This window comes from Serinicoccus hydrothermalis (assembly GCF_001685415.1).
GTDB classification, from domain to species: Bacteria; Actinomycetota; Actinomycetes; order Actinomycetales; family Dermatophilaceae; genus Ornithinicoccus; species Ornithinicoccus hydrothermalis.
In genome coordinates, this window is sequence record NZ_CP014989.1 from 286439 (window position 1) to 511057 (window position 224619).

Genomic DNA, 224619 nt, shown 5'->3' on the forward strand with positions numbered 1-224619 from the left:
GGGCTCTTCGACCACATCCGCAAGCTCTTCGCGACGACGACCGAGGCGAAGGTGCGCGGCTACCAGCCCGGTCGCTTCTCCTTCAACGTGAAGGGAGGCCGCTGCGAGGCCTGCTCCGGCGACGGCACGCTCAAGATCGAGATGAACTTCCTGCCGGACGTCTACGTCCCCTGCGAGGTCTGCCACGGCCGGCGCTACAACCGGGAGACCCTCGAGGTCCACTTCAAGGGACGCACCATCGCCGACGTGCTGGACATGCCCATCGAGGAGGCGGCCGAGTTCTTCTCCGCCGTGCCGGTGATCGCCCGGCACCTGACCACCTTGGTCCAGGTGGGCCTGGGCTACGTTCGGCTCGGCCAGCCCGCGACGACCCTGTCCGGGGGAGAGGCGCAGCGGGTCAAGCTCGCCGCCGAGCTGCAGAAGCGCTCGACCGGACGCACCATCTACGTCCTGGACGAGCCCACGACCGGCCTGCACTTCGAGGACATCCGACGCCTCCTCGGGGTCCTGCAGGGCCTGGTCGACAAGGGCAACACCGTGCTCGTCATCGAGCACAACCTCGACGTCATCAAGTCGGCCGACTGGGTGCTCGACCTGGGCCCGGAGGGCGGCCGGGGCGGTGGCCGGGTGGTCGCCGAGGGTACCCCCGAGCAGGTCGCCCGGGTGGAGGCGAGCCATACTGGTCGTTTCCTCGCGCCGGTGCTCGGTCTGGATCGGAGGTCCACCGCATGAGCTCACCCCACCACCCCAGCCCGGACCCCTCGTGCGCGGGCGGGGCCTGCCCCGGCGGCACGACGCGGCGTCGGCTGCTGACCACCGGTGGCGCCGCTGCGGCGGCCGCCTCGCTCGCGGCCTGCGGCCCGGGCGGCACGCAGGAACCTGCCGCCTCCGGGTCGTCCGGCAGCGACGACGCCACGACGGGCACGGGGACGGCTGCGGCGGGGGAGACGAGGGTCCCGCTCGCCGACGTCCCGGTCGGCGGCAGCACCTACCTCGACGCGGAACAGCTCATCGTGGCCCAGCCCACCGAGGGCGAGGTGGTCGCCTACGACGCCACCTGCCCGCACCAGGGGTGCATGGTCTCCGGCACCGGGGAGGACGGCGCACTCGTGTGCCCCTGCCACGGCAGCACCTTCGCCAGCGAGGACGGCTCCGTGCTCTCGGGGCCGGCCACCACCGGCCTCACCACCGTCGAGGCACGGGTGGAGGACTCGGACGTCGTGATCAGTGGCTGACCCGCAGTCCTACCGGCCCCGTCCCGGGGAGATCCCGACCGACCCGGGGGTCTACCGGTTCCGGGACCAGCACGGGCGGGTCATCTACGTGGGCAAGGCCAGGTCCCTACGCTCCCGGCTGACCTCCTACTTCCAGGACCTCTCGGCCCTGCACCCCCGCACCCGGCAGATGGTGACCACGGGGGCCCGCGTCGACTGGACCGTCGTGCGCAACGAGGTGGAGGCGCTGCAGCTGGAGTACTCCTGGATCAAGGAGTTCGACCCGCGCTTCAACGTCAAGTACCGCGACGACAAGTCCTACCCGTACCTCGCCGTGACCATGGGCGAGGAGTTCCCCCGGGCCCAGGTCATGCGCGGCAAGAAGCGCACCGGCACCCGCTACTTCGGCCCCTACACGCACGCCTGGGCCATCCGGGAGACGCTGGACACGTTGCTGCGGGTCTTCCCGGTGCGCACCTGCTCGGCCGGCGTCTTCCGCCGCGCCGGCCAGGTGGGGCGGCCCTGCCTGCTCGGCTACATCGACAAGTGCTCCGCCCCGTGCGTCGGGCGGGTGGACCCCGAGGAGCACCGGCGCATCGCCGAGGACTTCTGCGCCTTCATGGCCGGGGACAGCGCGAGGTTCGTCAAGGACCTGGAGGAGCGCATGCGGCGCGCGTCCGCCGAGCTGGACTTCGAGACCGCGGCCCGGCTCCGCGACGACGTCGGCGCCCTGCGCCGCGCCCTGGAGCGCTCCGCGGTCGTGCTCCCGGACGCCACCGACGCCGACGTGTATGCCCTCGCCGACGACGAGCTCGAGGTCGCGGTCCAGGTGTTCCACGTCCGCGGCGGCCGGATCCGGGGTCAGCGCGGGTGGGTCAGCGAGAAGGGCGCCGAGGACCTGCCGGACATCGTCGAGCACCTGCTGCAGCAGGTCTACGGCGGCGAGCGGGGGGACGAGGTGCCCCGCGAGGTGCTCGTGCCCGTGCTGCCCAGCGGTGACGCGGACGTCGCCGCGTGGCTCGGCGGGCTGCGCGGGTCGCGGGTCTCGGTCCGGGTGCCGCGCCGGGGCGACAAGCGCACCCTCATGGAGACGGTGACCCGCAACGCCGAGCAGGCGCTGGCCCGGCACAAGGTGGCCCGCTCCGGGGACCTCACCCTGCGCTCCCAGGCCCTGCAGGAGCTGCAGGAGGTGCTGGAGCTCGACGACGCCCCGCTGCGGATCGAGTCCTTCGACATCAGCCACGTGCAGGGCAGCGACGTGGTCGGGTCCATGGTCGTCTTCGAGGACGGTCTGCCGCGCAAGGGGGAGTACCGCCGCTTCATCGTGCGCCAGGGCACGGGGGACGACACCGCGGCCATGCACGAGGTGCTGACCCGCCGCTTCCGCCACCTGTCGCACGCGCCGGCACCGGGTGCCGACGAGGACGGCCGGCCGGCGAGGTTCGCCTACCCCCCGAACCTCGTGGTCGTCGACGGAGGGCTGCCGCAGGTCCGGGCCGCGCAGGCGGCGCTGAGCGAGGTGGGCGTCACCGACGTCACCGTGGTGGGGCTGGCCAAGAGGCTGGAGGAGGTCTGGAGCGCCGACAACATCGACGGGTTCCCGGTCGTGCTGCCCCGGACCAGCGAGGCGCTCTACCTGCTCCAGCGGGTCCGCGACGAGGCGCACCGCTTCGCCAACACCTTCCACCGGCAGCGGCGGTCCCGCAGCATGACCACGAGCGCGCTGGACGGCATACCCGGCCTGGGCCCGGCACGGCAGCAGGCGCTGCTCCGCCACCTGGGCTCGGTCAAGGCGGTCCGGGCCGCCACCGTGGAGGAGCTCCAGGAGGTTCCCGGGGTCGGTCCGTCGCTGGCGGCCGTGGTGCACGAACGGCTCGCGGGCGATAACCTCACCCCGGCGGTTAACCTGAGCACCGGAGAGGTGCTCGAGTGAGTCCGGCAGAGCCCGGGGCGGCGGACCGGCACCCGGGACCGGATGGGAGGACGGACGTGACGGCACGGCGCACCGACCTGGGCGAGCAGCCGCCGGCACCGCCCGGTGCGGTGGGCCGCTCCGACGTCGTCATCCTCACCGGGATGTCCGGGGCGGGACGGACGACCGCCGGGGACGTGCTGGAGGACCGCGGCTGGTACGTCGTGGACAACCTCCCGCCGGCCATGATCGTGCGGCTCATGGACCTCACCGCGGACGACCCGCAGCGGCAGCGGGTGGCGGTCGTCGCCGACGTCCGCAGCCGCGACTTCACCAGCGAGCTCGCGGGGGCGCTGCACACCCTGGGGGAGCGGGGCTGGCGGCCGCGGGTCGTCTTCGTCGACTCCTCGGACGAGTCGTTGGTGCGCCGCTTCGAGGCGGTCCGCCGACCGCACCCGCTGCAGGGCGAGGGGCTGCTGCTCGACGGCATCCGCCGGGAGCGCCGGATGCTCGGCGACATCCGCTCCGACGCGGACCTCGTGCTCGACACCTCCAACTACAACGTCCACGAGCTGGCGGCCAAGATCGACTCCCTGCTCGCCGGGGATGCCGACGTCAAGCTCCGCTTCGCGGTCATGGCCTTCGGCTTCAAGTACGGCATCCCGCTGGACGCCGACGTCGTCCTCGACCTGCGCTTCCTGCCCAACCCCTACTGGGACCCGGAGCTGCGCCCCCACACCGGCAAGGACGCCCCGGTCCGCGAGTTCGTCCTCGGTCAGGACCTGGCGCAGGACTACATCCGGCACGCCGAGCAGCTGCTGCGCACCGCGGTCCGGGGCTACCTCGCCGAGGGCCGGCGCTACGTCACCGTGGCCGTCGGCTGCACCGGCGGCAAGCACCGCTCCGTGGCCACGGCCGACGAGCTCGCCCGGCGGCTGGCCGACCTGCAGGAGCTGGACGTCCAGATCTCGACCTTCCACCGGGACCTGGGGCGCGAGTGAGCGGGCGACGGGTGGTCGCGCTGGGTGGCGGGCACGGCCTGTCCGCCTCGCTGCACGCGCTGCGGCACCTCACCGAGGCGATCACCGCGGTGGTCACCGTGGCCGACGACGGTGGCTCGAGCGGCCGGCTCCGGCAGGAGTTCGACATCCTGCCTCCCGGCGACCTACGCATGGCCCTGGCGGCGCTATGCGAGGACACGGCCTGGGGGCACCAGTGGTCGGCGGTCCTGCAGCACCGCTTCCGCGGGGCCGGCGAGCTGTCCGGTCACGCCCTGGGCAACCTGCTCATCATGGCCCTCTGGGACCTCCGGCCGCACGAGCAGGTGCGCGGTCTGGACCTCGTGGGCCGTCTGCTCAACACGCGAGGGCGGGTGCTGCCGATGGCGCTGGACCCGCTCGACATCGAGGCCCAGATCGAGCAGCCGGGTGGGTCCGGCACCGCGCTGCTCACGACCGTGCGTGGTCAGTCGACGGTCGCCGCCCACCCCGGCACGGTCCGGTCGGTCCGCCTCATCCCCGAGGCGCCGCGCGCCTGTCCGGAGGCCCTGGAGTCGATCAAGCTCGCCGACCTCGTGGTCCTCGGCCCCGGCTCGTGGTTCACCTCGGTCATGCCGCACCTCCTCGTGCCCGAGCTGCGCCAGGCGCTGTGCGACACCCCGGCCCGGCGCATCCTCACCCTCAACGTCAGCCTGAGCGACGACGAGGCCAGCGGCTACACCCTCGCCGAGCACGTGGCCGCGGTCGCGACGCACGCCCCCGACCTGACCTTCGACCACGTCATCGCCGACCCCCAGGTCGCGCGCACCGACGCCGAGCGGGCGGCCCTGGAGGCCGCGGTCGCGGGGGTGGGCGCCAGCCTCGTGCTCACGACCGTCGGCAAGCAGAACCACCCAGGGGTCCACGACACCCTGCGCCTCGCGGCGGCCTACCGGGACGTCATGGCGGAGCAGGGGCTGTGAGCGCGGCAGCCCCGCCAGAGGGTAGCCTTCCGGGGTCCTCGGGGGACCGGACCCCGGGGAGCGCGACCGGCCGACCGAGGAGGATGACTGCCGTGGCGATGACCGCGAAGGTCAAGGACGAGCTGAGCCGGCTCCCCGTCACCCGCACCTGCTGCCGCAAGGCGGAGGTCTCGACGATGCTGCGCTTCGCCGGGGGGCTGCACATCGTGGGCGGACGCATCGTCATCGAGGCCGAGCTCGACACCGCGCAGAGTGCCCGCCGGCTGCGCACCTTCATGGCCGAGGTCTACGGCTCCAGCAGCGAGCTCATGGTCCTGAGCCCCGGCGGGCTGCGCAAGCAGACGCGGTACGTCGTGCGCGCCACCTCCGACGGGGAGTCGCTGGCCCGCCAGACCGGGCTGATCGACCACCGCGGTCGCCCCGTGCGGGGCCTGCCGCCGCGGGTCGTCGGTGCGGCTGTCTGCGACGCCGAGGCCGCCTGGCGCGGTGCCTTCATCGCCCACGGCTCCATCACCGAGCCGGGCCGCTCGTCGGCGATGGAGGTCACCTGCCCCGGCCCCGAGGCGGCCCTGGCGCTGGTCGGAGCGGCCCGCCGCCTGGGCATCCAGGCCAAGGCGCGGGAGGTGCGCGGGGTCGACCGGGTGGTGATCCGGGACGGCGACGCCATCGGGGCGATGCTCACCCGGCTCGGGGCCCACGACGCCGTCCTCGCCTGGGAGGAGCGCCGGATGCGCCGCGAGGTGCGGGCCACGGCCAACCGGCTCGCCAACTTCGACGACGCCAACCTGCGCCGCTCGGCGCGGGCCGCGGTGGCGGCCGGAGCCCGCGTGGAGCGCGCCATGGAGATCCTCGGCGACGACGTCCCGGACCACCTCCGGGTCGCCGGCACCCTGCGTCTGGAGCACAAGCAGGCCAGCCTCGAGGAGCTCGGCCAGCTGGCCGACCCCGCGATGACCAAGGACGCGGTCGCCGGACGCATCCGCCGGCTGCTCGCCATGGCCGACAAGCGTGCCGAGGAGCTCGGGATCGAGGGCACCGAGGCCAACATCACCCCGGACATGCTCGAGGACTGACGCCACGTCATACCGATGTGGTGCGGGCCTGCACCTGCCGCTAGGTTGGGGGGAGGACGACGGCGTCTGACACGGGCGGTGCGCATCCGGCGGGCCGCCGACCAACCATCGAGGAAGGGTTTTCATGACCGTTCGCGTAGGGATCAACGGCTTCGGGCGCATCGGCCGCAACTTCATGCGGGCCGTGCTGGCCTCCGGGGCGGACGTCGAGATCGTCGGCGTCAACGACCTCACCGACAACGCGACCCTGGCCCACCTGCTCAAGTACGACTCGATCCTCGGACGGCTGGACGGCGAGGTGACCAGCTCCGAGGACGAGATCAGCGTCGACGGCAAGGCGTTCAAGGCGTTCGCCGAGAAGGACCCGACCGCGCTGCCCTGGGGCGAGCTCGGTGCCGACGTCGTGGTCGAGTCGACCGGCATCTTCACCGACGCGACGAAGGCCAAGGCCCACCTCGACGCCGGTGCCAAGAAGGTCGTCATCTCCGCGCCGGCCAAGAACGAGGACATCACCGTCGTCATGGGCGTCAACGAGAAGGACTACGACCCGGCGACCCACGACATCATCTCCAACGCCTCCTGCACCACGAACTGCCTGGCGCCGATGGCCAAGGTCCTCAACGACGAGTTCGGCATCGTCAAGGGCCTCATGACGACCATCCACGCCTACACCGCCGACCAGAACCTCCAGGACGGACCGCACGGCGACCTGCGCCGCGCCCGCGCCGCCGCGCTCAACATCGTGCCGACCAAGACCGGTGCCGCGCAGGCGGTCGCACTGGTGCTGCCCGAGCTCAAGGGCAAGTTCGACGGGTATGCCCTGCGCGTCCCGGTCCCGACCGGCTCCGCGACCGACCTCACCTTCCAGGCCTCGCGCGAGGTCACCGTGGAGGAGGTCAACGCCGCGCTGAAGAAGGCGGCCGACGGCGAGCTCAAGGGCATCCTCACCTACACCGAGGACCCGATCGTCTCCAAGGACATCGAGACCGACCCCGCGTCCTGCATCTTCGACTCCGGGCTGACCAAGGTCATCGGCGACCAGGTCAAGGTCGTCGGCTGGTACGACAACGAGTGGGGCTACTCCAACCGCCTCGTGGACCTCGTCGAGCTGGTGGGCAGCTCGCTCTGATGCGGACGATCGATCAGCTCAGCGACGAGCTCGGCGGGCTGGCGGGTCGCACCGTGCTGGTGCGCAGCGACCTCAACGTGCCGCTCGACGGGCAGGAGATCACCGACGACGGACGCGTCCGCGCCTCGGTGCCCACGATCACCCGGCTCGCACGCGAGGGCGCCCGGGTCGTGGTCTGCGCCCACCTCGGCCGCCCCAAGGGCACGCCGGAGGCGAAGTACTCCCTGGCCCCGGTGGCGACCCGCCTCGACGAGCTCCTCGACGACGACATCACCGTGTCCTTCGTCGAGGAGACGGTCGGGGACCGCGCCACCGCCGCGGTGCAGGCCCTGGCGGACGGCGACGTCCTCGTCCTGGAGAACCTCCGGTTCAACCCCGGCGAGACGGCCAAGACGGACGAGGAACGTGCCGACTTCGCGCAGGCGCTGGCCGCCCTGGCCGACGCGTTCGTCTCCGACGGCTTCGGCGTGGTCCACCGGGCCCAGGCCTCGGTCTACGACGTGCCGCGGCTCCTGCCGCACGCCGCCGGCGGGCTCGTCGTCTCCGAGGTCGAGGTCATGCGCGCCCTGCGGGAGGACCCGCGCCGCCCGTATGCCGTGATCCTCGGCGGCGCCAAGGTCAGCGACAAGCTCGGCGTCATCGAGTCGCTCATCACCGTGGCGGACCGGCTGCTCATCGGCGGCGGGATGGTCTTCACCTTCCTCAAGGCCCAGGGCCACGAGGTCGGCACCAGCCTGCTGGAGGAGGACCAGGTCGACACGGTCAAGGGCTACCTCGAGACCGCCGCCGAGCGCGGCGTCGAGATCGTCCTGCCCACCGACGTGGTCGTGGCCGACGCCTTCTCCGCGGACGCCGCCCACGAGGTCGTGCCCGCGGACGCCATGCCGGCCGACCGGATGGGTCTGGACATCGGCCCGGACTCCGAGGAGCTCTTCGTCGGTCGGCTGGCCGATGCGCAGACGATCTTCTGGAACGGCCCCATGGGGGCCTTCGAGATGGAGCCCTTCGCCGGGGGCACCCGAGCCGTGGCGCAGGCCCTCGTCGACCGGACCTCCGAGGGTGCCCTCACGGTCGTCGGCGGAGGGGACTCCGCCGCCGCGGTCCGGGACTTCGGGCATACCGACGACGACTTCAGCCACATCTCCACCGGCGGTGGGGCGAGCCTGGAGTACCTCGAGGGCAAGGACCTTCCCGGACTGTCGGTGCTGGAGGACTGAGATGGCGACACGGACCCCGCTGATGGCGGGCAACTGGAAGATGAACCTGGACCACCTGCAGGGCACCCACCTCGTGCAGAAGCTCGACTGGACCCTGCGCGACGGACGGCACGACCACGCGGCCGTCGAGGTGGTCGTGCTGCCACCCTTCACCGACCTGCGCTCGGTGCAGACCCTCGTGCAGGGCGACAAGCTCGCGCTGCGCTACGGCGGTCAGGACCTCAGCCCGCACGACGAGGGGGCCTACACCGGCGACATCTCCGGCGCCTTCCTCGCCAAGCTGGGGTGCACCTACGTCGTCGTGGGCCACAGCGAGCGGCGCGAGGGGCACGAGGAGTCCGACGAGCTCGTCGGGGCCAAGGTGCGCGCCGCGCTGCGGCACGACCTCACGCCGATCCTGTGCGTCGGGGAGCCGCTCGACGTGAGGCAGGCCGGGACCCACGTGGAGCACGTCGTCGCCCAGCTGCGGGCCGCCCTGGGCGATCTCGACGCGGAGCAGGTCGCCCGCGTCGTCGTCGCCTACGAGCCGGTCTGGGCCATCGGCACCGGCGAGGTGGCGACGCCCGACGACGCGCAGGAGGTCTGCGCCGCGATCCGGTCCACCGTCGAGGAGCTGGTCGGCAGCTCCGTCGCCGACGGGCTCCGGGTGCTCTACGGCGGCTCGGTCAAGCCGGGCAACGTCGCCGAGATCATGCGGCGCCCGGACGTCGACGGTGCCCTGGTCGGCGGGGCGTCGCTGTCGGTGGACGACTTCGCCGCCATCTGCCGCTACCAGCAGCACGCCGGCGCGACCGGCTGACACCCGTGCCCTCGTCGGCGCGGCCCTGCCGCGTCGGTTAGGCTGTCTGGTGCCCCTGCGGGTCCGGGGCACCAGACCTCTCGCCCGTTCGACGACAAGGTGTGCCCACGTGGAGTTCGTCCGCTGGTTCCTGGACGCCCTGCTGGTGATCACCAGCTGCTTCCTGGTGCTGCTGATCCTGATGCACAAGGGCCGCGGCGGTGGCATGTCCGACATGTTCGGGGGAGGCATGAGCAGCAGCCTGGGCGGCAGCTCGGTCGCGGAGCGCAACCTCAACCGCATCACCGTGGCGATGGCCCTGGTGTGGGTCTCGGTGATCGTCGGCCTCGGGGTGCTCGTCCGCTTCAGCTGAGCTCGCCTCACCCCGGTGGGGGAGGTATGCCGGTGCGCCGGGGTAGGGTGTCCCCGTCCGCTGCAGGTCGGTGCCGAAACGAGGCAAGACATGGTCAACACCAACGCCATCCGTGGCTCGCGCGTGGGGTCCGGCCCCATGGGGGAGAGCGAGCGCGGGGACGCCGCACCCCGGGTCCGGGTCAGCTTCTGGTGCGCGCACGGTCACGAGACCCGGCCCAGCTTCGCCCAGGACGGCGAGGTCGAGGTCCCGGACGTCTGGGACTGCCCCCGGTGCGGCCTGCCGGCCGGCCAGGACCGCACGACCCCGCCGGAGGCCCCGCGGACCGAGCCCTACAAGACGCACCTCGCCTACGTGAAGGAGCGCCGTAGCGACTCCGACGGCGCGGCCCTGCTCGACGAGGCCCTCGCCCGGATGCGGGAGCGGGGGGTCGGGGGCGGCGGTCGCTGACTACCGCCGCCGCGCCGACCGTCACCTCAGTCCGAGGCGTCCTCCTCGATCTGCTCCAGCCCCTCCTGCACGGCCTCCTCGACCGCGTTCGAGTCCGCCTTGGAGGGTGGCTCCGGGGCCTTCTGCAAGGACCTGCTGCCGAGCCGGGAGGAACCGGACCGGTCGACCTCCGCCGGACCGGCCGGGAGGTCGCCGGCACGCGCGGCGCCGGAGGCGGTTCCGCCGCGGCGGACCTGGGGGAGGCCGCTGCACAGCGACCGGGCATACACCTCGTCCGCGTCCAGCCGCCGCAGCTCGGCCGTGAGGGCCGCCGGCAGGGTGGGCGTGTGCAGCGCCACCAGGCGGGGCTGGCTGCCGACCATCGACAGCGTGGCCGTGCCGCCGGAGTCGTCCAGCCGGACGAGGTCCACCGGTCCCGAGGCGCGCTCGAGCCGCACGCTCTGCACCCCGGACCCCACAGGGGTCCGCACCCGCTCCACCGGGCAGCGCAGCGACGAGGCCAGCCAGCCCGCGAGCAGGTCGCAGCTCGGGCAGTCCGGCTCGCCCGCGACCACGGCCCGCTGGACAGACTCGAACGGCTCGCTCTCCAGCGACGCCGCGAGCAGCGCCCGCCAGCGGGTGATCCTCGTCCACGTGAGGTCGGTGTCACCGGGCTGGTAGTGCTTGGTCCGGCGGCGCAGCTGGGTGCCCGTCTTCGCCCCGGTGGGGGCCGCGGCGTCGGTGATGCGACGGTGCGCCATCCGGCCCAGGGGAGAGCCGGCGACGTCGGAGGGCGCCTGCCCGGGCCACCACGCCACGACGGGGGAGTCCGGGAGCATGAGCGGGGTGACCACCGAGCTTCCGTGCCGGGTCAGCTCGCCGTAGAGGCGCAGCACGACGATCTCCGAGGCGCCGGCGTCGCCGCCGACCCGGATCTGCGCGTCGAGACGCCCCCGCCCGCGGGCGTTGGCGCTGACCACCACGAGGATGCGCGCCGGGTGCTGGCGGGTGGCCTCGCTGGCCACCTCCACCGCCTCGTCGGCGAGCTCCTCGTCCACGACGACGAGCAGCGTGAGCACACGACCCATGGCCATGGCCCCGACCTGGTTGCGCAACCGGACGAGGTTCTTGGCGACGTCCGCCGCGCTCGAGCTGGGCAGGTCGACGATCATGGCAGCCTCCACTCCCGGCCGTCGCGGCGCATCATCTGGTCCGACCCGTCCGGGCCCCACGTCCCGGCGGGGTAGTCCTCGGGCGGCCGGTCGCTCGCGGCCCAGTGCTCGATGACCGGGTCCAGGATGCGCCAGGACTGCTCGACCTCCGCGTGCCGGGGGAAGAGCGGCGGCTCGCCCAGGAGGACGTCGAGGATGAGCCGCTCGTAGGCCTCGGGGCTGGACTCGGTGAAGGAGGAGCCGTAGCCGAAGTCCATGGAGACGTCGCGCACCTCCATCTGGCTCCCGGGGACCTTGGACCCGAAGCGCATCGTCATCCCCTCGTCCGGCTGCACGCGGATGACGATGGCGTTGGCGCCCAGCTCCTCGGTGGCGGTCGAGGTGAAGGGCAGGTGCGGGGCCCGGCGGAAGACCACGGCGATCTCGGTCACCCGCTTGCCCAGACGCTTGCCGGTCCGCAGGTAGAACGGGACCCCGGCCCAGCGGCGCGTCCGCACGTCGACCCTGAGCGCGGCATACGTCTCCGTGCGGTTCGCGGCGTCCACCCCGTCCTCGTCGAGGTAGCCGTCCACCTTCTCGGTGCCCTGCCACCCGGCGGCGTAGCGGCCGCGGGCGGTGGCGGTGTCGAGGTTCTCGGGCAGGCTGACCGCGGCCAGCACCTTCTCCTTCTCCGCCCGGACCGCGTCCGCGGTGAAGGCGACGGGCTCCTCCATCGCCGTGAGCGCGAGGAGCTGGAGCAGGTGGTTCTGGATGACGTCCCGGGCCGCACCGACCTCGTCGTAGTAGCCCGCGCGCCCGCCGATGCCGATGTCCTCGGCCATGGTGATCTGCACGTGGTCGACGTAGTTGGCGTTCCAGACCGGCTCGAAGAGCTGGTTCGCGAAGCGCAGGGCGAGGATGTTCTGGACCGTCTCCTTGCCCAGGTAGTGGTCGATCCGGAAGATCGAGTCGGCCGGGAAGACGCCCTCGACGATCTCGTTGAGCTCCTGGGCGCTGCGCAGGTCGTGACCGAAGGGCTTCTCGATGACGACCCGTCGCCAGGTGCCCGGCCGCGGGTCGGAGAGGCCCGACTCCTGCAGCCGGGTGCAGACGTCGGCGAACCACGACGGGGGGATCGACAGGTAGAAGGCGTGGTTGCCGCCGGTGCCGCGCTCCTCGTCCAGCTCGCGGACCGTGCGGGCCAGCAGCTCGAAGGCGTCCGGGTCGTCGAAGGCGCCCGGTACGAAGCGGAAGCCCTCGGCCAGGGAGCGCCACACCTCCTCGCGGAACTCGGTGCGCGCGTGCTGGCGCACCGAGTCGTAGACGACCTTGGCGAAGTCCTGGTCCGCCCAGTCCCGGCGGGCGAAACCGACGAGGGAGAAGCCGGGCGGCAGCAGCCCGCGGCTGGCCAGGTCGTAGATCGCCGGCATGAGCTTCTTGCGGGCCAGGTCACCGGTGACGCCGAACATGACCATGCTGCACGGCCCGGCGATGCGCGGCAGGCGCTTGTCGTCCGGGTCGCGCAGCGGGTTGGTGTCGGCGGTGACAGGTGCGGGCGCGGGGCCGCTCACAACGCCTCGCGCAGCTGGGCCAGCCCGGCTGCCTGGTCGGTGAGGTGCAGGCGCAGCACCGGCCGCTCGTGGTCGGCGAGCACCGCCGCGTCCCCGGCCGCCTGGGCGGCGATGAACTCCCCGAAGGTGAAGTCCTTGCCGGGCACGTCGAGGTCCGTCCGCGGCGCGCCCGTGACCTGCAGGTAGACGCCCTGGGCGGGCCCACCCTTGTGGTACTGGCCGGTCGAGTGCAGGAAGCGCGGGCCCCACCCGAAGGTGACCGGGCGCCCGGTGCGCTCCACGAGCTCACCCTGGACGTCGGCGAGGTCGGCCTGCTCGAGCCGGTCGAGGTAGACCATCACCGCGAGGTAGCCGCGGGCCGGGTCGAGCTGGTCGAGCAGCGCGGCGACCGCGCCCTCGAGGCTGTCGGTGCCGTCGGGCAGCCAGCCCCCGCCACCGGTGCGGACCTCGACCGCGCCGTCGGTGAGGACCGGGGCGCCGGCGGCGTCGGCACCGCCCTCCATGATCTCGCGGGCAGCCTTCTTGGCGCTCTCGACGTCCGGCTGGTCGAAGGGGTTGATCCCCAGCAGGTGGCCCGCGACGGCGGTCGCGACCTCCCACAGCAGCATCTGGGCGCCCAGGGAGCCGGAGACCTCGACGACCGAGTCGGCGTCCGTGCGGGCCGGACCACCGTCGGTGTCGTCGTCCTCCGGAGCCAGGACCACGACGGTGCAGTCCGAGGTGTCCTGGATGCCGTGGGTGGGGGAGGGTCCGTCCGGGGCCACGACCGGGAGCACGCCGGTGCCCTGCTTGCCGGTGGACTCGGCGATGAGCTGCTCGGCCCAGTCCGCGAGCCCGACGATGCCGGACCCGGCGTCGGTGAAGAGCAGCTTGTCGCGCAGCGGCTCGGTGCCCGCGAGGGCGGCCCCGAGGCGCAGCCCCGGGTTGGCCTCGTCGTCCTCGGCGAGCAGGTCGGCGACCTCCTCGGCCTCGTCGAGCAGCGCCCCGACGTCCACCCCGGCGAGCCCGGAGGGGACGAGCCCGAAGGCGGTCAGCGCGGAGTAGCGCCCGCCCACCTCGGGGTCGGCGTTGACGACGCGGTAGCCGTCGGCCCGAGCCTGCTCGTCGAGCGGGCTCCCGGGGTCGGTGACGACGACGATGCGCTCGGTCGGGTCGATGCCCGCCTCGGTGAAGGCGTGCACGAAGGCCCGGCGCTGGCTGTCCGTCTCCAGGGTCGAGCCGGACTTGGAGGAGACGACGACGGCGGTGCCGGCGAGGTCCTCCTCCAGCGCCCCGCGGACCATGTCCGGGTCGGAGCTGTCCAGCACGACCAGGGGCACCCCGGCGGTACCGGTGATGACCTCGGGCGCCAGCGAGGAGCCGCCCATGCCGCAGAGCACGACGCGGTCGACGCCGCGCTCGCGCAGCTCCTCGGCCAGCGCCTCGATCTCCCCGACGAGCGGCCGGGAGGAACGGGGGAGGCCGACCCAGGACAGCCGGATGGAGGCCTCGGACTCGGCGTCCGGTCCCCACAGCGTGGGGTCCTGCTCGAAGAGCCGGGAGGCCACGCGGTCCGAGACCAGGGTGGGCAGGTGGTGCTCGACGGCGTCGGCCGCGGCCCCGAGGGCCTGGACGGCGAGGGTGCTCACTTGGAGCCCTCCGCCTTGTCCAGCTCGTCCTGGACGGTGCCGAGCAGCTCGGACCAGGACTTCTCGAACTTGTCCACGCCCTCGTTCTCGAGCTGCTCGACGACCTCGGCGTAGGACACCCCGACGCGCTCCAGGTCGTCCAGCACCTGCTGGGCCTCCTCGTAGGTCCCGGTGACGGTGTCGCCCTGCAGCTCGGCGTGGTCGACCGTGGCCTCCAGGGTCTTGCCCGGCATGGTGTTGACGGTGTGCGGGGCGACGAGCCCGGTGACGTACATCGTGTCCTGGTAGTCGGGGTTCTTCACCCCGGTGGAGGCCCACAGCGGCCGCTGCAGGCGGGCGCCGTCGTCGGCGAGGTTCTGCCAGCGCGGGGTGCCGAAGACCTCCTCGAAGGCCTGGTAGGCGAGCCGGGCGTTGGCCAGGCCGGCCCGCCCGCGCAGGGCGAGGGCCTCGTCGGTGCCGATCTCCTCCAGCCGGGAGTCGATCTCGCCGTCGACCCGGGACACGAAGAAGCTGGCCACCGAGTGGATGGCGGACAGGTCCCGGCCCTGCTCCCGGGCCTGCTCGAGCCCGGTGAGGTAGGCGTTCATCACCCCCCGGTAGCGGTCGAGGGAGAAGATGAGGGTGACGTTGACGCTGATGCCGCTGGCCAGGGTCTGGGTGATGGCCGGCAGACCCTCGACGGTGGCGGGGATCTTGATGAACAGGTTCGGCCGGTCGATGGTCTCCCAGAGCTGCTGGGCGATCTGCACGGTCCGCTCGGTGTCCTTGGCGGCACCGGGGTCCACCTCGATGGACACCCGGCCGTCGACCCCGTCGGTGCGGTCGTAGACGGGACGCAGGACGTCGCAGGCGTCCCGGACGTCGTCGGTCGTCAGCGCGAAGACCGCGTCGTCGACGTCCGCGCCGTCGGCGGCCAACTCGCGCACCTGCTCGGAGTAGGCGTCGCCCTCGGCGAGCGCCGAGGCGAAGATGGTCGGGTTGGTGGTCACCCCGAGGACGCCGCGGTCCACGTAGGACTGCAGCTCCCCGGAGGAGATCATCGGCCGGTTCAGGTCGTCCAGCCAGACCGAGACCCCGGCGTCGGCCAGGTCGTGGAGGGTGGTGCGGGCGGTGTTAGTCATCTCGCTCCTCAGGTGGTGGTGGGGGGAAGCCGTCGCGTGGTGCCGCTCAGGCGCCGACGGTCTCCGAGCCGCCCTCGTCCGGGACCTCGGCCCCGCCGGGGACCGGCTCGCGGGTGGTGTCGGTGATGGAGTCGCGGGCAGCGGTGACGATCGCGTCGGCGGTGATCCCGAACTCGTCGTAGAGGCGCTGGTAGTCCGCGGAGGCGCCGTAGTGCTCCAGGCTGATGAGCCGTCCGGCGTCACCGACGACCTCGCGCCAGCCCTGGCCGACGGCCGCCTCGACGCTGACCCTGGCCCGGACGCGCGGCGGGAGCACCTGCTCGCGGTAGGCCCGGTCCTGCTGGGCGAACCACTCACGGCAGGGCATGGACACGACCCGGGTGGCGACGCCGTCGGCCTCGAGCCGTTCGCGTGCCTCGACGGCGAACTGCACCTCGGACCCGGTGGCCACGAGGATGACCTCGGGCTCACCGCTGCCGGCCTCCTGCAGTACGTAGGCGCCGCGGGCGGTCCCCTCGGCCGACTCCATGACGTCCCGGTCGAAGACCGGCAGGTTCTGCCGGCTCAGCACCAGCGCGGCGGGGTGGTCCTGGATGCCGAGGACCGTGCGCCAGGCGACGGCCGTCTCGTTGGCGTCCGCCGGGCGGACGACGTCCAGGCCCGGGATGGCCCGCAGCGCGGCCAGGTGCTCCACGGGCTGGTGGGTCGGTCCGTCCTCCCCGAGCCCGATGCTGTCGTGCGTCCAGACGTAGATCGGGTTGATCTCCTGGATGGCCGCGAGCCGCAGCGAGGGGCGCATGTAGTCGGAGAAGGTGAGGAAGGTGCCGCCGTAGGGCCGCGTGAGCCCCTCCAGGCAGATCCCGTTGAGCATCATGCCCATGCCGTTCTCACGGATCCCGAAGTGCATGGTCCGGCCGTACTCGTCGCCGGGGAACATGTCGGTGGACTTCGAGGAGGGCACGAAGCTGGGCACGCCCTTCATCGTGGTGTTGTTGGAGCCGGCCAGGTCGGCCGACCCGCCCCACAGCTCCGGCATGACGTCGGCCAGCGCGGTGAGCACCTCGCCGGAGGCCTTGCGGGTGGCCATCCCCTTCTCGTCGGCGGGGAAGGTCGGCAGCGCGTCGTCGAGGCCCGCGGGCAGCTCGCGCGCGCGGACCCGGTCGAGCAGCTCGGCCCGCTCGGGGTTGGCCGAGCGCCAGGCCTGGTATGCCTCGTCCCAGGTCGCGTGGGCCTCCTTGCCGCGCTCCTTCACACGGCGGGCGTGGGCGAGGACCTCGTCCTCGACCTCGAAGGTGCGCCGGGCGTCGAAGCCGAGCAGCTTCTTCGTGGCCGACACCTCCTCGGTGCCCAGGGCCGAGCCGTGGGCGGCGCCGGTGTCCCGGGCCTCCGGTGCGGGCCAGGCGATGATGGTGCGCAGCAGCACCAGCGTGGGGCGGTCGGTGCGAGCACGGGCGGCCTGGAGCGCGGCGTAGAGCTCGTCGACGTTCTCGGTGTAGGGCTGCGTGGCGCGCCAGTCGACCACCTCGGTGGCCCAGCCGTAGGCCTCGTAGCGCTTCGCCACGTCCTCGCTGAAGGAGATGTCCGTGTCGTCCTCGATGGAGATGTAGTTCTGGTCGTAGATGACCGTGAGGTTGGACAGCTCCTGGTGGCCCGCGAGCGAGCTGGCCTCGGAGGAGACGCCCTCCATGATGTCGCCGTCGGAGGCGATGACCCAGATCTGGTGGTCGAAAGGGGACTCGCCCGGTGCCGCCTCCGGGTCGAAGAGCCCGCGCTCGCGGCGCTGGGCCATGGCCATACCGACGGCCGAGGCCAGGCCGGAGCCCAGCGGGCCGGTGGTGATCTCGACCCCGTCGGTGTGGTGCACCTCGGGGTGGCCGGGGGTCTTGGAGCCCCAGGTCCGCAGCGCCTCCAGGTCCTCCAGCTCGAGCCCGTAGCCGGACAGGTAGAGCTGGATGTACTGCGTGAGGCTGGAGTGGCCGGCGGACAGCACGAACCGGTCGCGCCCCAGCCAGTGCGGGTCGCTCGGGTCGTGGGTCATGACGTTCTGGTAGAGCAGGTAGGCCAGGGGCGCGAGGCTCATCGCGGTGCCCGGGTGGCCGCTGCCGCACTTCTCGACCGCGTCCGCGGCCAGCAGCCGGACGGTGTCCACCGCCCGCACGTCGGCGTCGGTCCAGCCGACCTGGGAGCAGAGCGGTCGGGCGAGCTGGTCGTCGCGACCAGCGGTGTAGTTCTCGGTGGAGGTGCTCACTGATGGATCTCCTGACGATGCGTGAACTCGTGGCCGGGGCGCCCGCCTCGACGCCCCCGGGTACACCACCGACCTTAGTCCCTCCGCGTCACCTCGCGAGCGGGGGCGGCCAGCGGTCCCTCCCGGCGTCGGCGCTCCCCGACGAGCGGTAGGATGGCGGGTGCGAAGGGGGCGCCACGAGCGCCCAGCGACCTGCACCCCGACCCGCACGAAGGACACCGTGACCACGCTCGATCCACGCCCCGCGCGAGGGGACCGCGGAGACGCCGGGGCCGGTCCCGGCCCGGCACGCAGGTGGCGGGACGTGCTGCGGGACTACGTCTCGCTGACCAAGCCGCGGATCATCGAGCTGCTCCTCGTCACGACCTTCCCCGTGATGTTCCTGGCCGAGCGGGGCATCCCCCCGGTCTGGCTCATCGTCGCCACGCTGGTCGGCGGCACGCTCGCGGCCGCCTCGGCCAACGTCCTCAACTGCTACCTGGACCGCGACATCGACGCGCAGATGCACCGCACCTCCACGCGTCCCCTGGTCACCGGCGCGATCGCGCCGTCGCACGCGCTGGTCTTCGGCGCCGTGCTCGGGGTGGCCGCGGTCCTGTGGCTCGGCCTCGTCGTCAACTGGCTGTCCTCCGCGCTGGCCCTCGGGGCGATCGCGCTCTACGTCGTCTTCTACACCCTCGTGCTCAAGCGTCGGACCAGCCAGAACATCGTCTGGGGCGGGGTCGCCGGGTGCATGCCCGTGCTCATCGGCTGGTCCGCCGTCACCGGCAGCCTGTCCTGGGCGGCGGTGGTCCTCTTCGGTGTGGTCTTCTTCTGGACCCCGCCGCACTACTGGCCGCTGTCCATGCGGTTCAAGGAGGACTACGCCGCTGCGGGCGTGCCGATGCTGCCCGTCGTGGCCGAGGACATCGCCGTCGGCCGCCAGGTCGTCGCCTACTCGTGGGTCACCGTGCTCACCTCCCTGGTGCTCGTCCCGGTGGCCCCCATGGGGTGGGTCTACACCGTCGTCGCCGTCGTGGCCGGTGCCGTCTTCGTGCTCGAGTCGCACCGCCTCCTCGCCCGCGCCCGGGCCGGGGTCACCGGGCCGGCGCTGGGCGCCATGCGGCTCTTCCACTTCTCGATCAGCTACCTCACCCTCCTCTTCCTCGGTGTGGCGGTCGACCCGCTGCTGCACCTGCCGCTGCGATGACGTCGGTCCGGCAGGGGACCGTGTCCTCGCTCGTCGACCGGCTGATGCCGCGCACCCCGGGCGCCTGGGTGCGGGCCATGGCCTGGGCCTCGCTCCTCGCCAACTCGCTGCTCGTCCTCACCGGGGGACTGGTGCGGCTCACCGGGAGCGGGCTCGGGTGCCCTACCTGGCCCCGCTGCACGGACGCGTCGTGGACCAACACGCCCGAGATGGGCGTCCACGGCTACATCGAGTTCGGCAACCGGCTGCTCACCTTCGTCCTCGTCGCCGTGGCGGTGCTCACCTTCCTCGCGGTCTGGCGCTCGCGCCGCACCCACCGCGGGCTCTTCGTCCTCGCGCTCGTCATGGCCCTGGGCATACCCGTCCAGGCGGTGCTCGGCGGCATCACCGTCATCACGGGGCTCAACCCGTGGGTCGTCGGGGTGCACTTCCTCGTGTCCGCCGCCCTCATCACGCTCGGCGGCGTCCTCGTCAACCGCGCGCGACGCGCCGGCCTGCCGCACGTCGCCCAGGCCGAGCGCGCCGGGCAGGTGCAGCAGGGGCGGCGCGGGATGCGCGTGCTCGGTGCGGTGCTCGGCGTCAGCGTCGCGCTCGCCGTCTACCTCGGCACCCTGGTCACCGGCACCGGACCCCACTCCGGAGACTCCGGCGAGGTGGCCCGGCACACCTTCGACGCCTACCTCGTCACCCGGGCGCACGCGACCCCCGTCTACGTGCTCGTGGCGACGCTGGGAGTGTCGCTCTTCCTCGCCGGGCGCCAGGGCTGGCCGTCCCCGGTCCGGCGGCTGCTGCTGACGCTCGCGCTGCTCGTGTGCGCCCAGGGCGCCGTCGGCTACTACCAGTTCTTCAGCGGGCTGCCCGTGGCCGCGGTTGCGCTGCACCTCATCGGGGCGGCGACGCTGTGCGCCGTCACCGCGATGACCGTGGAGAAGATGTATGCCGTGAGCGCCGCCCCCGTGCGGAGCGCGCAGGGGACCGACCGTGTGGGGGCCCGGGCCTCGTGACGGGTACGCCGGAGGCCGCGGTCGAGCTGCGGGAGGTGTCCCGACGCTTCGGGGCGACGCAGGCCCTGGCCGGGCTGTCGCTCACCGCGCGGACCGGTGAGGTCACCTGCGTGCTCGGCCCCAACGGGGCCGGCAAGACCACGGCCGTCGAGATCGCCGTCGGGCTGCAGCGCGCGGACTCCGGTGCGGTGCGGGTGCTGGGTGAGGACCCCTGGGGCGCGGACGCGGACCACCGGGCCCGCGTGGGGGTCATGCTGCAGGACGGCGGCCTGCCGCAGGCGGTGACCCCCGCGGCCCTGCTGCGGCACCTGGCCCGGCTCTGGGAGGACCCGGCGGACGTCGTCGCGCTGACCCGCACGCTCGGGTTGAGCGACGCCGCCCGCACCCCGGTCCGACGCCTGTCCGGCGGTCAGCGGCAGCGGGTGGCCCTGGCCGCCGCTCTCGTCGGACGCCCCGAGGTCGCCTTCCTTGACGAGCCCACGGCGGGCCTGGACCCGCACGCCCGCCGGGAGGTCCACCGTCTCGTGGCGGAGGTGGCCCGGGACGGCGCGGCCGTGGTCGTCACCACGCACTCCTTCGACGAGGCGGAGCGGCTGGCGGGGCACGTGGTCGTCGTGGTGGCGGGCCGCGTCGCCGCGGAGGGCACCGTGCAGGAGGTCTGCAGCCGCACCGGCTCGTCCGGCCTGGAGGACGCCTACTTCGCGCTGACCGACGGGGCGCTGCGATGACGGCCGGGACGGCCACGCGCCCGGCCGCACCGGCGCGGCGGGTGCTCGCGCAGGCCCGCTTCGAGGCCGCCGGGCTGCTGCGGCACGGGGAGCAACTCCTCGTCTCCGTCGTCCTGCCCGTGCTCGCCCTGGTCGGGCTCTCCCTCCTGCCCTCGCCCGACGTCGCGGTGGGGCCGTGGGCCGGGCAGGAGCGCATCGACGTGCTCACCCCCGGCGTCCTCGCCCTCACCGTGCTGTCGACCGCCTTCACCGGCCAGGCCATCCTGCTGGGCTTCGAGCGCCGGTGGGGCGTCCTGCGCCTGCTCGGCACCACCCCGCTGGGACGGGGCGGCCTGCTCCTGGCGAAGGCGCTGTCGGTCCTGGCGGTGCTGTGCCTGCAGCTGGGTGTCGTCGCGGTGGTCGGGCTGACCTTGGGGTGGCTTCCGGACCTCGCCGGCCTGGCCCCGGCCGTGGTGGCCGTGGTGCTCGGGGTGCTGGCGCTCGTGACGCTCGCCGCCTGCCTCGGCGGCGCCCTGCGGGCCGAGGCGGTGCTGGCGCTGGCCAACCTCGTCTGGGTGCTGCTCGCGGGCTTCGGCGGGATCGTGCTGCCGGCGGCCGCCCTCCCGGGCCAGGCCGTCGTCTCGCTGCTCCCGACGGCCGCGCTCGGGGATGCCCTACGGGCGGCCCTGGTCATGGGAGAGTGGGACCTGCGGGCGATGCTGCTCCTCGCGGTCTGGGCGGTCCTCGGCGGGCTGCTCGCGCGGCGCCTGCTGCGCTGGTCGGACTGACCGCCGCGCGGCCCCGCGGACGGTCTCCCGGGACCGCTGCGGTGAGGGTCGCCTTGCTTGGCAGCGCCTTCCGCAATAGGTCACACTGACATGGTGAATATGGCGCAGGACCCCGCGATGGCGGAGGTGCACGACGAGTCCCGCACCCGGGACCGCGTGCGTCGCGCCGTGGGGGAGCAGGCGCCGGTGACGGCCAGCGTCCTGGCCAAGGACCTGGGCCTGACCCCGGCAGCCGTCCGACGCCACCTCGACGCGCTCGAGGACGCCGGCCTCATCGCCGAGCACGACGGACCCCTGCCGGGTCCGCGCGGCCGGGGCCGCCCCGCCCGTGCCTACGTGCTGACCACGCTGGGCCAGGAGCAGTTCCGGACCCGCTACGACGGCGTCGCCAACGCCGCCCTGCACTACCTCGCCGAGCGGGCCGGCGCGCCCGCGGTGGAGAACTTCGCCGAGGCCCAGATCGCCGAGCTCGAGCAGCGCCTGCGCGCCACGGTCGAGCAGGAGCTCGCCGCCGGCGGTACCGACGACCTGCAGGCCCGCACCGCGGCGCTGGCCAAGGCGCTGTCCGCCGAGGGGTATGCCGCGTCCACCCGGCCGGTGGGCGAGGGCACCGGGCTCGCCGGGCTGCAGCTGTGCCAGGGTCACTGCCCGGTCCGGGAGGTCGCCGTCGAGTTCCCGCAGTTCTGCGAGGCCGAGACCAAGGCCATCGCGCGGATCCTGGACGTGCACGTCCAGCGCCTGGCCACCCTGGCCGGGGGCGAGCACGTCTGCACCACCTTCGTCCCGACCGGTGCGTTGGGGTCGGCCCCGCCGACCGCCGCCGAGCGCGCCAGCGCACCACCCTTCGTCCTGCGACGCGAGCCCCGGTCCGACACCGTGGCCGTCCGCGGCGGCGAGGCCTGACCACCGACCGACGAGCACGCATACCCACATCCGCCCACGAGAGGACGTGACATGAGCACCAACATCGAGGAGCTCAACCCAGGCCTGAAGGACCTGGGGAAGTACGAGTACGGCTGGGCAGACAGCGACGACGCCGGTGCTTCGGCGAAGCGCGGGCTCTCCGAGGAGGTCGTCCGCGACATCTCCGACAAGAAGCACGAGCCCGACTGGATGCTGGAGCAGCGGCTCAAGGCGCTGCGCCTGTTCGGCAAGAAGCCGATGCCGCACTGGGGTGCGGACCTGTCGGAGATCGACTTCGACAACATCAAGTACTTCGTGAAGTCCACCGAGAAGCAGGCCGCCAGCTGGGAGGATCTGCCCGAGGACATCCGCAACACCTACGACCGGCTCGGCATCCCCGAGGCCGAGAAGCAGCGTCTCGTCGCCGGCGTCGCCGCGCAGTACGAGTCCGAGGTCGTCTACCACCAGATCCGCGAGGACCTGGAGGAGAAGGGCGTCCTCTTCCTCGACACCGACACCGCGCTGCGCGAGCACGGCGACCTGTTCCGCGAGTACTTCGGCTCGGTCATCCCGGCCGGTGACAACAAGTTCTCCGCGCTCAACACCGCGGTCTGGTCCGGCGGGTCGTTCATCTACGTCCCCAAGGGTGTCCACGTCGACATCCCGCTGCAGGCCTACTTCCGGATCAACACCGAGAACATGGGCCAGTTCGAGCGCACGCTGATCATCGCCGACGAGGGATCCTCGGTCCACTACGTCGAGGGCTGCACCGCGCCGATCTACAAGACCGACAGCCTGCACAGCGCGGTCGTCGAGATCGTGGTGAAGAAGAACGCCAAGGTGCGCTACACCACGATCCAGAACTGGTCCAACAACGTCTACAACCTGGTCACCAAGCGCGCGACCTGCGCCGAGGGCGCGACCATGGAGTGGATCGACGGCAACATCGGCTCCAAGGTGACGATGAAGTACCCCGCCGTCTTCCTGCTCGGCGAGCACGCCAAGGGCGAGACCCTCTCCGTCGCCTTCGCCGGCGAGGGCCAGCACCAGGACGCGGGCTCCAAGATGGTGCACGCCGCGCCGCACACCTCCTCGACCATCGTGTCGAAGTCGGTGGCCCGCGGTGGCGGACGCTCGTCCTACCGCGGCCTGGTCCAGATCAACGAGGGCTCGCACCACAGCAAGTCCTCCGTCGTCTGCGACGCGCTCCTCGTCGACCAGATCTCCCGGTCCGACACCTACCCCTACGTCGACGTCCGCGAGGACGACGTCCAGATGGGCCACGAGGCGACCGTCTCCAAGGTGTCCGAGGACCAGATGTTCTACCTCATGTCCCGAGGCATGTCCGAGACCGAGGCCATGGCCATGATCGTGCGCGGCTTCGTCGAGCCGATCGCGCGCGAGCTGCCCATGGAGTACGCCCTCGAGCTCAACCGCCTCATCGAGCTGCAGATGGAAGGAGCCGTCGGCTGATGTCTCTTCTTGTCGACGACAAGACTCATCAGGACCCCCAGGGCCAGATCGGCGGGGACCACCGCATACCGGACCAGTCCCGTGCCGCGCGCACCCGGTCCTTCGACGTGGACGCCTTCGGCATCCCCACCGGGCGCGAGGAGGAGTGGCGCTTCACCCCGGTCGACCGGCTGGGCGGTGTCTTCAGCGACGCCGCCACCGACGACCGTGACGGCGACCCCGCCGCGGACTTCGCGGTCCGGGCGCCGGAGGGCGTGAGCACCTCCACCCTGGCCCCGGGCCAGGCCCCGCGCGGCACCGTGCTGGTCCCCGAGGACCGCGGCGCGGCCGTGGCCTCCGCCAACACCGCCGAGGCGCTGCACGTCAAGATCGCCGCAGAGGCCGAGCTGAGCGAGCCCGCCCGGGTAGACATCGCCGGGAAGGGCGCCGGGCGCCGCAGCAACGCGCACGTCGTCCTCGAGGCCGGCGCGCACAGCAAGGCGCTGGTCATCCTCGACCACACCGGCGCGGCGGACCACACCGGCAACCTCGAGGTCCTCGTCGGCGACGGCGCGAACCTCACGGTGGTCTCGCTGCAGCGCTGGGACGACGAGGCGCTGCACCTCGCCCAGCACGAGGCGCTCGTGGGCCGCGACGCGACCTACAAGCACATCGCGGTCTCCATCGGCGGCGGCATCGTGCGGATGAACTCCAACGTCCGGTATGCCGGGCCCGGCGGCGACGCGACGCTGCTCGGCGTCTACTTCTCCGACGCCGGCCAGCACCTCGAGCACCGCTCCTTCGTCGACCACAACGCGCCCCGGTGCACCTCGCAGGTGACCTACAAGGGCGCGCTGCAGGGCGAGACGGCGCGGACCGTCTGGGTGGGCGACGTGCTCATCCGGGCCGAGGCCGAGGGCATCGACACCTACGAGCTCAACCGCAACCTCGTGCTCACCGACGGTGCGCGCGCGGACTCGGTCCCCAACCTGGAGATCGAGACCGGCGACATCGAGGGTGCGGGGCACGCCAGCTCCACCGGCCGGTTCGACGACGAGCAGCTGTTCTACCTCATGTCCCGCGGCATCACCGAGGACCAGGCCCGTCGTCTCGTCGTGCGTGGCTTCTTCGCGGACATCATCGCCAAGATCGGTGTCCCGGAGGTCGTGGACACCCTCATGGAGGCGATCGAGGAGGAGCTCTCCCTGACCATGGGCGCCCAGCCCGCGCGGGACGACGCATGATGACCACCGTCCGCGTGTGCTCCGTCGACCAGCTGCCGGCCTCGGCCGGTGCGGTCGTCGCGGACATCGAGGGCCGTCGGGTCGCCATAGCGCGCGACAGCGAGGGAGCCCTCCATGCTTTCGACGACACCTGCAGCCACGCCAACGTCAGCCTCGCCGAGGGCGAGGTCGAGGGCCGCCTCATCGAGTGCTGGCTGCACGGCTCGCAGTTCGACATGACCACGGGCGAGCCGGTCCAGCTGCCGGCGACCGTCCCGATCGCCGTGCACCAGCTCGAGGTCGACGACGAGGGCGGCGTCCACGTCACCCTCGCCGGCAGCTGACCGGCACACCCCCTTCCCCCATCCTTTCGACAAGGAGAACGATGACCACCCTGGAGATCAAGAACCTGCAGGTCAGCGTCGAGACCGAGGACTCCGCCAAGGAGATCCTGCGCGGTGTCGACCTGACCATCAACTCCGGCGAGACGCACGCCATCATGGGCCCCAACGGCTCGGGCAAGTCGACGCTGGCCTACGCCATCGCCGGTCACCCGAAGTACACCGTCACCGGCGGCGAGGTGCTGCTCGACGGCGAGGACGTCCTGGCCATGGGTGTCGACGAGCGTGCGCAGGCGGGCCTCTTCCTCGCCATGCAGTACCCGGTCGAGGTGCCCGGCGTGACCGTGTCCAACTTCCTGCGGACCGCCAAGACCTCCATCGACGGCGAGGCCCCCAAGCTGCGCCACTGGGTCAAGGACGTCAAGGGCGCCATGGAGGCGCTGCGCATGGACCCCTCCTTCGCCGAGCGCAACGTCAACGAGGGCTTCTCCGGCGGTGAGAAGAAGCGCCACGAGATCCTGCAGATGGAGCTCATCGAGCCCAAGATCGCCATCCTCGACGAGACCGACTCCGGTCTGGACGTCGACGCGCTCAAGGTCGTCTCGGAGGGCGTCAACCGGGTCAAGGACAAGACCGGTCTCGGCGTCATGCTCATCACGCACTACACCCGGATCCTGCGCTACATCCAGCCGGACTACGTGCACGTCTTCGTCAACGGCCGGGTCGCCGAGTCCGGCGGCCGCGACCTCGCCGACCGGCTCGAGGAGGAGGGCTACGACCGCTTCCTCACCGCCGCCGGCGCCTGAGGGAGCGAGGAACGACGGGTATGACGTCAGGACGGCCGACCGCCGCACCCCCGAGCGAGGTGGAGATCGCCCGCATCAGGGCGGACTTCCCCCTGCTCGGACGCACGGTGCGCGGCGGCCGTCCGCTCGTCTACCTCGACAGCGGGGCCACCTCTCAGAAGCCGAGCGTGGTGCTGGACGCCGAGCGCGACTTCTACGAGTCGCACAACGCGGCGGTGCACCGGGGCGCCCACCAGCTCGCCGAGGAGGCGACCGACGCCTTCGAGGCGGCGCGCGAGACCGTGGCGCGGTTCCTCGGCGCGGACCCCGGTGAGGTCGTCTTCACCAAGAACGGCACCGAGGGTCTCAACCTGCTCGCCTACGCCTTCTCCAACGCCGCCGCCCCCGGCGCGCTGGACGGCGCGGACGCGGAGTGGGCGCAACGGCTGCGCCTGGGTCCCGGCGACGAGGTCGTCGTGACCGAGATGGAGCACCACGCCAACCTCGTGCCCTGGCAGGAGGTCTGCCGCCGCACCGGCGCCACGCTGCGCTGGATCGGGGTCACCGACGACGGCGAGCTCGACGTCGAGGCTCTCGAGGTCATCACCGAGCGGACCAAGGTCGTGGCCCTGACGCACGTCTCGAACGTGCTCGGCACCCTCAACGACCTCGGTCCCGACTCGCCGGTCGTCGCCGCGGCCCGGGCCGTGGGTGCCCTCGTCGTCGTCGACGCCTGCCAGTCGGCGCCGCACCTGGACATCACCGACCTCACCGCCGAGGGGTCCGGCATCGACGCCCTGGTCTTCACCGGCCACAAGACGCTTGGCCCGAGCGGCGTGGGCGTGCTCTGGGCGCGGCGCGGCCTGCTCGAGGCCATGCCACCCTTCCTCACCGGCGGCTCGATGATCGAGGTCGTCCGGATGGAGGGCTCCACGTATGCGGCGCCACCGGCGAGGTTCGAGGCCGGGGTCCCCATGGCCGCCCAGGCGGTCGGTCTCGCCGCCGGCCTGGACTACCTCACCGAGACGGGCCTGGACCGGGTCCACGCCCACGACCAGCAGCTCATGGGGCATACCCTCGACGTGCTCGCGGACCGGCCCTGGGTGCGCGTGCTCGGCCCCGAGCGCACCTCCCGCAGGGTCGGCGCGGTCGCCTTCGTCGTCGACGGCGTGCACCCGCACGACGTGGGGCAGGTGCTCGACGACTCGGGCGTCGCCGTGCGGACCGGCCACCACTGCGCGTGGCCCCTGCACCGACGCCTGCGGGTGCCCGCCTCGACCCGCGCGAGCTTCGGCATCTACACCACCCTGGAGGAGGTCGACGCCTTCGCCGAGGCGCTCGACCGGGTGCCGGAGATCTTCGGGATGACCGGGTGAAGGAGACGACGCGCTGATGGACCTGTACGGCGAGCTCATCCTCGACCACGCCAAGCGCCCGCAGCACGCCGGGCTGCGCGAGCCCTTCGACGTCGAGGTCAACCATGTCAACCCGACCTGCGGCGACGAGATCAGCCTGCGGGTGCACCTCGAGACGGTGACCGGGGGAGCGGACGACGGGCGGCTGCTGCTGCGCGACGTGTCCTACGACGCACTCGGCTGCTCCATCTCGGTGGCCTCCGCCTCGGTGCTCGCCGAGGAGTCGCTGGGGCGCCCGGTCGAGGAGACGCTCACGACCTACCGCCACCTGCACACCATGCTCACGAGCAAGGGGCAGGACCAGGGCGACCCCGAGCAGATCGGGGACGCCGTGGCCTTCGCCGGGGTCGCGAAGTACCCCGCCAGGGTGAAGTGCGCGCTGCTGCCCTGGACCGCCTATCTCGACGCCCTCGCCCGGGCCGGCGCGGACATCTCCGCGGCCAGCGACCGCGGCGACGGCGCCGCCACCTGACCGCACCGACTACCCTGGAGGGATCATGACGACCACCACCCCGCCCAACGTCGCCGATGTCGAAGAGGCCCTGCGCGACGTCGTGGACCCCGAGCTCGGCATCAACGTCGTCGACCTCGGCCTCGTCTACGGCGTGACCGTCGACGCCGCCAGCCACGCGGTCATCGACATGACGCTCACCTCGGCGGCCTGCCCGCTCACCGACGTCATCGAGGACCAGGTCGCGCAGAGCCTGGAGGGTCTGGTGGCCAGCCACCGGATCAACTGGGTCTGGATGCCGCCGTGGGGCCCGGACAAGATCACCGAGGACGGCCGCGAGCAGCTGCGCGCCCTCGGCTTCAACGTCTGACCCCGCACCAGCCATGAGCCCGGCCCACCTGGTCGAGGTCGCCCCCGAGCGCCTCGACGGGTGGGTCGCGCGGTTCACCGCCTCGCACGGGGAGGTCACCACGTCGGTCGCACGCAGCGACCGAGCGGGTGCCTCCCCGTCGTCGTCCCTCCACCTGTCCGCCGCTGACGGTTCCTGGGCGCACCTCACCGGCTGGCGCGAGGCCGACCTAGGGGTGGGGCTTTCGGCCCTCACCGCCCCGCCGCCGCTGCTCGTGATGCTCGTGCGTCGAGGTGGGTATGCCGTCGCCCTGGTCTCCGCGGACGGCGACCTCGTCGCGCACAAGGTCGGGACACGGCACGTGCAGTCGCGCACCGCGGCCGGCGGCTGGAGCCAGCAGCGCTACGCCCGTCGCCGTGGTCACCAGGCCGACGCCCTCGTCGAGGCCGTCGTCGGCCACGCCGCCCGCCTACTCGCCCCGCCCGCCCCGTCTCCCCCCGATTCCTCCGACCGGCCGCACGGTTTGCGTCGACCGGCCGCACGGTTCGCGTCGACCGACCGCACGGTCTGCGCCGCCGATCTCGGAGGTGTGGTGCTGGGTGGCGACCGGTCGCTCGCGGCCGAGGTGATGTCCGGCCTGCTCGACGGCCCGGCCCTCCCGGGGGACGTCCGGTCCGCCCTGTCCGGGTTGCCGCGCCGCGAGCTCTGGGACCTGCCCGACCCGCGCCGCGCAGTGCTCGACGACGCCGTCCGGCGGGGCCGTGCGGTGCAGGTCGAGGTCCACAACGCCTGACACGCACCGGACGTCCGGTCTGGCGAACCAGACCGGACGTCCGGCGGGAGCCGGAGCCGTCAGGCGCCGGAGGGGTCAGGCGGGGGAGGGGGCCGCCTCGCGCTCGTCCTCGCGCTCCTCCTGCGACCAGGGCAGGCCACGACGGTCGCCGTTGTAGGCCTCCTCGTCGAGGATGCCCTCACGCTTGGCCACGATCGTCGTCACGAGCGCCTGGCCGGTGACGTTGGTGGCGGTGCGGCCCATGTCGAGGATCGGGTCGACGGCCAGCAGCAGACCCACGCCCTCCAGCGGCAGCCCGAGGGTGGACAGGGTCAGCGTGAGCATGACGGTCGCCCCGGTCACGCCGGCGGTGGCCGCCGAGCCGAGCACCGACACCATGGCGATGAGCAGGTAGTCGGTGACCCCCAGCTGCATACCGAAGAACTCGGCGACGAAGATCGCGGCGATCGCGGGGTAGACCGCGGCGCAGCCGTCCATCTTCGTCGTGGCGCCCAGCGGCACCGCGAAGGAGGAGTATGCCCGGGGCACGCCGAGGTTGCGCTCGGTCACCGCCTGGGTGACGGGCAGCGTGCCGATCGAGGAGCGGGACACGAAGCCGAGCTGCATGGCCGGCCACGCGCCGGTGAAGAACTGCTTGACCGACAGCCCGTGCAGGCGCAGCAGGACCGGGTAGAGCACGCCCACGACGAGCAGCAGACCCAGGTAGATCGCGACGGTGAACCGGCCCAGGGACCCGATGGTCTCCCAGCCGTAGGACACGATCGCGTTGCCCAGCAGCCCGACGGTGGCGACCGGCGCAAGCAGGATGACCCACCACAGCACCTTCTGGACCACGGCCAGAGCCGAGCGGGTGAAAGAGAGGAACGGGTCCGCGTCCTTGCCCACCTTGACCACGGCGATGCCGACGGCGATCGCGAGGACGAGGATCTGCAGGACGTTGAAGTTGAGGCTCACGCCGTCGTCCCCCTCACGGGCGTAGATGCCGAGGGAGTTGGCGGGGATGAGGCCGGTGAGGAAGTCCAGCCAGCCACCGGTGCTGGAGGGCGCCGCGGCATCGGCCTGGGTGACCCCGGCACCGCGGGCCGGGTCGACCAGCCAGCCGACGACCATACCGATCGAGACCGAGACGAGCGCGGTGATGGCGAACCACAGCAGCGTCTGCCAGGCCAGGCGCGCGGCGTTGGTGACCTCGCGCAGGTTGGCGATCGAGGAGACGATCGCGAGGAAGACCAGCGGCGGCACGATGGTCCGCAGCAGGGTGACGAAGGAGGAGCCGACGATCGACAGCGTCTCGGACAGCCAGGTGGGGTTGTCGGCGCTGGCGCCGGTCGAGCGGGCGACGAGGCCGAGGACGACTCCGAGCACCAGGCCGATGATGACCTGGGTGCCGAAGGAGACCCGGCGAAGTCTGGACAGCACGAGGGGAACCTTCCGTTGCAGGGATGGGACGACCGTCGCGACCGTGCGGCGGAGGCGGGGCCGACCCGAGGTATACCCTCGCGCCGGCGACCCTTTTCCCAACAGGAGGTTATGTCCGCGCTATTCCGGCGCCGCGGCTGTGACCTCGCTCACCCCTGGTAGTCGTCCACGCTCGCGACGTTGAGCGTGTCGCACTGGTTGGGATCGGCGGACTCGTAGCCCCGCATGAACCAGCCCATCCGCTGCTCGGAGCTGCCGTGGCTCCAGGTGTGCGGCGTGACCTGGCCCTGCATCTGCTCCTGGATCGAGTCGTCGCCCACCGCCGAGGCGGCCGACAGCGCGGACTCGATGTCCTCCCGGCTCAGCTCCTCGAGCAGCAGCTGGCCCTGCTCGTCCTGGGTCCGCGAGGCGTTGCCGGCCCACGCGCCGGCGAAGCAGTCCGCCTGCAGCTCGACCCGGACGGCGCCCGACTCCGGACCCCGGGGGTCCTGCTGGGAGTACTGCAGCGCTCCGGTGTAGTTCTGGATGTGGTGGCCGTACTCGTGCGCGAGGACATACATCTGGCTGAAGTTGCCGCCGTCCGCCCCGAGCTGGCCCTGGAGCTGGTTGAAGAAGGTCGTGTCGAGGTAGATCCGGCGGTCCAGCGGGCAGTAGAACGGCCCGACGTCGCTGGTGGCGTTGCCGCACTGGGTCTGCACCGAGCCGGAGAAGAGGATGGCGCTCGTGGGCTCGGCATCCGGGAGCACCGCGGTCCAGTAGTCCTCCAACGAGACCATCGTCGCCTGCATCCGGCAGTCGACGGACCTGTTGGCGTCCGCGCCGGTCTGGCAGTCGGCGAGGTCGACGTTCTCCGCCTGGGGGGCCTGCTCCTGCCCGCCGCCGAGGACCTGGCCCGGGTCGCCGCCGAAGAGCATCACGACGAGAGCCAGGACGAGCGCCCCGAGGCCACCCCCGACCGCGAGGCCGCCCCGGCCACCACCGCCCCCGCCGCGGCTGGCGCGCCCGCTACCGATGTTGGCGTTCTCCCTGAAGGTCATCGGCGCTGCCTCTCGGTCCACGTGCGTGCAGGTCGGGCGACCGGCACCTAGCGCGTAGACTAGTCACGCGGCCCTGATGGTGCAGCAGATCCCGTCGGGCGAGCCGCGCCCCATCCCCGCAGCACGCGTGCCGTGCTGCCCGTCAGCCCGTGAAGGAGTGCCCCCGTGATCAGCGCCGCCGGTGTCGAGGTCCGCGTGGGCTCCCGGCTCCTCATGGAGGACGTGACCTTCCGGGTCGGCCCCGGGGACCGGGTGGGTCTGGTCGGCCGCAACGGCGCCGGCAAGACGACCCTGACCCGGATGCTCTCCGGCGAGGGGCAGCCGGCCGCGGGCACCATCACGAGCACCGGGGAGATCGGCTACCTGCCGCAGGACCCGCGCACCGGTGACCTCGAGGTGCTGGGCCGGGACCGGATCCTGTCGGCGCGCGGCCTCGACGAGGTCATCCGCGGGCTCCGCGCCACCGAGGAGACGATGGCCACCGCCGAGGGCGAGGCGCGGGACCGGGCGATGGCGCGGTATACCCGGCTCGAGGCCGAGTTCACCTCCCGCGGGGGGTATGCCGCGGAGTCGGAGGCCGCGTCCATCGCCAGCAGCCTGGGGCTGCCGGACCGGGTGCTGGGCCAGCCGCTGCACACCCTCTCCGGCGGTCAGCGGCGCCGGATCGAGCTGGCGCGCATCCTCTTCTCCGGCGCGGACACGCTGCTGCTCGACGAGCCCACCAACCACCTCGACGCGGACTCGGTCGTCTGGCTGCGCGAGCACCTCAAGGCGCACACCGGCGGCCTCATGGTCATCTCGCACGACGTCGATCTCATCGAGACCGTCGTCAACAAGGTGTTCTACCTCGACGCCAACCGTCAGGTCATGGACGTCTACAACATGGGCTGGAAGGCCTACCTCGCGCAGCGCGAGGCCGACGAGCGCCGTCGCCACCGGGAGCGCGCCAACACCGAGAAGAAGGCGACGGCCCTGCTCGCGCAGGCGGACAAGATGCGGGCCAAGGCGACCAAGGCGGTGGCGGCGCAGAACATGGCCCGGCGCGCCGAGCGGATGATGGCGGGGCTCGAGGGGGAGCGGCAGAGCGACCGGGTGGCCAAGCTGCGCTTCCCGACCCCGGCCCCCTGCGGCCGCACCCCGCTCACCGCGCAGAGCCTGTCCCGCTCCTACGGCAGCCTGGAGATCTTCACCGACGTCGACCTCGCCGTGGACCGCGGCTCCAAGGTCGTCGTGCTCGGGCTCAACGGCGCGGGCAAGACCACGCTGCTCCGGCTCCTCGCCGGGATCGACGACCCGGACACCGGCGCGGTCGAGCCCGGCCACGGGCTCAAGCTCGGCTACTACGCCCAGGAGCACGAGACGCTCGACGTGCGGCGCACGGTGCTGGAGAACATGAAGTCCGCGGCCCCCGACCTGGACGAGACCGAGACCCGCAAGGTCCTCGGCTCCTTCCTCTTCTCCGGCGACGACGTGGACAAGCCCGCCGGGGTGCTCTCCGGCGGAGAGAAGACCCGGCTCGCGCTGGCCATCCTCGTCGTCTCGGCCGCCAACGTGCTGCTGCTGGACGAGCCCACCAACAACCTCGACCCCGCCTCGCGGGAAGAGGTGCTGGCCGCGCTGCGTTCCTACGAGGGCGCCGTGGTCCTCGTCAGCCACGACGAGGGGGCGGTGCAGGCGCTCGAGCCGGAGCGCGTCCTGCTGCTCCCGGACGGGGTCGAGGACCTCTGGGGGCGCGACTACGAAGAACTCATCGCCCTGGCCTGAGGGCGGGGCAGGAGAGCAAGGATGACCGTCGGTCTGCGCGGAGGCACCTTCCGGAGCTTCGCCAAGGACCAGTCCGTCAAGAACCACAAGATCGGCCGGGAGACGGCACACCGGGTCGCGGGCTACGGCCGCCCCTTCCTGGGACGGATCGTGGTCTACCTGCTGCTCACGGTCCTCGCCGGTGGCCTGGTCACCGCTGTCCCCCTGCTCCTGGGACGCATCATCGACCAGGGCGTCGACGTGGGGGACCGCGGCGTCGTCGTCCGGCTGTCGCTGCTGGTCGCCGGGCTGGCGGTGCTCGAGGCGGTCGTCACGGTCGTCATCCGCTGGTTCGGCTCCCGCATCGGCGAGGGGCTCATCTACAACCTGCGCCGCGAGGTCTTCAGCCACGTGCTCCGGCAGCCGATCGCCTTTTTCACCCGAGCCCAGACCGGCGCGCTGGTCTCCCGGCTCAACAACGACGTCATCGGGGCGCAGACGGCCTTCACCTCGATCCTGTCCGGCTTCGTCTCCAGCCTGGTCCAGCTCGTGCTCATCCTCGTGGCGCTCTTCTCCATGAGCTGGCAGATCACCCTGCTCGCGCTGCTGCTGGTCCCCATCTTCATCCTCCCGGCGCGCTTCATGGGTGCCCGCCTGTCCGCGCTCACCCGGCAGCAGATGACGCTCAACGCCGACATGCAGGCGCGGATGACCGAGCGCTTCAACGTCGGTGGCGCGCTGCTGGTGCGCCTCTTCGGGCGCCCCCGGACCGAGGACGAGGAGTATGCCGAGCGCGCCGCCGGGGTCCGCGACGCCGGGGTCTCGATCTCGGTCAACCGGGTCTTCTTCACCGCCGCCCTTGGGCTCGTCGCCGCGCTGGCGACGGCCCTCGTCTACGGTCTCGGCGGCCTCATGGTCATCGGGGGCACGCTGACGACCGGCACGCTCGTCGCCATGTCCACGCTGCTCACCCGGATGTATGCCCCACTCACCTCGCTCTCGAACGTGCGGGTGGACATCATGACCGCCCTGGTGAGCTTCGAGCGGATCTTCGAGGTGCTGGACCTGCGTCCCCTGGTCCGCGAGGCCGACGACCCCGACCGGATCCCCGCCGGCCCGGTGGGCCTCGAGCTGTCCGGTGTCGCCTTCTCCTACCCGGAGGCGGACGAGGTCTCGATCGCCTCGCTGGAGCAGCGGCCCGAGGCCGAGCGGACCGACGGCCACTCCGTGCTGCGCGGGGTCGACGTCGACATCCCACCGGGGTCCATGGTGGCGCTCGTCGGTCCCTCCGGCGCCGGCAAGACGACCCTCACCACCCTGGTGACCCGTCTCTACGACCCCAGCGCGGGCACGGTGCGCATCGGCGGCAAGGACCTGCGCGACGTCTCCTTCGACTCGCTGCGCGACACCGTCGGCGTGGTCACGCAGGAGGCGCACATGTTCAACGACACGGTGCGCGCCAACCTGCTCTACGCCCGCCCGGAGGCCACCGAGACCCAGATCTGGCACGCCCTGGAGGGCGCCCGCATCGCCGAGCTCGTGCGCCGGCTGCCGGACGGCCTGGGCACCGTGGTGGGCGACCGCGGGCACCGGCTCTCCGGCGGGGAGAAGCAGCGCCTGGCCATCGCCCGGCTGCTGCTGAAGTCCCCCTCCGTCGTCGTCCTCGACGAGGCCACCGCCCACCTCGACAGCGAGTCCGAGGCGGCCGTCCAGCGGGCGCTGGACGAGGCGCTGCAGGGCCGGACCTCGGTCGTCGTGGCGCACCGACTCTCCACGGTCCGCGACGCCGACCTCATCCTCGTGCTGGAGGAGGGCCGGGTGGTCCAGCGCGGCACGCACGAGCAGCTGCTCGCCGACGGCGGTCTGTATGCCGCCCTCCACCGCACGCAGTTCCGCCGCTGAGTGCGGGTCAGGCGTCCTCCTCGTCCCAGATCCGCACCTTCTTCTGCCGCGGCGGCCGGTCGGGCCGGCCTGCCGGCGCCGCGAGCACGAGCCCCTCGTCCTGCGCCTCCCGCCGTGCCATGACGAGCACGAGGATCACCCCGACCGGGATGGTCAACCACCACTGCAGGGCATACGCGAGGTGGGAGCCGAGGCCGGTGTCCGGCGCCTCCAGCTGCGCCGGGCGCGATGCTGCCGGCGGGTCCTCGGACTCCAGCACGAGGTAGGCGCCGCGCGGCTGGAGTCCCGTGGCCCGGGCCAGCCCCTCGAGGGTCACCGAGCCCAGCTGCCCCTCGACCGGGTCCAGGCCCAGGTCGGGCTCGGAGGGGAGGAGCCACCCGGTCACGGTGACCTCGCCGCTCGGTGCCTCGGGCACCTCGGGCAGGTCGGCGGCGGTGCGGGCGTTGGGGACCCAGCCCCGGTCCACGGCGAGCACCGTGCCGTCGTCCAGGCGGAGCGGCAGGAGCACCTCGTAGCCGTAGACCCCCTCGTGCGGACGGTTCCGCACGAGGTGCTGCTCGGGGATGTCGTAGGTCCCCGTCGCGGTCACCCGGGTCCAGCGCTGGTCGGGTCGCAGCGACTCCTGCACCGGGAGCGCCTCGTCGAGCGGCACCGCGTCACCGCCGTAGTTGGCCTCCACGACGGCGCGCCGCTCCACCTTGGTCTCGTGCCGGTGCCACTGCCAGCTGCCCAGGCCCGCCGTGACGACGCCGAAGAGCACGGCCAGCGCGAGGTAGCCGAGCCAGCGCGGTCGGCGCAGGACGTGCCACACCTCAGCCGTCCGCCTCGGTCAGCTCGTCCACGCCGACGACCTCCAGCAGGAAGCCGCGCAGCTGCACGAAGTCGCGCAGGTGCTCGCGGTGGTCCTCGCACGCGAGCCAGACCTTGCGCCGGCCCTCCGTGTGCAGCTTCGGGTTGCGCCAGACCACGGCGTGCTCGGCGGGACGACGACACGCCTTCGCACTGCAGACGAGGTCGCCGGGGACCGGCGCGGTCACGGTGCGTCGGTGTCGCTGCGGGTATGCCTGCTGCTCACCACGGTGCCCGTGAGGGTCTCCGAGGACCGGGGCTCGCTCGAGGAGGAGCGTCCGGGGGCGGCCTCGAGGCCGCGGGTGGGGGAGCGGGGTGCGGCTGCGGGGCCGCGGCGCTGGTCGACCGCGTTGGCCAGCATGACGGCGAAGGCGGGGATGACCGCGGCGAAGGCGACCGCGATCCAGGCGAGGGCATACCGCTCGGTGGTGAAGGCCCACACGGCCAGCGGGAAGGAGGCGGTGCGCACCCCCATGGCGAGGAGGTACTGCCACATGCGCCGCCGCCGGTCCTCCTCCACCGAGGGACGCGCGGCGGTCACCGCCTGGGCGGGACGCCGCGCCTTGCCGTTGCGGGTCGTGGTGCTGGGCACCTCTCCACGATACGGCTACGGTGGCCCCGTGACGAATCCCAGCGACACCCCCGCGACCACCCCCTCCGCCGTGCTGGTGACCGGCGGCAACCGCGGCATCGGACTGGCCATCGCGCGGGCCTTCGCCGAGGCCGGCGACGACGTCGTCATCACGCACCGCAGCGGCGAGCCGCCCGAGGGGCTGCGGGGTGTGCAGTGCGACGTCACCGACTCCGCGAGCGTCGACGAGGCCTTCACCCGCGCCGAGGAGCTGCTCGGCCGTCCGGTCGACGTGCTGGTCGCCAACGCCGGCATCACCAAGGACGGCCTGCTCATGCGGATGAGCGACGAGGACTTCGACGCGGTGGTCGACACCAACCTCGCCGGTGCCTTCCGGTGCGCGCGGCGTGCCTCGAAGAGCATGATCAAGGCGCGTGCCGGCCGGATCATCCTCGTCTCCTCGGTGGTCGGCCTCTACGGCTCGCCCGGGCAGACCAACTACGCGGCCTCCAAGTCGGCCCTGGTCGGTCTGGCCCGCTCCATCACCCGCGAGCTGGGCGGCCGCGGCATCACCGCCAACGTCGTCGCGCCGGGCTTCATCGAGACGGAGATGACCGAGCAGCTGCCGGAGGACCGGCGCAAGAGCTACCTCGCGGGCATCCCCTCGGGCCGCTTCGCCACGCCGCAGGAGGTGGCCGGTGTGGTGCGCTTCCTCGCCGGGCCGGACGCGGCATACATCAGCGGTGCCGTCATCCCGGTCGACGGCGGCCTGGGGATGGGGCACTGAGCCCCCTCGCGCGTCGCGGCCGCCGCGGCAGCACGACGGACTAGAGTTCCCTGCATGCTCCTCGAGGGAAAGAAGCTCCTGATCACCGGTGTCCTCATGGACTCCTCCATCGCCTTCCACGTGGCCAGGCTGGCCCAGGAGCAGGGCGCCGAGGTGGTGCTGACCTCCTTCGGGCGGACCATGCGGATCACCCAGGCGATCTCCCGGCGACTGCCTGCGCCGGCGCCGGTCATCGAGCTCGACGTGCAGGACACCGGGCACCTGGAGACCCTGGCCGAGCGCGTCGGGGAGCACGTGGACCACCTCGACGGGGTGCTGCACTCGATCGGTTTCGCCCCGCAGGGGGCCTTCGACTTCCTCGGCGCGGCGTGGGAGGACGTGGCGACCGCGATGCAGGTCAGCGCCTACTCGCTCAAGGCCCTCGCCGTGGCCGCGCTGCCCCGGATGAGCGCCGGCGGCAGCGTCGTCGGCCTCACCTTCGACGCGCAGTACGCCTGGCCGGTCTACGACTGGATGGGGGTCTCCAAGGCCGCCTTCGAGGCGACGAGCCGTTACCTCGCCCGCGACCTCGGACCGAAGGGCATCCGCTCCAACCTCGTCTCCGCGGGCCCCATCTCGACGACCGCGGCGAAGTCGATCCCCGAGTTCGGCCAGTTCGCGCAGTGGAGCGATCACGCTCCGCTGGGCTGGGACATCAAGGACCCGGTGCCGGCCGCCCAGGCCTGCGTCGCGCTGCTGTCCGACTGGTTCCCCGCCACCACCGGCGAGATCGTGCACGTCGACGGCGGCTTCCACGCCACCGGCTTCTGAGCGCATACCCCGAATTCGACCTCTGGTTCCGTCGCCATGGCGACGGAACCAGAGGTCGAACTCGAGGCTGAGGGCGCCGGCGGGGTTCGAAGGGCGGTATGCCCCGAGCCGCTAGGGCTCGATGACCGTCCCCTTGCCGACGACGACGAGCCCGGAGTCGGTGACGGTGAAGCCCCGCTCCCGGTCGTGGTCGTGGTCCACGCCGATGTGGACGCCGGGGGGCACCTGGACGCCCTTGTCGATGATCGCCCGGTGGATCTGGCAGGACCGGCCGATCCCGACCTTGTCCATGAGCACCGAGCCGGTGACGTGGCTGAAGCTGTGCGCCATGACCCCGGGGGAGAGGACCGAGTCGGTGATCGTGGAGCCGGAGATCACGCACCCGGGGGAGACGGCGGAGTTCACCGCGTGCCCGACGCGGTCGCCCGAGCCGTGGACGAACTTGGCCGGCGGCTGCGGCCCGTAGTTGGTGTAGATCGGCCACGCGTCGTTGTAGAGGTTGAAGACGGGGTGGACCGACACGAGGTCCATATGCGCGTCGTAGTAGGAGTCGATGGTCCCGACGTCGCGCCAGTAGCCGCGGTCCCGGTCGGTGGCGCCGGCGATCTCGTTGTCCTTGAAGTCGTAGACCCAGCCGTCCCCCTGCTCGACGAAGGCCGGCACGATGTCGCCGCCCATGTCGTGCTTGGAGTCCTCCTTGGCCGCGTCCGCCCGGACCGCCTCCTCCAGCGCGTCGGCGGTGAAGACGTAGTTGCCCATGGAGGCCAGCACCTCCTCCGGCGAGTCCGGCAGGCCGCGCGGGTCGGTCGGCTTCTCCAGGAACTCCCGGATCTGCCGCGGGTCGTCCTGCTTGACGTCGATGACGCCGAACTGGTCGGCCAGGCTGATCGGCTGCCGGATCGCGGCCACCGTGCAAGCGGCGCCGGTCTCGACGTGCTGCTCGACCATCTGGGCGAAGTCCATGCGGTAGACGTGGTCCGCCCCGACCACGACGACGATGTCCGGGCGCTCGTCGTGGATGAGGTTGAGGCTCTGGTGGATCGCGTCGGCGGATCCGGAGAACCAGCTCTTGCCCAGCCGCTGCTGCGCGGGCACGGGCGCCACGTAGTTGCCCAGCAGGGTGGACATGCGCCAGGTCTTGGTGACGTGGGCGTCCAGGCTGTGGGACTTGTACTGCGTCAGCACGACGACCTTGAGGTAGCCGGAGTTGACGATGTTGGAGAGGGCGAAGTCGATGAGCCGGTAGATCCCCCCGAACGGGACCGCGGGCTTGGCCCGGTCCGCCGTGAGCGGCATGAGCCGTTTGCCCTCCCCGCCGGCCAAGACGATCGCGAGAACCTTCCGCCGTGTGCCTCGTTGCGCAGCCATGGCACCAACCTAGACGCAACGTCAACCTCTGGCGAGGGGAGGGTGCAGCGGATACGTTGGGCACGTGCGCATCGACATCCTCACCCGCGAGTACCCACCCAACGTCTACGGCGGCGCGGGGGTGCACGTCGCGGAGCTGACCCGGGCGCTGCGCTCGCTCGACGCAATGGAGGTGCAGGTCAGGGCCTTCGACGAGCCAGCCGACGAGCCGGGCACCACGGGGTATGCCGTGCCCGCCGACCTCGCGGACGCCAACGGTGCGCTGCGCACCCTGGGGGTCGACCTGCTCATGGCGCGCGACGTCGCGGACGGCGGGGCGGACCTGGTCCACAGCCACACGTGGTACGCCAACATGGGCGGCCACCTGGGTGGGCTGCTGGCGCAGATCCCGCACGTCGTCAGCGCGCACAGCCTGGAGCCGCTGCGGCCGTGGAAGGCCGAGCAGCTCGGAGGCGGGTACGGCGTCTCCTCCATGGCGGAGAAGGTGTCCTACGAGGGCGCGGCCGGGATCATCGCGGTCTCGGCCGGCATGCGCCGGGACATCCTCGCGGCCTACCCCTCGGTCGACCCGGACAAGGTCCACGTCGTGCACAACGGCATCGACGCCGACCTGTGGCAGCGCGACACGAGCGAGGAGGCGGCGGAGTTCGTGCGCTCCCAGGGCATCGACCCGCAGGCGCGCAGCGTGGTGTTCCTGGGCCGGATCACCCGGCAGAAGGGGCTGCCCTTCCTGCTCAAGGCGCTGCGGGCGCTGGACGACGACGTGCAGGTGGTGCTGCTCGCCGGCGCTCCCGACACCGAGGAGATCAAGGCCGAGGTCGTCGCCCTGGTGGACCAGCTGCGCGACGAGCGGGGCGAGGGGGCGGCCCCGGTGGTCTGGATCGACGACATGCTGCCGCGGGACAAGGTCATCGCGGTCCTGTCGCACGCCACGGTCTTCGTCTGCCCGTCGGTCTACGAGCCGCTGGGCATCGTCAACCTCGAGGCCATGGCCTGCGGCGCGGCCGTCGTGGCGACGGCGACCGGCGGCATACCCGAGGTGGTGCTGGACGGGGAGACCGGCTGGCTGGTGCCCATCGAGCAGGTGCAGGACGGCACCGGCACCCCCGTCGACGAGGACGCCTTCGTCGCCGACCTCGGCCGCGCCCTCGTCGAGGCCTGCTCGGACGGGCAGGAGGCGCAGCGTCGCGGGGAGGCCGGCCGCGCCCGGGCGGTCGAGCAGTTCTCCTGGACCACCGTGGCCGAGCGGACCGTCGAGGTCTACCGGGCGGTGCTCGAGGGGCGTGCGCCGGACCTGCCCGAGCTCGGCTGAGCCTCCCGCTTCAGCGCGCGGGCGGTGTGGCACCGGGCATACCGTCGGGCCATGAGCGACATCCTCAGCACCCACCCCTCGCGCGACACCTTCGACCTGGACGAGCTGCGCGCCGCCATCGAGGCCGCCTCGTCGTGCGCGTCGACCTGCGCGACCTGCGCCGACGCCTGCCTGCACGGCGAGGACCCGGCCGGCATGGCCCGCTGCATCGACCTGTGCAACCAGTGCGCCTCGATCTGCCGCGCCGCCGCCGACGTCATGTCCCGCCCGGGGCCCAACGGCGACAGCTGGGAGGAGGTCGTGCGCGCCTGCATCGCGGTCTGCCGCGAGTGCGCCGACCAGTGCGCCAGCCACGACATGGACCACTGCGCGGCGTGCGCGCAGGCCTGCCGGGACTGCGCGCAGGCCTGCGAGACGCTGCTCGCCGTCGCCGACTGAGCCCGGCCACCGCGAGCGGCGACCGGGCCGGCGGGCCCGGCGCTAGATCGCCTGGTCCCGGAAACCGTGCAGGGCGATGCCCTTGAGCAGCTGGTTGACCTTGCCCCGGTCGCGCTGCAGGTCGCCGGAGACGCCGAGCCGGTTCTTCAGCATGGTCACCTCGCGCTGCGTGTTCGACCCCCACGCCCCGTCGACGGCGATGCCGGAGCCGAGGAAGTTGTTGCACACCGCCTGCATGAAGACGGTGTCCGAGCGCGAGCCGTGCAGGAGCCGCCGGTTCGGCAGCCCGCCGAAGTCGGCGTGGAAGTGGTTGCGGTGCGCGGCGTTGTAGTTGCCGTCCAGCACGTAGCGGAAGTGGCTGCGCAGCGTCGCCTCGACGGCGAAGTAGCGCCGCCGGCGGGTGCGGTTGCCCGAGGCGTGGTCCCCGTCGAACATGTTGGAGGTCCGGCCCCCGGCCCAGCGGACGATGCTGAGGTCCATCGCGGTGCCCGCGCCGTGCTGCCCGGACTTGTTGACGTAGAAGCCGGCCGAGCCGATGGAGCGCACCGCCCCGTGCCCCGCCTGGGCCGACCAGTTCGACAGCGTCCTCATCCAGGCCTGCAGCCGGTCGTAGAAGCCCGCCGTGCAGCTCCAGTTGCGTAGCGGCGAGGTCTGCTTGCCGTAGTAGACCTCGACGCCGTTGATCCTCTGGAAGGTCTGGAGGGCCAGGGCCTGCGCCGTCTGCCGGCTGGGCGCGTGCCCCGGGGGCGGCGCCAGGACCTCCTCCGGCGCCGCGTGCGCCAGGCCCGCCGGCGCCAGCAGGCTCGCACCGGCGACCCCGGCGGCGCCGAGGAGCGTGCGGCGGCTGGGCGAACGCAGGTCGTGCTCGACGTGGTGTCCCATGTCGTGGGTTCCCTCCCGTTGGTGACTGTGACGTACCTCACGTTAGGGAGGAAACAGACTCCTGGGCAAAGGGAGCGTCAGCATCTGGCAAAGTCTTCGCCAAGCCGCCCGCGCCGGGTCAGCGCCAGCCGGCCAGGTGCAGCACGGCGTTGTTGGTGGCGTCGGCGAGCGAGGTGCTGGCCAGGGCGTGCAGCTGCCGCAGGGTCTGCCCGCGGGCGCTGGTCGTCGCCAGGTCGACCGACTCCAGCCCGGGGTCGAGACCGGCCTCGGTGAGGCGCAGGACGGTCGCGGCGAGCCCGATGAGCCGCTCCGCGCGTCCCGGCAGGCCGGGGGGCAGACCCCAGCGGTCCGCGTCCGCCACCGCGCGCAGCCGGTCCAGCGCACGGTCCGCCGAGGCGCCGAAGGGGGCACCCCCTGCCGCGGCGAGGTCCTCGGTGAGGGCGGCGAGCTCGGTGCGCAGGGAGAGCTCGACCTGCCCCAGGTCCAGCGCCTCCACGCGGTGCGTCGGATAGGGGTCGGCGCCGTAGATCTCGAAGCGTGCCGCCCAGCCCTGGTCGCCCTCCGGGCCGAACTGCTCGAACTCCGGCACGAGGGCGCCGCCGAGGCCGGGGATGAAGACGCACTCCCGGGCCGCGCCGGCCGCCGCGTGCAGGTCCCCGGTGGCCCGGGGCATACCGGACAGGTCCCCGGGGCGCGGCAGGGCGACGAGCAGTGCACGCTCGCCCAGGCTCTGCCACATCGCCAGCGGGGCCTCGAGACCCTCGACGTGGTCCAGGTCGGGGAGGGCGCGCGGGGCCACCCCGGAGACGTCGATCCGCCCGGCGAAGGCGGCGGTCGCCCAGAGCGCGACGCGCACGCTGGCGGGGAGCTCGTGGTCGGGCATGGGGGCGATCGTAGGCGCCGGTGCGCCGACTAGAGTGGGCGGCCATGAGCGACGTCCTCGAATTCGCCGGCGTGGGTGTCCGCCGTGGCACCACCGACCTGCTCAGCGGGGTCGACTGGTCGGTCGAGGAGGGTGAGCGGTGGGTCGTCATCGGGCCCAACGGCGCCGGCAAGACCACGCTGCTGCAGCTGGCCTCGGGCCGGATGCACCCGACGACCGGTGTCGCCGGCGTCCTCGGTGAGGTGCTCGGAGCGGTCGACGTCTTCGAGCTGCGGCCCCGCATCGGCGTCTCCAGCGCCGCGGTGGCCGACCGCATCCCGGCCGAGGAGCGGGTGAGCGACGTCGTCGTCACCGCGGCCTACGGCGTGGTCGGCCGGTGGCGCGAGCAGTACGACGAGTCCGACGAGCAGCGCGCCGCCGAGCTGCTCCAGGCGCTCGGGGTGGCGCACCTGTCGACCCGCCGCTTCGGCACGCTCTCCGAGGGCGAGCGCAAGCGGGTGCAGATCGCCCGGGCCCTCATGACCGACCCCGAGCTCATGCTGCTCGACGAGCCGGCCGCCGGCCTCGACCTGCGCGGCAGGGAGGACCTCGTGGGCCGCCTCAGCGTGCTGGCGCAGGACCTCGATGCACCGGCACTCGTGCTGGTGACCCACCACGTCGAGGAGATCCCGCCCGGCTTCACCGACATCCTCATGCTGCGCGAGGGGCGGGTCGTCGCCGCGGGGCCGATCGAGCTCACGCTCACCGCGGAGAACCTCTCGGAGACCTTCGGGCTCCCGCTCGTCGTCGACCGGCACGGGGACCGGTGGGCCGCCCGTGCCGCCGCCACCGGTGACGCCGCGGCCGCCGGCGCTGCTGCGGGCGACGCACCGCGGTGAGCGCCCTCGAGGTCGTCGCGATCATCCTCGCGGGGCTGGCGGCGGGGACCATCAACACCATCGTCGGATCCGGCACGCTGGTCACCTTCCCGACGCTGCTGCTCTTCGGCTACCCGCCGGTGTCCGCCAACGTGTCCAACTCGCTCGGCCTGGTGCCCGGCGGGCTGACCGGGACGTGGGGGTACCGTCACGAGCTGCGCTCGCTCGGGCCGATGTTGCGGCGGCTGGGGCCGGCGAGCCTGCTCGGCTCGGTCATCGGTGCGCTGCTGCTCCTGTGGCTGCCCCCGGCCGCCTTCGAGACGATCGTGCCCGTCCTCATCCTCATCGCGCTGCTCCTCGTGGTCTTCGGGCCACGGCTGCAGCGCTGGGCCGCCCGGCAGCACGCCGACCGGATCACCCCGGGCCGCTGGGTGGCGCTCATCGTGGGCATCCTGCTCGCGGGCGTCTACGGCGGCTACTTCGGCGCGGCCCAGGGAGTCCTGCTCCTGGGCATCATGAGCATCCTGCTGCCGCTCGGGCTGCAGCAGATCAACGGGATCAAGAACGTCCTCGCCACCATCGCCAACCTCGTGGCGGCGCTCGTCTTCCTCGTCGTGGCGCCCGAGCTCGTCGACTGGGTCGTGGTGCTGCTCATCAGCATCGGCTCGCTGCTGGGCGGGCTCATCGGTGCGCGGGTGGGGCGTCGTATGCCCCCCAACGTGCTGCGGGCCGTCATCGTCGTCATCGGCACCGTAGCCATCGTCAACCTGCTGGTCACGTGAGCCGTGCTCCCGACCGGCCGCCGGTCCCGGACGGCGTGACCTGGGTCGAGGACCCGCGCGACCCCCGGGTGCGCGACTACTTCCGGCTCACCGACGTGGCGCTGCGCCGCGTCCTGGAGCCGGCCGAGGGCCTCTACCTCGCCGAGTCCGACAAGGTCATCCGACGGGCGCTCGCGGCGGGCCACCGGATGCGCTCTCTGCTGCTCACCCCGCGCTGGGCCGCCGAGCTGACCGAGCTCGTCGGGCCCGCCCTGGCGGCGGGCACACCGGTGTATGTCGGGACCGCCTCTGTCATCGAGGAGATGACCGGCTTCCACCTGCACCGCGGGGCGATCGCCGCCATGCACCGGCCCGAGCTCCCCGACGTCGCGCAGGTGGTGGACGGCGCGCGACGGGTCGCCGTGCTGGAGGACGTCGTCGACCACACCAACGTCGGGGCGGCCTTCCGCTCGGCGGCGGCGCTGGGTGTCGACGCCGTGCTCGTCACCCCGCGCTGCGCCGACCCGCTCTACCGCCGCGCGGTGCGGGTGTCGATGGGCACGGTCTTCCAGGTGCCGTGGACCCGGATCGACCCGTGGCCCGGTGGGGTGGAGTCGCTGCGCGGGCTGGGCTTCACCGTCGCCGCCCTGGCGCTCGCCGACGACGCGGTGAGCCTGGAGGACCTCGAGGCGGACCCGCCGGACCGCCTGGCGCTCGTGCTCGGCACCGAGGGCGACGGCCTGTCGCCGCGCACCGTGGAGAGCGCCGATGTCACCGTGCGGATCCCGATGGGCGGGGGAGTCGACAGCCTCAACGTCGCCGCCGCCAGCGCCGTGGCCTTCTGGGCTTTGCGGGAGCGAGGAACTCGTTGACGCGTCTGGTCGGCAGCTTCGCCGAGGGTGGTGACGACTACGAGCGCCTGCGGCCCTCGTACCCGGACGCCGCGGTGGACCTGCTGGCTCCCGGGCGCGGGGCGGATGTCGTGGACGTGGGCGCGGGCACGGGCAAGCTGACCCGTCTGCTCATGGCTCGCGGTCACCGGGTGCGGGCGGTCGAGCCGTCGGGAGCCATGCGGGAGACGCTGCGCCGGGCGCTGCCCGGGGTGGAGGTGCTCCCGGGCACCGGCGAGGCGACCGGCTTGCCGCAGGGCTCCGCCGACCTCGTGACGTATGCCCAGTCCTGGCACTGGACCGACCCTGAGCGCGCGGGAGTCGAGGCGGCGCGGCTGCTCCGCCCCGGCGGCGTGCTGGCGACGGTGTGGAACATGTTCGACGACACCGTCCCCTGGATGGTCGACGTCGAACGCGCCATGCACAGCAGTGAACGGGCCTGGCAGCCCGGGCCGGACGGGGGCGTGGCCGCACGCGGCGAACCGGGCGGAACGTTCGGCCCGCGCAGGCGCGACCTGGTGCGGTGGACCGACACGGTGGCCCTGGACGACCTGCGACTCGTCGTGCGGACCCGCTCCTACTACTTGGAAGGCACCGTGGCCGAGCGCCGGGACATCGACCACGAGGTGGAGCAGGCGCTGGCCCGGCACTTCCGGGACGCCCCGGGTGGGCAGAGCGTCGAGGTGCCCTACGTCACCACGGTGGACCGCTACGCCCGCGGCTGAGCGGCAGCACGGGCGTCACGGCGACGGAACCAGCCGGCGAGCGTGGCCCCGGACAGGTTGTGCCAGACCGAGAAGACCGCTCCGGGGAGGGCGGCGACTGGGGTGAAGAAGGTGGCGGCCAGGCCCGAGGCGAGGCCGGAGTTCTGCATACCGACCTCGATCGCCATCGTGCGGGCCGAGCGCTCACCCACCCCGGTCACCCGGCCGATGCCGTAGCCGATGCCCAGACCGAGCAGGTTGTGCAGGATCACCGCCGCGGTGACCAGCAGACCGGCTTCCACGAGCCGGTCCGCCGACAACGAGACGACGATCGCCACGACGACGCAGATCACCAGGACGGAGAACCACGGCATGGCCGGGAGCACCCGACGCACCAGCCTCGGCAGGAGCAGACGGACCAGCAGACCCAGGACGACCGGTACGAGGACGATGACGACGATCGTGCGGGCCATGCCCCAGCCGTCAACCGGTAGCCGCTCCCCGACGAGCCACAGCGTCAGCAGCGGGGTCAGCACGGGGGCCAGCAGCGTCGACACCGAGGTCATCGTCACCGAGAGCGCCGTGTCGGCCCGCGCGAGGTAGGCCACCACGTTGCTTGCCGTGCCACCCGGGACGCAGCCGACGAGGATCACGCCGGCGGCGATCTCGTCCGGGAGACGCAGCACCGTGACGACGAGCAGGCCGACGAGGGGCATGACGACGTACTGCGCGCCCACGCCGAGGAGCACCGGCAGCGGCCGGCGCAGCACCAGCGCGAAGTCCGGCAACGTGAGGGTCAGCCCCATCCCGAACATGATGACCCCGAGCAGCGGGGTGATGAGCCCGGCGCCGCCCGAGATCGGCCCGGCGAAGACATACCCGAGGATGCCGGCCACCAGGACGAGGACCGGGAACAGGGTGACCGCGCGGTAGGCGCTGCGGTCCTCCGCCTGGGAGGCCGAGGGCGGTGTGCTGTCGAGGATGCTCACGGCCACAGACTGGCGCAGATCGACCGACGGCGCGCGAGGCGCGCGGCGGACCCGCCGGATGTTCCGTGCGTCAGGCGGGGATCTCCAGGGCCAGTCCCTCGACCACCTGGGCACCGGGCAGCTGCGCCGCCATGGCACCGGGCAGGCGCAGCTTGCTGCGGCGGACGCCGGAGCCGATGACGATCTGGGAGCGGTCGAGCACGCGGCTGTCCACGAGGACGGGCCAGTCCTGCGGCAGGCCGACCGGGGTGATGCCGCCGTACTCCATCCCGGTGCGCTCCACGGCGTCGTCCATGCTCATGAACGAGCACTTGCGCACGTCGAGTGCCTTGCGGATGGTCTTGTTGACGTCGGCGCGGGTATGCCCGAGCACGAGCGCGGCGCACACCCGCTCCTCGCCGGCGCGCGCCCCGGCGACGACGATGCAGTTGGCCATGTCCTCCATGGCCCACCCGGTCGCCTCCACCAGCACCGCCGTGTCCGCCTGGTCGGGGTCGATCTCGGCGACCTCGACGGCGTCGACATCGGTGCCGGCGGGGTCGCTCCGCAGACCCTCGAGCGCCGCCCGCACCGGCTCCGCGAGCAGGTCGGGCCGGTCGAGGGCAGGGGTCCAGGTGAGGGTCACAGCTGGTAGGTGCCGGTGATCGAGCCGCGGGCCAGCACGTTGCCGAGGGTCATGAACTGGGCCTTCGCGACCGAGCTGGAGGCGTCCAGGCCGGTGTCGTCGGTGTCCAGCGCCCACACGGTGAACACGTAGCGGTGCGGCACGTCGCCCTCCGGCGGCGCGCAGCCGCCCCAGTCCTTGGTGCCGAAGTCGTTGGCCAGGGTGAAGGCGCCCTCGCCGTGCTGGTTGCCGTACTCGCCGGCACCGGCGGCCAGGCTGGTGACGTCGGCGGGCATGCCGATGATGGCCCAGTGGGAGAAGCCGCCCACCACGGGCGCGTCCGGGTCGTGGCAGACCATGAGGTAGGACTTCGTGCCCTCGGGTGCGCCGGACCAGGACAGCTGGGGCGAGGTGTTGCCGTGGCCGTACCCGGCGCTGTCCGGCAGCGCCTCGCCGTCGGCGAAGTCCTCGCTGGTCACCTCCAGCGATGCCGGCGCGGCCGGCAGGGTGTCGATCGGGTGCGGGGCAAGGGTGCGGTCGAGATCCATGGCCCGAACCTAACGCGAGCGGCCCGGGCGGTGCATGTCGTCCCGGCATGTCGGTGCCCCGTGACACAGTGGACGGTATGCCGCAGGACCCGCGTCGGTGCATCATGCACCTCGACCTCGACGCGTTCTTCGCGGCGGTGGAGCAGCGCGACAAGCCGTCGCTTCGGGGGCGGCCGGTCATCGTCGGCGGCCTGGGCGGTCGGGGGGTGGTCGCGACCGCCTCCTACGAGGCCCGGCGCTTCGGTGCGCGCTCCGCGATGCCCACCATCGAGGCACGGCGGCGCTGCCCGGCGGGGACGGCCTTCCTGGCCGGCCGTTACGCGGCATACCGGGCCAGCTCGGAGGTCGTCATGGAGATCCTGCGCGGCTGCTCCCCGCTGGTGGAGCAGGTGTCGGTCGACGAGGCCTACGTCGACCTGGGCCGGCCGGCCGGATCGCTGGGCTGGGAGGACGACGTCGAGGCCTGGTGCCGGGAGCTGCTCGGGCGGATCACGGAGGCGACCGGTGGGCTGACCGCGTCCGTGGGCCTGGCGACCACCAAGATGATGGCCAAGCTCGCCAGCGAGATGGACAAGCCGGCCGGGGTGACGCTGGTGCGGCCGGGGGAGGAGCTGGAGGTCCTGCACGCGCTGTCGGTGCGCGCCATCCCCGGGATCGGTCCGGCGACCGCCTCGCGCCTGCACGGCTTCGGGGTGGACACGGTGGCCGACCTCGCCCGCATGTCCGAGCCCGACCTCGTCTCGATCTTCGGGACGGCGCACGGTGCGGCCCTGCACCGGCTGGCGCGGGCCGAGGACGAGCGGGCGGTGGTCGTGGAGCGGGAGGCCAAGTCGATCTCGGTGGAGGAGACCTTCGAGAACGACGTGTCCGACCGGGCCGCGCTGGAGTCGGAGCTGAGGCGCATGTCGCGCGGGCTGGCGGGGCGGCTGGAGCGGACCGGCGTCTTCGCGCGGACCATCACGGTCAAGGCGCGGCAGCACGACTTCACGACGCAGACCCGGTCGGGCACCCTGCCCTTCGCGACCGGTGACGCGGCGATCATCCTGCGCGAGGGCCGACGGCTGCTCCGCTCGGTCGACGTGACCTCCGGCCTGCGGCTGCTGGGGCTCGGCGTCGCCGGGCTCACCGCCCACGCGCAGGAGGAGCTGGCGCTGGAGACGGCATACCCGCTGCTGGGGGACGCGGCGCTGCCGGACGCGGTGGGCGCGCTGGAGGAGGACGCGGACGGGACGACGGTGGTCGACGACGGCGATGAGGCAGAGGTGCCGCGGGCCGTGGCGGGACGGATGCTGCCGGGCTGGCGCACGGGGCAGGACGTGCGACACGACGAGCACGGCGCGGGCTGGGTGTGGGGGAGCGGGCGGGGTGTCGTGACGGTCCGTTTCGAGGGTCCGCGGACAGTCCCGGGCCCCGTGCGGAGCTTTGCCGAGGGCGACCCGGCGCTGCACCAGGCCGAACCCCCGGACTGGCGTGATCCACCCCCGTGAGCGTGCTAGCCTTGACGGTCGTTGCGCACTCCCCACGGGTGCCGCAGCGGCACACCTGTCCGGGTGGCGGAATGGCAGACGCGCTAGCTTGAGGTGCTAGTGCCCTTAACGGGCGTGGGGGTTCAAGTCCCCCTCCGGACACGTCGTCCAGCAACGGACGCCGAAGGCCCCCTGACCCACGGTCCGGGGGCCTTTCCCGTGCCTCAGCCCGCGGCCTGCACCAGCGTGAGCAGGTTGCCGTCGGGGTCCTCGACCGAGGCGAAGCCGGCCACGGCGGTGCCCTCGCGCACCTCGAGCTCCACACCCGCGGCGGCCAGGTCCGCAGCGGTCCGGCGCAGGTCGGTGACCGTGATCGTGACCAGACCCCCTCCCGCGCGCCGCTCGTCGAGGGTCACCTGCAGCGACCCCGACCGGTCGTGCCACTCCGCGAGGCCCGGCATGGGGCGGGCGTCAGGCTCCCTCCCGAGGACGGCTCGGTAGAACTCCGCGGCCCGGTCCAGGTCGGACACGGGAAGGCAGGCGACCACGTCGGTCACGGCGGCGGAGGCCTGGTCCCGCTCGAGCAGGATGACGGTGTTGCCCTCGGAGTCGTCGAAGGTGAACATCGGCGGCATACCCTCCAGCCGCAGCACCTCCTCGTGCAGGTGCACCCCGGCCTCGCGGAGCTCACGGTGGGCCAGGTCGGCGTCGTCGATCCAGTAGCGCACGCCCAGGGGGAGGCCACCCTCACGGGTGAGCAGCGCGACCCCGACGGCGGAGCCGGGAGGTGCGACCTCGACCATCCGCACCCCCGGGAACGGCTCGGTGTCCGTGCGCACCTCGCAGCCGAGGACGTCGCGGTAGAAGGCGAGCGCGCGGTCCAGGTCCTCGACGACGACGGTCACGCTGGAGATGTCCCGTGTGATGTCCATGGCGGTGGGACCGCCGCCGGCGGTCGGACTCATCGCGGCGCGTCGCGCGGGTCCTGGCCGACGACGCACCGGCCGCGAACGGCTCAGGTGCGCACGTGCGTACCTGAGCCGCTCGGGACGGGAGCGTCGCCGGAAGATCCGGTACCCCGGGCGGGTTGTGGAAAACTTCTGCGCCGTGGTGACCGCCTCGGGCACGGTGAGGGTATGCGCGAAGCCCCGCCTCGGCCGGACCTCACCCGACCCTTCCTCAGGCAGGAGGGGTTGCGGGCGGGCATGTCCAAGCACACGCTCGACGGCCCGGAGTTCCGACGTCTCCTCGGGAGCGTCCGGGTGCTGGCGGAGGTGACCGTCACCGCTCACCTCCTCGCGCGGGCGGCTCTGCTGGTCGCGCCGGATGCGGTGGTCAGCCATCACTCCGCGGCTCGGCTCTACGGCGCCGTGGTCCCCGACTCTCCCCGCGTGCACCTCACGATCGGTCGCGCCCAGGATCGGCGGCGCAGGCAGGGGCTGCAGTGGCACGTCGACGCCGCGGCGACCAGCTGCCTCTACCGCGGGATCCGGGTCACGACCGCTGCGCAGACCTTCCTCGACCTCGCGCACGACCTCACCCTCGTGGACCTCGTCGTCCTGGGTGACTCGCTCGTGCACCGCGGGCACGCCAGTCCGAATGCGCTGGTCGAGGCGGCGGAGAGCCGCGGCATACCCCTCGCGCGTCGGGCGGCAGCGCTGGTCCGTCGCGGTGCGGAGTCGCCGATGGAGACCAAGGTCCGGCTGCTGCTCGTGCTGGCCGGCTTCCCCGAGCCCAGGATGCAGGTCGCCTTCGTGGACCGTGGGGGTCAGACCCGCTACCGGCTGGACCTCGCCTATCCCGAGCTCAAGGTGGCGATCGAGTACGACGGGCGGCACCACGCCGCAGACCCCGCACAGTGGGGGCACGACATCTCGCGCCGCGAGTGGCTCGACGACCAGGGATGGCGGCTCGTGGTGCTGCGCAGCCCGGACGTCCACGCCACCCCGTGGGCGACCGTACGGCGCATCGCGGGCATCCTCGCGGCGCACGGCTACGACAAGCCGCTGCCGCCCGTGCCCCCGGCGGCCTTCGCCGAGCACTTCCCGGAGCAGCCGTGGCGCTCGAGTACCTGACCGTCCCGGCGACACACCAGACGCGAACGGCTCAGGTACGCACGTGCGTACCTGAGCCGCTCCGCGCGGGCGCGTCGGGGGGACGGAAGGCCGCGGCGGCACCCCTCAGGTCTCGACGACGGCGCCGAGCGACTCGGCGAGGGCCAGCGCGCCGGCCAGGTCGAGGCGGGCGCCCCGGATCGAGACGTCGGAGAGGTCGGCGCCGACCAGGCTCGTCTCCCGCAGGTCCGCCCCGTCGAGCCGGGCCGAGCGCAGCACCGCGCCGGCGAGGTCGCTGCCGCGCAGCGAGGCCTTGCGCAGGTCGGCCTCGGTCAGGTCGGCCTCGGTGAGCCGCAGGCCGGCCAGGTCCTGGTCGCGCAGGTCGGCACCGCGCAGCGACACGCCCCACCAGGAGCCGCCGGTCACCGTGATCGGTCGCAGGTCGCACCCCGTGAAGCTCGACCCGTCGAGCCGGCACCCCTCGAGGGTCGCGTCGAAGAAGGAGGTGTCGGTGAAAGTGCACGCCACGAAGGCGCTCTGCCGGTGCACCGAGGCGTTGAGCCGGCACCGGTCGAAGGTGCAGTCCGTGAAGCGGGCGCCGGACGTCACCGCCTCGGTGAGGTCGACCTCGCGCAGGACGCAGTCGCGCCACGAGCCGCCGGTGAGCTCGCGGGCATACCAGTCCTCGTCGAGGATCGTGACCCCCGCAACCTCCTCGCCGCTCACGACAGCGGCTGGCAGTCGTTGCCGCAGTCCGTCGCCGACGGCGGCGAGTCCGGCCGGGGGCGGCGGTGGAGCACGGCGTGGCTCGGCTCGACGTGCAGCTCGTCGCCGACCAGGGCCGCCTCGCCGTCGACGATGAGGGTGTAGCCGTCGACCTGCGCCGGCGGCAGCAGCAACGTGACCTGGGGCCGCGCGGGCACGGTGCGCAGCGCGGTGCGACCAGGACGGTCGACGACGAGGACGTCCGCGCGCATGGTCACCTCGACCTCGCCCACGTGCGGCCGGTCCTCGCCCGACAGCAGGAGGTATGCCGTGGGGTGCCGCCCCAGCGCCTCGCCCAGCTCCTCCAGGTCCACCACGATGCTCATGGGGACATCCTGCACCTAGCGTCCGACGGTGAAGCCGTCGGCGTCGAAGGAGAGGGTCAGGGCGTAGCGGTCGGCCCGCACCGTGGTCCGTCGGCACTCGACGGGCGACCCCTGCAGGGTCCCGGTGCGCTCGATGACCAGGCCGGCGGCCGGTGGGTCCACCTCGAGCAGCTCGGCGAGCTCGTCGTCGAGGACGGCGGCGGCGATCCGCTCGTACCCGCCGTCAGGGCGGGCGACGCCGTGCCGCTCCAGCTCCTCGTAGAGCGCGGTCCGGGTGAAGTCCGTGCCGACGAGGTCGCCGGCCAGCGACGCCGGCATCCAGACGCAGTCGTGGGCCAGGGGCACGTCGTCGGCGAGGCGCAGCCGCTGCAGCCCGAAGAGGTCGGTCTGCGGCGGCAGGCCGAGGGCCTGCGCGGCGCGGACCTCGCGGGTCACACCGCAGGAGAGCACCCGGCTCGTCTGCCGCATCCCGCGCGCCTCCACCTCGGCGAACATCGAGTAGAGCCCGCCCAGCGGCTGCTCGATGGTGGTCGCCAGCACCTCGCTGCGCCGGCCCCGGCCCGAGCGCACCAGGCCGGCGGCGCGGATCCGGCGCAGCGCCTCGCGGACGGTATGCCGGGAGACGGCATACTCCTCGCGCAGCTCTCCCTCGGCCGGGAACCCCCGGGTGAACTCGCCCGCCTCCAGGCGCCGCAGCAGGTCCGCGTGCAGCTGTGCCCAGAGCGGCTGTGCGCTGGTCCGGTCGAGTCTCACTCCATCCAGGGTAGCCACGGGAGGTTCACGAGGAGAGGTCACCGTGCCAGGGCCGGGACGACGACCTCCTGCAGGATGATGAACGCCGCCATGACCAGCACGAACCACCCGAACATCGTGCGCAGCCGGTCGGGCCTGATGCGGCCGGCGAGCGGGCCGCCGACCAGGGCGCCGACCACGGCCGCGGCCGTCACCAGACCGGCCGTGGTCCAGTCGATGTGGACCGAGGCGAGGTATCCGCCCAGGCCCGCAGCGGACTTCATGGCGATGACGACGAGCGAGGTCCCCACGGCCACCGGCATCGGCAGGCCGCCCAGGAGGGCCAGCGCCGGCACGACGAGGAAGCCGCCGCCCGCGCCGACCAGGCCGGTCACCAGCCCGACCACCAGCCCCTCCAGGACGACCTGGGGCACGGGGAGGTGGTCGTGCACCTTGCGCGGGTCCACCTCGCGGCGTCCCCGCAGCATGGCGAAGGCCGTGGCGAGCATCATGGCCGCGAAGCCGACGAGCAGCCAGTGGCCCGGCACGTAGGCGGCGAGCCGGCCACCGGCATACGCCCCCGCCATCCCCGCCACGCCGAAGACGAGCCCGGTCCGCCACTGGACCCGCCCGGCCCGGGCGTGCGAGACCGCACCCACGGCGCTGGTCACGCCGACGACGAGCAGCGAGGTGGCGATCGCCTCCTTCGTCTCCATCCCGGCGACGTAGACGAGCAGCGGCACCATGAGGATCGAGCCGCCGCCGCCGAGCAGGCCGAGGGTGACCCCGACGAGCGCGGCGAGGAGAAGGACGAGGACGAGCACGGTCAGCGTCCGGTCAGCTGGGCGACGAGCTGGGCCGGGTCGGTCCCCTTGACCTGGTTGTAGGGCAGCTTGGAGAGCAGCATCCCCATCGCGCAGGTGTTGCTCAGCGCGGCGAAGGTGAGGCCGGCGCCGATACCGCCGGCGACCCACTTAGCCCTCGGGACGACGGTGCTGGTGAGGATGCTGGAGAGGACGATGCCGCCGGCGACGAGCCGGACCTGGCGCTCCAGCTCCCAGCGCTGGGCGCCGCGGACGACCCGCTGGCCCGAGCTCTCCCAGGCGCCCATCCCGCCGCGCAGGACGTGGAGGTTGTCGCTGCCGGCGGCGCTGAGGGTGACGTCGGCCTGCTCCGCCCGGGCGCCGGACCGGCAGACGAGCACGACGTCGGTGTCCAGGTGCCGGGCGATGTCGGCGCGGTGCTCCTTGAGCGTGTCCAGCGGCACGTTGTAGGAGCCCTCGATGTGGGCCGACTCGAACTCGGCGGGGGTGCGGACGTCCAGGACGAGCAGGTCGGCTCCGGCGGCGCGGCGCTCGGCGAGCCACTGGGCGTCGACGGTCGTGCTCGTGCTGGCGGGGGTGTTGCTCACGTTCGCTCCTCGAGTGGTGGGGAAGATGTGCAGGGGTGGTGCTGTTGCACCTGGCAGCAATAGTACGTACATTTAGGTACGCCGCCAAACCGAAGGAGAGAGAGCACCCCTCATGGACGTCACCGTCATCGACACCTCCGCCCTGGGCGACCGGTCCTACCTCGTGCACGACGGCGAGGTGGCCCTGGTCGTGGACCCGCAACGCGACATCGACCGCGTCACCGCAGCCGCAGCGCAGGCCGGGGTGCGGATCACCCACGTCGCGGAGACGCACATCCACAACGACTACGTCACCGGCGGGCTCGAGCTCGCCCGGGCGACGGGAGCGGCATACCTCGTCAACGCCGCCGACCCGGTGCAGTTCGACCGCACCCCGATCAGCGACGGCGAGAGCGTGGCCGTCGGCGGGCTGCAGGTGCAGGCGGTCGCCACGCCGGGTCACACCGAGACCCACCTGTCCTACGTCGTCACCCACGAGGGCGAGCAGGCGGTCTTCTCCGGCGGCAGCCTGCTCTTCGGCTCGGTCGGGCGCACCGACCTCGTCGCGCCAGCCAAGACGACCGAGCTCACGCACGCGCAGTATGCCTCCGTGCGGCGGCTCGTGGGGGAGTCCCAGGACGACGCCGCGCTCTACCCCACCCACGGCTTCGGTTCGTTCTGCTCCAGCGGGCCGGCGACGGGTGCCGAGAGCTCGACGATCGCCGAGCAGCGGGAGCACAACCACGCCCTGACTGACCAGGACGAGGCCCACTTCGTCGAGCAGCTCATCGCCAACCTCACGGCCTACCCGACCTACTACGCGCATATGGGTCCGGCCAACCTCAAGGGACCGCAGCCGGTCGACCTGGCCGTCCCCGAGCCGCTGGACGCCGAGGAGCTGACCCGGCGCCTGGAGCAGGGGGAGTGGGTCGTCGACCTGCGCGAGCGCGTGGCCTTCGCCGATGGCCACCTCTCGGGCGCGGTGAGCTTCGAGTACGGCAACGGGGCCAGCTTCACCACCTTCCTGGGCTGGGTGCTGCCGTGGAACGACCGCATCACGCTGGCCGGTAGCCGGGAGCAGGTCGAGGCCGCCATCCGCGACCTGTCCCGCATCGGCATCGACTCCCCGGACGCCGCGCTCGGCACCGACCCCGCGCAGCTCGCCCCGGACGCCGCCACCGCGTCCTACCCCCGGGTCGGCTGGGAGCAGATGCTCCAGGAGCGCGGCGCGGACGAGGCCGTGCTCGACGTGCGCCGGACCGACGAGTTCGCCGCCTCGCACGTCGAGGGCGCGGTCAACGTGCCGCTGCACGAGCTGCTGACCCGCATGGACGAGGTGCCGACCGGCACCGTCTGGGTGCACTGCGGCTCGGGCTACCGCGCCGGCGTGGCCGCCAGCCTCATCCAGCGTGCCGGTGGCTCGCCGGTCCACGTGGACGCGGGTTTCGGGGATGCCGAGGCCGCGGGCGTGCCCCTCGCGAGCTGAGGTCCAGAAGACGCCGAGAGGCTGCTCCGTCTGCAGGGGAGACGGGGCAGCCTCTCGGCCGTCTGGGGGGATCTGCGGTCAGGCCACGCCCTTGAGCATGCCGTTCCAGTACATCGCGGGCAGGCCGTACTTCTTGAGGTACCACATGTCGCGCCGCGGCCTCGTGGCATCGATGATCGGGAAGGTCGGGGCCGGCTCCATCGAGTAGTCGAACTCGGCCAGCAGCATGGTGCGGCGCGAGGTGGTCAGCGGGCACGAGGCATACCCGTCGTAGGAGGCGGTCGGCTGGCCGCCCAGCATTCGCGCGTGCAGGTTCTCCACCAGGACCGGAGCCTGCTTGCGGATGGCCGCACCCGTCTTGGAGTTCGGCGTGGAGCCGGCGTCGCCCAGCGCGAAGACGTCCGGGTATGCCGTGTGCTGCATCGTGTGCTTGTCCACGCTGACGTAGCCGTCCGGGTTGTCCGCCGCGGCCAGCGGGGAGGCCTTCACCCAGTCGGGCGCCGACTGGGGCGGCACCAGGTGCATCACGTCGTAGGGCAGCGTCCGGTCCGTCCCCTCGCCCGAGAGGTCGGTGACCGTGGCCGTGCGGGCCGCGGAGTCGACCACGGTGACCTCGGACTGGAGGTGGACCGTGATGCCGTAGTCGCGGGCCACCTTCTCCAGCGCCTGCGCGAAGACCGGCACGCCGAACATCCCCGGGGTGGGGAGGACGAGGTGCACCTCGATCTGGTCCAGGACGCCCTGCTGGCGCCAGTAGTCGCAGGCGAGGTAGGCGATCTTCTGCGGCGCTCCCGCGCACTTGATCGGGCCGGAGGGCATACCGAAGACCGCTGAGCCCGAGCGCGTGGTCCGGATGAAGTCCCAGGTCTTCGGGGCCAGGTCGTAGCGGTAGTTGCTGGAGACGCCGTCCTGGCCCAGGGTCTCGGTGAGTCCGTCGATCCGGTCCCAGTCGAGCTGGATGCCCGGCGCCATGACGAGGTACTCGTAGCCGTGGCGCGCGCCGTCGTTTAGGGTCACGACCTTGCTCTCCGGGTCGACGCCGACGGCGCTCGCCCGGACCCAGACGACCCCCTCGGGGATGAGACCCGCCTCGGCCCGCCGGGTCTGGGCGGCCGTGGCGCAGCCACCGCCGACCAGGGTCCACAGGGGCTGGTAGTCGTGCGTCTCGGACGGCTCGATCACCGCGATGCCCTGGACACCCTTGCGCCGCAGGCGTGCCGCGACACTGATGCCGGCCGTGCCTCCTCCCACGATGAGGACGTGGTGGTGCGTGGCGGGCTGGTCCATGGGCTCTCCTCGGTCGGGGGGGCGAGCACTCGGCGTCGTCGCCCGCGGCTCACGCTACCTGATGTACGGACATTTATGGAGGGGTCGTCGATCTCGTGTCGCGCCGTGGGCTGCGACCCGTGCCGGGCGGCGTGCGGCAGGCACGGCACACTGGTCGCCATGTCCGCGCCGTCCGCCCGCACCACCGGCCTGCTCCTCGCCGCGGGGGCGGGGCGCCGCTACGGCGGGCCCAAGGCGCTGGCCAGAAGCGACGGCGAGGCGTGGGTGGTGCGCTCGGCCCGCGCGCTCCTCGACGGCGGCTGCGGCGACGTGCTCGTGGTGACCGGCGCCGAGGCGGACGGGGTCGAGCGGGTGCTCGCCGATGCGGAGGGTATGCAGCGGGTCGCGACGACGTTCTGCGGCACGTGGGAGCAGGGGATGGGGGAGTCGCTGCGTGCGGGCCTGACCTCGCTGGTCTCCCGCGGGCGCACCGTGCCACTGCTCGCCGTCGTGCACCTCGTGGACCTGCCCGATGTCGGCGCCGAGGTGGTCGCCCGGCTCCTCGACGAGGGCGGGGCACGCCCGTCGACGCTGGCGCGGGCGGCATACCGGGGCACGCCCGGCCACCCCGTGTCGATCGGGCAGGAGCACTGGCAGCAGGTGCTCGGCGGGGCGAGTGGCGACGCGGGAGCGCGGGCCTACCTGCGGCGCGCCCGGCCCGCGCTGGTCGAGTGCGGCGACCTGGCGAGCGGGCGCGACGTCGACGAGCAGCAGGGAGGGATCTGATCCGGCGACGGCCGAGCTCAGGGCACCTCGTCCCGGGTCAGGACCGTGACCACCTGTGCGTGCCTCAGCAGGAAGGCGCCCTCGTCGAGTTTCTTGCGCCGCATTCAGCTCGTCAGCTCGGCGTTGCACTTGCTCGCGTTGCACGACCGACAGGCCGGGACGACGTTGCCCAGCGTGTAACGACCACCTCGTCAGACAGGCAGCATCGTGTCCTTCTGCAGCGGGCCGTCGGGGGTCCCGCAGTAGGCGCACCCGCCCCAGGCATCCTTGAGGGCGGACCACTGCTCGCCGCTCAGGTCATGCTCCACCCGCGCCATCCGGACGGCCCGGCGTCGGGCATACCTGGCGTTTCGGCTGCGACTGCGCACACGAGCAGGCTAGGTGCGGCTGCCGGACACCTGGGGAAGACGCGCGGTCAGATCACCAGCTCCGGCGGAGCAGCCCGATCGCCTGGGACAGGTCGAGACCGGCCGCGCGGGCGGAGCGGGCGAAGTCCTCGGCGGCGCCGCGGCTGGGCAGGGCCGGGGCCAGCTCGTCCCGTACCAGGGTGCCGCCGCGACCTCGCGTCTCGACGTGGCCCTCTTCCTCGAGCTGGCGGTAGGCCTTCGCCACCGTGTTGGGGGCGATCCCCAGGTCACCGGCGAGCTGGCGGACCGGGGGCAGCTTCTCGCCCGTGACGAGATCGCCCGCCCGCACGCCCGCGACCACCTGGTCGACGATCTGCTCGAAGACGGGGGCGCCCGAGTCGGGGTCGATCCGGATCAGCATGCGTGGACCGGCCAGACCGAGGCCGGGCCCCTCTGCGTCGCGCTGCTCACGGGCCAACTATGACACCCGAGGGCCGACAAGTGCCCCGCCGTGGACAACCCGCAGCGCGTCGGCGATGCTGGCGCCATGCAGCCCGACCCCCTGACCAGCCCGGACACGCTGAGCGACGCGCTGGCGGAGACGGCATACCTCGCGGACGACGGGCTCGCCACGGTCACCTGGCTGGCGCACACGCTGCAGCGGCCGTTGCTGCTGGAGGGGGAGCCGGGGACCGGCAAGACGGCGCTGGCCGAGGCGATGGCCGATCTCGTCGACGTGCCGCTCATCCGGCTGCAGTGCTACGAGGGGATCGAGGCGAGCCAGGCGCTCTACGACTGGGACTTCCCGCGGCAGATCCTGCACCTGCGTGCCGTCGAGGCGCTCGCGCAGAAGGCGACGGCGGGGCAGCGGGTGGAGGAGCTCGAGGCCGAGCTCTTCGACGAGCGCTTCCTCCAGGCCCGCCCGGTCCTGCAGGCGCTGCGGGCGGCGCCCTGCGTGCTGCTCGTGGACGAGATCGACCGTGCCGACGACGAGTTCGAGGCCTTCCTGCTCGAGGTGCTCTCGACGTGGTCGGTGAGCATCCCCGAGCTGGGCGTCGTCGCCGCCGAGACGCCCCCCTTCGTCGTGCTCACCTCCAACCGGACCCGGGAGCTGCACGACGCGCTCAAGCGCCGCTGTCTCTACCACTGGATCGAGCACCCCGGGCTGGAGCGCGAGCTGGCGATCGTGCGCGCCCGGCTCCCCGAGGTGGAGGAGACCCTGGCACGCGAGGTGGTGACCCTCGTCCAGCAGCTCCGGGACGACGAGACCCTGGTCAAGCCCCCTGGGGTCGCCGAGACGCTGGACTGGGCGCGCGCGCTGACCGCGCTCGGACAGAGCCGGCTGGACCCCGAGGTCGCTGCCACGACGATGGGTGCCGCCGTGAAGTACCGCGAGGACGCAGAGCGGGTGCGCGTCGCGCTCGACCGGATGCTCACCCGCTGAGGGGTATGCCGTGACCGAGCCAGCGGAGCCCTCACCTTCGTGGGGCATCGGGCAGACCCTAGGCGGCTTCGCCCGCGCCTGCCGCGCGGCCGGCCTGCCCGTGACGGCGGACCGGGAGCGGACCTTCCTGCGCGCCTGCGCCGCCACGGGTCTGGGCGACCGGCGGGGGGTCTACTGGGCCGGGCGGGCGACGCTCACCGCCTCCCCGGCGGACCTCGCCGCCTACGACCAGGTCTTCACCGGCTGGTTCGGCGGGCGCCCGATGCACGCCGTCAGCCACGACGAGCCCCCGGCGCCCACGACCGTGCAGGCTTCGTTGGAGGAGCCGGCCGGGGGCGAGGGCCCGGGCGAGCAGGAGCAGCAGGTGGTCCGGGCCGCCGCCTCCGCGCAGGAGGTGCTGCGGCACCGCGACGTCGCCGGTCTGGCGCCGGCCGACCGGGCCGCGCTGCGCCGGCAGTTCGCCACGCTGCGGCCGCGCCCGCCCACCCGGCCGGCGCGACGGCATACCCGGGCGCGACGGGGCGAGGTGGACGGCCGGGCGACGGTGCGCGCGCACCTGCGCAACCTCGGCGAGCCGACGCGGATCCGGTGGCGTGACAAGGCGATGCGCCGTCGCCGGGTCGTGCTGCTCGTGGACGTGTCGGGGTCGATGAGCTCCTACGCCGACGCGCTGCTGCGGCTGGCGCACACCGTCGTGCAGTCCAGCCCGGCCACGACCGAGGTCTTCACCGTCGGCACCCGGCTGACCCACGTGACCCGGGCGCTGCGCGAGCGGGACCCGGACCGCGCCCTGCTCGCGGCGGGGGAGACGGTGCCGGACTGGTCCGGCGGCACACGGCTGGGGGAGGCGGTCGACGTCTTCCTGCGTCGCTGGGGACGCCGGGGCATGGCCCGCGGCGCGGTCGTGGTGGTGCTCAGCGACGGGTGGGAGCGTCAGGCGCCGGAGGCGCTCGGCGAGCAGATGCGGCGGCTGCGCGCGCTGGCGCACCGGGTGATCTGGGTCAACCCGCACCGCGGCAAGGCCGGGTATGCCCCGGTCCAGGCCGGGATCGTCGCGGCCCTGCCGCACGTCGACGAGTTCGTCGCGGGGCACTCCCTGGCCGCCTTCGAGGAGCTGCTGGACGTGATCGCGGAGGCCTGAGACTCGCTCAGAGGACGAACACCAGGACGAGGACCAGCGCAAGCAGACCCCCGGCGGCTCCGATGGCTCCCACGATGAGCCCAACCTTCGTCCAGGTGTCCATCTGCCGCCGCAGGCCCAGCTCGCGGGCGGGACCGGTGATGAGGCGACGCCCGTCCTCGGTGTTGTAGGTGTAGTCGACGACCTTCTCCAGCCCACCGTCGGGCATGAAGGCCCACTCCTTGCGGAAGCCCACGGACTTGACGGTGCCGCGCGTGCGGCTCGCCTGGAAGCTCAGGACCGCCTGCGGGGTCCCGTCGACGCCCGCCTGCCACTCCAGCCCGTAGACGTCGTCGCTGATGGTGTAGCTGTTGCTCGGCTCGTCGACCGCGACGTGATGGACGATGACCTCGCGCACCTGCGCCTGGTGCAGCATGGCCACCCAGCGGGCATCGACGACGTTGCGCCGGACGTCGAACCCCTCCTCGGTGCGCAGGACCTCGTAGCCGCTGCCCTCGGCTGCCCAGCCCACCCGCTCGTAGAACGTCTCTGTGATCCCCATACCCAGGGATCCTAGCCACCGCGCCGCGCTGGAGCGGGACTTCGCGACACAGCCGGGCGCTGCCCGCTCTCACCCGTCGGCGGGTACCTCGCTGCTCGATCAGGACCGCAGGCGCGCGATGCTTCACTCGAGCCCAGGGTGCTGCTGCAGGGTGCCCCTTGCCGTGCCCCACCTCGTGGGCGATGACGGCCTCGAGGTCCTCCTCGCTCAGCACCTCGAGCGCGTGGTGGGTGACGAAGACGTAGCGCAGCTGCGGCAGCACCCCGCTGATGGCGGCGTTGACCACCTTGCCGCCGCGGGACCGGGGTGGTGACCTGCACCCGCAACGTGTCCGGACCGGAGTTGCCGACGACATCGACGTCGACGGCCTCCAGCCGGTTCGACTCCGCGAACTCGCGGACCCGGTCCTCCGTCTCCTCATGCGTCACGTCCTCGGGGGGCACGACGGTCACCTGGTCCCGGGCTCCCGGCTCGTCGCGCAGGATCACCTCGCCGGGCACGTAGTCGGTCCTGGGTGGCGTGGGCCGGCCCGGCGGGCTGGGCCACCAGGAGGGCCCGGGCCAGCACGACGGCCCGAAGAACGGTGGTCGGCAGGGGGGTGGTGGTCATGGAGGGCGCCGCCCCGCACGGCGGTGTGACGGCAAACCGGAGAGATATCAGGTCCGCCCGCGACGTCGCGCCCAACACGGCTCGCCGGCTCGGTAGCGGCCATCACAGTCCCGTGGGAGTCGGCACCCCTCGCGACACCCACGGGACCAGGATGCCGGGGTGCGGCTTGTCACGGTCGCTGACCGCGGCCCCATGCCCTACCGTCCTGGACATGCAGGACGTCCACGGCAGCCGGTCCGTTCCGGGATGAGCACGTCTCACCCCGACGCGGGGGACGACAGGGGACTCGGTCGCACGGAGACGACGGAAGAGCGGATGGACCGCAACTTCCTCGACCTCCTCCAGGAGCTGCGCGTGTTGCAGACCGGCACCCAGATCCTGGCCGGCTTCCTGCTGACGCTGCCGTTCCAGGCGCGGTTCACCGACCTGGAGGCCTACCAGCGCGGCCTCTTCCTGCTCGCCGTGGCCCTGGCCGTGGCCACCACGGCCGTGCTGGTCGCCCCGGTCAGCGCGCACCGGGTGCTCTTCCGGCACCACCTCAAGGAGCAGCTGGTCGTCGTGTCGCACCGGCTGACGCGGGTCGGTCTCGTGCTGCTCGGTCTCACCATGGCGACGGTGCTCTGTCTCATCGTCAGCGTCGTGCTCGACGACACCGCCGGCGTGGTGGCCGCGGTCGTGGCCGTCGTCGTGTTCGGCGGGGTCTGGGGCGCGGTGCCCTACGCCGTGCGGAGGGCCGCGGAGCGCGGCGCGTAGTCCCTGTGGACCCCGCGTGGCACGATCAGACCCATGCGCGATGTCGTGGGCCGGCTGGAGTCGTGGTGGGAGGGCGGCGAGAGCGTCGCCTTGGCCACCGTCGTGGGCACCTGGAAGTCGGCACCCCGCCAGCCGGGGGCCTCGATGCTGGTCGGTGCGCAGGGAGAGGCCGTGGGCTCGGTCTCCGGGGGCTGTGTCGAGGGGGCGGTCTACGAGCTGGGGGAGCAGGTCATCGCCACCGGGACGCCGGTGCTGCAGCGCTACGGCGTCTCCGACGACGAGGCGATGGGGGTGGGGCTCACCTGCGGCGGCATCCTCGACGTCTACGTCGAGCGGGTGTCCCGCGCCGACTTCCCCGAGCTCGGTGAGGTCGCGGCCGACATCGCGCAGGGCCGGCCGGTGGCGGTCGCCACGGTGGTCGCGCACCCGGACCCGGCCCATCTCGGGCGCCGTCTCGTCGTCCGCCCCGAGGGGGGCGTCACGACCGGCAGCCTGGGGAGCGGCCGCGCCGACGACGCCGTCACCGACGACGCCCGGGGCATGCTCGCGCAGGGCCGCACGGCGACGCTGGAGTACGGCCCCGACGGCGAGCGTCGCGGCGAGGGTATGCGCGTCTTCGTCGCGTCCTACGCGCCGCGACCGCGCATGCTCGTCTTCGGCGCGATCGACTTCGCGGCGGCCGTGGCGCGCATGGGTGCCTTCCTCGGCTACCGCGTCACCGTATGCGACGCCCGACCGGTCTTCGCCACCGCCTCGCGCTTCCCCGAGGCCGACGAGGTCGTGGTCTCCTGGCCGCACCGGTATGTGCAGGAGCAGGTCGCCGCCGGCGCGCTCGACGAGCGGACGGTGGCCTGCGTCCTCACGCACGACCCGAAGTTCGACGTCCCGCTGCTGGAGGTGCTGCTGGGGGAGGGGGCGCCCGACCTCGCCTACGTGGGCGCCATGGGCTCGCGCCGCACCCACGAGGACCGACTGGCCCGGCTGCGCGAGGCCGGCGTCACCGACGAGCAGCTGGCCCGGCTGCGCAGCCCGATCGGCCTCGACCTGGGTGCCCGCACGCCCGAGGAGACGGCCGTGAGCATCGCCTCGGAGATCATCGCCCTGCGTTGGGGCGGCCGCGGGGAGCCGCTGCGCGAGACCGAGGGCGAGATCCACCGGCATACCGCCTCGGACCTGCGCATTTAGGGTTGCCAACCATGCCCGAATACGGGTGAGGCACGCTGTCCGCTCATCTGTTGCAGGGCGTCCTGCGCCACGGCAGGATCGACAGGGACAGTGACGTCCCGACCGCCCGATGGAGGGCTGCATGAAGATCACCGTGAAAGTCGACGGCACCACCTACACCGACGACGTGGAACCGCGCACCCTGCTCGTCTTCTACCTGCGCGAGACCCTGGGCAAGACCGGCACCGTGGTGGGCTGCGACACCAGCAACTGCGGGGCCTGCACCGTCCTCATGGACGGCCGCAGCGTGAAGTCCTGCAACGTCCTGGCGGTCCAGGCGGACGGCCACGAGGTCACGACCATCGAGGGCCTGGCCGAGGGCGAGTCGCTCACCCCCGTGCAGGAAGCCTTCCGTGACTGCCACGCGCTGCAGTGCGGCTACTGCACGCCCGGCATGATCATGCAGGCGACCGACCTGCTCAGCAGCAACCCGAGCCCCACCGAGGCGGAGGTCCGCACCGGCATGGAGGGCAACCTGTGCCGGTGCACCGGCTACCACAACATCGTCAAGGCGGTCCTGCAGGCCTCGGGTCAGGGCAGCACCACCGGAGGTGAGCAGTCATGACCGCGGTCGACGACAGGCCCCAGGCCGAAGCCGCGCACGAGGTCGGCAGGGACCGGCGGCGCAAGGAGGACCAGCGGCTCATCACCGGCCGCACGAAGTGGACCGACAACCTCCAGCTGCAGGGGATGCTGCACCTGGCCATGGTCCGCAGCCCGGTCGCGCACGCGCGGATCACCGGCATCGACACCAGCGCCGCGCAGGAGGCGCAGGGCGTCATCGCGGTGCTCACCGGCGAGGACGTCAAGGACCTGCAGGGCAGCCTGCCCTGCGCCTGGCCCATCACCGAGGACCAGAAGGCCCCGGACCACCCCGCGATCGCCGTCGACCGGGTCGCCTTCTCCGGCGAGGTCGTGGCTGTCGTGGCCGCCCGCTCCGCCGCGGCGGCCCGCGACGCCGCCGAGCTGGTGGACGTCGACTATGAGGACCTGCCCGCGGCGCTGGAGCTCAAGGCGGCCGCCGCGGACGAGACGCTGGCCCACCCCGACCTCGGGACCAACCTCTCGGCCACCTGGGTCTTCGACTCCGCCGAGGCCGGCACCGGCAGCAGCGTCGAGGACGCCATCCGGGACGCCGAGGTCGTCGTCGAGCGCGAGTTCCGCCAGCAACGGCTCATCCCGTCCTTCATGGAGCCGCGCTCCACGGTCGTCGACCCGACCGGCGAGCAGTTCGTCATGTGGTCCGCGACCCAGGTCCCGCACATCCTGCGGCTCATGCTCGCGATGACCCTGGGTGTCGACGAGAGCAAGGTGCGCGTCATCGCCCCCGACGTCGGCGGCGGCTTCGGCGGCAAGCTCCAGGTCACCCCCGAGGAGATCATCACCTTCCTCATGGCCCGCAAGACCGGCAGGCCCTGCAAGTGGACCGAGACCCGCAGCGAGAGCCTGCTGGCGGCCCACCACGGGCGCGACCAGTGGCAGAAGCTCACCCTCGCGGCCAAGAAGGACGGCACCGTCCTCGGGCTCAAGGTCGAGCTCCTCGCCGACATGGGGGCATACCTCGGTCTGGTCACCCCGGGCGTGCCGATCCTCGGCGCCTTCATGTTCAACAGCATCTACAAGTTCCCGGCCTACCACTTCTCCTGCACCAACGTCTTCACCAACAAGACGTGGACCGACGCCTACCGCGGCGCCGGGCGGCCCGAGGCCACCTTCGCGATCGAGCGGATCATGGACGAGCTCGCGCTGGAGCTGGGGCGGGACCCGATGGAGGTGCGCGAGCAGAACTGGATCACGCACGAGGAGTTCCCCTTCACCACGGTCTGCGGGCTGGAGTACGACTCGGGCAACTACGAGGCCGCCACCGAGCGCGCCAAGGAGCTCTTCGGGTATGACGAGCTGCGGGCCGAGCAGCAGCGTCGCCGGGACAGCGGTGACCGGGTGCAGCTCGGGCTCGGCATCTCGACCTTCACCGAGATGTGCGGGCTCGCGCCCTCGCGGGTGCTGGGCTCGCTCAACTACGGCGCCGGCGGCTGGGAGCACGCCTCCGTGCGCATGCTGCCGACGGGCAAGGTCGAGGTCATCACCGGGTCCTCCGCCCACGGCCAGGGCCACGAGACGGCGTGGAGCCAGATCGTGGCCGACCAGCTCGGCGTGCCCTTCGAGGACGTCGAGGTGCTGCACGGCGACACCCAGATCAGCCACAAGGGCCTGGACACCTACGGCTCCCGCTCCCTCGTCGTCGGCGGTCAGGCGGTCATCAACGCCGCCAAGAAGGTGATCGAGAAGGCGAAGCCGCTCGCGGCATACCAGCTCGAGGCCAACGTGGACGACCTGGAGTTCAGCGACGGGAAGTTCACCGTCAAGGGCGCCGGGTCCGACCAGGAGGGCATCGGGCTCGCCGGCCTGGCGCTCGCCGTCTTCGCCGCGCACGACCTGCCCGAGGGCATGGAGCCGAGCCTGGACGCGGACGCGACCTTCGACCCGGTCAACTTCTCCTTCCCGCACGGCACGCACCTGTGCGCGATGGAGGTCGACACCGAGACCGGCGCCACCAAGATGCGGTCTTACGTCTGCGTCGACGACATCGGCAACGTCGTCAACCCGCTCATCGTCGAGGGGCAGGTGCACGGCGGGCTGGTGCAGGGCATCGCCCAGGCGCTGTGGGAGGAGGCGGTGTACGACGAGCAGGGCACCCTGGTCTCCGGCTCGTTCGTCGACTACACCCTGCCGACGACGGCCGACACCATCAACTTCGTCACCGACCGGACCACCTCGCCGGCGACGTCGAACGACCTCGGGGTGAAGGGCGTGGGCGAGGCCGGCTGCATCGCCTCGACGCCCGCCGTCGTCAACGCCGTGCTCGACGCGATCCGGCAGTACGGCGTCAAGGACATCCTCATGCCGTGCACCCCGGAGCGGGTGTGGCGGGCCATCCAGGACGGCCAGGCCGGGGCGGACACCCCGACCGCAGAGGACGCCGCGGGCCACTTCGCCCAGGGCGAGCCCAACCAGGACCCGCCCGGACCCGCCGGGGTCACGGGCACGACCACGACGACGCAGGAAGGCGGTCAGGCATGATCCCCCCCGAGTTCGACTACGCCGCACCCGCGACGGTGGAGGAGGCGCTGGCCCTGCTCGCCGAGCACGGCGACGAGGCCAAGGTCATGTCCGGCGGCCAGTCGCTGCTGCCGGTGCTCCGCATGCGCCTCAACGCACCGGGCATCGTCGTGGACATCTCCCGGATCGAGGAGATCAAGGGCATCACCGACACCGGTGACGCGATCCGGATCGGGGCGGGGGCGACATACCAGGACGTCCTCGACTCCGACCTGATCAGCGAGCACCTCGCGCTGCTCCACACCGCGCTCACCGAGGTCGCGGACGCCCAGATCCGGCATCGCGGCACGGTATGCGGGGCGCTCGTCCACGCCGACCCGGCCGGCGACGTCGGGGCGCCGGTCCTGGCGCTGGAGGGCCGCATGGTCATCCAGGGGCAGGACGGCGAGCGCACGGTCGAGGCCTCCGACTTCTTCGTCGACCTCTTCGAGACCGCGGTCGGCGAGGACGAGCTGCTCGTCGCGGTCGAGATCCCCAAACACACCGGCTGGGGCGCGCACTACGAGAAGTTCGTGCGGGTCTCCCACCAGTGGGCGATCATCGGTATCGCGGCGGCGGTGCGCGTCGAGGGTGGCACCATCGCCGAGGCGCGGGTGGGCCTGACCAACATGGGCGCCACCCCGCTGCGGGCCACCGCGGTGGAGGAGGCGCTCGTGGGCAAGGAGGCGACCGAGGAGGCCGTCGCCGAGGCGTGCGCCCAGGTGGGCGAGGGCACCGACCCTCCCTCGGACCTCAATGGCCAGGCCGACTACCGCAAGCACGTCGCCGGGGTGCTCACCCGCCGCGCCGTGCTGGCAGCTGCCGGGGCGTGACGCGATGGCGATGGAGCTGCACCACACCTTCACCGTCGACGCACCACCGGAGCAGACCTGGGCGCTGCTGACCGACCTGGAGCAGGTCGGCGGGTGCTTCCCGGGCGCGACGGTGACCTCGGCGACCGAGGAGGAGTTCACCGGCAACGTCAAGGTCAAGCTGGGTCCGATCGGCGTGACCTACCAGGGCGAGGGCAAGTTCCTCGAGCGGGACGACGAGGCCCTTAAGGCGGTGATCGAAGGTCTCGGCAAGGGGCTGCGCGGGTTGGGCAATGCCTCGGCGACGGTGACGCTCCAGCTCGAGCCCGAGGGATCCGGCACCAAGGCCGACGTCACGACGTCGATGAACATCACCGGCAAGCCGGCGCAGTTCGGCCGGGGCGTCATGCAGAGCGTCTCGGACAAGCTGCTCGGGCAGTTCGTCGAGTGCATCGAGGGCAAGCTCACGTCGTGAGGCGACCATGAGCGAAGGACCGGGGTCCGAGCCGGTGCGTGCCGACGGCATGCACCGGCTCGGCGCGCCTGCCAGTGGCCAGGACGCGTGGCAGCGGGCACGCTCCACGTGCTCGGCGTGCGGGACCGTCGGCCTGCTCGACGAGGGCTTCCTCGACGACACCGGGGAGGGTGCTCGCGGATATGTCCGCTGGGTCGCCGGGGCCCGTGACACCGGCTTCTTCGGCGGCCTGGGCTCGCTCGGCGCCCAGCGCTTCTTGGTCCGGGCCTTCCGGTGCCGTGAGTGCCGGCACCTCGAGCTCTTCGCCGAGGACCAGGAGTAGGACCAGCCGCTCACCGCGCTCTCCCCACCCCGGTGAGGACGGGTGCGGCTGGACCGATCCTCCCCGGCATACCTCCCCACCCCGGTGAGGACAGGTGCGGTTGCACCGATCCTCCCCGGCATACCGCTGCACCCTGGCGAGGTCGGGTGCGGCTGCACCGATCCTCCCCGGGTATGCCTGGCCGTGGCTGGCTAGGGTGGACGGCATGACGACGACGCCCGAGGACCTCAGCCCGTCCAGCACCGCCGAGGAGGAGGCGGTCCGGATCTGCAAGGAGCTCATCCGGATCGACACCAGCAACTACGGCGACGGCAGCGGCCCGGGGGAGCGAGCCGCTGCGGAGTATGTCGTCGAGCTGCTCCGCGAGGTCGGTCTCGAGCCGGAGGTGACGGCCCCGGCGGACCACCCCGAGCGCACCAGCGTGGTCGTGCGGACCCCGGGCCGGGACAGCTCGCGCCCCGGCCTCGTGCTCCACGGCCACCTGGACGTCGTGCCCGCCGAGGCGAAGGACTGGACGGTCGACCCGTTCTCCGCGGAGGAGAAGGACGGCATGATCTGGGGCCGCGGCGCGGTCGACATGAAGGACATGGACGCCATGCTCCTGGCCACGCTGCGCCAGCTCGTCCGGTCGGGGGAGAAGCCGCCGCGGGACATCGTCTGGGCCTTCTTCGCCGACGAGGAGGCCGGGGGCACCCAGGGCGCCGGCCACGTCGTCGCCGAGCACCCGGAGTGGTTCGAGGGCTGCACCGAGGCCATCAGCGAGGTCGGCGGCTTCTCCATCACGCTTCCGGACCACGCGACCGGGGCGCCGACGCGGGCATACCTGCTGCAGACGGCGGAGAAGGGCATCGCCTGGCTCCGCCTCCACGCCAGCGGCCGCGCCGGCCACGGCTCGGTCCCCAACTCGGAGAACGCCATCGTGCGGCTCGCCGAGGCCATCGCCCGGATCGACGCGCACCCGTGGCCCCGGACCTACATCGCCTCCGTGCGCGAGCTCTTCGACGGCGTGGAGCGGGTCACCGGCGAGTCCTGGAGCGAGGAGAAGGTCGAGGACGTCCTGGCCCGGCTCGGCGGCGCGCGGCGCTTCGTCGAGGGCACCCTGCAGGACACCTCGAACTTTTCGATGCTCGACTCCGGCTACAAGATGAACGTCATCCCGCAGAGTGCGTCGGCCTCGCTCGACTGCCGTTTCCTGCCCGGACATGAGGACGAGCTGCTGGACACCATTCGAGAGCTCGCGGGGGAGCACGTCGAGGTCGAGATCGAGCACAAGGACGTCGCGCTCGAGGCACCGAGCAGCGGTGAGCTCGTCGACTCCATGAAGCGCGCTCTGCTCAAGGAGGACCCGGGCGCCCACGTCCTGCCCTACTGCCTGTCCGGAGGCACGGACAACAAGCACCTCTCCCGGCTCGGGATCACCGGTTATGGCTTCGCCCCGCTGCGACTGCCGGAGGACCTGGACTTCGTCGGCATGTTCCACGGGGTGGACGAGCGGGTGCCGGTCGACGCCATCCGCTTCGGCACGCGCGTGCTCGGCCAGCTCATCGCTGACTGCTAGAGGTATGCCGCGCGGCCGGTCCGCGCACACCGTGCGGCCGGTCGACGCAAACTGTGCGGCCGGTCGACACACACTGTGCGGCCGGCCGACGCACACCGCGCGGCCGGTCGCGGAGGTGGCTAGGCGGTGCGCCGCACCCGGATGATCTTGCGGCGCAACAGGACGCGGCGCACCCCGCCGAGGTAGACGCGGACCCGGGCCAGCTCCCAGGCGCCGTACTCCGCGTGCTCGGTGAGCGCCTGCCGCACCTCACCGCGGCCCTGGTCGCGGTGGAAGGTGAGCTCCCGGTACTCGTACTCCACCATGGCCGACCAGCATAGGCACCGCCGCGACCGGCGCGCGAAACAACCCGCCGCGCGACCTCGATTCGCGCTACGGTCACACCATGACCGCTGACCCGCGCGCCGCCCTGTCCGCCCTCGTCGCCGCCCTCGAGACCCACCTGGAGACCGCCGCCGTGAGCCGCGGCGAGGACGACCCGGCGGTCGTCGAGGCCTACGAGCGCATCGCCGAGGCCTTCACGGCCTACGACGACGCCCTCATGGACGCCTACGGCGAGGTGACCCCGCTGGAGGTCTACGACGACGACCTCGCGGGCGACGACGACGACGACGAGGACGATGACGACGAGTTCGACGAGCCGGGGGAGGACGAGGAGGACGACGACTACTCCGGCTTGGACGACGAGGACTACGACGTCGACGACTCCTCGCGGGCCTGAGCAGTGCGCCTGGGACTGAGCTGCGGGTTCTGGGGGCAGGGACGGGACGAGGACAACCTCGCGCTCGTCCAGCGCGCCGACGAGCTGGGAGTCGACGTCGCGTGGGTCGCGGAGGTCTACGGCCCGGACGCGGTGACGATCCTGTCCTACCTCGCCGCGCGGACGGAGCGGATCGGGCTAGGTGCCGGGGTCATGCAGATCCCGGCGCGGACGCCGGCCGCCACGGCCATGGCCGCGGTCAGCCTCGACAGCCTCAGCGGCGGCCGCTTCCGTCTCGGGCTCGGGGTGAGCGGACCGCAGGTCTCCGAGGGATGGCACGGCGTCCGCTTCGCCAAGCCGCTCGCGCGCACCCGGGAGTATGTCGACATCGTCCGGTCCGCCCTCGCGCACCAGACGGTCAGCTACGACGGGGAGTTCTTCACCCTGCCGCTGCCGGACGGGCCGGGCAAGGCGCTGCGGCTGACGCACCTGCACCGGCCCCGGGTCCCGATCTACCTCGCCGCGGTGGGCCCGAAGAACCTCGAGCTGGCCGGCGAGATCGCTGAGGGATGGCTGGGCGTCTTCGTCGCCCCGGACTTCTTCGCCGAGCAGCGCGAGCACCTCGAGGCGGGCCTGCGCCGACGCGCCGAGCCGCTCCCGGACGGCGTCCCCTTCGAGACCGACGCCACCGTGGCGCTCGCCGTCGGCGACGACCTGGAGGCCTGCGCCCGGACCGTCAGCCCCTACCCGGCGCTCTACGTCGGGGGTATGGGCAGCCGCGAGCACAACTTCTACAACCAGCTCGCCTGCCGCATGGGCTACGAGCGCGAGGCCACGCGGGTCCAGGAGCTCTATCTCGAACGCAGGTGGGGCGAGGCCGCCGCGGCGCTGCCGCCGCAGTTCGTCGACGACACCAGCCTGCTCGGCGACGTCGACCGGATCACCGAGCGGATGCGCCGCTACCAGGACGCCGGGATCACCACCCTCACCGTCGCGCCGTGGGGCAAGGACCTGGACGCCCGTCTGCAGGGGCTCGAGGCCGCCGTCGAGGCGCACGCACGATTGGGGTCCGGCGCCGCCGTCACCGGGGGTGGGTCCTGATGGCGATCTGCGTGCTGGTGCGCCACGGGCGCACCCAGGCCAACGCCGACGGCGTCCTCGCGGGGTGGAGCCCCGGGCTGGGCCTGGACGAGACCGGCGCCGAGCAGGCCCGGCGCGTCGGGGCCCGTCTCGCGGCGACCCCGCTCGCCGCCGTCGTCGCGAGCCCGCTCCAGCGCTGCCAGGAGACCGCGGCCGCGGTGCTCGCCGCGCAGCCCGCCGACCACCCCGTGACCAGGCATACCGAGGAGGGGCTGGGGGAGGCGCGCTACGGCGCGTGGACCGGCAGGCCGCTCAAGGAACTCGCCGACGAACCCCTGTGGCGCGCGGTGCAGGACGAACCCTCCAGCGTCACCTTCCCGGCGGACGACGACTTCGCGCACGAGTCCATGGCGGACATGTCCGCACGGGCGGTCGAGGCCATCCGCAGCTGGGACGAGCGCATCGAGGCCGAGCACGGCCCCGGCGCGGTCTGGGCCGCGGTCAGCCACGGCGACGTCATCAAGGCGATCCTCGCCGACGCGCTCGCCACCCGGCTCGACGACTTCCAGCGGATCGTCGTCGACCCCGCCTCGATCAGCCTCGTGCACCGGACCCCCGGCCGCCCGTTCGTGCTCCGCACCAACGACACCGGCAGCGACCCGGTGGACCTCACCGCCCTGGTGACCCGGGTCGCCCAGCAGGGAGCCTCCGGCGACGCCGAGGTCGGCGGCGGGGCCGGACAGTCCGCGGGTGGTGCCGAGGGCCGCCCCGACGACCGGACGACGTAGGCTGGCCCGCATGGCTGAGCACGTCTTCGACCCGCCGGAGCGGTGCGTCGCAGGCAGCGTCGGACCGCCGGGGGGCCGCACCTTCTTCCTCCAGGCCAGCGACGGCCAGCGCGTCATGACCGTGTCGCTGGAGAAGGAGCAGGTGCGTCTGCTCGGGGAGTCCCTCGTCGAGATGCTCGACGACGTCGCGGGTGCCGACGGCAGCGAGCAGGCGGCGGAGGCCTATGTCGACAACGCGCCGCTGGACACCCCGATCGAGGACGACTTCCGGGTGCAGCGGCTCTCCGTCGCGTGGGAGGCCGGGCAGCGTCGGGTGGTCCTCGAGGCCTACGACCGGCCCAGCGAGGAGGACGTCGCCGAGCTGGTGAGCGAGGGGGAGCCGACCGACTTCCCGTGGGCGGGTCTGCCGCCGCAGTCGCTCAAGGTCGTCCTGGAGCCCGGTCGGGCCCGGGCCTTCGCGCAGCGGTGCACCTCCTCCATCGAGGGCGGCCGTCCCTCGTGCCCCTTCTGCGGCCAGCCGCTCGACCCCGGCGGCCACATCTGCCCCCGCGCCAACGGCTACCGCCGCTGACGTGCAGGAGGACGCGGCCCTGGAGCTGCTGCAGGCCTGCACCCTCGAGCCGCTCGGGGTCCTGACCCAGGCCTCCAACCTCACCCTCCTCGTCGACCTCACGCGCGACGGGGAACCCACCGGGCACCGCGGCGTCTACAAGCCGGCCCGCGGCGAGCGTCCGCTGCACGACTTCCCGCCGGGCTCGCTGGCGGCGCGGGAGGTCGCGGCGTATGCCGTCTCCCGGGCCGGCGGCTTCGACCTCGTGCCGCCGACCGTACTGCGCGACGGCCCGCTCGGCCCGGGGTCGGTGCAGTGGTGGGTCGAGCAGGAGCCGGAGCGGCTCGCCGACCCCTCGGCCGGGCTGGTGGACGTGGTAACCCCGGAGGATCTGGAGCCCGGCTGGCGGGCGGTCGTCCAGGCCGAGGACGAGCACGGGGCGCCCGTCGTCGTGGCGCACGCCGACGACCCCGCCCTGCGCACGATGGCCACCCTCGACGTCCTGCTCAACAACGCCGACCGCAAGGCCGCCCACCTGACCCTCGACACGCAGGGCCGGCTGCGCGGCTTCGACCACGGTGTCTCGCTGCACGAGGAGGACAAGCTGCGCACCGTGCTCTGGGGCTTCGCCGGCGAGGGGATGAGCGAGCAGGACGCGGGCCGGGTGGCCGCCCTCGCCGAGCTGCTGGGCGGGGACGGCGGGACCGTGGAGCAGCTCGGCACCCTGCTGTCGGCCGAGGAGATCTCCGCCCTCCGGGCCCGCACCGAGAAGCTCCTGGCCGCGGGCATACTCCCGATGCCGCCGGCGGGGCGCTACCCGCTGCCGTGGCCGCTATGGTGAGCACGGGCGATTGGGGCGGCGTCGGGGGCGAGGGTTAGGCTCCCCGACGTGATGACCTGGTCGACCACCGACATCCCGCGTCTCCCGATCGACCACGACGGTACGCCGGTCCGCGTGCACGACACCGCCAGCGGCGACCTGGTGCCCGTGGGGGGCCAGGACGGCACCGCCCGGCTCTACGTCTGCGGGATCACGCCCTACGACGCCACCCACCTCGGTCACGCCGCCACCTACGTCACCTTCGACGTGCTGCAGCGCGCGTGGCGGGACGCCGGCCTCGCCGTCACCTACGTCCAGAACGTCACCGACGTCGACGAGCCGCTGCTGGAGCGCGCCGAGCGCGACGGCCTGGACTGGCGCGAGCTGGCCTCCCGCGAGATCTCGCTCTTCTTCGAGGACATGGAGGCGCTGCGCGTCCTGCCGCCGGACCACTACATCGGCGCCGTCGAGGGCATCCCCGACGACGTCAGCGCGGTGGAGCGCCTGCTGGAGGACGGCACGGCATACCTCCTGCCGGTGCCCGAGGGCGAGCAGGTCGCCGAAGGCGCCAGCGGGCAGGACGTCTACCTCGACCTGTCCACCCAGCCCAGCTTCGGTGCGGTCTCGGGATGGACCCGGGAGCAGATGATGGAGGTCTTCGCCGACCGTGGCGGCGACCCCGGCCGCGCCGGCAAGCGGGACCCGCTGGACCCGCTGCTCTGGCGCTCCGGCCGCGAGGGCGAGCCGCACTGGGACGGTGGCTCGCTGGGGCAGGGGCGCCCGGGCTGGCACATCGAGTGCTCCACCATCGCCCAGCGCTACCTCGGCCCGGGCTTCGACGTGCAGGGCGGCGGGACCGACCTGGTCTTCCCGCACCACGAGATGAGCGCGGTCCAGGCGGCCGCCCTGTGCGGCGACGACTGCTTCGCCCGTGCCTACGTGCACCAGGCCATGGTCGGGCTCGACGGCGAGAAGATGAGCAAGAGCAAGGGCAACCTCGTGCTCGTGTCCAAGCTCCGGGCCGCCGGGGTGGACCCCATGGTCATCCGGCTGGCCCTGCTGTCCCAGCACTACCGCTCCGAGTGGCAGTGGACCGACCAGATCCTGCGCGAGGCGGACGACCGGCTGGAGCTGTGGCGCCGCGCGAGCGACATGGCGGCCAACGAGAGCGTCACCGACCTCGGTCGCGACACCGTCCGCCGCCTGCGCGAGCGGCTGGCCGACGACCTGGACACCCCTGGTGCGCTGGACGCCGTCGACGACTGGGCGACCACGGTCGCGGCGGGGGAGCCGGCCTCAGGCCTGGTGCCCCAGGCGGTCGACGCTCTCCTCGGGGTGCAGCTCTGAGCCCAGCCGCGGGATGACCCGCGCCAGGTCGGCCGGGGACAGACCCTCGAGCGTCGGGACCTGCATCGCGCCGGGCAGGGCGGGCACGGCGACGGTGTGCGGCACGACGAGGGTCGGCACCCCCGCAGCCGTCGACGCGGCGGCCCCGGTGGGGGAGTCCTCGACGGCGACCGCTGCGCGCGGCTCCACGCCCAGCCGCCGCGCCGCCTCGAGGTATGCCTCGGGGTGCGGCTTGCCGCGGCTCACCTGGTCACCGGTGACGACGGCGTCGAAGGTCCCGGCCGGCAGGCTCGCCACGAGCACGTCCGCGAGCTCGGTCCACGACATCGTGACCAGCGCGCACGGTATGCCAGCCTCGCGGACCGCGCGGAGGAGCTCGACCGCCCCGGGACGCCAGGGGACGTGCGCCCGGGTGCGCGCCACGACACCGGTGAGCAGGCGGCGCACCACCTGCTCCGGCTCGCCCCGGACCGGCGTGCGGTCGAGGATCATCCGGGCCGAGGTGAGCAGGTCCTGACCGACCAGGTCGTGCGCGTCCGCGTCCGTCCAGGTGCCGCCGGCCTCCTCCACGAGGAGGTACTCCTCGGCGATCCAGGAGGGCTCGGTGTCCACGATCGTGCCGTCCATGTCCCACAGGACGGCGGCGGGCAGGAGGGGTGGCTCGGGGTGCTGGCGCGTCACCCCTCCACGCTAGAGCAGAGCGTCTAGGGTGGACGCGGTGCGGTGCCGAGCAGGAAGGTGAGTCAGTGATCGAGCTGCAGGACACGGGCGAGCTGCGCGACCCGATCGTCATCGCGGCCTTCGAGGGCTGGAACGACGCGGGCGAGTGCGCCTCCAGCGTCGTGGAGCATCTCGCCGAGGTGTGGGAGGCCGAGGTGGTGGCGGCGATCGACCCGGAGGAGTTCTACGACTTCCAGGTCAACCGGCCCCAGGTGCTCACCGTCGACGGGCAGCGCATGATCCGCTGGCCCACCACCCGGGTCATGCTCGCCCGCAACACCCCGCTCGGGCGCGACGTCCTGCTCGTCCTGGGCATCGAGCCCTCGGTGCGGTGGCGGACCTTCGCCAGCGACCTGCTGGCCTACCTGCTGTCCCAGGACGTGCAGATGCTCATCGTGCTCGGCGGGCTGCTGGCCGACGTGCCGCACACCCGCCCCATCCCGGTGAGCGTGAGCTCGGAGGACGAGGAACTCCTGGCCGGCAGCGAGGAGATCGAGCGCAGCACCTACGAGGGGCCGACCGGCATCGTCGGCATCCTGTCCGACGAGGCCAGGCAGCAGGACGTCCCGACCCTGTCCTGCTGGGCGGCCGTCCCGCACTACGCCGGTGGGCCCCCCTCGCCGAAGGCCTCGCTGGCGCTCATCGGCCAGCTGGAGGAGCTGCTCGACTGCGTCATCGACGACACCGCGATCACCGAGTCCGCGCGTGCCTGGGAGCGCGGTGTGGACGACCTCGCCGCCACCGACGAGGAGGTGGCCGACTACGTCCGCCAGCTCGAGGAGGCCCAGGACACGGCCGACCTCCCGGAGGCCTCGGGCGACGCGATCGCCAAGGAGTTCGAGCGCTACCTGAGGCGTCGCGACGACGGCTCACCCCGCGGCTGAGCGCTCCACGCGACCGGCCGACCGGGGGTCCAGCGCCAGCATCGTGGCACCCTCGGGCAGCGGGGGAGGCGTGCCGCCCCACGCCGGGCACACCTCCCGGAAGGAGCACCAGGTGCAGGCCCGCCCGCGCCGCGGGCGCCAGTCGCCGGTGACGGCGACCTGCTCGATGGCCGCCCACAGCGCCCGGATCTTGCGCTCGGTGGCGCGCAGCTCGGCCTCGGTCGGGTCGATCCACAGCACCGTCCGGTCACCGAGGTAGACCAGCTGCAGCCGGCGGGGGAGCACTCCGCGGCTGCGCCACAGCGCGAGCGCGTAGAACTTCAGCTGGAAGAGCGCCCGTCCCTCGAAGGTCTCCGACGGGGCGCGGCCGGTCTTGTAGTCGACCACCCGCAGCGCCCCGTCGGGCGCCTCGTCCAGGCGGTCGACATACCCGCGGATCACCAGCCCGTCGAGGTCGGCCTCGACGTAGAGCTCGCGCTCGGCCGGCTCGAGGCGGGTCGGGTCCTCCAGCTCGAACCAGCGGGACAAGAGCCCGTCGGCCGCCCCGCTGGTGTCGGAGGCAGCGAGCTCGGCCAGCGCGGGCTCCTCGACGAGCATGCGCTCCCACTCCGCGGGGACGAGGGCGCTGGCCCGCTCCAGCGTCCGCTCTGCGGCGGGACTCTCGAAGATCCGGTCCAGGACCGCGTGCACGAGAGTCCCTCGGGCGGCGGCGGCGCTCGGCGGCTCGGGCAGCCGGTCGACGACCCGGAAGCGGTAGAGCATCGGGCACTGCATGAAGTCGCCGGCGCGGGAGGGGGACAGAGCCCGGGTGCGGTGCTCGGTGCCCGGTTCCACGCGCCGCACTCTACGCTTTCGGGATGGAGCGACAGCCCGGGTGGCGCATCGGCACCCTGTCCGGAATCCCCATCTACCTCGGGGGCAGCTGGGTCCTGGTCGCGGTCGTCCTGGTCGCCCTCTTCGGCCCCACCGTGCAGCAGGTGCTGCCCGGGCTGGGCGGGTGGAGCTATGCCGTCGCCTTCCTCTTCGTACTCCTGCTGCTGGTCTCGGTGCTCGTGCACGAGGCGGCGCACGCGCTGGTGGCGCAGCGGGTCGGCTTCGGGGTCTCCCGGATCGTGGCGGACTTCTGGGGCGGGCACACCGCGCACGACGGCGCCGGCGGCACCCCGGGCCGCAGCGCGGCGGTGGCGGTCGTCGGGCCGCTCGCCAACGGGGCGCTGGCCCTGCTCGGCTGGTGGTCGTGGACGCTCGTGGACGGGACCGGGGTGCCGCTGCTGCTCGCGTATGCCTTCACCTGGGCCAACTCCTTCGTGGCCGTCTTCAACCTCATCCCGGGCCTCCCGCTGGACGGTGGCTTCCTGCTCGAGGCGCTGGTCTGGAAGGTCTCGGGCAACCGCCACGTCGGCACGACGGTGGCGGGCTGGGCCGGGCGGGTGGTGGTGGTCGTCGTCGCCGTCGCCCTGCTCCTCCCGCCGCTGCTGTCGGGCGAGCGCGTGCCGCTGACGCGGTTCTTCTGGGTCGCCCTCGTCGGGCTCTTCCTCTGGCAGGGGGCCACCCAAGCGATCCGGACGGGCCGTCAGGGGCTGGCGACCTCCCGCCGCCGGCTCGGCGACGCGGCGCTGCCGGCGGGGGTCGTGCAGGCGGGTGCCCCGCTGCACACCGTCCCCTGGTCCGAGCACCCGGTATGGGTGGTGCTCGACCCGGACGGGAGCCCGGACGGCCTCGTCGACCCCCCGGCCCTCCAGCGCGTGCCGCGCGCGCATTGGCCGGGCACGCCGGCCTCGGCGGTGGCGGTGCGGCTGCCGCAGGGATGGGCGGTGCGGATGGATCCGTCGGCCGGCCTCGACGGGGTCATCGAGGTCATGCGCCGCTCCGGCTCGGGGGTGGTCGCGCTGCTGGACGAGGACGGCCGGCCCTGGGGCGTGGTGAGCACCCACGAGCTCAGCGAGAGCCGCTCGTAGACTGGACCGGTGAGCAGGCCGACGGGCGCCGACATGCGGCGCGGACCTTTCCGGGCGGGCGACCGCGTCCAGCTGACCGACCCCAAGGGCCGGATGCACACCATCACCCTGGAGGACGGCAAGGAGTTCCACACCCACCGCGGTCACCTCAAGCACGACGACCTCATCGACGCCCCCGACGGCTCGGTGGTGCGCCACACCTCCGGCGCGGAGTACCTCGCGCTGCGGCCGTTGCTCTCCGACTTCGTGCTGTCGATGCCGCGCGGTGCCCAGGTGGTCTACCCCAAGGACGCCGGCCAGATCGTCACCTTCGCCGACATCTTCCCCGGTGCGGTCGTCGTCGAGGCGGGCGTGGGCTCGGGGGCGCTGTCGCTGTCGCTCCTGCGGGCCGTGGGGGAGAGCGGCCGGCTGCTGAGCTTCGAGCGGCGCGAGGACTTCGCCGACATCGCGCGGGCCAACGCCCGCACCTTCTTCGGGCAGGACCACCCGGCCTGGACCGTCACCGTCGGCGACCTCGTGGACGCGCTGCCGCAGGCCGTCGAGCCCGGCACCGTGGACCGGGTCGTCCTGGACATGCTCGCCCCGTGGGACTGCCTCGACGTCGTCGGCACCGCGCTGGCCCCCGGCGGCGTGCTCGTCTGCTACGTCGCCACCACCACCCAGCTGTCCCGGGTCGCCGAGGCGGCGAAGGCCGCCGGCGGCTGGACCGAGCCGCAGGCGTGGGAGTCGATGGTGCGCGGCTGGCACCTCGAGGGGCTTGCGGTGCGCCCCGAGCACCGGATGCACGGGCATACCGGCTTCCTCGTGACGATGCGGCGGCTGGCGCCCGGCACCGACGCCCCGCTGCGCCGGAAGCGGCCGGCCCCCGGCGCCTACGGCGAGGACTACGCGCCCGCGTCGGGGGAGTGGAGCGCCGCCGAGCTAGGTGAGCGCCCGGTCTCGGACAAGAAGCTGCGGCGCACCCGCCGCGACGCCGCGGCGACCGCGACCCGGGTGACCGGGTCCGACACCGACCCGGAGGAGGGACCGTGACCGAGCCGACGTCGCGCGAGCGGCACCTGCAGCAGGAGGTGCAGACCCTCACCTCCCGCGTGACCGAGCTGCGCGGCCGCAACGAGGCGCTGAGCACCACGTTGTCGAGCGCGAAGAAGCAGATCGAGGGGCTGCGCGAGGACCTGGACGCCCTCGCCTCGCCGCCGCTGACCATGGGGCTGGTGCTGCGCCTGGCCGACGGGCACGCCGACGTCTCCGTGTCCGGGCGACGCATCCGCACGACGATCTCCTCCGACGTCGAGGTCGCCTCGCTGCGCCCGGGCCGGGAGGTGCTGCTCAACGACGCCCAGGCGATCGTCGGCGTCGCCGACTACGAGCGCGCCGGGGACGTCGTGACCTGCAAGGAGATCCTCGACGACGGGCGCCTCACCGTGCTCGTCCGCGGCGAGGACGAGCGGATCGCGCACCGCGCCGGGTCGCTGGGCGAGGACCAGGTGCGGGTGGGCGACGCGCTGCTCCTGGACTCCCGCAGCGGCTTCGTCACCGAGCGGATCGAGCGCCCCGAGGTCACCGAGCTCATGCTCGAGGAGGTGCCGGACATCTCCTACGACGACATCGGCGGCCTCTCCGGCCAGATCGAGCAGATCCGGGACGCCGTCGAGCTGCCCTTCCTGCACGCCGAGCTCTACGAGAGCCACCAGCTGCGCCCGCCCAAGGGAGTCCTGCTCTACGGCCCGCCCGGGTGCGGCAAGACCCTCATCGCCAAGGCGGTCGCCGCCTCCCTCGCTCGGCAGGCGGCCGAGCAGAAGGGGCTCAGCGCCGGTGGCGCGCGCAGCTACTTCCTCAACATCAAGGGCCCGGAGCTGCTCAACAAGTACGTCGGGGAGACCGAGCGGCACATCCGGATGATCTTCCAGCGGGCCCGAGAGAAGTCGGCCGAGGGCGACCCGGTGGTGGTCTTCTTCGACGAGATGGAGTCGCTCTTCCGCACCCGCGGCTCGGGCGTCTCCTCCGACGTCGAGACGACGATCGTGCCGCAGCTGCTGGCCGAGATCGACGGCGTCGAGCGGCTGGACAACGTCATCGTCATCGGCGCCTCCAACCGGGAGGACATGATCGACCCGGCCATCCTGCGCCCGGGGCGGCTCGACGTGAAGATCAAGATCGAGCGGCCCGACGCCAAGGGGGCGCGCGACGTCTTCTCGAAATACCTCACCTCGGACATCCCCCTGCACCCCAGCGTGCTGGACGCCCACGACCAGGACCGGGAGCGCAGCGTCGCCGCGCTCATCGACGGCGTCGTGCAGCGGATGTATGCCGTCTCCCCGGCCAACGCCTTCCTCGAGGTGACCTACGCCGGCGGTGACAAGGAGGTGCTCTACTTCCGCGACTTCGCCTCGGGGGCGATGGTCCACAACATCGTCGACCGCGCCAAGAAGCTGGCGATCAAGGACGTCCTCACCCACGGCGAGCACGGGCTGCGCGAGCGGCACCTGGAGCAGGCATACCTCGACGAGTTCAAGGAGAACGAGGACCTGCCCAACACCACGAACCCGGACGACTGGGCGCGGGTGTCCGGCAAGAAGGGGGAGCGGATCACCTACATCCGCACCCTCGTCGGCGACGCCTCGGGCACCCAGCCGGGGCGCTCGGTCGAGCTGGGTGACCGCTGAGCAGGCAGGTCGTCGCGGGAGCCGCGGGAAGGTGTGTCACGGCCCGGGCGTAGGGTCGGGGGCATGGTGGTGGCTGCGGAGACGAAGACCCCCTCCGACGCCGCCCCCGCCACCCCCACGACGGCGATCATCGCCGTGCTCGCGCTGTGCGGCACCCTCGTCTCGCTGCAGCAGACGCTGGTGCTGCCGCTGCTCCCGGACTTCCCCGAGATCCTGGGCACGACCAGCGACAACGCGTCCTGGCTGGTCACCGTCACCCTGCTCACGGCGGCCGTCGGGACCCCCATCGTGTCCCGCCTCGCCGACATGTTCGGCAAGCGGCTCATGCTCATCGTGTGCATGTGGGCGGTCATCGCCGGCTCGGTCGTCTCGGCGCTGAGCGCCGAGCTGTGGCTCGTCGTCCTCGGGCGCGGGCTGAGCGGCCTCGGCGCCTGCCTCGTGCCGGTCGGCATCAGCATCATGCGCGACCACCTGCCCTCGGACCGGGTCGGCTCCGGCGTGGCGCTGATGTCGGCGACCCTCGGCATCGGCGGCGCGATCGGTATGCCGCTGGCCGGCGTGATCTACGAGAACCTCGACTGGCACGCGCTCTTCTACGTCTCCGGCGGCTTCGCGGTGATCATGCTCGTCGCGGTCCACCTCGTCGTGCCGGAGTCGACGGTGAAGACCCGCGGCCGGTTCGACTTCGCCGGGGCGCTCATGCTGTCGGTGGCGCTGACCTGCTTCCTGCTGGCGGTGAGCAAGGCCGGCACCTGGGGCTGGGGCTCGCCGATCACGCTCAGCCTGCTCGCCGGTGCCGGGCTCGTGCTGGCCGCGTGGGTGCCGTGGGAGCTGCGCACCGGGCAGCCGCTGGTCGACATCCGCACGTCGACCCGGCGCACGGTGCTGCTCACCAACGCCGCGTCGGTGCTCATCGGCTTCGCGATGTTCGCCAACTTCCTCACCTCCGCGCAGCAGGTGCAGATGCCGCCCGACACCGGCTACGGCTTCGGGCTGTCGGTGGTCTCGACCGGCCTGGTCATGCTGCCCTCCGGGCTGCTCATGGTGGCGATGTCGCCGGTCTCGGCGAGCCTCATCACCCGGTTCGGGCCGCGGGCGGTGCTCATCGCCGGCGCGGTGACTATCGCCCTGGGCTTCATCGGCCGGTCGCTGCTGCACGGCAGCGTGCTCGAGGTGGTCATCACCTCCAGCGTGGCCTCGCTCGGCACGGCCCTGGCCTTCGCGGCGATGCCCACGCTCATCATGCGGGCGGTGCCCATCACCGAGACCGCCTCGGCCAACGGGCTCAACACGCTGCTGCGCTCGCTCGGCACCTCCTCGGCCTCGGCGCTCGTCGCGGCGGTCTTCGCGGCCTCGATGGTCACGACCGCCAGCGGTGAGCTGGCGCCGCGCTTCGAGGCATACCAGCTGGTCTTCTGGGCGGGTGCCGCGGCCGCGCTCGGGGGTGCGCTCATCGCGACCTTCATCCGCCGGCCGCAGCGCGCCCACGCCGGCGTCGAGGGCGACCCGCAGGAGCCGGTGGGGGAGCGCACCGAGGTCAAGCTGGGCGGTGAGCTGCCCGAGCTGCTCGTCCGCGGGCGCGTCGTCGGCCCGCAGGGACGCCCGCTGCGCCAGGCGGTCACCACCGTGCTGCGCCCCGACGGGCGGCACATCGACTGGGGCCGCACCGACAACGAGGGCCGCTACACCCTGGCGCTGCCCGAGCCGGGTCCCTACCTGCTCGTCGTCTCCGCCGACGGCTGGGCGCCGCAGTCCGCGCTGGTCGAGCTGTCCGTCGGCCACGAGGAGAACGTCACGATGGCCAAGCGGCTGCTGCTCTCCGGCCTCGTGACCGACGAGGGCCGGCCGATGCCCGGGGTGCTCATCTCGCTCATCAAGCACTCCGGCGAGTTCGTGGGCACGGCCCACAGCGACGAGGACGGGCACTACGAGATCGGCCTGCCCCCGCCGGGTCGCTACGTCCTCACCGCGGTCGACCACGAGGGCGGCCGGACCCGGTCGCGCGCGCTCACCGTGCTCGCCACCTCCACGACGCTCGACCTCGACATCGTCACCGGGGTGCCGCGCCCGCGCGTGGACGCCTGAGTCAGCCCGGCGCCAGGAGGTCGGCGCCCGGCAGGTCCGCGACCGCCGCAACGCCGGCCAGCCGCATCGCCTCGACGAGCTCGGCGGTCCAGGTCTGCTGCCAGCTGCGCACCCCGTCCTCGCCGTCGACGAGGCCGAGCACCGGCGCACGTCCGGCGAGCACGAGGTCGGCACCGCAGGCGAGCGCCACGAGCACGTCCAGGCCGGTGCGGACGCCGCCGTCGACGTAGACCTCGGTCCCCGGTCCCACCGCGGCCCGGACCTCCGGAAGGGCGGTCGCCGTGGGGACCACGCGGTCCAGCTGGCGACCGCCGTGGTTGGAGACCCACACGGCGTCGGCGCCCGCGTCCCGGGAGCGCACGGCCTCGTCACCGCGCAGGACACCCTTGACGACGACCGGCAGACCGGTGGCCTCACGCAGCCATCCGAGATCCTCGGGTGAGAGGTCGGTGGCCTTCTCCGCACCGGGGGTCCGCTGCCCGTCGGGCGGGAAGTTCACCCGCAGCAGGGCCGGGTCCGTGGCCTCCCAGACGCTGGCACCGGCATACCTCTTGGTGCTGACGACCGGGGTGTCCACCGTGAGGACCACCGCGCCGGCCCCCGCCTCGACCGCGCGCTCGAGCAACGGCAGCGAGAGGTCGCGGTCCTGGGTGAGGTAGGCCTGGACCCACCAGCGGACCCCGGTGGCGCCGATGTCGGCTAAGGTGGAGCCGGCGTTGCTGGACACCACGAGCAGCTGGCCGGCGGCCGCGCAGGCCCGCGCCATCGCGACCTCGCCCTCGGGGTGGACGGCACGCTGCAGGGTCGTGGGGGCCACGGCGAAGGGCAGGGCCAGCTCCTCGCCCAGCGCTCGGGTGCGCAGGTCGACGGTGGTCACGTCGTGCAGCACCCGGGGCCGCAGCCGCACCCCGGCCCAGGCCTCCGCCGCCTCGGCGGCGGCCCGGCCGTCCCCGGCACCGGTGAGGAGGTACTCCAGCACCGGCGCGGGAAGCACCTCCCGGGCGCGGGCCAGGGCCTCGTCGTAGCGGTAGGTCGCGCTCACCCGGGGCACGCTACCGGGGGCGGGGCGGGCTCGTGACAGGATCGGCGCCATGGGAGTGCGCCGGGTCATGGGCATCGAGACCGAGCTGGGGATCACCAGCACCCAGCTGGACCCGGCCGGGCGCCCGGTGACCCCGATGGTGCTCTCCGGCCAGGTGGTCCGGGCGTATGCCGCGGGCGCGGCCCCGGGAGCGGCGCTCCCCTCCGGCGCGGGGTGGGACTACGCCGACGAGACGCCGCTGCGGGACGCCCGCGGCTTCGAGATGGCGCGGGCGCTGGCCGACCGCTCCCAGCTCACCGATGTCGAGGACCCGACGATCGCGACCTCGGTGCTGTCCAACGGCGCCCGCTTCTACGTCGACCACGCGCACCCGGAGTACTCCTCGCCCGAGGTCACCGGGCCGCTCGCGGCCGTGCGCTACGACCGTGCGGGGGAGGAGGTCGCCTGGGGCGCGGTGCGGACCCTGGCCGAGGAGGAACTGGAGGTGCGGCTCTACAAGAACAACGTCGACGGTAAAGGCGCGTCCTACGGCACCCACGAGAACTACCTGGTGCCCCGCGCGGTGCCCTTCGACCGGCTGGCCCGGCTGCTCATCCCCTTCCTCGTCGCCCGGCCGGTCATCGCCGGTGCCGGGCGGGTGGGGATCGGTCAGGCGAGCGAACGCCCGGGCTTCCAGCTCTCGCAGCGCGCGGACTACCTGGAGGCCGAGGTCGGGCTGGAGACGACGCTGCGCCGCCCCATCGTCAACACCCGGGACGAGCCGCACGCGACCCCGCACCTGCACCGTCGGCTGCACGTCATCGTCGGCGACGCCACGATGGCCGACGTCACCACCTACCTCGCGCTGGGGTCCCTGTCGGCCGTGCTGCGGGTCGTCGAGACGCACCCCGAGCTGCTGGAAGGTATGCCGCTCGCCCACCCGGTCGCCGCCGCGCAGGCGATCAGCCACGACCCGTCGCTGCAGGTCACGGTGCCGCTGGCGGACGGCCGCGAGATGACCGGCCTGGACCTGGTCGAAGCGCACCTGGAGGCCGCCGAGCGGGCCGCGGCCTCGGGCCACGAGCCCTGGACCGGCCCGGAGGACTCCGAGACCGAGGGGGTGCTGCGGCGCTGGCGAGACGTCCTCGACACGCTGCGCCGCGACCCCTCGCAGGCCGCCGGGCAGGTCGAGTGGGTGGCCAAGCACCAGCTGCTGGAGCGCTTCCGCGACCGCGCCGGCGCGGGCTGGGACGACCCGCGGATCGCGGCCATGGACATCCAGTGGCACGACCTCGACCCCGGGCGGGGCCTGGCCCGCAAGCTGCGCGCCGCCGGCCAGCTGGAGCGGCTGGTCACACCGGAGGAGGTCGCCGCCGCCGTCACGGAGCCCCCACCGGACACACGGGCGTGGTTCCGCGGCGAGGCGGTGCGGCGCTACGGCGCGGCCGGGGGAGTCCGTGCCGCGTCGTGGGACTCGGTGGTGCTCGTCGACGACCGGGGCGGCCTGCGCCGGGTGCGCATGGACGAGCCGACCAGCGGCAGCCGGGCGGCGGTCGCGGGGCTGCTGGACCGGCATACCTCCGCGGCGAGCCTGCTCTCCGAGCTCGCCAGCGAAGACGTCTGACCCGGGCGGCTCCCCGTGCCGGCGACACACGCGTCGGGAACGGCCCACGCGTTCACGTGAGCGCTATGGCCGATCGGAAGGGGAGTGTCGGCGGGGCGGCGACGTGACCAGGGGCGTGCGTGGGAGGTCTGACCTAGGATCGGGGTATGTCGCAGCAGCACTTCGAGGGTCGTGACCGGGAGTCAGAACGAGGCGGCGAGCCCGGGCCGGACCCCACCCCGCCACCCACCGCGCCCGCGGCGCAGAGCGCCGAGCGGGACGCCGCGCTGGACTCGCTCCTGGACGAGATCGACGGTGTCCTGGAGAGCAACGCCACCGAGTTCGTGCACGGCTTCGTGCAGAAGGGCGGCGAGTGAAGCAGCGGGTGATGGGCGTCGAGACCGAGTTCGGCGTCAACGCCACCTTCCGGGGCGGCTCCCGGCTCTCGCCCGAGGAGGTCTCCCGCTACCTCTTCCGCAAGGTCGTGGCCTGGGGACGCTCCTCCAACGTCTTCCTCGGCAACGGCTCCCGGCTCTACCTCGACGTGGGGTCGCACCCGGAGTACGCCACCGCCGAGTGCACCGACCTGCTCGACGTCGTCGCGCAGGACCGGGCCGGTGAGATCATCGTCCAGGACCTCGCCGACGACGCGGAGCAGCGCCTCGCCGAGGAGGGCTTCGACGCCACGGTCTACGTCCTCAAGAACAACGTCGACTCCCGCGGCAACTCCTACGGCTCGCACGAGAACTACCTCATCGAGCGCCGCACCCGGATGGAGCGGGTCACCGAGACCCTCGTCCCCTTCCTCGTCACCCGCCAGCTCGTCACCGGCGCGGGGCGGCTGCACGTCACCGAGCAGCGCGCGACCTACCTCGTCTCGCAGCGCGCCGACCACATGTGGGAGGACCTCAGCTCGGCGACCACCCGGTCCCGGCCGATCATCAACACCCGGGACGAGCCGCACGCCGACCCGGAGAAGCACCGCCGCCTGCACGTCATCGTCGGCGACTCGACGATGAGCCAGACGACCACCCTGCTGCGGCTGGGCACCACCGACCTCGTGCTGCAGATGCTCGAGGCCGGGACCGTCGTGCCCGACCTCGTGCTCGCCAACCCCATGCAGGCCATCCGCGACGTCTCGCGCGACCCCACGGGCAGGGTGCCGCTACGGCTGCGCTCCGGCGGCACGGTCACCGCCCTCGAGGTCCAGGAGCAGCTGCTCGCCCTGGTCACGCGGTATGCCGAGGGCGCCGGCATCGCGGGGGAGGGGGCATACCGGGACGTGCTGGAGCTGTGGGAGCGCGGGCTGGACGCGATCGCCACCGACCGGCTGAACCTGGTCGACACCGAGATCGAGTGGGTGATGAAGAAGAAGCTGCTGGACTCCTACGCGCAACGACACGGGCTGGAGGCGTGGGACCCGCGGCTGCAGCAGCTCGACCTGGCGTGGCACGACATCCATGCGCGGCGCGGCCTCGTGCGGATCCTCGAGCGCTCCGGCGCCGCCCGCACCGTCGTCGACGACGCCCGGGTGGCAGCGGCCACGACGGACCCGCCGCAGACCCGGGCCCGGCTGCGCGGGGACTTCGTGCGGGTGGCCTCCGAGCACCGGCGCGACTTCACCGTCGACTGGGTGCACCTCAAGCTCAACGACACCGCCTCCCGGACCGTCATCTGCAAGGACCCCTTCGCCTGGCAGGACGAGCGGGTGGACGCGCTGCTGGAGCACATCCGGGGGTCCGGGGGTGCTCCCACCTGACGTCCAGTCGGCCGGGTTAGGCTGGTCGGGACGATTCCCCGATTCTGCAAAGGACGCCCCGTGCGCTCTTCCCGACTGCGCTACCTCGCGGCTGCCGCCGCGCCCCTCATCTTCCTCGCGGCGTGCAGCCCGGACTCCTCTGGCGAGGGCGACGACGCGAGCGCGACCAGCTCGCCGGGGGACGACGCGGCCGCGACCAGCGCCGCGCCGAACGGCGACCTGGCCGACGTGGAGGTCGACACCGAGGGCGAGGCCCCGGCCCTGACCTGGGACGGCGAGCCCTTCGCCGACGGCGACCTGCCCTTCGTCGCGGGCGGCACCGAGACCCGCACCCTGGCCGAGGGTGACGGCGAGGAGGTCGCCGAGGGCCACGAGGTGCAGGTGCAGTACCTCGCCGTCAACGGTGCCTCGGGCGAGGAGCTCGTCTCGACCTTCCCGAACGACGAGTCGGTCACCCTGGACCTCGGCGACGAGGCGCTCTTCCCGGCCTTCCGGGAGCAGCTGCCCGGCATGGCCGTCGGCGACGAGATCCTCATGGCGATCCCCGCGAGCGAGGCCTTCGGCGAGGCCGGCAACGCCCAGCTCGGGGTCGGCCCGACCGACACGATGCTGTTCTACCTGACCGTCCAGGACACCGGCGAGCCGCTCACCGAGGCGCAGGGCGAGGAGGTCGAGCCCGAGGAGGGCCTGCCCACCGTGACCATGGGCGACACCGGCCCGGAGATCGACGTCGAGGGCGTCGAGGCCCCCGACCAGCTCGTGGCCCAGCAGCTCATCCGCGGCGAGAGCCCTGAGGTCGTGGCGGGCCAGACCATCCGGGTGCAGTACACCGGCGTCAAGCTCTCCGACGGCGAGGTCTTCGACAGCTCCTGGGAGCGGGGCGAGCCCACCGAGTTCCCCATCGGTGTGGGCCAGGTCATCGCGGGCTGGGACGAGGGCCTGGTCGGCCAGCCGGTCGGCTCCCGCGTGCTGCTCGTCGTCCCGGCCGCCGAGGCCTACGGCGAGGTGCCCGAGGAGACCGAGGGCGAGACCGCCGCCCCGGCGCACGAGCTCGCCGGCGAGGACCTCGTCTTCGTCGTCGACATCCTCAGCGCCTCCTGACCCCACCCCATCGAGCGTCCGGTCTGGTGGGGCGACGCACGACATACCTGACATCACGACGACAAGGAGCACACGATGACCGACTCCCCCTTCGGCCGCGTCCAGAAGGCCAAGCCCGAGATCGAGTTCCCCGGCGAGGAGCCGCCCACCGAGCTCGTGATCGAGGACCTCGAGGTCGGCAAGGGCGCCGAGGCGACCGCGGGGTCGACGATCTCCGCGCACTACGTCGGCGTCTCCTGGTCCACCGGTGAGGAGTTCGACGCCTCGTGGAACCGCGGCGAGCCGCTCACCTTCCGGGCCGGCGTCGGCCAGGTCATCCAGGGGTGGGACCAGGGCCTGCTCGGGATGAAGGTCGGAGGCCGCCGCAAGATCATCATCCCGCCGCACCTGGGGTATGGCGACCGTGGCGCGGGCGGTGCGATCAAGGGGGGCGAGACGCTCATCTTCGTCGTCGACCTCATGGACGTGCGCTGAGCCGCTCCCGGTCGCGCTCCAGCCGGGTCATGACCGGGGTGACCAGCACCCCGTGGACGACCACGGAGAGCACCACGGTGAAGACACAGGTGGACCAGAGCCACCGCTCGCCGGTCCAGCTCGCCTCGGACAGGGCATACGCGAGGTAGTAGAGCGTCCCCACGCCCCGGATGCCGAAGAAGGCGGTGATCGCCCGCTCGCGCCCGGCGAGCGGGCGGTGCGCCTCGTCGGCCAGGCGCCAGCGGCCCACGGCCAGCGCCACCCAGCCGGAGACCGGACGGACGACCGCCACGAGGGCGACCCCCACGAGCACGCCGCGCCAGTCCAGGTCCTCCAGCGCACCGTCGGTGAGGGCGATGCCGACGAAGAGCAGCACCACCAGGGTGAGCACCCGTTCCAGCCGCTCGATGACTCCGTGCATGTGCTCGTGGAACTCGTGCCGACGAGCCTGCGAACGGATCGTCATCGCGCAGACGAAGACCGCCAGGAAGCCGTAGCCCTGCGCCACCTCGGCGACCCCGTAGGCCAGCAGCATGGCCGCCAGCGCCAGCAGCGCCTCGCCCTGCTCGGCCAGGCGCAGCACCTGCCGGCGCGAGCGGAACGCGACGTGGGCGAGGAGCCAGCCCACGGCCAGCCCCACGACGAGCCCGATGACGATCCTGCCGACCAGGTCCCAGGCCAGCCAGCGCCACCCCCACGCCGTGACGGGTCCGAGGGTGGCCAGGAAGATCGCGGCGTAGACGAAAGGGAAGGCCAGCGCGTCGTTGAGCCCGGCCTCGGAGGTCAGGGCGAAGCGCACCTCGTCGTCGTCGACGATCTCGTCCTCACCGAGCTCCTCGGCGAGGACGTCGTCACCGTCCTCGTCGCGCTCGTCCTCACCCCTGTGCCGGGTGGCGGGCCCCGCGACCTGCACGTCGCTGGCCAGCACCGGGTCGGTCGGCGAGAGCACGGCCCCGAGGAGCAGCGCCTGCGCGGCACCCAGCCCGAGCCCCCACCACCCGAGCAGGAAGACCCCGGCGATGGTGAGCGGCATCGCGATCCCGAGCAGCGTCCAGGTGGCCTTCCACGTCCGCCACGACGCCCGGTTGCGCCAGGACAGCGGCCGGTCCAGCGCCAGGCCCACGCCCATGAGCGCGACCAGGACGGTGAACTCGGTCACGTGCTCGATGGTCTCCCGCTGGTTCGTCGGGTCGAAGGCGAACTGCGAGCCGACCGGCAGCAGCCCGACGAGCGCGCCGACCACGATGAGGATGACCGGAGCGGACAGCCAGGCGCGGGTGAGCAGGCTGGGGAGGGCGACGGCGACGAGGAGCACGGCGCCGCCGAGCAGGAAGACCAGGTCCGAGGTCATCCCCGGGCGTCCGCCGCTGCGGGCCGACCGGACTGGAGCCCGACCTCGGCGAGGTATGCGGTGCGGTCCGGGGCGTCCATGACGCTCACCCTAGGTCGTGGCGAGCCGGGCGGCGTGGCGACCGGCCACCGCGGCGGCCAGGAAGCCCGCGACGTCCTCGTCCAGCCCGCGGCCCATGGTGGACAGCGTCACCGGTGTGTCCCGGAGTGCCGGGAGGAGGTCCTCGGTGCCCACCTCGACCAGCCTGAGGTGGGGCGCGCCGGCGACCAGGTCGCGGGCCTGTTCCTGCACCTGCCGCAGGCAGGCGGTGACGGCATCGGGGGAGCCCTGAGCTGCGTCCGGGACCGGGAGGTCGGCGGGATGGCTCAGCACCCGGCCGAAGGCGGTGACGCTGTGGTGCGACAGGCCGCGGTGGCGCTCGCGGGCGTCCGCCTGCGACACGCGGAGCCCGGCCACCGGTCGCCCGCCCAGCACCGCGGCCGCGTTGAGCGCCTCGCCGGAGGCCACCCCCGAGAAGCCCCACCGGGTGTCGGTGCCGAGGTTGCCCGGGCCCTGGACGACCACGGCGACGTCGGCTTGCACCACGTGCCGGGCGGCGAGCAGCGCGGTGTGCACGGTGACCGCCTCCAGGTCGCCCCCGAAGGCCTGCCCGGCGGTGATCGTCGCGGCGAGCCAGCCGGCCTCCCGGAGCCCGGCCACCGTTCGCGACCAGGCCAAGGGCAGGGCGCCCCCGTCGGTCATGACGTAGGCCACCCGGGCGTCCGGGGCCTGCTCGCGGACCCCGGCGACCACCGCGGGCAGGGCGGAGTGCAGGTCGGTGGCGACCACGGGCATACCGTCGAGGTCGTCGGCGGCGGCCAGGATGGCGTGGTGCTCGCCCTCCGGGTCGTCCACGCCGAGGACCATCGCCTGCAGCGGCGTGTAGCGGGCCTTGACCAGGTGCCCGGGAACGTCCTGCTGCCGCCCCGCGTCAGGCCAGGCGTCCGGGCGGTCCGGGAGTGCGACGACGAGGGCATACCCGCCGGTGCCGAGGCCCCGCTCGAGCGCGGTGACGTTGAGCAGCACCCGGTCCCCGACCGCGGGGGTGCCGACGAGCGCGGGGTAGGCCAGGGCCGGCACCGTCGCGCCGGGACCGACGTCGACCGCGACGACCACCACCCCGTCCCAGCCGGGCAGCAGCTCGCGTACCTGCCCCTCGCGCCACGTGATCACGACAGGGAGCCTATAGATCCGCAGCGACGTCGCCGCCGGACGGTAGCCTTGCCGATCATGGCGAAGAAGGCGAGCACGGGGGTCAGCCCTGCCACGGCCAAGACCGAACGCCTGCTCAACCTGGTCATCGCCCTGCTCCACACGAGGCAGCCGCTGTCCAAGGCCAAGCTGCGCCAGGCGGTGCCGGACTACGCCGCGGGCAGCGTCGAGGCCTTCGAGCGCATGTTCGAGCGGGACAAGGACGAGCTGCGGGCCCTGGGCATACCCCTGCGGACCGAGCCGATCGACGCCTTCTTCGACGACGAGCCGGGCTACCGCATCGACCAGCGGGAGTATGCCCTGCCCGAGATCGACTTCGCCCCGGACGAGCTCGCGGTGCTCGGGCTGGCGGCCCGCTCGTGGAGCCAGGCCAGCCTCGCCGGACCGGCCGCCCAGGCGCTGCGCAAGCTGGACGCGGCCGGCGTCGTGCGCGACGAGTCCTCCGTCGCCGGGATCGAGCCGCTGCTGCACACCCCCGACCCGGCCTTCGAGCCGGTGCGGGACGCGGTCCTCACCCGCACCCCGCTCACCTTCGACTACCGCGGGGGCAGCGGTGACCTGGCGCACCGCCGGGTGCAGCCGTGGGGGCTGACCAGCTGGCACGGCCGGTGGTACCTCACCGGCCACGACCTGGACCGGGAGGCGCCCCGGGTCTTCCGGCTGGACCGCGTCGTCGGCACCCCGCAGGGCGCCGGCCGGGCGGGGGAGTATGCCGTGCCCGAGGACCTCGACACCCTCGCGATGATCCGGCGCAGCGCCGGTGAGGAACCGCCGACGGACCGGACGGCGCGGCTGCTCCTGCGCGACGGGACGGCGGCCTCGCTGCGTCGTCGGGCCACCCCCGTGACCGGCTCGGACGCGCCCGAGGGCTGGCGCCTGCTGGACGTTCCGGCGGACTCGCTCCCGCGGCTGGCGCGCGAGGTCTGCGCCGCGGGCGCGGACGTCCGGGTGGTGGACCCGCCCGAGCTCGCGGAGCTCGTCGCGGAGCGGCTCCGCGCCGTGGTCGCCTCGCACGGGGGAGGGGAAGGCTGATGCCCACCTACGAGAGCGCGACCTCCCGGGTCTCCCGGATGCTGACCATGGTCCCGTGGCTGGTGCACCGGCAGGGGATCGACCTGGCGACCGCGGCGACCGAGCTCGGCGTCTCGGAGGACCAGGTGGTCGAGGACCTGCAGGTGCTCTTCCTCTGCGGGCTGCCGGGGCACTACCCGGACGACCTCATCGAGGCCTCCTGGGAGGGCGGCCGGGTCTTCGTGGGCAACGCCGACACCATCGCCCGGCCGTTGCGGCTGGGGCGGGACGAGGCGCTGGCCCTCATCGTCGCGCTGCGCGCCCTGGCGGCCACCCCGGGTCTGGCCGAGCGGGACGCCATCGACCGGGCACTGGCCAAACTGGAGGGCGCGGCCGGGGACGGCGTCGAGGGTGCCGCCCAGGTGCAGGTGGCCCTGGAGCAGCCGGCGGACGACGAGCTCGCCGGACGGGTCCGCACCGGGCTGGCCGAGCGTCGGCGTCTGCACCTGCGCTACACCTCCGCCAGCCGCGACGAGACGACCGAGCGCGACGTCGACCCGCTGCGGGTGCTCTCGGTCGACGGCCGGTGGTACCTCGAGGGGTGGTGCCACCGCGCCCGCGACCTCCGCCTGTTCCGGCTCGACCGGATCGAGTCGGTCGACCTCCTCGACGAGCCCGCGACCCCGCCGGAGGAGCTGCCCGCCCGGCCCGTCGGGAGCGGGGTCTACCGCCCCGACCCCCACGACGAGACCGTCACCCTGGACCTCGCCCCGGGATCGGCCTGGGTGGCCGAGCAGATCCCGGCCGAGGAGGTCGAGCAGCGCGAGGACGGCTCGGTGCGGATGAGCCTGCGCGTGGCCGACCCGCGCTGGCTGGTCCGGCTCGTCCTGCGCGAGGGCGGCGCGATCCGCGTCGTCGAGCCGGCGAGCATGGTCACCGCCGTGCGGGAGGCCGCTGCGGCCGGGCTCGCCGACCGGAGCGACGACGGGGCCGGGCGTTAGACTGGAGTGGTAACGCGCCCGTGGCCCCGGCCGCGGCACCTGAACCGAGAGCGAGCACCCACCCATGCGACTCCAGGCCTGGCACATCGTCGTCCTCGTCGTGGCCTTCCTCCTGCTCTTCGGGTGGAAGAACCTGCCCAACATGGCCCGATCTATGGGTGAGTCCATGCGTGTCTTCAAGTCCGAGGTGGACCAGATGAAGGACGAGGGGGAGGCCCGCAAGACCGAGAAGGACGCCGAGCGCCCCGCTCTGGACGACCGCAAGAGCCACGACGCCGACACCGCGCGCTCCGAGTACGACGCGATGAAGCGTCGCGAGGGCGGCGACGGCCCGGGCGCCTGACCGGCCTCCCCACCCGTCGACGCCGTGGCCCGCACCCCCCGCACCCGCCGCCGCCGGTTGAAGGACCCCGAGGGGCGGATGTCCCTGGGCGCGCACTTCCGTGAGCTGCGCAACCGGCTGACGATCAGCGTCCTCGCGGTGCTCGTCGGCGCCGTCGTCGGCTGGATCTTCTACGACCCGGTCATCGACTTCATCTCCGCGCCGGTGGAGGCGGTCCGCGACAGCGAGGGCGACCGCATCGTCAGCCTCAACTTCGCCGGTGTCACCGACGCCTTCGCCATGCAGGTCAAGGTCGCCCTCTTCGTCGGCATCGCGCTGGCCAGCCCGGTCTGGATCTGGCAGATCTGGGCCTTCCTGCTCCCCGGCCTCACCCGCCCGGAGAAGCGCATCGCCCTGTCCTACTTCTTCGTCTCGATCCCGCTGTTCTTCGCCGGTGCGTCGCTGGCCGGGTTCACCTTCCCCCGCCTCTACGCCATCCTGCTCGAGTTCGCGCCCGACGGCTTCAGCAACATCCAGAACGCCAGCGCCTACCTCACCCTCGTCCTCTACTTCTGCCTGGCCTTCGGGCTCGCCTTCCTCCTGCCCGTCGTCCTCATCGCGCTCAACCAGATCGGCATCCTGCCCGCCCCCCTCATGCTCAAGGGCTGGCGCCTCACCCTCTTCGGCATCCTCGTCTTCTCCGCCTTCATGACGCCCGACCCGAGCGCGGTGAGCATGCTGCTCATGGCTGCGCCCGTCTTCGCGCTCTACTGGTGCGCGGTCGCCTTCGCCTTCGCGCTCGACCGGCGCCGCGCGAAGAAGGACCCGGACCGGTATGCCGGGCTGTCGCCGGACGAGGCCACCCCCCTGTCATGAGGTATGCCCTCGCCCACGGCCGACGCTCCGGCCGGCGGGGCGGCGCGGCGGTGGGGGAGCAGGCGGTGCGTCGGCTGCGGGACGCCGGGCACGAGGTGGTCGAGGTCGTGGGCGACACGCTGGACCAGGTCCGGGCGGCCTGCGGAGCCCTCGTCGCGGACGGGGTCGACGTGCTGGCGGTCGCCGGGGGCGACGGTCTGGTGAGCCTGGGCACCGATCTGTGCGCGGGCACCGGCACCGCGCTCGGCATCCTTCCCGCGGGCACGGGCAACGACAACGCCCGCAGCCTGGGGCTCCCGCGGGACCCGGCCGCCGCGGTCGAGGTGCTGCTGACCGGCACCCCGAGGGCGGTGGACACCCTTCACGTCCGTGAGCTGGACCGCCGCGTCCTCGGGTCGGTCTGCTGCGCGCTGGACGCCCGGATCAACGACCGAGCCAACAGGTGGCCGCGCTGGGTCGGGCCGGGCGGCTACACCCTCTCGGCCTTGGTCGAGATCGCCCTGCTGCGCCGGCAACCACCCTTGCACTACCGGCTCGAGGTCGACGGCCGTCCCACCGAGCTGGACGCCCTCGTCGTCGTCGCGGCCACCATGCCCTACCTCGGGGGCGGGCTCCCGCTGGCCCCCGACGCCGACCCGGCCGACGGCCTGCTGGACCTCGTCGTCGTCACCCCGGTCGCGCCGCGCGAGGCGGTGGGGCTGCTGCGCGCGATCCGGGCGGGACGGCATACCTCGCACCACGCCGTCCACCTGACCCGGGCGCGGGAGGTGGTGGTCCACGGACCGCCCGACATCACCGCCCACGGCGACGGCGAGCCGCTGGGGCCGCTGCCGCTGGACGTGCGGGTCGACGCCGCGAGCCTGCGGGTGCTCACCACCGGCTGACGTAGCCTGGGGGATATGTCCACCCCCGCGGAGCGATATGCCGCCTCGCGCGCCCGCCAGAGGTGGGAGTCCACCCCGGCGGGTCGCTTCACCGGCACCCTGGGCTTCGCGCTCGACCCCTTCCAGCTGGAGGCGATCGAGGCGGTGCAGGGCGGCGCGGGGGTGCTCGTCGCCGCCCCGACCGGGGCCGGCAAGACGGTCGTCGGCGAGTTCGCCGTGGCGCTGGCGCTGGAGACCGGCCGCAAGGCGTTCTACACCACCCCGATCAAGGCGCTGTCCAACCAGAAGTACCACGACCTCGTCGCGCGCCACGGCGCCGACAACGTCGGGCTGCTCACCGGCGACTCCTCGATCAACGGGGAGGCACCTGTGGTCGTCATGACCACCGAGGTCCTGCGCAACATGATGTATGCCTCCTCGCCCACCCTGGACGGGCTCGGCTTCGTCGTCATGGACGAGGTGCACTACCTGGCCGACCGGTGGCGCGGCGCCGTGTGGGAGGAGGTCATCATCCACCTGCCCGAGTCGGTGCAGGTGATCTCGCTGTCGGCGACGGTGAGCAACGCCGAGGAGTTCGGCGACTGGCTGCGGCAGGTCCGCGGCCGCGGCGACGCCGGGTCGCTGCGCGTCATCGTCTCCGAGCACCGGCCGGTGCCACTGTGGCAGCACATGATGGTCGGGCAGCGGATGTACGACCTCTTCGTCACCGACGGCACCCGCGCCCCCTCGGGCGCCGACGGCACCACCCGGGTCAACCCCGAGCTGCTCCAGGCGATCTCCGCCGCCGAGCGCTCCTCCCGCTCCGAGGGCGGGTGGCGGCGCGAGGACGCGGGCGGACCGCGTGGGCGCCGCGGCGACCGGCGTGGCGGTCGCGGTGGCCGGGACGACCGGCGAGGCGCCCGACACCACGGCCGGGACCAGCGCCCCGCGGAGCGCGGGCGGCGCGACGACGGCGCGCGGGCCTACAGCGGTGGGGACGCCGGCTTCGCCCGGGGCTCCCTGCCCGGCGGCGTCGCGAGCCGTACCCAGGTCATCGACCGGCTCGACCGCGAGGCGCTGCTGCCCGCGATCACCTTCATCTTCAGCCGCGCGGGGTGCGACGCCGCGGTGCAGCAGCTCCTCGGGCGCGGCACCCGGCTCATCCCGGAGGAGCAGGGCCAGACGATCCGCGCCCTCGTGGCCGAACGGGTGGCGGAGGTCGACCCCGCGGACCTCGGCGTGCTGGGCTACCACGACTTCGTCGAAGGGCTCTCGCGGGGCTACGCCGCACACCACGCCGGCATGCTGCCGCTCTTCCGGGAGATCGTCGAGGAGCTCTTCACCGCGGGCCAGGTGCGCTCGGTCTTCGCCACCGAGACCCTCGCGCTCGGCATCAACATGCCCGCGCGCACGGTCGTGCTGGAGAAGCTGGTGAAGTTCAACGGCGAGGAGCACGCCCCGGTGACGCCGGCGGAGTACACCCAGCTCACCGGGCGGGCCGGGCGCCGCGGCATCGACGTCGAGGGCCACGCGGTCGTCCTGTGGCGGCGCGGCGTGGACCCCATGGACGTCGCCGGACTCGCCTCCACCCGCACCTATCCGCTGCGCAGCTCCTTCCGCCCCAGCTCCAACATGGCGGTCAACCTCGTGGCGCAGTACGGCCGCGAGCGCGCGCACGAGCTGCTGCAGTCCAGCTTCGCGCAGTTCCAGGCGGACCGCTCCGTCGTGGGGCTGACGACCCAGGTGCGGCACAACCTCGAGGCGCTGGAGGGGTATGCCGCGTCGATGGTCTGCGACCGCGGTGACTTCCGGGAGTACGGCCGGCTGCGGCACGAGCTGTCCGAGCTGGAGAAGAAGGCCGCGGGGACCCGGCAGGCGCAGCGGCGCAGCCACATCGGTGAGGCGCTGGAGACCCTCGAGCCGGGGCAGGTGGTCCAGCTCGACGGCGGGCGGCACGGCACGATGGCAGTCGTCGTCAAGGGCGCCCGCGGCCGCTCGGCGGGGCCCGAGCCCACCGTGGTCACCTCGCACGGGCGGGTGCAGCGGCTGACTGTCGCGGGTTTCCGCGACGTGCCCGAGGTCATCGGCAGCCTCAAGATCCCCTCGCACTTCACCGAGCGCAGCCCCAAGGCGCGCAAGGACCTCGCCGCGGCGCTGCGCAGCACCGTCCGGGAGCCGATCCCCGGCCGACGGGGGCGCGATGAGCAGGCATCGGGCATACCGGCGGGGGTGGAGACGCAGGTCGAGGACCTGCGCGCCCGGCTGGCGGCGCACCCGTGCCACAGCTGTCCGGAGCGGGAGGACCACGCGCGCTGGGCCGCGCGCTGGTGGAAGCTGCGCAAGGAGACCGACGACCTGCAGCGCCGCGTGTCGCACCGGACCGGCACCCTCGCCGCGACCTTCGAGCGGATCTGCGACCTGCTGTCGGAGGCCGGCTACCTCAGCGAGGACGGCCAGGAGGTGACGCCGGAGGGGCAGCGGCTGCGGCGGATCTACACCGAGCTGGACCTCGTGGTCGCCGAGGCGCTGCGGCGCGGCACCTGGCGCCGGCTGACGCCCGCCGACCTGGCCTCGGTCGTGTCCGCGCTCGTGCACGAGGCGCGCAAGGACGACCCGGGCGACCCGCCGACGCCCAGCGTCGAGGTTGCCGAGGCGCTCGGGGAGATGCAGGCCATCTGGACGCAGGTGCAGCAGGCCAAGCTCGCGCACAACCTCACCGGTGACCGCGAGATGGACCCGGGCATCACCTGGATGGTGCACCGCTGGGCCTCCGGCCGGGGGCTGGAGGAGGTGCTGCGCTCCGGCGACCTGTCCGCCGGCGACTTCGTGCGCCGCGCCAAGCAGGTCGTGGACCTCCTCGGCCAGATCGCGCAGGCCGCCGACGAGGAGGTCGCCGCCACCGCGCGCCGCGCCTCCTCGGCGATGCTCCGCGGCGTCGTCGCCGCCGACCGGCTCGACTGACCGCGGCTCCCCACCCGGGGAGGATCGGTGCAACCGCACCCGGGCTCACCGGCTGAGCGGGCATACCCGGGGAGGATCGGTCCAGCCGCACCCAACCTCACCGGCGAGGCGGCACGAGCGGGTATACCCGGGGAGGATCGGTGCAACCGCACCCGGGCTCACCGGCTGAGCGGGTATACCCCGGGGAGGATCGGTCCAGCCGCACCTGGGCTCACCGGCGAGGAGGCACGAGCGGGCGCGTAGGGTGGCGATCATGACCGAGATCGTCGTCTGCTCCCCGCTCCGCACCCCCGTCGGGGGATTCCTCGGCAGCATGGCGAGCCTGTCCGCCGCCGACCTCGGCACCCAGCTGCTCACGGTCCTGCTCGAGCGGACCGGGCTGCAGGACGGCGACGTGGACGACGTCATCCTCGGCAACGCCAACCCCTCGGGCGAGATCCCCGCCCTCGGCCGCATCGTCGCGCTCAACGCGGGGCTGGACTCGGCGCCCGGTATGCAGCTGGACCGGCGCTGCGGGTCCGGCCTGCAGGCGGTGCTCACCGCGGCGTCGCAGATCGCGACCGGCGGCAGCAGGCTCGTCGTGGCCGGAGGAGCGGAGTCGATGAGCAGCGTCGAGCACTACGCCCTGCTCCGCCAGGGGGTCCGCGCGGGCGTCGAGCTGGCCGACCGGCTCGCGCGGGCACGCTCGACCGCCGGCGGTGAGCACCACCCGATCCCCGGGGGCATGATCGAGACGGCGGAGAACCTGCGGCGGGACTACGCGATCACGCGCGAGGCGCAGGACGAGCTGGCCGTGCGCTCGCACCAGCGCGCCGCGGCGGCCCAGCGGGAGGGCCGGTTCGAGGCCGAGCTGGTCCCGGTCGAGGTGCCGGGCCGCAAGGGCGTCACCGTGGTCGACACCGACGAGCACGTGCGCCCCGACACCGATCAGGAGACGCTGGCCGGCCTCCGCCCGATCATGGGTCGTCAGGACCCCGAGGCCACGGTCACCGCCGGCAACGCCAGCGGCCAGAACGACGCCGCCGCTCTCTGCGTCGTCACCACCGCGGACCGGGCCGAGGAGCTCGGGCTGACGCCGATGCTGGCCCTGCGCTCGTGGGGAGTCGCCGGGGTGGCGCCCGAGACGATGGGGATCGGACCGGTCCCGGCCTCCGCGGCAGCCCTCGAGCGCGCCGGGCTCACGTTGGCGGACATGGACCTCATCGAGCTCAACGAGGCCTTCGCGGCGCAGGCGCTCGCCGTGCTCCGGGAGTGGGACATGTCGGACAGCGACCAGTGGGAGCGGCTCAACGTCAACGGGTCCGGGATCTCCCTGGGGCACCCGGTCGGTGCGACCGGGGCCCGCATCCTGGCGACGCTCGCGCACGAGCTGCAGCTCCGGGAGGGGCGGTATGCCCTGGAGACGATGTGCATCGGGGGCGGGCAGGGCCTGGCCGCGGTCTTCGAGCGGGTCAGCTGAGCCGCTCGCGGCGTCCGTCGCCACGCACGAGCAGGCCGACCCCGCCGGCCCCGAGGGCCAGCAGCACGGAGGCCAGGACGTCGCTGGGCCGGTGGTACCCGAGCATGACCACCAGCGCGCCCATCCAGGTGGTCAGCGCGACCCCGAGCACGACCGCCACCGGCAGCCATCGACGCGGCACGACCAGCAGCAGCGCGAGCGCCAGTGCCGCTGCCGCCCCGGTGTGACCGCTCGGCAGCGAGTTGGCCATCACCCACGGGTCGGCCAGCTGCGGGCGCGGCAGCACCGCCTTGAGCACCTGGGTCGCGCCGACGAGCAGGGGCACCGAGACGAGCACGGCCAGCCCCGCGCGCACCCGGCCCAGCATCCCGAGCAAGCCGGCCCCGAGCGCCAGGGCGAGGAGCAGGTAGGGGTCCGGCAGCGCGGCGTCGAGCGCCTCGTGCTGGGCACCGGTCGTCGTCAGGGCGTCCATGACCGCGGTGTCGACACGCTGGCCGGAGGTGGTCAGGACGGCGACGGCATACAGCAGCACGAAGCCGACCCCGGCGCCCACGACGAGCAGCCAGGGCAGCCAGGACCCGGTCCTCGCGGGGGGCCGCGTGGACGGTCCGCCCGAGAGAGCCATGGCCGTGGTCATGCCCTCCAGGCTAGGTGTGGCACCTGTGGACGCGCTGTGCCGAGGCTGTCTAGGGAGTGATCGCGAGCGCCGCCAGGAGCCGACCCACGGGGTTGCTGAGGTCGTAGGTCTCGACCAGCTGCTGCAGGGTGCCGGGGTCGGCGATCTCGCGGGGCAGGGTGAGGGGCACGTCGGGCACGGGCGCGTCGTGGGCGACGAGGACCACCTTGGGGGCCACGTCGAGGTAGCCGGCGCCGGCCTCGAGGTTGGTGCGCCGCGCACCCTTGATCGCGGGGTCGCCGCTGTCGACCGCCTCGCGCAGGGCGGCGAGCGTGCCGTACTGCTCGATGAGTGCCGCGGCGGTCTTCTCGCCGATGCCCTTGACCCCGGGCAGCCCGTCGGAGGTGTCGCCGCGCAGCATCGACATCTCGGCGTATGCCTGGCCGGTGGGGACGGCATACCGCGACCGCAGGTCGGCCTGGTGGATCTCCTCGGCGTCGCGCACCCCTTGCTTGGCGGTGTAGACGACCGTGACCCCGGCCTCGTCGTCGACGAGCTGGAAGAGGTCGCGGTCGCCGGTGACCACCCCGACCGGGAGCCTGCCACGGTGCCGCGCGGTGAGCGTGCCGATGACATCGTCCGCCTCGTAGCCGTCCGCGCCGAGGATCGGGATGCCGACGGCGTCCAGCACCCGCCGGATGATGGGCACCTGGACCTTGAGCTCAGGTGGAGCCTCCTCCTTCTCCTCCGAACCCTCGACCAGACGATGAGACTTGTAGGAGGGGATCGCCTCGACCCGGAAGTCCGGCCGCCAGTCGTTGTCCCAGCAGCACACGAGATGGGTGGGGGAGAAGCGCCCCACCAGCGTGGCGATCATGTCCACCAGCCCGCGGACCGCGTTGGTGGGCGTCCCGTCCGGCGCCGCGCGCAGGTCCTTCACCCCGAAGTAGGCCCGGAAGTAGAGCGAGGCGGTGTCGAGCAGGAGCAGCTGGGGCGGGGCGACGTCCGAGGTGCCGGCAGGAGCGGTCATGCGCCTCACCCTAGTGTCCCTGGGTTAGCGTGAGGTATGCCTCGACGCCTCGCCCTGAGCCTGCTGCTCGGGGGCCTCGTGGTCTCGGCGTGGGTGCTCTTCGGGCCGCTCTGGGACTCCGCCGAGGGGGAGAACCCGCTCACCCGGCCTCCCGGTCCGGACTTCGGCGCGGTGCTCCGCCTGGCGCTGCCGACGCTGGCCGTGTCGGCGCTGGTCGGGGTGCTCCTGCTGCTCCCGGCACGGGAGGGCCGCGACGCGGACGGGAACGGCGACGGCGCGGCGCACGCTCCGGCTCCCGGTGGGCGGGGCCGCCCGCACTAGGCTGACCGGCATGGAGCCGCTGGATCGCCACATCGTCACCGTCCTGGCGCAGGACGGGCGCATCAGCTTCGCCGACCTCGGGCGCCGGGTGGGACTGTCCACCTCGGCCGTGCACCAGCGGGTCAAGCGGCTGGAGGAGCGGGGCATCATCACCGGCTACCGCGCCGTCGTCGACTACGCCTCGGTCGGACTGCCGCTCACCGCGCTCATGTCGGTCACGCCCTTCGATCCCGCCGACGACGACGACATCCCCGAGCGGCTGGCGCACATCGAGGAGATCGTCGCGTGCTGGTCGGTCGCCGGCGACGAGAACTACGTGCTCCTCATCCGGGTGCCGCGCCCGCAGGACCTCGAGGAGCTGCTGGGGCGGATCCGGCAGGAGGGCTCCTGCTCGACCAACACCACGATCGTGCTCTCCACCCCCTGGGAGGACCGCCTCGGCAGCCTCCCCGTCGAGACCCCGGCCACCCCCTCCTGACCGTCGCCTCCCACCGAGCCGCCAGGCCCGGTGGTCAGCCGCGCCGGGCGATCGGTGCGGTCGTGCCGCCGGTCACGGCGAGGAGGTCCGCGGGGCTGAGCTCGAGGTCGAGGCCGCGGCGGCCCCCGCTGACCAGGATCGTCTCCCGGTCGGCCGCCGAGACGTCGAGCACCGTGGGGAGGGCGCGCTTCTGCCCGACCGGGCTGATGCCGCCGACGACATAACCGGTCACCCGCTCCGCGCTCGCCGGGTCGGCCATGGTGACCTTCTTGAGCCCGAGGGCAACGGCGATCGCCTTGAGGTCGAGCGACCCGTCCACCGGCACGATGCCGACGGCCAGACCACCCTGACCCTCGACCAGCAGCGTCTTGAAAACCGCGGCCGGGTCCACCCCGAGCGCCTGCGCCGCCTCCGTCCCGTAGGAGGACGCGGCCGGGTCGTGCTCGTAGGCGCGCACGGCATACCGGATCCCTGCCCGGTCCAGCGCCACCGTGGCCGGGGTCCCGCCCGACCTGCTCTTCCTCGTCACGCGGTCAGGGTATGCCCGCCGCCGGGTCGGGCGTCCGGTGGCTCAGGCGAGCTGGTCGACCGAAGCCCGGCGCGAGGCCGCCGCGGCCGCCACGGCCTTCTCCTCCTGGCCCGCCTCGTCGGTGCCGTGCACCTCCGCGGCCTGCTGCCGCCACCACTCCTGGCCGCTCGCGGGCAGGGTGTCGATCGGGTCGTAGTAGACGTACTCCGCGCTGGTCACGTCGACGTCCTCGCCCTCGATCGAGGTGCGGTAGTTCTTGCGCCAGTAGGAGATGCCGCGCTCGGTGTCGTAGGTGTCGACCTGGTGCACCCAGCGCTTGCCGACGAAAGGCACGTCACAGACGATGCGCGGCGTCGCGAAGCCCGGCAGGTAGCCCAGCATCGAGTGCTGCAGGTGCTGGGCGTGCGCGAGCGAGACCCGCCAGTGCTCGCTGAACGGGATCATGTCGCACATGTAGAAGTAGTAGGGCGTGATCATGGCCTCGTCCGCCATCGCGAAGCAGAGGTCCAGCAGCTGGGGGGAGGTGTCGTTGACGCCACGCATGAGCACACCCTGGTTGCGGACGTCGCGGATGCCGGCCTCGAGCATCGCCTTGCTCGCCTGCGCGACGAGCGGGGTGACCGACTGCGCGGCGTTGACGTGGGTGTGGATCGCCAGGCCGACGCCGCGCTCGCGGGCCTTGCGCGCCACCCGGCCGACGCCCTCGACGGTGTCCGGCGCGAGCCAGTGCTGCGGCATACCCATGAGCGCCTTGGTCGCCAGCCGCACGTCGCGGATGTTGTCGATGTCCAGCAGCTGGTCCAGCCACGCCTCGAGGTTCTTCCACGGCATGTTGGCGACGTCGCCGCCGGAGACGACCACGTCGCGCACGCCGGGGGTGGCGCGCAGGTAGTCCAGGATCGCGGTGTGCCGGTCCACCGGCTTGCCGGCGAGCTTGAGCTTGGTGACCGTGGGGGTGGAGTTGCCGACGAGGTCCATCCGGGTGCAGTGGCCGCAGTACTGCGGGCAGGTCGGCAGCATCTCCGCCAGCACCTTGGTGGGGTAGCGGTGGGTCAGCCCCTCGGCGACCCACATGTCGTGCTCGTGCAGGCTGTCGCGGGTGGCGTAGGGGTGGCTCGACCAGTCGGTGCGGCGGTCGGAGAAGACGGGGAGCATGTAGCGGCGCACCGGGTCGGCGAGGAAGGCCTCGGTGAACTCCACCCCGGCGGCCGGCATCCGCCCGTCGGCCCAGGTGATCTCGCTGACCATGGTGTTGAGCATCTGCGGGGGCAGCAGCATGGACATCGTGGCCCGCTGCGTCTGGTCCTGCTCGAGGTCGGCGTAGAAGACCTCGGTCAGCAGGTCGCCCATGACGGTGCGCAGCTGGCCGATGTTCTTCACGCAGTTGACCCGCTGCCACTGCACGTCCGCCCACTGCTGCGCGGTGACGTCCTTCCACCCGGGGAAGCGGGTCCAGTCGGGTTCCACCAGCTCGCGGCGTCGGTAGACGTAGGGCTGCTCGATCTGTGCGCTCATACCGCTCATGCTACGGATCATTTCCGGCGAAAGCGAGAACTGACAGGACATCATTTTGCCAACGGCTCATTTCACCGGACGATGTATGCGTCGGGCCACCCGCGGCGGTCTGCGGCGCCCGTGGACCACCGACCGGGACGTCGGGTCGGCGTGTCGCGACCGACACGCCGACGATCGATGAGAGGGCCGCCGCGACAGGCCGTTCGGGACGCCCGGCTGACCTGCTCCGTTGCACAAATCTGCAGGTCAGCGCTGTGTTGACACGGCCGATGAGGACGCCTACGTTCGGACGCGTCCTCTGGGGCGCTGCGGCGCTCGACGGGGGAGCCAGGACCCCGAGCACCGAGTAGACAACGGGATCGTGCGGGCCGCCAGCCGCGCACGGACCGGCCCCAAAGGTGCCGGGGTCCGGCCATGTCCGCACCCGGCCACCCGTAGGCTGGCCGGGTGCGCTGGCCGATCCGACTCCTGCTCGCGGCGCTCGGCGGGGTGGCGCTCTACCTCGCCTTCCCGAGCCACGACATCTGGCCGCTGGCCCTCGTGGGCTGCGGCGCCCTGGCGCTGGCGACGGCCGGGGCGAGCGTCCGGGTCGGCCTCGCGGCCGGTCTCCTCCTGGGCCTGACCTGGTACACCCCCATGTTCGTCTGGGCCAGCACGTATGCCGGATCCCTCCCGTGGCTCGCCATGAGCGCCGCCTCCGCGCTCTACCCCGCCGCCCTGGGCGGCCTGCTCGCCCTGCTCCAGCGCGACGGGCGCGTGCGCCCGGTCGTGGGGGCCGCCGCCTGGGTGCTCATGGAGTATGCCCGGTCGGTCACCCCCTTCGGCGGCTTCCCGTGGGCACGCCTCGGCTTCAGCCAGGCGGACAGCCCGCAGCTCGGCGTGGTGGCCCTGGTCTCCGTCGCGGGCCTGGGCTTCGCCGTCGCCCTCACCGGCGGGCTCCTGGCCCTCGCGCTGCAGCTGCTGGCCGGCCGTCCGCGGCGCCGCCCCGCCCTCGCCGCCGTGCTGGCGGTGCTGGCCGCAGGCCTGGTCCTCGCGCCCTCTGCCCTGCCGCGCCCGGTCGAGGGCGACCCCGTGCAGGTGGCCGCGGTCCAGGGGGACCTGCCGCCGGACTTCACGCGCACCCTCACCGCGGAGCGCGGCACCATGCTCGAGCGCTACACGAGCATGACCGAGCAGCTCGCCGAGGACGTCGCCGACGGCACCGCGCCCGCACCGGACCTCGTCCTGTGGCCCGAGGGGGCCAGCGACCTCGACCCGTTAGCACCCGGCAGCCGCGAGGAGGCGGTGGCCCGGATGAGGCCCGGGGTGGAGGCCCTGGACGCCCCCGTCGTCCTCGGCGCCACGAGCTACGGCACCGGCGACGCGCCGCGCAACATGGTGCTCGAGCTCCAGCCCGGGCAGGGCGTGGACGACACCTACCAGAAGATCTACCTCGCGCCCTTCGGGGAGCGTATGCCGCTGCGGCCGGTGATGCGCCACCTCTCGGACTGGGTGGACCGGATCCCGGACTGGGAGGCGGGCACCGAGCCGGGCGTCATGGACGTCGCCCTGGCGGACGGACGCGAGGTGCGGCTGGGACTGGGCATCTGCTTCGAGGTCGTCGTCGACACGGCCGTGCGCGACGTCGTCGCCGGGGGAGCCGAGCTGCTCGTCGTCCCCACGAGCAACGCCTGGTTCGGGGAGGGTGACGAGGCGGCCCAGCACATCGCCGCCTCCCGGGTGCGGGCCGTCGAGTACGGCCGCTCGGTGGTCCACATCAGCAACGTCGGCATCTCCGGGCTCATCTCCCCGGACGGCACGGTGCACGAGCGGACCGGGCTGTTCACCCAGGCACTGCTCGAGGGGCAGCTGCCGTTGCGCTCCGCATCCACGCCGGCGGAGACGACCGGGCCCTGGGTGGTGCCGGCCGCCGCCGCTGTGGTCCTCGTGGCGCTGCTGGGCCTGGTGGTCCGCCGGCCCCGGTCGGGCTCCTAGGCTGGCCCGGTGACCTCCCGTGGCCCGCTGCACCGTGTGTGCGTCTGCATCCCCACCTACCAGGAGCGCGACTCGCTGCCCGGCGTGGTGCGACGCCTGCGCACCGCGGTGCCCCTCGCCGACGTGCTCGTCATCGACGACAACAGCCCGGACGGCACCGGGGCACTCGCCGAGGAGCTGGGCGCCGCCGACCCGCAGGTCCGCGTGCTGCACCGGCAGGCCAAGGAAGGCCTGGGGCCGGCCTACCTCGCCGGCTTCGCGTGGGCGGCCGACCACGGCTACGACGCAGTGGTGGAGATGGACGCCGACGGCTCGCACCGGCCCGAGGAGCTGCCCGCGCTGCTCGCGGCGGCCGGCGACGGCGAGGGTGCCGACCTGGTCATCGGGTCCCGCTGGGTGGACGGCGGCTCGGTCCACCGCTGGCCACTGCACCGCAAGGGGCTGTCGGTCGGCGCCAACACCTACGTGCGGCTCGCCCTCGGCATACCGGTCCGGGACGCGACCGCCGGGTTCCGCGTCTACCGGCTCCCGCAGCTCGCGTCCCTGCTCGCGACACCGGTCGCCTCGCAGGGCTACTGCTTCCAGGTCGACCTCACCCTCCGTGCCGTCGACGCGGGCCTGACGGTCCGAGAGGTCCCCATCGCCTTCGTCGAGCGGGCCGAGGGCGCCTCCAAGATGACCGACGCGATCGTGCGGGAGGCCGTGGTCCGGGTCGGTCGGTGGGCGTGGGAGCGGCGCACGCGCCAGGTCCGGGAACACCTCGTGCGTCGCGACCGTTCTCGTTGGCACCACCTCGAGGAGGCCACGTGAGCTCGATGTCCGGACCCCCGCAGCAGGCGCGGCGCCGTCGACCGGTCCTGCGCTGGATCCTGCTGGCGCTCGTCCTGCTCCCGATCATCGAGATCGCCGTGCTCATCATGGTCGGCCGGGCGGTCGGCCTCTGGTGGACCCTCGCGCTCATCATCGTCGTCGCGGTCGCCGGCACCTGGCTGGCCCGACGGGAGAGCAGCCGCACCTATCGCGAGCTGCAGCAGGCGCTCAACTCCGGGCGTATGCCCGCGGACCAGGTGACCGACGCCATCCTGCTGACCGTCGGCGGACTGCTCCTGCTGCTCCCGGGCTTCGTCAGCGACGTCATCGCCCTCGTCCTCATCCTGCCCTTCACCCGGCCCCTGGCGCGCCGCCTGCTGCAGGCCGTCGTCGCGAGCCGGGCGCTGGCCACCGTGGGCGGATCTCCCGCCGCGAGCGCCGGCCGGTCCCGGCGCGCGCCGGGCGCGGGCACCGTGATCGACGGCGAGATCGTCGACGAGCAGCCGCCCCCGTGGCAGCAGGAGCGCCCGCCGCAGATCGATCGGTGACGGTTCACCGATTGGCCCTCACGACCTGGTCGGCGGTAAACTGGTCTGCCGGGCCGCCGGGCACCGATGCACCGCATATGTGGTCGCGTCCGTGCGGCGGGGAACACGGGGCGAGCAGAAGGCGTTGGAACGCCTGAGACACTGCGCGCCGTGCCGGACCGCGTCGACGGATCCCCCGACCAGGCGAGACCGACCGAGCACGCGTGTCGTCACGACACGATGGGAGTGGAACACACATGGCAGAGAGGTCCCTTCGCGGCACCAACCTGAGCTGGCTGTCCTTCGAGAGCGACGAGGGCGTCACCTTCAGCGACCGTGAGATCAGTCGCTACGTCTGCCCGGACGGGCACGTCAGCGAGCTGCCCTTCTCCGTCGAGGCCGAGATCCCCCCGATCTGGGAGTGCCGGTGCGGGCTGGACGCCAAGCTGGAGAACGGGCCCGAGCCGGAGCTGAAGGCCACCAAGCCGCAGCGCACCCACTGGGACATGCTGCTGGAGCGCCGCTCCATCCCCGAGCTCGAGGAGCTCCTGGAGGAGCGCCTGGGCCTGCTGCGCGAGATGCGCGGGGAGAAGCCGCGGCGCAAGCGCACGGCCTGAGGCATACCTCACGACCCGGACGGGGCGTGGCACGCGAGCAGCGTGCCGCGCCCCGTTCTCGTGCCCGGAGCGGTATGCCTCACACGATGCGCGGCTGCTCGTTGCCGGCCATCTCGATCCCGCGCCGCATGTTGACCCGGGTGAGGATGATCCCCCCGAGGACGAAGAAGGCGATGGTCACCAGGATCGCCGGTCGGTAGGACCCGGTCAGCTGGTAGGTCAGGCCGAAGGCCAGGGTGCCGAACCAGCTCGTCCCGCGCTCCATCGCCTGGTAGAAGCTGAAGTACTCCGACTCCTTGCCCACCGGGACCAGCTGGGAGTAGAGCGAGCGGGACAGCGCCTGGGTGCCACCCATGACGGTGCCGATGAAGACGGCGCAGACCAGCCAGATCGTGAAGGCGCCCGTCGGCACGAAATAGGCGAAGGCCACGACGAGGGTCCACATCACCAGCCCGCCGAGCACGGTGCGCTTCGCGCCGACCCGCGCCGCGATCCAGCCGAACACCAGGGCGCCGCCGAAGGCGACGAACTGCACGAGCAGGATGGTGATGATGAGCTGGCTGGTGTCGAAGCCCAGCGCCTCGCTGCCGTAGAGGCTGGCGGAGGAGATGACCGTCTGGATGCCGTCGTTGAAGAACAGGTAGGCGAGCAGGAACAGCAGGGTGTGCGGGTATCCGCGCAGGTCGCCGAAGGTGTCCCGGAGCTGGGTGAGGGTGCCGCCCAGCACCCCGGCCGAGCGCTCCACCGGCGCGGCAGTCGTGCCCCGGATGCGGCGCAGCCCGATGACCGGGATGAGGGTGAACAGGCCCCACCACAGGCCGGCCGAGAGCAGGTTGAGCCGGACCGCCATGGTGTAGGAGATCCCGAGCGCCTCGTGCGCCTGCATGAGGCCGAGGTTGAGGGCGAGCAGGATGCCTCCGCCCAGGTAGCCCAGCGCCCAGGCGCGCGAGGAGACGCGGTCCCGGTCGTCGGGCGCCGCGACCCGCACGAGCAGCGCGTCGTAGACCACGGTCGAGGCACCCAGGCACAGGTTGGCCACGACCACGAGGAGCACGCCGAGCTGCCAGTTGCTGCCCTGCAGGAAGAACATCGAGGCCGCGGCGGCAGACCCCACCCAGGCCAGGCCGCCGAGCAGCCGGGTCGGGTGCGGGTGGCGGTCGGCGATGGCCCCGACGAAGAGCAGCACCACGGCCGACACCAGCGTCGCGACGGTGATGGTGTACGGCGCGACGGCACCGACGGCCACCGGCACCCCGAGGACGGAGAGCATCTGGTCGCACGTCTGCCCCTCGACGAGGTCGGGGCAGGCGTCGGCGCGGGCCAGCGCGGTGAGGTACGGCGCGATGAGCACGGTGCCGGTGGTGGTGACGTAGGCGGAGTTGGCCCAGTCGTACCACCCGAAGGCCCGCTGGTGGGCCCGGGTGCGTTCGGTCGCCGGATCGGCGCGCGGCACCGTGGGAGTGGTCATGGCGCACACGCTAGCGACCCCGGTCCTCGCCCGTGGGAGGCGCGACGTGGCCCTTCGGCTTGCACCACGACCCCGGCCGGGGAGAGGGTGAGGGTGTTGACCACGACGAAAGGAGCCGGCATGGGACTCGGCGACAAGATCTCGAACAAGGCCGAGGAGTCCCTCGGCAAGGCCAAGGAGGCGCTCGGCGGCGCCACCGACGACGAGCAGATGGAGGCCGAGGGCAAGGCGGACCAGACGAGCGCCAACGTCAAGCAGGCGGGCGAGAACGTCAAGGACGCCTGGAAGGACGCCTCCAAGTGATCCTCGCCGGACCGTGAGCGGTCCGGCCCCCTCACGACACCCTCGGACCTCTCGGTCCGGGGGTGTCGTGCGTCAGTGCGGCGGGCGGGTGTCCTCGTCCTCGTCCCGGTCCCGGCGCAGGATGGGGGAGAGGATGCGGTCGCGCAGCGAGGCCGCGAGCTCACCGGTGCGCCCCAGCATGGCGACCTGGGCGGCGCCGCGCTCGTCCTCGGCCTGGAGGTATGCCTGGCGGGCGCGCAGGGCGAACAGTGGGGCCGTGCTCTCGGCGAGCTCCGCGGCCGTGCGCCCCTGCGGTGTGACGTTGCGCAGGTCGTCCACGTGCAGCTGGCCGGTGCGCAGGTCGAGCTGCTCGCTGCCGTAGCGGACCAGCGTGAGGATGCTCGCGAGGACCGGGACCGCGAGGAAGGCGCCGAGCACGCCCCACAGCGTGCCGCCGGCGGCGACCCCGAGCAGCACGATCACCGGGTGCATGGACATGACGCGGCTGTGCATGAGGGGGGCGACGAAGGTGCTCTCCGCCTGCTGGACGGCGATGACGATGAGGATGACCCACAGCGCGGTCACCCAGCCGTTGGACACCAGCGCGACGAGGACGGCCAGGCCGCCCGCGACGAAGGCGCCGACGATGGGGATGAAGGACAGGAAGAAGGTGATGACCGCCAGCGCGAAGGCCAGGGGGACCCCGAGGAGCACGAGGCCGAGGCCGATGAAGGTCGCGTCGACGGCGGCGACGACGGCCTGGGCGCGCAGGAAGCCGCCGAGCGTGACCCAGACCCGGGCGAGGCCCTCGGTGAGGTAGAGCCCCGCGGTGCGTCCGACGGTCTTGCGCATCCAGGGCAGGAACCCGTGGCCGTCCTTGAGGAAGAAGAAGGTGAGGACCACGACGAGGACGGTCGTGACCATGATCGAGCCGACGGCGGTCAGCGTGGACAACGCTCCTTCGGCGAGGGTGCTCGCGCGCGACTGGAGCCAGTCCGTCGCCTGCTCCACGTAGGTGTCGAGCTGCTCGCTCTGCAGGTTCACCGGTGGGCCGGAGAGCCAGTCGAGGACGATGTCGGCACCGGTCTCGGCGCTGTTGGCGACCTGCCGCAGCTGGCTGGTGATCCCCGGCGCGATGGCGGCGATGACGCCGCTGAAGACGGCGAGGGCCGCGAGGAGCACCGCGGCGGCCGCCAGGCCCCCCGGCCACCGGTGCCGACGCAGCCACCGCACCGGCGGCCACAGCACCGAGCTGACGATGAGCGCCAGGATGATCGGCAGGACGCCGACCCACACGCGCCCGAGCCCGTAGAGGATGACGACCACGGCGGCGACGACGAGCAGGAAGCGCCAGGACCAGGCGGCCGCCCCGCGCAGCCCCTGCAGGATGAGGTCGCCGCGGTCCACCTCGGGACGCTCCGGCTCGCGCTCCGCGGCGGAGGCCATGGCCTCGGCGTTCTCGGAGGCGTCCCACGTCTGCTCCGGCGGCAGCTCGCCCTCGGGGGCCGGGCCCCCGCCCGCTGCGTGTCCCTCGTCGAGCGACGGGGCGTCGTCACCGCTGGAGTTGTCCTGCATGAGCCTCTTGGCCTCCGGGGTCAGCTGACGGGGTGGACGACGATCCTGCAGCCCAGCGTATGCGTCGTGCCCGGCGCGATCGTCGGGGCCAGGTCGGCGGTGGCCGCCGTCTCCACGCAGACGAACTCGCGCCACTCCTGCGCGCCGAGGTCGCTGAGGTCGGCGGCCTTCTCGTCGCCGGGGTTCCACACGACGGTCTGCGTGGCGCCCCGGGTGCTGAGGGCCAGGACGCGGCGCCCGTCGTGGACCTCCACGCGCGGCGCCCCGGGGGAGTCGACGACGAGGTCGGTCTCCCCGTCGAGGTGCACCGGGCCCTCCTGGCGGCGACGGCGTCCGGTCGTCTTGTCCAGGGCGTCCGCGCCGGACAACCCGTGCACCGTGGTGGTCGTGGCGTCGCCGACGGCGAGATAGGTGTGCAGCGCCATCTCCACGGTGAGCGGGTCCGCACCGGGGTTGTGCACCCTCAGGTCGAGGTCGAGGGCCGGCCCGTCGGCGCCGTCGAGGAGCGAGACGGCATACCTCACCCGGAACGGGCCGGTGAGGTGCTCCGCGCCCGGCTGCCCGGCCACGTCCTCGTCGCCGATCGTCCAGGCCCAGACCTCGCCGTCGGTCGGCGCTGCGCGCGTCCAGGTGGCCGTACGCAGCAGGCCGTGCGCGGGGGAGAGGTCCCCCGCGGGTCCGTCGGCGAACCACGGGAAGCACACCGGGACCCCGCCGCGGATGGACCGGCTGCCGTCCAGGACGGCCTCCTGGCTGCACCAGACCACGGGCTCGCCGCGCAGGTCCCAGGTGGCCAGGTGCGCCCCGTGGTCGTAGGCCACCAGGCGGGAGGTCCTGCTCTCGTGGGTGCGGGCGGGCAGGTTCGCGGGGGACGCTGACATGGGCTCCAGGCTACGTCGCAGACACCGACGGATGCCCGTCGATCGACCTGCCGCGGTGAGAGGCTGTCCCCATGCCGGGCACGGAGTGGATCAGCTGGCTGCGCTGCGTCGCGGTCTACGGCGTCGTGCTCATCCACACGGTCGGGGCCACCGCGACCGCGGCCGTCGAGGGGGACCCGGGTGTGCCGGCGGTGGACGGGTGGGTCGCGCGAGCGCTCGACCTGCCGCTGCTGTGGGTCGTCCCGGTCTTCGTCATGCTCTCCGGGGCCCTCGCGCTGGACCCGGCGCGCTTCCGCGGCTCGGGTGACTTCCTGCGTCGCCGGGCCGGGCGTCTCGTGCCGGCGCTGGTCGTGTGGAACCTCGTCTACATCGGCTACCTCAGCCTGACCCGCTCCGGGTGGTGGCCGGGACCGTCCGAGGCCCTGGCCCGGAGCCTGACCGGAGGGGTCGCGCCGCACCTCTACTTCTTCTGGATCGTGCTCGGCCTGTCGTTGCTCACCCCGTTGCTCGTGCCCTGGGTGGGTCGGACGGACCGGCGCGAGTGGGTCCTCGCCGGTGTGGTGGCCTGGTCGGTCCCCGTCCTGTCGCTGTGGCCGCTCGGGCCGGGCGGAGAGCCGGTCGGGGTCACGCACAGCGCCTGGACCTGGTGGCTTCCCTACTTCGGGGCCTACCTGCTGGGCTGGGCGCTGCGCGGGGTGGTGCTCCCGTCACGGTGGGTCCCCGTCCTCGTGCTCGCGGTGCTGGCCCTCTCCGCGCTGCTCACCTGGCAGTGGAAGAACCCGGCCGCACCGACCTGGCTCCAGGACTGGGCAGGGGCGCACTACTACTCCCCGACGGTCGCGGTCCTCTCGGTCTGCGTCTACCTCCTGGCGCAGGCTCTCGTCCGACCCGGCGGTGCCCTGTCCGTGCTCACGGCCCCGCGCGTCATGGCCGTCGTGGACCCGGTCGGCCGGGCCACGCTGGGGATCTTCGCGCTGCACTTCCTCGTCCTGCTCGTCGGCACCGACACCGGGCTGCTCGGACCACCGGTCGCGCCCTGGCCGGTGCTGCTGCTGCGCTTCCTCGCGGTCTGCGTGGTCACCACCCTCCTCGTGCTGGCCATGCAGCGCGTCCCGGTGCTGCGGCGCCTCTGCTGAGCGGTGGGGCCCCGCATCACTCAGCCTGCTTCCAGCGGGACGCCCCGGATCGAGCTGGCCTCGACGTCATACCTCGAGGCCGCGCCGGACCCGGTGCGGAAGAAGCGCCGCCGCAGGGCGCCCGTCACCTGCACGCCCGCGCCGTCGTCCAGCCGGAGTGCCGCCCCGCGCGCCCGGGCGCTCCAGCAGGTGACGTCGATGGTGTCCACCCGCTGCCGGGAGCCGGTCGCACCCCGGGATCGTGCCGCCGGACGGGGGATCACCACCCGCAGCTGCACCAGCACGTCACCGCTGGGCAGCTCCCGCTGCTCCGGTGCGCCGCTCACCCTGCCGGTGAGCCGCACCTCGTTGGCCGGTGCCGCCGTCGTCGTCGCCATGGACCCACCCTGCCGCCCGCACGGGCGGTGGGGGAGTGCCGCGCGCACATCTGTGGACGAGGCACCCGCCGCCGGGAGGGTGTGGACGAGTCCTCACATCTCCTCGTGCGTCTCCGGGTCGCCGCCGAAGAGCCGTCCGTCGGGGCGGCCGAGCGCGGTGATGGCCGCGACCTCCTCGGGGGTCAGCTCCATCCCGACCACGTCCAGGTTGGCGGCCTGCCGGCTCGGGGTCGCCGACTTGGGCAGGGGCATGACGCCCCGCTCCAGGTGCCACCGCAGGATGACCTGCGCAGGGGAGACGCCCAGGCGCTGCGCCGCGTCGCTGACCGGGGCGGCGTCGTACTGCGCCTCCCGCTTGCCCAGCGGGCTCCAGGCCTGGGTCAGCACGCCGAGCTCCTCGTGCACCGCCAGCATCTCCTCCTGCGGGAACAGGGGATGGCACTCGATCTGGTTGAGCACCGGTGCCTCGCCCGTCGCGTCCAGCACCTCGCGCAGGTGCCCCTCGGTGTAGTTGCTCGTGCCCACGAAGCGCACGAAACCCCGCTCGCGGCACTCCAGCAGGGCCTCGACCGCCTCCACGTAGTGACCCTGGGAGGGATTGGGCCAGTGGACCAGCGCCACGTCGACCTGGTCCAGGCCCAGCCGCTCCAGCGACTGCTCCACGCTGGCGATGGCCGCGTCCCGCTGGTGCGCCCGGCCGGGGATCTTCGTGGCGACGAGCACGTCCTCGCGGGGGAGTCCGCTGCGCCGCAGCGCCTCGCCGACCTCCCGCTCGTTCTCGTAGTTGACCGCGGTGTCGAGGTAGCGGTAGCCGACCTCGAGGGCGGAGACCATGGCCTCGATCCCCTCCTCGTCGCGCAGGGGATAGGTGCCGAAGCCGACGTGGGGGAGCGGGGTGCCGTCGCGGAGGGTATGCATCACCCCACCGTAGGCGTCCGGCCGCGGCGACGCAGGGGGAGCGGCCCGCGCCGGCGGCGTCACATGAGCGCGGCGGTGAGGCGGCAGACGTTGTCGAGGTAGCGCTCGTGCCAGGGCCGCCCGGCCCACTCCTGCAGCGTCAGCTCGCGGGAGGCCACGCGGTAGGCGGCGTCGTTGGCCTGCAGGTCCCGCACGAGGTCGCCACCGAAGGCGAGCAGCATGATCTCGTAGGTGAGGGCGAAGGAGCGGAAGTCCATGTTGCTCGAGCCGATGAGCGCGACCCGGTCGTCGACGGTGAGGTACTTGCCGTGCAGCACCGTCGGCGCCGGGTAGAGGTGGACGACGACCCCGGCCTCCAGGAGGCTCTGGTAGTAGGAGCGCTGCGCGTGCCCCACGAGCAACTGGTCGGCCTCCTCGCCGACGAAGAGCTCCACGAGCACCCCGCGGTAGACCGCGCTGGTGATCGCCGCCAGCAGCGCCTCGTCCGGCACGAAGTAGGGGTGGTGATGGCGACCCGCTCCCGCGCCATGTGGATGAGGGAGACGAAGAGCCTCCAGTTGGGCTCGGTCGGGAAGCCGGGGCCGGAGGGGACGAGCTGCATCGCGTGTGCCGCGCCTCCCGGGACCAGGTCGGGCTGGTCGGGGAAGTAGCGCTCGTGGTCGAGGTTCAGGTTCTGCCCGGTCTCGGTGTACCAGTCCGTCACGAAGACGGCGGAGACCTGGATGACGACGTCCCCACTGACCTGGACGGACACATCGCTCCAGGCCCGTCCCATGCGAGCGTTCTTGGCGCTGCCGTAGGCCGGGTCGATGAGGTTGTGCGAGCCGACGAAGGCGGTCTCGCCGTCGACGACCACGAGCTTGCGGTGGTTGCGCAGGTCGGGGCGCTGCCACTGCTTGCGCAGCGGGTTCAGCGGCATCATGAGGTGCCACTCGATGCCGGCCGCGTCCATCCTCGGCCCCAGCTCCTTGCGCCCCGGGTACTTGCGCGAGCCGAGGTGGTCCAGCAGCAGACGCACCTCCACGCCGCGGCCGGCGGCGCGCTCCAGGGCCTGGAAGACGACGTCGGTGCTCTCGTCCCAGGAGACGATGTAGAACTCGACGTGCACGAAGTCGCGGGCCTGGTCTACCGCGGCCGCGATGGCGGCGAAGAAGTCCGCTGTGTCGGGGAAGACCCCGTCGCAGGACCCGCTGACGCAGGACAGCCCGGTGAGCTCCCGGTTCATCCGCAGGATCGAGTCGAGGTCCGGCTCCGGCTGGACCTGCGGCAGGTCGGGGAGGGTGTCGGCGTGGTCGGACAGGAGCTGGTTGGCCTGCCGCTGGATGTCGTGCCGGCGGCCCGAGACGTACTTGCTGCCGATGAGGAAGTAGAGCGGGAAGCCCACCAGCGGGATGAAGAGGATGAGCAGCAGCCAGGCCGACGACGCGGACGGGCGCCGGTTCTCCGGGACCGAGCCGATCGCCCAGATCTTCAGGACATACTCGGCGACCAGCCAGACCGAGGAGATCGCGTAGAGGACCGTGGTCATGGCGGGATTCTAGGGTGATCGAGGCCCGTCGCTGCCGGAGTCGGGGATGAGTGTCCCGGTGACCTCGTGGTGCGGCCAATCCAGCGTCTCCGGCACGGTCTGGGTGACGTAGTTCGGGGTCTCCCGGTCGTGGACCGCCCGGGGCTCCACCGGCAGGTTGGTGTGCGGCGGGTTCGCCGTCCACGCGGCGGTGTAGAGGCACCAGCGCAGGCCCAGGTTGAGCCAGATGATGAGGGTGGCCAGCACCGCGAACGAGGCGATGATCGGGTTGTCCCACCGGCCGATGAGGCTCGTCCCGGCCAGCCGGAGCAGGCCCCAGCCGGCCGCGCCCAGCAGTGCTCCCTTCCACCAGTCGGGGCTGGGGATCCGCACCTTGGCGGCGACGCGGAAGAGCACGTAGAAGGTGATGGCGTCCACGACGAAGGCCGCGAGCACGGCGGCGCTGCGCAGCAGGAACCGGGTGGTGTCGCCGCTGGCCCCGACGGCGTCCAGCGCCAGGTGCGCGGCACCGGTCGTCGCGCTCAGCAGCAGCGAGGACACCAGCACTGCGGTGGCCAGCATGAGCACCCCGGCCCCGTCCCACAGCTTGCCGCGGATCGGTCGCATGGGTGCGCCGGTGAGCCCGAACATCGAACGGATGCTGTTGCGCAGGCCGGTGAGCACGTTGGTCGCCGTCCAGACCAGGACCGGCACCGAGATGATCGTGGCGAAGGTCAGCGACCGCTCCAGGAGCAGCCGGTCGGGGTCGATGATGCCGCCGTTGACCCCGTCGTCCACGAGACCGGGGAAGGCGGTGTTGATGGCCATGACCACGCGGTCGAAGAGCTCGGGCTGGCGGCCCAGGACCACCCGGAAGCCGTTGGTGAGGATGGTGACCAGGGCGACGAGGGAGACGAGCGCGGAGATCGTCACCCCGCCGGCCGAGAGGTTGCCGCGGACGAGCAGGTAGCGGACGAAGGCCCGCACCGGGCGCGAGGTGTCCACCCGGTGGATGGCGTGCCAGAAGAGGTTGCGCTGCGCGCCGTCGTCTTCAGCCTCCTGCGGCATACCGCCCCTCTCGCTCGTTCCTCGGAGCACAAGGTATACCGCCGCGTCGTGCCGGTCCTGCGCTGCCCGCCGGTGTCGCGGACTGGACAGCCGGGCCCGGCCGGGGTGGGATGCAGGTATGCCCGAAGTAGAGCTCCCCGCAGCCGCCGTCCCGTGCCGCCGCATCCCCGACGGCGCCCTCGTGGACGCGGACCCGACGCCCGGCATGAGCCGGCGGGTGGCCGAGCACACCGAGGGCATGTGGACCGGCACCGTGGACACCGCGCCCGGCGCCGTCACGGGCTGGCACCACCACGGGGAGCACGAGACGACGCTCTACATCGTCTCCGGCACCTTCCGGCTGGAGTCCGGGCCGTCCGGCGGCGACGTGATCGAGGCCGGGCCGGGCGACTTCGTCCGAGTGCCCGCCGGGGCGGTCCACCGCGAGTCGAACCCGGGGGAGGAGCCCTCCCGTGCGGTCATCGTGCGTTGCGGCTCGGGTGCGCCCACGGTCAACGTCGACGGCCCCGCAGCACCGGGCTAGCCTCGGGCCATGGAACGGGTCGGCCCGACGGCGGCGCTGGTGGTGATCGACGTCCAGCAGGGGTTCCTGGACGAGGAGTACTGGGGGAGGCGCAACAACCCGCACAGCGAGTCCAACATCGCCGTGCTCCTGGACCACTGGCGGGCCACCGCCAGGCCCGTGGTCTTTGTCCGTCACGACTCCACCAGCACAACCTCGCCGCTGCACCCCGACGCACCGGGCAACGACTTCCAGCCGGTGGTCACCGGCGAGCCCGACCTGCTGGTGCGCAAGAGCGTCAACTCCAGCTTCCACGGCACACCGGACCTGCACGCCTGGCTCCGGCAGGAGGGCATCACCGAGCTGGTCCTGTGCGGGATCACCACGAACCACTGCTGCGAGACGACGGCGCGGGTGGGAGGCAACCTCGGCCTCGACGTGTGGTTCGCCCTCGACGCCACGCATACCTTCGACCGGCAGGACCCCGACGGCGAGCTCGTCACCGCGGACACGCTGTCCAGGGTCACGGCGACCAACCTGCACGGCGAGTTCGCCACGGTCACGACCACGCAGTTCCTGACCTCGACGCCCTGAGGGCCGCGGCGGAACCTGCCGGCACCTGGGCAAGGTTGTGCACCGCAGGCAAGGCTGTGCACCGCACGGACAACCTGGGCAAGGTTGTGCACCGGAAACGACGTCGAGAACGCTGCCTCGGGTGCAGATCCTTGCCCAGGTCGGGTCGCTGGCCAGATGGGCCTGGCGGCCTTCTGCGAAGAACGCCGATAAGTCACATTATGTCAAGTAGTTGCCAGGAGGTCCACCGGTCCGACGTCCGCCCCTGCCCCGCCGACAGCGCCGGGTGGAGCGCCCTCACTGCCGCTCGTGGTCGACCAGCCAGGCGGCGTCGACCGGCTGCAGCTCGCGCGCGAGCTCCACGGTCTCGTCCTCGGTCCAACCCGGCACCCCGTCGAAGTTCGTCCGGTCCGTGAGGCGGACGTTGCTCCCGCCGAGGTCGACGTAGACGACGTAGTGGTCACTCTCGGGCTGACGGTAGACACTCAGGCCGTCGCCGAGGTCCTCGCACGGCCGGTTGTCTGTCAGGGTGAGGCAGTCACCGCCGCCGGGGCGGATGTCGACGTCGAGGTATGCCGCGTCCGGGATCTCGCCGCGCGCCACGATGTAGGACACGAGGTCTCCCGAAAGCCCCGTCACCGTCCACACGGACAGGTCCTCCCGCCCGACGGGCGCCACGAGATCCGCGCCCACAGCCTCCAGCTCGGCGATCTCCTCGCGGCGTTCCTCGCGGTCCAGCACGATCCAGGTGCCCGTCGCGAGGGCGACGGCGCAGGCCAGGGCGACCGCTCCCGGCAGCCAGGCACGGCGCCGCTCCCCCGCGCCGGGCTCCCCCGCACCCACGTCGTCAGCACCGTTCTCGTCCGCGCCGGCGTCACGAGCACCGCTCTCCCCCGCACGCGGCCCCACCGCCGTCAGCCCGGCCACCACCGGGGCCATCAGGACGAGCACCAGCGAGAGCGTCTCGTCCACCTCCGCGAGCATCACGGCCGGCACGACCAGCACGATCGTGGTCGGCAGCCACCACCAGCGCATCCACCGGGCCGCCAGCACGGCCGCCGCCACCGCCCCCAGGAGTGCTCCCAGCAGGGCCCCGCCGAAAGGGTAGTCGAGGCACTCCAGACCGCCCTCGCACGGGATCATCGCCCCGATCGCGAAACCCCCCGCCGCGAGCACCAGGACGAGGACGAACCACGTCGCGAGCGCGGCGACGAGTGATCCGGCCCGGCCTACCCGGGGCACGGGGCACCCTCGCAGCACGGCCTGATCCATCCGCAGCCGTCGCACCGCTCGTGCGAGGTCTCCCAGCGCAGGAGGGTGCCGCAGTTGGGGCAGGGCTCGGTGAGGTCAGCCATGGCGACAGTCTGGCAACCCGGCGGGGAGGGTCCACCGAGGCACGCCGCCCCCGACCCGCGGGGCGCCGGACGCGCTCGAGGCGCCCGGAACGGGCTCAGCCGGCCGCGTCGGCCACGACGGCGGCCAGATCGGCGGGCCGGGACCACATGGGCCAGTGACCCGTGGGCAGGTCGACGTAGGTCAGCGCCCGGTAGTCCGGCAGCGCACGGAGGAAGGGCACCCCCTGCGCGGCGTAGCTGCGGAAGTCCTCGCTCGGGAAGGACGTGCACACCACCGTCGCCGGCACGTCGTGCCGCGCGTCGTTCGTGAGCCGCACCGGCGTGCTGACGACCAGCCCGGGGGTCGGGACCGCACGCTCCCGGAAGGTCGAGAGCTGCTCCTCGGTGAGGTCCCGCATGGATCCCTCCGCCAGCTCGTCCTCGTAGCGGTCCTCCAGCAGCAGCACCTCCTCCGCGAACTCGGCGTCCATCGCGCCGCCGTCCGCCGACGGCGCGGTGTCGACCCACACCACGTGGTCGACCAGCTCGGGTCGCTGGTCCAGCACCAGGGTGCCCGGGACCGCCGCGCCGCTGTGCAGCACCAGGACCCGCCGGTCCGCCGCCGGGTCGAGCGCGGCGACGATCGCGTCCGCCTGGTCCTGCGGGGTCACCCGTGAACGGTCGGGGTCCTCGACCCCCTGGCCCGGCAGGGTCAGCGCGTCCACGGCATACCCCTGCTCGGACAGGAGCCGGGCGACCTCGTCCCACGCCCACTCCCCCAGCCAGAACCCCGGCACCAGCACGATCTGTGTCGTCATGTGCCCAGCCTGGCACCGCCCGCGGACAGTGCGCGTCCGCGGGCGGCAGCGAGGACGTCAGGACGACACGGCGGCGGCGAACTCGTCGGCGAAGGTGACCATGAGGTCGAGCGTCCCGGCGTCACCGTTCATGGTGATCACGCCGTCCTCGGTGCGCTGGTAGCAGACGGCCGACGTCCCGCCGGGGTTGAGCCCGCAGCTGCCCGCACCGGCCTCGGTGTTGTCGGTCTCGATCTCGGAGACGAGGTCCTCGTAGGGCGAGGACAGCGGCTGGCTGTCGACCGACACGTACTCCCCCGACTCCATCTCGTAGATGACCGCAGGCCCGCTGTCGTCCGCGAGGGTGAAGTCGCCGACCGTCTCGGGCGGCGAGTCCATGACGCCGGCCGGCAGGGTGTCGACCGCCGACCCCGCCTCCTCGGACCCGGAGTCCTCGGTCGTCTCTTCCTCGGTGGTCTCCATCGGCTCCTCCGAGGTCTCCTCCATGGGTTCCTCGGAGGTCTCGTCCATGGTCTCCTCCTCCATGGCCGAGGTCTCGGCGGCCGAGGTCTCCTCGGACGGGCTCGAGGCCTCCTCGCCGCCGTCCCCTCCGCCGCAGGCGGACAGCGCCAGCGCCAGCGCCGCGACAGCAGTCAGTCGTGCTCGGGTCGATCTCATGATGTTCCTCCCCAGGTGGTGTGCCGCGCAGACCACGCGGCACCGCCAGCGTAGGGGGGCGGGTCCACCTCCGCCAGTGCGAGGTGCGCCCGTCATCACTACTGTCGGTCCATGTCCACCATCTTCACCAAGATCATCGAGGGCGAGATCCCGGGCCACATCGTCTGGAGCGACGAGGTCTGCGCCGCCTTCCTCGACATCGAGCCCCTCACCCCCGGTCACGTGCTCGTCGTGCCCCGGGACGAGACCGACCACTGGGTCGACCTGCCGACCGGGACGCTCGACCATGTCATGAACGTCGCCGCGACGATCGGCCGGGCGCAGCAGCAGGTCTACGGCGCCGAGCGCGTCGGGATCATCGTGCAGGGCTTCGAGGTCCCGCACGCCCACGTCCACGTCTTCCCGACCTCGGACCCGGGCGACTTCGACCTCACCCGCAAGGGACCCCGGGACGAGGAGGACCTGGCCGCCGACGCGGCGGCGCTGCGCGAGGCGCTCGAGCGCTGAGACCGCCGCCCCGGATGTATCTGGACGCCCCCCAGGGTCCTCCTGACTGCGGACGACCCTGGGCGCGGCACCGTGCGAAGCTGCGCCCCTGAGACGGAGGAGCAGCCATGGGTGGCGTCACCAGGACCTCGGACCGTCAGCGTTGGCGGCTCCCCTCCGTCCCCGCCGGCTTCGTCACCGACGGAGGCATGGAGACCGACCTCATCTTCCACCACGGGGTGGACCTGCCCGAGTTCGCCGCCTTCCCGCTCCTCGAGCACGACGAGGGCCGGCGCCGCCTGCGGGACTACTACACGGGGTATGCCCACATCACCCGGCACCGTGGCGCGGGCCTGCTCCTGGAGTCACCCACCTGGCGAGCCAACCCGGATTGGGGCCGCGCCCTCGGCTACGACCGGACCGCTCTGCACCGGGTCAACGTCGAGGCGGTGACCTGGCTGCACGACCTCGCGCAGGCCCTCTCCCCCGACCTCCCGGCCGTCGTGGTGAGCGGCATGGTCGGCCCGCGCGGCGACGGCTACGCGGCGAGCACCATCGACCCGGACGAGGCTGCCGCGTACCACCAGGACCAGCTCGCGGCCTTCGCCGAGGCCGGTGCCGACCTGGCGGCGGCGCTGACCCTGACCTCGGTCGGTGAGGCCGTCGGCGTCGTGCGCGCGGCCGAGGCGGTCGGCATACCCGTCGCCGTGTCCTTCACCGTGGAGACCGACGGCGCCCTGCCCGACGGCACCCCGCTCGGGTCCGCGATCGAGACCGTCGACGCGGCGACCTCGGGCGCGGCCAGCCACTTCCTCGTCAACTGCGCCCATCCCCGCCACATCGCTCCGGGCGTGGACGCGGCCGGCGCCGGCACCTCCGAGGACGGCTGGAGGTCCCGCATCGCCGGGCTCCGGGTCAACGCCTCCGCGCTCAGCCACGCCGAGCTCGACGAGGCGGTCGAGCTGGACGAGGGCGACATCCCCGCGCTCGCCGCGGCGACGCACGCCCTGGCCGCCTCCCTGCCCTCGGTCCGGATCCTCGGCGGCTGCTGCGGCACCGACGTCCGTCACGTCGCCGCGATGTGGGGCGTGCCGCAGGACACGCCGGGCGCTGACCCTGGCCCGGCGGCGGCAGGCTGACACAGTGGTGGGATGAGCGAGAGCGTCGACGGGCAGGACGCCTCCGACTTCCACCGGGAGGTGGGCGACCCCTGGGACGAGGGGTATGCCGTGACCGGCCCGGTCGAGGCGCACGGCCGCTCGCTCGACTTCGGGCTGCTGCTCCTGCGCGCGGGCTCCCTGCTGCTCGTCCCGCACGGCGCCTACGCGGCCTTCGACATGGCGCGCTTCACCGCCCTGGTGGACCAGACCCTCATCGGCTCCCAGGCCCCCGACTTCTTCGCCTGGGCGATCATGCTCTGCGCCGTCGGCCTGCCCGTCCTGCTGCTCCTGGGCCTGTTCACCCGACCGGCGGCCTTCCTCCTCACCGCCGTGCTGGCCGCCGTCTGGATCCTCGGGGTCTTCCTCCGCGAGGACTACCGGCCGTTCGCCGGCGACGGGTCGCTCACCGGCGAGGTGGCGCTGCTCCTCGTCGCCCTCGTGCTGCCGCTCGTCTTCACGGGTGCCGGGCGCCTGTCGGTGGACAGCCTGCGCACCGGGGGTCGGCCCTAGGCGTCGGTAGTCTGACGCGGTGAGGTGCGACTACTTCGACGCGGGGACGTGCCGGTCGTGCACCCTCATGGGCCAGCCGTACGCCCTCCAGCTCGCGCAGAAGCAGCGCGACGTCGCCGGGACGCTGGACACGCATGTGGCCGCGGACCCGTGGCTCGAGCCCGTGCCCAGCCCGGAGTCGGGCTTCCGCAACAAGGCCAAGCTCGTCGTCGGCGGCACCAAGGTCGCGCCCACCGTGGGCATCCTCGACGCCGACGGGCACGGGACCGACCTGCGGCACTGCGGCCTCTACGAGGCGGGTCTGGACCGGGCCGTGGCCGCGCTGCCCGACCTGCTCGCGGGCGCCGGGCTCACCCCCTACGACGTCCCCTCCCGCCAGGGCGAGCTCAAGCACGTCCTGCTCACCCACTCCCCCGACGACGCCATCCTGGCCCGCGTCGTGCTCCGCTCCCCCGGCCAGCGACGGCGGGTGGGCGACCTCGTGGAGGCGTGGCGGCGCCGCCCCGACCTGCCGAGGCTGCAGGTCGCCAGCATCAACCTGCAGCCGGCCCACGCGGCGGTGCTCGAGGGGCGGCGGGAGGAGGTGCTCACCCCGGACACAACGCTGCCGATGCGCCTGGGCGAGGTGACGCTCCACCTCGGCACCCGCAGCTTTTTCCAGACCAACACCACCGTCGCCTCGGCGCTCTACCGGCAGGTCGCCGCGTGGGTGGACGAGCTCGACCCGGGCAGCGTCTGGGACCTCTACTGCGGCGTCGGCGGCTTCGCGGTGCACCTCGCGGCCCCAGGCCGGCAGGTGACCGGCGTCGAGGTGTCGGCCGAGGCGGTGCGCAGCGCCGGGCGCAGCGCCGAGGGGCTGGGCCCGGCCGCCGAGGGTCTGCGCTTCGTCACCGACGACGCCACGGCGTATGCCCTGGGCTCGGCCCGGCAGGAGCGCCCCGACCTCGTGATCGTCAACCCGCCCCGCCGCGGGCTCGGCGCGAGGCTGCCGGAGTGGCTCGAGACCTCCGGCATACCGCACGTCGTCTACTCCAGCTGCGCGGCGGCCACCCTGTCGCAGGACCTCGAGCGGATGCCGTCCTACCGGGTGACGCGGGCGCGGCTGTTCGACATGTTCCCGCAGACGCGGCACCACGAGGTCGCGGTCGTGCTCTCCCGGCACGCGGGTGGGTCGCTCGGCCCCGAGGCCGCCGCTCTGCCATGATGGACCCTCCGCGACATCCCCGACGACGAGGAAGTGCCAGAGCGATGCCCAACACCTTCGAGGCCGTGTCCCCCTCCGGGCACGAGCGCAGCTCGGCCTTCCTGTCCGTCCCGCAGCCGAACGACGTGCTCGAGGACTACATGGAGCGGTCCCAGCTGCACCGCGGCTCGCTGCGCGAGCAGGACGGCTACACGATCCCGTTCCGGGACGGCGGCCAGGTGCGCATCACGGTCCGCGAGGAGGGCGACGACGCCGAGCAGGGGGTCGGCCTCCTCTTCGAGGTCGAGGCGCCCAACACCGAGCGCCGGGACTACATCGAGCGCGAGGTCGACCAGGAGCTCGGGGCGGACACGGACGGCCTGAGCTGGCAGCGCGAGCAGGGCTGAGCCCGGCCCGCTAGCTCCTCGCTCACGAGAAGGGCGCCGGGTCACCGGACCCGACCCGCACGACCTCGGCATACCCCTCGGACAGGTCGACCACGGTCGTGGGCTCGCACCCGGTCTGGTCGCCGTCGACGACGACCTCGACCTGGTGGTCCAACCGCTCCTTGACCTCCCAGCCGTAGCCCAGCGGCTCCTCCTCCCCCGGCAGGAGCAGGGTGCTGGTGAGCAGCGGCTCCCCCATCTCCGACAGCAGCGCCCGGCAGATCGGGTCCTGGGGTATGCGCACGCCCACCGTCCGCTTCTTGGGGTGCAGGAGCCGCCGGGGCACCTCCTTGGTGGCCGGCAGGATGAAGGTGTAGCAGCCCGGGGTCGCGGCCTTGACCGCGCGGAAGACGGCGTTGTCGAGCTGGACGAACTGGCCGAGCTGGGAGAAGTCGGCGCACATGAGGGTGAAGTGGTGGCGGTCGTCGAGCCCCCGGATCGAGACGATCCGTCCCTTGGCGTCCGGGTCGCCCAGCTGCGCCCCGAGGCTGTAGCAGGCGTCCGTCGGGAAGGCCACGAGACCTCCCTCGCGCAGCACCCCGGCCACCTGCTGGATGAGCCGGGGCTGCGGGTCGACCGGGTGGATGTCCAGGAAGCGTGCCATGGGCCGACTGTAACCATCCGGGACGGGCCGTGACGAGGGCCGAGGGTGTCCCGGCCCCGGGTCCTCACCGCGCGCGGAGGAACTGCCGCAGCGTCGCGGTGAAGGCCTGCGGCTGCTCGGAGTGGACCCAGTGGCCGGCGTCCTTGATCGTCACCTGCACGGTGCGGGGGAAGAGCCGGCGCATGACCTCGCCGTCGGCCTCGCCGACGTAGGGCGAGTCCGCCCCGGCGATCCACAGGACCCGCCCCCCGAAGCTCCGTCCCTCGTGCGGGACGTCACCCATCACCGCCGTCAGGTCGCGGCGCAGCACGTCGAGGTTGGGCTGCCAGGCGAACTCCCCGGTGTCGCCGTCGCGGCGCAGGTTCTGCAGGAGGAAGCCGCGCAGGGTACGGGAGTCCACGTCCGCGGACAGCTCGGTGTCGGCCTGCCCGTGGGAGGTGATCGAGCCGAGGTCGATGCGCTCGAGGGAGTCCAGCAGGTGCTGGAAGTTGCTGCCGTCCGCGGAGCCGGTGGGGCTGATGTCGACGACGACGAGACGGTCGAGGAGCTCGGGCGCCTGCAGCGCCGCGGTCATGGCGATCTTACCGCCCATCGAGTGGCCGACGAGGTTGACCGGTGTCCCCTCCGCGCCCAGCGCCCGCAGCTGCTGCACCACCAGGTCGGCGGCCCCGGCGTAGTCGAAGGCCTCGGTCCAGGGCGAGCGACCGTGGTCGGGCATGTCGAGCAGGACGCAGCGGAAGTCCGGCTGCAGCGCCTTGGCGATCCCGGTGAAGTTGCGACCCCGCCCCAGGAGACCGTGGCAGAAGACCACCACCGGGCCGTCCTCGCCGATGACGGTCTGGGCGAGCGGTCCGGCTGAGGTCGTGGCGGAGGTCACGGCGGCCACCCTAGCCGCCGCTCCCCCGCCGGTCGCGCACCGCCGTCCGCGCCCCGGGCAGCGCGCGCCTCAGGTCGTCGGCGCGGTCAGCGGCTTGCGCATCGCGGCGCTGCGGTGCTTGAGCGCGAAGCCCAGGCGCTCGTAGAGGCGCGTCGCCCCGGTCGGGCTGTCGGAGTCCACGTCCAGCTCGATGACGTCGTAGTCGCCGGAGGCTGCCGCCAGGCCGATGGTGCGGGCCAGCGCCGCGGCGGCGATCCCCCGGCCGCGGGCTGCCGCCACCGTGCCGAGGATGGCGACGTAGGCCTCCCGGTCCACCCACTGGGCCGCCATGACGTAGGCGAGGACCTGGCCGTCCAGCTCACCGCCCCGGGCCACCGCGACCGTCGAGACCGCCGGCCGGGCGCTGCGCGAGACCCATCGCTCGTGCCAGCGCTCCGCGTCGCTCTCCCCCGAGCCCCAGTGGTCCCGGAAGGCGGCGTTGTGCGCCAGCCGGACCGCCTCCTCGTCCTCGTCGGTGGGCGTGCGCAGCTCGACCCCGTCGATCTCGGCGACGGCGGGCGGGTCGGCGAGGTCGCGGCCCAGCAGGTTGAAGTAGCGCACCACGGCATACCCGTGGTCGCCCAGCAGCTCGCGCGACCCGGACCCGTCCAGCCCGCCCCCGGCGGAGAGGTAGCCCGGGACGTCGGGGTGGCGCTGCGCGAGCAGCTCCTGCGCCCGCTGCTCCAGGTGCCGGACGAGCTCGGTCCCGAGGCCGCGGCCGCGGTGGTCGGCGTGGACGCCGCCGTCGAGGTAGGCCCGGGCCTGCCCCTCGTGGTCCAGGGTCTGGGGCACCCCCGTCGCGCCGTAGCCCACGAGGGTGTCGCCGGCCCACACCGCGACGGTGTCCCGCTCCGGGTCCGTGCCCGGTGCCCGCAGCTCCTCCGCGAGGTCCTCGGCGGAGGAGAACTCCTCCGTGCCGTCGACGACGGCCAGGTGGTTGACGAGCTCGGCCCAGGCGCCGACGTCGTCGGTGCCCAGGCTGCCCCAGCGGTATGCCGTGCCTGTCGTCTGCGTGGTCATGTCGACCAGCCTGCCCGACCGCAGGGGGCGGCCGCCACCGGATTCTCCGGCTCCATCTGCGACGATGAGCGCCATGCGTGACCTGTGGCACTACATCGGCATCACGCCCGCCGGGGCGATCGCCGTGGTGCTCAGCACGATCACCATCTACTTCGTCTTCGGCGCCGTGCTGCGGCTGTGGGGCCAGCGCCTCTACTCCAGCCCGCGCAGCCTCGACCTCGCGATCGTCACCGTCCTCGGGGCGATCGTGGGCCGCTCGACCATGGGGCACGTGCCGACGCTGACCGGCGGTCTCATCGCGCTGGGCACGCTGGCCGGGCTGGAGGTCACCTTCCGCAACCTGCGCCGGCTGCCCCTGCCCCAGCTGGACCCGCAGTCCCGGGCCCGGGCGGCCGTCCTCGTCGTCGCCGGCAAGGTCCAGAACGACGCCCTGCGCAGCTACGGGCTGACGATGCCCATGCTCTGGAGCTCGCTGCGCCAGGCGGGGGTGAGCCACCTGTCGCAGGCCGCGCTGGTGGTGCTGGAGCCGAACGGCCAGATCTCCGTGGTCCGGGCCGGGCAGGCGATCCACCCGCGGGCCCTGCTCGGCGTCAAGGGGGCGCACCGCGTGCAGGAGCACCTGCGCGAGGCCGGCCACCTGCATACCGGACCGGCGGGGCAGGCCCGCGCCGCCCACCCCTCGGAGCCCAGCACGGACTCCTCGCCGCGCAGCGTGCCGGCCCCGGGGCCCGAGGGCTCGTCCTCGGGGGGCTCGACCAGCATCACGGCCGACGGGCGCGGAGCGGGCGAGGGCTCCTAGCGGACCTCGAAGTCGACCGGGGTCGGCAGTGCCACCGTGCGCGACACCGTGCACAGCCGGTCCCGCGACATCGTGACCGCCTCGGGCAGCCGCTCCCGCGCGGCGTCGCCGGCCTCGCCCTCGGGGAAGGTCACCTGCACCGTCACGGTGACCGGACCGAGGCGGTTGCCCTCCTCGTCGCGCACCTTGTCGGCACCGGCAGAGATCTCGAAGGAGGTGGGCTCGGCCTTGCGCGAGGTCAGCAGGTCGATGTCGATGCCCGAGCAGCCGGCGACGCCCACGAGCAGCAGCTCCACGGGGGTGAAGGCCGCGCCGTCCTCCCCGGCGCCGTTGCCGACCGGGATGCTGCCGCCGCGGTCGTTGCGGGCCTCGAAGTGGCCAGGGCCGGTGCGGGTGAGGGACACGGAGCGGTGCGGGTCGTCAGCCATGCCCGTAGTGTGCCAGGGGTGAGTGACTCGACGACGCAGATGCCCGGCCCCGCCATCCCCCCGCACCAGCTGGTCCTGGTGCGCCACGGTCAGACCGAGTGGTCCAAGGCCGGCCGGCACACCGGCCTGACCGACCTCCCGCTGCTGCCCGAGGGAGAGGAGGCGGCTGCCGGTCTGCGCAGGGTCCTCGGGGACCGCTCCTTCGCGCACGTGCGGTGCTCGCCGCTGCAGCGGGCACGGCATACCGCCGAGCTCGCCGGGCTGCAGGTCGACGAGATCGACGAGGACCTGCGCGAGTGGGACTACGGCGGCTACGAGGGGCGCAGCACGCCGGAGATCCGGGAGGAGCTGGGCTACCGGTGGAACGTCTTCCACCACCAGATCGTGCCGGGCGACACCCCGGGCGAGACCGTGGAGCAGGTCGCGGCACGCGCCAGCGTGGTGCTGGCCCGCGTCTGGCCCTACCTCTTCGAGGGCGACGTGGCCCTGGTCGGGCACGGGCACGCGCTGCGGATCCTCACCAGCGTCTACCTGCGCCAGGCACCGCGCTTCGGCCAGCACCTGACCTTCGAGGTCGGCGCGGTCGGCATCCTCGGCCACCACCGCGAGCAGCCGACGATGGAGGCCTGGAACCACCGCTGAGGCCCGGCCGGGTCAGGCCGGGGCGGGCTGCCGCTCCTCCGCCTCCGCGGACCGCGCCTCCACCGTCGGCACCTCCCAGGTGTGCACCGGCAGGTTGTCCTCGGAGTTGTCGAGGTAGTGGCCGAACATCGCGGTCAGCGCCTCGTCCCGGCTGTGCCCGGCGTCCTCGTAGGCCTCGGTGACCGCCACCTGCCAGCTCGCGCCGTTGGTGCCCGCACGGCACCGGCCCTCGATGATGGACAGGTAGTGGTTGCGCACCTCGCGGCGCAGCCCGAGGGCGGCGAGCCCGTCGTCGGCCACCGACAGCAGGTGGTCGGCGACGAGGTCCACCACCGGGAGCCGGCCCAGGCCGGGCCAGGTGTGCGTGGCCTCGATGCCGTGCTTGGCCGCGTCGAGGAAGTTGCGGTCGGCGTCCGCGAAGGGCATCTTCGTCCAGATCGGCCGGCCGCTGGTCGTGAACGACTCGAGCAGGCCGTAGTAGAGGCAGGCGTTGGCCACCGTGTCCACGGCGGTCGGGCCGGCGGGGAGCACGCGGTTCTCCACCCGCAGGTGCGGCACGCCCTGGGACATGTCGTAGATGGGGCGGTTCCACCGCCATACCGTGCCGTTGTGCAGCTTGAGGTCGGACAGGTGGGGCACGCCGCCCGACGCGAGCACGGCCTTGGCGTCCTCGTCCGAGGCCTCGGGGAGCAGGGCGGGGAAGGAGCGGACGTTCTCCTCGAAGAGGTCGAAGATCGAGGTGATCCAGGACCGTCCGAAGTAGGCGCGCGGGCGCACGCCCTGGTGCTTGAGCTCGATCGAGCGGGTGTCTGTCATCTGGGTGAACAGCGGGATCCGCGTCTCCGCCCAGAGCCTCTTGCCGAAGAGGTAGGGCGAGTTCGCGCCCATGGCGATCTGCAGGCTCGAGATGACCGTCGCGGCGTTCCAGTAGACCGGGAAGTCCAGCGGGGTGACCTGCTGGTGCAGCTGCACCGAGGTGCAGCCGGACAGCGGGCCGATGGTGTCGTGATAGCTCTGCACCCGCTCACCGGTCGGGCCCTCGAGCTCCAGCTCGAAGCCCTCGCCCCGCTCCCGGATGAGGGAGTCGTTGAGGGCGGTGTAGCGCACGCCCTCGGAGAGCCAGGGTGAGTCGAAGAGCTCCGCGCGCAGGCTGGGGATGATGCCGATCGAGGCGACCCGGCAGGTATACGCGCGGGCGGCGTCCCCGGCCCGCCGCATCGACTGCGAGAGCCACCGCTCCAGCCGCACGGCCTGGTCGCCGGCCATGGGCCGCGGCGGGACGTTGAGCTCGATGTTGTAGCGGCCGACCTCGGGCTGGAAGTCGCCCTCCCCGATGTCGGCGAGGACCTCCTGGTTGCGCAGCGCCGGGGCGAGGCCGTCCTCCTCGACGAGGTTGAGCTCGATCTCCAGGCCCATCTGCGGCCGGGTGAAGTCGAACCTGCTGCCCTCGAGCATCTGCTCGAAGCAGTCCAGGTCGTCACGGACCTTGGCCCGGAACGCCAGGCGCTGCTCCCGCGTGAACTCGCTGCGACTCACCTCTTGGCCCATGCGCTGAATCCTCACACACTGTGGCCTGCATCACCACACCCTGGCCTGGCGTGCCTCACGCCCGGAGTGCGGTCACCTTCGTGCAACCTTCATCACGCTGTAGGGCGATGGAGGTTGCTGGAAGGTGACCGCACTCCGGGGCGGGGCGGCCTAGTCCTCGAAGTCCTCCGGCGGCGGGCAGGAGCAGACGAGGTTGCGGTCGCCATAGACGCCGTCGATGCGCCGGACCGGGGGCCAGTACTTCCGGTCGGGGTCGACACCGGCGGGGTAGGCCGCGGCCATCCGGTCGTAGTCGAGGTTCTCGTCCCACTCCCCCGCCAGGCTGAGCGCGGTATGCGGGGCGCCGCGCAGGGCGCTGGTCTCGACCGAGCCCTCGGCATCGTCCATCTCGCGGCGGATGGCGATCATGGCCTCGATGAAGCGGTCGATCTCCCCCAGGTCCTCGGACTCGGTCGGCTCGACCATGAGGGTCCCCGCCACGGGGAAGGACATCGTCGGGGCGTGGAAGCCGTAGTCGATGAGCCGCTTGGCCACGTCGTCGACGGTCACGCCGGTGCTCTTCGTCAGGCCGCGCAGGTCGAGGATGCACTCGTGCGCCACGAGGCCGTGCTCGCCGGTGTAGAGCACCGGGAAGTGCTCGTGCAGCCGCCGGGCGACGTAGTTGGCGCTGAGCACGGCCACCTGACCGGAGCGGGTCAGGCCCTCCCCGCCCATGAGCCGGATGTAGGCCCACGGGATCTGAAGGATGCCCGCGGAGCCGAAGGGCGCGGCCGAGATCGGCCCCGGCCCGGTCTCCGGGCCGGCCTCGGCGTCCAGCGGGTGGTTGGGGAGGTAGGGCGCCAGGTGCTCGCGCACGCCCACCGGCCCGACGCCGGGACCGCCGCCGCCGTGCGGGATGGTGAACGTCTTGTGCAGGTTGAGGTGGCTGACGTCGCCGCCGAACTCGCCCGGCTTGGCGATGCCGAGCAGCGCGTTGAGGTTGGCACCGTCGACGTAGACCTGTCCCCCGGCCTCGTGCACCAGCTCGCACAGCTCGGTGATCGTGTCCTCGTAGACGCCGTGCGTGGAGGGGTAGGTGACCATGATGGCGGCGAGCTGCTCGCCGTGCGTCTCGATCTTGGCGCGTAGGTCCTCCAGGTCGACCTCGCCGGAGCCGGTGCTCTTGACGACGACGACCTTGAGCCCGGCCATCACCGCGCTGGCGGCGTTGGTGCCGTGCGCGCTGGCCGGGATGAGACAGATCCTGCGCTGCTCGTCCCCACGGTCCAGGTGGTACTTCCGGATCGCGAGGAGGCCGGCGAACTCGCCCTGGGCGCCGGCGTTGGGCTGGAGCGAGACCCGGTCGTAGCCGGTGATCTCCTCCAGCCACCCGCACAGCTGGTCGATCATCTCCCGGTATCCCTGGCTCTGGTCCGCGGGGGCGAAGGGGTGCAGCGACCCGAACTCCGGCCAGGTCACCGCCTCCATGGTGGTGGTGGGGTTGAGCTTCATCGTGCAGGAGCCGAGCGGGATCATCCCCCGGTCCAGCGCGTAGTCCTTGTCCGCGAGGCTGCGCAGGTAGCGCAGCATCGCGGTCTCGCTGCGGTGGCTGCTGAACACCGGGTGCGTGAGGTATGCCTCGTCCTCGGCCCGCGCGAGGTCGCCGTGGTCGGGGGCGGTGCCCTCGTCGACGGTCACCGAGCCGGGGTCGGCGCCGAAGGCCTCCGCGACGGCGCGCAGGTCGGCCTCGGTGGTGAGCTCGTCGACGGAGAGCAGCACGGTGTCCTCGTCGACCTGCCACAGGTTGATGCCGCGCTCCAGCGCGGCCGCCAGCACCTCGTCGGCGCGCCCCGGGGTGCGGACCGTGAGGGTGTCGACGTAGCGGTCGACGCCCAGCTCGAGCCCCGCCCCGGTCAGGGCCGAGGCCAGCGCGCGCGCCCGGGCGTGCACCCGCGCCGCGATCCGGCGCAGCCCCTCCGGGCCGTGCCAGACGGCATACATCGAGGCCATGACGGCGAGCAGCACCTGCGCCGTGCAGATGTTGGACGTCGCCTTCTCGCGCCGGATGTGTTGCTCGCGGGTCTGCAGCGCCAGCCGGTAGGCCTGCTTGCCGTCGACGTCCTTGGAGACCCCGACCAGGCGCCCGGGCAGCGTGCGCTCGAGCCCCTCGCGCACCGCGAGGTAGCCGGCGTGCGGGCCGCCGAAGCCGAGCGGGACGCCGAAGCGCTGGCTGCTCCCGACGGCGACGTCGGCGCCCCACCGCGCCGGCGGGGCGAGCAGGGTGAGCGCGAGCAGGTCGGCGGCGACGGTCACGAGCGCCCCGGCCTCGTGCGCGGCGTCGGTGAGGGCGGCGAAGTCGCGCACCTGGCCGTCGGCGCCTGGGTACTGCACGAGCACCCCGAAGACCTCGCGCCCCTGCGCGGCCTCCTTGAGGCTCTCCTCGTCGGTCACGGCGGTGACGTCGGTGGTCACGACGTCCCAGCCCACCGCGGTGGCCCGGGCCCGGATGACCGCCTCGGTCTGGGGCAGCACGTGCTCGTCGAGGAGCAGCACCGCGTCCTGCGCGACCTTGCTGCTGCGACGCATGAGGGCCATGGCCTCGGCGCCCGCGGTGCCCTCGTCGAGCATGGAGGCGCCGGCCACGGCCAGGCCGGTGAGGTCGGTGACCACGGTCTGGAAGTTGAGCAGCGCCTCGAGCCGGCCCTGGGAGATCTCCGGCTGGTAGGGGGTGTAGGCGGTGTACCACGCCGGGTTCTCCAGGATGTTGCGGAGCACCACGGGCGGGGTCTGCGTGCCGTAGTAGCCCAGCCCGATCATCGGCGTGACCACGGTGTTCTTGGCCGCCAGCGCGCGCAGCTCGGCGATCACCGCCTGCTCGCTCGGAGCCGCCTCGATGTCCAGCGGCACGTCGCCGCGGATCCCCTCCGGCGTGGCCGCCTCGACGAGCGCCTCGAGGCTGTCGTAGCCGACCACCTCCAGCATCCTCGCAACGTCCTCCTCGCGGGGACCGACGTGGCGAGCGACGAACTCGGCGGTGGGGTGGCTCAGGGTGCTCATGGGGGGACGAACTCCTTCGGGCGTGGGCCTGCGGGGGCACCTCCCCCTCTGCCGGCCCCGTGCGGGGCGTTCCAGAGCTGCCTGCTCCGCGTGGTCCGGTGCGCCTGAGAGCTTGGTGGGGAGTATGCCCCTTCGGCGCCTCACCGTGTGACGGGGAGGACTCTCCCACGCGACGTCGTCGGCCCCGCCAATCTAGCACCGGCACCCGTCCGCGGGCGCCGCAGGCGGGTCGGGCTCAGGAGGTCTTGCGGGCGCGCCGGCGCGCGGACAGCTCGTCGCCGGGGTGGTCCACCGGCGGCTCGTCGGCACGCTCGCTGGGGAGCTCGGCGAGCTGCCCCTCCACCTCGCGCCAGACGCTGCCGACGGCGATGGCGAAGACGCCCTGGCCGCCGCGGACGAGGTCGATGACCTCGTCGTCGCTGGTGCACTCGTAGACGCTGGCACCGTCGCTCATGAGGGTGATGCGGGCGAGGTCCTGCACGCCCCGCTCCCGCAGGGCGTTGACGGCCACCCGGATCTGCTGCAGCGAGATGCCGGTGTCGAGCAGCCGCTTGATGATCTTGAGGACGAGGATGTCGCGGAAGCTGTAGAGCCGCTGCGTCCCCGAGCCGGAGGGGTTGCGCACCGAGGGCTCGAGCAGCCCGGTCCGGGCCCAGTAGTCGAGCTGGCGGTAGGTCACGCCCGCTGCGCCGCAGACCGTCGGGCCGCGGTAGCCGATGCCGTCGTCCAGCGCCGCCGTGTCGTCCGAGAACAACATCCCCTGGGCCGGCGCCTGCGCCGCCCCACCGGCCGGTCCGCCCGGTGCGTCTGCTCCAGCGTTCACCGGTTCTCCTCGATGGTGTGACTCGTGTGACTGGTGTGGTGCACAAGGTGACGGTATGCCGCGCCCGACCCCGGGTCAACGGCGCCACGCCGGGACCTCACGGCCGCCCCTCCTCGTCCCCGCCACCCGCGGAGGACTCGAAGTCCTCGGCCGACACCTCGTCGAGGAACTCGCGGAAGCGCTCCACCTCGTCCTCCTCCTCGACGGCCATGGTCACGCCCACCTCGTCCAGGAGGTCCTCGGTGGTGAGGATCGGGGTGGCCGAGCGCAGCGCCAGCGCGATCGCGTCCGACGGTCGGGCGGAGAGCACCACGTCACCGTCGAAGTGCAGCTCGGCATAGAAGATGCCGTCCTGCAGCTCGGTGATCTGCACCCGTTCGAGCTTGCGGCCGAGCGCCTCGATGACCGTGACCATGAGGTCGTGGGTCAGCGGGCGAGGCGGCTCCACGCCCTGCTGGGCGTAGGCGATGGCCGTCGCCTCCGGCGCGGCGATCCAGATGGGCACGTAGCGCTGGCCGTCACGCTCGCGCAGCAGCACGATGGGACTGTTGGTCGGCATCTCGACCCGGACACCGAGCACGTCGAGCTCTTTCACCCTTCCACGGTACCCTCCGACGCCCGCCGACGTGGGGCGGACGGGGCACCCGATGGGTCAGCGGGACTGGTTGAGCCCGGAGCGCACCAGCGCGACGTGCAGCGAGAGCGTCTGGGCCAGCAGCTCGGCCTCCCGCTCGGCGGGGTCAGGGCCGGAGGCGCCCCGGGCGCGTCGCCGCCGCAGCGGCTCGAGCAGCTGCTGGGTGAGCCCGATCTCCCGGTCCGCCGCGACCCGGAACAGCCGCAGGTGCCGGGCCTCCAGGCCGAAGCGGGACAGCGCCACCGCGGCCTCGGCCACGTCGACGTCGTCGGCGTGGTGCTTGCCCCCGGCGTCCGTGCGCAGCAGCCCGAAGGCCTTGAGCTGGGAGTATGCCGCCGCGTCCAGACCGGTGCGCTCGCGCAGCTCCGCCGGGGAGAGCCGCACCGCACGGCGGCGGCGCAGCGCACCCGCGCTGAGGTCGGAGACCGGCGCGTGCGTGGCCGGCTCGGGCGGCGGGGCCGGGGCCGGGTGGCCGGCGTCGGCCTCCGGTGCGGGCCCGGTCAGCCCGGGCACGTCCAGCCCCCGGTCGAGCCGGTCCAGGGCGTCCTTGATGACCTTGTGCGGCCAGAAGCGGTCCCGCTGGGCGGTGAGGATGAAGCGCAGCCGGGCGATGTCGGCCTCGGTGAACAGGCGGTAGCCGGAGGCCCGCCGCTCGGGGCTGATGAGCCCCTCCTGCTCGAGGTAGCGGATCTTGGACTGCGTGAGGTCGGGGAAGTCGCCGTGCAGCTCGCGCAGGACGGCACCGATCGACACCCCGCCGGGCGCCACCGTCCCGGCGTGGTCGGGTGCCGGTGAGCTCACGAGCGACCGCGGTAGTAGACCAGCCGGAACTTGCCGATCTGTACCTCGTCGCCCTGGTTGAGCGGCATCTGCTCGATCCGCTGCCGGTTGACGTAGGTGCCGTTGAGGGAGCCGACGTCGCGCACGGCATACCCCTCCTCCTCCTTGACGAACTGCGCGTGCTTGCGCGAGACCGTCACGTCGTCGAGGAAGATGTCGCTGTGCGGGTGCCGGCCCGAGGTGACCTCGTCGGCGTCGAGCAGGAAGCGCGCACCGGTGTTGGGACCGCGCAGCACGATGAGCAGGGCCGTGCCCGGGCGCAGGGCGTCCACCGTGCGCTGGTCGTCCACGGACAGGCGGGGCGCCTCGTCGTCGAAGGTGTACTCCGCGGCGGGCAGGTCGGTACCGCCGGGGATCCGGGCCGTGGTCGGGTCGGAACCCAGGTCGTGGTGCTCGCGGTCACGATCGTCGCCACTCACGGTGCTGACCTCCTCGTCGGTGGGGTGTTGTCCCGGCGGGCGGACGGCCCCGTCGGTCGGTGTGGCCACACTCTACGTCAGGCCACCGACAGCTCAGTCGAGCTGGGCCTGGTAGGCGTCGGTGTCCAGGAGGGTGTCCAGCACGGAGGGGTCGGACAGGCTCATCTCGTACATCCAGCCGTCGCCGTAGCTGTCGGTGTTGACCAGCTCGGGAGTCGCGTCGAGGAGCTCGTTGACCGCCGTGACCTCACCGGCGAGCGGGGCGTAGATGTCGCTCACCGACTTCGTGGACTCCACCTCGCCGCACGAGTCGCCCGGGGCCACCTGCTCGCCCACCGAAGGCAGCGAGACGTAGACGACGTCGCCGAGCGCGTCCTGCGCGTAGGACGTGATCCCCACGCGGACCGTGCCGTCGCCGACGTCGCGGATCCACTCGTGGTCGGTGGTGTAGCGCAGGTCGTCGGGGTACTCCAGGCTGCTCATCGCTCTCCTCGGACTCAGAACCGGTGCGCCGGCCGGAGCGGACGGCGGTGTCGCGGCGCCCGACCTCAGGGATCCTCGGTCGAGGGCACAGGCTGAGCGTAACGAGGCTGGATCGGCTCGTGCAACGCGTCGATGACAACCGTGTCGGCCTCGACGACGGTCACCTCTGCACCGGCGCTGCGCAGCGAGTCGGAGAAGCCGCCGGGGATCGCCATGGCCCCCGCCAGGGTATGCGCGTCCCCGACCGCCGTGATCGTGTAGGGCGAGCCCAGCCGCTGGCCGTCGAGGAGGACCTCGCCCTCGTCGTCGGTGCTCACGTAGGACGACGCGACCACGCGCACCCGGCCGACCTGGATCGCCTCGGCACCGGCGTCGCGCAGCTCCTGGATGCCGTCCAGCACCATGGTCTGGGTCACGACCGAGCCCCCGTCGTCGACGATGACGGTGATGCCCGGGCCCTGCACCGGCACGGTCCCGGCGAGGATCTGATAGGACTCCAGGCGCTCGCGCGCCGCGTCGGCGGCCGCGGCGTCACCCTCGGACCCGAGCAGCCGGGTGCGGTCGGCCTCGAGCTGGTCGACCTCCTCGCCCAGGGACTGGGCGCGGCTGGTGACGTCGTCGAGCAGGGCCACCAGCTCGGTCTCCCGCAGCTGTTCCAGCCCGGCCTCCTCGGTGACCCGCGCCTGCGCCACGAGGGCGACGCCGAGCAGCCCGGTGAGCAGCGCGGCCGTCAGCTGCCCCCGGGTCGGGCGGAAGCGGCCGAACCTGCGCAGCCGCTGCCGGGCCTCGGCCTGGGTCGGGCTCGCGCGTCGGCGCACGCGGGGCCGCGGGATGCCCCGGCGGCCGGGAGGGCCTCCGGGTGCGTCGGGTCGGGTCTGCTCCTCGGTCACCCCGGTCACCTCAGGCACCGAGCAGATGTCGTCGGATGGCGGCGACGTTGGAGAAGATCCGCAGGCCCAGCACCACGACCACGCCGGTCGAGAGCTGGGCGCCGACGCCGAGCTGGTTGCCGAGGAAGACGATGAGCGCGGCGACGACCACGTTGGACAGGAAGGAGATGACGAAGACGCGGTCGTTGAAGATGCCCTCCAGCGACGCCCGCGCCGCACCGAAGACGGCGTCCATCGCGGCGATCACCGCGATGGGAAGGTACGGCTGCAACCAGCCGGGCACCTCCGGGCTGATCACCAGGCCGAGGACGACGCCGACCACCAGGCCGAGGACGGGGATCATCGGGGCTCCTCGCCTCGGGAGGGGGCGGTGGGCAGGCCGCCCGGTGACGGGGCGGTCGGGGGCTCGCCGGTGACGACGCTGCTCACCCGGGTCGAGAGCCGGTCGGCCGCACCGATGGTGACCTCGCCCGCGGCACTCACGTCCGAGGTGAGGCCGAGCTGGCGGTCGATCTCCGCGAGGTATGCCCCGGTCGCCCCGGTGGTGAGCTCGGCCATGAGCTCCTCCGGCGGTCCGATCGCCAGGACGTCGTAGGGCGGGGTCAGGCCCCGGAAGTCGACGATGATCGCCTGCCCGGCGAAGCGGATGGCGGAGGTGCTCGTGAGCCGGTGCCCGTCCACCGAGATCGCCTCGGCACCGGCCCGCCAGAGTCCGTTGACGACGAGCTGCAGGTCGCGGGAGTTGATCCGCTCCGGCTCGGCGTCCTCCCCCGGCGCGTCGTCGGCGGGCTCGTCGGCGTCGTGCAGCGTCAGCCGGACCCCCGGACCCGCGACGGCCACGCCGCCGGCGCTGACCGCTGCGGCGGCGATGGCCTCGCCGGAGCCGCCGCTGTCCGCCACGAGGGCCTGCTGCTCCAGCTCACCCACCTCGGCCCGCAGCGCGTCCACCTGCAGGCTGCGCTCGTCGCCCACGCGCTCGGCCTCCTCGATCCGCTCGACCAGCTGGGCCCGTCCGGCGGCCTCGGCCGGGTCCGGCGCGCGCAGGGTCGTCGCGGCGGTGGTCAGCAGCACGCCCAGGACGAGCGTGGTGCCGAACATCAGCCAGGTCCGGGTGCCGGAGGAGGCCGGCAGCCCCTGCTCGGTCCGGGCCTGCGCCGCCGAGTGGTAGCCCGGACCCAGGGGCGGGTCGAGGACCTCCTCCAGCAGCGCCATCGACGCCGCGGGGTCGGGGTCGGGGTCGGCGTGACCGCGGGGCAGCCTCATCGGTCGGCCCCGGCGGAGCGACGGCGCTGGCCCACCATGTCGGCGACCTGCCAGGCATAGGTGAGGCCGGTCACCCAGTAGAGCACCGTGCCCCACCACACCAGCGCCCAGCCGCAGGCCAGGGCGAGCACCGTCCACCATCCCTCGACGTGCCCGAGCAGCAGCAGCGGGAAACCGCCGAGCAGGTTGAAGGTCGCCGCCTTGCCGACGAAGGTGACCTCGGGGATGGGCAGGCGGTGGTGCCGCACGACCGGGTACATGAGGACGATGAGCGTCTCGCGGGCGAAGAGCACGCCCACCAGCCACCAGGGGATGACGTCCACGGCAGCCAGCCCGAGCACGGTGGCGGCGATGTAGAGGCGGTCGGCGACGGGGTCCAGCACCTGCCCCAGCCGGCTCGTGATGCCGTAGTGCCGGGCGATCTTCCCGTCGGCGAAGTCGGACGCGCCGGCGACCACGAGCACGAGCGCCGCCCAGCCGAGCTCCCGCTCGACGAGCGTCCACACGAAGAACGGGACCAGCGCGAGGCGCAGCATCGACAGCAGGTTCGGGACGGTCCAGAGCCGGTTGGTCACGAGCAGCACGCGGTGCTCCGGCGCCGGGCCGGACCTCTCCCCCTGGACGCCCGTCATACCCCGGGAGTCTAGGTGCTCGTCCTGGTGCGCCGATCCCGGCGACGCGCGACTCACCGCAGCTGTGACCGGTCTCTCACCTGGCCGCCGGGCACCTCGTCCCGGTCACCGACGGACAGCCGGGCGACCAGCCACACCCCGAGGAGCGCGTAGCCGAGCATCACCACCCACGAGGTGGCCTCGAGGAGGAGCAGCGGCCATCTGACCGACATCTGGCCCTCCGCGCCGAGCAGGACACCCTGCATCATCCACTGCACCAGGGTGCCCCCGACCACGCCGACGACCCCCGCGAGCAGCAGGCGTGGCGAGGGTCGACCCGGCAGCCGGACGACCCCCATCCGCTCACCGACCAGGACCGCGGTCGCGGCGATCGACACGCCGAGCAGGAGCGCGGACAGCTGGTAGGAGAGCCCGGCCACCCAGTACAGGCCCTGCGCCAGCGGCGTGTCCGGGGTCGGGCGCCACAGGGCCACCTGCGGCAGCGTGAGCACCACACCAGCGACGGCCAGACCGATGATCCATCCTCGACGACGTCCCATCCGACCACGTTACCCGTCCCGTGCGTCCGTCGGGCCGGACCAGGACGAGGGTCGTGCTCAGTCCTCGGCGCGGGCCAGGGTGAGGCGCTCGCCGCGGACGCCGCCCATCCAGAGGTCCTGGCACGCGGCGGCCATCTCGGCGAGACCCTCGACGACCTCGCCGAAGACGTTGCCGGGCACCCAGCCCTGGTCCCCGTTGACGAGCAGGTTGTTGCGCCCGTAGAAGACCGCCAGGTCCACGAGCCCGCCGCGGCCCGCGGCGCGGTGGTCCTCCTGCGTCTCGTAGCCGTAGGCCGCGTTGCCGAGCTGGTCCCCGTCGAAGGTGAACCAGCACAGGTCGCCCGGGATGGGGGTGATCGTGGTGTTCTCCCGGCCGGGCTCGTGCTCCTGCCCCGGGTGCGGCACCAGGGTGTAGATCTCGTTGCGGGCGTACTTGCCGTGGTAGACCTGCGCGCTCACCGGCAGCATGTCCCACACCGCCGCGCAGGTGCGCGGCGCCTCCTCGTCCAGGAGCCGGGCGCGGCAGGTGACCCCCCGCTGCTCGAGGGTGACGGTGACGTACCTGCTCATGCTCGTTCTCCTCGTCCCTCCGGGGCTGGGTCGGACAGCATCGGCGGCAGACCCGCCGGCGCGCGCCGCTCGACCGCGCGGCCCACCCGCAGCACCCGCGCGTCGTCGTGCCGGGCCCCGACCACCTGCAGCCCGATCGGGCGACCTTGCGCCGTGAGGCCGCAGGGCACGGACAGCGCCGGCTGCTGGGTCATGTTGAAGGGGTAGGTGTAGGGCGTCCACGACGTCCAGAGCGCCTCGCCGCCACCGGGGGCCTGGTGCCCGAGCTCGAACGCGGGGATCGGCATGGTGGGCGTGAGGAGCACGTCGTAGGTCTCGTGGAAGATCCCCATCCGGCGCCCCAGCTCCATGCGGACCGCCGTCGCGTCGAGGTAGGCGCTCGCGCTCGCCCCCTCACCGTGGCGCAGCACCGCCTCGCGCAGCCCGGGGTCGACCCGGTCCAGCGCGCCCGGCCCGTAGGCCTCGATCACCTTGGCGGCCCCGCTGAACCAGAGCACGTGGAAGGCGTCCACCGGGTCGGAGATGCCGGGATCCACCTGCTCGACCTGCGCACCGTCCTCGGCGAGCTGCTGCGCCGCGGCCAGCACCGCCTCCTCGACCTCCGGGTCGTTGTCGACGTCGAGGCCCAGGCGCGGCGAGACCGCCACCCGCAGGCCCTCCACCCCGTCCTCGAGGCCCTCCCAGAAAGATGCGGGCGGCTCGGGCAGGGCCGACCAGTCGCGCGGGTCGGGGCGGCCGACGAGGTCGAGCATGAGCGCGGCGTCGTCCACGCAGGTGGTGATGGGGCCGGCGTGCGAGAGGGTGCCGTAAGGGCTGGCCGGGAAGAGCGGGATCCGGCCGTAGGTCGGCTTGAGCGCGACCGTGCCGGTGAAGGAGGCCGGGATGCGCACCGACCCGCCCCCGTCGGTGCCGACCGACCAGGCGCCCATCCCGAGCGCGACCGCCGCCGCGGCCCCGCCGCTGGACCCGCCGGAGGTGAGCGTGGGGTCCCACGGGTTGCCGGTGTGCCCGTGCCGCAGCGAGTCGGTCACGCCCTTCCAGGCGAACTCGGGCGTGCTGTTCTTGCCGAGCAGCACGCACCCGGCCGCGCGCAGCCGCGCCACGGCGGGCGCGTCCTCGGGCCAGTCCTGCGGACCGCCCTCCTCGATGAGCAAGCTGCCCCGCAGGGTCGGCCAGCCCCGGGTGAGCAGGATGTCCTTGATGGTCGTCGGTATGCCGTCGGCCGGGCCGAGCGCGGCCCCGTCGGCCCAGCGCCGGGTCGAGGCGCGAGCCGCCTCCAGCGCCCCCTCGCGGTCCACCAGGACCATCGCGTGCACGAGCGGGTCGAGCCGCTCGATGGCCTCCAGCGCGCGCTCGGTCGCCTCCAGCGGCGTGGTCGACCCGTCGGCGTACGCGGCGGACAGCTCGCACACCGTCGGGCGCAGGGTGCTCACGAGGCCCCCTCGGAGCCCGACCCCGAATCCCGGCCGGGGACATACCCGAGGCGGGTGTCGACGACGCCGGTCAGCGGCTCCCCCGCGCGCCACCGCCGCAGGTTGGCGACGAACTGCTCGGCCAGGCGGTCCCGCCAGCCCACCACGTCGCCGGACAGGTGCGCGGAGGCCACCAGCCCCGGCGCGTCCCACAGGGGCGAGTCGTCCGGCAGCGGCTCGGTCCCGAAGACGTCCAGCGAGGCTCCCGCGAGGCGACCCTCGCGGAGGGCCGCGAGCAGGTCCGCCTCCACGAGGCTGGCCCCCCGGCCGATGTTGACCACGTGCGCCTCCGGGCGCATCGCCGCGAAGACGGCACCGTCGAGCAGCCCCCGCGTCTGCGGCGTCAGCGGGGTGGCGTTGACCACGTGGTCGGCCCAGCCGACGTGCTCGGCGAGCTCGTCGCTGCGCACGACCGTGCCGAAGTCAGGGTCGTCCTCGCGCTCGCGGCGGCCGGCGCCGCGCACCTCGCACCCCACGGCCCGCAGCAGCCGCGCGATCTCCCGGCCGATCCCCCCGGTGCCCACGACCAGCACCCGCTGCCCCTGCACCCGGGTGGTCTCGCGGTGGGCCCACTCGTGCTCCCGCTGCAGGCGCATGCTCTCGTGCAGCCGCTTCGCGTGGGCCAGGATGCTGGCGAGGACGAACTCGGCGATCGGTCGGTCGAAGACGCCGTGGGCGTTGGTGACGGTGACGTCCGAGCGCCGCAGGTCCTCGAAGAGGAGGCTGTCGACCCCGGCGGCCGCCACGTGGATCCACTCCAGGACGTCCGCCGCCGGCCACGCGTCCTGGACCGCGGCGGAGAAGAAGTCCCAGAGGAAGAGGGCGCGCGCCCCGGGCAGCGCCCGGGCCAGCTCCTCGGCCTGCACCACCTCGACCTCGACGTCCAGCTCGGCAGCCGCCGCATCCAGCTGGGACGGGGCGGCGAGGCCGGGAGCGGTGAGCACGACGACGCGCGGGCGGGGTCCGGTCACATCGAGACGGTAGAAAAGGCCGTGTCGGATTGTCAACAATCTCCCCCGTCAGGCATCGTGGTGCACGTGCAGGACAGCCTGACCGTGCGTGGAGCACGACCGCGACCGGGAGACGCGACGTCCCGACCCGGGACCGCGCTGCGGGAGCCGGGGGTCGGCGTGGTGGTCCCCTACGACTTCGCCCTCGACCGCGAGCTGTGGCGCTGGTGCCCGCCGGAGGCCACCCTGCACCTCACCCGCACGCCGCACCTGCCGCTGCCGGTCGGCCTGGCCCAGGCCCGCGCGGTCCGCGCGCCCGGCGCCGTCGGCCAGGCCACGCACGACCTGTCCACGGTGCGTCCCTCGGTCGTCGCCTACGCCTGCACCTCGGGCAGCTTCGTGGCGGGACCGAGCGGTGAGGTGGCGCTGCGCGAGGCGATCGTCGAGGCCGGCGCCCCGGCGGCGGTCACCACGAGCGGGGCCGCGGTCGCGGCCCTGCACGCCACGGGTGCGCACCGGGTGAGCATCGTCACCCCTTACGACGAGTCCGTCACCGACAGCCTGGGACGGTTCCTCACCGGGGCCGGGCTGGAGGTCGCCTCCGCGGGTCACCTGGGCCTGGTCGGGGAGATCTGGACCGTGCCGGGGTCCGTGACCGCCGACCTGGTGCGCGACACGGTATGCCCGGACGCCGAGGCGGTCTTCGTGTCCTGCACCAACCTGCGCACCTACGACCTCCTAGCACCGCTCGAGGCCGAGCTCGGCATACCCGTGCTCAGCGCCAACCAGGTCACCCTCTGGCAGGCGCTCGGGGCGATCGGGCTGAGCGCGGTCGGCCCGGGGCAGAGCCTGCTCGCGCACCGTCCCGGGCTCGGGGCGGGCTCGACCATCAGCAGCAGCGACGAGAGGCAGGGATGAGCGCGCTCACCGAGATCACCGAGGCCGCCCAGACGGCCGACCCCCACACGCTGCGCCCCGAGCACGAACGACGGATGGAGCGCACCCAGGAGGTGCTGCGCGAGCGGGGGCTGGACGCCCTGGTCGTCACCGACCCGGCGAACCTCTACTACCTCACCGGCTACAACGCGTGGTCGTTCTACATGCCGCAGGCCCTCCTGGTGCCGGCCGAGGGCGAGGCGCACCTCGTGCTGCGCGCCATGGACGCCAAGGGTGGGCACCACACCGCCACGCTCCCGCGCGAGCGGATCCACGGCTACCCCGAGCACTACGTCCACCGGCACGACATCCACCCCTGGGAGTGGATCGCCGCCACCGGGCGTGAGGTGGGCGCCCTGCCGGGGGGACGCGGCACGATCGCGATGGAGCTGGACGCCCACTTCTTCTCCCCGCGGGCCTACCTGGCCTTCGGGGCAACGCTGCCGGAGGCCGAGCTGGTCGACAGCCGGGAGCTGGTCAACTGGCTGCGGGTGGTGAAGTCGGACACCGAGATCGCCCTGCTCCGTGCGGCCGGCGAGGTCACGGTGCGCGCCATGACGGCGGCGATCGAGGCCCTGCGCGCCGGCCGCCGCCAGTGCGACGTGGTGGCGCAGATCCAGCACGCGCAGGCGCACGGGACCGAGGCGCTGGGGGGCGACTACCCGGCGATCGTGCCCATGCTGCCCAGCGGCGAGACCGCGGGCACGCCGCACCTCACCTGGGTGGAGGAGCCGCTGCGGCAGGGGGAGGCCACGACCGTCGAGCTGGCGGGCGTCCACCGGCGCTACCACGTGCCCCTCGCGCGCACGGTGAGCCTTGGCGCTCCCCCGCCGCGGCTCGCCCGCACCGCCGAGGGCACCGGCCTCGCGCTCGACGCCGCGCTGCGGACGATGCACCCGGGCGCGACCGCCGCCGACGTCCACGCCGCCTTCATCGCCGAGCTCACCCGGCACGGGCTCCGCAAGGACTCACGGATCGGCTACTCCATCGGGATCGGCTACCCCCCGGACTGGGGCGAGCGCACGGTCAGCCTGCGCGCCGAGGACCCCACCGTGCTGGAACCTGGCATGTGCTTCCACATGATCCTCGGGATGTGGATGGACGGCTGGGGCTACGAGACCTCGGAGTCGGTGCTCGTCACCGACGCCGGACCTGAACTGCTCGCACCCCTCGACCAAGGACTGGTGATCCACTGATGACGACCGACACCCCGACCACGCTGCCGCTGGGCTCCCGCGCCGACTACCTCGTCGGCTCGGTGATCGACTCCAGCACCTCGCTGCTGGCCAAGCAGACCCACGACATCGTCCGCTTCGCCATGGGCAGCCCCGCCGCCGAGGCGATCCCCACCGAGCAGCTCGGGGAGGCGGCCCGCACCGGCCTCACCGGCGCCGACGCCTTCGACTACGCCGCGACCGAGGGCGATCCGCCGCTGCGGACCGCGCTGCTGGAGATGCTGGAGGGCACCACGGACGCGACCACCGACGAGCGGCTCACCATCACCGCCGGCGGCATGCAGGGCTTGGACCTGGCCGCCAAGCTCTTCATCGACCCGGGCGACCTCGTGACGGTCGAGTCGCCGACCTACACCAACGGCAGCGCCACCGCCCTGGCCTACCAGGCCGAGCTCGCCGAGATCGAGGTCGACGAGGACGGGATGTCGATCGACGCCCTGCGCGTGGCCGTGGACCGGGCGGGCCGCACCCCCAAGCTCATCTACACCGTGCCCACCTTCCAGAACCCCTCGGGCACCTCGATGTCGCTCGCCCGACGGCAGGAGCTGCTGGAGCTGGCCCGCGGGTGGGGCAGCGTCGTCCTCGACGACGACCCCTACGGCATGTTGCGCTTCGCCGGCGACCCTGTGCCCAGCCTGCACGAGCTCGCCGACGGCGACCCCCTCGTGTTCTCGGTGCGCACCTTCTCCAAGATCATCGCCCCCGGGCTGCGGGTCGGGTGGGTCGACGCCGACCCCTCGCTCGGCCAGCTGCTCATCCACGCCAAGCAGTCGATGGACACCTGCACCAACCTCCCGGCCCAGCGGATGGTCGCCGAGTTCCTCCGCGCCGGGCACCTGGAGGAGCACCTCGCCACCCAGCGGCTGGAGTACCGCCGGCGCAAGGAGGCCATGCAGGAGGCCCTCACCGAGCACTTGTCCGGGCGGGCGACCTGGACCGACCCCGAGGGCGGCTTCTTCCTCTGGGTCAGCTTCGGCACCGGGCTCGACACCGAGGCGCTCTTCGAGACCGCGCTCGCCGACGGCGTGGCCTACATCCCCGGCAACGCCTTCTCCCCCGGCCGCCGCTTTCCGCACGACCTGCGGCTGTGCTTCGCCTCGACGCCCCCGGACCGGATCCGCGAGGGGGTTGCCCGGCTCGCGCGCGCCGTCGACGCCGTGGAGGCCCGGTGACCCCGGGCGGGACCGCTGCCCTCGACACGATCACGGCCGAGCGTCTGGTCCCGCTGGCCCAGGCGCTGGTCCGGGCACCGGGGGCCAACCCTCCCGGGCAGGAGGCGGCCACCGCCGCCGTGCTCGCCGACCTCGCTCAGCAGCTGCACCTCGAGGTGGAGCAGCACGAGGTGGCGCCCGGTCGCCCCAACGTGCGCGTCACGCTCCCCGGGCAGAACGGTCCCGGCCTGCTCTTCCTCGGGCACACCGACGTCGTGCCGCCGGGCGAGCTCGCGGACTGGAGCGACGACCCGTATGCCGGTGGCGTGGTCGACGGGCGGCTGGTCGGGCGCGGGAGCGCCGACATGAAGGGCGGACTGGCCGCCGTCCTGCTGGCCCTGGCCATGGTGCGCGAGAGCGGGATCGTCCCCTCCGGGCCCGTGCTCCTCGACGCGCTGTGCGACGAGGAGCAGAACGGCCTGGGCATCCGGGACCTCGTCGCCGGCCCCCGTCCGGACCTGCTGGGCTGCGTCGTGGCGGAGCCCACCGACCTGACCACGGTGGTCGCGGCACGGGGCGCGTCCTACCTGCACGTCGAGGTGCGCGGCGTCGCGGCCCATGCCGGTCGCCCCGAGGACGGCCGCAACGCCATCGGCGGCGCCGCGCAGGTCGTCGCCGACCTGGAGCGCTGGCACGAGGAGCTGCGCGGCGACGTCCATCCCCTCGTCGGGCCGGCGACGCTCAACGTGGGCGTCATCGCCGGCGGGACCTCGGGCTCGGCGGTCCCCGACCTGTGCCGGGTCGAGGTGGACCGGCGGCTGCTCCCCGGCGAGCCGGTCGAGGCGGTGCTCGAGACCCTGCGGGGCCGGCTGGAGCGGCTCGATCTCGGCTCGCGCGGCCTGACCTGGACCCTGTCCTCCCCCATGGACATGCCGGGCTTCGAGACCCCGCCGGAGCACCGCTTCGTCACCAGGGTCGACGGGGCGATGAGCGCCGCCGGCCGCGGCGCCGCTCCCCTCGCGGGCTGGACCGCCGCCTGCGACGGCGGCTTCGTCGCGGACGCGTGGGGCATACCGGTCGTGGTCCAGGGCCCCGGGTCCGTGTCCGACCAGGCGCACCGTCCGGACGAGTCGGTCGCGGTCGAGGAGCTCGTCGTCGCCGCCCGCGGCTACGCGCGCACCGTCCTGGAGCTCATGCAGCCCACGGGGCTGGTCTAGGAACCCTCGAGCCCGTCGGCGAGCAGCTGCGCCAGGTGCCGGCCCCGCCGGTCGGTGAGCGAGGCGATCTGGGTCCGGCAGGAGAAGCCGTCGGAGAGGACCTCGGTGCTCGGTGCCGCCGCGCGCACCGCCGGTGCCAGGACCCGCTCGCCCACCTGCCGGGACAGCTCCTCGTGGCCCGCCTCGAAGCCGAAGTTGCCCGCCAGGCCGCAGCACCCGGAGTCAGGCACCTGCGCCCGGATCCCGGCCCGCTCCATGAGCCGGCGGTCCGCGTCGAAGCCCAGCACGGAGTGCTGGTGGCAGTGCACCTGCACGAGCGCGTCCTTCCCGACCTGCGGCGGCTCCCAGTCCGGCGCCCGCTCGGCCAGCGTCTCGGCGAGGGTGCGCACCTGGGTCCTCGCCAGGGCGGCCAGCGGCTCGTCCGGGAGCAGGTCGACCGCCTCGTGCCGGAAGACGGCGGTGCAGCTCGGCTCGAGGCCGACCACCGTCGCCCCCGCGCGCAACGCCGGCCCGATCGTCTCCAGCGAGTGCCGCAGCACCCGGGCGGCGACCCCGAGCTGACCGGTGGAGATCCACGTCAGCCCGCAGCAGACGGGGCCGCGCGGCAGGTGCACCTCCATCCCGGCGTCCTCGAGCACGGCGACGGCCGCCCGCCCCACCTCGGGCGACAGGTAGGTCGTGAAGGTGTCCGGCCAGAGCAGGACCTTGGGCCGTCCCTCCTCCCGCACCGGCCGGTGCTCGCGACGGAACCACGAGGTGAAGGACCGCGGCGCGAAACGCGGGACGTCCCGGCCGGGGGCGATGCCGCCCGCCCGCTTGAGCAGCCCGGCCGCCGCGGAGCCGGTCACCGCGTTCGTCGCCCCGGGCGCGAGCGACGCGGCGCGGGCGAGCACCGGCAGCCAGCCCATGGACCAGTGCGACCGCGGCCGGGCCCACGGGCGGCCGCGGTAGTGCTGGTGGGTGAACTCGGCCTTGTAGCCGGCCATGTCGACGTTGACCGGGCAGTCCCCGACGCACCCCTTGCAGGACAGGCACAGGTCGAGGGCGTCCCTGACCTCCTCGGCGCGCCACCCCTCGGTGATGACATCGCCCTCCATCATCTCGAAGAGCACGCGGGCGCGCCCGCGGGTGGAGTGCGTCTCGTCCCGGGTGACCTGGTAGCTGGGGCACATCACCCCGCCGGAGGTCTGGATGCACTTGCCGACGCCGACGCACCGGCGCTGCGCCTGCGCGAAGCTGCCGGCGTCCTCGGTGAAGGCCAGCGCGGTCCGCCCGTCGAAGCCGGCCGCGTGCCCGTGCTGGCGCAGCGCCGTGTCCACCGCCGGAGGGTCGACGATGACCTGCGGGTTGAGGAGCCCGTGGGGGTCCCAGGCACGCTTGACCCGGGCGAAGAGGGCGGTCGCGTCGGCGCCGTACATCCGCTCCAGGAGCCCGCCACGGGCCCGGCCGTCGCCGTGCTCCCCCGACACCGAGCCGCCGAGACCGACGACGAGGTCGGTGGCCTGCTCGACGAAGGAGCGGTAGTCGCGGACGCCGGCATCGCTGACCAGGTCGAAGTCGATGCGCAGGTGCATGCAGCCCTCACCGAAGTGCCCGTAGGAGGCGCCCGAGTAGCCGAACCTGCCCATGAGCTCCTCGAGGCCGGTGAGGTACTCGCCGAGCCGCTCCGGCGGCACGGCGGCGTCCTCCCACCCGGCCCAGGCCTCGGCGCCGTCGGCCCGGCGGGTCGCCAGCCCGGTGCCGTCGCGGCGGCAGCGCCAGAGCACGGCCTGTGCACCCGGCTCGGTGACCACGGCCGCCGTGCTGCGGGCTATGCCGTCGCGCACCGCCGCGGCCACGTCCGCCGCCCGGCGGCGCGCGTGCCCCTCGTCCTCGCCCCCCACCTCCACGAGCAGCCACATCCGGCCCTCGGGCAACCCGGCGTCCTGCGCCTCGCGACGGGTGTCGTCCGGCAGCCGCTCGACCAGGGTGGCGTTGATCGACTCCATCGTCAGCGGCTCGTGCGGCAGGACCAGCGGCACGCTGCGCGCCGCCGAGACCGCGTCGGGGAAGCCCAGGGCGAGCAGCACCACGGCCGGGGGCGGCTGCACCAGCGCGACCGTGGCCTCCAGGGTGGTCGCCAGGGTGCCCTCGCTGCCGCACAGCAGCCGGGCGAGGTCCACCTCCCCCGAGGGGCCGGGGAGCAGGTGCTGCAGGGCATACCCGGAGATCTGCCGGCTGAAGGTGCCGAACCGGCGCTCGATGAGGGTGGCGTTGTCCCGGCCGAGGTCGGCCATGGCCCGGCGCAGGTCGGCCATCGCGGGATCCGGCACCGCCGGGCCGGAGGGACCGGGCGCCCCGATGCGGGCCTGCCTGCCGTCGGCGGTGAGGACCCGCAGGCTGCGCACGTTGTCCGCCGTCGTCCCCCAGGCGACCGAGTGCGCGCCGCAGGCGTTGTTGGCGATCATGCCGCCCACGGTGCAGCGGCTGGCCGAGGACGGGTCCGCGGCGAAGGTCAGGCCGTGCTCCCTGGCCGCGGCGACGAGGGTGCCCAGGACAGCCCCGGGCTGCACCGTCGCCGTCCGCGCGACCGGGTCCAGGTCGAGGATCGCATCGAGGTGACGGGAGACGTCGACGACGACGCCGCCGAGGGCGTTGCCCGCCATCGAGGTCCCGGCCCCGCGCAGCGCCACCGGCGCCCCCGCCTCCCGCGCCAGCCCCATCGTCGTGACGAGGTCCGCCTCGTCACGGGGCAGGACGACCAGGTCGGGCACGACCCGGTAGTTCGACGCGTCGGTGGCGTAGAGCGCCCGCCCGAGCGGGTCCTGTCGCACCCTGCCGCGCACCTGCGAGGCGAGGCTCGCCCCGAGCCGGGCGACGTCGTACGGCATACCTGCCCTCCGTTCCGCGATTGTCTACAATCTAAGCATCAACCAGCCCGGCCAGGACGGCCGGAGAGCGAGGGGTGTGGGCGATGAGCACGATCGGGATCCTCTATCCCGGACACAGCGCCGAGGACGACTACCCGTGGGTGGAGGCCAACCTGCGCTCCCAGGGCCACGACGTCACGCTGCCGCTCGTGCACACCAGCGTCGGGGAGGACGCGCACCGGGTGGACGCCCTGCTCGACCTCGGCGGGGCGGACCGGCTGGCCGCCGGCGCGGACCGGCTGCCGCGCGGCTGCGACGGAGTCGTGTGGGCCTGCACCTCCGGCAGCTTCGTCTTCGGGGGCGCCGGCGCGCGCGAGCAGGTCGACCGGCTCGCCGCGCACACGGGACTGCCCGCGACCTCCACCTCCTGGGCCTTCGTGCGGGCGTGCCGGCTGCTCGGGGTCTCCCGGGTGGCCGTCGCCGCGTCCTACCCCCAGGACGTCGCCGAGGCCTTCGTGGCCTTCCTGGACGAGGCCGGGATCACCGTCACCGCCATGGGCAGCCACGGCATCGTCACCGCCGCGGAGGTCGGCACCCTGGGCCGGGCGGACGTGCTCCGCCTCGCCGCGGGGGTGGACCGCACCGGGGCGCAGGCGGTGCTCGTGCCGGACACCGCCCTGCACACCCTGCGCTGGCTCGAAGAGCTCGAGACCGGGCTCGGCACCGTCGTCCTCACCGCCAACCAGGTGAGCGTCCACGCCGGGCTCGGGCTGGTCGGAGAGGTCCCCGCCGTCGACGGTCTGGGCGCGCTCTTCGCCGAGGGGACACGGCAGGATCGGGTCGCGGACCGGGCAGGAGCAGCCACATGACGGCACACATCTCGCGCGGCCCCTCGCCCGCGCTGCACCCCGTGACCCGCGAGTCCACCCCGAGCATCGTGGCCGCCCGCATCCGCGAGGCGATCGCGCTCGGCGAGATCGCGCCGGGCAGCCAGCTCGGCGAGGTGGAGTATGCCGCGCGCCTGGGGGTGAGCCGCGGCCCGCTGCGCGAGGGGCTGCAACGGCTGACCCAGGAGGGCCTGCTCGTCGCGCACCCCAACCGCGGGCTCTTCGTGGTGGAGATGACCGACGCGCGGGTGCGCGACCTCTACCTCGCCCGGTCGGCGATCGAGCGGGCAGCCGGTGGGCGGATCCACGAGACCACCCCGTCGGCCGCCTCCACCGCGCTGCTCGAGGTCGTCGACGACATGGCCGCCGCCGCGCAGGAGCAGGACGTGCGGGAGGTCAGCCTCGCCGACATCCGCTTCCACGAGGTGCTCGTCGAGCACGCCGACAGCCCGCACCTGTCGCGCATCCACGCGACGCTGCTCACCGAGACGCGCATGTGCATCCACCTGCTCGAGCCGACGTATGCCGTCGACGAGGCCCGGGTCGGCGAGCACCGCGACATCGCCCTCGCCTTCGCCGGCGGCGACCCCCGGCATACCGACGCGCTCATCGTGCACCACATGCAGGACGCGCTGCGCCGGCTCACCGGGTCGGCGGCCGGCAGCGTCATCGACGAGGCCGGCGGACCTCAGCCCTCCTGAGCGGGGCGGGGCCCGGCGATCCCGACGTACTTCACCTCGAGGAACTCCTCGATGCCGAGCGCGCCGCCCTCGCGGCCGAGTCCGGACTCCTTGATCCCGCCGAAGGGGGCCGCCGGGTTGGAGACGACGCCCTGGTTGAGACCGACCATGCCGGCCTCGAGGCCCTCGGCCATGCGCAGGGCGCGGTCGAGGTCCCGGGTGTAGACGTAGGACACGAGGCCGTAGGGGGTGTCGTTGGCCAGGCCCAGCACCTCGCCCTCGGTGGTGAAGGGGGTCAGCGGCGCGACCGGCCCGAAGATCTCCTCGCCCGCCATCCGCGCGTCCGGCGAGACGCCGGTGAGGACGGTCGGCGGGTAGAAGTAGCCCTCGCCGTCGGGCACCTCTCCCCCGGTGAGCACCTGAGCGCCGCCGTCGACCGCGTCCTGGACGAGCTCGGCGACCTTGGTCTGGGCCGCGTCGTCGATGAGCGGGCCGACCTTGACGCCCTCCTGCGTGCCGGGACCGACGGTCAGCGCGGACATCTCCTGCGCGAGGCGGCGACCGAACTCCTCGACCACGGGCTCCTCGACGTAGATCCGGTTGGCGGCCGTGCACGCCTCGCCCATGTTGCGCATCTTGGCCGCCATCGCCCCGGCGACGGCGTCGTCGAGGTCGGCGTCGGCGAAGACGATGAAGGGCGCGTTGCCGCCCAGCTCCATCGAGGTCCGCATGACCCGCTCGGCGCACTGCTCCAGCAGCACCTTGCCGATCTTGGTCGACCCGGTGAAGGACAGCTTGCGGGCGAGCCCGGAGCGGATCATGGGCTCCATGACCTCGCCGGCGTGCGTGGTGGTCACCGCGTTGACCGCGCCGGCGGGGACCCCCACCTCGGCGAGGATCTCCACGAGCGCGAGCATCGACAGCGGGGTCTGGTGGGCCGGCTTGATGACGCTGGTGCAGCCGGCCGCGATCGCCGGGCCGATCTTGCGGGTGCCCATCGCCATGGGGAAGTTCCACGGGGTGATGAGCAGCGAGGGGCCGACCGGCTGGCGCATGGTGAGGAAGCGGGCGTTGCCGGCCGGCGCGGTCTGGTAGCCGCCCTCGATCCGCAGCGCCTCCCCGGCGAAGTGGCGCAGGAACTCGGCGGCATACGTGATCTCGCCCTTGGCCTCGGCCAGCGGCTTGCCCATCTCCAGGGTCATGACCATCGCCAGCTCGTCGGCCCGGTCCATGACGGCGACGTACGCCGCGTTGAGCCAGTCCGCCCGCTCCCGGGGTGAGGTCGCGGCCAGCTCGGGCTGCGCGGCCGCGGCGGCCTCGACGGCGCGCCGGCCGTCGTCCGGGCCGGCGTCGGCGACGCTCGCGATGGGCCGGCCGGTGGCCGGGTCGAGCACGTCGAAGCGCTCGCCGCTGCCGGCCGGGACCCACTCGCCGGCGATGAACAGATCGGTGGGCACGCGGTCCACCGCCCCGCCCGGGTCCTGACCCTCGACGCCTGCTCGTCCCTCGCTCACAGCTGCCTCCTCATGCGGTACGTTCGGATTGTCAACAATCTACCAATCGCAGGAGACCGATCGTGGCGCACCTCAGCCCGCTGCTCAAGCAGGCCACTCCCGTCATCGCCCAGCGCGGCGAGGGAGCCATCCTCTGGGACGAGCAGGACGAACGCTACCTCGACTTCACCGCGGGCATCGGTGTGACGAGCACCGGGCACGCCCACCCCGACGTCGTGGCCGCCGCGCAAAGGCAGATCGGCAAGCTCATCCACGCGCAGTACACCACCGTCATGCACCGTCCGCTGCTCGACCTCGTGGACCGCATGTCCGAGGTCCTGCCCGCGGGCCTGGACTCGATGTTCTTCGTCAACTCCGGGTCGGAGGCCGTCGAGGCCGCGCTGCGGCTGGCCCGGCAGGCGACCGGCCGGCCCAACGTCATCACCTTCCACGGCGGCTTCCACGGGCGCACCGTGGCCGCGGCCTCCATGACCACCTCCGGCACGAAGTTCCGCTCCGGCTTCGCGCCGCTCATGCCCGGCGTCGCCGTCTCCCCCTTCCCCAGCCCCACCCACTACGGCTGGAGCCAGGAGGAGGCCACCGCCTTCGCCCTGCGCGAGCTGGACTACCTGCTGCAGACGGTGAGCTCGCCGCAGGACACCGCGGCCTTCCTCGTGGAGCCGGTGCTCGGTGAGGGCGGCTACGTGCCCGCCTCGGCGGAGTTCCTCGCCGGGCTGCGGGAGCGCGCCGACCGGCACGGCATCCTGCTCGTGCTGGACGAGGTGCAGACCGGCTGGGGCCGGACCGGCCGGTTCTGGGGGCACGAGCACTTCGGCGTCACCCCCGACGTGCTCATCACCGCCAAGGGGATCGCCTCCGGCTTCCCCCTCTCGGGCATCGCCGCGTCCGAGGAGCTCATGAGCAAGGCCTGGCCCGGCTCCCAGGGCGGGACCTACGGGGCCAATGCGGTGGCCTGTGCCGCCGCCCTGGCGACGCTCGACGTCATGCAGCGCGAGGACCTCGTCGGCAACGCCGCCGCCCGCGGCGAGCAGCTCCGCGGCCGCCTGCAGGCCGCGGCGGACGGGCATACCGCCATCACGGACGTGCGCGGGCTCGGCCTCATGCTCGGTGCGGAGTTCCGCACCGCCGACGGCACCCCGGACGGCGAGACGGCCGCCCGCGCCCAGCAGGCCGCCGCCCGGCACGGGCTGCTGCTGCTGACCTGTGGCGCCTGGTCGCAGGTCGTGCGCTTCATCCCCGCCCTCGTCGTGACGCCGGAGCAGGTGGACGAGGCCGGCGACCTCTGGGAGAAGGCCCTGGCCGACGTGCTCTGACGCGTCCCGTCCGGTTCAGCCGAGCCGGGCGGTGAGCCGCTCCACCGAGTCCACGACGAGGTCGCAGAAGCGGGCGTGGTCGATCCCGGTGGCGACGGTGGGCCGGAAGTCGACCTGCTCGACCGCCGTCCCCCCGAAGTGGCGCATCCCGCGCTGCTCCTCGAAGTTGCACACCGTCATGCCCGTCGTCCACCTGGCCGCAACCTCGACGCGCACGTCGGCCTTCTCCGTGGTGAACATGCCGGGGTCGATGAGGGCGGCCACGCACCAGGGGGCGGGAGGAGCCCCGCGCGACCGGGACCTCGACGCCGTAGGCGGCGCATGCCCAGGATCGCAGTCCAGGATGATCTTCTCCATGGACCACGATCCTGGGACGGGCGGCCTCAGCCGGTGGGGGTGCCCTCCGTGTCGCGGGTGGTCGTCTCGTCCTCGGAGTCGCGCAGGATCTCCTCCTGCGGCGAGATGCTGTCGTCGCCGCGCTCGACCCGCCGCTTCTCCGACCTCAGCCCGATGAGCAGTGCCGGGATCATGGCGAAGACGAGGATGAAGATCGGCAGCCCGACGACGGTGATGACCTCCTGCAGCGCGGGGATGGCCTCGTCCCCGCCGAGGACGATGAGCAGCGCGGCCAGGGCGCCCAGGCAGAAGGCCCAGAAGGCGCGCTGGGGCACCGGGCCCTCCTCCTCGTCGCCCGAGCAGAGCATGTCGATGACGAGCGCCGCGGAGTCCGCCGAGGTCGCGAAGAACAGGGCGACGATGACGACCACGAGGCCCTGCATGACCGGGGTCCACGGGAAGTTCTCGAAGAAGGTGAACATCGCGAGCGGGACGCTCTCGGCGACCGCGGCAGAGATGGGTCCGCCGTCGCCACCGATCCCGTCGATGTTCATCGCCGACCAGCCGAAGATGACGAACCAGATGAGGGTGAACAGGGAGGGCGCGACGAGGACGCCGCCGATGAACTCCCGGACCGTGCGGCCCCGGGAGATCCGGGCCAGGAAGACGCCCATGAAGGGTGCCCAGGTGACGGTCCAGGCCCAGTAGAAGACGGTCCAGCCGGCCTGCCAGCCCCAGCCGTCGGCCTGGGTGGTGTTGGCGAGGGCGTCGTTCCAGAAGGCCAGCGCGGGCAGCGCCGCGATGTAGTTGCCGGCGCTCTCGACGAGCTCGCGCAGCAGGAAGACCGTTGCCCCGCCGGTGAAGAGCACGAAGAGCATCATGCCGACCGCCATACCGATGTTGAGGTTGGACAGGCGCTTGATGCCCTTGTCCAGCCCCACCGCGACCGAGGTCGTCGCCACGGCGGTGAGCACGGTGATGACCAGCACGCGGACGAGGACGTTGTCCCCGACCCCGGTGAGCTCGGAGAGCCCCGCGCTGATCTGCGAGGTGCCCAGGCCCAGGCTCACGGCCAACCCGAAGACCGTGCCGAGCACGGCGAAGACGTCGATGGTCTTGCCGATCGGGCCGTGGATCCGCTCCTTGAGGAAGGGGTAGAAGACCGAGCTCACCCGCATGGGCAGGTCGTAGCGGTAGATGAAGAAGCCGAACGCCAGGCCGGGCAGGGTGAAGATGGCCCAGGTGTGCAGGCCCAGGTGGTAGAGCGCGATGTTCATCGCGTCCTCCGCCGCCGTGGCGCTGTAGGGCTCCACGCCCGGGAAGGGCGGGGTGGTGAAGTGCGAGATCGGCTCGGCCACGCCCCAGAACATGAGGATGGTGCCGATGCCGCCGGCGAAGAGCATGGTGAACCAGGACACCTTGCCGTAGGCCGGCTCCTCGTCCCCCTTCCCCAGCTTCAGGCTGCCGAACCGGCTGATCGCGATCCAGATGAGGAAGATCAACCAGGCGGTGACCCCGAGGATGAAGAACCATCCGAGGTTGGTCGTCACCCAGGTCCGCGCTGCTGCGAAGCCCGCGCCGATGCTCGCGGGGAAGATCAGCAGCAGGGCCAGGATGAGGACCATGAGGCCGGCCGAGGTGAAGAAGATCTGCGGGTTGGTGCGCAACCCGAGGCGTTGGGCAAGTGCGTCCACGGTGTTTTCCCTACGGCTAGAGTTTGTCCTTTTGTTGACAATCTGACCTTAGCGAGACCTGTTCCGCATGGCTAGCCTGACGCCCCGCCGTGCCGCGCGTCGCTGCGGACCCGACCATAACCCAGGGCTCCCCAGAAGTCGCCCCGCACGTAGCGCTGCTCGGCCTCCGGCACCAGGTCCCACGGGCGGCGTCGACCCGTGCTGAGCGCCTCGGCCACGAGGGTGCGTCGCCGCTGGCTGGCACGCACCGACTCACCCAGCGCGGCGAGGTCGTAGCGGCTCTCGACCTGGGCACGCATCGACTGCGCCGCCTCGGCGAGCTCGGGGTCGCTCACCCGGTCGTGCAGCTCGTCCGGGTCGGAGTCCAGGTCGAAGAGCTGGTCCGGGTCCCCGGGGCAGACCACGAGCTTGAGCGGGCCACGGACGACCGTGACCTGCGGGTGGTGGGTCCCCTCGGCGAGGTACTCGACGACGACGTCCCGGTCCGTGGGCGGGGTGCCGGCCTGCTCCCGACGGGCGCTCTCCAGCAGCGACAGACCCTGGGCGGTCGGCGGAGGGTCGACGTCCCCGAGCTCGAGCAGCGTCGGGAGCACGTCGAGCAGGCTCACCGGGTTGGCGAACCTGCCCTGCGGCACGAGGCCCCAGGGGTCGTGGACGATCATCGGGACACGGGAGGACTGCTCGTAGGGCGACATCTTGAACCAGAGCCCCTTCTCCCCCAGCATGTCGCCGTGGTCGCTGGTGAGGATGACCACCGTGTCATCGGCCAGTCCGAGGGCCTCCAGCCGGGCCCGGATCCGCCCCACCATGTCGTCGACGTAGCTCACGGCCGCGTAGTAGGCGCGCCGGGCCTGGTGCACGTCGTCCGGGCTCGGCGGGCGGCGGTCCAGACCGCACATCTGGCGCAGCCGGTGGCTGTGCGGGTCGGCCTCGGCGTCCGGCACCTCCGGGTGGGCCGGCGGCGGGATGTCGGCGTCGGCCAAGCGCTCCCAGTGCTCGGGCGGCGGCTCGTAGGGGTCGTGCGGATGGATGAAGGAGGCGACGAGCAGGAAGGGCTGCCGCTCCCCCGCCGCCTGGTCGGCGCGCGCCCGGTCGTTGAGGTGCCGCAGCGCGCTGAAGACGACCTCGTCGTCGAAGTCCTGCTGCACGGTCGCCACGGATGCTCCGGCGTCGAGGACGGGAGCGACGTCGTGGTACCACTGCAGCGGCCGGTCCAGGGGATGGTCCCAGTCGGGCACCATGTCGAGGTCGGCGGGGTAGACGTCGGTGGTGAGGCGCTGCTCGAAGCCGTGGTGCTGGTCCGGACCGATGAAGTGCATCCGTCCCACGAGGGCCGTGTGGTAGCCGGCCGACCGCAGGAGGTGCGCGAAGGTCGGCTCGGTCGCCGCGAAGTCGTCGCCGTTGTCGTAGCAGCCCAGGTCCGAGGGCAGGCGACCGGTGAGCATGGAGGCCCGCGAGGGGGCGCACAGCGGGGTGCTGCAGTATGCCCGGTCGAAGACGGCGGCCCCGCGCGCCAGCTCGTCGATGTGGGGCGTGCGCGCCGCCTCGGCCCCGTAGGCGCCGACGTGGTGCGGCGCCAGCTGGTCGGCCTGGATCAGGACGATGTTGGGCCGTCGGCCACTCTCAGTCCTCCTCACGTCGTGCGTCCTCTCCGTCGGCGGTCCATCCGTCCTCCCACTCCCCCGTCTCGTAGCTGTAGCCCACCGGCTCCCCGTCCTCGTCACGACGCTGGTACCAGTCGGTGTAGCTCTCGTCCTCGGAGTCGATGTGCGCCCCGGCGCCGTCCCCCGGACCGGCCTTGCCCACCTGCAGCGAGAAGTCGTCGCCGTGCTTCTGCACGCCCTCGATCACCGCATGCTGCACGGCGCTCTGGGCATACAGGTGACGCAGCGTGGCGGGATCGGTGCGCAGGTCGCGGACCCACGCCACGACGATGAGCAGCATGACGAGCGCGAACGGGACCGCGGTGACGATGACGAGCTGCTGCAGCCCCTGGAGCGCGGTGGCGTCACCGAGGGAGAGCATGACGACCGCGATGCCGGACATCACCAGCCCCCAGAACACGACGACGCCGCGACGCGGCGACTGGTCGCCCCGGCTGGACAGCATCCCCATGACGACCGAGGCCGAGTCGGCCGAGGTGATGAAGAAGATCGACAGCACCACGATCGCGACGTAGGGCACCCAGGCGACGTAGTCCAGGTTGTCGATCATCGTGAAGAAGACCTGCGCGGGCGCCAGGTCCGCCGCGAAGCCCGGCAACCCCTCGCGGTACATCCACATGGACGTCCCACCCATGACGCCGAAGGCGACGAAGAGCATGGTCGAGGGGATGAGGATGGTGCCCAGGAGGAACTGCCGGACCGTGCGGCCGCGGGAGATGCGGGCGATGAAGATCCCGACGAAGGGCGACCAGGAGATCCACCAGGCCCAGTAGTAGACCGTCCAGGCCGACTGGAAGGCCTGCGTCTCCTCGCCCCAGGAGAGGGACCGGCCCATCATGTCGAACATCGACCCGACGTACTCGACCATCGCCGAGGGGAGCAGGTTGAGCAGGAAGAGCGTCGGGCCGAGGACGAGCACGATCCCGACGATGCCGACGGTGAGCACGATGTTGATGCTGGACAGGTAGCGGATGCCGCGGGCCACGCCGGACACGGCCGAGACGATGAAGCCGGCGGTGAGCACCAGGAGGATGACGACGAGCAGCGTGGTGGTGAGCTCCCCGACCCCGGTGACGATGCTCACGCCGGTGCCGATCTGCATCGCGGCGATCCCGAGCGCCGCAGCAGTGCCGAAGAGGGTGGCGATGATCGCGAAGGAGTCGACGAGCTTGCCCGCGAAGCCGTCCGTGCGCCGCGCCCCGAACATGGAGCGGAAGACCGAGGACATGAGCAGGCTGCGGCCCCGGCGGTAGGCCGAGTAGGCCACCGCTCCCCCGACGAGGGCATACATCGCCCAGGCGTGGAAGCCCCAGTGGAAGTAGGTCTGCGCCAGCGCGCCGTGCAGGGCCTCGACCGACTCGGGCTCCGCGGTGAGGGGTGGCGGCGTGACGAAGTAGGTGAGCGGCTCGGAGGGGCCGAAGAAGAGCACGCCGATCCCGATGCCGGCGGCGAAGAGCATCGACACCCAGGCGAAGGTGCTGAACTCGGGCTCCTCCCCGTCCTTGCCCAGCGGGATGCGCCCGTAGGGCGAGCAGGCGATGACGAGCAGCACGAGCAGGACGATGATCGCGACGCTGTTGAAGAGCCATGACACGTTGGTCGTGGACCAGTCGAAGGCCGCCTGCGCCACCGTGGCCACGCCCTCGGGGTCCGCCACCCCCCAGATGACGAAGATGACCGTGAGGACGCCGGCGAGGACGAAGACCGTCCTGCTCAGCCCGTAGCGACGGCGCTGCTCGTCGATGGAGATGCCCGGGACGAGGGCGGGGTGGATGCCGTGCGGGTACTCGGGCCGTCGGTAGTCGAGCCGTCCGAGGCTCCTGCCCGCGCGTCGGGCCTCGTCCTTGAGCTTGCTCTTGGTCGGTCGTTCCTGGGTGGACATGGGCTCAGGCTCCCTCGTCGTCGCGGTTCCGCTGCAACCTACCGGTCCACGGGCGAGGACGCACCGTCGCGTCCCGAAGGAGAGCCATACCGACGCCGCTTCCACGCCTTGAGGACGAGGTCGGGATCGGACGGCTTAGCCTCGATCCACCGATGACCTGGGGGTTGTGAGCGTGCCGTAACGAGGAGATGCCCTGCCGTGCTGGGAGATTGGGACTTGCGACGGTTCCAAACTGCCACCCCGGAAGGGCATCTCTGGGATGAGACTCTCTCACAGGTTCACGGCCGACTCCGCGCTGTTCGACGACCCGAACTTGGTGTCGGCGGCGGGCCTGGTGCCGGTGATCGCACTGGCCGAGCGGGCCGGGCTCGGTGAGCTCTCGCAGCAGCGGCTCAGCGTGCCCACGGACAAGGGCGCCAACGCGGGGGCGAAGGTGTGTGCGCTGGTGGGCGGGATGGTCGCTGGGGCGGACAGCATCGATGACATGGCGCTGCTGCGCCACGGCGCGATGAAGAAGCTCTTCTCCGCCTGCTACGCACCCTCGACGCTGGGCTCGTTCCTGCGGGCGTTCACCTTCGGCCACGTCCGCCAGCTGGATGCCGTCGCCTCCCGGGTGTTGACCAACCTGGCCCGCCTCACCCCGGTGGTCAAGGGCCTGGACGAGTACGCGGTGGTGGACGTGGATGACACGATCATCGAGGTCCACGGGTACGCCAAGCAGGGCGCCGGGTTCGGCTACACCCGGGTGCGCGGGTTGAACGCGCTGCTGGCCACCGTGTCCACCGACCAGGCTGCCCCGGTGGTCGTGGCCCAGCGGCTGCGCAAGGGCTCGGTCGGCTCCCCGCGGGGAGCCGACCGGCTGGTCGCCGACGCCCTGGCGACCGTGGCCAGGATGCGCAGCAACCAGGCAAGCCGGCCCGTTCTGGTGCGTGCAGACTCGGCGTTCTACGGGTACCCCACCATCGGTGCCGCCGTCCGGGCCGGCGCGGAGGTCTCCGTCACCGTGCGGCTGACCAGCAGCATCCGGGCCGCGATCGCCACCATCGACGAGCAGGCGTGGACCCCGATCGAGTACACCGACGCCATCCGGGACGAGAGCACCGGGGCGTGGATCTCCCGTGCCGAGGTCGCCGAGGTCCCCTTCACCGCGTTCACCGCTCAGGCCCGCTCCCATCACGTGCCCGGCCGCCTGGTCGTGCGCCGCATCCCTGACCTGAACCCCAAGAAGGGTGAGGGCCAGGACCAGTTGTTCGACACCTGGCGCTTCCACGCGTTCTTCACCACCACCGACGCCGACCTCCTGGACACCGTCGCCGTTGACAAGGTCCACCGCGCCCACGCGGTCATCGAGAACGTCAACGCTGACCTGAAGAGCTCTGCCCTGGCGCACCTGCCTTCCGGCAAGTTCGCCGCGAACGCCGCGTGGCTCGTGCTCGCGGTTCTCGCGTTCAACCTCACCCGTGCCGCCGCCACGCTGACCGGCCACCAGCTGGCTCGAGCGACCACCGCCACCATCCGCCGGACCATGGTCACCGTGCCCGCCCGGGCAGCGTCCTCGGCCCGGCGACTCCGTCTGCACCTGCCTACGAACTGGCCCTGGCAGCAGGCCTGGAAGCGACTGTTCACCACCGTCTGCGGACCACCCCTACCGGCCACGACCTGACCGCTCAGCCGGCGACGGCGCAACCCCAGGAAACCTGCACGTGGAACACCCCGACAGCGAGGTCGGGAGATCTCCTACGCCCGCTCCCCAGAATCGCCTACGCGGTCGGCAACGCCCCACTCAACGACGTCTGTCGGTGGATCGAGGCTTAGGCTCCTGAAGCTGGCCCTCCCGGCGCCGGGCATGAGGAAGCCCTGATGAGAAGGGCTTCTCATCAGGGCTTTTCCGTCGGGATGACAGGATTTGAACCTGCGACCCCCTGACCCCCAGTCAGGTGCGCTACCAAGCTGCGCCACATCCCGAGGCCCTTCTGGGCGAGCATCAGGTTAGCCCATCGCCCACCCGCCGGCCCAATCGCCGCGGGCGGTCAGCGGCGCCGCTTCTCGCGCACCCTCACGGAGATCTCGATCGGGCTCCCCACGAAGCCGTACTGCTCGCGCAGCCGCCGCTCCAGGAACCGCCGGTAGCCCGCCTCGATGAAGCCCGAGGCGAAGACGACGAAGCGCGGAGGACGGGTGTCGGCCTGGGTCGCGAAGAGGATGCGCGGCTGCTTGCCGCCCCGCACCGGGTGCGGCTGCGCGGCGACGACCTCACCGAGGAAGCCGTTGAGCTTGGCCGTCGGGATGCGCCGGTCCCAGGAGGCCAGCGCGGTGTCCAGCGCGGGCACGAGCTTGGCGACGTTGCGCCCGGTGGCCGCCGAGATGTTGACCCGCGGCGCCCAGGTGATCTGCACGAGCTCGCGCTCGATCTCCCGCTCGAGGTAGTAGCGCCGCTCCTCGTCCAGCGTGTCCCACTTGTTGTAGGCCACGACGAGGGCCCGGCCGGAGTCGACCACCTGCTGGATGACCCGGATGTCCTGCTCGGCGATCGGCTCGGAGACGTCGACGAGGACGACCGCCACCTCCGCCTTCTCCAGGGCCGCCTGCGTGCGCAGCGAGGCGTAGAAGTCGGCGCCCTTGGCCTGGTGCACCCGCCGGCGGATGCCCGCGGTGTCGACGAAACGCCATACCCGGCCGTCGTCGCCGAGCTCGATGAGCTCGTCCACGGGGTCGCGGGTGGTCCCGGCCACGTCGTCGACGACGACCCGGTCGGAGCCGGCGAGCTTGTTGAGCAGCGAGGACTTGCCGACGTTGGGGCGCCCGAGCAGCGCGACCCGGCGCGGGCCGCCCTCGGGGGTCGGACCGGCCACCGCGGACCGCTCCGGCAGCACCTCGAGCAGGGCGTCGAGCACGTCGCCCGAGCCGCGGCCGTGCAGCGCCGAGACCGGCCAGGGCTGACCCAGCCCCAGGCTCCAGAGCATCGCGGCGTCGGCCTCGAAGCGCTGGTCGTCGACCTTGTTGGCGACGAGCACCACCGGCTTGCCGGAGCGCCGCAGCAGGCGCACGACCTGCTCGTCGGTGTCGGTGGCGCCGACGGTCGCGTCGACGACGAACATCACGGCGTCGGCGAGCTCGACGGCGACCTCGGCCTGCTCCGCGACCCGCAGGTGTATGCCCGTGGCGTCGACCTCCCAACCGCCGGTGTCGACGAGGGTGAAGCGGCGCCCGGACCAGTCCGCGTCGTAGGAGACGCGGTCGCGGGTCACGCCCGGCACGTCCTCGACGACCGCCTCCCGGCGTCCGATGATGCGGTTGACCAGGCTCGACTTGCCCACGTTGGGGCGACCGACGACGGCCACCACCGGCCGGCCCCCGACGTCCTCCCCCACGTCCACGGGCAGCTCGCCGCGCTCGACGAGCGCCTGGTCCTCCTCGGACAGCTCGAAGTCGACGAGCCCGGCGCGCAGCGCCTGCTCCAGCGCCTCGTCCTGCTCGCTGGCCTCGAGGTCGGGCAGCTCGTCGGGGTCGCCGACGGTCCACTCCACCTCGACCTCGTCGACCTCGGCGTCGCCGGACCGCCGGCCGTCCTGCTCGGTCATGCGCGCTCCCCTGCAGCGATGGCGTCGGAGCGCAGCCGCACCTGGCGCTTGATCCGTCCGAGCATGCCGACCATGCCGCGCATGCGCAGCGGCGAGACGGCCTCGGCCAGCCCGAAGCGGTAGGGCGCGTCGTCGGGCACGTCGAGCACCTGCTGGGCACCCAGCCCGTCCAGCCCCTCGTGCAGGATGCCGGCGAAGCCGCGCGTGGTCGGCGCCTCGGCCGGGGCGTCGAAGAACAGCCGCACGGTGCGGTCGGCGTCGTCCCCGACCTCGACGGCGAGGAAGAGCGGCGACTGGCACTCGTCCACCCGCTCCATCTGGTCCAGGTGGCCCTCGTAGCGCTCCGGCAGGCCGGGCAGCTCGCGGGAGAGCTCCAGCAGCAGCTGCAGCCGGTCGGACTGGCTCACCGCGTGGAACTCCTCGGCGAGCTCGGCCATCGCCTCCGGGAGATCGGCGCGGTCGGTCTCTGCAGGCATACCTCAGCGCTCCACCGGCACACCGACCGAGTTGCCCCACTCGGTCCAGGAGCCGTCGTAGTTGCGGACGTTCTCGAAGCCCAGCAGGTGGGTGAGCACGAACCACGTGTGGCTCGAGCGCTCGCCGATGCGGCAGTAGGCGACGACGTCGTCGGAGGTCGCCAGGCCCTGCTCCTGCTGGTAGATCTCCTCCAGCTCTTCGCGCGACTTGAAGGTGCCGTCCTCGTTGGCCGCACGGGCCCACGGCACCGACTTCGCCCCCGGGATGTGGCCGCCGCGCATGGCGCCCTCCTGCGGGTAGTCGGGCATGTGCAGCAGCTCGCCGGAGAACTCACCGGGCGAGCGGACGTCGACCATCGGCTGCCCGAGGTGCTCCAGGACGTCGGCCTTGAACGCGCGCACCTGGGTGTCGTCGCGCTCGACGACCGGGTAGGACGCCGGCGTCACCTCGGACGCACCGGCGGTCATCTCCCGGCCCTCGGCGATCCAGGCGGCGCGGCCGCCGTCGAGCAGCCGGACGTCCTCGTGGCCGAAGAGCGTCATGACCCAGAGGGCATACGCGGCCCACCAGTTGGAGCGGTCGCCGTAGATCACGACGGTCGTGTCGCGGCCCACGCCGCGGGCGCCCATGACCTCGGCGAAGCGCTCGCCGTCGACGTAGTCGCGGGTCACCGGGTCGTTGAGGTCGGTATGCCAGTCGAGCTTGCGGGCGCCGGGGATGTGGCCGGTGTCGTAGAGCAGGACGTCCTCGTCGGACTCGAGCACGACGACCTGCGGGTCGTCGAGGTGCTCGGCGAGCCACTCGGTGGTGACGAGACGCTCGGGGTGGGCGTAGGCGGAGATCTTCTCGGAGTTCTGCGTGCTCATGTCGTTCTCCTCGGGTCGGCGTCAGGGGTATGTCGGGGGCGGGCGGTCAGGCAGGGCCGCCGGCGTGCCCGTCGGGCGAGGTGGCCGGCTCCTCTTCGTGCTGGGCCGGCTCGACCTCACCGCGGACCAGGGCCAGCACGGCAGCCACCACCTGGTCGAAGTCAAGCTCTGAGGTGTCCAACGTCACGACCCCGTCCGCGGCTTCCATGAAGGCGCTCACGGTGGAGTCCTGCCGGTCCCGGCGGACGATCTGGTCGCGGGTGGCCTCGACCTGGTCCGCGTCGGCGCCGCCGTGCAGCTCGGTGGAGCGCCGGGCGAGGCGCGCCTCCTCCGAGGCGGTGACGAGGATGCGGTGCTCGGCGTCCGGGGCGACGACGGTGGTGATGTCGCGACCCTCGGCGACGATGCCGCCACGCTCGTCCCGGGCCTCGGAGATGATCTCGCGCTGGCGGCGACGCAGCTCGGCGCGCACGTCGAGGTTGGTGGCCACGGTCGAGACCTGCGAGGTCACGCGGGTCTCGCGGATGGCGCTCGTGATGTCCGTGCCGCCCACGCGCAGGGTCTGGTCGTCGGGGTCGGTCGAGATCTCCAGCGGCAGGTCGCGGGCCGCCTGCGCCACGGCCTCCTGGTCGGTGAGGTCGACCTCCTGGTCCAGGCAGTGCCAGGCGACCGCGCGGTACATCGCGCCGGTGTCCAGGTAGCCCAGGCCCAGCTCGCGCGCCACGGCCTTGGACACGGAGGACTTGCCGGACCCGCTGGGTCCGTCGATGGCGATGGTGAGGGGGCTGGACGGCACCCGTCCAGCCTAACGGCCGCAACGGCATACCCCGCACCGGTCACTCCGGACACTGGGCGCCGGTTTGTCACTCAGCAGCCTGCTCGAGGGGGCTCTCGAGTGACGTACCGGCGTTCAGACGGAGGAAGTCCGTCCCCGCCCTACTCCCCCGCCGCGGCGTAGAGCTGGGCGACCTCCTCGGCGGACAGGGCGCGGTACTTCCCGGGGCGCAGCTCGGCCAGCTTGATCGGGCCCACCTGCACCCGCGAGAGCGCCTCGACCGGGTAGCCGACCTCCTCCATCATGCGGCGCACGATGTGCTTGCGGCCCTCGTGCAGCACGATCTCGATGATCGAGTGGCCGGGGATGTCGTCGACGAGCCGGAAGCTGTCGGCCTTCGCCAGACCGTCCTCCAGCTCGACCCCGTCGCGCAGCTGCTTGCCGATCCCCGGCGCGACGACGCCGTGGACCTGCGCGACATACGTCTTGGGCACGCCGTATGCCGGGTGCTGGAGCTTGTGGGCGAGGTCGCCGTCGTTGGTGAGCAGGAGGAGTCCCTCGGTGTCGACGTCGAGCCGCCCGACGTGGAACAGCCGGCGCGAGAGGTGGCCGACGTAGTCGGTGAGGCACGGCCGACCCTCCTCGTCCTCCATCGTGGAGACGACGCCGGCGGGCTTGTTGAAGGCGAGGTAGACCTTGTCGGTGTCGACGACGACGCGGTCGCCGTCGACGTGCACGGTCTGGCTGCTCGGGTCGACGCGCACGCCGAGCTCGACGACCACCTGGCCGTCGACCTCGACCCGGCCCTCCTCGATGAGCTTCTCGCAGGCGCGGCGGCTGCCGAAGCCGGCACCGGCGAGCAGCTTCTGCAGCCGCACGCCGTCCGGGCTGTGGACGTCGCGGCTCGCCGGGTCCGGCGGGGTGGTGGGCCGACGCCGACGCGGGGGGCGAGTGCCGCCCGCGCGACGCGGCCCGGCTCCTCCGCCCTGGGCGGGCACCCGGGGTCCGCCCTTGCCCCCGGACCGGCCGCCGCCGGACCGGCCGCCCTGACCGGGACGACCCTGGCCGCCACGGGATCCGGGGTTCTTCTTGCCGCTGCTCATGCGAGTCCTTCCGATGCGAGCTCCTCGAGCACCTCGGCCGAGGGGAGATAGGGGGCCAGTGCGGGCAGGTCGTCGAGCGTGTCCAGACCCATCCGCTGCAGGAAGAGGTCGGTGGTGCCGTAGAGCACCGCCCCGCCCGTGGGGTCCTGACCGGTCTCGGTGACCATGCCGCGAGCCAGCAGCGTCCGCACCACCCCGTCGACGTTCACGCCGCGGATGGCGCCGATCCGGGCCCTGCTGATCGGCTGGCGGTAGGCGATGACCGCGAGCGTCTCGAGCGCGGCCTGGGTGAGCCGGGCCTGCTGACCACCCAGGAGGAACTTCTCCACCACCGGCGCGTATTCCGGGCGGCTGTAGACGCGCCACCCGCCACCGAGGCGGCGCAGCATGAAACCGCGGTTGCCCTGGGCATACTCCTGGGCGAGGTCGTCGAGCACGGCGCCGACGTCCTCCACCGGCAGCTCCAGGGCACTGGCGAGGGACTCCTCGGTCACCGGTTCGTCGATGACCATGAGCACCGCCTCGACCGCCGACCGCGCCCCGCCGGGGAAGTCGTTGATGTCGAAGGCGACCTGCTCCTGCTCCGGCTCGTCGGCGACCTCCGCCGGTGTGCCGTCATCCTGCTGGCTCATCCGCCACCTCCTCGTCGAACTCCGCCCCGACCTGCGTGCTCACCCCGCCCGACTCCGGCCCGGTCCAGCGCACCGTGAGCTCGCCCAGGGCCTCGTCCTGCTCCAGCGCGACGACGGAGTCGCGGTAGAGGTCCAGCAGCGCCAGGAAGCGCGCGACGATGACCAGCGTGGAGTCGGCGTCGGCCACGAGGTCGCGAAAGCCGGCGCTGCCCCGCTCGCGCAGCCGGCCGACGAGGATCGAGGCCTGCTCCCGGACGGAGACCTGGGCCGCGTGCAGGTGGTCGACCCCGACCGCCGGCGGCGGCCGCGGGATCATGGCGCGCCCGGCGATCATCGCCAGCTGCTCCGGGGTGACCGTCAGCACGAGCTCGGGCAGCAGCGAGGCGAAGCGCTCCTCCACCCCGACGTCGCGCGCGAAGATCCGGCCCTTGCCCTCCATCTGCAGGCGCAGCTCGTCGGCGACCTGCTTGAACGCGCGGTACTGCAGCAGCCGGGCGAAGAGGAGGTCGCGGGCCTCGATGAGCGCGAGGTCCTCCTCGTCGTCCTCGCGGCCGCTGGGCAGCAGGCGGGCCGCCTTGAGGTCGAGCAGCGTGGCCGCGATGAGCACGAACTCGCTCGCCTGCGACAGGTCCCACTCCTCCTCGCCGTCCTGCGCGGCGCGCAGGTAGGCGACGAACTCGTCGGTGACCCGGGCCAGGGCGATCTCGGTGACGTCGAGCTTGTGCTTGGCGATGAGGCCCAGCAGCAGCTCGAAGGGGCCGGAGAAGACGTCGAGGTGCACCTCGAAGCCGCGGCGGCCGGAGACGAGCACCCCGCCCGGGGTCTGCGCCGGGGGCTGGGACTCGCCCGCCTGGTGCTCCGGGGCGGGCGCGGGCGGCATACCCACCTCGCTCAGGGGGCGCCGCCGCGCGCGATGAGCTCCCGGGCGAGCTGACGGTATGCCTCGGCGCCGGAGTGCGTGCTGGCGTAGCTCGTGATGGGCTCGGCGGCCAGGGTCGCGTCCGGGAACTTCACCGTGCGGCTGATGACGGTGTGGAAGACGGTGTCGCCGAAGTGGTCGACGACGCTGCGCACGACCTCGCGCGAGTGCAGGGTGCGGCCGTCGTACATCGTCGCGAGGATGCCGTCGATCTCCAGCCGCGGGTTGAGCCGGTCGGTGATCTTCTCGATGGTCTCGATGAGCAGCGCGACGCCGCGCATGGCGAAGAACTCGGTCTCCAGCGGGATGACGACCCCGTGGGAGGCGGTGAGCGCGTTGACCGTGAGCAGGCCCAGGGAGGGCTGGCAGTCGATGAAGATGACGTCGTAGTCGTCCATGACGGGGCGCAGGGTGCGGGCGAGCACCTGCTCGCGGGCGACCTCGCCGACGAGCTGCACCTCGGCCGCGGACAGGTCGATGTTGGCCGGGAGGATGTCGATGCCGGGGACCGAGGTGGGCTGGATGACGTCGTGCACGTCGTGGCCCCGCTCGACGAGCAGGTTGTAGATCGTGACGTCGAGGTCGTGCGTGCGCACCCCGAGGCCGACCGAGAGGGCGCCCTGCGGGTCGAAGTCGACCATGAGCACCTTGCGGCCGTACTCCGCCAGCGCGGCGCCGAGGTTGATGGTCGACGTGGTCTTGCCGACGCCGCCCTTCTGGTTGCACATCGCGATGATGCGCGCCGGGCCGTGGCTCGCGAGGGGCTCGGGCACGGGGAAGTCGGGCAGCGGCCGGCCGGTGGGGCCCTCCTGGCCCACGCCCGAGGTCTCGGTGCCGGGCAGCCGGTCGTGACTCACGTGGTGTCTCCAGATCCGTTCGGGGTGGTCGGCGTCCCGCCGATCGGTCCGACCTTAATCCACGGGTCCAGGTCCGGTCATCCGCCTGGACCTCGACCTGAGGTCGAAGTGTCCGCAGCGACCGGACACCCCTTGTGTCCGCATCTCCCCCGACCGGACACCCCGTCTGTCCGCCCGCTCAGCGGCGCGCACGGGGGTGGGACTGGGCATACACCTCGCGCAGGTGCTGCGTGGACACGTGCGTGTAGATCTGGGTGGTCGCGACCGAGGCGTGGCCGAGGAGCTCCTGGACCACCCGGACGTCGGCGCCGCCGTCGAGCAGGTGGGTGGCGAAGGAGTGGCGCAGGGTGTGCGGGGAGATCTCGGCGCGGAGGTCGGCGCGGTCGGCGGCCGCCCGGATGGCGTTCCACGCGGACTGGCGGGACAGGCGCCCGCCCCGCGCGTTGACGAAGACCGCCGGCGTGCCGCTGCCCTTCCGGGCCAGCTCGGGGCGCCCGCGCACGAGCCACGCGTCGAGCGCGTCCCGGGCATACCGACCCATGGGCACCACCCGCTCCTTGCGCCCCTTGCCGAAGAGGCGCACGACACCAGGGAGCTCTCCGTCGGCGGCCGCCTCGGGGCGCGCGAGGTCCAGGTCGTCGACGTCGAGGGCGATGGCCTCGCTGACCCGGGCGCCGCAGCCGTAGAGCACCTCGAGCAGCGCCCGGTCGCGCAGTGCCGCCGGGGTGTCCCCCACCGACGCGGCCTGGATCAGCCGCTCGACGTCGGTGGCGCTCAGCGCCTTGGGCAGCCGCCGCGGCGGCGTCGGCGGGGCGACGTCCCGGGACGGGTCGTCCTCGACCTCTCCCTCGACCGCGAGGAAGGTGTGCAGGCCGCGCACCGCGACGACCGCGCGGGCGGCCGAGGTCGGGGCGAGCGGCGGGTGGTCGGCGTCCCCTGCGCGCAGGTGAGCCAGGAACTGCGTGACGTGCTCGGGGCGCACCTCGCCCGCGGCGGTGATGCCGTGGTCACCGAGGAAGTCGAGGTAGCGACGCAGGTCGCGCCGGTAGGCCGACAACGTGTGCTCGGACCGCCCCCGCTCCACCCGCAGGTGGTCCAGCCAGTCCCCCACCGCCCGCCCCAGCGGCGTCTGGGTCGGGGGCATCGGCGGTGTCACGCCCCCGATCCTCTCAGCACCCGGACCGGCCGCACGGTTTGTGTCGACCGACCGCGCACTTTGCGTCCACCGACCGCGCACCTTGTGTCGACTGACCGCGCACTTTGTGTTCTGCAGCGCAAACCGTGCGGCCGGTCCGCGCAAACCGTGCGGCCGGTCCGCGCAAACCGTGCGGCCGGTCCGACCAAACCCTGCGGCCGGTCGGGGAGGTGGGTGAGGATGACCCCATGCACTGGTATGCCGATGCTCCCGCCCGCCGGACCCGTCAGATCGCGGCGGACCTCTTCGTCCTGGGCTGGGTGGTGCTGTGGGTGCTCATCGGGCGGTGGGTCTTCGGCCTCGTCCTCACGCTGGCGGCGCCGGCCGTCCCGCTGCGCTCGGCCGGGACGGGCATGCAGACGCGCATGAACGACGTCGCCGGCCGGGTCACGGAGATCCCGCTCGTGGGCGACAGCCTCCAGGCACCGTTCACCGGCGCCGCGGGCGTCGGCACCGACCTCGTCTCCGCCGGCGACCGGCTGGAGGGCGCGGTCCGGACGGTGGCCTGGGTCGTGACCCTGATCAGCGCGGGCACGCCGATCCTCGTGGTGGTCCTGGCCTGGGCGGTGCTGCGCCTGCTGTGGGTGCGCCGGGCCCACTCCCTCACGGGTGAGCTGTCCGACCCCGAGTCGCTGGAGCTGCTCGCGCTGCGTGCCCTGGTCCACCAGCACCCGCGCCGGCTCCAGGCGCTCTTCGAGGACCCGGTGGCCGCCTGGCGGACCCGCGACCCGGATACGATGCGTGCCCTGGCCGACCTCGAGCTCGCCGAGGTCGGCCTGCGCAGCCGCGCGTAGGCGCTCAGCCGTGCCGCTGCCGCAGCACCCGCTCGACGTCCGCCAGCCCGAGGTCGCGCGAGCGCAGCAGCACGAGCAGGTGGTAGACGAGGTCGGCCGACTCCCCGAGCAGCGCCTCGTCGTCCTGTGCCACCGCGGCCAGCGCCGTCTCGACCCCCTCCTCCCCGACCTTCTGCGCGATCCGTCGCACCCCGCCCTCGAAGAGCGAGGTGGTGTAGGACCCCTCCGGCAGCTCCGCCTGGCGGACGCGAACGACCTCGTCCAGCTCGTGCACGAAAGACCCCCGACGCGCGCCCGGGTCGAAGCAGGTCTCCTCGCCCGTGTGGCACGTGGGTCCGCTGGGGACGGCGTGGAGCAGCAGGGTGTCGCGGTCACAGTCGAGCTCGACCGCCTCGACGCGCAGCACGTTGCCGCTCGTCTCCCCCTTGGTCCACTGGGTGCCCCGGCTGCGGCTGAAGAAGGTCGCCAGCCCCGTCCGCAGGGTCGTGGCCAGCGCCTGCTCGTCGAGGAAGCCGACCATGAGCACCTGACCGGTGTGCGCGTGCTGCACGACACCGGGGATGATCCCGTCGGTCTTGGTGAAGTCGACGTCGGCGACGTCGAAGTCCGCCTCGACGCCGGACATACGGGGTGTCCGGTCGGTGTCAGGTGCCCCGGGACCGGACATACGGGGTGTCCGGTCGCTCATGAGCGCACCTCCACACCCTGCTCGGCGAGCGTCGCCTTGAGGGACGGTATGGGGATGGACCCGTCGTGGAAGACCGTCGCCGCGAGCGCGCCGTCGACGTCGGCCTCGCGGAAGACGTCGACGAAGTGCTGCGGGGTCCCGGCCCCGCCGCTGGCGACGAGGGGCACCGGGCACAGCGAGCGGACCGCGGCCAGCTGCTCGATGTCGTAGCCGTCCCGCACCCCGTCCGAGCCCATGCAGTTGAGCACGACCTCCCCGGCGCCCAGCCCGACGACCTCGCGCACCCAGTCCAGCGTGGTCGTCTGCAGCGCCCGGGTCGCCTCGGGGCTGCCGGTGAACTGCCGGATCCGCCAGTGCCCGTCCTCGTCCCGCAGGCTGTCGACGCCGACGACGACGCACTGCACACCGAAGGCGTCGGCGAGCTCGCCGACCAGCTCGGGCCGCTGCGTCGCGGGGGTGTTGACCGAGACCTTGTCGGCCCCGGCGTGCAGCACCGCACGGGCGGTCTCCACGGACCGGATGCCGCCGGCCACGCAGAAGGGGATGTCGATGGCGCGCGCCACCCGCGCCACCCAGCCGACGTCCACGCCGCGGCCCTCGGGGCTGGCGGTGATGTCGTAGAAGACGAGCTCGTCGGCGCCCTCACGGGCATACCGCTGCGCCAGCTCGACGATGTCGCCCATGTCGCGGTGGTTGCGGAAGCGGGTTCCCTTGACCACCCGCCCCTCGCGCACGTCGAGGCAGGGGATGATCCGCCGCGCCAGGGTCATGGCTGCTCCTCCAGCACCGCGTCGTCGACGGTGAACCGGCCCTCGAGCAACGCCTTGCCCAGGATGATCCCGGCGCAGCCCTGCTTCTTGGCGGCCCGCACGTCGTCGACCGAGCGGGCCCCGCCCGAGGCCTGGACCTGCAGCGCGGGGTTGGACCGGGTGAGCATCGTGTAGAGGTGGAAGTTGGGCCCGGACAGCGTGCCGTCCCGGCCGATGTCGGTGCAGAGAACGTGCCGCAGGCCCGAGCCGTGGTACTGGTGCAGCGTCGTCGTGAGGTCCTGCTCCCCCACCGAGGTCCAGCCCGCGGTCGGCAGCACCCAGCGGCCGTCCTCGCCGATCCGCGTGTCGAGCGCCACGGTGACCCGCTCGGGCCCGAAGCGGTCCAGCCACCCGACCACGGTGGCGGGCTCCTGCACCGCGAGCGAGCCGACGACGACCCGCTCGGCTCCGGCGTCCAGCAGCCGCTGCACGTCGTCGACGCTGCGGACGCCGCCGCCGGTCTGCACCCGCAGGCCGGTGGTGTCGCAGATCGTGGTGAGCGTCTCGAGCAGGGTGTATCCGCCGGCGCGGGCCGCGTCCAGGTCGACCAGGTGCAGCCAGGCGGCGCCGGAGCGGGCATAGCTCTCGGCCACGGCCACCGGGTTGTCGGTGTAGCGCGTCTCCTGGTCGTAGTCACCCTTGTGCAGGCGCACGACCGCGCCGCCGCGGACGTCGATCGCCGGGTAGACGGTGAAGGCTCCGGTGTTGGTCACGGGGATCTCTCCGGTGTCGGTGCTGAGGTCGGGCGTCATCGGTCGACCTCCATGAGGAAGTTTCGCAGAAGCCGGGCGCCGACCGACGCCGACCTCTCGGGGTGGAACTGCGCGCCCCACCGCAGCCCGGAGCGCACGACCGCGGTCCACGGCTGCCCGTGCACCGTGCTCGCCAGGGTGTGCTCGCTCGGCGCGGCGGCGTAGGAGTGCACGAAGTAGGCCCGGTCGCCCTCCTCGATCCCCGCGAGCAGCGGGTCCTCCACGAGCCCTGTCAGCGCGTTCCAGCCCATGTGCGGCACCCGCAGGTCGGGTCCGCCCGGTATGCCGACCACCTCGCCGGGGACGAGGCCGAGCGTCGCCACCCCGCCGTCCTCTGCGGAGCGCTCGAAGAGCAGCTGCATGCCCAGGCATACCCCGAGCAGCGGCGCCTGCACCTGGGCCAGCGTCTCGACCAGGCCCAGCTCGCGCAGCCGGCACATGCCGGCACCGGCCGCGCCGACCCCGGGCAGGATGACGCGGTCGGCGGCCAGGATGTCGGCCGGGTCGGCGGTGAGCCTGCTGCTCGCGCCGAGCCGCTCGAGGGCGTAGCTGACCGAGCCGATGTTGGTGCCACCGCCGTCGACGAGGGCGACCTTCACAGGACGCCCTTGGTGGTGGGCAGCTCGCTGGAGTCGCCCTGCCGGGCGATGCCCATGCGCAGCGCGCGGGCGACCGCCTTGAAGCCCACCTCGATCTTGTGGTGGGTGTTGCCGCCGGTCACCGACAGGTGCAGGGTGCAGCGCATCGCGTCGGCGAAGGAGCGCCAGAAGTGCTCGACCATCTCGGTCGAGAACTCGCCCACGGCCTCCCGGTCGAAGCTGCCCTCGTAGGCGAAGTAGGGCCGCCCCGACAGGTCGATCGCCGCGGTCGCCTGCGCCTCGTCCATGGGGAGGGTGAAGCCGTAGCGCCCGATCCCGCGCTTGTCGCCGAGCGCGGTGCGGATCGCCTCGCCCACGGCCAGCGCGACGTCCTCGACGGTGTGGTGGTCGTCGATGTGCAGGTCGCCCTCGCAGCTCACGCGCAGCCGGAAGCCGCCGTGCTTGGCGAGCTGGTCGAGCATGTGGTCGTAGAACCCGATGCCGGTGCTGATCTCGCTGCCGCCGGTCGCGTCCAGGTCCACCTCGACCGTGATCGCGGTCTCGGAGGTCGCGCGCTCGACCCGGGCGGTGCGCGGCGCGTCCGCGAGCTCGTGCGCGATCTGCGGCCAGGTGGTGCGGCTCCGGTCATCGTCGGTCCCCTCCCCGCCCAGCAGGTATGCCGGGATCCCCAGGTTGTCGGCGAACTCCCGGTCGGTGCCGCGGTCGCCGACCATGACGCTGCGGTCCCAGTCGACGCCGCGGTCCTTGAGCAGGTGGGCGACCATGCCGATGCCGGGCTTGCGGGTCCAGGGTGCCTCGGGCCCGCCGTGGTGGCGGTCGATGAAGACGTCCCGGAAGGTGATGCCCTGGCTGCCGAGCAGTTGCATGACGAGCCGGTGCGGCCCCTCGAAGTCGGGCGTGGGCAAGGACTCGGTGCCCAGGCCGTCCTGGTTGCTCACCATGACGAGGTCGAAGCCCGCCGCCTGGATCCGCAGCAGCGCGGGGATGACGCCGTCGACGAGCGCCACCTTGTCCAGCGCGTCGATCTGGTGGTCCTCCGGCTCGACGATGATCGTGCCGTCGCGGTCGACGAAGCAGATCGGGCGGGGGCTCATGCGGGGGTCTCCTCGGTCGTGGGGGCGGGTCGTGCGCTGGTCAGGGCCTCGCGCAGGGCGCTCATCTCGGGTCCGGTCCCGATGGTGATGCGCAGGGCGTCGTGCAGGCCGGGCAGGTGGCGCATGTCGCGGACCACGATCCCGGCGGCACCCAGGGTATGCAGCAGGGCGTCGGGGTCGTCGCAGCGCACCAGGAAGAAGTTGGCCTCGCTGGCATACACGGTGCGCACTCCGTCGAGGTCGCGCAGCCACCGGCCGACCTGGTCGCGCAGCCGGAGCACGTCGCCGACGTGCTGCCTCGTCGCGTGCAGGACCTCCTCGGACAGGGCCCGCAGGGCCAGCTCGGTGACCGGCGCCGGCAACGGGTAGGGCGCCTGCACCCGGCGCAGCACCGCGACGAGGTCCGGGTGGGCCAGCGCGATGCCGACGCGCGCGCCGGCGAGCGCGTGCGCCTTGGACAGGGTGCGCAGCACGACGAGGGTCGGGTGCTCCTCGAGCAGGGTGATCGCGGAGCGCTGCGCGGCGAACTCGCCGTAGGCCTCGTCGACCACGACGACGGCCTGGTCGGCCAGCTCCTCGGTCAGAGCTGCGATCTCGCGCAGCGGCACCACGGAGCCGGTGGGGTTGCCCGGCGAGGCCAGGAAGACCAGCCGGGCACCCTTGTCCCGGACGGCCCGTGCGACGGCGGCCGTGTCGACCCGCCAACGCAGCTCGTCGTCGGTCTGGGGCACGTCGATCACCGGCACGCCGTGCAACCGGGCGGAGACGGCATACATGCCGAACGTCGGGGACGTCACCACGACGCCGTCGCCGCCGGGGCGGCACAGGCTGCGCACGAGCAGCTCGATCGCCTCGTCGCTGCCGCGCCCGACGACCACCCGGTCCGGCGTGGTCGCCCAGAGGTCGGCGAAGGCCTCGACCAGGGCGGGTGGCTGTGGGTCCGGGTAGCGCCGGGACCCGCCCGCGTCGTCCGCGCTGCTCGCCACCCCGGACTCGTTGGCGTTGAGCCAGATCCGGTCCGGTAGGCCGGTGGGCGCGCTGGTGCGGGCCGAGGAGTACCCCGCGAAGTCGCGCAGGTCCGGGCGCACCAGGTGCGCCGGGAAGGTGGTGTCGCCGCGGGTGGTCACGGCTGCCCCTGGGTGCGGGCGAGACGGCGCGTGACCGCGCGCTGGTGGGCGTGCAGCGACTCGGCCTCGGAGAGCGTCACGGCGCACGGGCCGACGGCGGCCAGGCCCTGCGGCGTGGCGCGCTGCACGGTCATGGCGATCTGGAAGGCGCCGACGTTGACGCCGCCGGTGAAGCGCGCGGCACCCGCGGTGGGCAGCACGTGGTTGGTGCCGGAGCAGTAGTCGCCGAGCGTCTCCGGGGTGTGGTCGCCGAGGAAGACCGACCCGGCCCGGTCGATGCGCGGCACCCAGGCCGACGCGTCGCGCAGGGCGAGGATGAGGTGCTCGGGGGCGTAGTCGTTGGACACCTCGACAGCTGTGGCCAGGTCGGGGGTGACGACGAGGCGCGAGGACGCGAGCGCCTTGCGGGCGATGTCGGCGCGCGGCAGGCTCTCCACCTGCTCCTCCACCTGGGTCGCGACCGCCTCGGCCAGCGGCCGGGAGTCGGTGAGCAGGACGACCTGGCTGTCCGGGCCGTGCTCGGCCTGGGAGAGCAGGTCGGCGGCGACGAACTCGGGGTCGGCGCCGGAGTCGGCGATGACGAGCACCTCGGAGGGGCCGGCCGGCATGTCGATGCCGGGGCCGCCCTCGGCGGTGCTCACCTGGCGCTTGGCCTCGGTGACCCAGGCGTTGCCCGGTCCGAAGATCTTGTCGCAGGCCGGCACGGTCTCGGTGCCGTAGGCCAGCGCGGCGACCGCCTGGGCGCCCCCGACGAGCACGACCTGGTCGATGCCGCACTCGGCCGCGGCCGCCAGCACGGCGGGGTCGACCGTGCCGTCCGGGCGCGGCGGGGTGGCGAGCACGACCTCCGGGCAGCCGGCGAGCTGCGCCGGGATCCCGAGCATGAGCGCGGTGGAGGGCAGCGGTGCCGACCCGGCGGGGACGTAGAGACCGACCCGGCGGATCGGGCGGACCACCCGCTGGCAGACGACCCCGGGGGCGGTCTCGACGGCATACCCCTGCTGCATGCCGGCGGCGTGGAAGGTGCGGATGCGACCCGCGGCCTCGGTGATCGCCTGCCGCAGGTCCGGGTCCAGCCCGGCCACGGCGGCGTCGCGGTCCTCGGTGCTGACCCGCAGCGAGGTCAGCTCAGCGCCGTCGAGGCGGGCGGTGAGCTCGAGGAGGGCGGCGTCCCCGCCCTCGCGCACCTGGCGCAGGATGCGGGCGACCCCCTCGGTGACCTCGGGACCGGCGGCCGCGGTGCCCCGGCGCAGGGCGTCGGTCCGCGCGGTCTCGTCGAGGTCCTCCCAGGTCAGGACGTTCATGCGAGCATCCCCTCGACCGGGAGCACCATGAGGTTGTGCGCCCCGGCGCGCTTGAGGTCCTCTAGCCTCGCCCACGACACCGAGCCGTGGACGAGCATCTGCAGCGCGACCTCGTCGCGGCCGTCGACCGCCATGACGGTCGGCTCGTGGCCGCCGGGCAGCAGCGGCAGGAGGTCGTCGAGCAGCGGGCGCTCGACCCGGAGCATGAGCAACCGGGACTCCTTGAGCTGGACCGCGCCGTCGAGACGGCGCAGCAGCAGGTCGGCGATCTCCTGGCGCCCGTCGTCCAGCGGGTGCCCCGGCCCGGCGATGACTGCCTCGCTGTGCAGGATCGTCGTCACCGGCTTGAGCTGGTTGGCGCGCAGCGTGCCGCCGGTCGACACCAGGTCGCAGACGACATCGGCCTGGCCCAGCCGTGGAGCGATCTCCACCGAGCCGTTGAGGAGCACCGGCTCGGCGTCGACCCCGTGCTCCTCGAGCCAGCGGCCCAGGGTGTGGGGGTAGGAGGTGGCGATCCGCATCCCGGCCAGCTGCTCGGGGCCGGTCCACTCCTGGTCCTCGTCGATGGCGACGTCCAGCCGGCACGTGCCCCAGCCGAGCTGGCGCCACTCGGTGAGATCCGCCCCGCGGCCCTGGGCCCGCCGGGCCAGGTCGTGCTCGACGAGGACGTTGCGGCCCACGATCCCCATGTCGCAGACCCCGTCGGCGATGAGGCCGGGGATGTCGTCGTCGCGGACGAGCAGCAGGTCGACCGGCAGGCTCTCGCCGTAGCAGAAGAGCTTGTCGCGGCTCTCGCGCCAGGTGAGGCCGCAGGAGGCCAGCAGCTCGCGCGCGGGCTCGCCCAGGCGGCCGGACTTCTGGATCGCCACGCGCAGGCGGTCGCGCGGCTGGGCAGGCGGGGTCATCGGGGCCTTTCGTGGCAGGTGGGTGGCTCGGCCGGTCGGGCCGGGGGGAGCTCGGTGGTGGGTGCGCGCCGTCGGGCGGCTCAGGCCGTCGGCAGGCCCGCGGGATGCTCGTCGCGATGCTCCAGGGCGGCACGATAGCCGCCGGCGCCGGCGTCCAGGCAGCGGGCGATGCGCCCGACCGTCGTCACGCTCACGCCGGTCTCGTCGTGGATCTGGCGGTACGACATACCCTCCGCGAGCAGCGGGACCACGGACCAGCGGTCGGCCAACGCCTCGATCTCGGCCGGGGTGCACAGGTCGTCGAGGAAGGCGTCGACGGAAGCGGGGTCCGCGAGCGCGGCCAGCACCCGGGCCAGACCGTCCCGGGCCTGCGCGCCGCGGGCGGCGTCCTCACGCTGCTTCATCCCTCGTCCTTCGTGCCGTGTGATCCGGCGTGCTGTCGTAACGCGCTAGTACGCTAACACGCAGCCCCCTGCCCTCCCCAAATCCCCCGGACGTCCGACCGAGCGGACGCCGTGCCGGATGCGAGGATGCCGGTATGCGACGCGCCCTCCTCCCTGCCGCCACCGCCCTGCTCGTGCTCACCGCCTGCGGGGGCGAGGCCACCTATACCGGCGCCTCCGAGGAGAGTGGCGGTTCCGGCGAGGGCGGCGGTTCCGCGCTGTCCTGCGAGGAGCCGCCCGAGGCCCCCGGCGACGTCACGACCTACGCGCAGTCCGACCTCCCCGAGCCGGTCCCGGCCGACCCCGCGACGCTCACGGCCACCCTGGAGACGAACTGCGGCGACATCGGGCTGGAGCTCTATGCCGCGGACGCGCCGCAGACGGTGGCGTCCTTCGAGTTCCTGGCGCAGGAGGGCTACTGGGAGGACAGCGCCTGCCACCGGCTCACGACCAGCGGCATCTCCGTCCTCCAGTGCGGCGACCCGACCGGCACCGGCAGCGGTAACCCCGGATACGGCTACGGCATCGAGAACGCCCCGGAGGACGGGCTCTACCCGCCCGGCACGCTCGCGATGGCGCGCACCCAGGACCCGGAGAGCAACGGCGGGCAGTTCTTCATCGTCTACGACGACACCCAGCTGCCGGTCGAGGGCGGCGGCTACAGCATCTTCGGGCGCGTCACCTCCGGCCTGGAGATCGTCGAGGCGGTCGCGGAGGCCGGCACCGCGAGCGGCGGCGGTGACGGTGCCCCGGCCCAGCCGATCAGCCTGCTGTCGGTGAACGTCGACGGCTGACGTCGCCGGCGAGTCAGCCCACCCCTTCGGTGAGGATCCCTGCGCCTGCACCGATCCTCCCCGCTCGGAGCCATCCACCCGGTGAGGATCCCTGCGCCTGCACCGATCCTCCCCGCCCGGCGCACGCCGGCGGGTCAGACGAGCGGCTGGGCCAGCTCGACGCGCAGCGCGCTGACGACCTCGTCGCGGGGCACGCTGAACTGGTCCTGGCGGCGCAGGTCCTTGAGCGTGACCGTCCCGTCGGCCACCTCCTGCTGACCCAGGATCGCGACGAAGCGGATGCCGGCGCGGTCGGCATACCGCAGCTGCTTGCCGAGCTTGCCACCGTCGAGCACCGCCTCGGTGTTGATCCCGCCGTGCCGCAGCTGCGAGGCCAGCGCGAGCTGGTCGTCCAGCAGCTCGGCGTCCACCTGCGGCACCAGCACCTGGACCGTCGACTCCGCCGCCGACGCCTCGATGAGGCCGGCCTCACGCAGCTGCCAGAACAGCCGGGAGAGCCCGATGGAGATCCCGACCCCGGGCAGGCGCGACTTGGTGTACTGCCCCGCCAGGTCGTCGTAGCGACCCCCGGAGCAGATCGAGCCGAGCTCGGGGTGCTCGTCGAGGGTCGTCTCGTAGACGGTGCCGGTGTAGTAGTCGAGCCCCCGGGCGATGGAGAAGTTGAGGCAGTAGTTGTCCTCCGGCACCCCGAGCGCGCGCACCAGCCCGAGCACCTCACGCAGCTCGGCCACGCCCCGGGCCAGCTCCTCGCTCCCGGCCGACCCGGCCGACACCTCATCCAATCGCGCCAGGGCGTCGTCGTGCCCGGTCGAGCGGGTCTGCACGAAGGCGAGGATCTGCTCGACCACGTCGACGCCCAGCCCGAAGCCCTCACCCGTCAAGGTGGTCCGCAGGTAGTCGGCACCGCGCTTGTCCAGCTTGTCGACCTCGCGCAGCACCGCGGCCTGGGCCTGCGGGTCGCCGATCCCGAGGTCCTCGTAGAACCCGCGCAGCAGCCTGCGGTTGTTGATCTGGATGGTGAAGTCGCCGATGGCGAGGTCGGCGAAGATCGCGTTGATGATCGCCGGAGCCTCAGCGTCGTGCCGGACCGACAGCTCGTCCTTGCCGATGACGTCGACGTCGCACTGGTAGAACTCCCGGAACCGCCCCCGCTGCGGCCGCTCGCCGCGGTAGACCCGCTGCATCTGGTAGCGCCGGAACGGGAAGGTGAGCTGGTGCTCGTGCTCGGCGACGTAGCGCGCCAGCGGCACGGTGAGGTCGAAGCGCAGCGCCAGCTCGGGCAGCGTCTCCTCGGCGCCGTCCTGCGAGCGCGCCTTCTCCAGCGCCCCGGTCGACTGGGCGAAGTAGACCTGGCGCTCGGTCTCCCCGCCGGTCTTGGTCAGCAGGACGTCGGAGCGCTCGAAGACGGGGGTCTCGATCGGGAGGAAGCCGAAGCGCTCGTAGCCGGAGCGAATCGAGTCCAGCATCCGCTGGAAGGCGATCTGCTCGGGCGGCAGCAGCTCGAGGACACCGGACGGCGTGCGCGGGGAGATCACCCGCGAGAGTCTATCGAGCGGTATGCCGTCGCCCTCCCAGGCCGTCCACACGCGCACGGGGCATAGTGGTGCCATGAGCACCGGAGCTGCGTTGCCCCCGTCCTTCGAGCTGTCCTCGCGGGAGGGGATCACCCCGGCGCAGCTGCGCGAGGTGGGTGAGCAGCTGCAGCGCTTCCTGCTCGAGTACGAGTTCGGGCTGCGCGAGGTCGAGACCAAGATCGAGATCCTGCGCGACGAGTTCTCCCACATGCACGACTACAACCCGATCGAGCACGTCTCCAGCCGGGTCAAGTCGCCCGACAGCCTGCGCGAGAAGGTCGTGCGCCGCGGGCTGGCGATGGACCTGGACACGATCCGGCGCGAGATCACCGACATCGCCGGCATCCGCGTCTCCTGCAGCTTCGTCACCGACGCCTACCGCATCTTCGACCTGCTGACCCAGCAGGACGACATCACGATCCGGCGCGTCTCGGACTACATCGCCCACCCCAAGCCCAACGGCTACAAGAGCCTCCACGCGATCATCGAGATCCCGGTCTTCCTGTCGACCGGGCGGGTCGAGGTCCCGGTGGAGGTCCAGCTACGCACCATCGCCATGGACTTCTGGGCCAGCACCGAGCACAAGATCCACTACAAGTACGACGGCAACGTCCCGGGCACGCTGCTCGACGAGCTCAAGACGGCGGCGGACAGCGCCGCCGAGCTGGACGCGCGGATGCACCGGCTGCACCGCGAGCTCCACGGTCAGAGCGAGGTCAGGTAGGGGTTGGTCGCCCGCTCGCGCGCGATCGTCGTCGCCGGGCCGTGGCCGGGCAGCACCAACGAGGAGTCGGCCAGGGGCAGGACGACGTCGCGCAGGCTGCGCTGCATCGCCGCCGGGTCCCCGCCCGGCAGGTCGGTCCGCCCGATCGAGCCGGCGAAGAGCACGTCCCCGGAGAGCACGGTGCGGTCCAGCTCCTCCCCCGGTATGCCCTCCGGCAGCCCCTGCGTCGTGAACAGCACCGATCCCTCGGTGTGGCCCGGCGCATGGGCGACGCCGATGCGCAGGCCCGCCAGCTCCAGCTCCTGCGCGTCGGTGATCTCCACGACGTCCTCGGGCTCGGCCCAGGTCGCACGGCGGCCGAACTGCTGCTCCATCGCCAGGATGAGCTCGGGGCTCATCGAGGACAGCGGGTCCACCAGGCGGTAGCGGTCGTCGGTGTGGATGAACGGGCTGACTGCGGTGGTGCCCCGGCAGACAGGGGTGACGGCATACACGTGGTCGAGGTGGCCGTGGGTGAGCAGGACCGCCGCCGGCCGCAGCCGGTGCTCGGCCAGCAGGTCCTGCACGCGGTTCTCCACGCCGATGCCGGGGTCCACGATGAGGCACTCCTCGCCCTCGGCCGGGGCGACGATGTAGCAGTTGGTGGCGAAGGCGTCGGCGACGACGCTGCGGACGAACATGCCACCGACCCTACGCACCTGCGGGGCGGGCACCTCGCCGGGGCCGGTGCAGGTCGGCCGGGTAGGGTCGGAGCGTCCACGCCATGTCGAGACGGCCCCGATGGCCGTGCTCGCGGTCCCCGCCAGAGAGGCCACCACCGTGTCCGAGCAGACGCCCACCCCGACCGAGCCGGAGGAGTCGGCCGCCGAGCCCCAGGTGGCCGCCACCCAGGACGTCGAGCCGCAGCCGGCGCCGGAGGCGCCCGCCGGGACGCAGGAGGAGCCGGACCCGCAGCCGACCGCCGAGCCCGAGCCCGAGCCCGAGGCGGAGTCGACCCCCGAGGCCGCGCCGGAGCCGCAGCCGGAAGCGGTCGCGCAGGCTGACTCGGAGGCCGCGCCGGAGCCGCAGCCGGAAGCGGTCGCGCAGGCTGACTCGGAGGCCGCGCCGGAGCCGCAGCCGGAAGCGGTCGCGCAGGCTGACTCGGAGGCCGCGCCGGAGCCGGAGGCGACCCCCCAGCCGGAGGCCGCGCCCCGCCCCAAGCCCTCGGCGCCCTCCCCCGCGATGTTCGCCGCGCGCAAGGCCGCGCCGCGGCCCGCGGCCGGCGGTGGTGCCCCCACCCCGGAGCCGCACCCGGACCCGAGCGAGTCGATGAAGCACGGGCGCGTCGGGGAGGACGGCACCGTCTTCGTCGTCGCCGCGGACGGCTCCGAGCGCGAGGTCGGCTCCTACCCCGGGGCCACGCCGGATGAGGCGCTGGCCTACTTCGCGCGGAAGTACGACGAGATGCTGGCCTCCGCCGACCTGCTCAAGGCACGGCTGGCGGGCACCGAGGTCTCCGCGCACGACGCCCGGCAGTCGCTGGCCCATCTCAAGGAGCAGATCGGGGAGGCGCACGTGGTGGGTGACCTCGCCGCGCTCTCCGCGGTCGTGAAGCACCTCGAGGAGGACGTCAAGGTCCGCTCCCGCACCGAGCAGGAGGAGCGCCTCAAGGCCAAGGCGGAGGCCGCGCAGGAGCGGGAGAAGCTGGTCCTCGAGGCCGAGAAGCTCGCCGGCACCGAGCCGGCCAAGGTGCAGTGGAAGCAGAGCAGCGCCCGGGTCCGCGCGCTGCTCGACGAGTGGAAGGCGCACCAGCGCTCCGGGCCCCGCCTGGACAAGGAGCTGGAGAACGCCCTGTGGCAGCGCTTCAGCCACGCGCGGTCCGACTTCGACAAGATGCGCAAGAACTGGTTCGCCCAGCTCGACGAGGAGCACGCCAGCGCCAAGGGCACCAAGGAGCGCCTGGTCCGCGAGGCGGAGACACTCTCCACGAGCAAGGACTGGGGCGCGACAGCCGGGGCCTTCAAGCGCCTCATGCAGGACTGGAAGCGGGCCGGCCGCGCCTCGCGCGCCGACGACGACGCCCTGTGGGCGCGCTTCAAGGCGGCCCAGGACTCCTTCTTCGACGCCAAGGACGAGGTGGTCGCCGCCGAGGAGGCGGAGTTCACCGAGAACCTCAAGGTCAAGGAGGGGCTGCTGCAGGAGGCCGAGGCGCTCGCCGTCGACGAGGGACGTCTGGACCAGACCAAGGCCGAGCTGCGCAAGATCCAGGACCGCTGGGACGCCGCCGGCAAGGTGCCACGGGCGGACATCAAGCGGGTCGAGAACCGGCTGCGGGCCGTCGAGCAGAAGGTCCGGGACATCGAGGACTCGCAGTGGAAGCGGACCGATCCCGAGCTCAACGCCCGGGCGCAGTCCATGGTCGACCAGCTCGAGCGCGCCGTGCAGGGCCTCGAGGCCGACCTCGCGGCCGCCCAGGCCGCCGGCGAGGAGAAGAAGGCCCAGGACCTCGAGGCCGAGCTGTCGACGAAGAAGCTGTGGCTGAGCTCGGCGCGCGGAGGTCTCGGCCGGTGAGCAGCCTCACCCGCCTCGCGACCCAGGTGAGCGAGGTCGCCGACGGCCTGTGCGCCTACCTCGACGCCTCTCCTTCCCCCTTCCACGCGGTGCACGCCGCGCAGGAGCTGCTCACCGACGCCGGCTTCACCGAGGTCGACGAGACCGAGCCGACCCCGTCCGCACCGGGCAGCTATGTCGTCCGGCGCGGGGGCTCGCTCATCGCCTGGTCCACCGCCCACCTGCCCGCCGACCGGCCGGCGCACACGGCATACCGCGTGGTGGGGGCGCACACCGACTCCCCCAACCTGCGGATCAAGCCGCAGCCGGACTGGGCCCGTGCCGGGTGGCAGATGCTCGGGGTCGAGGTCTACGGCGGCGCGCTGACCAACTCCTGGCTGGACCGCGACCTCGGCCTGTCCGGTCGCGTCGCGGTGCGGGACACGACCGCGCCGCACGGGATCGCCCAGCTGCTGTGGCGCTGCGACGACCCGCTGCTGCGCGTGTCGCAGCTGGCCATCCACCTCGACCGCACCGTGCGCACCGAGGGGCTCAAGCTCAACGACCAGGAGCACCTGGCCCCGCACTGGAGCACGGGCGCCGAGCGCACCTCCTTCCGCGACTGGCTCGCGCAGCAGGTCGACGTCGCGCCGGAGGACCTGCTCGGCTTCGACGCCATGACCCACGACCTCACCCCGGCGCGCCGCATCGGCGGCGAGGGCGAGCTCGTCGCCTCCGCACGGCTGGACAACCTCGCCACCTCGTATGCCGCGGTGCGGGCGCTGCTGCAGGCGGTCGCCGACCCCGGTGAGGGCGGCGCCGCCGACTCGGTCCCGGTCATCGTGCTCTTCGACCACGAGGAGGTCGGCAGCACCTCCGAGCGCGGTGCCCAGTCCACCTTTCTGCCCTCGTGGCTGGAGCGGATCGTGCTCGCCGCCGGAGGCGGCCGCGAGGAATACTGGCGGGCGCTGGCCGGGTCGGTCATCGCCTCGGGCGACATGGCGCACGCCACGCACCCCAACTACGCGGAGCGGCACGAGCCCGGCCACCCGATCCTCATGAACGGCGGGCCGGTGCTCAAGGTCAACACCAACCTGCGCTACGCCACCGACTCCCTGGGCGCGGCCGCCTTCACGCTGGCCTGCGAGCAGGCGGGCGTGCCGATGCAGACCTTCGTCACCCGCTCGGACCTGCCGTGCGGCTCGACCGTCGGCCCGATGACCTCGGCGCTCACCGGCGCCACCACGGTCGACTTCGGCGCCCCCGTGCTCTCGATGCACTCGACGCGCGAGATCTGCGGGACGCTGGACCAGGCCGGGTATGCCGCCGCCCTCGCCGCCTTCCTCTCCCCCGCCTGAGCCCTCCCCCGAATTCGACTACTGGAAACGTCGCCATGGCGACGTTTCCAGTAGTCGAATTCCGGCAGGTGGCGGAGGTATGCCGGGCAGCCGGGGCTCAGGAGGTACGCCGGACGACCGGGGCTCAGGAGGCCTGCGGGGCCGCTGGGGCTCAGGAGGCGTCGGTGGCGGCTGCGGTCTCGCGGCGGTGCGGGTCGGTGCTCGTCGTGCCGGTGACGCGGTAGGCGTCCAGCACGGCGGGGATCCGGCGGACGGCGCGGAGCACCGACTCCAGGTGTGAGGGGTCGGCCATCTCGAAGGTGAACTTGCTCAGCGCCACCCGGTCCCGGCTGGTCTGCACCGAGGCCGACAGGATGTTGACGTGCTGCTCGGAGAGCACCCGGGTGATGTCGGAGAGCAGCGCCGCCCGGTCCAGCGCCTCGACCTGCATGTTGACCAGGAAGAGGCTGCGCTCGGTCGGCGCCCAGGCCACCCGGATGATGCGCTCGGGCGACTTGGACTGCAGCTCCAGGGCGTTGGTGCAGTCGGTGCGGTGCACCGACACCCCCTTGCCGTGGGTGACGAAGCCCAGGATGGGGTCGCCCGGTACCGGCGTGCAGCAGCGGGCGATCTTGACCCAGATGTCGTCGGCGCCGACGACGGTGACCCCGGGGTCGGCCTGGGCTACGCGGCCACGGCGCGGCCGCACCGCCTCGGCCAGGTCCTCCTCGGTGCCGTCCTCCCCGCCGAGCGTCGCCAGCAGCTGCTTGACGACGTGCTGCGCCGACACGTGCCCCTCGCCGACGGCGGCGAAGAGCCCGTCGATGTCCTTGTAGTTGAGGCCCTGCGCCACGGCCGTCAGCGTGTCGTGCCGCATGAGCCGCTGCAGCGGGGCGTTCTGCTTGCGCAGCACCTTGGCGATCTCGTCCTTGCCGGAGTCGACCATCTCCTCGCGGCGCTCGCGGGTGAACCACTGCCGGATCTTGTTGCGCGCGCGGGGGCTCTTGACGAAGGTCAGCCAGTCGCGGCTGGGCCCGGCGTCCTGGGCCTTGCTCGTGATGATCTCGCAGACGTCGCCGTTGGCCAGCTCGGAGTCCAGCGGGGCGAGCTTGCCGTTGACCCGACCACCCACGCAGCGGTGCCCGACCTCGGTGTGGACGGCGTAGGCGAAGTCGACCGGGGTCGCACCGGCGGGCAGCGCCATGACGTCGCCGTCCGGGGTGAAGACGTAGACCTCGGCGGCGCCCATCTCGAAGCGCAGCGAGTCGAGGAACTCGCCGGGGTCTGAGGTCTCCTGCTGCCAGTCGATGAGCTGCCGGAGCCACTGCATACCCTCCAGCGCTCCGGGCGCCCCGTCGGGACCGGCGACGGCCTTGGTGCCGTCCGGGCTCTGCTCCTTGTACTTCCAGTGCGCGGCGACGCCGTACTCCGCCCGGCGGTGCATCTGGTAGGTGCGAATCTGGATCTCCACCGGCTTGCCGCTCGGCCCGATCACGGTCGTGTGCAGCGACTGGTACATGTTGAACTTCGGCATCGCGATGTAGTCCTTGAACCGCCCCGGCACCGGGTTCCACCGATTGTGCAGGGCGCCGAGCACCGCGTAGCAGTCCTGGATCGACTCGACGAGCACGCGCACGCCGACCAGGTCGTAGATCTTGTCGAAGTCGTGCCCCCGCACGATCATCTTCTGGTAGACCGAGTAGTAGTGCTTGGGCCGCCCGGTCACCGTGGCCCGGATCTTGGCCCCGCGCAGCTCGTCACCGATCTCGCCGCGGATGCGGGAGAGCATCTCCTCGCGCGCCGGCGCCCGGTCGGCGACCATGCGCACGATCTCGTCGTAGACCTTGGGGTAGAGCTGGGCGAAGGAGAGGTCCTCCAGCTCCCACTTGATGGTGTTCATCCCCAGCCGGTGCGCGAGCGGGGCGTAGATCTCCAGCGTCTCCCCCGCCTTGCGGGCGGCGCTCTCGGCCGAGACGTAGCGCCAGGTGCGGGCGTTGTGCAGCCGGTCGGCGAGCTTGATGACCAGCACCCGGATGTCGCGCGCCATCGCCACGACCATCTTGCGCACGGTCTCGGCCTGGGCGGCGTCGCCGTAGGTCACCTTGTCCAGCTTGGTGACGCCGTCGACCATCATCGCGATCTCGTCGCCGAAGTCCTTGCGCAGCTGCGCCAGGGAGTATGGCGTGTCCTCCACCGTGTCGTGCAGCAGCGCCGCCGCGATGGTCGAGGGGGTCATGCCGAGCTCGGCGAGGATCGTCGCCACCGCGAGCGGGTGGGTGATGTAGGCGTCGCCGCTCTTGCGCAGCTGGCCCTTGTGCATCTCGTCCGCGACGGCGTAGGCGCGCTCGACGAGCGCCAGGTCGGCCTTGGGGTGGGTGGCGCGCACGGAGCGGAGCAGCGGCTCCAGCGCCGGGTTGGTCGAGGCGCGGGTGCCACCGAGCCGCGCCCAGCGCGGCCGCAGGCCACCACCCACCCGCGTCGGGGGCGTCGTGGCGGCCGGCTCGCTCATGCACAGATCATAGGTGCTGGGCGGCGCCCTCCTGCACGCCGGTGACACGCCGGCAGGGGTGCCGGATCAGGCGGCGGTGAGGCAGTGCAGGTCGTAGCCGCGCAGCTTGTCCCGGCCCGCCAGCGCCTCGATCTCGAGGACCAGCTCGATCGCGGCGACGCTCGCCCCGCAGCGCTCGATGAGCTCGCAGGTCGCGGCCAGGGTCCCCCCGGTGGCGAGCACGTCGTCGACGACGAGCACCCGCTCGTGGTGGGACACGGCGTCCTGGTGGATCTCGAGGGTGGCCGTGCCGTACTCCAGCGTGTAGGACTGGCTGTGCACGGCGGCCGGCAGCTTGCCGCCCTTGCGCACCGGCACGAAGCCGACCCCGAGCTCGTGCGCGATCATCGCCCCGAGGATGAAGCCGCGGGCCTCGATCCCGGCCACGACGTCGACCTGGCCGCGGCGGCGCTCCACGGTGTCGGCGACGATCCGGTCGCGCAGCTGCACGTCGAGCAGGACGGGCGTGAAGTCCTTGAAGACCACGCCCTCCTCCGGGAAGTCCGGGATGTCGCGCATCCCGGCGAGCACGTCGGCCGCGAGCTGGCCGTCAGGGCTGGTCATGAGCGGGATCCTAGGGGTCAGCGGTTGCGGCGCTTGCGCTTGGGCTGGTTGCGGGGCCCGCGCTGGGCATACGGGTGCAGCTGCCGGCCCGACGTCTGGCCGCCGCCGGACCCGCCTCCCGTCGCCGCCGTGCCGGAGGAACGGGAGCCGGACGGCTCCTGCCCGCCGACCCCGGCACCGACGAGGTCGTCCTCGCCACCCTCGAGCCCGTCCTCGGGCTCGGCGTCGTCACCCCGGGCGGCGCGCGCCTCGTGCCGCGCCCGCCGCTTGAGGACCTGCGCGTCGTGCCGGCGGATGGTGAGCTCGCCCTCGCGCAGGTGCACGAGGAGCGGCGTGGCGATGAAGATCGAGGAGAAGGTCCCGACCGCGATGCCGATGAACAGCGCCCACGCCAGGTCGACCAGGGTGCCCGGCCCGATGAGCGTCACGCCGACGGCGAGGATCACCGCGACCGGCAGCAGCGCCACCACCGAGGTGTTGATCGAGCGCACCAGGGTCTGGTTGACCGCCTGGTTGGCCGCCTCGCCGAAGGTCTGCCGCTTGGTGTCGAAGGCGTGCTCGGTGTTCTCCCGCACCTTGTCGAAGACGACGATCGTGTCGTAGATCGAGTAACCCAGGATGGTGAGGAAGCCGATGACCGAGGCCGGGGAGACCTCGATGCCGATGAGGGCGTAGATCCCGATGGTGAAGAAGACGTCGTGGATGAGCGCGACGAGCGCCGCGACGGCCATCTTCCAGGTGTGGAAGTAGAAGGTGAGGACCACGGTGACCAGGGCGAGGAAGACCGCCAGCGCGATGATCGCCCGGTTGGTGACGGTCTCGCCCCAGGACGGGCCGACGAAGGAGCTCGTGACGTCGGCGACGTCCACCCCGAACTCCTCGGCGAGGTCGCCGCGGGCGGCCTCGGCGTCCGAGCTCTCCAGCTCACCGGTCTGCACCCGGATCGTGGAGTCGCCGATCTGGGTGATGGTGGTGGTCCCCTCGGGGGCGACCTGCTCGATGATGGCGTCGGTGCGCTGCTCGTAGTCCTCCATCTGCTGCGCGCTGACCTGGCTCACCCGCAGCTCGGAGCCGCCGCTGAACTCGATGCCGAAGTTGAGCCCGCGGCCGAAGAGCCCGACGAGCGAGACCGCGATGAGGATGCCGGACAAGAGGTACCAGAACAGCCGGCGGCCGACGATGTTGTAGGACCGTGCGCCGGAGTAGAGGTCGTTGCCGAGGCGGGAGAAGCGCGACATCAGACCACACCGCCTTCCAGTTCTTCGCGGGTATGCCGCCGGCGGCCCGGCGCGATGACGTCGGGCTCGCGGACCCTGCCCCGGCCGAGGTAGGCCGAGCGCTTGGCGCCCAGCCGCTCGGGCTCCATGCCCGACCACTTGCGGCCCTCGCCGAAGAAGCGGGTGTTGGCCAGGATGCTCACGAGCGGGTGGGTGAACATGAAGACCACGACGAGGTCGATGATCGTCGTGAGCCCCAGGGCAAAGGCGAAGGCCTTCACGCCCGACTCGGAGAGCAGGTAGAGCACGGTGGCCGCGATGAGGTTGACGAGGTCGGAGATGATGAGCGTCCGGCGCGCCCGATCCCAGCCGGTGTCGACGGCATACCGCAGCGGCCGTCCGGCACGGACCTCGTCGCGGATCCGCTCGAAGTAGACGATGAAGCTGTCCGCCGTGATGCCGATCGCCACGATGAGACCTGTCACCCCGGCCATGGTCAGCCGGAAGTTGTTGGCCCAGCCCAGCAGGGTGACCGACCCGTAGGCGAGCAGCGCCGCGACGACGAGCGAGCCGATCGCGACCAGGCCGAGCGCGTGGTACTGCACCAGCATGTAGGCGAAGACGAGCAGCAGGCCGATGATGCCGGCGATGACGCCGTAGCGCAGCTGCTCCCCGCCGAGGGTGGGGCTGATCTGCTCCGAGGTCTGCACCTCGAAGCTCAGCGGCAGCGCACCGAACTTCAGCTGGTTGGCCAGGGTCTGCGACTCCTCCGGGGTGAAGTCGCCGGAGATCGTGGCGGTGCCGCCCGAGATGACGCTGTTGACGGTGGGCGCCGTGATGACCTGGCCGTCGAGGACGGTCGCGAAACGGTTCTGCGCCTCGCCCTGCGGGTAGCCGTAGAGCCGCGAGGTAATCTCGGCGAAGGTCTGGCCGCCCTCGCCGTCGAAGGTGAGGTTGACCTGCCACCGGCCGGTCACCGCGCCGCCCTGGACCGTCTCCGGGCCGGCGTTGGCGTCGGTGACGCTGCTGCCGGTGAGCTCGACCGGGCCGAGGATGAACTTCTCGTCACCGTCGACCGAGCAGGCCACGGTGGGCTGGTCGGTGGGGGCGGAGGCGACCTGGGTGGCCACGCCCTCGGCGGCGCAGTCGAGGTCGGTGAACTCCTGCTGCAGCTCGGGGGTGATCTGCGCGAGGCTGGAGGGGTCGCTCGGGGTGGTGGCGCCGTCCTCGCCCGGCGGGGCGGTGCTGTCCGCGCCGTCCTCGGCCGGGACGCCCGGGGCCTCGGTGGCCGCGGCGTCGTCGCTGCCGCTGGCGGGCAGCCGGGTGCCGCCGCGGTTCTCGTCGGTCTGCTCCGCCTCGTCGCCGGGAGGAGCCTCGTCGACGCTGTCCTCCTCGGGCGGCGTGCCGGACTCCTGCGCGTCCTGCTGCTGCTGCTCGAACTCCTCGAGCTGCTCCTGGATGAGGCTGGGCGGCAGCGGCAGCCGGCGCTGCTCGGGCAGCTCGGCCTCGGGCCCGGTGGGCTGGGCGATGAGGACCGGGCGGAAGCGCAGCTGGCTGGAGCGGCTCAGCGCCTCGACCTGGTCGGGCGTGGGGTTGCCGGGGATGGCGACGGAGACGTTCTGCCCCTGGCGGGTGACCTCGGCCTCGGTGACGCCGCCGCCGTCGACGCGGCGCCGGATGATGTCGATGGCCTGCTCGAGCTGCTCCGCGGAGACGGTGGAGCCGTCCTCGGTGATGGGCTCCATGACGATCTGCCGGCCGCCGGCGAGGTCGAGCCCGAGCTGGGGGGTGAGGGAGGCCGGCGGGTCGGCCCACAGGCGGGCGGCACCGATGCCGCCGAAGAGGAGCACGGTGACGACGAGCAGGCTGAGCAGGGTACGCAGCGGGCCGCGGATCCGCGCCCGGCGCTGCCCGCCGGAGCGGCGTCCGCCCCCGGACCGCCGCTGGCGACGGCCGCCGCGCTCCCCCGCGCCGGGGAGGTCCTCGTCCCGGCGGGGCGCCGGGGTGGAGGTCGTCATCGGGGCTGGCCGTCGGTGTCGTCCGTGGCGGGGGTGTCGTCGTCGCCCTGGTCCGGTCGCTGCGTCTCACCGGGGCGCCCGGCCGCGGTGCCCACCATGGACATCGGCAGGATCGCGCGGCGCTGGAAGCGCAGCACCACTCCGCCGGCCTCGAGGTGGATGACGTCGGCCTCGACGGCGCGCACCACGCCGTACATCCCGGAGGTCGTCATCACCTCCTGCCCCGGCTGCAGCTGGCTCTGTGCCTCGTTGACCGAGCGGGCGCGACGCCGCTGGTTGAACATGAGGAACAGCAGGAAGATGATCGGCAGTGCCAGGATGAGCAGCGTGAGGCCAGAACCCCCCGCGCCCGCAGCGGAGCCGGTCGCCAGTGTCATGGAGTGACCCTTCGGAAGCGTGTGTCGTGGGGCGCCGGGTGCGACGCCGTCGTCCCGCCGCTCGCGCAGAGCCGCGCGGCAGGCACCCGGGGCAGTCTAGGTGAGTCCCCTGGGGCCACCAAAGAGGCGGGTGTGCCGTGTCCTCACTCCCCCAGCGGGAGTGTGTCCGGCGGGCCCCCCTCGCCCCCGAGCCGTCGCCCGGCGCCGCCGGGCACGGTGCCACCCGGCGCCGGCTGCTCCGGCGGGTGCAGGCCGAGGTGGGTCCAGGCGGCCGGGCTGGCGGCGCGCCCGCGCGGGGTGCGCACCATGAAGCCCTCGCGCACGAGGTAGGGCTCGGCGACGGTCTCGACGGTGTCGGGCTCCTCGCCGACGGCGACCGCGAGCGTCGACAGGCCCACCGGCCCGCCGCCGAAACGGGTGCACAGGGCGTCGAGCACCGCCCGGTCCAGGCGGTCCAGGCCGAGCTCGTCGACGTCGAAGAGGGCCAGCGCCTCCTGGGCGGCCGGCTCGTCGACGACGTCCTGGCCGTGGACCTGCGCCCAGTCGCGGACCCGGCGCAGCAGCCGGTTGGCGATGCGTGGCGTGCCGCGCGAGCGGGAGGCGATCTGGGTGATCCCGGGGTCGTCGGCCTCGATCTCCAGCAGCGCCGCGTTGCGGTGCAGGATCGTCACGAGGTCCTCGGTGGCGTAGTAGTCGAGGTGGCCGGTGAAGCCGAAGCGGTCACGCAGCGGTGCGGGCAGCAGGCCGGCACGGGTGGTGGCCCCGACCACGGTGAAGGGCGGCAGCTCCAGCGGGATCGCGGTGGCGCCCGGGCCCTTCCCGACGATGACGTCGACCCGGAAGTCCTCCATGGCGAGGTAGAGCATCTCCTCGGCCGGGCGGGACATCCGGTGGATCTCGTCGAGGAAGAGCACCTCCCCCTCGACCAGCGAGGACAGCACCGCGGCGAGGTCGCCGGCGTGCTGGATGGCGGGGCCGCTGGTGATCCGGATCGGCTGCTCGAGCTCGCCGGCGATGATCATCGCCAGCGTGGTCTTGCCCAGGCCGGGCGGACCGGAGAGCAGCACGTGGTCCGGCGGGCTGCCCCGGCGTCGCGCCGCCTCCAGAACCAGCCCCAGCTGGTCCCGGACCCGTCCCTGGCCGGGGAAGTCCGCGAGCCGCCGCGGCCGCAGGGCGGCCTCGATCCGGCGCTCCTCGTCGGTGCCTGCCGGGTCGACGACCCGCCCGGTCGCGTCGAGCGGCCCCTCGGGCACCTCGACCTCGTAGGAGCCGTCCTCGTGCCGTCCGGCCGCCTCGCTCACCGGCCCAGCTCCCGCAGGGCGGCCCGCAGCAGCGCGGCGACGTCGGTGGGCTGCTCGCCCTTGGTGACGGTGGCGAGCGCGCCCTCGGCCTGCTTGGCGGTCCAGCCCAGGCCCTGCAGGGCCTCGCGCACCTGGCCCTGCACGGCGTCGTCGGCCTCGGCGGCCGCGCCGCCGGCGCGCGGGGGCATACCCGGCTCCGCACCCAGCGCCAGGATCTTGTCCTTGAGCTCCAGCACCAGCCGCTCGGCGGACTTGCGACCGATCCCCGGCACCTTGGTCAGCGCGACGAGGTCCCCCTGCGCGAGGGCCGCGCGGACGTCGTCGGGCGAGTGGACCGAGAGCATCGCCAGCGCGAGCCGCGGGCCGACGCCGCTGACCGTCTGGACCTGCTCGAAGATGGCCTTGGCCTCGGTCGTGCCGAAGCCGTAGACGGTGAGCGACTCCTCGCGCACCACCAGGGTCGTCTCCAGCGAGACCTCCTGACCGGTGCGGGTCCCCGCCGCGGTGTCCGGGGTGGTGTGGACGAGCAGCCCCACCCCGCCGACCTCGACGACGAGGTGGTCCAGGCCGACGTGGCGGACCGTGCCGCGGATCGAGGCGATCACCGGGGGTTCCTCCTGCTCGAGACGGTGGTGGCGGGTGAGCCGCTGCGGGCCGAGGCGCGCGCGGCGGCGGACCGGGCGGCGGTGCGGTGCTCGTCGTGCAGCTGGGCGAGCCGGTTGGGCCGGGCCCGGGCCGCCTCCCGCTCGGCGTCCTGGTAGCGGTTGGGGCCCCCCGCCTCGCCCTCCAGCCGGGCCTGGGCGCCCCCGCGCCACAGGTGGCAGATCGCGAGCGCGAGGGCGTCGGCGGCGTCGGCCGGCCGGGGCGCCTGCTCCAGCGTGAGGATCCGGGTCACCATGCGGGTCACCTGCCCCTTGTCGGCCCGGCCGTTGCCGGTGACGGCCGCCTTGACCTCCGAGGGGGTGTGCAGCACGACCGGCACCCCGAGGCGCGCGGCCGCCAGCATCGGCAGCGCGGAGGCCTGGGCCACCCCCATGATGCTGCTGTTGCGGGTGCTGGCGAAGACCCGCTCCACGGCGACCGCCTCGGGGCGGGTGCGGGCGAACCACTCGTCCAGCTCGGTCTGCAGGGTGAGCAGCCGCTCGGCCGGGTCGTCCGTCGGCGGGGTGCGCACCACGCCGACCTCGACCAGGCGCAGCCGCCGACCGGGCAGCCCCTCGACGACGCCCAGACCGCAGCGGGTCAGGCCGGGGTCGACGCCGAGCACGCGCATACCGCTCCCGTTCGGAGAGTGTGGACAGATGTTCGCACTCCACGCTACACAGTCGCAGTGGCGAGCCGCTGCCGCGACACACCACCGGCGACAGCGTGGTCCTCGCTGCGCTCGGGCGGCCTTCTGCTCCGAGCAGTCAAGCTCGCTCCGCTCGCGACTACTCGGCCTCGTCGAGCTCGGCGAGCACCTCGTCGGAGATGTCGGCGTTGGAGTAGACGTTCTGCACGTCGTCGCAGTCCTCCAGCGCGTCCACGACCCGGATGACCTTCTTGGCGCCGTCGGCGTCCAGCGGCACCTGCATGCTGGGCACGAAGGTCACCTCGGCCGAGTCGTAGTCCATGCCCGCGTCCTGCAGCGCGGTGCGCACCGCCACGACGTCGCCGGCCTCGGAGATGACCTCGAAGGACTCACCGAGGTCCTCGACCTCCTCGGCCCCGGACTCGAGCACGATCTCGAGCAGCGCGTCCTCGCCGGTCTCGCCGCTCTCCTGCTCCTTGGGCACGACGACCTGGCCCTTGCGCTCGAAGAGGTAGGCCACCGAGCCGCTGTCGGCCATCGACCCGCCGTTGCGGGTGAGCGCGGTGCGCACCTCCATGACGGCGCGGTTCTTGTTGTCGGTGAGGCACTCGATGTAGAGCGCGACGCCGCCCGGGGCATACCCCTCGTAGACCAGGGCCTCGTAGCTCGCGCCACCGGCCTCCGCGCCGGACCCGCGCTTGACCGCCCGGTCGATGTTGTCGTTGGGGACCGAGCTCTTCTTCGCCTTCTGGATCGCGTCGTAGAGCGTCGGGTTGCCGGCCGGGTCTCCCCCACCCATCTTCGCCGCGACCTCGATGTTCTTGATGAGCTTGGCGAAGAGCTTGCCGCGCTTGGCGTCGATCGCGGCCTTCTTGTGCTTCGTCGTCGCCCACTTGGAGTGACCACTCATCGTTGCTCCTTGGTTGCGTCGCTGGATCGGGTATGCCGCGCGACCGCCTCGGGCGGTCTGCTCACGGACCGACGTCCTAGGCTACCCGCATGGATGGGGACCCCCGTGCGGCGCAGATCCGCCCACGCGAGGCCGGCGACGTCCCGGCGCTCGCCGCGGTGCTCATCGCCCAGCAGCCCGCCACCGGCTACCCGCTGCGCAACCCGCTCCCCTTCCCGCCCGAGCAGTTCGTGGCTCGGGAGCGCGACGTCGCCGCCTGGGTCGCCCTGCTCGACGACGCGCCGGTCGGTCACGTGGCGGTGACCCGGCTCGTCGACGACGCCGTGGGCCGGGCCTTCGGCGCCGCGAGCGGTATGCCCCTGGAGCGGCTCGGCTGCGTCTCCACCCTCTTCGTGGCGCCGGGGGCCGGCGGCCGCGGGGTCGGCGGCCGGCTGCTGGACGCCGCGGAGGGCTGGTGCCGGACGGAGGGCCTGGTGCCCGTGCTCGACGTCTTCCCCAGCCACGCCGGTGCGCGTGACCTCTACCTGCGCCGCGGCTGGGTCGAGATCGGGACGACCCGGCTGGACTGGGTGCCCGAGGACGGGCCGGACATCGCGCTCATGATGCTGCCCGACCCGCGCTGAGCCGCAGTCACCTCACGACTCACTCTTGTCCCACCACCACCTGGTGCCGCATAGTGGACGGTGGTCCGGGCCTGTCCCTGCTCGGTCCACCCCCTCGACGAGGAGTCATCGTGCGACGTCCGTCCGTCCTGGGTCTCGCGCTCGCCCTTGTCGTGTCCCTCACGACGGGTGTCCCGGCGATCGCCAGCCCTGCCGCCCCCGAGCCCGACCCGAGCGACCCGGCGTCCGGCGTCTCGCTCCCTTACGCCCAGCAGGCCGAGGCCGTCCCGGAGCTCGAGAGCCCGGAGGACCTGGGCGAGACCACGGTCGTCACCACCGACGCCGTGCTCCCCGCGCCGGTGCCGGGCGCCGAGGTCTACCCGGTGCCCGCCGACGGCAGCTACGACATCACCGGCGGCGGCTACGGCCACCGGATCGGCATGTCGCAGTGGGGAGCGCACGGCGCCGGCCTCCAAGGGCTCTCGCACCAGCAGATCGTCGGCTTCTACTACCCGGGCACCCGGCTGGAGACGTGGGCGCTGCAGGACATCGCGGTCGGCATCACCATCGACGACGACGGCGTCACCCGGGTGGCGCACCGCTCCGGGCTGCGCGTCTCCGCCGCCCCGGGCAGCCGCACCTGGGCGCTGCCGTCGGGGCGCAGCCAGTGGCGGGTCCGCGCCACGGGCTCCTCGGCGACCTCCTGCGTGCTCGAGGGGTATGACGGTTCCTCCTGGTCCTCGTGGTGGCCCTCCGGGATGTCTCGGCGCTGCCCGGTCACCTTCTCCTCCTCGCAGGAGGGCACGGTCGACCTCTACCTGCCCACCGGGAGCCTGCGGGTCTACCGCGGCGCCCTCACCGCGACCCACCACGGCAGCTCGGCGCTCGCGACGGTCAACCACCTGCCCGAGCAGCACTACCTGCGCTCTGTGGTCGCCGCCGAGATGGGCCCCTCCTTCCACCCGGCGGCGCTGCGGGCGCAGTCCGTGGCCGCGCGCACCTACGCGCGCCGTAGCGCCAGCACCTCCTACTACGACGTGTGCGACACGACGGCGTGCCAGGCATACCGTGGCCGTGGCGCCCGGAACGGCGACGGGACCCTGACCTCCTACGAGTACTCCGCCAACACCGCCGCGGTGGACGCCACCGCCGGCGAGGTGCTGACCTTCGCCTTCCCGGACGGCCGACGGCTCGCGACGACGATGTACTCCGCCTCGACCGGCGGCCAGACCCTCGCCGCGGGCAACGGGCACGACTACCTGCGCGCGCAGAAGGACCCCTACGACGCCACGGCGGCCAACCCGCGGCACCGGTGGAGCGCCTCGCTGCCGCGCACCGCGCTGCAGCAGCGCTACGGCATCCACCGGGTGGAGCGGGTCCAGGTGCTCACCCGCGACGGCGTCGGCGCCTGGGGCGGGCGCATCCTCACCGCCAGGGTCGAGGGCTTCACCTCCGGCGGTGCCTACACCTACGCCCACGCCACCGGGACGGGCCTCATGCTCTCCCGCTACTGGCCGAGCTGGTCCGACGGGCTGTCCTCGGACTACTTCACCTTCGCCGGGGCCGCGCCGACCCCGACCGAACCGGTCCGCCTCAGCGGCACCGACCGCTACGGCACCGCCGCGAAGGTCGCCGAGCAGTGGAGCCCCGGCGTGGGCGTCGTCTACGTCGTCTCCGGGCAGGACTACCCGGACGCGCTCGCCGCCTCGGCCCGCGCCGGGGTCTACGACGCCCCGCTGCTGCTCACCCGGCAGGACGGGCTGCCGGGCGCCACCGTCCGGGCGCTGAACCGGCTGCGCCCCGACCGCCTGGTCGTGCTGGGCGGCACCGACGCCGTCTCCGGCGACGTCCTGCGCGACCTGCGGGGGTATGCCCGCACCGGCCGGGTGGACCGCGTCGCCGGCGACGACCGGTACGGCACCGCGGCGGCGCTCGCGGGCTACTACCCCAGCGGGGTGGACCGCGTGCTGCTCGCCAGCGGCCGCGACTTCCCCGACGCGCTCGCCGGTGCCGCGGTCGCCAACGGCCAGCAGGCGCCGCTGCTCCTCACCCGCCCCGACGGCCTGCCGACGAGCACGATCAGCGCGCTGCGCCGGCTGCAGCCGCGCGAGATCGTCGTGCTCGGGGGCGACGGCGCCGTCTCCGGGACCGTGGTGCGGGAGGCCCGGCAGTATGCCTCGGGCGGCGTCGTGCGCTGGGCCGGCACCGACCGCTACCGCACCGCGGCACGGATCGCGGCCACCTTCCCCCGCGGCACCGACCCGGCCTTCGTGGCGCTGGGCACGGACTTCCCGGACGCGCTGGTCGCCGCCGCGCTCGCCGGCCGCCACGACGCCCCGCTCGTGCTGACCCCGGGTGACCGGGTGGCGGGCGGCGCCCACCAGGCGCTGACCCACCTGCGACCCGGCTCGATGTACGTCCTCGGCGGCACCGGGGGCATCACCCGGGACACCCTGGGCCTGCTCGGCCGTTACCTGCGCTGAGCCCGCACGAGCTGCACGAAGAGCTCGTGCACCCGGTGGTCGCCGCTGACCTCGGGGTGGAAGCTCGTCGCGAGCAGGCCGCCCTGCCGCACCGCGACCGGGTGACCGTCGGTGCTGGCCAGCACCTCGACCTCCTCGCCCAGCCGCTCCACCCAGGGCGCCCGGATGAAGACGGCCCGGAAGGGGCGCTGCGGGTCGCTCAGCCCGGTGATCTCGAGGTCGGCCTCGAAGCTGTCGACCTGCCGGCCGAAGGCGTTGCGGCGCACCGTCATGTCGATCCCGCCGAAGGTCTGCTGCTCGCGGTGCCCGTCGAGGATCTCGTCGGCGAGCTGGATCATCCCGGCGCAGGAGCCGTAGACGGGCCTACCCTCCGCGATCCGGTCCCGGATGGGCTCGTGCAGGCCGAAGATGCGGCACAGCCGGTCGATCGTCGTGGACTCACCGCCGGGGACGACGAGGCCGTCCAGCCCGTCGAGCTCGGCAGGGCGTCGGACCAGACGGGTGGAGGCGCCCGCGGCGGCCAGTGCGGTGGCGTGCTCGCGCACGCCACCCTGGACGGCGAGGACGCCGATCGTCACCGGTGCGTCCGTGCTGCCGGAGGGGTCCTGCGGGGTCACCACCCGCGCTCGGCCAGGCGGTGCGGCTGGGGGATGTCGTCGACGTTGATGCCGACCATCGCCTCGCCCAGGCCGCGGGAGACCTCGGCGAGCGTGTCGGGGTCGTCGTGGAATGTCGTGGCCTTGACGATCGCGGCGGCGCGCTGCCCGGGGTTGCCGGACTTGAAGATGCCCGAGCCCACGAAGACGCCCTCGGCCCCGAGCTGCATCATCATCGCGGCGTCCGCGGGCGTCGCGATGCCGCCCGCCGTGAAGAGCACGACCGGGAGGCGGCCCGCCTCGGCGACCTCCTTGACCAGCTCGTAGGGGGCCTGCAGCTCCTTGGCCGCGACGTAGAGCTCGTCCGGCGCCATCGAGGTGAGCCGGTTGATCTCGGCGCGGATGGACCGCATGTGCGTCGTGGCGTTGGACACGTCTCCGGTGCCGGCCTCGCCCTTGGAGCGGATCATCGCGGCACCCTCGGTGATGCGGCGCAGCGCCTCCCCGAGGTTGGTCGCACCGCAGACGAAGGGGACGGTGAAGGCCCACTTGTCGATGTGGTTGCTGTAGTCGGCGGGGGTGAGCACCTCGGACTCGTCGACGTAGTCGACGCCCAGGCTCTGCAGCACCTGCGCCTCGACGAAGTGCCCGATGCGGGCCTTGGCCATGACCGGGATCGAGACCGCCTCGATGATGCCGTCGATCATGTCCGGGTCGCTCATCCGCGACACCCCGCCCTGGGCGCGGATGTCGGCCGGCACCCGCTCCAGCGCCATGACCGCGACCGCGCCGGCGTCCTCGGCGATCTTCGCCTGCTCGGCGGTGACGACGTCCATGATGACGCCGCCCTTGAGCATGTCGGCCATGCCGCGCTTGACGCGGGTGGTGCCGGTGGTGTGCTGGGTGGGCTCGGACATGCCGGTGGTGCCTCTCGTGCTGCGCGGTGTGTGGACGGCGCGGGCACCTCGGGTGGGGGTCGCCGCGCGCCGGGACGCCACTGATTCTACGGCCGCGCCGGGAGGGCACCGACCCTGTGCGGGCGCGTCCCGGACCCTGTCCCTTTCGACAAGACCGGCGTGACTAAAGTCGGGCGGTGGGTCGGTGACCCCGCTCCCCCACGCCCCCTCCCCGCGAGCTCCCGGAAGGACCCCTCCCCATGGCGAGAGCCGCCGCCGCGCACACCCCGGGTTCGGTGGTCCGGCTCGCCTTCTCCCGGTCCCGCGGCGGGGCGGTGCTCTGCGCGGTCATGGTGAGCGTGCACCAGGTCTGCGAGGCCAGCACCCCGGTGATCGTGGGGCTGGCCCTCGACGACGCCGTCGCGCAGGGCTCGGTGTCGCGCACCTGGATGTGGCTCGCCCTGCTCGCCGCCGTGTATGCCGTCCTCTCGCTCTGCGGCAACGGCGCCGGACCCGTGGGGGTCCGCGCGGCCACCCGGGCCGAGCACGACGTGCGGCAGGCCGTCGTGGCCAGGGTCCTGGACCGCCACGGGTCGCAGCTCGGGCGGCAGCGCTCCACCGGCGAGCGGCTGAGCATCGCCAGCTCGGACGCCTCGCAGGTGGGCCGCGCCGTCGACGCCCTGGCGGTCGGGACGAGCGGGGCGGCGGCCCTCCTGGTCGCCTCGACGGCGCTTTTCCTCATCTCGCCCCTCCTGGGGCTCGTCGCCGTCGGGTCGGTGGTCCTCGTCGTCTTCGTCGCCCCGTTCCTGGCCCGCCCGCTGCAGACCCGCAGCGCCGCGCAGCAGGAGGCCGCCGCCGGTGCCGCCGAGGTCGCCGTCGACCTCGTCTCGGGGCTGCGGGTCCTCGGCGGTCTCGGTGCGGGGCGGCCGGCGGCGCAGCGGTACCGCGAGGTCAGCCAGGTCTCTCGTCACGCGCGGGTGCGCGCCGGAGCCACCGAGTCGGTCTTCGAGGGCATCACCACCACGATCGGCGGCTTCCTGCTCATCGCCGTCGCCTCGGTCGGCGCGCTGCTCACCCTCGACGGGGACATCACGCCCGGACAGCTGGTGGCCGGGGTCGGCCTGGCGCAGTTCCTCGTGGGTCCGGTCCAGCGGCTCGCCGCCACGGGGGCGCTGGTCGCCTCGGTCCGCGCCTCCGCCGGCCGGATCGCCGAGCTGCTCGACACGCCCGTCGCCGTGGAGGACGGCGACCGGGGTGACGACCGCGACCCCGCCCGCCTGCCCGCCACGGTCGAGGTCCGCGACCTGCGTGGCGCGCACCTCGACGGCCTGGACCTCACCGTCGGGCCGGGCGAGGTCGTCGGCGTCGTGGTGGACGACCTCGGCGCCCGGACCGAGCTCCTTGACGCCCTCGCCCGCCGGCGGGCCCCGGCCGCCGGCTCACTCGTCGTGGGCGGCCGGCCCGCCACGGACCTGCCGCTGGAGACCCTCGACCGGCACCTCGTGGTGCCCCCGCACGAGGGCTCGCTCTTCACCGAGACCCTGACCGAGATGCTGGGCGGCACGGGGGGCCGTGCGCTGGAGGCCGCGCAGGCGCAGGAGGTCGGTGGACGCCTCGCCCAGGACGGCGTGCTCCACGGCGGTCGCAACCTCTCCGGCGGGCAGCGACAGCGGCTCAGCCTCGCGCGCGCCCTCGCCGCCGACCCGCCGCTGCTCGTGCTCGACGACCCGACCAGCGCCCTGGACCCGGTCACCGAGTCCGCGGTCGCCGACGGGCTGCGGGAGCTGCGGTCGGGCGCTCGCAGCACCCTGCTCGTCACCGGCAGCCCCACCCTGCTGTCCACCGCCGACTGGGTGGTGCTCGTGCAGGGCGGACGCGCGGTGCTCACGGGCACGCATACCGAGTGCTCCACCGACCCCCGGTATGCCGCGGTGGTGCTGTCGTGAGCGCCCCGGACCTGCCCCTGGAGCAGGCGACCCTGCCGGTGGCCACCCCCCGCCAGGCCCGCCGGGAGCTGTGGCGCGCGCTGCGGCCCGAGCGGCTCGGGGTCGGCCTGGCCTTCGCCGTGCTCGCGGCGACGGTGACCGCCGGGCTGTTCATCCCGCCGGCGCTGGGCCGGATCGTGGACGTGGCCGAGCGGTCGGGGACCCCGGCCGAGCTGGTCGCGCCGCTGGTCGTCATCACCGTCGCCACCCTGGTGCAGGGCGTGGCGGGCAGCGGTGGGTGGTACCTCGTCGTCCGCGTCGGCGAGAAGGTGCTCGCCGCGCTGCGCGAGCGGGTGCTCTCCCGGGCCCTGCAGCTGCCGCAGGCCGAGGTCGAGCGGTCCGGGACCGGTGACCTCGTCTCCCGGGTCAGCAACGACGTGGACCAGGTCAGCGAGGCGCTGCGCGAGGCCGTGCCGCAGCTGCTGTGGGCCGCCTTCACCGTCGTCCTCACGCTCGTCGGCCTGGCCGCCCTGGACTGGCGCTTCGCCCTGGCCGGCCTGGTGTCGATGCCCTTCTACGTCTGGGCGGCCCGCGGCTACACCGTGGTCGCGCCGCCGCTCTACACCGCGGAGCGCGCGGCCGAGGGGGTGCGCTCCCAGGCCCTGGTCGAGACCCTCGGCGGGGTGGAGACCGTCCGGGCCTTCCTGCTCGGCCCGCGGCACCTGCGTCGGGTGGGCGAGGCGTCGGAGATGGCACGGCGCCGCCGCATCCGCACCGCCGACACCACCGCCTGGTTCTTCAGCCGGATCCACCTGGGTGAGCTCACCGGCACCGGCTCGGTGCTCCTCGTCGGTGCGCTGCTGGTCGGTGACGGGAGCGCCACCCTGGGCGAGGCGACCGCCGCCGCGCTCTACTTCATCCGCCTCTACGACCCCGTCGGCGCGCTGGTCAACCTCCTGGACGAGGCGCAGAGCGCCACCGCCTCGCTGCGCCGGCTGGCCGGCATCCTGCAGGTCCCGGTCGAGGCGCGGGCGGGCGGCGAGCCGCCGGTCGCGCCACGGCTCTCGCTGGAGGGGGTGCGCTTCGGGTATGCCGACGGCCCGGAGGTGGTGCACGGCGTCGACCTCGTGGTGCGACCGGGTGAGCACGTGGCCCTCGTCGGGTCCAGCGGCGCGGGGAAGACGACGCTCGCGGCGCTGGCGGCCGGCATCCACGAGCCCGTCGCGGGGCGGGTGCTGCTCGGCGGGTGCCCGGTGGCGGACCTGGACCGGGACGTCCTGCGCGAGCACGTGGCGCTGGTGACCCAGGAGGTGCACGTCTTCGCCGGGACGCTGGCCCAGGACCTGCGTCTCGCTCGGCCCGGCGCCACCGACGAGGAGCTGCTGGCCGCCCTGGAGGTCGCGGGCGCGCGGCCGTGGGTCGACCTGCTCCCGGAGGGCCTGTCGACCGTGGTGGGCGAGGGCGGGCACCCGGTCACCGCCGTCCAGGCGCAGCAGGTCGCCCTCGCCCGGCTGGCGCTGCGGGACCCGGCCGTCGCGATCCTCGACGAGGCGACCGCGGAGGCGGGTAGCGCCGGCGCCCGTCACCTGGAGCGCTCGATGGAGCGGGTGCTGGAGGGGCGCACGGCGCTGCTCGTGGCGCACCGGCTCACGACCGCGGCCGCGGCGGACCGGGTGGTCGTCCTGGAGCACGGCCGTGTCGTCGAGGAGGGTGCGCCCGAGGAGCTCGCGGCCGGCACCGGGCCCTACGCGGAGCTGTGGCGCGCCTGGCAGGCCGGGCGCTGAGGCATACCCCTCAGCCGGGCCAGTGCTCGGCGAGCTGCTCGCGCACGTCCTGCAGCAACTGCGGGACCGCCTTGGTCTGCGCCACGATCGGCAGGAAGTTGGCGTCGCCCATCCAGCGCGGCACGACGTGCTGGTGCAGGTGGGCGGCGACGCCGGCCCCCGCGACCTCGCCCTGGTTCATGCCGATGTTGTAGCCGGCCGGGTTGCTCGCGGCGGTGATCGCGCCGATCGCCTGCCGGGTGAGCTCGGTGAACTCCCCCGTCTCCTCCGGGGTCATGTCGACGTAGAGCGAGACGTGGCGGTAGGGGCAGATGAGCAGGTGACCGGGGTTGTAGGGGAAGAGGTTGAGCACGACGTAGCAGTGCTCGCCCCGCCGGACCACGAGGCTCTCGGCGTCGTCCTGACCGGGCGCCGCGCAGAAGGGGCAGCCGGAGCCGGCGTCGTTGCTGGGCCGCTCGCCCCGGACGTAGGCCATCCGGTGCGGGGTCCAGAGGCGTTCGAAGCCGTCCTGCGACCCCGCGAAGGTGATGGCGTCCTCGGGCTCGGGCACGGAGGTCATAGGCCGCAGTCTAGGGACACCGTCGCGGCCCGTCGCGAAAGCCGTCATCGTCCTCTCATCCTCGCCTCACCGCGGCCCGGAGCAGGTGGTCGCCAGGCTCGCGGGCGCGGGCATCCCCTGCCTCAACCCGCTGCCCGGCGTGCGGCTGCTGCGCCGTCCGGAACGGCTGGAGCAGCGCCTCGTGGCCAGGGGTATACCCGTGCCATGGTCCCGGGCCGTGCAGACCTACCTCGTCCAGCCCTTCGTCCCGAACGACGGGGCCGACCACAAGCTCTACGTCATCGGAGACCATGTGAGCGGTCTGCTCAAGCCCTCCCCGTTGTTGGCGGGGCACCTGTCGTCCAGGGCGGTCTTCGCGGTCCCCGACGACCTGACCCGCCTGGCGCTCGCCGCCCGACGCGTCTGCCGGCTCGACCTGGCAGGTGTGGACGTGGTGCTCGGTCCGGACGGACCGGTCGTCGTGGACGTGAACGCCTTCCCGGGATACCGCGGCGTGCCGGGGGCCGCCGCGGCGGTGGCCGACCTCGTGAGGGCACGCATCCGTGCGGGCGACACGTGACCGGCGGGAACACTGGGTGCCCGGCCGGAGTTGGCCAGGTCATGGACAACAGCAGCGCACGGCACGACCTCGACGACGCCGCGATCGGCGACCCGGCGGCATACCTGCCGGAGAAGAGCGACTGGGTGGCCACCCAGCTGCGCGACATCGACGCCGCGGGAGACACCGCCGCCGCGACGATCCAGGACCGACCGGTCGTGGTCATCACCATGCGTGGCGCCCGCAGCGGCATGCTCAGGCGGGTCCCGCTGATGCGGGTCGAGCACGAGGGTTCCTACCTCGCCGTCGCGAGCAAGGGTGGGGCGCCCGAGCACCCGGCGTGGTACTACAACGTGGCCAAGAACCCCGACGTCCTGGTCCAGGACGGCACCAGCCAGCAGGCGCTGCGGGCGCGCGAGCTCGGCGAGGGGCCGGAGCGGGACGCGTGGTGGGAGCGCGCGGTGCAGACCTTCCCCAGCTACGCCGACTACCAGGAGAAGACCGACCGGCTCATCCCGGTCTTCGTCCTCGAGCCACTCCGCGGCTGACCCTGCTGCGGGCGTCGGACCCGCTCAGGGTTGGGTGGGCAGGCTGACCGAGGTCGCCTGCCGCACCACCGCGCGGACCGCATCCAGGACGGGAGCCGGCAGCGCAACGTCGCCCGCGACCTCGACCCGCTCGTCGCCACGCTCCCGCGCCCAACCGATGACCTGACGGACCAGGGCGAGACAGACCGCCTCCTCACCGACGGTGTCTGCCGGACCCAGTGCGGAGAGGACGAGCAGCCGCGGAGCACCCGCGAGGTGGGGCAGCATCGTGCGGCGGACCACCGCGACCCCGACGTGCTCGCCGTCGTGCTCGGCGACCCAGGCCGGGAGGTCGTCGGCGCGCGGGTGCCAGGCGCTGGCGAAGGCACGCACGTGCATCGGCTCGCCCGCGTCCGGGTCGGTGCCGGCCCTGACCAGAGCCTGCTTGTGCAGCGCACCGAGCAGCAGCGCCTCGTCGTCGGTGAGCGCGCGCACGCGCACACCCTGCGCGGCCTCCCCCAGTGTCGGCATACCTGCTCCTGCTCCGTCGGGTGAGCCGATCCTAGGTCAGGGGTATGCCGGTGCGCCGAGCGCGGAGCTCAGACCTGCACGCGGTCGCGCACCGCGGTGACGATCCGCTGGACCGCCTCGTCGACGGGGACGGCGTTCTCCTGCGAGCCGTCGCGGAAGCGGAAGGAGACCGCGCCGGCCTCGGCGTCCTCGCCACCCGCGATGAGGATGAACGGAGCCTTGGACCGGCTGGCGTTGCGGATCTTCTTGGGGAAGCGGTCGTCGCCGTGGTCGACCTCCACCCGGATGCCGTGCTCCCGGAGCCTGCCGGCGACGTCGTCGAGGTAGCCGTAGAAGTCCTCCGCCACGGGCACCCCGACGACCTGCACCGGCGCGAGCCAGGGCGGGAGCTGACCGGCGTAGTGCTCGATGAGCACCCCCATGAAGCGCTCGACCGAGCCGAGCTTGGCCGAGTGGATCATCACCGGTTGCTGACGGCTCCCGTCCGCGGCGGAGTACTCCAGCCCGAAGCGCTCCGGCTGGTTGAAGTCGTACTGCACCGTCGACATCTGCCAGGTCCGGCCGATCGCGTCGCGGGCCTGCACCGAGATCTTGGGCCCGTAGAAGGCGGCACCACCGGGGTCGGGCACGAGCTCCAGCCCGGAGTCCCGCGCGACCTCCTCGAGCACGGCCGTCGCCTCGGCCCACTGCTCGTCGGTGCCGATGAACTTGTCCTTCTTCTCCCCCACCTCGTCCCGGGTGGAGAGCTCGAGGTAGAAGTCGTCCAGGCCGAAGTCGCGCAGCACCCCGAGCACGAAGGTCAGCAGGTGCCGGATCTCGCCCGGGGCCTGCTCGCGGGTGACGTAGGAGTGCGAGTCGTCCATCTCCAGCCCGCGCACCCGGGTCAGTCCGTGCACCACTCCGGACTTCTCGTAGCGGTAGACGTGCCCGAACTCGAACAGCCGCAGCGGCAGGTCGCGGTAGGAGCGCTGCTGGCTGCGGTAGATGAGGTTGTGCATGGGGCAGTTCATCGCCTTGAGGAAGTAGCGCTGCCCGTCCTCCTCCATCGGCGGGAACATCGTGTCCTCGTAGTACGGCAGGTGGCCGGAGGTGTGGAACAACCCCTCCTTGGCGACGTGAGGGGTCCCGACGTACTCGAACCCCTCGTCGATGTGCCGCTGGCGCAGGTAGTCCTCCATGACCCGCTTCAGGACGCCGCCCTTGGGGTGGAAGACGGGCAGGCCTGCGCCCAGCTCCTCGGGGAAGGAGTAGAGGTCCATCTCCGCGCCCAGGCGGCGGTGGTCACGCTTCTCGGCCTCCGCGAGACGGTCGAGGTATGCCTTGAGCTCGTCCTTGGACGGCCAGGCGGTGCCGTAGATCCGCTGCAGCTGCGGGTTCTTCTCGCTGCCCCGCCAGTACGCTGCGGCGCTGCGCATGAGCTTGAAGGCGTTGCCGATGATCTTGGTGCTCGGCAGGTGCGGGCCGCGGCACAGGTCGCCCCAGACCGTCTCGCCGGTCCGGTCGAGGTTGTCGTAGATCGTGAGCTGGCTGCCGCCGACCTCGACGCTCGCGCCCTCGGCGGCGTCCTCGGAGGCGCCACCCTTGAGGCCGATGAGCTCGAGCTTGTAGGGCTCGGCTGCCAGCTCCTCCCGGGCGGCCTCGTCGTCGACCTCGCGCCGGGCGAAGGTCTGCCCGGAGTTGATGATGCGCTGCATCGTCTTCTCGAGGCGCTTGAGGTCGTCGGGGGTGAACGGCTCGGCGACGTCGAAGTCGTAGTAGAAGCCGTCGCGCACCGGCGGGCCGATCCCGAGCCGGGCGTCGGGCCAGGTCTGCTGGACCGCCTGGGCCAGCACGTGGGCGCAGGAGTGCCGGAGCACGTCGAGCCCGTCGGGCTCGGTGACGAGCACCGGCTCGACGACGTCGCCGTCGACGAGCTCGTGGTGCAGGTCGCGCAGCTCGCCACCGACCCGCGCCACGACCACCTGGCGGTCGTCGGCGAAGAGGTCGCCCGCGGTCGTGCCCTGGTCGACCGCTCGCTCGCTGCCTGCGACACTGACGGTGATCTGGGTGGACACGCTGGCGCTCCTCGGAGATGGGGTATGACGTGCGCCGCGCGCGCCCGTCGGTCGCCCAACCCTACCCGCCGGATCGCGGACGTCGGCACCGGATATCGGGTCGCGCACGGCGCGCAGACCGGCCCGGGGCAGAGCGCCTAGGGTGCTGGTCGTGGGCGCAGTCGAGGACCGGGAGCCGCCGGACGGCATCACCAAGCACTTCACCGTGGCGGTCTTCGTCGTCCACGCGGGGCACGTCCTGCTGCACCCGCACCCCAAGGTCGGCCTGTGGCTTCCGCCCGGCGGACACATCGAGCCGCATGAGCTCCCAGACGACGCGGCGCGGCGCGAGACCCTCGAGGAGACCGGCCTGGCGGTCGACCTCGTCGGCTCCCCCGGCATACCTCACGACGCACCGGGCTCGCCCCGGCAGCTCGTGCGCCCTGAGGGCATCCAGGTGGAGGACATCTCGCAGGACCCGCCGCACCAGCACATCGACCTCATCTACTTCGCCGTCCCGCGGCCCGGTTGGGAGGCTGGCCCGGGCGGCCTGCCGCGGGTGTCGGACACCTACGGGATGATGTGGCTGGACGCCCCCGCCATGTCTGGCACTCCCCTGACGTCCGAGGTGTCGGCGTGGGCGACCAAAGCACTACATACCGTCGTAGTCTGACTGCTACACTGTGTAGTACCTAGTCGGACACGTCGAAAGTAGGCATCATGAGCTCCGCCACCACCACGGCCACCCGCCTCACGGCACGGGACCACGAGGTTCTGCCCGTGGCCGGTGCCTGGATGCTGGCCATCACCCGCATCGCCTTCGGCTTCTACTTCCTGTGGGCGTTCCTGGACAAGACCTTCGGTCTGGGCTACGCGACCCCGGGCGAGCGCGCCTGGATCAACGGCGGCAGCCCCACCACCGGCTACCTCAGCGGTGTCGAGGGTCCGCTCGCCGGCTTCTACAACGGCATGGCCGGCATGGTCGTCATCGACTGGCTCTTCATGCTCGGCCTGCTGGGCATCGGCGTCACCCTCATGACCGGTGCCGGAGCCCGCGTGGGCGCCCTGGCAGGAGCGCTGATGTACCTGTTCATGTACGGCGCGGCGATCCCGACCGTGACCAACCCGTTCCTGGACGACCACCTCACGGGCGCGCTGGTGCTGCTCACCATCGCCGCCATCCCGGCCGCGTGGAGCACCCTTGGGCTCGGCGACTGGTGGGCACGGACCGCCCCCGCGGCCCTGCGCTGACCAGCACGGCACCCACGACGACAGCCCCGGTCCTCGACCGGGGCTGTCGCATGTGGTCAGGGGGTGAGCCGCTCCCTTGCGGACGGGCCGTCCGGTGGTGCGACGGGGTCCTGGTGGCCGCTGCTGGTCGTCGCGGCCGCCGTCACCCCGTTGAGCTGGTGGTGGAGCGACCGGCGCTGGGGGACGCCGCCGGCTCGATGCACGCGATGGGCTCGCCGCGGACCTCGGGGCCGTCGCCGATCTGAGCCTCGGGCGGAAGGAGGCAGAGACGGAGGCCGCGGGCACGCTCCCTGCCTCCACCGAACCCGGCGCTGGTCCTCACCATGTGCGTCAGCGCCATCATGACGGGCTCCATCGGGTAGGCGTGCTGGATGCCCAGGGGACGGCAGATGTCCTCACCGTGCACACAGGCCTCGACCAGCCGGGTGGCTATGGGTGCCGGCGGACTGCAGGTGCGGTCTGCCGTAGCGCGGAACGCGTCCAGCGTCAGGACCGGGTCGGTGCCCTTGCGCTTCGCCGCTCCCTCCTCGTTCGCCCGGTCGGAGTCGAAGCGGGCGCGGACCATCTGACGCTCGAAGCCGAACCGGGTCGTGAGGGCCGAGTCGGTGAGGTGGGCGGCGACGTCGTGCACCGACCACCCGCAGCGGTTCATGACCGGTCCAGCATGGTCCCATCGGGATCGATACGCCGCAGGATCGCCGTGGTGATAGCCGTCAGCTGCTCGATCTGCGTGGGGGTCAGCGCGTCGACGACGGCGTCGCGGACGGCGGCGACGTGACCCGGCGCAGCTGCCCGGACCGCCTCCCACCCGTCGTCGGTCAGCCGGGCGTTCGTGGCGCGGGCATCCTCGGGACACGGCATACGCGACACCAGACCTCGACCCTCGAGACGCCGAACCACGTGCGAGAGCCGCGGGAGGGTGGCGTTGGTCTGGGCCGCGAGGGCGGTCATCCGCAGCGTCCGGCCGTCTGCCTCGGAGAGCATGGCCAGCGTGAAGTACTCGAAGTGGGTGAGCCCGCTGTCCCGCCGCAGCTGCGTGTCGAGCACACCGGGCAGCAGCTCCAGCACGGCTGCCATCCGGACCCAGGCCGCCCGCTCGGCATCGGTCAACCACGTCGTCGTCATCGCACCAGTATCACCGATGGTTGACGGGACAACCTCCACCACTGACGAGGCGGGGTCAGTTGTACCGACAACTATGCGGTGGTACGGTGGCGTAATTAGTTGACACGACAACTTCCGAGGGCCCCACCATGACCACCGATCTCCTTCTGCCCGGCACCACCACCATGGACGCCGTCACCCTGCACGTGGCCGACCTCCCGGGCATGACGGACTACTACCGTGACGCGCTCGGCCTCGAGGAGCTGCCCGGCGACGCCGCGGGCACCGCCGTCGACCGTGGCTCCCCCGCCCTCGGGCGGGCCGACACCAGCGTCCTCGGTCGCGGACGCGACGCACTCGTCGTCCTCGTCCACACCCCCGGCCTCCCCGCCCCGGCACCCGGCCAGGCAGGCCTGTTCCACACCGCGCTGCTCTTCCCGGACCGAGCCGCGCTCGCGGACGTCGTCGCCCGGGCCGCCCAGCACCCCCGCTCGATCTTCGTCGGCTCCGCCGACCACCTGGTCTCGGAGGCGTTCTACTTCACCGACCCCGAGGGCAACGGCATCGAGCTCTACCGGGACCGGCCGCGCGAGCAGTGGAGCTGGCACGGCGGCCGGGTGGCCATGGACTCCCTCCCCCTGGACCCGCAGGCGTTCCTGCGCGACCACCACGTGGAGCAGGCCCCCAGCACCGCCGAGGTGGGCCACGTGCACCTCAAGGTCGGCGACGTCCCCACCGCGCGGGCCTTCTACGTCGACGCCCTCGGCTTCGAGGTCACCGCCCAGTGGAACGGCGCGATCTTCGTCTCGGCCGGTGGCTACCACCACCACATGGCCATGAACAGCTGGGGCAGCCGCGGCGCAGGCGCCCGGGCCGCCACCATCGGCCTCGGGCAGGTCTCCATCGTGGTACCGACCACCCAGGACGTCGACGCACTCGCCGAGCGACTCCGCCACCACGAGATCCCCGCCCAGCACGACGGCCGCACCCTGCGCTTCGAGGACCCCTGGCGCAGCCTCCTCGAGGTCAGCGCCGCGACGTGACGCGATGACAAGCCCCACAGGCGACAGCCGCCAGCCACGCCGAACGCTCCTCGACCGCGTCTCCGCAGGCTAGGGGCCTCATACCGCACCTCGAACCGGGTGGACGTGAAGGGACTCGAACCCCTGACCTCTCGCGTGTGAAGCGAACGCTCTAACCAACTGAGCTACACGTCCGGACGTGCCCGCGGGCACGAGGAGGCAGTCTAGCCTCCCCGTGCCCGAGCGAAGAAATCGCCTCGGCTGGTGACTCAGCTGGTGCTGGCAGCGGTGTAGACCTGCTGCTCGACGTTCCCGAGGTAGGGGCCGTACATGACGTCCCGCTCCCCCTGGTAGCCGAAGGAGTTCACCCAGTTGAGGACGCCGCCGGTGATCCAGCCACCCCCGCTGGACCGCCGGTCATCGAGCACGGCAGACGGTGGTCGGTGGTGCCGCGCGTGTCCGGTCCGGCGACCCCGGAGCAGCGCCACAGCTCCTCCCCGTCGTAGGGGCTGGCCGCCGGGTAGCCGAAGGCGTCGAAGGTCAGGCCGTAGTCCGTGGTCACCACGTCGCCGTTGGCGCTGTCGGTCGCGGTGCCCGAGCACACGTAGTTGGCGCCGCCGCAGGGCCACGGCACCGGTGCTGATGAGGGCCAGAGTGCGCTTTCCAGCAGGACGCACACGTCTACTCCTCGTGAGAGGGACGGACGCCGTCGCTGACGTGTTCCTTCGAACGTAGCCACGCTCCCGTGCGGTTGTCACCGCTGACAGGTCAGGTCTCCGTCAAGGATCGAGGGTCCGCGCGGCCCGCTCTGCGAAGACCCGCAGGGCCCGCTGCGCCATCGGGCCGGGCTGTCCCCCCAGGTCACGAGGGGTCAGCCCGGGCACGGCCAGCTCTTGACCGCTGGTCAGCAGCACCGGGTCGTGGACGTCCAGCCGGTGCAGCGCGGTGATGTCGCGGATGCTGCTCGAGAGCCAGATCTCGTCGGCCTCGCCCAGCACCGACAGCGGCAGCGCCTCCTCGACCACGTCGACGCCGTCCTCGCGCAACCACTCGACGACCAGCCCGCGGGTGACCCCGGCCAGCGGTCCCGAGCCGAGGCCGGGGGTGCGCACGGTGTCGCCGGTCACGACGAAGACGTTGGTGCCGGTCCCCTCGCACAGCATCCCCGCGGTGTTGGCGAGGATCGCCTCGGAGTGCCCGCGCGCCTTCGCCGCCGCGAGCGCGACGACGTTCTCCGCGTAGGACGTCGACTTCACCCCGGTGAGCGCCCCCCGCTCGTTGCGGACCCAGGGCACCACGAGCGCGGAGGTCGTCGCCGGGATGGGGTCCTGCTCGACCGCGGTGACGACATACGTCGCGGCTCCCGGGACCCGGTCGCTGCCCAGCGGCCCGAGCCCGGCGGTGACGGTGTAGCGCAGGCGGCCGAACGGCATACCTCCCTCGGCGAGGACCGCAGCGATGCCCTCCCCGACCCGGTCCCGGTCCAGCGGCTCCAGGCCGAGCGCCGCGAGCGACCGGTCCATGCGGTCGTGGTGCCGCGTGAGCGCGAAGACCTCCCCGTCGACCACCTTGCACGTCTCGAACACCCCGTCGCCGACGGTGATCCCGTGGTCCAGCGCCGGCACCGAGCCCTCCGGCCCGACGAGGGCGCCGTCGACCCACACCCGCACCGCGGAGAGTCCACCGGCAGCGGTCAGCGAGCTCGACGTGTCCATGGACGCAGCGTAAGGCGTGGCTATCGTGGGACCCGTGAGCACCTCCCTGTATGTCGCGTCCGCCGAGCCCCGGTCCGGCAAGTCGGCGGTGGCAGTCGGGCTGCTCGCCCAGCTGTGCGCCCTCGGCGGCCGGGTCGGCGTCTTCCGCCCCGTCGTGCAGGACCGGGAGCACGACCCGCTCCTGCACCTGCTGCACCCGCTCTCGACGTCGACGTCGGCCATCGAGGACGCCGTCGGGGTGACCTACGACGACCTGCACCACCAGCACGACGCGGCCATCGGCGACATCGTCGACCGGTTCCACCGGTATGCCGCCGAGCACGAGCGGGTGCTCGTCGTCGGCTCGGACTACACCGGGGTCACCGCCCCCACCGAGTTCTCCACCAACGCCGGCATCGCCGCCCACCTCGGCGCGCCCATGCTGCTCATCATCCCCGCCGCCGGCCGCAGCGTGGAGGACACCGCGACCGCCGCGGCCGTCACCGTGCAGGAGGCTCTGAGCCGGCACGCGGCGGTCGCGGGCGTGCTCGCCAACCGCGTCGACGACGACCTGGACGAGATGTCCGCGGCGGTCCGCGACGCGGTCGCCGAGCAGGTGGCCGGCGGCGGCAGCGACCCGGTCGTCCTCGCGATGCCCGCCGACCCGCTGCTCGCCGCCCCGACGGTCGGCGACCTCATGGCCGCGACCGACGGCATACTCCGGGCGGGTGACGAGACCCTGCTCGAGCGAGAGGCGACCGGGCTCATCATCGCCGGGATGACCATGCCCAACGTCCTGGACCGGCTGCGCGAGGGCAACGTGCTCATCTGCCCCGGCGACCGCGAGGACGTGCTGCTGGGCGCCATCCTCGCCCACCGGTCCTCGACCTTCCCCTCGCTCGGGGCCATCGTCCTCAACGGTGGGCTGCGCCCCAGCGAGCAGGTGTCTCGGCTCGTCGAGGGCCTCGCGGTGGAACTGCCGATCATCGGCTGCGAGGGCGGGACCATGCGCACGGCGATGACCATGGACGACGTCGTCGGCCGCATCACCCCCCGCTCGCAGCGCAAGATCGAGCACGCCCGGTCCCTGGCCCAGCAGCACGTCGACCTCACCCGGCTGCTCCCCGTCGAGGACGACACCGGTCGCCGGTCCGGCGTGGTGACCCCGCTCATGTTCGAGCACGAGATCATGGCCCGGGCGCGGGAGACGGGCGCGCACGTGGTGCTGCCCGAGGGCGGGGAGGACCGGATCCTGCGGGCGGCCGACACCGTGCTCGCCCGCGGGGTCGCCCGGCTCACGCTGCTCGGTGACGAGGCGCAGGTGCGTGAGCGGGGGGCGGCGCTGGGCCTGCGGCTCGACGCCGCCGAGGTCGTCGACCCGCTCACCAGCGACTGGCGCGAGGACTTCGCCCGGACGTATGCCGAGCTGCGGGCACATAAGGGCGTCACCCTCGAGCAGGCCCAGGACATCGTCACCGACCCGGCCTACTTCGGCACCCTCATGGTCAAGACCGGGCGGGCCGACGGCATGGTCTCCGGGTCGATCACCACGACCGCGCACACCATCAGGCCGGCGCTGGAGGTTATCCGCACCTCCCCCGGTGTCTCGGTCGTCAGCTCGGTGTTCTTCATGTGCCTGGCCGACAAGGTCCTCGTCTACGGCGACTGCGCCATCAACCCCGACCCGGACGCCGAGCAGCTCGCCGACATCGCGATCTCCTCGGCCGCGACGGCCGCCCAGTTCGGCGTCGAGCCGCGGGTGGCGATGCTGTCCTACAGCACCGGCGGCTCGGGCAGCGGGGCCGACGTCGACAAGGTGCGCACGGCGACCGGCCTCGTGCGCGAGCGGGAGCCCTCGCTCCTGGTCGAGGGGCCGATCCAGTACGACGCCGCCGTCGACCCCTCCGTCGCGGCCACCAAGCTCAAGGACTCCCCCGTCGCCGGACAGGCCACCGTGCTCGTCTTCCCCGACCTCAACACCGGCAACAACACCTACAAAGCGGTGCAGCGCAGCGCCTCCGCGGTGGCGGTCGGACCGGTGCTGCAGGGGCTCAACGCCCCGGTCAACGACCTGTCCCGAGGCGCGACGGTCCGCGACATCATCAACACCGTCGCCATCACGGGGATCCAGGCGGGGGCGGGCCGATGAGCGCGCACCAGGGCGCTGGGGCGGGCGGCCGGAGCGGCGCGGGGCGCGGCGCTGGGAGCGGCGCCGCGGGAGGCGACCCGGTCGTGCTCGTCGTCAACGCCGGCTCCTCGTCGGTGAAGTACGAGCTGCTCGACCCGCACACCGGGGCCTCGCAGGCCAAGGGGCTGGTGGAGCGCATCGGCCTGAGCGACGGGGTGGCGCGCCACACCGTGGGCGGGAGGACCCACGAGCAGGTCCTCGACGTGCCCGACCACGCGGCGGCGCTGCAGCTGGCGACCCGCGCCTTCCAGGAGCACGGCCCCACCCTCGCCGACGTCGACCTGCTCGTCGTGGGGCACCGGGTCGTGCACGGCGGCGCGGAGTTCGCCGACCCCACGCTCATCACCCCGGAGGTCATCGCGACCGTCGAGCGCCTCGTGCCGCTCGCACCGCTGCACAACCCCGGCAACCTCGCGGGTATCGCCGCCACGCAGGAGGCGTTCCCCGATGTGCCCCAGGTCGCGGTCTTCGACACCGCCTTCCACCAGGGCATGCCGGAGGCCGCCGCGACCTACGCCGTGCCCCGGCAGTGGCGCGAGGAGCACCGGGTGCGGCGCTACGGCTTCCACGGCACCTCCCACGCCTACGTCTCCCGACGGGCCGCCGACCTCCTGGGCCGTCCGCTGGAGGAGGTGCGCAGCATCGTGCTGCACCTGGGCAACGGGGCCAGCGCCGCTGCGGTCGACGGCGGCCACAGCGTCGACACCTCGATGGGCATGACCCCGCTGGAAGGGCTGGTCATGGGCACCCGTCCGGGTGACCTCGACCCCGGGGTCGCCGGGCACCTGGGCCGGGTGGCCGGGCTGTCGACCGAGGAGGTCGAGCGTGCGCTGGCCAAGGAGTCCGGGCTGCTCGGGCTCACCGGCTCGGCGGACTTCCGGCAGGTCATGGCGCGGCGGGCGGACGGGGACCCGGCGGCGGTGCTGGCCTTCGAGGTGGTCGTGCACCGGCTGCTGCGCTACGTCGGCGCCTTCGCCGCGGTGCTCGGCGGGCTCGACGCGCTGGTCTTCACCGCGGGGGTGGGCGAGAACAACGTCGAGCTCCGCGCGGCCGTCCTGCAGCGACTGGCCGGGTTCGGTGTGCTCCTCGACGCACCCGCCAACGCCGCTGCCGACGGCGAAACCCTCATCACCACCGCGGACAGCCGGGTCGCGGGCTACGTCATACCGACGGCGGAGGAGTGGGAGATCGCCCGGCAGGCCGCCGCCCTCGTCTCGTGACGCCAACCCCACCGGACGCCCACTCTGGCGGCCGGCCCCCGCCAGACTGGACGCTCGGTCGCTCGGACGCGGCGCCAGACCGGACGCTCGGTGGGGGCGGTCAGCTGACGCGGCGGGCCGGCGCGCTCGGCGTGGCGGTGAGGAGGTGGGGGGCCTCCAGTCCCTCCGCGGCGAAGACCTCGGCGACGGCGGTCGCGACCTCCTCCTCCCGCCCGCGGGGCACCAGCGCGATCGCGGACCCGCCGAAGCCGCCGCCGGTCATCCGCGCGCCCAGGGCGCCTGCCGCCTCCGCCGTCTCGACGGCCAGGTCGAGCTCGTGGCAGGAGACCTCGTAGTCGTCGCGCAGCGAGGCGTGCGAGGCGCTCATGAGCCGCCCCACCTCGTCCGCCTCCCGCTCGGCCAGCGCGGCCACGAGGTCCAGGACCCGGGTGTTCTCGGTGAGCACGTGCCGCACCCGCCGCACCGTCTCGGCGGCGTCGCCCAGCCGGGCCAGCACCTCGTCGACGTCCTCCCCGTCGACCTCCCGCAGGCTCGCCACCCCGAGCACCGAGCAGGCGCGCTCGCAGGCCGCGCGGCGGGAGGCATACTGCCCGTCCGCCAGGCTGTGGTGCGCCCGGGTGTCGATGACGAGGATCTCGTGCTCGGGCAGCGTCCAGGCGACGGGTGTGAGCCTGAAGTCACGGCAGTCGATGAGCAGCGCGTGCTCGTCCACGGCCCGCAGCGAGACGCTCTGGTCCATCCCGCCCGTCGCCGCCCCGGCGACCTCGTTCTCCGCCCGCACGCAGGCCGCGGCGAGCGCCGCCCGGTCCAGGCCGGCGAGCTCCGGCACGAGGTCGTGCAGCGCCAGCGCCACCGAGCAGGACAGCGCCGCCGAGGAGGACAGGCCCGCACCCAGCGGCACGTGCCCGTCCACCAGGACGTCCGCGCCGAGCGCGTCCGGCCCCACTTGCTCGCCCAGGACCGCGGCGACCCCGGCGACGTAGGATCCCCAGCCCCCCGGCTGCTGCGGGCCGACCTCGGCCACGGACCCCTCCCACGCCTGGCCCGAGGCCTGCCGGGAGGCGATCCGCAGCCGGCCGTCGTCGCGCCGCCGCACCGCGACATACGTGCGGTGGGCCAGAGCGAAGGGCAGGCACCAGCCGCCGTTGTAGTCGGTGTGCTCCCCGATGAGGTTGACCCGGCCCGGTGCAGCCCAGACCCCGTCCGGCACCCCACCGAGCTCGGCCCCGAAGGCCTCCACCAGAGCGCGCGCCACCTGCGTGTCCTCGGCCGGCAGCGACCAGATCGGCTGGCTCATGCGTCTGGCTCCTCAGGGGGTTCGGTCGGGTGCGGACGACCCCGACTCAGATGCCCAGGCGGTCGAGGAAGTCGTTGCGCAGCGCGCCCCGCGGGTCGAGCCGCTGCCGGAGCAAGGCTAGTCGCCCCACCTCGGGGTAGGCCTCCCCGACCCGCCGCGCGAGCGCCGCCTCGTCGAAGAGCTTGCCCCAGTGCGGGCGCGCACCCAGCGGCGTCAGCCCCTCCTCGATCCGCGGGAGGAGCGCCTCGACCGCCGCCTGGTCCGGCGCCCACGTGAAGTGGAAGGCCACGCAGTCCTCCTGCGCCAGCGAGAGCCACTGCGCCCCGGCCGACACGGTCCGCATCTCGCACGCCTTCGTCAGCGGCCCGAGCGAGCCCGCCATCCCCCGGAGCCAGTCGATCGCCTCCCCCGCACGGCGACGCGGCAGCAGCCACTCGGACTGCACCTCGGCCCCGTTGGAGGGGGTGAAGTCGAGCCGGAAGTGCGGCAACCGGTCCAGCCACGGCCCGGGTATGCCCTCCTGCCGGGTGCAGCGCTCGCCGGGCACGTCGCGCTGCATGTGCCGCTGCCCGTCCGCCGGCCGCAGCCCCAGCGCGGCCGGGTCGCCGCCGGGGCGGTCGGTACGCTGCTTGACCCAGACCTGGTGCGGCGCCTCGGCGTCGCGCCAGTCGGTGAAGACCGACACGCTCGTGCCCAGGCCGGTCACGGCGTCGACGTCCTGCGCCACGGTGTCCCAGGTCAGCCCCTCGTAGACGGTCTGGGCCACGTCGTAGGTCGGCTCCACGTCCAGCTCCAGCGCGACCACGGCCCCGAGCGTGCCCAGCGAGACCACGGCGCCGCCGAAGTCGTCCTCGCCCCGCTCCAGCCGCACCCGCTCGCCGGTGGTCGTCACGAGCTCCACCGCCGCGACCCCTTCCGCCAGCGACGATATGCCGTCGCCCGAGCCGTGCGTGTCGGTCGCCACCGCCCCCGCGACCGTGATGTGCGGCAGCGAGGCCATCGCGTGCAGGCCCTGGCCCAGCTCCTGCAGCCGCCGGGCGACCGCGCCGTAGACGGCGCCCCCCTCGACCCGCGCCAGGCCCCGCTCCCCGTCGACGCTGACGTCCACGGGCAGCCGGCCCAGCCCGACCATCGTCCCGGTGGTGTCCGCGATCCGGTTGAAGGAGTGCCGCGACCCCAGCACGCGCACCGCCTCGGCGGAGGCCATCACCTCGGCGAGCTCGTCGAGGCTGCCCGGCTCGACCAGGTCGGTCGCCGAGTAGGCGAGGTTCTTGGCCCAGGTGGTCCCGACGGCGCTCATGCCGTCATCGTAGGCGCGCGTCAGCCCCGCGGCCCGACCGCGACGGCCCGCCAGACCTGGCCGTGCTCGGGGTTCATCGGCTGCACCGGCAGCCCCGTCTCGGCGAGGACGCGCCCAGGCAGGGCGATCCCGTCGACCGCCCACGGCACCACGCCGCGCCCCGCGGTGAGTGGCTCCGCCCCCGGCCGCTCGAGCGTGACCCGGTAGCGCAGCGCCGGGTCCAGCCCGGGCAGCCGCACCCGGCCGGGTCCGGTGGTGACCGGCCGCCGCAGCGAGGCGACCTGGTAGAGCGCCTCGGACCGGTCCTGCGCGACGGTCCCGTGCACCCAGGTCGCGTCGTCGTGGTGGTCCCCGTTGACGACGCGGCCGGTGTGCAGCAGCTCCCGGTGCACCTTGTGGAAGGCCACCCAGTCGCCCAGCTCGGCGAGCTCCTCCTCGGAGCAGGTGGCGAGGTCCCACTCGATCCCGAGGTGCCCCCACAGCGCCGTCCCCGCACGGAAGTCGAGGTCGTGCCGGCGGCCGGTGGTGTGCGACTCCCCCGAGGCGATGTGCGTGCCGACCAGCTCGGGCGGCACGAGCAGCATCGTGCCGCGCTGGATCTGCTGCCGCTCCAGCGGGTCGATGCAGTCCGAGGCCCAGACCCGGACCGTGCGCTCCAGCACCCCGAGGTCGACGCGTCCGCCCCCGGCCGAGCACGACTCGATCTCCAGGCCGGGGTGGGCGGCCAGCAGCTCGTCCATGAGCCGGTAGACCGCCAGCGTGTGCGCCCGGACGCCGGGCTCGCCGCCCGGTGTGTGCCCGGCGTCGTTGAGGTAACGGTTGTGGTCCCACTTGAGGTAGGCGATGTCGTAGCGGTCGAGCAGGGCGAGCAGCTGGTCCCGCACGTGGGCGTATGCCCCTTCGTGGCCGAGGTCGAGCACGTGCTGCTGGCGCGACTCGAGGCCGCGGCGCCCCCCGGCGGAGAAGATCCACTCCGGGTGCGTCCGGGCCAGGTCGGAGTCCAGGCTCACCATCTCCGGCTCCACCCAGAGACCGAACTCCATCCCCGCGGCGTGGACGTGCTCGATCAGCGGCTCGAGCCCGTCCGGCCAGACGTCCTCGGAGACCACCCAGTCCCCCAGGCTGGTCGTGTCGTCCCGCCGCCCGCCGAACCACCCGTCGTCGAGCACGAAGCGCTCGGCCCCGACGCGGGCGCCCCGGTCCACCAGGTCCGTCAGCCGCCCCAGGTCGTGGTCGAAGTAGGTCGCCTCCCAGTTGTTGAGCGTCACCGGCCGCGGCCGGGTCGGGTGCTGGGGACGGCTGCGCAGCCACGCGTGGAAGCGGCCGGCGACCTCGTCCAGCCCGGTGGCGTGCGCGGCATACGTCCAGGGCGTCGTCATGCTCTCCCCCGCAGCCAGCCGCAGCTCGCCGTGCTCCAGCCGCTCCCCCGAGCCCAGGACGCGCGAGCCGTTGAAGAGGCGCTCGGCATACGTCGTCTGGTTGCCGCTCCAGCCCAGGTGGACCGCCCACACCTGGCCGTGGCCGAAGCCGAAGCCCGGCTCGCCCGCGCAGAGCAGGTGCACGGCGTCCAGCCCGGTCCGCCCGGTGCGCACCTCGCGGCTGTGCAGGCCGATGTCGAAGGGCTGGCGCTGCGGGACGCGCTCCATCGTGTGCCGCCCGGCGAAGTCGAGCAGCTCGGTGGCGCGCTCGGGCACGGGCAGCGCCGTGCGGACCGCGCCCACGTCGTAGGGCTCCTCGCCGCTGTTGGTCAGCGTGGTGCGGGTGCGCAGCAGACCGCCCGGGTGCAGCTCGATCTCCACCTCGACGGCGAGGTATGCCGTCGCATCGGTCGCGCGCACGACCACCCGCCGCGTGCCGTCGCGCTCCGTGGTCACCGTCGCCGGGTCGTCCCCGCTGGTGCGGAACGCCGGCGACCAGTCCCGTCCTGACCGGGAGCCCTCCACCCCCGGCCGGCCGAGCCACCCGCGGGCGTGCTCGGGCAGCATGCTCACCTGGT

225 protein-coding genes, 3 tRNA genes, 2 pseudogenes and 1 riboswitch (2 of these 231 only partly in view) are annotated in these 224619 nt (G+C 73.0%); of the genes and pseudogenes, 113 read left to right on the top strand and 117 right to left on the bottom strand.

Annotated features, from left to right (window positions below; genetic code table 11):
* From uvrA to SGUI_RS01310, 11 genes are all read left to right on the top strand, one after another.
* Positions 1–732: the 3' portion of an excinuclease ABC subunit UvrA gene (uvrA, locus tag SGUI_RS01260; RefSeq protein WP_083190408.1), read on the top strand. 2271 nt of this gene lie to the left of the window's left edge; the window shows 732 of its 3003 coding nt (coding positions 2272–3003); the start codon falls outside the window, past its left edge; the stop codon is at positions 730–732.
* Positions 729–1235: a Rieske (2Fe-2S) protein gene (locus tag SGUI_RS01265; RefSeq protein ID WP_083190409.1), complete on the top strand. Its 507-nt coding sequence runs from the start codon at positions 729–731 to the stop codon at positions 1233–1235. Before uvrA ends, SGUI_RS01265 begins: the two co-directional genes overlap by 4 nt.
* Positions 1228–3147, top strand: coding sequence for an excinuclease ABC subunit UvrC (gene uvrC, locus SGUI_RS01270; protein WP_066635253.1), 1920 nt, complete (start codon positions 1228–1230; stop codon positions 3145–3147). Before SGUI_RS01265 ends, uvrC begins: the two co-directional genes overlap by 8 nt.
* Positions 3148–3203: 56 nt before the next feature.
* Positions 3204–4127 carry an RNase adapter RapZ gene (gene rapZ, locus SGUI_RS01275; RefSeq protein WP_083190410.1) on the top strand — a complete coding sequence of 308 codons (924 nt, stop codon included), beginning with the start codon at positions 3204–3206 and terminating at the stop codon, positions 4125–4127.
* Positions 4124–5086: a gluconeogenesis factor YvcK family protein gene (locus SGUI_RS01280; protein ID WP_066635256.1), complete on the top strand. Its 963-nt coding sequence runs from the start codon at positions 4124–4126 to the stop codon at positions 5084–5086. The genes rapZ and SGUI_RS01280 overlap by 4 nt, the downstream gene beginning before the upstream one ends.
* 92 nt (positions 5087–5178) lie before the next feature.
* Positions 5179–6159 (top strand): DNA-binding protein WhiA, encoded by a 981-nt coding sequence (gene whiA, locus SGUI_RS01285; RefSeq protein ID WP_066635259.1) that lies wholly within the window; start codon positions 5179–5181, stop codon positions 6157–6159.
* A 124-nt stretch (positions 6160–6283) separates the two neighbouring features.
* Entirely contained in the window at positions 6284–7288 is a 1005-nt protein-coding gene (gap, locus tag SGUI_RS01290) for a type I glyceraldehyde-3-phosphate dehydrogenase (RefSeq protein ID WP_066635262.1), read from the top strand.
* On the top strand, positions 7288–8505 hold the full coding sequence (locus SGUI_RS01295) for a phosphoglycerate kinase (RefSeq protein ID WP_066635264.1): 1218 nt from the start codon (positions 7288–7290) through the stop codon (positions 8503–8505). The genes gap and SGUI_RS01295 overlap by 1 nt, the downstream gene beginning before the upstream one ends.
* 1 nt (position 8506) lies before the next feature.
* On the top strand, positions 8507–9304 hold the full coding sequence (gene tpiA, locus SGUI_RS01300) for a triose-phosphate isomerase (RefSeq protein WP_066635267.1): 798 nt from the start codon (positions 8507–8509) through the stop codon (positions 9302–9304).
* 109 nt (positions 9305–9413) lie between these two features.
* Complete coding sequence (secG, locus tag SGUI_RS01305; protein ID WP_066635270.1) at positions 9414–9656, top strand: preprotein translocase subunit SecG; 243 nt, start codon at positions 9414–9416, stop codon at positions 9654–9656.
* Positions 9657–9746: 90 nt separating this feature from the next.
* Positions 9747–10106 (top strand): RNA polymerase-binding protein RbpA, encoded by a 360-nt coding sequence (locus SGUI_RS01310; protein ID WP_066635273.1) that lies wholly within the window; start codon positions 9747–9749, stop codon positions 10104–10106.
* A gap of 26 nt (positions 10107–10132) precedes the next feature.
* On the opposite strand, the gene SGUI_RS01315 is transcribed toward SGUI_RS01310, so the two are convergent.
* From SGUI_RS01315 to tkt, 5 genes are read right to left on the bottom strand one after another with little or no spacing between them, the layout of a single operon-like run.
* Complete coding sequence (locus SGUI_RS01315) at positions 10133–11257, bottom strand: glucose-6-phosphate dehydrogenase assembly protein OpcA (protein ID WP_066635276.1); 1125 nt, start codon at positions 11255–11257, stop codon at positions 10133–10135.
* Positions 11254–12807, bottom strand: a complete 1554-nt coding sequence (gene zwf, locus SGUI_RS01320) for a glucose-6-phosphate dehydrogenase (protein WP_066635279.1) — start codon at positions 12805–12807, stop codon at positions 11254–11256. The genes SGUI_RS01315 and zwf overlap by 4 nt, the downstream gene beginning before the upstream one ends.
* Complete coding sequence (locus tag SGUI_RS01325) at positions 12804–14435, bottom strand: glucose-6-phosphate isomerase (protein ID WP_066635282.1); 1632 nt, start codon at positions 14433–14435, stop codon at positions 12804–12806. Before SGUI_RS01325 ends, zwf begins: the two co-directional genes overlap by 4 nt.
* Entirely contained in the window at positions 14432–15556 is a 1125-nt protein-coding gene (gene tal, locus SGUI_RS01330) for a transaldolase (RefSeq protein WP_066635288.1), read from the bottom strand. Before tal ends, SGUI_RS01325 begins: the two co-directional genes overlap by 4 nt.
* A gap of 46 nt (positions 15557–15602) precedes the next feature.
* Positions 15603–17804: a transketolase gene (gene tkt, locus SGUI_RS01335; protein ID WP_066635291.1), complete on the bottom strand. Its 2202-nt coding sequence runs from the start codon at positions 17802–17804 to the stop codon at positions 15603–15605.
* 220 nt (positions 17805–18024) lie between these two features.
* Here tkt and SGUI_RS01340 point away from each other — a divergent pair, with 220 nt between their 5' ends.
* From SGUI_RS01340 to SGUI_RS01400, 13 genes are all read left to right on the top strand, one after another.
* On the top strand, positions 18025–18993 hold the full coding sequence (locus tag SGUI_RS01340) for a heme o synthase (RefSeq protein WP_083190412.1): 969 nt from the start codon (positions 18025–18027) through the stop codon (positions 18991–18993).
* A gap of 20 nt (positions 18994–19013) precedes the next feature.
* Positions 19014–19997 carry a COX15/CtaA family protein gene (locus SGUI_RS01345; protein ID WP_237141423.1) on the top strand — a complete coding sequence of 328 codons (984 nt, stop codon included), beginning with the start codon at positions 19014–19016 and terminating at the stop codon, positions 19995–19997.
* Positions 19994–20725, top strand: coding sequence for an ABC transporter ATP-binding protein (locus SGUI_RS01350; RefSeq protein ID WP_066635296.1), 732 nt, complete (start codon positions 19994–19996; stop codon positions 20723–20725). The genes SGUI_RS01345 and SGUI_RS01350 overlap by 4 nt, the downstream gene beginning before the upstream one ends.
* A complete protein-coding gene (locus SGUI_RS01355; protein ID WP_066635299.1) occupies positions 20722–21492 on the top strand; it encodes an ABC transporter permease in 771 nt (256 codons plus the stop codon). Before SGUI_RS01350 ends, SGUI_RS01355 begins: the two co-directional genes overlap by 4 nt.
* A 99-nt stretch (positions 21493–21591) precedes the next feature.
* Positions 21592–22395 (top strand): helix-turn-helix transcriptional regulator, encoded by an 804-nt coding sequence (locus tag SGUI_RS01360; protein WP_066635302.1) that lies wholly within the window; start codon positions 21592–21594, stop codon positions 22393–22395.
* A 51-nt stretch (positions 22396–22446) separates the two neighbouring features.
* Positions 22447–23868, top strand: a complete 1422-nt coding sequence (gene sufB, locus SGUI_RS01365) for a Fe-S cluster assembly protein SufB (protein ID WP_066635306.1) — start codon at positions 22447–22449, stop codon at positions 23866–23868.
* Positions 23868–25091, top strand: coding sequence for a Fe-S cluster assembly protein SufD (sufD, locus tag SGUI_RS01370; protein WP_066635309.1), 1224 nt, complete (start codon positions 23868–23870; stop codon positions 25089–25091). Before sufB ends, sufD begins: the two co-directional genes overlap by 1 nt.
* Positions 25088–25414, top strand: a complete 327-nt coding sequence (locus SGUI_RS01375; RefSeq protein ID WP_083190413.1) for a Rieske (2Fe-2S) protein — start codon at positions 25088–25090, stop codon at positions 25412–25414. The genes sufD and SGUI_RS01375 overlap by 4 nt, the downstream gene beginning before the upstream one ends.
* A 41-nt stretch (positions 25415–25455) precedes the next feature.
* A complete protein-coding gene (sufC, locus tag SGUI_RS01380; RefSeq protein WP_066635316.1) occupies positions 25456–26217 on the top strand; it encodes a Fe-S cluster assembly ATPase SufC in 762 nt (253 codons plus the stop codon).
* Between the two features lie 20 nt (positions 26218–26237).
* Entirely contained in the window at positions 26238–27572 is a 1335-nt protein-coding gene (locus tag SGUI_RS01385) for a SufS family cysteine desulfurase (protein WP_066635318.1), read from the top strand.
* A 16-nt stretch (positions 27573–27588) separates the two neighbouring features.
* A complete protein-coding gene (gene sufU, locus SGUI_RS01390) occupies positions 27589–28083 on the top strand; it encodes a Fe-S cluster assembly sulfur transfer protein SufU (protein ID WP_066635320.1) in 495 nt (164 codons plus the stop codon).
* A 25-nt stretch (positions 28084–28108) separates the two neighbouring features.
* Positions 28109–28432 carry a metal-sulfur cluster assembly factor gene (locus SGUI_RS01395; protein ID WP_022924030.1) on the top strand — a complete coding sequence of 108 codons (324 nt, stop codon included), beginning with the start codon at positions 28109–28111 and terminating at the stop codon, positions 28430–28432.
* A 13-nt stretch (positions 28433–28445) separates the two neighbouring features.
* The gene (locus SGUI_RS01400; RefSeq protein ID WP_066635324.1) at positions 28446–29204 is read left to right on the top strand and encodes an acVLRF1 family peptidyl-tRNA hydrolase; all 759 of its coding nucleotides are present in this window, start codon (positions 28446–28448) and stop codon (positions 29202–29204) included.
* 75 nt (positions 29205–29279) lie between these two features.
* Here the strand turns inward: SGUI_RS01400 and SGUI_RS01405 are convergent, their stop codons facing one another.
* Positions 29280–30623 (bottom strand): dicarboxylate/amino acid:cation symporter, encoded by a 1344-nt coding sequence (locus SGUI_RS01405; RefSeq protein WP_066635327.1) that lies wholly within the window; start codon positions 30621–30623, stop codon positions 29280–29282.
* A gap of 149 nt (positions 30624–30772) precedes the next feature.
* Positions 30773–31660, bottom strand: coding sequence for a KPN_02809 family neutral zinc metallopeptidase (ypfJ, locus tag SGUI_RS01410; protein ID WP_066635330.1), 888 nt, complete (start codon positions 31658–31660; stop codon positions 30773–30775).
* Positions 31661–31825: 165 nt separating this feature from the next.
* Between ypfJ and SGUI_RS01415 the strand changes: the two genes are divergently transcribed.
* Together SGUI_RS01415 and SGUI_RS01420 are read left to right on the top strand one after the other, a co-directional pair.
* A complete protein-coding gene (locus SGUI_RS01415; protein ID WP_066635333.1) occupies positions 31826–33424 on the top strand; it encodes an ABC-F family ATP-binding cassette domain-containing protein in 1599 nt (532 codons plus the stop codon).
* A 21-nt stretch (positions 33425–33445) separates the two neighbouring features.
* Positions 33446–35305: an ABC transporter ATP-binding protein gene (locus tag SGUI_RS01420; RefSeq protein ID WP_066635336.1), complete on the top strand. Its 1860-nt coding sequence runs from the start codon at positions 33446–33448 to the stop codon at positions 35303–35305.
* A gap of 7 nt (positions 35306–35312) precedes the next feature.
* Here the strand turns inward: SGUI_RS01420 and SGUI_RS01425 are convergent, their stop codons facing one another.
* Genes SGUI_RS01425 through SGUI_RS01435 form a run of 3 tightly spaced genes read right to left on the bottom strand, consistent with a single transcriptional unit; the run spans position 35313 to position 36746 of the window.
* Positions 35313–36116 carry an SURF1 family cytochrome oxidase biogenesis protein gene (locus SGUI_RS01425; protein WP_066635339.1) on the bottom strand — a complete coding sequence of 268 codons (804 nt, stop codon included), beginning with the start codon at positions 36114–36116 and terminating at the stop codon, positions 35313–35315.
* Position 36117: 1 nt separating this feature from the next.
* Positions 36118–36342: a hypothetical protein gene (locus SGUI_RS01430; RefSeq protein WP_066635342.1), complete on the bottom strand. Its 225-nt coding sequence runs from the start codon at positions 36340–36342 to the stop codon at positions 36118–36120.
* Positions 36339–36746 carry a DUF3099 domain-containing protein gene (locus tag SGUI_RS01435; RefSeq protein ID WP_066635345.1) on the bottom strand — a complete coding sequence of 136 codons (408 nt, stop codon included), beginning with the start codon at positions 36744–36746 and terminating at the stop codon, positions 36339–36341. The genes SGUI_RS01430 and SGUI_RS01435 overlap by 4 nt, the downstream gene beginning before the upstream one ends.
* A 28-nt stretch (positions 36747–36774) precedes the next feature.
* On the opposite strand from SGUI_RS01435, the gene fabG reads away from it, so the two are divergent.
* Both fabG and fabI read left to right on the top strand, forming a co-directional pair.
* Entirely contained in the window at positions 36775–37512 is a 738-nt protein-coding gene (fabG, locus tag SGUI_RS01440) for a beta-ketoacyl-ACP reductase (RefSeq protein WP_191090932.1), read from the top strand.
* 54 nt (positions 37513–37566) lie between these two features.
* On the top strand, positions 37567–38322 hold the full coding sequence (fabI, locus tag SGUI_RS01445; protein WP_066635354.1) for an enoyl-ACP reductase FabI: 756 nt from the start codon (positions 37567–37569) through the stop codon (positions 38320–38322).
* Between the two features lie 111 nt (positions 38323–38433).
* Here the strand turns inward: fabI and glgC are convergent, their stop codons facing one another.
* A complete protein-coding gene (gene glgC, locus SGUI_RS01450) occupies positions 38434–39690 on the bottom strand; it encodes a glucose-1-phosphate adenylyltransferase (RefSeq protein ID WP_083190415.1) in 1257 nt (418 codons plus the stop codon).
* Between the two features lie 64 nt (positions 39691–39754).
* Here glgC and glgA point away from each other — a divergent pair, with 64 nt between their 5' ends.
* On the top strand, positions 39755–41002 hold the full coding sequence (gene glgA / locus SGUI_RS01455) for a glycogen synthase (RefSeq protein WP_066635357.1): 1248 nt from the start codon (positions 39755–39757) through the stop codon (positions 41000–41002).
* A 51-nt stretch (positions 41003–41053) separates the two neighbouring features.
* The gene (locus tag SGUI_RS01460) at positions 41054–41440 is read left to right on the top strand and encodes a four-helix bundle copper-binding protein (RefSeq protein WP_066635359.1); all 387 of its coding nucleotides are present in this window, start codon (positions 41054–41056) and stop codon (positions 41438–41440) included.
* Positions 41441–41482: 42 nt separating this feature from the next.
* Here SGUI_RS01460 and SGUI_RS01465 read toward each other — a convergent pair whose 3' ends face one another.
* On the bottom strand, positions 41483–42322 hold the full coding sequence (locus tag SGUI_RS01465) for an extensin family protein (protein WP_066635362.1): 840 nt from the start codon (positions 42320–42322) through the stop codon (positions 41483–41485).
* A 118-nt stretch (positions 42323–42440) separates the two neighbouring features.
* A complete protein-coding gene (locus SGUI_RS01470) occupies positions 42441–43205 on the bottom strand; it encodes a hypothetical protein (RefSeq protein WP_066635365.1) in 765 nt (254 codons plus the stop codon).
* A gap of 44 nt (positions 43206–43249) precedes the next feature.
* Between SGUI_RS01470 and SGUI_RS01475 the strand changes: the two genes are divergently transcribed.
* From SGUI_RS01475 to SGUI_RS01490, 4 genes are read left to right on the top strand one after another with little or no spacing between them, the layout of a single operon-like run.
* On the top strand, positions 43250–44083 hold the full coding sequence (locus SGUI_RS01475; protein ID WP_066635368.1) for an ABC transporter ATP-binding protein: 834 nt from the start codon (positions 43250–43252) through the stop codon (positions 44081–44083).
* Entirely contained in the window at positions 44080–44844 is a 765-nt protein-coding gene (locus SGUI_RS01480) for a sulfite exporter TauE/SafE family protein (protein ID WP_066635371.1), read from the top strand. The genes SGUI_RS01475 and SGUI_RS01480 overlap by 4 nt, the downstream gene beginning before the upstream one ends.
* On the top strand, positions 44841–45695 hold the full coding sequence (locus SGUI_RS01485) for a TrmH family RNA methyltransferase (protein WP_418314007.1): 855 nt from the start codon (positions 44841–44843) through the stop codon (positions 45693–45695). Before SGUI_RS01480 ends, SGUI_RS01485 begins: the two co-directional genes overlap by 4 nt.
* The gene (locus SGUI_RS01490; protein ID WP_083190416.1) at positions 45692–46438 is read left to right on the top strand and encodes a class I SAM-dependent methyltransferase; all 747 of its coding nucleotides are present in this window, start codon (positions 45692–45694) and stop codon (positions 46436–46438) included. Before SGUI_RS01485 ends, SGUI_RS01490 begins: the two co-directional genes overlap by 4 nt.
* Here SGUI_RS01490 and SGUI_RS01495 read toward each other — a convergent pair.
* The 3 genes from SGUI_RS01495 to SGUI_RS01505 form a co-directional block, all read right to left on the bottom strand.
* Complete coding sequence (locus SGUI_RS01495) at positions 46423–47406, bottom strand: bile acid:sodium symporter family protein (protein ID WP_066642574.1); 984 nt, start codon at positions 47404–47406, stop codon at positions 46423–46425. The genes SGUI_RS01490 and SGUI_RS01495 overlap by 16 nt on opposite strands.
* A gap of 70 nt (positions 47407–47476) precedes the next feature.
* On the bottom strand, positions 47477–48031 hold the full coding sequence (locus SGUI_RS01500) for a YbaK/EbsC family protein (protein ID WP_066635374.1): 555 nt from the start codon (positions 48029–48031) through the stop codon (positions 47477–47479).
* Complete coding sequence (locus SGUI_RS01505) at positions 48028–48558, bottom strand: YbhB/YbcL family Raf kinase inhibitor-like protein (RefSeq protein WP_066635377.1); 531 nt, start codon at positions 48556–48558, stop codon at positions 48028–48030. The genes SGUI_RS01500 and SGUI_RS01505 overlap by 4 nt, the downstream gene beginning before the upstream one ends.
* Positions 48559–48635: 77 nt before the next feature.
* On the opposite strand from SGUI_RS01505, the gene SGUI_RS01510 reads away from it, so the two are divergent.
* Together SGUI_RS01510 and SGUI_RS01515 are read left to right on the top strand one after the other, a co-directional pair.
* Positions 48636–50045, top strand: a complete 1410-nt coding sequence (locus SGUI_RS01510; protein ID WP_066635380.1) for a DNA polymerase IV — start codon at positions 48636–48638, stop codon at positions 50043–50045.
* A 57-nt stretch (positions 50046–50102) separates the two neighbouring features.
* Positions 50103–50186, top strand: a tRNA-Leu gene (locus SGUI_RS01515).
* Positions 50187–50248: 62 nt separating this feature from the next.
* On the opposite strand, the gene SGUI_RS01520 is transcribed toward SGUI_RS01515, so the two are convergent.
* Positions 50249–50989, bottom strand: coding sequence for a VOC family protein (locus SGUI_RS01520; RefSeq protein WP_066635383.1), 741 nt, complete (start codon positions 50987–50989; stop codon positions 50249–50251).
* Positions 50990–51160: 171 nt separating this feature from the next.
* Between SGUI_RS01520 and SGUI_RS01525 the strand changes: the two genes are divergently transcribed.
* Positions 51161–52099, top strand: coding sequence for a DUF559 domain-containing protein (locus SGUI_RS01525; protein WP_157621689.1), 939 nt, complete (start codon positions 51161–51163; stop codon positions 52097–52099).
* Between the two features lie 105 nt (positions 52100–52204).
* On the opposite strand, the gene SGUI_RS01530 is transcribed toward SGUI_RS01525, so the two are convergent.
* From SGUI_RS01530 to SGUI_RS01550, 5 genes are read right to left on the bottom strand one after another with little or no spacing between them, the layout of a single operon-like run.
* Positions 52205–52804: a pentapeptide repeat-containing protein gene (locus SGUI_RS01530; RefSeq protein ID WP_066635385.1), complete on the bottom strand. Its 600-nt coding sequence runs from the start codon at positions 52802–52804 to the stop codon at positions 52205–52207.
* Entirely contained in the window at positions 52801–53169 is a 369-nt protein-coding gene (locus SGUI_RS01535) for a hypothetical protein (RefSeq protein WP_066635387.1), read from the bottom strand. Before SGUI_RS01535 ends, SGUI_RS01530 begins: the two co-directional genes overlap by 4 nt.
* A gap of 15 nt (positions 53170–53184) precedes the next feature.
* On the bottom strand, positions 53185–53922 hold the full coding sequence (locus SGUI_RS01540; RefSeq protein ID WP_191090933.1) for a GntR family transcriptional regulator: 738 nt from the start codon (positions 53920–53922) through the stop codon (positions 53185–53187).
* 38 nt (positions 53923–53960) lie between these two features.
* Positions 53961–54731: a sulfite exporter TauE/SafE family protein gene (locus tag SGUI_RS01545; RefSeq protein ID WP_418314014.1), complete on the bottom strand. Its 771-nt coding sequence runs from the start codon at positions 54729–54731 to the stop codon at positions 53961–53963.
* The gene (locus tag SGUI_RS01550) at positions 54728–55312 is read right to left on the bottom strand and encodes a rhodanese-like domain-containing protein (RefSeq protein WP_066635391.1); all 585 of its coding nucleotides are present in this window, start codon (positions 55310–55312) and stop codon (positions 54728–54730) included. Before SGUI_RS01550 ends, SGUI_RS01545 begins: the two co-directional genes overlap by 4 nt.
* Before the next feature lie 112 nt (positions 55313–55424).
* Between SGUI_RS01550 and SGUI_RS01555 the strand changes: the two genes are divergently transcribed.
* Positions 55425–56777, top strand: coding sequence for an MBL fold metallo-hydrolase (locus SGUI_RS01555; protein WP_066635394.1), 1353 nt, complete (start codon positions 55425–55427; stop codon positions 56775–56777).
* Positions 56778–56855: 78 nt separating this feature from the next.
* Here the strand turns inward: SGUI_RS01555 and SGUI_RS01560 are convergent, their stop codons facing one another.
* Positions 56856–58064: an NAD(P)/FAD-dependent oxidoreductase gene (locus SGUI_RS01560; RefSeq protein ID WP_066635397.1), complete on the bottom strand. Its 1209-nt coding sequence runs from the start codon at positions 58062–58064 to the stop codon at positions 56856–56858.
* 159 nt (positions 58065–58223) lie between these two features.
* Here SGUI_RS01560 and SGUI_RS01565 point away from each other — a divergent pair, with 159 nt between their 5' ends.
* Positions 58224–58829, top strand: a complete 606-nt coding sequence (locus tag SGUI_RS01565) for a nucleotidyltransferase family protein (RefSeq protein ID WP_066635400.1) — start codon at positions 58224–58226, stop codon at positions 58827–58829.
* A gap of 191 nt (positions 58830–59020) precedes the next feature.
* Here the strand turns inward: SGUI_RS01565 and SGUI_RS18330 are convergent, their stop codons facing one another.
* Both SGUI_RS18330 and SGUI_RS01575 read right to left on the bottom strand, forming a co-directional pair.
* Positions 59021–59197 carry a hypothetical protein gene (locus tag SGUI_RS18330; protein ID WP_335675526.1) on the bottom strand — a complete coding sequence of 59 codons (177 nt, stop codon included), beginning with the start codon at positions 59195–59197 and terminating at the stop codon, positions 59021–59023.
* A gap of 52 nt (positions 59198–59249) precedes the next feature.
* Positions 59250–59597, bottom strand: a complete 348-nt coding sequence (locus SGUI_RS01575; protein WP_157621690.1) for a GntR family transcriptional regulator — start codon at positions 59595–59597, stop codon at positions 59250–59252.
* 126 nt (positions 59598–59723) lie between these two features.
* Here SGUI_RS01575 and SGUI_RS01580 point away from each other — a divergent pair, with 126 nt between their 5' ends.
* Entirely contained in the window at positions 59724–60620 is an 897-nt protein-coding gene (locus tag SGUI_RS01580) for an AAA family ATPase (RefSeq protein WP_066642583.1), read from the top strand.
* A 10-nt stretch (positions 60621–60630) separates the two neighbouring features.
* The gene (locus tag SGUI_RS01585) at positions 60631–61761 is read left to right on the top strand and encodes a vWA domain-containing protein (RefSeq protein ID WP_066635408.1); all 1131 of its coding nucleotides are present in this window, start codon (positions 60631–60633) and stop codon (positions 61759–61761) included.
* A 7-nt stretch (positions 61762–61768) separates the two neighbouring features.
* On the opposite strand, the gene SGUI_RS01590 is transcribed toward SGUI_RS01585, so the two are convergent.
* Together SGUI_RS01590 and SGUI_RS18375 are read right to left on the bottom strand one after the other, a co-directional pair.
* Complete coding sequence (locus SGUI_RS01590; RefSeq protein WP_066635411.1) at positions 61769–62302, bottom strand: hypothetical protein; 534 nt, start codon at positions 62300–62302, stop codon at positions 61769–61771.
* Between the two features lie 217 nt (positions 62303–62519).
* Positions 62520–62723, bottom strand: a pseudogene (locus tag SGUI_RS18375) (hypothetical protein); the annotation flags it as partial.
* 503 nt (positions 62724–63226) lie between these two features.
* Here SGUI_RS18375 and SGUI_RS01600 point away from each other — a divergent pair.
* The 8 genes from SGUI_RS01600 to SGUI_RS01635 all read left to right on the top strand — a co-directional run bounded on the left by SGUI_RS01600 (position 63227) and on the right by SGUI_RS01635 (position 71154).
* Complete coding sequence (locus SGUI_RS01600) at positions 63227–63664, top strand: DUF6328 family protein (protein ID WP_157621691.1); 438 nt, start codon at positions 63227–63229, stop codon at positions 63662–63664.
* 33 nt (positions 63665–63697) lie between these two features.
* Positions 63698–64849, top strand: a complete 1152-nt coding sequence (locus SGUI_RS01605; RefSeq protein ID WP_066635420.1) for an XdhC family protein — start codon at positions 63698–63700, stop codon at positions 64847–64849.
* Positions 64850–64970: 121 nt separating this feature from the next.
* The gene (locus SGUI_RS01610; protein ID WP_066642586.1) at positions 64971–65453 is read left to right on the top strand and encodes a (2Fe-2S)-binding protein; all 483 of its coding nucleotides are present in this window, start codon (positions 64971–64973) and stop codon (positions 65451–65453) included.
* Positions 65450–67969 carry a xanthine dehydrogenase family protein molybdopterin-binding subunit gene (locus SGUI_RS01615; protein ID WP_066635423.1) on the top strand — a complete coding sequence of 840 codons (2520 nt, stop codon included), beginning with the start codon at positions 65450–65452 and terminating at the stop codon, positions 67967–67969. The genes SGUI_RS01610 and SGUI_RS01615 overlap by 4 nt, the downstream gene beginning before the upstream one ends.
* On the top strand, positions 67966–68820 hold the full coding sequence (locus SGUI_RS01620) for an FAD binding domain-containing protein (protein ID WP_066635426.1): 855 nt from the start codon (positions 67966–67968) through the stop codon (positions 68818–68820). The genes SGUI_RS01615 and SGUI_RS01620 overlap by 4 nt, the downstream gene beginning before the upstream one ends.
* Before the next feature lie 10 nt (positions 68821–68830).
* Entirely contained in the window at positions 68831–69274 is a 444-nt protein-coding gene (locus tag SGUI_RS01625) for an SRPBCC family protein (protein WP_083190794.1), read from the top strand.
* Positions 69275–69281: 7 nt separating this feature from the next.
* Entirely contained in the window at positions 69282–69596 is a 315-nt protein-coding gene (locus tag SGUI_RS01630) for a hypothetical protein (RefSeq protein ID WP_202816598.1), read from the top strand.
* A gap of 205 nt (positions 69597–69801) precedes the next feature.
* Positions 69802–71154: a M20/M25/M40 family metallo-hydrolase gene (locus SGUI_RS01635; RefSeq protein WP_066635437.1), complete on the top strand. Its 1353-nt coding sequence runs from the start codon at positions 69802–69804 to the stop codon at positions 71152–71154.
* 119 nt (positions 71155–71273) lie between these two features.
* Here the strand turns inward: SGUI_RS01635 and SGUI_RS01640 are convergent, their stop codons facing one another.
* Positions 71274–71459 carry a DUF5703 family protein gene (locus SGUI_RS01640; RefSeq protein WP_022923985.1) on the bottom strand — a complete coding sequence of 62 codons (186 nt, stop codon included), beginning with the start codon at positions 71457–71459 and terminating at the stop codon, positions 71274–71276.
* An 80-nt stretch (positions 71460–71539) separates the two neighbouring features.
* Between SGUI_RS01640 and SGUI_RS01645 the strand changes: the two genes are divergently transcribed.
* The 6 genes from SGUI_RS01645 to mshC are packed head-to-tail and all read left to right on the top strand — an operon-like array spanning position 71540 to position 76439.
* Positions 71540–71875 carry a hypothetical protein gene (locus SGUI_RS01645; RefSeq protein ID WP_066635441.1) on the top strand — a complete coding sequence of 112 codons (336 nt, stop codon included), beginning with the start codon at positions 71540–71542 and terminating at the stop codon, positions 71873–71875.
* A 3-nt stretch (positions 71876–71878) separates the two neighbouring features.
* On the top strand, positions 71879–72955 hold the full coding sequence (locus SGUI_RS01650) for an LLM class F420-dependent oxidoreductase (protein ID WP_066635446.1): 1077 nt from the start codon (positions 71879–71881) through the stop codon (positions 72953–72955).
* Positions 72955–73722: an MSMEG_4193 family putative phosphomutase gene (locus SGUI_RS01655; protein WP_066635452.1), complete on the top strand. Its 768-nt coding sequence runs from the start codon at positions 72955–72957 to the stop codon at positions 73720–73722. Before SGUI_RS01650 ends, SGUI_RS01655 begins: the two co-directional genes overlap by 1 nt.
* 10 nt (positions 73723–73732) lie before the next feature.
* Positions 73733–74293, top strand: coding sequence for a DUF3090 family protein (locus SGUI_RS01660; protein ID WP_066635455.1), 561 nt, complete (start codon positions 73733–73735; stop codon positions 74291–74293).
* Position 74294: 1 nt separating this feature from the next.
* Positions 74295–75113 carry an SCO1664 family protein gene (locus tag SGUI_RS01665; protein WP_066635458.1) on the top strand — a complete coding sequence of 273 codons (819 nt, stop codon included), beginning with the start codon at positions 74295–74297 and terminating at the stop codon, positions 75111–75113.
* Positions 75114–75161: 48 nt separating this feature from the next.
* On the top strand, positions 75162–76439 hold the full coding sequence (mshC, locus tag SGUI_RS01670; RefSeq protein ID WP_066635460.1) for a cysteine--1-D-myo-inosityl 2-amino-2-deoxy-alpha-D-glucopyranoside ligase: 1278 nt from the start codon (positions 75162–75164) through the stop codon (positions 76437–76439).
* On the opposite strand, the gene SGUI_RS01675 is transcribed toward mshC, so the two are convergent.
* Positions 76389–77120, bottom strand: a complete 732-nt coding sequence (locus SGUI_RS01675) for an HAD family hydrolase (RefSeq protein WP_066635463.1) — start codon at positions 77118–77120, stop codon at positions 76389–76391. The two genes, mshC and SGUI_RS01675, sit on opposite strands and share 51 nt — an antisense overlap.
* Before the next feature lie 65 nt (positions 77121–77185).
* Here SGUI_RS01675 and SGUI_RS01680 point away from each other — a divergent pair, with 65 nt between their 5' ends.
* Positions 77186–78043: a PAC2 family protein gene (locus SGUI_RS01680; protein WP_066635465.1), complete on the top strand. Its 858-nt coding sequence runs from the start codon at positions 77186–77188 to the stop codon at positions 78041–78043.
* Here the strand turns inward: SGUI_RS01680 and SGUI_RS01685 are convergent.
* Complete coding sequence (locus SGUI_RS01685) at positions 78029–78817, bottom strand: RecB family exonuclease (protein ID WP_066642592.1); 789 nt, start codon at positions 78815–78817, stop codon at positions 78029–78031. The two genes, SGUI_RS01680 and SGUI_RS01685, sit on opposite strands and share 15 nt — an antisense overlap.
* Before the next feature lie 83 nt (positions 78818–78900).
* On the opposite strand from SGUI_RS01685, the gene SGUI_RS18255 reads away from it, so the two are divergent.
* The 4 genes from SGUI_RS18255 to SGUI_RS01705 all read left to right on the top strand — a co-directional run bounded on the left by SGUI_RS18255 (position 78901) and on the right by SGUI_RS01705 (position 84752).
* Positions 78901–80001, top strand: a complete 1101-nt coding sequence (locus SGUI_RS18255) for a site-2 protease family protein (protein WP_066635467.1) — start codon at positions 78901–78903, stop codon at positions 79999–80001.
* A 33-nt stretch (positions 80002–80034) separates the two neighbouring features.
* Positions 80035–81033, top strand: coding sequence for a tRNA (adenine-N1)-methyltransferase (locus SGUI_RS01695; protein WP_066642595.1), 999 nt, complete (start codon positions 80035–80037; stop codon positions 81031–81033).
* Complete coding sequence (gene arc, locus SGUI_RS01700) at positions 81030–82667, top strand: proteasome ATPase (protein WP_066635469.1); 1638 nt, start codon at positions 81030–81032, stop codon at positions 82665–82667. Before SGUI_RS01695 ends, arc begins: the two co-directional genes overlap by 4 nt.
* Before the next feature lie 63 nt (positions 82668–82730).
* Entirely contained in the window at positions 82731–84752 is a 2022-nt protein-coding gene (locus SGUI_RS01705) for an MFS transporter (RefSeq protein WP_066635477.1), read from the top strand.
* 1 nt (position 84753) lies between these two features.
* Here SGUI_RS01705 and SGUI_RS01710 read toward each other — a convergent pair whose 3' ends face one another.
* A complete protein-coding gene (locus SGUI_RS01710; RefSeq protein ID WP_202816599.1) occupies positions 84754–85794 on the bottom strand; it encodes an alpha-hydroxy acid oxidase in 1041 nt (346 codons plus the stop codon).
* Positions 85795–85843: 49 nt separating this feature from the next.
* On the opposite strand from SGUI_RS01710, the gene dop reads away from it, so the two are divergent.
* The 5 genes from dop (at position 85844) to SGUI_RS01735 (ending at position 90710) form a co-directional block, all read left to right on the top strand.
* Entirely contained in the window at positions 85844–87397 is a 1554-nt protein-coding gene (gene dop, locus SGUI_RS01715) for a depupylase/deamidase Dop (RefSeq protein WP_066635481.1), read from the top strand.
* A 146-nt stretch (positions 87398–87543) separates the two neighbouring features.
* Entirely contained in the window at positions 87544–87753 is a 210-nt protein-coding gene (locus SGUI_RS01720; protein ID WP_066635484.1) for a ubiquitin-like protein Pup, read from the top strand.
* Positions 87750–89135, top strand: coding sequence for a Pup--protein ligase (gene pafA / locus SGUI_RS01725; RefSeq protein WP_066635487.1), 1386 nt, complete (start codon positions 87750–87752; stop codon positions 89133–89135). Before SGUI_RS01720 ends, pafA begins: the two co-directional genes overlap by 4 nt.
* 60 nt (positions 89136–89195) lie before the next feature.
* Positions 89196–90236 carry an FKBP-type peptidyl-prolyl cis-trans isomerase gene (locus tag SGUI_RS01730; protein ID WP_066635493.1) on the top strand — a complete coding sequence of 347 codons (1041 nt, stop codon included), beginning with the start codon at positions 89196–89198 and terminating at the stop codon, positions 90234–90236.
* Between the two features lie 75 nt (positions 90237–90311).
* On the top strand, positions 90312–90710 hold the full coding sequence (locus SGUI_RS01735; RefSeq protein ID WP_066635495.1) for an FKBP-type peptidyl-prolyl cis-trans isomerase: 399 nt from the start codon (positions 90312–90314) through the stop codon (positions 90708–90710).
* Here the strand turns inward: SGUI_RS01735 and SGUI_RS01740 are convergent.
* Positions 90694–92061: a cation:proton antiporter gene (locus SGUI_RS01740; protein WP_066635497.1), complete on the bottom strand. Its 1368-nt coding sequence runs from the start codon at positions 92059–92061 to the stop codon at positions 90694–90696. The genes SGUI_RS01735 and SGUI_RS01740 overlap by 17 nt on opposite strands.
* Positions 92062–92151: 90 nt before the next feature.
* Positions 92152–93273 carry a DUF3866 family protein gene (locus tag SGUI_RS01745; RefSeq protein WP_066635499.1) on the bottom strand — a complete coding sequence of 374 codons (1122 nt, stop codon included), beginning with the start codon at positions 93271–93273 and terminating at the stop codon, positions 92152–92154.
* 57 nt (positions 93274–93330) lie between these two features.
* Here SGUI_RS01745 and SGUI_RS01750 point away from each other — a divergent pair, with 57 nt between their 5' ends.
* The 7 genes from SGUI_RS01750 to SGUI_RS01780 all read left to right on the top strand — a co-directional run bounded on the left by SGUI_RS01750 (position 93331) and on the right by SGUI_RS01780 (position 101805).
* Positions 93331–94344: a helix-turn-helix transcriptional regulator gene (locus tag SGUI_RS01750; protein WP_066635501.1), complete on the top strand. Its 1014-nt coding sequence runs from the start codon at positions 93331–93333 to the stop codon at positions 94342–94344.
* Complete coding sequence (locus tag SGUI_RS01755; RefSeq protein WP_066635504.1) at positions 94344–95324, top strand: helix-turn-helix transcriptional regulator; 981 nt, start codon at positions 94344–94346, stop codon at positions 95322–95324. Before SGUI_RS01750 ends, SGUI_RS01755 begins: the two co-directional genes overlap by 1 nt.
* A gap of 64 nt (positions 95325–95388) precedes the next feature.
* Entirely contained in the window at positions 95389–95667 is a 279-nt protein-coding gene (gene tatA, locus SGUI_RS01760) for a Sec-independent protein translocase subunit TatA (RefSeq protein ID WP_066635506.1), read from the top strand.
* Between the two features lie 24 nt (positions 95668–95691).
* A complete protein-coding gene (tatC, locus tag SGUI_RS01765) occupies positions 95692–96522 on the top strand; it encodes a twin-arginine translocase subunit TatC (RefSeq protein ID WP_237141424.1) in 831 nt (276 codons plus the stop codon).
* The gene (locus SGUI_RS01770) at positions 96519–97406 is read left to right on the top strand and encodes a diacylglycerol/lipid kinase family protein (protein WP_066635511.1); all 888 of its coding nucleotides are present in this window, start codon (positions 96519–96521) and stop codon (positions 97404–97406) included. Before tatC ends, SGUI_RS01770 begins: the two co-directional genes overlap by 4 nt.
* Positions 97407–97421: 15 nt before the next feature.
* Positions 97422–100346: a DEAD/DEAH box helicase gene (locus SGUI_RS01775; protein WP_066635513.1), complete on the top strand. Its 2925-nt coding sequence runs from the start codon at positions 97422–97424 to the stop codon at positions 100344–100346.
* Between the two features lie 253 nt (positions 100347–100599).
* Positions 100600–101805, top strand: a complete 1206-nt coding sequence (locus tag SGUI_RS01780; RefSeq protein ID WP_066642597.1) for an acetyl-CoA C-acetyltransferase — start codon at positions 100600–100602, stop codon at positions 101803–101805.
* On the opposite strand, the gene SGUI_RS01785 is transcribed toward SGUI_RS01780, so the two are convergent.
* A complete protein-coding gene (locus SGUI_RS01785) occupies positions 101798–102442 on the bottom strand; it encodes a phosphatase PAP2 family protein (RefSeq protein ID WP_066635516.1) in 645 nt (214 codons plus the stop codon). The genes SGUI_RS01780 and SGUI_RS01785 overlap by 8 nt on opposite strands.
* Positions 102443–102491: 49 nt before the next feature.
* Complete coding sequence (locus SGUI_RS01790) at positions 102492–103451, bottom strand: 5'-3' exonuclease (protein ID WP_066635517.1); 960 nt, start codon at positions 103449–103451, stop codon at positions 102492–102494.
* Between the two features lie 36 nt (positions 103452–103487).
* Here SGUI_RS01790 and SGUI_RS01795 point away from each other — a divergent pair, with 36 nt between their 5' ends.
* Positions 103488–103772: a hypothetical protein gene (locus SGUI_RS01795; protein ID WP_066635518.1), complete on the top strand. Its 285-nt coding sequence runs from the start codon at positions 103488–103490 to the stop codon at positions 103770–103772.
* Positions 103773–103782: 10 nt separating this feature from the next.
* Complete coding sequence (locus SGUI_RS01800) at positions 103783–104250, top strand: Lrp/AsnC family transcriptional regulator (RefSeq protein WP_066635519.1); 468 nt, start codon at positions 103783–103785, stop codon at positions 104248–104250.
* A gap of 34 nt (positions 104251–104284) precedes the next feature.
* Here SGUI_RS01800 and ybaK read toward each other — a convergent pair whose 3' ends face one another.
* Positions 104285–104779, bottom strand: coding sequence for a Cys-tRNA(Pro) deacylase (gene ybaK / locus SGUI_RS01805; RefSeq protein ID WP_066635521.1), 495 nt, complete (start codon positions 104777–104779; stop codon positions 104285–104287).
* Positions 104780–104821: 42 nt separating this feature from the next.
* Complete coding sequence (locus tag SGUI_RS01810; RefSeq protein WP_066635523.1) at positions 104822–106294, bottom strand: KamA family radical SAM protein; 1473 nt, start codon at positions 106292–106294, stop codon at positions 104822–104824.
* Between the two features lie 447 nt (positions 106295–106741).
* Between SGUI_RS01810 and lnt the strand changes: the two genes are divergently transcribed.
* The 4 genes from lnt (at position 106742) to SGUI_RS01830 (ending at position 110222) form a co-directional block, all read left to right on the top strand.
* On the top strand, positions 106742–108268 hold the full coding sequence (lnt, locus tag SGUI_RS01815) for an apolipoprotein N-acyltransferase (protein WP_066635525.1): 1527 nt from the start codon (positions 106742–106744) through the stop codon (positions 108266–108268).
* 9 nt (positions 108269–108277) lie between these two features.
* Entirely contained in the window at positions 108278–109078 is an 801-nt protein-coding gene (locus tag SGUI_RS01820; protein WP_066635527.1) for a polyprenol monophosphomannose synthase, read from the top strand.
* Between the two features lie 5 nt (positions 109079–109083).
* Positions 109084–109626 (top strand): FxsA family protein, encoded by a 543-nt coding sequence (locus SGUI_RS01825; RefSeq protein ID WP_066642599.1) that lies wholly within the window; start codon positions 109084–109086, stop codon positions 109624–109626.
* 236 nt (positions 109627–109862) lie between these two features.
* Positions 109863–110222 carry an RNA polymerase-binding protein RbpA gene (locus tag SGUI_RS01830; protein ID WP_066635528.1) on the top strand — a complete coding sequence of 120 codons (360 nt, stop codon included), beginning with the start codon at positions 109863–109865 and terminating at the stop codon, positions 110220–110222.
* A gap of 79 nt (positions 110223–110301) precedes the next feature.
* On the opposite strand, the gene SGUI_RS01835 is transcribed toward SGUI_RS01830, so the two are convergent.
* Positions 110302–111690 carry an MFS transporter gene (locus tag SGUI_RS01835; protein ID WP_066635530.1) on the bottom strand — a complete coding sequence of 463 codons (1389 nt, stop codon included), beginning with the start codon at positions 111688–111690 and terminating at the stop codon, positions 110302–110304.
* Between the two features lie 120 nt (positions 111691–111810).
* Between SGUI_RS01835 and SGUI_RS01840 the strand changes: the two genes are divergently transcribed.
* Positions 111811–111993: a CsbD family protein gene (locus SGUI_RS01840; protein WP_066635532.1), complete on the top strand. Its 183-nt coding sequence runs from the start codon at positions 111811–111813 to the stop codon at positions 111991–111993.
* A 72-nt stretch (positions 111994–112065) separates the two neighbouring features.
* Here SGUI_RS01840 and SGUI_RS01845 read toward each other — a convergent pair whose 3' ends face one another.
* Entirely contained in the window at positions 112066–113547 is a 1482-nt protein-coding gene (locus SGUI_RS01845; protein ID WP_237141425.1) for an AI-2E family transporter, read from the bottom strand.
* Between the two features lie 20 nt (positions 113548–113567).
* Positions 113568–114428, bottom strand: coding sequence for a D-hexose-6-phosphate mutarotase (locus SGUI_RS01850; RefSeq protein ID WP_066635534.1), 861 nt, complete (start codon positions 114426–114428; stop codon positions 113568–113570).
* 71 nt (positions 114429–114499) lie between these two features.
* On the opposite strand from SGUI_RS01850, the gene SGUI_RS01855 reads away from it, so the two are divergent.
* Positions 114500–115564, top strand: a complete 1065-nt coding sequence (locus tag SGUI_RS01855) for an acyltransferase (protein WP_066635536.1) — start codon at positions 114500–114502, stop codon at positions 115562–115564.
* Between the two features lie 20 nt (positions 115565–115584).
* Here the strand turns inward: SGUI_RS01855 and SGUI_RS01860 are convergent, their stop codons facing one another.
* The 5 genes and pseudogenes from SGUI_RS01860 to SGUI_RS01875 all read right to left on the bottom strand — a co-directional run bounded on the left by SGUI_RS01860 (position 115585) and on the right by SGUI_RS01875 (position 119434).
* Entirely contained in the window at positions 115585–115941 is a 357-nt protein-coding gene (locus SGUI_RS01860) for a single-stranded DNA-binding protein (protein ID WP_066635538.1), read from the bottom strand.
* Positions 115942–116034: 93 nt separating this feature from the next.
* Positions 116035–116859 carry an aldo/keto reductase gene (locus tag SGUI_RS01865; protein WP_066635540.1) on the bottom strand — a complete coding sequence of 275 codons (825 nt, stop codon included), beginning with the start codon at positions 116857–116859 and terminating at the stop codon, positions 116035–116037.
* Between the two features lie 59 nt (positions 116860–116918).
* Positions 116919–117350, bottom strand: coding sequence for a phospholipase D-like domain-containing protein (locus tag SGUI_RS18335; RefSeq protein WP_335675527.1), 432 nt, complete (start codon positions 117348–117350; stop codon positions 116919–116921).
* Positions 117351–117697: 347 nt separating this feature from the next.
* A pseudogene (locus tag SGUI_RS18340) lies at positions 117698–118387 on the bottom strand (PLDc N-terminal domain-containing protein); the annotation flags it as partial.
* 9 nt (positions 118388–118396) lie between these two features.
* Positions 118397–119434, bottom strand: coding sequence for a YihY/virulence factor BrkB family protein (locus SGUI_RS01875; RefSeq protein ID WP_066635543.1), 1038 nt, complete (start codon positions 119432–119434; stop codon positions 118397–118399).
* Positions 119435–119552: 118 nt separating this feature from the next.
* Here SGUI_RS01875 and SGUI_RS01880 point away from each other — a divergent pair, with 118 nt between their 5' ends.
* Both SGUI_RS01880 and SGUI_RS01885 read left to right on the top strand, forming a co-directional pair.
* A complete protein-coding gene (locus SGUI_RS01880) occupies positions 119553–119957 on the top strand; it encodes a cupin domain-containing protein (protein WP_066635545.1) in 405 nt (134 codons plus the stop codon).
* A 9-nt stretch (positions 119958–119966) separates the two neighbouring features.
* Positions 119967–120530: a cysteine hydrolase family protein gene (locus SGUI_RS01885; protein WP_066635547.1), complete on the top strand. Its 564-nt coding sequence runs from the start codon at positions 119967–119969 to the stop codon at positions 120528–120530.
* A gap of 276 nt (positions 120531–120806) precedes the next feature.
* On the opposite strand, the gene SGUI_RS01890 is transcribed toward SGUI_RS01885, so the two are convergent.
* From SGUI_RS01890 to SGUI_RS01900, 4 genes are all read right to left on the bottom strand, one after another.
* Positions 120807–121751, bottom strand: coding sequence for a hypothetical protein (locus tag SGUI_RS01890; RefSeq protein ID WP_157621693.1), 945 nt, complete (start codon positions 121749–121751; stop codon positions 120807–120809).
* On the bottom strand, positions 121739–121864 hold the full coding sequence (locus SGUI_RS18210; RefSeq protein WP_257784404.1) for a hypothetical protein: 126 nt from the start codon (positions 121862–121864) through the stop codon (positions 121739–121741). Before SGUI_RS18210 ends, SGUI_RS01890 begins: the two co-directional genes overlap by 13 nt.
* A gap of 95 nt (positions 121865–121959) precedes the next feature.
* The gene (locus tag SGUI_RS01895) at positions 121960–122661 is read right to left on the bottom strand and encodes an alpha/beta fold hydrolase (RefSeq protein ID WP_066635557.1); all 702 of its coding nucleotides are present in this window, start codon (positions 122659–122661) and stop codon (positions 121960–121962) included.
* 57 nt (positions 122662–122718) lie between these two features.
* Positions 122719–123318 (bottom strand): hypothetical protein, encoded by a 600-nt coding sequence (locus SGUI_RS01900; protein ID WP_066635561.1) that lies wholly within the window; start codon positions 123316–123318, stop codon positions 122719–122721.
* Positions 123319–123429: 111 nt separating this feature from the next.
* Between SGUI_RS01900 and SGUI_RS01905 the strand changes: the two genes are divergently transcribed.
* The 5 genes from SGUI_RS01905 to SGUI_RS01925 all read left to right on the top strand — a co-directional run bounded on the left by SGUI_RS01905 (position 123430) and on the right by SGUI_RS01925 (position 127064).
* A complete protein-coding gene (locus SGUI_RS01905; protein ID WP_066635563.1) occupies positions 123430–123825 on the top strand; it encodes an HIT family protein in 396 nt (131 codons plus the stop codon).
* Positions 123826–123932: 107 nt separating this feature from the next.
* Positions 123933–124943: a homocysteine S-methyltransferase family protein gene (locus tag SGUI_RS01910; protein ID WP_083190424.1), complete on the top strand. Its 1011-nt coding sequence runs from the start codon at positions 123933–123935 to the stop codon at positions 124941–124943.
* 12 nt (positions 124944–124955) lie between these two features.
* Positions 124956–125474, top strand: a complete 519-nt coding sequence (locus SGUI_RS01915; RefSeq protein WP_066635564.1) for a DoxX family membrane protein — start codon at positions 124956–124958, stop codon at positions 125472–125474.
* 19 nt (positions 125475–125493) lie between these two features.
* Positions 125494–126678 (top strand): methyltransferase domain-containing protein, encoded by a 1185-nt coding sequence (locus SGUI_RS01920; RefSeq protein WP_066635566.1) that lies wholly within the window; start codon positions 125494–125496, stop codon positions 126676–126678.
* 44 nt (positions 126679–126722) lie between these two features.
* Positions 126723–127064: a hypothetical protein gene (locus SGUI_RS01925; RefSeq protein ID WP_066635568.1), complete on the top strand. Its 342-nt coding sequence runs from the start codon at positions 126723–126725 to the stop codon at positions 127062–127064.
* 22 nt (positions 127065–127086) lie between these two features.
* Here SGUI_RS01925 and SGUI_RS01930 read toward each other — a convergent pair whose 3' ends face one another.
* The 3 genes from SGUI_RS01930 to SGUI_RS01940 all read right to left on the bottom strand — a co-directional run bounded on the left by SGUI_RS01930 (position 127087) and on the right by SGUI_RS01940 (position 129643).
* Complete coding sequence (locus tag SGUI_RS01930; protein ID WP_066635570.1) at positions 127087–127707, bottom strand: L-threonylcarbamoyladenylate synthase; 621 nt, start codon at positions 127705–127707, stop codon at positions 127087–127089.
* A gap of 64 nt (positions 127708–127771) precedes the next feature.
* Positions 127772–128584 (bottom strand): alpha/beta fold hydrolase, encoded by an 813-nt coding sequence (locus SGUI_RS01935; RefSeq protein ID WP_335675528.1) that lies wholly within the window; start codon positions 128582–128584, stop codon positions 127772–127774.
* 69 nt (positions 128585–128653) lie between these two features.
* Positions 128654–129643: a GNAT family N-acetyltransferase gene (locus SGUI_RS01940; protein WP_066635575.1), complete on the bottom strand. Its 990-nt coding sequence runs from the start codon at positions 129641–129643 to the stop codon at positions 128654–128656.
* Between the two features lie 73 nt (positions 129644–129716).
* Here SGUI_RS01940 and SGUI_RS01945 point away from each other — a divergent pair, with 73 nt between their 5' ends.
* Positions 129717–130442, top strand: coding sequence for a DUF421 domain-containing protein (locus SGUI_RS01945; RefSeq protein ID WP_066635577.1), 726 nt, complete (start codon positions 129717–129719; stop codon positions 130440–130442).
* Here the strand turns inward: SGUI_RS01945 and SGUI_RS01950 are convergent.
* Positions 130439–130870 (bottom strand): OsmC family protein, encoded by a 432-nt coding sequence (locus SGUI_RS01950; RefSeq protein WP_066635579.1) that lies wholly within the window; start codon positions 130868–130870, stop codon positions 130439–130441. The two genes, SGUI_RS01945 and SGUI_RS01950, sit on opposite strands and share 4 nt — an antisense overlap.
* An 18-nt stretch (positions 130871–130888) precedes the next feature.
* Between SGUI_RS01950 and SGUI_RS01955 the strand changes: the two genes are divergently transcribed.
* Positions 130889–131512: a histidine phosphatase family protein gene (locus SGUI_RS01955; RefSeq protein ID WP_083190427.1), complete on the top strand. Its 624-nt coding sequence runs from the start codon at positions 130889–130891 to the stop codon at positions 131510–131512.
* A gap of 12 nt (positions 131513–131524) precedes the next feature.
* Here SGUI_RS01955 and SGUI_RS01960 read toward each other — a convergent pair whose 3' ends face one another.
* From SGUI_RS01960 to SGUI_RS02030, 15 genes are all read right to left on the bottom strand, one after another.
* Positions 131525–133060 (bottom strand): glutamate-cysteine ligase family protein, encoded by a 1536-nt coding sequence (locus SGUI_RS01960; protein ID WP_066635584.1) that lies wholly within the window; start codon positions 133058–133060, stop codon positions 131525–131527.
* 150 nt (positions 133061–133210) lie between these two features.
* Positions 133211–136096: an aminomethyl-transferring glycine dehydrogenase gene (gcvP, locus tag SGUI_RS01965; protein ID WP_066635587.1), complete on the bottom strand. Its 2886-nt coding sequence runs from the start codon at positions 136094–136096 to the stop codon at positions 133211–133213.
* 81 nt (positions 136097–136177) lie between these two features.
* A riboswitch (glycine riboswitch) is annotated at positions 136178–136274 on the bottom strand.
* 57 nt (positions 136275–136331) lie between these two features.
* The gene (locus SGUI_RS01970) at positions 136332–136853 is read right to left on the bottom strand and encodes a MerR family transcriptional regulator (RefSeq protein ID WP_237141488.1); all 522 of its coding nucleotides are present in this window, start codon (positions 136851–136853) and stop codon (positions 136332–136334) included.
* 163 nt (positions 136854–137016) lie between these two features.
* Entirely contained in the window at positions 137017–137514 is a 498-nt protein-coding gene (locus SGUI_RS01975; RefSeq protein WP_066635593.1) for a bifunctional nuclease family protein, read from the bottom strand.
* A 57-nt stretch (positions 137515–137571) separates the two neighbouring features.
* On the bottom strand, positions 137572–138354 hold the full coding sequence (gene ftsR, locus SGUI_RS01980) for a transcriptional regulator FtsR (protein ID WP_066635596.1): 783 nt from the start codon (positions 138352–138354) through the stop codon (positions 137572–137574).
* Positions 138351–138812: an FHA domain-containing protein gene (locus SGUI_RS01985; protein WP_066642604.1), complete on the bottom strand. Its 462-nt coding sequence runs from the start codon at positions 138810–138812 to the stop codon at positions 138351–138353. The genes ftsR and SGUI_RS01985 overlap by 4 nt, the downstream gene beginning before the upstream one ends.
* Positions 138813–138905: 93 nt before the next feature.
* Entirely contained in the window at positions 138906–139295 is a 390-nt protein-coding gene (gcvH, locus tag SGUI_RS01990) for a glycine cleavage system protein GcvH (protein ID WP_066635599.1), read from the bottom strand.
* A 65-nt stretch (positions 139296–139360) separates the two neighbouring features.
* On the bottom strand, positions 139361–140185 hold the full coding sequence (locus tag SGUI_RS01995; protein ID WP_157621695.1) for a DUF881 domain-containing protein: 825 nt from the start codon (positions 140183–140185) through the stop codon (positions 139361–139363).
* Positions 140186–140195: 10 nt separating this feature from the next.
* A complete protein-coding gene (locus SGUI_RS02000) occupies positions 140196–140528 on the bottom strand; it encodes a small basic family protein (protein WP_066635602.1) in 333 nt (110 codons plus the stop codon).
* Positions 140525–141448 carry a DUF881 domain-containing protein gene (locus SGUI_RS02005; protein ID WP_066635605.1) on the bottom strand — a complete coding sequence of 308 codons (924 nt, stop codon included), beginning with the start codon at positions 141446–141448 and terminating at the stop codon, positions 140525–140527. The genes SGUI_RS02000 and SGUI_RS02005 overlap by 4 nt, the downstream gene beginning before the upstream one ends.
* Positions 141445–142080, bottom strand: a complete 636-nt coding sequence (locus tag SGUI_RS02010; protein WP_066635608.1) for a CDP-alcohol phosphatidyltransferase family protein — start codon at positions 142078–142080, stop codon at positions 141445–141447. The genes SGUI_RS02005 and SGUI_RS02010 overlap by 4 nt, the downstream gene beginning before the upstream one ends.
* A gap of 53 nt (positions 142081–142133) precedes the next feature.
* On the bottom strand, positions 142134–142619 hold the full coding sequence (locus SGUI_RS02015) for a hypothetical protein (protein ID WP_157621696.1): 486 nt from the start codon (positions 142617–142619) through the stop codon (positions 142134–142136).
* A gap of 57 nt (positions 142620–142676) precedes the next feature.
* The gene (locus tag SGUI_RS02020) at positions 142677–143189 is read right to left on the bottom strand and encodes a DUF3830 family protein (protein WP_066635614.1); all 513 of its coding nucleotides are present in this window, start codon (positions 143187–143189) and stop codon (positions 142677–142679) included.
* Positions 143186–144622 carry an amidase gene (locus tag SGUI_RS02025; RefSeq protein ID WP_066635616.1) on the bottom strand — a complete coding sequence of 479 codons (1437 nt, stop codon included), beginning with the start codon at positions 144620–144622 and terminating at the stop codon, positions 143186–143188. The genes SGUI_RS02020 and SGUI_RS02025 overlap by 4 nt, the downstream gene beginning before the upstream one ends.
* Entirely contained in the window at positions 144619–145632 is a 1014-nt protein-coding gene (locus tag SGUI_RS02030; protein ID WP_066635619.1) for a D-2-hydroxyacid dehydrogenase, read from the bottom strand. Before SGUI_RS02030 ends, SGUI_RS02025 begins: the two co-directional genes overlap by 4 nt.
* 66 nt (positions 145633–145698) lie before the next feature.
* On the opposite strand from SGUI_RS02030, the gene SGUI_RS02035 reads away from it, so the two are divergent.
* From SGUI_RS02035 to SGUI_RS02050, 4 genes are read left to right on the top strand one after another with little or no spacing between them, the layout of a single operon-like run.
* Positions 145699–146529, top strand: a complete 831-nt coding sequence (locus SGUI_RS02035; protein ID WP_237141426.1) for a maleate cis-trans isomerase family protein — start codon at positions 145699–145701, stop codon at positions 146527–146529.
* Positions 146526–147743 (top strand): M24 family metallopeptidase, encoded by a 1218-nt coding sequence (locus SGUI_RS02040; RefSeq protein WP_083190430.1) that lies wholly within the window; start codon positions 146526–146528, stop codon positions 147741–147743. Before SGUI_RS02035 ends, SGUI_RS02040 begins: the two co-directional genes overlap by 4 nt.
* Positions 147743–148954: an aminotransferase-like domain-containing protein gene (locus SGUI_RS02045; RefSeq protein ID WP_066635622.1), complete on the top strand. Its 1212-nt coding sequence runs from the start codon at positions 147743–147745 to the stop codon at positions 148952–148954. Before SGUI_RS02040 ends, SGUI_RS02045 begins: the two co-directional genes overlap by 1 nt.
* Complete coding sequence (locus SGUI_RS02050) at positions 148951–150150, top strand: M20 family metallopeptidase (RefSeq protein ID WP_066635623.1); 1200 nt, start codon at positions 148951–148953, stop codon at positions 150148–150150. The genes SGUI_RS02045 and SGUI_RS02050 overlap by 4 nt, the downstream gene beginning before the upstream one ends.
* On the opposite strand, the gene SGUI_RS02055 is transcribed toward SGUI_RS02050, so the two are convergent.
* Positions 150147–153020, bottom strand: a complete 2874-nt coding sequence (locus tag SGUI_RS02055) for an FAD-binding and (Fe-S)-binding domain-containing protein (RefSeq protein ID WP_066635625.1) — start codon at positions 153018–153020, stop codon at positions 150147–150149. The genes SGUI_RS02050 and SGUI_RS02055 overlap by 4 nt on opposite strands.
* An 83-nt stretch (positions 153021–153103) precedes the next feature.
* Between SGUI_RS02055 and SGUI_RS02060 the strand changes: the two genes are divergently transcribed.
* Complete coding sequence (locus SGUI_RS02060; protein ID WP_066635627.1) at positions 153104–153868, top strand: maleate cis-trans isomerase family protein; 765 nt, start codon at positions 153104–153106, stop codon at positions 153866–153868.
* Complete coding sequence (locus tag SGUI_RS02065; protein ID WP_157621697.1) at positions 153865–154587, top strand: GntR family transcriptional regulator; 723 nt, start codon at positions 153865–153867, stop codon at positions 154585–154587. The genes SGUI_RS02060 and SGUI_RS02065 overlap by 4 nt, the downstream gene beginning before the upstream one ends.
* On the opposite strand, the gene SGUI_RS02070 is transcribed toward SGUI_RS02065, so the two are convergent.
* Positions 154575–156080: an NAD-dependent succinate-semialdehyde dehydrogenase gene (locus SGUI_RS02070; protein ID WP_202816600.1), complete on the bottom strand. Its 1506-nt coding sequence runs from the start codon at positions 156078–156080 to the stop codon at positions 154575–154577. The genes SGUI_RS02065 and SGUI_RS02070 overlap by 13 nt on opposite strands.
* A 62-nt stretch (positions 156081–156142) precedes the next feature.
* Between SGUI_RS02070 and SGUI_RS02075 the strand changes: the two genes are divergently transcribed.
* A complete protein-coding gene (locus SGUI_RS02075) occupies positions 156143–157393 on the top strand; it encodes an aspartate aminotransferase family protein (protein WP_066635628.1) in 1251 nt (416 codons plus the stop codon).
* Between the two features lie 15 nt (positions 157394–157408).
* Here the strand turns inward: SGUI_RS02075 and SGUI_RS02080 are convergent, their stop codons facing one another.
* The 4 genes from SGUI_RS02080 to SGUI_RS02095 all read right to left on the bottom strand — a co-directional run bounded on the left by SGUI_RS02080 (position 157409) and on the right by SGUI_RS02095 (position 162969).
* Positions 157409–157657 carry a nucleoside hydrolase gene (locus SGUI_RS02080; protein ID WP_066635630.1) on the bottom strand — a complete coding sequence of 83 codons (249 nt, stop codon included), beginning with the start codon at positions 157655–157657 and terminating at the stop codon, positions 157409–157411.
* 119 nt (positions 157658–157776) lie between these two features.
* The gene (locus SGUI_RS02085; RefSeq protein WP_066635631.1) at positions 157777–159423 is read right to left on the bottom strand and encodes a BCCT family transporter; all 1647 of its coding nucleotides are present in this window, start codon (positions 159421–159423) and stop codon (positions 157777–157779) included.
* Between the two features lie 71 nt (positions 159424–159494).
* Positions 159495–161060, bottom strand: coding sequence for a choline-sulfatase (gene betC / locus SGUI_RS02090; protein WP_066635633.1), 1566 nt, complete (start codon positions 161058–161060; stop codon positions 159495–159497).
* Positions 161047–162969, bottom strand: coding sequence for a BCCT family transporter (locus SGUI_RS02095; protein ID WP_066635634.1), 1923 nt, complete (start codon positions 162967–162969; stop codon positions 161047–161049). Before SGUI_RS02095 ends, betC begins: the two co-directional genes overlap by 14 nt.
* 259 nt (positions 162970–163228) lie before the next feature.
* On the opposite strand from SGUI_RS02095, the gene SGUI_RS02100 reads away from it, so the two are divergent.
* On the top strand, positions 163229–164632 hold the full coding sequence (locus tag SGUI_RS02100; RefSeq protein ID WP_066635635.1) for an IS1380 family transposase: 1404 nt from the start codon (positions 163229–163231) through the stop codon (positions 164630–164632).
* A gap of 228 nt (positions 164633–164860) precedes the next feature.
* On the opposite strand, the gene SGUI_RS02105 is transcribed toward SGUI_RS02100, so the two are convergent.
* The 10 genes from SGUI_RS02105 to xerD all read right to left on the bottom strand — a co-directional run bounded on the left by SGUI_RS02105 (position 164861) and on the right by xerD (position 173323).
* A tRNA-Pro gene (locus tag SGUI_RS02105) sits at positions 164861–164934 on the bottom strand.
* Positions 164935–164999: 65 nt separating this feature from the next.
* Positions 165000–166550 carry a ribosome biogenesis GTPase Der gene (gene der, locus SGUI_RS02110; RefSeq protein WP_083190431.1) on the bottom strand — a complete coding sequence of 517 codons (1551 nt, stop codon included), beginning with the start codon at positions 166548–166550 and terminating at the stop codon, positions 165000–165002.
* A complete protein-coding gene (locus tag SGUI_RS02115) occupies positions 166547–167026 on the bottom strand; it encodes a SufE family protein (RefSeq protein ID WP_066635636.1) in 480 nt (159 codons plus the stop codon). The genes der and SGUI_RS02115 overlap by 4 nt, the downstream gene beginning before the upstream one ends.
* A gap of 3 nt (positions 167027–167029) precedes the next feature.
* Complete coding sequence (locus SGUI_RS02120) at positions 167030–167893, bottom strand: sulfurtransferase (protein ID WP_066635638.1); 864 nt, start codon at positions 167891–167893, stop codon at positions 167030–167032.
* A 46-nt stretch (positions 167894–167939) separates the two neighbouring features.
* Positions 167940–168689: a (d)CMP kinase gene (gene cmk, locus SGUI_RS02125; RefSeq protein ID WP_066635640.1), complete on the bottom strand. Its 750-nt coding sequence runs from the start codon at positions 168687–168689 to the stop codon at positions 167940–167942.
* 140 nt (positions 168690–168829) lie between these two features.
* Positions 168830–169771, bottom strand: a complete 942-nt coding sequence (locus SGUI_RS02130; RefSeq protein ID WP_237141427.1) for a pseudouridine synthase — start codon at positions 169769–169771, stop codon at positions 168830–168832.
* Entirely contained in the window at positions 169768–170403 is a 636-nt protein-coding gene (scpB, locus tag SGUI_RS02135) for an SMC-Scp complex subunit ScpB (protein WP_066635642.1), read from the bottom strand. Before scpB ends, SGUI_RS02130 begins: the two co-directional genes overlap by 4 nt.
* The gene (locus SGUI_RS02140; RefSeq protein ID WP_066635645.1) at positions 170387–171283 is read right to left on the bottom strand and encodes a segregation and condensation protein A; all 897 of its coding nucleotides are present in this window, start codon (positions 171281–171283) and stop codon (positions 170387–170389) included. The genes scpB and SGUI_RS02140 overlap by 17 nt, the downstream gene beginning before the upstream one ends.
* Before the next feature lie 11 nt (positions 171284–171294).
* Entirely contained in the window at positions 171295–172179 is an 885-nt protein-coding gene (locus tag SGUI_RS02145) for a ParA family protein (RefSeq protein WP_066635648.1), read from the bottom strand.
* Between the two features lie 178 nt (positions 172180–172357).
* A complete protein-coding gene (xerD, locus tag SGUI_RS02150) occupies positions 172358–173323 on the bottom strand; it encodes a site-specific tyrosine recombinase XerD (protein WP_066635650.1) in 966 nt (321 codons plus the stop codon).
* A 239-nt stretch (positions 173324–173562) separates the two neighbouring features.
* Here xerD and SGUI_RS02155 point away from each other — a divergent pair, with 239 nt between their 5' ends.
* The gene (locus SGUI_RS02155) at positions 173563–174168 is read left to right on the top strand and encodes a hypothetical protein (RefSeq protein ID WP_066635653.1); all 606 of its coding nucleotides are present in this window, start codon (positions 173563–173565) and stop codon (positions 174166–174168) included.
* A 4-nt stretch (positions 174169–174172) separates the two neighbouring features.
* Here SGUI_RS02155 and hisIE read toward each other — a convergent pair whose 3' ends face one another.
* The 9 genes from hisIE to SGUI_RS02200 form a co-directional block, all read right to left on the bottom strand.
* A complete protein-coding gene (gene hisIE, locus SGUI_RS02160; protein ID WP_237141428.1) occupies positions 174173–174856 on the bottom strand; it encodes a bifunctional phosphoribosyl-AMP cyclohydrolase/phosphoribosyl-ATP diphosphatase HisIE in 684 nt (227 codons plus the stop codon).
* Positions 174853–175626: an imidazole glycerol phosphate synthase subunit HisF gene (hisF, locus tag SGUI_RS02165; protein WP_066635657.1), complete on the bottom strand. Its 774-nt coding sequence runs from the start codon at positions 175624–175626 to the stop codon at positions 174853–174855. Before hisF ends, hisIE begins: the two co-directional genes overlap by 4 nt.
* Positions 175623–176417 (bottom strand): 1-(5-phosphoribosyl)-5-[(5-phosphoribosylamino)methylideneamino]imidazole-4-carboxamide isomerase, encoded by a 795-nt coding sequence (hisA, locus tag SGUI_RS02170; RefSeq protein WP_066635659.1) that lies wholly within the window; start codon positions 176415–176417, stop codon positions 175623–175625. The genes hisF and hisA overlap by 4 nt, the downstream gene beginning before the upstream one ends.
* Entirely contained in the window at positions 176414–177016 is a 603-nt protein-coding gene (hisH, locus tag SGUI_RS02175; RefSeq protein ID WP_066635661.1) for an imidazole glycerol phosphate synthase subunit HisH, read from the bottom strand. Before hisH ends, hisA begins: the two co-directional genes overlap by 4 nt.
* The gene (gene hisB / locus SGUI_RS02180) at positions 177013–178110 is read right to left on the bottom strand and encodes a bifunctional histidinol-phosphatase/imidazoleglycerol-phosphate dehydratase HisB (RefSeq protein WP_066635664.1); all 1098 of its coding nucleotides are present in this window, start codon (positions 178108–178110) and stop codon (positions 177013–177015) included. The genes hisH and hisB overlap by 4 nt, the downstream gene beginning before the upstream one ends.
* Positions 178107–179237 (bottom strand): histidinol-phosphate transaminase, encoded by a 1131-nt coding sequence (gene hisC, locus SGUI_RS02185; RefSeq protein WP_066635667.1) that lies wholly within the window; start codon positions 179235–179237, stop codon positions 178107–178109. The genes hisB and hisC overlap by 4 nt, the downstream gene beginning before the upstream one ends.
* The gene (hisD, locus tag SGUI_RS02190) at positions 179234–180541 is read right to left on the bottom strand and encodes a histidinol dehydrogenase (protein WP_066635670.1); all 1308 of its coding nucleotides are present in this window, start codon (positions 180539–180541) and stop codon (positions 179234–179236) included. Before hisD ends, hisC begins: the two co-directional genes overlap by 4 nt.
* Complete coding sequence (hisG, locus tag SGUI_RS02195) at positions 180538–181446, bottom strand: ATP phosphoribosyltransferase (RefSeq protein WP_066635673.1); 909 nt, start codon at positions 181444–181446, stop codon at positions 180538–180540. Before hisG ends, hisD begins: the two co-directional genes overlap by 4 nt.
* An 80-nt stretch (positions 181447–181526) precedes the next feature.
* Positions 181527–181850: a YerC/YecD family TrpR-related protein gene (locus tag SGUI_RS02200; RefSeq protein WP_066635683.1), complete on the bottom strand. Its 324-nt coding sequence runs from the start codon at positions 181848–181850 to the stop codon at positions 181527–181529.
* Between the two features lie 134 nt (positions 181851–181984).
* On the opposite strand from SGUI_RS02200, the gene SGUI_RS02205 reads away from it, so the two are divergent.
* Positions 181985–182683, top strand: coding sequence for a peptidylprolyl isomerase (locus SGUI_RS02205; protein WP_066635686.1), 699 nt, complete (start codon positions 181985–181987; stop codon positions 182681–182683).
* Positions 182684–182817: 134 nt separating this feature from the next.
* Here the strand turns inward: SGUI_RS02205 and hisS are convergent, their stop codons facing one another.
* Positions 182818–184218 (bottom strand): histidine--tRNA ligase, encoded by a 1401-nt coding sequence (hisS, locus tag SGUI_RS02210; RefSeq protein ID WP_066635689.1) that lies wholly within the window; start codon positions 184216–184218, stop codon positions 182818–182820.
* Positions 184219–184291: 73 nt separating this feature from the next.
* Between hisS and SGUI_RS02215 the strand changes: the two genes are divergently transcribed.
* Positions 184292–184981, top strand: a complete 690-nt coding sequence (locus SGUI_RS02215; RefSeq protein WP_066635691.1) for a GTP pyrophosphokinase — start codon at positions 184292–184294, stop codon at positions 184979–184981.
* Here the strand turns inward: SGUI_RS02215 and SGUI_RS02220 are convergent.
* Positions 184963–185661, bottom strand: coding sequence for an MBL fold metallo-hydrolase (locus SGUI_RS02220; RefSeq protein ID WP_066635693.1), 699 nt, complete (start codon positions 185659–185661; stop codon positions 184963–184965). The two genes, SGUI_RS02215 and SGUI_RS02220, sit on opposite strands and share 19 nt — an antisense overlap.
* 139 nt (positions 185662–185800) lie before the next feature.
* On the opposite strand from SGUI_RS02220, the gene SGUI_RS02225 reads away from it, so the two are divergent.
* A complete protein-coding gene (locus SGUI_RS02225; RefSeq protein ID WP_237141429.1) occupies positions 185801–187531 on the top strand; it encodes a DUF349 domain-containing protein in 1731 nt (576 codons plus the stop codon).
* Positions 187528–188868 (top strand): M18 family aminopeptidase, encoded by a 1341-nt coding sequence (locus SGUI_RS02230; protein WP_066635694.1) that lies wholly within the window; start codon positions 187528–187530, stop codon positions 188866–188868. Before SGUI_RS02225 ends, SGUI_RS02230 begins: the two co-directional genes overlap by 4 nt.
* A gap of 151 nt (positions 188869–189019) precedes the next feature.
* Here the strand turns inward: SGUI_RS02230 and SGUI_RS02235 are convergent, their stop codons facing one another.
* The 9 genes from SGUI_RS02235 to SGUI_RS02275 form a co-directional block, all read right to left on the bottom strand.
* Positions 189020–191356 (bottom strand): RelA/SpoT family protein, encoded by a 2337-nt coding sequence (locus tag SGUI_RS02235; protein ID WP_066635695.1) that lies wholly within the window; start codon positions 191354–191356, stop codon positions 189020–189022.
* Between the two features lie 66 nt (positions 191357–191422).
* Positions 191423–191959 (bottom strand): adenine phosphoribosyltransferase, encoded by a 537-nt coding sequence (locus SGUI_RS02240; RefSeq protein ID WP_066635697.1) that lies wholly within the window; start codon positions 191957–191959, stop codon positions 191423–191425.
* 17 nt (positions 191960–191976) lie between these two features.
* Entirely contained in the window at positions 191977–193197 is a 1221-nt protein-coding gene (gene secF / locus SGUI_RS02245; RefSeq protein WP_066635699.1) for a protein translocase subunit SecF, read from the bottom strand.
* Complete coding sequence (gene secD, locus SGUI_RS02250; protein ID WP_066635702.1) at positions 193197–195194, bottom strand: protein translocase subunit SecD; 1998 nt, start codon at positions 195192–195194, stop codon at positions 193197–193199. Before secD ends, secF begins: the two co-directional genes overlap by 1 nt.
* Positions 195191–195571: a preprotein translocase subunit YajC gene (locus SGUI_RS02255; RefSeq protein ID WP_066635705.1), complete on the bottom strand. Its 381-nt coding sequence runs from the start codon at positions 195569–195571 to the stop codon at positions 195191–195193. Before SGUI_RS02255 ends, secD begins: the two co-directional genes overlap by 4 nt.
* Before the next feature lie 143 nt (positions 195572–195714).
* Positions 195715–196824: a Holliday junction branch migration DNA helicase RuvB gene (gene ruvB, locus SGUI_RS02260; RefSeq protein ID WP_237141489.1), complete on the bottom strand. Its 1110-nt coding sequence runs from the start codon at positions 196822–196824 to the stop codon at positions 195715–195717.
* A gap of 44 nt (positions 196825–196868) precedes the next feature.
* The gene (gene ruvA, locus SGUI_RS02265) at positions 196869–197477 is read right to left on the bottom strand and encodes a Holliday junction branch migration protein RuvA (RefSeq protein ID WP_066635710.1); all 609 of its coding nucleotides are present in this window, start codon (positions 197475–197477) and stop codon (positions 196869–196871) included.
* Positions 197474–198145 (bottom strand): crossover junction endodeoxyribonuclease RuvC, encoded by a 672-nt coding sequence (gene ruvC, locus SGUI_RS02270; RefSeq protein ID WP_066635712.1) that lies wholly within the window; start codon positions 198143–198145, stop codon positions 197474–197476. Before ruvC ends, ruvA begins: the two co-directional genes overlap by 4 nt.
* A 157-nt stretch (positions 198146–198302) precedes the next feature.
* Positions 198303–199073 (bottom strand): YebC/PmpR family DNA-binding transcriptional regulator, encoded by a 771-nt coding sequence (locus tag SGUI_RS02275; protein WP_066635713.1) that lies wholly within the window; start codon positions 199071–199073, stop codon positions 198303–198305.
* A gap of 89 nt (positions 199074–199162) precedes the next feature.
* On the opposite strand from SGUI_RS02275, the gene SGUI_RS02280 reads away from it, so the two are divergent.
* Positions 199163–199696 (top strand): GNAT family N-acetyltransferase, encoded by a 534-nt coding sequence (locus SGUI_RS02280; protein ID WP_066635716.1) that lies wholly within the window; start codon positions 199163–199165, stop codon positions 199694–199696.
* A gap of 110 nt (positions 199697–199806) precedes the next feature.
* Positions 199807–202158, top strand: a complete 2352-nt coding sequence (locus SGUI_RS02285) for a cell wall-binding repeat-containing protein (protein WP_066635718.1) — start codon at positions 199807–199809, stop codon at positions 202156–202158.
* Here the strand turns inward: SGUI_RS02285 and pdxT are convergent.
* Positions 202146–202778, bottom strand: a complete 633-nt coding sequence (gene pdxT / locus SGUI_RS02290) for a pyridoxal 5'-phosphate synthase glutaminase subunit PdxT (protein ID WP_066635720.1) — start codon at positions 202776–202778, stop codon at positions 202146–202148. The two genes, SGUI_RS02285 and pdxT, sit on opposite strands and share 13 nt — an antisense overlap.
* A complete protein-coding gene (gene pdxS / locus SGUI_RS02295; RefSeq protein ID WP_066635722.1) occupies positions 202772–203671 on the bottom strand; it encodes a pyridoxal 5'-phosphate synthase lyase subunit PdxS in 900 nt (299 codons plus the stop codon). Before pdxS ends, pdxT begins: the two co-directional genes overlap by 7 nt.
* Before the next feature lie 239 nt (positions 203672–203910).
* On the opposite strand from pdxS, the gene SGUI_RS02300 reads away from it, so the two are divergent.
* The gene (locus SGUI_RS02300; protein ID WP_066635725.1) at positions 203911–205596 is read left to right on the top strand and encodes an ABC transporter transmembrane domain-containing protein; all 1686 of its coding nucleotides are present in this window, start codon (positions 203911–203913) and stop codon (positions 205594–205596) included.
* A complete protein-coding gene (locus SGUI_RS02305) occupies positions 205593–207359 on the top strand; it encodes an ABC transporter ATP-binding protein (protein ID WP_066635728.1) in 1767 nt (588 codons plus the stop codon). Before SGUI_RS02300 ends, SGUI_RS02305 begins: the two co-directional genes overlap by 4 nt.
* Positions 207360–207369: 10 nt before the next feature.
* Here SGUI_RS02305 and SGUI_RS02310 read toward each other — a convergent pair whose 3' ends face one another.
* Entirely contained in the window at positions 207370–207918 is a 549-nt protein-coding gene (locus SGUI_RS02310) for an HIT family protein (protein WP_066635730.1), read from the bottom strand.
* 85 nt (positions 207919–208003) lie between these two features.
* On the opposite strand from SGUI_RS02310, the gene SGUI_RS17300 reads away from it, so the two are divergent.
* Entirely contained in the window at positions 208004–208477 is a 474-nt protein-coding gene (locus SGUI_RS17300; protein ID WP_066635733.1) for an ATP-grasp domain-containing protein, read from the top strand.
* Between the two features lie 41 nt (positions 208478–208518).
* Positions 208519–209004, top strand: coding sequence for a nitroreductase family deazaflavin-dependent oxidoreductase (locus tag SGUI_RS02320; protein WP_083190434.1), 486 nt, complete (start codon positions 208519–208521; stop codon positions 209002–209004).
* Positions 209005–209028: 24 nt separating this feature from the next.
* On the opposite strand, the gene SGUI_RS02325 is transcribed toward SGUI_RS02320, so the two are convergent.
* On the bottom strand, positions 209029–209514 hold the full coding sequence (locus SGUI_RS02325; protein WP_066635735.1) for a GNAT family N-acetyltransferase: 486 nt from the start codon (positions 209512–209514) through the stop codon (positions 209029–209031).
* 68 nt (positions 209515–209582) lie between these two features.
* Positions 209583–211568, bottom strand: coding sequence for a threonine--tRNA ligase (gene thrS, locus SGUI_RS02330; protein ID WP_066635743.1), 1986 nt, complete (start codon positions 211566–211568; stop codon positions 209583–209585).
* Between the two features lie 151 nt (positions 211569–211719).
* On the opposite strand from thrS, the gene SGUI_RS02335 reads away from it, so the two are divergent.
* Positions 211720–212220 (top strand): NUDIX hydrolase, encoded by a 501-nt coding sequence (locus SGUI_RS02335; RefSeq protein ID WP_066635746.1) that lies wholly within the window; start codon positions 211720–211722, stop codon positions 212218–212220.
* A gap of 47 nt (positions 212221–212267) precedes the next feature.
* The gene (locus SGUI_RS02340) at positions 212268–212798 is read left to right on the top strand and encodes a hypothetical protein (protein ID WP_066635749.1); all 531 of its coding nucleotides are present in this window, start codon (positions 212268–212270) and stop codon (positions 212796–212798) included.
* A 142-nt stretch (positions 212799–212940) separates the two neighbouring features.
* Here SGUI_RS02340 and SGUI_RS02345 read toward each other — a convergent pair whose 3' ends face one another.
* Both SGUI_RS02345 and SGUI_RS02350 read right to left on the bottom strand, forming a co-directional pair.
* Positions 212941–213450: a maleylpyruvate isomerase family mycothiol-dependent enzyme gene (locus SGUI_RS02345; protein WP_066635752.1), complete on the bottom strand. Its 510-nt coding sequence runs from the start codon at positions 213448–213450 to the stop codon at positions 212941–212943.
* On the bottom strand, positions 213447–213923 hold the full coding sequence (locus SGUI_RS02350) for a MarR family winged helix-turn-helix transcriptional regulator (RefSeq protein WP_022923853.1): 477 nt from the start codon (positions 213921–213923) through the stop codon (positions 213447–213449). The genes SGUI_RS02345 and SGUI_RS02350 overlap by 4 nt, the downstream gene beginning before the upstream one ends.
* Positions 213924–214051: 128 nt before the next feature.
* On the opposite strand from SGUI_RS02350, the gene SGUI_RS02355 reads away from it, so the two are divergent.
* Entirely contained in the window at positions 214052–214945 is an 894-nt protein-coding gene (locus tag SGUI_RS02355) for a VOC family protein (RefSeq protein ID WP_066635755.1), read from the top strand.
* Between the two features lie 100 nt (positions 214946–215045).
* On the opposite strand, the gene SGUI_RS02360 is transcribed toward SGUI_RS02355, so the two are convergent.
* The 3 genes from SGUI_RS02360 to SGUI_RS02370 form a co-directional block, all read right to left on the bottom strand.
* A tRNA-Val gene (locus tag SGUI_RS02360) sits at positions 215046–215119 on the bottom strand.
* A gap of 169 nt (positions 215120–215288) precedes the next feature.
* On the bottom strand, positions 215289–215558 hold the full coding sequence (locus SGUI_RS02365) for a hypothetical protein (RefSeq protein WP_066635757.1): 270 nt from the start codon (positions 215556–215558) through the stop codon (positions 215289–215291).
* A 145-nt stretch (positions 215559–215703) separates the two neighbouring features.
* A complete protein-coding gene (locus tag SGUI_RS02370; protein WP_202816601.1) occupies positions 215704–216639 on the bottom strand; it encodes an aminotransferase class IV in 936 nt (311 codons plus the stop codon).
* Positions 216640–216673: 34 nt separating this feature from the next.
* Between SGUI_RS02370 and pta the strand changes: the two genes are divergently transcribed.
* Both pta and SGUI_RS02380 read left to right on the top strand, forming a co-directional pair.
* Entirely contained in the window at positions 216674–218767 is a 2094-nt protein-coding gene (pta, locus tag SGUI_RS02375; protein WP_066635759.1) for a phosphate acetyltransferase, read from the top strand.
* Positions 218764–220026 (top strand): acetate/propionate family kinase, encoded by a 1263-nt coding sequence (locus tag SGUI_RS02380; RefSeq protein ID WP_083190436.1) that lies wholly within the window; start codon positions 218764–218766, stop codon positions 220024–220026. The genes pta and SGUI_RS02380 overlap by 4 nt, the downstream gene beginning before the upstream one ends.
* A gap of 100 nt (positions 220027–220126) precedes the next feature.
* Here SGUI_RS02380 and galK read toward each other — a convergent pair whose 3' ends face one another.
* The 3 genes in view from galK to SGUI_RS02395 are tightly spaced (at most 46 nt apart) and all read right to left on the bottom strand, a layout consistent with a single transcriptional unit that may run on beyond the window.
* Entirely contained in the window at positions 220127–221323 is a 1197-nt protein-coding gene (gene galK / locus SGUI_RS02385; protein WP_066635764.1) for a galactokinase, read from the bottom strand.
* Between the two features lie 46 nt (positions 221324–221369).
* A complete protein-coding gene (locus tag SGUI_RS02390) occupies positions 221370–222623 on the bottom strand; it encodes an FAD-binding protein (RefSeq protein WP_066635768.1) in 1254 nt (417 codons plus the stop codon).
* A 20-nt stretch (positions 222624–222643) separates the two neighbouring features.
* Positions 222644–224619, bottom strand: partial view of an alpha-galactosidase gene (locus SGUI_RS02395; RefSeq protein WP_066635771.1) — the 3' portion only. 181 nt of this gene lie beyond the right edge of the window; only the last 1976 of its 2157 coding nucleotides appear in the window; its start codon lies beyond the right edge, outside the window; its stop codon occupies positions 222644–222646.

Coding starts and splice junctions, on each gene's coding strand:
- SGUI_RS01580 (WP_066642583.1), top strand. CDS start 59,724: ATGCAGCCCGACCCCCTGACCAGCCCGGACACGCTGAGCGACGCGCTG.
- SGUI_RS01855 (WP_066635536.1), top strand. CDS start 114,500: ATGCCGGGCACGGAGTGGATCAGCTGGCTGCGCTGCGTCGCGGTCTAC.
- SGUI_RS01770 (WP_066635511.1), top strand. CDS start 96,519: ATGAGGTATGCCCTCGCCCACGGCCGACGCTCCGGCCGGCGGGGCGGC.
- SGUI_RS01625 (WP_083190794.1), top strand. CDS start 68,831: ATGGAGCTGCACCACACCTTCACCGTCGACGCACCACCGGAGCAGACC.
- SGUI_RS01755 (WP_066635504.1), top strand. CDS start 94,344: ATGCCCACCTACGAGAGCGCGACCTCCCGGGTCTCCCGGATGCTGACC.
- sufC (WP_066635316.1), top strand. CDS start 25,456: ATGACCACCCTGGAGATCAAGAACCTGCAGGTCAGCGTCGAGACCGAG.
- SGUI_RS01295 (WP_066635264.1), top strand. CDS start 7,288: ATGCGGACGATCGATCAGCTCAGCGACGAGCTCGGCGGGCTGGCGGGT.
- SGUI_RS01640 (WP_022923985.1), bottom strand. CDS start 71,459: ATGGTGGAGTACGAGTACCGGGAGCTCACCTTCCACCGCGACCAGGGC.
- hisF (WP_066635657.1), bottom strand. CDS start 175,626: ATGACCCTGGCGCGGCGGATCATCCCCTGCCTCGACGTGCGCGAGGGG.
- SGUI_RS02200 (WP_066635683.1), bottom strand. CDS start 181,850: ATGAAGCAGCGTGAGGACGCCGCCCGCGGCGCGCAGGCCCGGGACGGT.
- SGUI_RS01395 (WP_022924030.1), top strand. CDS start 28,109: ATGACGACCACCACCCCGCCCAACGTCGCCGATGTCGAAGAGGCCCTG.
- SGUI_RS01375 (WP_083190413.1), top strand. CDS start 25,088: ATGATGACCACCGTCCGCGTGTGCTCCGTCGACCAGCTGCCGGCCTCG.
- SGUI_RS02155 (WP_066635653.1), top strand. CDS start 173,563: ATGCACTGGTATGCCGATGCTCCCGCCCGCCGGACCCGTCAGATCGCG.
- hisG (WP_066635673.1), bottom strand. CDS start 181,446: ATGACCCCGCCTGCCCAGCCGCGCGACCGCCTGCGCGTGGCGATCCAG.
- SGUI_RS01960 (WP_066635584.1), bottom strand. CDS start 133,060: ATGGGCCAAGAGGTGAGTCGCAGCGAGTTCACGCGGGAGCAGCGCCTG.
- SGUI_RS01470 (WP_066635365.1), bottom strand. CDS start 43,205: ATGCCCGACCACGAGCTCCCCGCCAGCGTGCGCGTCGCGCTCTGGGCG.
- SGUI_RS01925 (WP_066635568.1), top strand. CDS start 126,723: ATGCCCAACACCTTCGAGGCCGTGTCCCCCTCCGGGCACGAGCGCAGC.
- SGUI_RS02095 (WP_066635634.1), bottom strand. CDS start 162,969: ATGTCCACCCAGGAACGACCGACCAAGAGCAAGCTCAAGGACGAGGCC.
- SGUI_RS01630 (WP_202816598.1), top strand. CDS start 69,282: ATGAGCGAAGGACCGGGGTCCGAGCCGGTGCGTGCCGACGGCATGCAC.
- SGUI_RS01400 (WP_066635324.1), top strand. CDS start 28,446: ATGAGCCCGGCCCACCTGGTCGAGGTCGCCCCCGAGCGCCTCGACGGG.
- SGUI_RS01620 (WP_066635426.1), top strand. CDS start 67,966: ATGATCCCCCCCGAGTTCGACTACGCCGCACCCGCGACGGTGGAGGAG.
- SGUI_RS01645 (WP_066635441.1), top strand. CDS start 71,540: ATGACCGCTGACCCGCGCGCCGCCCTGTCCGCCCTCGTCGCCGCCCTC.
- SGUI_RS02300 (WP_066635725.1), top strand. CDS start 203,911: ATGGCGAGAGCCGCCGCCGCGCACACCCCGGGTTCGGTGGTCCGGCTC.
- gcvP (WP_066635587.1), bottom strand. CDS start 136,096: ATGAGCACCCTGAGCCACCCCACCGCCGAGTTCGTCGCTCGCCACGTC.
- secD (WP_066635702.1), bottom strand. CDS start 195,194: ATGACGACCTCCACCCCGGCGCCCCGCCGGGACGAGGACCTCCCCGGC.
- SGUI_RS01950 (WP_066635579.1), bottom strand. CDS start 130,870: ATGGCTGACGACCCGCACCGCTCCGTGTCCCTCACCCGCACCGGCCCT.
- SGUI_RS01780 (WP_066642597.1), top strand. CDS start 100,600: ATGACCGAGATCGTCGTCTGCTCCCCGCTCCGCACCCCCGTCGGGGGA.
- SGUI_RS01905 (WP_066635563.1), top strand. CDS start 123,430: ATGTCCACCATCTTCACCAAGATCATCGAGGGCGAGATCCCGGGCCAC.
- xerD (WP_066635650.1), bottom strand. CDS start 173,323: ATGCCCCCGACCCAGACGCCGCTGGGGCGGGCGGTGGGGGACTGGCTG.
- sufB (WP_066635306.1), top strand. CDS start 22,447: ATGAGCACCAACATCGAGGAGCTCAACCCAGGCCTGAAGGACCTGGGG.
- gap (WP_066635262.1), top strand. CDS start 6,284: ATGACCGTTCGCGTAGGGATCAACGGCTTCGGGCGCATCGGCCGCAAC.
- SGUI_RS01750 (WP_066635501.1), top strand. CDS start 93,331: ATGGCGAAGAAGGCGAGCACGGGGGTCAGCCCTGCCACGGCCAAGACC.
- SGUI_RS02015 (WP_157621696.1), bottom strand. CDS start 142,619: ATGGGACGTCGTCGAGGATGGATCATCGGTCTGGCCGTCGCTGGTGTG.
- SGUI_RS01505 (WP_066635377.1), bottom strand. CDS start 48,558: ATGGATCTCGACCGCACCCTTGCCCCGCACCCGATCGACACCCTGCCG.
- tatA (WP_066635506.1), top strand. CDS start 95,389: ATGCGACTCCAGGCCTGGCACATCGTCGTCCTCGTCGTGGCCTTCCTC.
- SGUI_RS02355 (WP_066635755.1), top strand. CDS start 214,052: ATGACCACCGATCTCCTTCTGCCCGGCACCACCACCATGGACGCCGTC.
- SGUI_RS01720 (WP_066635484.1), top strand. CDS start 87,544: ATGTCGCAGCAGCACTTCGAGGGTCGTGACCGGGAGTCAGAACGAGGC.
- SGUI_RS02205 (WP_066635686.1), top strand. CDS start 181,985: ATGCGACGCGCCCTCCTCCCTGCCGCCACCGCCCTGCTCGTGCTCACC.
- SGUI_RS01265 (WP_083190409.1), top strand. CDS start 729: ATGAGCTCACCCCACCACCCCAGCCCGGACCCCTCGTGCGCGGGCGGG.
- der (WP_083190431.1), bottom strand. CDS start 166,550: ATGACCGAGCAGGACGGCCGGCGGTCCGGCGACGCCGAGGTCGACGAG.
- SGUI_RS02060 (WP_066635627.1), top strand. CDS start 153,104: ATGAGCACGATCGGGATCCTCTATCCCGGACACAGCGCCGAGGACGAC.
- SGUI_RS01915 (WP_066635564.1), top strand. CDS start 124,956: ATGAGCGAGAGCGTCGACGGGCAGGACGCCTCCGACTTCCACCGGGAG.
- SGUI_RS01735 (WP_066635495.1), top strand. CDS start 90,312: ATGACCGACTCCCCCTTCGGCCGCGTCCAGAAGGCCAAGCCCGAGATC.
- SGUI_RS02280 (WP_066635716.1), top strand. CDS start 199,163: ATGGATGGGGACCCCCGTGCGGCGCAGATCCGCCCACGCGAGGCCGGC.
- sufD (WP_066635309.1), top strand. CDS start 23,868: ATGTCTCTTCTTGTCGACGACAAGACTCATCAGGACCCCCAGGGCCAG.
- SGUI_RS02345 (WP_066635752.1), bottom strand. CDS start 213,450: ATGAACCGCTGCGGGTGGTCGGTGCACGACGTCGCCGCCCACCTCACC.
- SGUI_RS01910 (WP_083190424.1), top strand. CDS start 123,933: ATGGGTGGCGTCACCAGGACCTCGGACCGTCAGCGTTGGCGGCTCCCC.
- SGUI_RS01310 (WP_066635273.1), top strand. CDS start 9,747: ATGGTCAACACCAACGCCATCCGTGGCTCGCGCGTGGGGTCCGGCCCC.
- hisD (WP_066635670.1), bottom strand. CDS start 180,541: ATGAACGTCCTGACCTGGGAGGACCTCGACGAGACCGCGCGGACCGAC.
- SGUI_RS01655 (WP_066635452.1), top strand. CDS start 72,955: ATGGCGATCTGCGTGCTGGTGCGCCACGGGCGCACCCAGGCCAACGCC.
- glgC (WP_083190415.1), bottom strand. CDS start 39,690: ATGGCTGCGCAACGAGGCACACGGCGGAAGGTTCTCGCGATCGTCTTG.
- SGUI_RS01705 (WP_066635477.1), top strand. CDS start 82,731: ATGGTGGTGGCTGCGGAGACGAAGACCCCCTCCGACGCCGCCCCCGCC.
- SGUI_RS01605 (WP_066635420.1), top strand. CDS start 63,698: ATGCGCGATGTCGTGGGCCGGCTGGAGTCGTGGTGGGAGGGCGGCGAG.
- SGUI_RS02040 (WP_083190430.1), top strand. CDS start 146,526: ATGAGCGCGCTCACCGAGATCACCGAGGCCGCCCAGACGGCCGACCCC.
- pdxS (WP_066635722.1), bottom strand. CDS start 203,671: ATGTCCGAGCCCACCCAGCACACCACCGGCACCACCCGCGTCAAGCGC.
- SGUI_RS01900 (WP_066635561.1), bottom strand. CDS start 123,318: ATGAGATCGACCCGAGCACGACTGACTGCTGTCGCGGCGCTGGCGCTG.
- SGUI_RS01385 (WP_066635318.1), top strand. CDS start 26,238: ATGACGTCAGGACGGCCGACCGCCGCACCCCCGAGCGAGGTGGAGATC.
- dop (WP_066635481.1), top strand. CDS start 85,844: ATGGGAGTGCGCCGGGTCATGGGCATCGAGACCGAGCTGGGGATCACC.
- SGUI_RS01525 (WP_157621689.1), top strand. CDS start 51,161: ATGCGCGAAGCCCCGCCTCGGCCGGACCTCACCCGACCCTTCCTCAGG.
- SGUI_RS01880 (WP_066635545.1), top strand. CDS start 119,553: ATGCCCGAAGTAGAGCTCCCCGCAGCCGCCGTCCCGTGCCGCCGCATC.
- SGUI_RS01840 (WP_066635532.1), top strand. CDS start 111,811: ATGGGACTCGGCGACAAGATCTCGAACAAGGCCGAGGAGTCCCTCGGC.
- SGUI_RS01875 (WP_066635543.1), bottom strand. CDS start 119,434: ATGCCGCAGGAGGCTGAAGACGACGGCGCGCAGCGCAACCTCTTCTGG.
- SGUI_RS01660 (WP_066635455.1), top strand. CDS start 73,733: ATGGCTGAGCACGTCTTCGACCCGCCGGAGCGGTGCGTCGCAGGCAGC.
- SGUI_RS01940 (WP_066635575.1), bottom strand. CDS start 129,643: ATGACCACGCAGACGACAGGCACGGCATACCGCTGGGGCAGCCTGGGC.
- SGUI_RS01590 (WP_066635411.1), bottom strand. CDS start 62,302: ATGGGGATCACAGAGACGTTCTACGAGCGGGTGGGCTGGGCAGCCGAG.
- SGUI_RS02100 (WP_066635635.1), top strand. CDS start 163,229: ATGAGACTCTCTCACAGGTTCACGGCCGACTCCGCGCTGTTCGACGAC.
- SGUI_RS02120 (WP_066635638.1), bottom strand. CDS start 167,893: ATGAGCACGCAGAACTCCGAGAAGATCTCCGCCTACGCCCACCCCGAG.
- SGUI_RS02380 (WP_083190436.1), top strand. CDS start 218,764: ATGAGCGCGCACCAGGGCGCTGGGGCGGGCGGCCGGAGCGGCGCGGGG.
- SGUI_RS02000 (WP_066635602.1), bottom strand. CDS start 140,528: ATGATCCCCGTCCTCGGCCTGGTGGTCGGCGTCGTCCTCGGCCTGGTG.
- SGUI_RS01775 (WP_066635513.1), top strand. CDS start 97,422: ATGTCCACCCCCGCGGAGCGATATGCCGCCTCGCGCGCCCGCCAGAGG.
- SGUI_RS18210 (WP_257784404.1), bottom strand. CDS start 121,864: ATGGCTGACCTCACCGAGCCCTGCCCCAACTGCGGCACCCTCCTGCGC.
- SGUI_RS02340 (WP_066635749.1), top strand. CDS start 212,268: ATGAGCTCCGCCACCACCACGGCCACCCGCCTCACGGCACGGGACCAC.
- SGUI_RS01795 (WP_066635518.1), top strand. CDS start 103,488: ATGCCTCGACGCCTCGCCCTGAGCCTGCTGCTCGGGGGCCTCGTGGTC.
- SGUI_RS02240 (WP_066635697.1), bottom strand. CDS start 191,959: ATGACCAGCCCTGACGGCCAGCTCGCGGCCGACGTGCTCGCCGGGATG.
- SGUI_RS01610 (WP_066642586.1), top strand. CDS start 64,971: ATGAAGATCACCGTGAAAGTCGACGGCACCACCTACACCGACGACGTG.
- scpB (WP_066635642.1), bottom strand. CDS start 170,403: ATGAGCCAGCAGGATGACGGCACACCGGCGGAGGTCGCCGACGAGCCG.
- SGUI_RS01575 (WP_157621690.1), bottom strand. CDS start 59,597: ATGCTGATCCGGATCGACCCCGACTCGGGCGCCCCCGTCTTCGAGCAG.
- SGUI_RS02255 (WP_066635705.1), bottom strand. CDS start 195,571: ATGACACTGGCGACCGGCTCCGCTGCGGGCGCGGGGGGTTCTGGCCTC.
- SGUI_RS02140 (WP_066635645.1), bottom strand. CDS start 171,283: ATGCCGCCCGCGCCCGCCCCGGAGCACCAGGCGGGCGAGTCCCAGCCC.
- SGUI_RS02320 (WP_083190434.1), top strand. CDS start 208,519: ATGGACAACAGCAGCGCACGGCACGACCTCGACGACGCCGCGATCGGC.
- SGUI_RS01565 (WP_066635400.1), top strand. CDS start 58,224: ATGTCCGCGCCGTCCGCCCGCACCACCGGCCTGCTCCTCGCCGCGGGG.
- SGUI_RS01835 (WP_066635530.1), bottom strand. CDS start 111,690: ATGACCACTCCCACGGTGCCGCGCGCCGATCCGGCGACCGAACGCACC.
- SGUI_RS02005 (WP_066635605.1), bottom strand. CDS start 141,448: ATGAGGCTGCCCCGCGGTCACGCCGACCCCGACCCCGACCCCGCGGCG.
- SGUI_RS01555 (WP_066635394.1), top strand. CDS start 55,425: ATGGACGTCACCGTCATCGACACCTCCGCCCTGGGCGACCGGTCCTAC.
- SGUI_RS02065 (WP_157621697.1), top strand. CDS start 153,865: ATGACGGCACACATCTCGCGCGGCCCCTCGCCCGCGCTGCACCCCGTG.
- SGUI_RS01970 (WP_237141488.1), bottom strand. CDS start 136,853: ATGTTGTTCTCGGACGACACGGCGGCGCTGGACGACGGCATCGGCTAC.
- SGUI_RS01600 (WP_157621691.1), top strand. CDS start 63,227: ATGGACCGCAACTTCCTCGACCTCCTCCAGGAGCTGCGCGTGTTGCAG.
- ypfJ (WP_066635330.1), bottom strand. CDS start 31,660: ATGACCTTCAGGGAGAACGCCAACATCGGTAGCGGGCGCGCCAGCCGC.
- galK (WP_066635764.1), bottom strand. CDS start 221,323: ATGAGCCAGCCGATCTGGTCGCTGCCGGCCGAGGACACGCAGGTGGCG.
- SGUI_RS01535 (WP_066635387.1), bottom strand. CDS start 53,169: ATGAGCATCGTGGTGGACCTGGAGGAGCTGGGCGAGGCGCTGGGGCGG.
- SGUI_RS01635 (WP_066635437.1), top strand. CDS start 69,802: ATGACGACGACGCCCGAGGACCTCAGCCCGTCCAGCACCGCCGAGGAG.
- tpiA (WP_066635267.1), top strand. CDS start 8,507: ATGGCGACACGGACCCCGCTGATGGCGGGCAACTGGAAGATGAACCTG.
- SGUI_RS01685 (WP_066642592.1), bottom strand. CDS start 78,817: ATGCAGTGCCCGATGCTCTACCGCTTCCGGGTCGTCGACCGGCTGCCC.
- SGUI_RS01830 (WP_066635528.1), top strand. CDS start 109,863: ATGGCAGAGAGGTCCCTTCGCGGCACCAACCTGAGCTGGCTGTCCTTC.
- tal (WP_066635288.1), bottom strand. CDS start 15,556: ATGACTAACACCGCCCGCACCACCCTCCACGACCTGGCCGACGCCGGG.
- SGUI_RS02390 (WP_066635768.1), bottom strand. CDS start 222,623: ATGAGCGCCGTCGGGACCACCTGGGCCAAGAACCTCGCCTACTCGGCG.
- SGUI_RS02010 (WP_066635608.1), bottom strand. CDS start 142,080: ATGACGGGCGTCCAGGGGGAGAGGTCCGGCCCGGCGCCGGAGCACCGC.
- SGUI_RS02325 (WP_066635735.1), bottom strand. CDS start 209,514: ATGCCGACACTGGGGGAGGCCGCGCAGGGTGTGCGCGTGCGCGCGCTC.
- SGUI_RS18255 (WP_066635467.1), top strand. CDS start 78,901: ATGGAGCGACAGCCCGGGTGGCGCATCGGCACCCTGTCCGGAATCCCC.
- SGUI_RS02220 (WP_066635693.1), bottom strand. CDS start 185,661: ATGTTCGTCCGCAGCGTCGTCGCCGACGCCTTCGCCACCAACTGCTAC.
- fabI (WP_066635354.1), top strand. CDS start 37,567: ATGCTCCTCGAGGGAAAGAAGCTCCTGATCACCGGTGTCCTCATGGAC.
- SGUI_RS01615 (WP_066635423.1), top strand. CDS start 65,450: ATGACCGCGGTCGACGACAGGCCCCAGGCCGAAGCCGCGCACGAGGTC.
- SGUI_RS01560 (WP_066635397.1), bottom strand. CDS start 58,064: ATGGACCAGCCCGCCACGCACCACCACGTCCTCATCGTGGGAGGAGGC.
- SGUI_RS01850 (WP_066635534.1), bottom strand. CDS start 114,428: ATGTCAGCGTCCCCCGCGAACCTGCCCGCCCGCACCCACGAGAGCAGG.
- SGUI_RS02275 (WP_066635713.1), bottom strand. CDS start 199,073: ATGAGTGGTCACTCCAAGTGGGCGACGACGAAGCACAAGAAGGCCGCG.
- SGUI_RS02350 (WP_022923853.1), bottom strand. CDS start 213,923: ATGACGACGACGTGGTTGACCGATGCCGAGCGGGCGGCCTGGGTCCGG.
- SGUI_RS02130 (WP_237141427.1), bottom strand. CDS start 169,771: ATGAGCAGCGGCAAGAAGAACCCCGGATCCCGTGGCGGCCAGGGTCGT.
- SGUI_RS01845 (WP_237141425.1), bottom strand. CDS start 113,547: ATGCAGGACAACTCCAGCGGTGACGACGCCCCGTCGCTCGACGAGGGA.
- SGUI_RS01945 (WP_066635577.1), top strand. CDS start 129,717: ATGCGTGACCTGTGGCACTACATCGGCATCACGCCCGCCGGGGCGATC.
- SGUI_RS02370 (WP_202816601.1), bottom strand. CDS start 216,639: ATGGACACGTCGAGCTCGCTGACCGCTGCCGGTGGACTCTCCGCGGTG.
- SGUI_RS01895 (WP_066635557.1), bottom strand. CDS start 122,661: ATGACGACACAGATCGTGCTGGTGCCGGGGTTCTGGCTGGGGGAGTGG.
- SGUI_RS02020 (WP_066635614.1), bottom strand. CDS start 143,189: ATGAGCAGGTACGTCACCGTCACCCTCGAGCAGCGGGGGGTCACCTGC.
- secF (WP_066635699.1), bottom strand. CDS start 193,197: ATGTCGCGCTTCTCCCGCCTCGGCAACGACCTCTACTCCGGCGCACGG.
- SGUI_RS01865 (WP_066635540.1), bottom strand. CDS start 116,859: ATGCATACCCTCCGCGACGGCACCCCGCTCCCCCACGTCGGCTTCGGC.
- SGUI_RS01860 (WP_066635538.1), bottom strand. CDS start 115,941: ATGGCGACGACGACGGCGGCACCGGCCAACGAGGTGCGGCTCACCGGC.
- hisA (WP_066635659.1), bottom strand. CDS start 176,417: ATGACGCCCGACCTCAGCACCGACACCGGAGAGATCCCCGTGACCAAC.
- SGUI_RS01465 (WP_066635362.1), bottom strand. CDS start 42,322: ATGGGACACCACGTCGAGCACGACCTGCGTTCGCCCAGCCGCCGCACG.
- SGUI_RS01315 (WP_066635276.1), bottom strand. CDS start 11,257: ATGATCGTCGACCTGCCCAGCTCGAGCGCGGCGGACGTCGCCAAGAAC.
- SGUI_RS02310 (WP_066635730.1), bottom strand. CDS start 207,918: ATGACCTCCGTGCCCGAGCCCGAGGACGCCATCACCTTCGCGGGGTCG.
- SGUI_RS02215 (WP_066635691.1), top strand. CDS start 184,292: ATGAGCACCGGAGCTGCGTTGCCCCCGTCCTTCGAGCTGTCCTCGCGG.
- SGUI_RS01790 (WP_066635517.1), bottom strand. CDS start 103,451: ATGACCGCTCCTGCCGGCACCTCGGACGTCGCCCCGCCCCAGCTGCTC.
- SGUI_RS01520 (WP_066635383.1), bottom strand. CDS start 50,989: ATGAGTCCGACCGCCGGCGGCGGTCCCACCGCCATGGACATCACACGG.
- SGUI_RS01475 (WP_066635368.1), top strand. CDS start 43,250: ATGAGCGACGTCCTCGAATTCGCCGGCGTGGGTGTCCGCCGTGGCACC.
- ruvC (WP_066635712.1), bottom strand. CDS start 198,145: ATGCGCGTGCTCGGCGTCGACCCCGGCCTGACCCGCTGCGGTCTGGGC.
- SGUI_RS01930 (WP_066635570.1), bottom strand. CDS start 127,707: ATGGCACGCTTCCTGGACATCCACCCGGTCGACCCGCAGCCCCGGCTC.
- SGUI_RS02045 (WP_066635622.1), top strand. CDS start 147,743: ATGACGACCGACACCCCGACCACGCTGCCGCTGGGCTCCCGCGCCGAC.
- SGUI_RS01800 (WP_066635519.1), top strand. CDS start 103,783: ATGGAGCCGCTGGATCGCCACATCGTCACCGTCCTGGCGCAGGACGGG.
- SGUI_RS01420 (WP_066635336.1), top strand. CDS start 33,446: ATGACCGTCGGTCTGCGCGGAGGCACCTTCCGGAGCTTCGCCAAGGAC.
- SGUI_RS01740 (WP_066635497.1), bottom strand. CDS start 92,061: ATGACCTCGGACCTGGTCTTCCTGCTCGGCGGCGCCGTGCTCCTCGTC.
- gcvH (WP_066635599.1), bottom strand. CDS start 139,295: ATGAGCAGCCTGGAGTACCCCGACGACCTGCGCTACACCACCGACCAC.
- hisIE (WP_237141428.1), bottom strand. CDS start 174,856: ATGAGCGACCGGACACCCCGTATGTCCGGTCCCGGGGCACCTGACACC.
- hisB (WP_066635664.1), bottom strand. CDS start 178,110: ATGAGCCCCCGCCCGATCTGCTTCGTCGACCGCGACGGCACGATCATC.
- SGUI_RS02055 (WP_066635625.1), bottom strand. CDS start 153,020: ATGCCGTACGACGTCGCCCGGCTCGGGGCGAGCCTCGCCTCGCAGGTG.
- SGUI_RS01360 (WP_066635302.1), top strand. CDS start 21,592: ATGGCGCAGGACCCCGCGATGGCGGAGGTGCACGACGAGTCCCGCACC.
- SGUI_RS02115 (WP_066635636.1), bottom strand. CDS start 167,026: ATGCCTGCAGAGACCGACCGCGCCGATCTCCCGGAGGCGATGGCCGAG.
- SGUI_RS01695 (WP_066642595.1), top strand. CDS start 80,035: ATGCGGCGCGGACCTTTCCGGGCGGGCGACCGCGTCCAGCTGACCGAC.
- SGUI_RS01355 (WP_066635299.1), top strand. CDS start 20,722: ATGACGGCCGGGACGGCCACGCGCCCGGCCGCACCGGCGCGGCGGGTG.
- sufU (WP_066635320.1), top strand. CDS start 27,589: ATGGACCTGTACGGCGAGCTCATCCTCGACCACGCCAAGCGCCCGCAG.
- SGUI_RS01460 (WP_066635359.1), top strand. CDS start 41,054: ATGAGCGACATCCTCAGCACCCACCCCTCGCGCGACACCTTCGACCTG.
- SGUI_RS01885 (WP_066635547.1), top strand. CDS start 119,967: ATGGAACGGGTCGGCCCGACGGCGGCGCTGGTGGTGATCGACGTCCAG.
- SGUI_RS02235 (WP_066635695.1), bottom strand. CDS start 191,356: ATGAGCGAGCCGGCCGCCACGACGCCCCCGACGCGGGTGGGTGGTGGC.
- SGUI_RS01825 (WP_066642599.1), top strand. CDS start 109,084: ATGTCCGGACCCCCGCAGCAGGCGCGGCGCCGTCGACCGGTCCTGCGC.
- SGUI_RS01510 (WP_066635380.1), top strand. CDS start 48,636: ATGCCGCAGGACCCGCGTCGGTGCATCATGCACCTCGACCTCGACGCG.
- SGUI_RS01810 (WP_066635523.1), bottom strand. CDS start 106,294: ATGAGCGCACAGATCGAGCAGCCCTACGTCTACCGACGCCGCGAGCTG.
- SGUI_RS01785 (WP_066635516.1), bottom strand. CDS start 102,442: ATGACCACGGCCATGGCTCTCTCGGGCGGACCGTCCACGCGGCCCCCC.